The organism is Orbaceae bacterium BiB, assembly GCA_036251205.1.
Lineage (GTDB): Bacteria > Pseudomonadota > Gammaproteobacteria > Enterobacterales > Orbaceae > Orbus > Orbus mooreae.
Genome location: CP133958.1, coordinates 2,364,532 through 2,595,217, shown reverse-complemented (window position 1 = coordinate 2,595,217; position 230,686 = coordinate 2,364,532). Strand labels below are relative to the sequence as shown.

The window sequence follows — 230,686 nt, the reverse complement described above, 5'->3', positions numbered from 1 at the left end:
GGTGAGCTTCAGTAGTTAAGCCATTCCAGACGGGGACTCCTGCGTATTTCGCTAAGGTTTCAACAATATCTTGACCATAACCGCGATATTCTATCCCATCGTACATTCTTCCAAGAACTCGTGCAGTATCAGCAATCGACTCCTTATGACCAATTTGACTACCACTTGGTCCTAAATAAGTAACACAAGCGCCTTGATCAAAAGCGCCAACCTCGAAAGCACAACGGGTACGAGTAGAGTCTTTTTCAAAGATTAAAGCAATATTTTTACCGGTTAAATGCTTTTGCTCTTTACCTAGCTTTTTAGCCTGTTTTAAATCCATTGATAATGTAATTAATTGGTTTATTTCTGCAGGGGTAAAATCGAGTAATCGTAAAAAGTGGCGTTGATAAAATCCGAACATGGTAGACTCCTAAATTGACCTGTAATAGGTTGAAATTCTATTTGAATAATTATTCAATTTCAAGTTAAAGATAACATTTTTCCTTATTAACCCATTAAAAACTTAGTAAATCTCAATTTTTAGACTTAATTATTAATTTATTTTTTATAATTTAATTAAATTTATTAAATATTTTATAACAAAATAGTTGTAATTTTAGTTTATAGATGTAAACTTAATTGAATTTATATTCACTATAAATGACTTTTTATTCAAAAATGGATTATCTAATACTATGCAAAATTACGCACTGCTCATTCTTCAAGATGGTACCCAATTTTTAGGTAAGTCAATTGGGGCAAAAGGTGAAACGGTTGGTGAGGTAGTGTTTAATACCTCAATGACAGGTTATCAAGAAATATTAACAGATCCGTCTTATACAGAACAGATTGTGACATTAACCTACCCTCATATCGGTAATGTTGGTACCAATCCTGCCGATGAAGAGTCTGACCATGTTCATACTAAAGGTTTAATTATTCGAGATCTTCCTTTAATAACAAGTAACTTCCGAAGTACAAATAATCTAGGAAACTATTTAATACAACATAATGTAGTTGCAATTGCTGATATTGATACACGTAAATTAACACGTCTATTAAGAGAAAAAGGTGCGCAACATGGTTGTATCATGACAGGTAGCAAAGATGAACTACTCAATAAATCTGAACAAATTTTATTGAAAGCCCAACAGTTTAAAGGTATTAGTGGGCTAGATTTAGCGAAAGTAGTTACAGCAGAAAAAGCATATTCATGGAGTCAAGGTTCTTGGTCTTTAGGAAATGAAAATGCATCAAATAGATCAATCAATACGCTACCTTATCATGTAGTAGCTTATGATTTTGGAGTTAAACGTAATATCTTACGTATGCTAGTAGATCGTGGTTGTAGACTAACGGTTGTTCCCGCAAAAACACCAGTTAATGAAGTTCTTGCATTAAATCCTGATGGTATTTTCTTATCAAATGGACCTGGCGATCCGGCACCTTGTGATTATGCAATTGAGGCAATTAAAACCTTTTTAAAAACTGATATTCCTATTTTCGGTATTTGTTTAGGGCATCAATTATTAGCCCTTGCATGTGGTGCTAAAACTATCAAAATGAAATTTGGCCATCACGGCGGCAATCATCCCGTAAAAGATTTAGAACAAAATCGCGTTATGATAACTGCACAAAATCATGGCTTTGCGGTTGACCAAGAGAGCTTACCACAACATTTGCGTATCACACATCAATCGCTCTTTGATGGTTCACTACAAGGTATTCACCATAATGAAAAGCCAGCCTTTAGTTTTCAAGGACATCCTGAAGCAAGTCCAGGTCCGCATGACGCCGCCCCACTATTTGATCACTTTATTGAATTAATCGCAATCTACAAGCAGGAGCAATAAACAAAATGGCAAAGAGAACTGATATTAAAAGTATTCTAATCATTGGTGCAGGACCAATCGTTATTGGCCAAGCCTGTGAGTTTGACTATTCTGGCGCTCAAGCTTGTAAAGCCCTTCGCGAAGAAGGTTATCGAGTTATTTTAGTGAACTCAAATCCAGCAACGATAATGACCGATCCCAATATGGCCGATGCAACTTATATCGAACCTATTCATTGGACTACAGTACGTAAAATCATCGAACAAGAAAAACCTGATGCTATCTTACCAACAATGGGCGGGCAAACGGCATTAAATTGTGCTTTAGAGTTAGACAAACGAGGAATTCTGAAAGAATTTAACGTGGAAATGATCGGAGCAACCGCTGATGCAATAGACAAAGCAGAAGATCGTAAACGCTTTGATCTAGCAATGAAAAAGATAGGTTTAGAAACAGCTCGTAGCGGTATTGCCCATAACTTAGATGAAGCTTATCAAGTGCTTGATAAAGTCGGATTTCCGTGCATAATTCGTCCTTCGTTCACAATGGGAGGAACCGGTGGTGGTATCGCTTATAATCGTGAAGAGTTTGAAGAAATTTGTTTAAGAGGAATAGACCTGTCACCAACCAATGAACTCTTGATTGATGAATCACTCATTGGTTGGAAAGAGTATGAAATGGAAGTAGTACGAGACAAACATGATAATTGTATTATTGTTTGTTCTATTGAAAATATTGATCCAATGGGAATTCATACTGGTGATTCAATCACCGTTGCTCCAGCGCAAACGTTGACAGATAAAGAATATCAAATCATGCGTAACGCTTCTCTGGCTGTACTGCGAGAAATCGGCGTTGAAACTGGTGGTTCAAATGTACAATTTTCAGTTGACCCTAAAACTGGACGTTTAATCGTAATTGAAATGAACCCTCGAGTATCACGCTCCTCAGCATTAGCATCAAAGGCGACAGGTTTTCCAATTGCAAAAATTGCAGCAAAGCTAGCTATTGGTTATAGTCTTGATGAATTAACTAATGATATTACAGGAGGAAAAACGCCTGCTTCTTTCGAACCATCTATTGATTATGTGGTAACCAAAATTCCACGTTTTAATTTTGAAAAATTTGCCGGGTGTAATGACCGTTTAACGACCCAAATGAAATCTGTTGGTGAAGTCATGGCAATTGGCCGTACTTTTCAAGAGTCATTACAAAAAGCATTACGGAGCTTAGAGGTCGGAGCAACCGGTTTTGATCCAAAAGTAGCAAATTATATTGATAGTGATGAGCTAACTAAAATTCGCCGAGAGCTACAAGAAGCAGGCAGCGATAGAATTTGGTATATAGCGGATGCCTTTAGGGCTGGCTTCACAGTCAATGATGTCTTCAATCTAACTCATATTGATCCTTGGTTTTTAGTACAAATAGAACAATTAATTAAATTTGAGCATAGTGTAAGTCAAACATCACTGAATAAACTTGACAATGAGATGCTAAAACAACTTAAGCGCAAAGGATTTTCTGATGCTAGACTCGCAAAATTATTGCATGTAAAAGAGGAGGATGTTCGGCTTAAACGTCAACAATTTAATCTACATCCCGTCTACAAACGTGTTGATACCTGTGCTGCAGAATTTTCTACGGATACCGCTTATCTCTACTCAACCTACGAAGAGGAGTGTGAAGCCAATCCTCAGTTTAAAAAACCTAAGATCATGATACTTGGAGGGGGTCCAAATCGTATCGGTCAAGGTATTGAATTTGATTATTGTTGTGTACACGCAGCCCTTGCGCTACGCGAAGATGGCTTTGAAACAATTATGGTCAATTGTAATCCAGAAACTGTCTCAACAGATTATGATACTTCAGATAGGTTATATTTTGAACCGATCTCTCTTGAAGATATATTAGAAATAGTCCATGTTGAAAAGCCTACAGGCGTCATTGTGCAATATGGTGGTCAAACCCCTCTAAAACTTGCCAGAGCACTAGAAAAAGCTGGTGTACCAATCATAGGAACATCTCCTGATGCTATTGACCAAGCGGAAGATCGTAAACGTTTTCAAGATATCGTTGATCAACTAAAACTGAAACAACCAGTCAATGCAACAGTAACGGATTTAGCTCAAGCAATAACCAAAGCTCAACAAATCGGTTATCCACTCGTTGTCCGCCCTTCTTATGTCTTAGGTGGTAGAGCAATGGAGATTGTCTATGATGAGCAAGATTTAAAACGTTATTTTAAAACCGCAGTGAGTGAATCTAATGATGCTCCAGTGTTACTTGATCACTTTTTAGATGATGCAATAGAAGTTGATATCGACGTTATTAGCGATGGCCATGATGTAATTATTGGTGGCGTAATGGAACATATAGAACAAGCTGGTGTTCATTCTGGTGATTCTGCTTGTTCATTACCCACTTATTCTTTAAAACCAATAGTCGTAGATGGATTGCGTCAACAAGCAAAACAGCTGGCTTTAGCGCTCAATGTAAAAGGATTAATGAACGCACAGTTTGCCGTTAAAGATAACGAAATTTATTTAATTGAGGTCAACCCAAGAGCCGCCAGAACAGTACCTTTTGTCTCCAAAGCAACGGGTATGGCACTGGCTAAAATTGCCGCCCGAGTAATGGCAGGTAAATCATTACAACAACAAAATGTGATAAATGAGATTATTCCCGATTATTACTCAGTAAAAGAAGTCGTATTACCGTTTAATAAATTCAGTGGTGTTGATCCTATTTTAGGCCCAGAAATGCGATCAACGGGTGAAGTCATGGGAATCGGAAAAACCTTTGCTGAAGCTTTTGCAAAAGCGCAACTTGGTAGCCTATCCAATATGAAAAAACAAGGAAGAGCGCTATTATCGGTCCGCGACCAAGATAAAAAGCGGATATTGGAAATAGCAAAACGTTTAATTTCACATGGTTTTACTATTGATGCAACACATGGCACAGCAAAATTATTACAAGACTCTGGTATCGATTGTCAAATCGTCAAAAAAGAGAGTGAAGGACGACCTAATATTCGTGACCATATGAAAAATGGTGAATATAGTTATGTACTAAATACTACCTCAGGACGATCGGCAATTGAAGCATCTAAAGCCCTGCGTCGAAGTGCAATTCAGTATAAAGTTCACTATGATACAACAATCAATGCCGCCTATGCGACGACTGCAGCATTAGACTACAATCCTGCTGACAGTGTTGTAGCGCTACAAAGCTTGTATTAGATAATTAAAAATAACTAATCGCCAGTATATTTATAAGTATACTGGCACTTCATACATTAACTAGATTTATAGAAATCACAATCAGCCGACGACTTAAGCCAATCATTTTTGCTATAATAAATAGAATTATCAAATATAAAAGGACTCAATATGTTAAAAATCGGTTTAATCTCTGTTTCAGATAGAGCATCCTCAGGCGTTTACGAAGATAAAGGTATTCCTGAATTAAAAAACTGGTTACAACAGGCAATAAAAGGCGATTTTGTTATAGAATCACGACTAATAGCGGATGAGCAGCCTCTTGTTGAAAATATGTTAATAGAATTAGTTGATCAACTTAACTGCCATTTAATCCTAACTACGGGCGGAACAGGACCAGCTAAAAGAGATGTCACACCGGATGCAACACTTGCAATAGCTGATAAAGTCATGCCTGGTTTTGGTGAACAGATGCGACAAGTGAGTTTACATTTTGTCCCTACAGCCATCCTATCAAGACAAGTTGGTGTTATTCGCAAACAGTGTTTAATACTGAACTTACCTGGACAACCGAGATCAATAAAACAAACCCTTGAAGGGGTAAAAGATTCCGACGGTAATGTCTTAGTCACGGGTGTTTTTGCAAGTGTTCCCTACTGTATAGAGCTGCTAGAAGGTCCTTATATTGAAACAAATGAAGATGTTGTTAAAGCATTTAGGCCGAAAAAGAATCGCTAAAAGATGATTTAATCATTTTATTTTATGCAAAAATATTGCATAATTATATACTTTGTGCAGAGTAGATAGGTACATAAATCGATGACGGCAAACAATAAACCTGATGATCTAATTAAAATTTTTAAAGAGATGCTAAGACAAGAAAAGTTTAGCTCACAACTTGAAATTGTACAGGCATTACAAGAACAAGGTTTTGAGCATGTAAACCAGTCCAAAGTCTCAAGAATGTTGACTAAATTCGGTGCAGTGAGAACACGTAATGTCAAAATGGAGATGGTTTACTGTTTACCGGCTGAAATTAGTGTACCAACCACCTCAAGTCCACTAAAAAATTTAGTGCTTGATATCGATTATAACCACTCAATGGTGGTAATTCGGACAAGCCCAGGAGCAGCCCAATTAATCGCTAGATTGCTTGATTCTATTGGTAAAACAGAAGGAATATTGGGATCTATTGCTGGAGATGACACGATCTTTAGTACACCAACAAATGGTTTTACGGTAAAAAAACTTTATCAAACTATTTTAAATCTTTTTGAGCAAGAGCTTTAATCTTGCTCAAATAACCACTTACTTATTCACCATACTCATCGAACTCTCGACACAGTACAACTGTATCTTCAATAAGCCGTCTAGCTACCGTACCATACTCAGGAATCTTTGGTAATTCGCTATAATGATACCAATTAGCTTCAACGAGTTCATTGGCATCAACAACAATATCACCCTCATCATAATCAGCTAAATATGCCATCATCATTGAATTAGGAAACGGCCAAGGCTGTGAAGCTACATAACGAATATTTTTAATTTTGATCTGAGACTCTTCATATACTTCACGAATAACCGCTTGCTCGGTTGTTTCACCAATTTCAACAAATCCTGCAAGTACAGTATATAAATTGTCCTGACTATGTCTCGTATGCTTAGCTAATAAGATCTTATTTTTGTTACGAATAGCAACAATAATTGAAGGAGATATTTGTGGGTAATATCGCTGATGACAATGAGCACATAAACAACACCATTCTGTAGTGCTAAGATGCATATCTTTACCGCAATAACCACAGTATTTATGTGAACGATAGAATTCAGACAACTGCACAGCTCTACCCGCCATCAAAAATAGCGACTGATCTGTACTTCCTAATAATGGCCGAATAGACCCCATACTATTTTTCATCTCTTTACAGATAAGCCAAGCTGTTTGTCCTTGCCACTCACCGATCTGTTGAGCCTTTTCACCAACAAAGGCAAAGTCTTTGGCTAATCCTGCAGGAACTTCGCCATTGGGTAGCCATAACCGACCATTTAGGCTCACAAACCAATAACCTTGTTCACCACCCGTTAAAATAATCTGTTGTTGCATATAGTATTAACCTATAAAAATAAGGCAGAGAATTCTCTGCCTTAATAATATATTATTTCTTCTTCTCATGAAGCCCTTTCTTCTCAAGCTCCCAGTAAATAATACGTTGTTGAACAATCGTAAATAAGTTACTGACGATATAGTATAAAACTAAACCTGATGGGAACCATAAGAAGAACACCGTAAAGATTAATGGCATGTAAGTCATTAATTTTTGTTGCATCGGATCTGCGACTGGTGTTGGCGACATTTTTTGAATTAAGAACATTGTCGCACCCATTAATATTGGCAGTATATAATATGGATCTGGAGCAGCCAAATCTTGGATCCATAACATAAACGGTGCTTGGCGTAATTCAACTGAGTTACCTAACATATAAAATAATGATAAGAAGATAGGCATTTGGATAATAAGAGGTAAACAACCACCTAATGGGTTAACCTTTTCTTGTTTATACAAAGCCATCGTCTCTTGACTCATCTTCTGACGATCATCACCATAACGCTCTTTTAAAGCTTGTAATCTTGGTTGTAGTAACTTCATTTTTGCTAATGAACGATACTGTGCACGAGTTAATGGGAATAAAATTCCTCGTACAATGAAGGTAATTACAATAATTGCAACACCCCAGTTACCAACAAAACCATGGATAAAGACTAATAAATGGAATAATGGCTGAGATAAGAACCATAACCAACCATAATCAACGATTAAATCTAAGTGTTTTGCTGTTGCTGCTAATTCACTTTGAATCTCAGGACCTAACCATAACTGCGCATTAATTGTCTGTGATTTACCACTATCAATAACGGTATCTTCACCTTTAAATCCAACTGTTGCTTGAGTTTTGTTTGCTGTCGCACGAGTATATAAAAGATTATCTTGATCTTGCGTAGGAACCCAAGCAGAAGCAAAATAGTGTTGCAACATCGCAACCCAACCAGTTGTTGAATTTACGGCTAAATTTTTATCGGTAATGTCACTAAAACTATATTTACTATAATTAGTTTCTGAACTTGAGTAAGCAGCTCCGCGGAATGAACTCATCCCAAGTCCGCTACCGCCTTCAGTGGTAATATCACTTGGTAAATCAATAGTTTGTTTTAATTGACCATACATTGCGACTTCAATTGGTTGACTACTTTGGTTGTTAATTTCATAACTAACATCCATCGCATATTTACCACGTTTAAGCGTATAAACTTTAGTATAATTAACACCATCTTTTTGATAAGTTAGTGGAACTCTTAACTCATCTTGCCCATCAGCTAACACAAACTCCGTTTGTGTAACGCTATAAACTGGACGAGTTCCTTGTTTACTATTATCGGGACCATTTCTACCAGTTAAACCACTTTCAGCAATATAGATAAAATCAGGTCTTGCTGTTAATAGTTGGAATGGTATGTGAGAATTTAAAGTTTGATCATACTTTAATAACTGCGCCGATTGAACATCGCCACCATAAGTATTGATTGTTAAAGACAAGACATCAGAACGAACGACAATTGATTGTCCTGCTGTGCTTGTTGATGAACCATCATCACTTGTCATTTGCTCTGTTAATTGATTTGCAGCTACAGGTTTAGGCTCATGATCCTTTTGCCAAGCTTGCCAAATTAAAAAAGAAACAAAAAGTAAAGCAATAATTAAAATATTACGTTGAGATGCCATTCGTGTTTTCTCTGTTGTTTTTATCTTCTCGAGGCGGGACAGGATCGTCGCCTCCTTCATGTAAAGGGTGACATTTTAATACACGTTTAACCGTTAGCCAACTCCCTTTTATCAATCCAAAGCGTTTTAATGCAATAATTGCATAATTGGAGCAGGTCGGTGTAAAGCGACAGTGAGGGCCTAAGAGGGGACTGATGAAGCGTTGGTAACCTCTAATTAATAAAATAAAACTATTTGCACCTAACGACATTAGCTGCAATAAAAATAGTTTAACTTTATATTTTACTGTATTGACAAGAGACGTTGCCATAACTTATCCAATACCTGTCTCAATGCAGCGTTATCAAGTTCAACAGCTGTAGACCTTGCCATAACAATAATATCTATCTTAGGCAACTCATGTTGTGTTAGACGAAAATAATCTCTAATAACCCTTTTTAAACGATTACGTTCATGAGCATATTTAACTTGCTTTTTAGCAATAGCAAACCCAAGTCGAGGATAACTTAAAGTATTTTTTCTAATAACTAGAGTAATATACGGCGAACTAACCCGCGTAGACTGGTTAAAAACATGATTAAAGTCGGTGGGAGTTAACAAACGTAACTCCCGAACAAAGGTGAGTCGATTAATCACTCAACTTTAAATATTAGCTAGATACAGTTAAACGAACGCGGCCTTTAGCGCGACGACGAGCTAATACTTGACGACCATTTTTTGTAGCCATACGAGCACGGAAACCGTGAGTACGATTACGTTTTAAAACTGATGGTTGAAATGTACGTTTCATGACGATATATACCTAAACGAATTATTCACAATTAGCAGAGTAAACTCTACTTCGGTTATAAAGAGGTCGAGATTATAGAGGGAATTATTACGATAGTCAACGAACTTTGTTGCTCTTTTTGTTCTCAAGTACGAGGCGATTAAAATATTAATCGTATCGTAATTATTGATAGTCGTAATAATGAAAGGAACAATAACCCCCTATTTTAATTAATGCAATTATAAATATAAAAAAATCATTACATTAATAGATAACTCATCTTCTGACCATCTCCTTTAGCAATAAAGGGCAAATAGACAAATTTGGATATAGAGAATAAATAAAAATAAACTTGATGATTATAAACCAGTTAAAAACAGAGATCGTCATAAAAGTAAAAAAAGAAATAATAAACTAAAATTTCTCTACTTTGACGAGTTGAAAATGATTTTATTATCCCAATATAACCAAGTAATGTATTAAGTTTGGTATATAACGGGTACCAACTAATTTAAATTTAAGGAGCAAAATGTGACTACAATTGTTAGCGTCCGTCGTAATGGACAAGTTGTCATTGGTGGTGATGGACAAGTTACCCTAGGTGAAAGAATAATCATGAAAGGGAATGCTAAAAAAGTTCGTCGTCTCTATAACAATAAAGTCATTGCTGGCTTTGCTGGTGGTACGGCAGATGCTTTTACCCTATTTGAACTGTTTGAACGTAAACTGGAAATGCACCAAGGACATTTAACGAAAGCGGCTGTTGAATTAGCAAAAGATTGGCGTACCGATCGCATGTTACGCAAGCTTGAAGCATTACTAGCTGTGGCAGATGAAACCGCATCATTGATTATTACGGGAACAGGTGATGTTATCCAACCAGAAGATGATTTGATCGCAATTGGTTCTGGTGGACCTTATGCTCAAGCGGCTGCCCGAGCACTATTAGATAGTACAGAACTATCAGCTCGTGATATTGTGCAAAAATCGCTCACCATTGCTGGGGATATTTGTGTCTATACTAATGGTTACCAAACTATTGAAGAATTAAATTATTAATATAGGTCTCGTTATAATAAGTAACGTGATGATTAATGTATAACTGAATTTAAAGAGAATAGATTATGTCTGAAATGACTCCTAGAGAGATAGTTAGCGAACTTAACCAACATATTATTGGTCAAGATAAAGCCAAGCGTTCCGTTGCCATTGCTTTACGTAACCGTTGGCGTCGTATGCAACTTAATGAAGCTTTACGTCATGAAGTGACACCTAAAAATATCCTAATGATCGGACCAACCGGTGTAGGTAAAACTGAAATTGCACGTCGTCTTGCTAAATTGGCAAATGCACCCTTTATTAAAGTTGAAGCGACTAAATTTACTGAAGTAGGTTATGTCGGTAAAGAAGTTGACTCCATCATTCGTGATTTAACCGATTCAGCGGTAAAGATGATTCGTGGGCAAGCGATCGAAAAAAATCGTAACCGTGCTGAAGAGTTAGCTGAAGAGCGTATTTTAGATGTTCTTGTTCCACCAGCAAAAGATGGCTGGGGACAAGTAGAAGGAAATACTGACTCGACTGCAAGACAAGCTTTTCGTAAAAAATTACGCGAAGGCAGCTTAGACGATAAAGAGATTGAGATTGAAGTTTCTGGCGTCAATATCGGTGTTGAAATTATGGCACCTCCTGGTATGGAAGAGATGACTAGCCAGTTACAATCTATGTTCCAAAATTTAGGTGGACAAAAAACTAAACCACGTAAAATGAAAATTAAAGATGCTTTTAAGCTACTTATTGAAGAAGAAGCTGCAAAACTCGTTAATCCAGAAGAGCTGAAACATGAAGCGATTGAAGCTGTAGAGCAAAATGGTATCGTATTTATTGATGAGATTGATAAAGTCTGTAAACGTAATGGTAATACATCAGGAGTGGATGTTTCTCGTGAAGGTGTACAGCGTGACTTATTACCATTAGTTGAAGGATGTACTGTATCTACTAAACATGGTGCAGTAAAAACGGACCATATTTTATTTATCGCATCAGGAGCATTCCAGACGGCAAGTCCATCTGATTTAATTCCTGAACTACAAGGCCGTTTACCAATTCGTGTTGAATTACAGGCATTAACTACCGAAGATTTCGAACGTATTTTAACCGAGCCAAATGCATCATTAACCGTACAGTATAAAGCACTTATGGCAACCGAAGGCGTCAATATTGAGTTTACCGAAGATGGTATTCGTAAAATTGCACAATCGGCATGGCAGGTCAATGAACAAAATGAAAACATCGGAGCTCGTCGTCTACATACCGTACTTGAACGATTAATGGAAGAAGTCTCTTTCGATGCGAGCGAACTAAATGGTACAACTATCACAATCGATGCTGAGTATGTAAGTGGTCACTTAGATAAACTTGTCGCAGATGAGGATTTAAGTAAATTTATTCTTTAATCTTAAATAATTTTCTCCAAGTAAAAATAAAGGGCTAGTTAATCTAGCCCTTATTATATTCAATATCGTCAATAATTAGTGATTAAAAGCACTTTCACCGTGACTGTTAATATCAAGACCTTCTCGTTCATGTTCTTCAGATACTCTTAAACCAACTAGTTTATCTGCAACTTTGAAGGCAATGAAAGCAACAACACCAGTCCAAATAACACAAGTGATAATACTCATCGCTTGAACTCCTACTTGAGATAGCATGGTTACTCCTTCGGCATAACCGACGCCGCCGAGTGAATCAGCAGTAAATATTCCAGTTAATAAGCAACCGACAATCCCACATACACCATGTACGCCAAATACGTCACAGGTATCATCAACTCGCAACATTCGTTTTAATACAGATACGCCCCAAACACCCATCGCACCACAAATTAGACCAATAATTAATGCACCACCAACACCAACAAAACCCGCAGCTGGCGTGATACCGACTAACCCAGCGATAACTCCAGAACAGGCCCCTAAACAAGAAGGCTTACCACGATGTATCCATTCAACCGCTGACCATGAAAGAACTGCCGCGGCCGTTGCTGCAACCGTATTAATAAAAGCTAAACCAGCAATCTCATTAGCTTGTACAGCAGATCCCGCATTAAAGCCAAACCATCCGATATAAAGAATTGCAGCCCCTAAATAGACATAAGGTAAATTGAATGGCTTAAGTGCTTCTTTATTAAACCCTAAACGTTTTTTAATAAAGTATGCACCCACTAACCCTGCAACCGCCGCATTAATATGAACAACAGTACCACCAGCAAAGTCTAATGCACCTTCATCACCTAATATGCCGCCGCCCCATACCATGTGAGCCATTGGAATATAAGAGAAAGTAAACCAAATTATCATAAAAATAATAACCGCTGGAAACTTGATTCTTTCAGCAAAAGCGCCAGGGATTAAACAACATGTAATACAGGCGAATGATCCCTGAAAAGCAATCCAAATAAATTGATATATTGTTCCAGAGGCATCCGTTGGTTTAATACCTGACAATAAAAGCCAATCAAAGTTACCATAAAACCAGTTCCCTTCCCCAAAAGCGAGAGAATAACCGTACAAAATCCATAATACGGCAATTAACGAAAAGGTGAATAATACTTGTGATAACATCGAAAGTACGTTTTTAGAACGTAATAATCCACCATAAAATAGAGCAATTCCAGGTACCGACATAAATAAGACTAATGCCGTACAAATCATCATAAATCCATTGTCTGCCTTATCAACAGTACTCATTACCGGTTCCACAATAACTTCATCAGCAAACGCGCTGGTGGAAACCAAAATAACTAAAAGTAATAATAATTTTTTAAACATAATCAAAATCCTGTTATCAAGTTATTCATCATCGGTCATCTATACGTTAAAGCGCCGCTTCATCAGTTTCACCAGTACGAATACGAATCGCATTTTCAAGTGGCATCACAAAAATTTTGCCATCACCAATTTTACCGGTATATGCTGCTTTACTAATTGTATTGATCACGTCATCTAATAATTCATCACTGATAGCGACATCAATTTTTACTTTTGGTAGAAAATTGACGGTATACTCTGCCCCACGATAAAGTTCAGCATGGCCTTTTTGGCGCCCAAAACCTTTTACCTCAGTCACGGTTAATCCATTAACACCAATATTAGATAGCGCTTCGCGAACTTCTTCCAGCTTAAAAGGTTTGATAATGACGGTAACTAACTTCATGGCTTACTCCTCATAATTGAAATGTCAATTAAGGTACTGCAAATGTTATGCCAACAGTCGCATTGAGTAATTATTTCCATAAATTCAAGTTATTTTTATACTAGAATTACACTTTACAACAATAATTTAACGAAAAAATTATATTAAAATAGATAGGGTAATCTCTCTTATCTGTAGTAAGTGGATAAGAATAAGATGATAGATAGAATGTTTGATAAGCAATCGAAATAATTACTTTAGAACAGATAGGTGATATTGCACCATTGCGGTGCTAATCACTCACCATTAACTTGCGATATTCATCATAAGCAAAATGATCAGTCATTCCGCTGATATAATCTTGTAATAAACGAGCTCGGTAATAAAACTCCCAGACCGTAAACGATGGGTCATCTTGGTTAAGCTGCGTTACAGCTTCTTCATAAGCAATGCAGTGTTTAGCCGATAGCTTATGATATAAACGCGTTTCGATCATATAGTGATTGTGTCGCCCTTCTTTCACCAGTTTACTAAAATCAGCGACAGGCATTGCCAGTAGTGGACTATAAATATCTAATAAACCACTAATGATACGGTAGCCTTGCAGTTCAATATTTTCTACCGATTCATGATTAAATACATATTTAAAGCCTACCTTTTTAAAGATCTCTAGTAACTTAAATTCTGCATCATGATCTTCAAGTAAGGCGTGATTAAATGATCCATCATAAATCGTATCAATATTTTCAATAAAACGCTCAGCAGCATGTGGGACTAGCTTACCAATTGTATTAACGCGGAGATACATAAAAAATTGATCAGCACTTAATGGGTATTGTAAACTCTTAAAGGCTCTTGTCACTACTCTATCAAATAGATCATCTTCTTTCATTGGCCCCCATTCATCAAGCAGATATTGGTATAGCTGTTCAACAGTAAAGATACGCTTTTCTACAGCATCTTCTAAATCAGCAATACAGTAAGAGATATCATCTGCCGCCTCCATAATATAAACCAATGGATAGCGGTGAAAGGTTTTTTGCCCAAAGCTCTCAAGTAACGCGTTAACAAACGGTTCTTCAGAAAGATAGAAGCCCGGCTTTTTCATTAAATAACTAAACTCAGGCGGTATCGCTTCAGTCCAATAGGCAGGTTTAGAATATTTTAAAATACACGCGATTTGTGAGTAAGTTAAGTTAAGTTTCAAAATCGTATGTACAAGACGGATTGCTTGAGCATTTCCTTCAAAATGGCATAAATCTTGTCGAATTTTCTTACGCAAGATATTGAGTTCAGGCTGATCAGATTGCTCATTTAACATGGTATAGTCCGATGTTCTGCCGATTCCTAAACGATGGGTAAACCAATGATTAATCGCCGCTTCACCAAAATGGCCAAATGGTGGATTGCCAATATCATGCATTAAACAAGCCATTTCAACTAAACTTTCGAACACAACACCTATTTTATCTAAGCCATAGTGTTTTAATTGATGAGCACAAGCAAGACGTTGATAAATTTCTTTTACAATATATCGTCCCACTTGTTGAACTTCCAGTGAGTGGGTTAAGCGAGTACGTACAACTGAATTGCGCTCTAAGGGAAAGACCTGAGTTTTTTGTTGTAATCTCCGAATCGCAGCTGAGTTTAGAATTCGACCTCGATCACTTTCAAAGCAACGCACCAATGAATACTCGTCAGATAAACACTCTTTCTGTTTTCCAACATGGCGCTGATAACTGATTTTGCTATGAAAATTGATCATTCTGATACTCTCAACTTTTTTATGAATTTAGTTTAGTTTGTGCCCAAGCGATAGCTGACTGATAATCGTAAGGTAACGTTGGAATTAAAGCAGTTAAACAATCACAAAGATACGATGTATTCAAATGAGTCAGATTTAAATGTCCAACTTTACGGCCCGATCTCACCTCTTTATCATACCAATGTAAGTGTACCAACGATTGAGCTAACCAACTTAGATTATACTCAGTACCAATTAAATTCACCATAACAGCTGGTGCAAATACCGTTGGATTGGGTAATGGTAAATCTAAAATTGCCCGCAAGTGTAACTCAAATTGACTCACTGAAGCACCATTTTGGGTCCAGTGACCACTGTTATGCACTCTTGGTGCTAACTCATTAATTAACAGTTGACCATCAACAAGAAAACACTCCATAGCCATGACACCAACATAATTGAGTTTATCCATAATTTTACTAAGCATTATTTGTGCTTGTTGCTGTAACTGATTATTCGCATTAGGAAAAGCTACACTCATTTTTAAAATGCCATCTTGATGTAGATTATGAGTTAATGGATAAAATACACAATGGCCTTGGCGATTTCGAGCACCAACAAGTGACATCTCTTCTGTAAAATTAATCGCTTTCTCTACAATTGATGTTTGATAAGCGTCAGCAGGTACTTGATGGGTAGTATCATTAGTAACTCGCCATTGTCCTCGACCATCATAACCACCAACTCGTCGCTTAACAATCAAACGCTCACTCAAGCTAGTAAAAAGTGCTGGCCAATTATTATGATCATCGAGTACAGCCCATGGTGCAGTGGGTAAAGATAAACGATCTAATAACTGTTTTTGAGTCAAACGGTCAGCGATAATGGGGAAAATATCCCGATTAATAAAACCGTTATGTTGCGCTAAAATCTGTGTAAAAGGAGTATCTGGCCAGCGTTCAATTTCAGCTGTGATTACTGAATTTTGATAAGGAACCGAAGAGGGTTCAACATCTAAACCTACTGGATAAACATGAATACCGAGTGGTTCTCCTGCTTGTCTAAGCATTCTACCTAATTGACCATTACCTAATACACATACCGATTTCATTTATTATTCCTTAACGATAAAGAGACTACACTAATCTTGGATCTGGGTTGGCAAGTACATCATCAGTCTGATTTTGTCTAAATACTTCTAACTTTTTAAATAACTCACTGTCATTGATAGCCAAAATTTGTGCGGCTAATAATGCCGCATTCGCGGCTCCCGCTTTACCAATCGCTAATGTACCAACCGGAATACCTTTCGGCATTTGTACAATAGAATATAAACTATCGACACCACTTAATGCGGCACTTTGTACAGGCACACCTAATACAGGCACTAATGTTTTAGCCGCTAGCATTCCAGGTAAATGTGCAGCCCCACCAGCTCCAGCAATAATGACTTCAAAACCATTAGTTTTAGCATCTTGAGCAAAAGTAAATAGTTTATCAGGAGTACGGTGAGCAGAGACAATCTCGACATGAAAAGGAACTGATAAAAGGGTTAAAATATCGGCGGCATGTTGCATAGTCTCCCAATCACTTTTGGATCCCATTACAATCGCTATTTTACTCTGTGTGGTTTTGACTGAAGAACTCGTTACTGGTTTTTTAGACATAATCGCTACTCATCAAATTCTAGAGGACCATAGTATAAAGAATTTAATAAGTTAGTTATAGATTAATTTTTTTAATTATAATTTTTCTACTATTTTTACTATTGATTGCCATCGAATGAAAGATAAACAGGTTAATATCTATCTTGCTTATTTAGATAGTTTATTTTACTCTACCCTCCTTTAATCATACATGGTGTTCCTATATTAATGGATAAACGTTATTTACAAGCTAATAAAGAAGCTAGGTTGTCGTTGTATATCACGATCATTTATCTGATTTTTTGGATTACTTTTGCCTATTTTTGGGGTGATACTCCTGGCATATTAGGTTTTCCGATCTGGTTTGAACTATCGTGTATTTTAACGCCAATCGGTTTTTTACTGATCTGCTATTTGGTTGTAAAGTGGCAATTTAGTAACATACCGCTCGATAATACCGAAGCTGAACACTCACCAAATAAATAAATATGATGATGCATACAGATATTATTATTCCTTTAGTTCTCTATTTAGCGCTAGTGTTCGCCATTTCTGGTTATGCCTATATAAAACGTAAAAAAACCGATCAATTTACTGATTATTTTATCGGCAATCGTACCATGGGTGGATTTTTACTTGCGATGACATTGGCTGCGACCTATATCAGCGCGAGTTCATTTATCGGCGGCCCAGGTGCAGCTTATAAATTTGGCTTAGGTTGGGTATTACTCGCAATGATTCAAGTGCCGACAGTTTTATTATCGCTCGGAATTCTTGGTAAAAAATTTGCAATTTTAGCGCGTAAATATAATGCAATTACACTGAGTGATATGCTTTATGCTCATTATAAAAGTCGCTTAGTGGTCTGGTTAGCTAGTATTACCATTATTATCGCTTTTATTGGTGCAATGACAGTACAATTTATTGGCGGAGCACGGTTACTTGAGTCTTCAGTCGGTATTCCGTATGGTTACGGATTGCTAATTTTTGGTATTGGTACTGTGATCTATACTGCTTTTGGTGGCTTTCGCGCTGGAATTTTAAACGATGCTTTCCAAGGGCTCGTTATGCTAATTGGCGCTATTATTTTATTAATTGCGGTGATCTATGTCGGCGGCGGTATTCCCAATATTGTTGAAACCCTTAAACAAAGTGATCCCGCGTTATTGACACCACAAGGGCCAAATAATTTTATGGACATTCCCTTTATGGCATCATTTTGGGTCTTGGTCTGTTTTGGGGTAGTCGGTCTACCTCATACAGCAGTCCGCTGTATGGCCTATAAAGATAGCAAAGCGGTACATAGTGGTATTATTTTAGGCACAATCATGGTCACCGTCATCATGTTTACCATGCATTTATCTGGTGCACTCGGACGGGCCATTATTCCGGACTTAACCATTCCTGATCAAGTAGTACCGAACTTAATCGTTAAAATTTTACCGCCCTTGGCTGCCGGTATATTTTTAGCCGCTCCACTTGCTGCAATCATGTCAACAATCAATGCTCAATTACTGCAAGTATCCTCAGTGTTACTCAAAGATCTCTTTTTATCAATCAAGCCAGAAGCAGCTAAAAATGATAAAGCATTAACCCGTTTATCGGTGATTATTACATTTATTTTTGGTGGTCTCGTGATTTTAACCGCTTGGAATCCACCTGATATGGTCATTTGGCTAAATTTATTAGCTTTTGGTGGCCTTGAAGCAGTATTTTTATGGCCTTTAGTGTTAGGACTGTATTGGAAAAAAGCGAATGCCTGTGGTGCATTAACATCGATGATCTTAGGTGCGCTATGTTATGCTATTCTTGCTAGTAACAATATACAAATTTTTAAATTCCATCCCATTGTTCCATCACTATTATTGGGATTAATTGCTTTTTTAGTTGCCAATCCATTTGGCAAAAATTTACACAATAGGGATTAACCATGCCTTGGATACAACTTAAGATAAACACAACTAATGAATTAGCGGAAGCATTTAGTGATTTATTAGAAGAGAGTGGCGCTGTTTCTGTCACTTTTCAAGATACCTACGATACTCCTGTATTCGAACCGCTTCCTGGTGAAACACGTTTATGGGGCAATACAGATGTCATTGGTCTATATGAAGCGGATACCGATACCGCACAACTCATCGAAGTCTTAAACTTGTCTCCACTGGTCGATAAAAATTTAACTTATAAAATCGAACAATTAGAAGACAAAGACTGGGAACGTGAATGGATGGATAATTTCCACCCAATGCAGTTCGGCAAACGGTTGTGGATTTGTCCAAGCTGGCGAGATGTGCCTGATGTCAATGCCGTGAATGTTATGCTCGATCCCGGACTGGCTTTTGGTACTGGCACTCACCCGACCACATCATTGTGCTTACAATGGTTAGATGGATTAGATCTTAAAGATAAAATTATTATTGATTATGGTTGTGGTTCAGGAATTTTAGCCATTGCAGCACTCAAACTAGGCGCTAAACAAGCGATTGGTATTGATATTGATCCACAAGCCCTACAAGCAAGTCGTGATAACGCAGAGCGTAATCATGTTAGTGAAAAATTATCCCTGTATTTATCAAAAGATATTCCTGACAATTTGTTAGCAGACGTCGTCGTTGCTAATATTTTAGCGGGTCCATTAAAAGAGTTAGAACCCAATATTAGTGTATTGGTCAAACCAGCTGGTTTACTTGGATTATCAGGCATTTTAGAAAGCCAATCACAAAGTGTTTGTGATGCCTATGCAGCAAAATTTGCACTCGATCCCGTTGTTACACAAGAAGAGTGGTGTCGTATTACCGGTAAAAAATTAAGTTAGTCATAAAAAACCCCAGATATCTGGGGTTTTTTATATTATGGACGAGCCGCTGTACCATCTGGGGTACGCGCATTAGTCCATGATGGTAAACCACCAGCTATTGGAAACTGTTTTGCTTTTGCTTCATCAATATCAATTCCTAAGCCTGGCTTATTATTCAAGTAGGCATAACCTTGTTCAATCTCTGGGCAACCAGGAAAGACTTCACGTAGTGCATCATTCATCGGTGTATACTCTTGAATACCGAGGTTGGTAATGCTCATATCAATATGCATATTCGCAACCACACCAATAGGTGAAATATCACCCGGCCCGTGCCACGCAGTGCGTACACCATGATATTCACACAGACTGGCTAATTTTTTAGCCGGTGTAATTCCACCAATCATGCTAATGTGACAGCGGATAAAGTCAATTAAATGATTAGTAATTAGATGCTTATACTCAGCAACGTGGACAAATAATTCTCCCATTGCAATCGGTGTTGATGTTTGAGCGCGCATTGTTTTCAAGAAGTCGACATTTTCAGGTGCAACCGGATCTTCTAAATAAAAGAGACGATAATCTTCTAGACTTTTCGCCATTTGTAGCGCGGCTATTGGCTGAATACGCTCATGAATATCATGAATAAACTCAACATCAAAACCGATCTTATTACGTAAATGATCGAAGAATTTAGGTATACTACGCGCATAAGCATCAGGATCAAAATAGATACCCGATGTTTTATTACGTGGTGAACGTTTTGGATGAATATTTTTAGCTTTATCATACTGCGTGTTAATCAGTTTAAGATCTTCAGTACCCGCACCACCATACATCCCCATTTGACAACGTACATATTGATAACCCTCTTCCATTGCCGCGCGAATATTGTCTTCAGCGGCAATCGCATCGCCACCATCGCAGTGACGATATAACGGAATGCCATCCCGGCATCGACCACCTAATAAATCATAAACCGGCATTCCCGCCATCTTGCCTTTGATATCCCATAAGGCCATATCGATAGCAGAAACCGCATTATTCATCACTGGGCCATTACGCCAGTAGCCACTGACCATCGCTGATTGCCAGATATCTTCAATTCGACGAGGATCTTTACCAATAATGAAAGGCTTCATATATTCATTAATTGCAGCTTCAACGGCAAAAATTCGTTGGGTGAATGTTGCACACCCTAATCCATATAAACCATCTTGGTTAGTTTCAACTTTAACCACGACTAAATCAATTCCGCCAGGGGCAGTTAAAATTGTTTTAACATTTGTTACTTTTATCATGAAAATCTCCAATGTATACATTTCACCGATAGGTTGTATGACATCATATCTCGCAAAATAAAAGTAACATTAAATGAATAGAGAGAGCAAGTATTATTTTATCAATTTTCTAAATTTGTTTCATTTTTCAGTTTATTAATGGCTAAAATATTCGTTTCCATCGCTGAGTTTAATGATAATTTTGCTTTTTCAACATCATGCTCTTTGATAGCCATAAATACTTTAATATGAGCATCAATACTTTCAAGAGTAATCCCAAATACGCGATTAAGCTCTTCTAAATAATGGTAATAAATTGACTTAATATCATAAATAATATTAATAAAGATTTTATTATGGGATGCTTTAATAACGGCTATATGAAAATCGAGATCTGCTTGTGAATATTTTTTATAATCATTTTTATTAATCAACATACGATTTAAGGCCTCTTCGATAGCTTGAATATCTTCATCGTTAGCCTTTTCAGCTGCCAGCTCAATACATTTAAACTCGACCGTCTGCCGAAACACCATCATATCCATAAACTCTTCTTGGCTTAAATGCATAATCGGTTGATTAATATTATTAATTTTATCTTTATTAATATTTGAAGAGACAAAAGAACCTTTACCATGTTTAGTATAAATAATACCAAGATCTCGTAGTTTTTGTACCGCACTACGAATGCTAGTACGGCTAACATTAAATAGATCGGTCAACTCAAATTCTGACGGTAATTTACTTTCTTGCGGCCAACTCCCATCAAGGATTTTATTTAACATTTGTTCATAAACTGCATCTACAATATTACTTTTAGGTATTGATTGAATTGTCATTTTTATAATGTATATATTTTGATAAATTGTACTCATATTACAACTATTTAATGTATTTTACCAACATCTATTCATTTTACTTTCTTCTACGCTATCCCACTCAAACCTATAAAAATGTGACATCAAACCGATATCTCATAGTGTTATATCGATCACAAAAATAAAATTTAGTATCGAATATCTATTTTCATTAATAGCATTTTCATAAAAATGATATATGTTGTAATACAGGTTGAGGTATGACATATTCTCGCAAAATAACATATTATCAATAAACATTAATAAGGTACTTAGATTATGCATAAATTATTTGATTTAACTGGAAAAACAGCACTTATTACAGGATCTGCTAGAGGATTAGGTTTTTCTTATGCTGAAGGACTTGCCTCTGCTGGCGCTTCTATCGTCTTAAGTGATATACGAGCAGAAACCTTACAAGAAGCGATTAATAAATTAAAAGCTAAAGGTTATAACGCAACAGGCTATGTTATTGATGTTTCAAAAGAGGAACAGATAGTCAACGCTTTCGAAGAAATGGATAAAGCTGGAATCCAAATCGATATTGTCATTAATAATGCTGGAATCCAACATCGTCAACCAATGGTAGAACTAGCATTAAAAGATTGGCAACGAGTGGTTGATATTCATTTAACAGGTACTTTCTTAGTCTCAAGAGAAGCAGCTAAACGAATGATTGCACGTAAATCAGGAGGGAAATTTATTAACATCTGTTCATTAACCAGTGAACAAGCTCGACCAACTGTAGCACCTTATACTGCTGCTAAAGGTGGTATTAAGATGTTAACTAAATCGATGTCTGCCGAATGGGGTGAACATAATATCCAAGCTAATGGAATTGGACCTGGTTATATTTTGACAGATATGAATGAAGCATTAATTAAAGATGTAGCTTTTGATACTTGGGTCAAAAATAGTAATCCAGCTAAACGTTGGGGCAAAACAGAGGAGTTAATTGGTACCGCGATTTTTCTTTCATCCCCTGCCTCTGACTATATTAACGGGCAAATTATTTATGTGGATGGAGGCTGGTTAGCTGTTTTGTAATCAAAAATAATTAACACCAATACATTGATAAGAGATATTTACTATGAAACCAACGAAAACAAGATTTATGATCTTAGCTATGTTGTTCATTGTCACTGCAATTAATTATATGGACAGAGCTAACCTTGCTGTTGCCAGCTCAAATATTCAAAATGATTTTGGTTTTTCTAGTACACAACTAGGCTGGTTATTTTCGATGTTCACATGGACTTATGCAATTAGCCAAATCCCGGTCGGTTATATTTTAGATCGCGTGGGTATTAGAAAATTGTATGGCGGAGCCATTATTCTTTGGAGTGTTTTTACATTTTTAATGGGGCTTGCCTCTCACCATTGGTTTACCACTGTCACGGCATCTTTTGCCATGTTAATGGTGTGCCGAGGATTAATTGGTATTGCAGAGGCGCCCTCTTTTCCCTCAAATACTAAAATTATTGCAACATGGTTCCCCTCTCAAGAACGAGCGAGAGCGACTGCGCTATATTCAAGCGGCCAATATATTGGTTTAGCAACGTTAACACCGGTTTTATCGTTGATTGTGGCTAATTATGGCTGGGAAATGTCATTCTACGTTTCTGGCGGTGTGGGGATTATTTTTGGTCTTATCTGGCTAATAAAATATCGGGAACCATTTGAAAGTAAAAACGCCAATCAAGCTGAACTAGATTATATTAAAGCTGGCGGTGGATTCGACCAAAGTCAACATACGATCAAAGCAGAAAAAGTGTTATGGAGTGATATTTTTTATGTCCTACGTCAACGTACGATGTGGGGACTATTTATCGCACAATTTGCAGCATCATCAACGCTATACTTCTTTCTAACGTGGTTTATTGTCTATCTAGAAAAAGGCTTACATTTATCAATATCTAAAGCTGGGTTTGGTGCTATGTTCCCATACTTGATGGCAATGGCTGGCGTCTTATCTAGTGGAGTATTAAGCGATATGCTGATTAAGAAAAAATACTCAAAAACATTTGCCAGAAAACTACCGATTATGGCTGGGTTATTAGTTACCACGATTATGTGCTTTGCCAATTTCTTTGAAGATCAACCCGTCATTGCGATTGCGATTCTTTCTATTGCCTTTTTTGCGAATGCATTCTCAAACTTAGGCTGGGTTGTATGTAGTGATGTTATTCCAAGGAAAATCATCGGTACGATAGGTGGATTTTTAAATGTATTTGGTAATTTATCTGGCATTATTTCCCCTATTGTCATTGGCGTTATTTTACATAAAACCAATAATTTTCAATATGCAATGTACTATATTTCGGCGGTAGCATTAATTGGCTTCCTTGCTTATGTCTTTTTGGTAGGTAAAATTGAAGTTATGAATATTCCAAGTTTACGAGATACCAACGAAACAGATAAATCAACAACATAATCTCATTATTAATAGAGGCGAATAAAATGAATCAAAAACTAATTTGTAAAGCCTGTTTTGCTCATGGCAAACAAGATATTCGTATAGATGATCGAGAATTAACATATACCGATGATGATGTTGTAATAAAAATTGAAGCGGGCGGTATATGTGGCTCAGATATTCACTATTATCAAGAAGGACATGCGGGATTATCTGTTATAAAACATCCGATGGTCATTGGTCACGAATTCGTTGGACGTGTTGATAAAATACCCAAAAATTCTAAATTGAAAATAGGTCAAAAAGTCGCAATTAATCCATCTCGTCCTTGTAATCAGTGTCAATATTGTTTAGAAGGTAAACAAAATCAATGTACCAACATGCGTTTTATGGGTAGCGCCCAGTTTAATCCACATGTGCATGGTGGCTTTTCACAATATGCTATTGTCTCAGAACAACAATGTTTCCCTTACGATGAAACTGTGCCAGCTCAAGTCATGGCTTTTGCTGAACCAACTACGGTTGCAATTCATGCAGTCAATATTGCTGGTAGTTTAGTCGGTAAAAAGGTATTAGTGATAGGGGCAGGTCCAATCGGCTGTTTAATTATTGCTGCGGCAAAAGCGGCTGGAGCCGTTGAAGTGATCGCATCAGATATTAATGAACGTAGCCAGAAAATTTCATTAGCAATGGGGGCTGACCATGTAGTTAGCCCATTAAATCAAGAGGCATTAGCAACTTTTACCCATAATAAAGGTTATTTTGATGTCACTTTTGAAGCCTGTGGAGCGGCGGCGGCTATTGAATCAACCGTTCATGTGACTCGAGCGAATGGTACTATTGTTCAAGTAGGAATGGGAGCCAGCCCTGTACAATATCCTGTAGCACAGATGCTAGCTAAAGAGATCAGTTGGAAAGGATCATTCCGATTTATTAATGAATTTGGTATTGCTGTGAAATGGTTGGAAAAAGGTATTATTGACCCACGACCACTAATATCAAGTGAGTTCCCTTATCAGCAAATTGAACAAGCATTAATTACAGCTACTGATAAAAATATTTCATCAAAAGTGATTGTTACCTTTTTTGATTAGGTCCAATTATCCTATAGTCAAAAGCCCTTTTTAAAGGGCTTTTTATATAATAATGCGAGCACCCAAAAGAGATCGATAACATAATTCAATGACACTATGACAAGTATCGTGATGGATAAATAATGTTCTTCATACCATGCGAGATTAATTCTCTAGCAAATAGATCGACGTCTGTTTGTGTTGCCCCCAACCATGATTTAGCCGCGCCAACCACACCATGATTATGAAAAGCATTAATTCGAATACGAATATCAGGTTGTAAAGCTAATAAAAACTCAGCGATTTCCTTTGCTTTATATTGTAGATCGGTCGGTAATCCCCCCTAAAAATAATAGAAGTCAAAAGTAGAATTTTCTCTTACTATAATGTTCGGAGAAAAACATGAAAAAAACAACGTTTACAGACAATCAAATACTCAATATATTAAAACAAGCCGAAAATGGTATTCCCGTACCCGAGTTATGCCCAGAGCATGGAATGGCAAATTCAACATTCTATAAATGGCGAGCCAAATACGGTGGCATGGATACATCGCTAATGGCTAGAATGAAAGAACTAGAAGATGAAAATCGTCGACTCAAAAAAATGTATGCAGAAGAAAGGCTTAAAGCCGAAGTCATACAGGAAGCCATGACAAAAAAGTGGTGAAGGCTTCTGAGCGAAAAATGTTAGCGAAAGAGGTCGTCAAACAAAATAGAATGGCTGTTTCACAAGCATGTCGAACATTTTGTGTGAGTGAAACCTGCTATCGTTATGAGCCGATATTAATAAGCGAAAACCAAATCATTGCTGCTCATTTAATTGAATTAACAGAGCAACAACGAAATTGGGGATTTGGCTTGTGTTTTTTATATTTACGCAATGTAAAAGGTTATACATGGAATCATAAGCGAGTTTATCGCATTTACTGCGAACTATCACTTAACTTACGTATCAAGCCTCATAAGCGTTTAAAAAGAGAAAAGCCAGAGCCTTTAGCGGTTCCTCAAAACATTAACGAATGTTGGTCAATGGATTTTATGCATGACCAGTTAGCCGATGGTAGGTGTTGCCGCTTATTCAATGTCATTGATGATTTTAACCGAGAAGGCTTAACGATTGACGTTGATTTTTCGTTGCCAGCAGAGCGTGTCATTAGGTCATTAAATCAAATTATTGAATGGCGAGGAAAACCAAAATCGATTCGCTGTGATAATGGGCCCGAATATATCAGCCATCTTTTAGCGAGTTGGGCTAAAAAGCACAAAATAACATTATGCTTTATCCAGCCGGGTAATCCTCAGCAAAATGCCTATATTGAACGTTTTAATCGCACGGTTCGTTATGATTGGCTAAGTCATTATATTTACAACGAGATTAGTGAATTACAAGGTAAAGCAACGGATTGGTTATGGACATATAATCATGAAAGACCTAATATGGGATTTGGTGGGATCACACCGATGCAAAAACTTAAATTAATACAACAGCAAAATTCTACGCCTAACTTCCATTAAAAATGGGAGGATTACCCTGGCATCGACAGATTTTTCAACATAAATAGATCCCGATATGTTATAAAAGTCAAATGCACAGCCATATACAATCATCGAAAGTAATAACAACATAAATCCGACAGAAGATGGATCGCCATAAGCGAATAGGGCAAAACGGATGGACCAAGCTAACATACTAATTAACATCACATATTTGATGCCAAAACGTTTCAAGAAAAAAGGTACGAATAGAATAAAAACAACTTCTGAAATTTGTGAAATTGATAATAATATTGAAGGATATTGTACAACTAAACTATCTTTGAATTCTGGAATTAAAGCAAAATCATGTAAATATGGGCTGCCAAATGTATTCGTTATTTGTAATATTGCACCTAACAAAACAGTAAACAGGAAAAAAACTGCCATTTTACGTTGTTTAAATAATACAAAAGCATCTAACCCCAAAGAATTAACCAGACTGCGTTGTTGGTTGGTACGTTTTAGAACAGGTATTTTAGGTAAAAAACGGGTGCATAAACAGAGTAGAATTGATGCTATCGCTGCAATATATAGTTGAATATTACTTAACTCCAATTTTAACAAACTCACCATCCACATTGCCGCAATAAAGCCAACAGTACCAAACACTCTAATCGCAGGAAAGTCATTAACTACATCGAATCCGTTCGATTCTAAGCTAAAATAAGACCCTGAATTTGCCATAGCAATAGTTGGCATAAATGCTAAACAATGAACAAGCATTACAAAGATCATCGCTAATGGAGTTGTAACGGAAGCGGCTAAAAATAATGTCAAACCACCAATCAAATGACATAACGCATATAAACGATTGGCAGGAACCCAACGATCGGCAATAATTCCTAATAAACTAGGCATAATCAATGATGCAATGCCATGGTTCCGTAAACTGAGCCCACCTCCATTCCGGTAAAACCAAGTATATTGATCATATATGAGCCAAGTGTAATTAACCAACTCCCCCAAATAAAAAATTGTAAAAATAGGATAATTTTAAGCTTCGATTTAATATTCATAACTGATAATTCCCAATTTAATATTGATAAATTTTTTAATACCGGTCCATGGTTACCTTTTTTAATCTGATTTAGTCTCTTTATCAGCTAGATAACTCTTAATATTATTAATCGCTCATCCCTTACAATATTATTATTTATTTAGTAAAACTCCCTCTAAAGCAATTGTAATCATCTCTTTAAAACCTAATTGACGTTGTTCAGAAGACATCGCAATACCAGTACGAATATGATCAGAAACAGTACAAATCGCTAATGCATTAGCACCAAATTCGGCAGCAACACCATAAATACCAGCGGCTTCCATTTCGACACCAAGAATTTTGTATTTTTCCATTACATCAAACATAGTTGGATCTGGGTTATAAAATAGATCTGCCGAAAAGAGGTTACCGACTTTAACAGGTATACCTAATAATTTCGCAGCATTAACAGCATTAACCGTCAAATTAAAATCAGCGATCGCTGCAAAATCATTATCTCGAAAACGGATACGATTAACTTTAGAATCTGTACAAGCTCCCATACCGATAATAATATCACCGACATTAACATCTGAACGAACTGCCCCACAGGAACCGACACGAATAATATTTTTGACGTTATAGAATTTGATTAACTCGGCGGTATAAATAGAACAAGATGGAATTCCCATACCATGTCCCATTATCGATACTTTCTGCCCTTTATAGTATCCGGTATAGCCAAGCATTGCCCTAACATTGGTGACTTCAATAGCATCATCTAAAAAATTTTCAGCGATAAATTTAGCCCTTAAAGGATCCCCGGGCATTAGAACGGTTTCGGCAAAAGCATTATCAGCGGCATTAATATGAGGGGTTGTCATGATATTCTCCTAAGCATAATGTTATCTAAAAATAGTTAAATTACAGCAAAAGCGCTTATCCAATTGTCTAATGATCTAAATTTAACTGTTAAATAAAATATATTATGTGAGCAAATTCACAATTGTTATCTAAAAAAGATTATCCAAACCAAGTGACATGCTATTTAGGTCGAAAAAATAATAGTATCTTCATATACACTTTGAAATTCTGAAGAAACGATTCAGCTTCATTCTACTGTAGATACGAATGTATGTAAAAATGAAATTTACATAAAGAAAATATTAATCGATTAACTCACTACTCGATAATAAGACAAGATACGTTAAAACATTATTGAATAAATCCGATGAATGGTACAACTCTTATTCATCTATCATGTTTTCCCTAAAAAACACAGTTTTATTAATATATTATTGTAATATATAATGTTAGGGTTAGATTATAGATAATAGCCTTAGCACAGCTAAACTTTATTTAATGAAAATCATAGAAAGAACTTTACATCTGGCAATTTTTTCGGCATCATTTTGCCGCTATTTACTATTTTAAATCATGAGTAATACAAAATAAGTAAAACTCTATAGTTTAGTAAGCATAGCTGTTTGAGTAAAATAATCATCACGAGGACCCAATGGCAAAAGAAGATAATATTGAAATGCAAGGCACTATACTCGATACATTACCGAATACAATGTTTCGTGTAGAACTGGAGAATGGACACGTAGTAACAGCACACATTTCAGGTAAAATGCGTAAAAACTATATCCGAATTTTAACAGGAGATAAAGTGACTGTTGAAATGACTCCGTATGACTTATCTAAAGCTCGTATCATCTTTCGTAGTCGCTAAATTCTATTTTTCACATTATCTGTCATGCTGTATCGCGCAAACTGCGCGATACTAAAGTGACGTGTTTATAATAATTTTCTAATTAATGCTTAATCCGCGTAAAATCCATATCTTCATACTTAATCCACTTGGTTTTCTTCACTAATTTATAACTAAACATAATAACTAAAAATAGTGGAATACCAATGTAAGTAGCAATGGCACCATTCCAGTCGATATTATCTTGTAAGAATGCTTCATAATTTTGACCCAAGGTAATAATCAAACAGAGAATAAAAGCAAATACCGGACCAAATGGGAATAGGCTTGAACGATAAGGCAATTTACTAATATCTAATCCTTGTGCAATATATCCTTTTCTAAAACGATAATGACTAATTGCAATGCCTAACCATGCAATAAATCCGGTCATACCTGACATATTAAGTAACCATAAATAAACTATCTGATCTTCAAACATTGAAGTTAAAAAGCAGAGCATAGCAATAATAGTCGTTGCAATTAACGCCATTCGAGGTACACCAGAGTGTGATAATTTAGAAAATACGCGAGGAGCTTTACCCTCTTTTGCCAGTGCATATAACATTCGTGTTGAAGCATATAAGCCAGAATTACCGGCTGATAATACAGAGGTTAAAATAACCGCATTCATTAATGCCGCGGCAAAAAGTAAACCGGCATTTTCAAAAACTAATGTAAATGGACTAACACTAATATCCGCTTCATTATTACGTAATAATAGGGGATCCGTATAAGGAATAATTAAACTAACGACAAAAATAGCTAACACATAGAACAGTAATATTCGCCAGAAAACTTGTTTCATCGATTTTGGAATATTTTTTTCTGGGTTTTCTGATTCCCCCGCTGCAATTCCAATTAATTCCGTTCCTTGGAAAGAGAATCCGACAATCATCGCAACACCGATCATTGATGCAAATCCGCCCACAAAAGGCGCGTCGCCAATTGTCCAATTATGCCAAGGAGCAACAGAGGTTGAAATGATTTTAGTTGTACCATCGGGATCAACAACAACTGTCGCATTACGATACCAATCAACGAGAATATCGCCGATCATGAATAAACCTAATACAATGAATACGACAACAGTAACGACTTTGATTAGTGAAAACCAGAATTCTGCCTCACCAAAACCTTTTACCGAAATGAAGTTTAATACAAAAATTAAGCTTAAAAATAACAGGCTCCATAACCAGCTATAACTTCCTGAATCAAACCAATACGAAATAACTAACTGCGCAGCAACTAAATCCACTGCGACAGTAATCGCCCAGTTATACCAATAGTTCCAACCAATAGCAAAACCAAACGACTCATCGACATACCTTGCGCCATAAGTCGCAAAAGTACCGGATACAGGTAGGTAAGCTGCAAGCTCCCCTAAACTGGTCATTAAAAAATAGACCATCAGACCGATAATTACATAAGAAAGTAATGCCCCAGCAGGACCTGCTTGAGCAATAGTTGCACCTGATGCCACAAAAAGACCGGTACCAATTGAACCACCGATGGCAATCATTGTTAAATGACGCGCTTTAAGATCGCGCTTTAGAGTATTTTGCATAGTTATATCACGTTAAAAAATATTTGGGTGGAGTGTAACAAAAAAAAAGTTAGTCGAGATAAATAATTCTAATGAAAGCCAGCTAATATTAGATTTTTTTAAGGAGAAGTGAGTTTTTCAAGGTTTTCCAAGTAAACAAATGCTTGTAGCCGATTATTGCCACACATCTCATAGCAAGGTTTTAAGTTTCCACAAACAGCGGGTCTGGATGGTTTTCCAAATAATAAACATTGGTATTGGCTATCTAAATGAATACACGGTGTACCTGCGGGTTTACCATTCGGCATATCGGGAATAACACTCGAAATAGAGGGAGCAATACAACATGCACCACAATTTTGACGACACACAAACTGATTATTCAAAACTAATGCCTTAACTCAATAAATTTACTGGTGACAATAACAAGATAGCGCTAAAATAGCGAGATCATTTAATCTATTTTTATAGTTGGAAAAATTATGGCAAAAGCAAATGAAGTTAAGCGCGGTGACGCAATCGCATATAACGGTAAATTATTATTAGTTAAAGATGTTGAAGTACAAAGTCCAAGCGCTCGTGGTGCTAGTACTTTATATAAAATGCGCTTCTCTGATGTTAAAACAGGATTAAAAGTTGAGGAACGTTTTAAAGGTGATGACATTCTAGAAACAATCGAGCTTAATCGTCGTCCTGTTAGTTTCTCTTATATTGATGGTGATGAGTACGTTTTCATGGATGATGAAGACTTTACTCCTTATCTATTTAAACAAGATCAAATTGAAGATGAATTACTCTTTATTCCTGAGGGTGGCATTCCTGGCATTCAAGTATTAACGGTCGATGGTCAAGTTATTGCTCTAGAATTACCACAAACGGTCGAATTAGAAATCGTAGAAACGAATCCAGGTATCAAAGGGGCATCGGCTAGTGCTCGAACCAAGCCAGCAACATTATCAACTGGATTAACAGTGCAAGTTCCTGAATATATTGATAATGGTGAAAAAATTAAAATTCATGTTGCAGAACGCCGTTATATGAGTAGAGCTGACTAAGTTTTTACAGTAATAAAACGTTACAAGAACAAATTTTTGAATGAGATAGATCGTTATGAAAAAAACAGCAGCCCAAATCTTACTATGGAATGTATTTGGTATAGCATTATTATTAAGTCAATATTATACCTACCGTCAGGGCTTTTGGTTTGATTTTGATTCAACCGTTTTCCATTATTTTAATCAATTTTTAGATGGTAGCCATAAAGGTTTTTTATACCTAATTGCTATCACTAACCATCGTAGTTTTGATGTTGTCTCATTTTTAGCTATGGCTCTCCTCTATTTTTGTTACTTTCATAAGCAAAGTAACGAAAATAAACGTAAAATGATTGCTATTGGTCTAATGATGCTCATTATGGCTGTATGTATTAAGCAATGGGGTCGATTTATCCCAATTGCGCACGAAAGTCCAACGCTCTATTTTGAACCTTTTGAACATATAAATCGCATCTCACAACTGACCCATTTTGGAACCAAGGATGCCTCTGGAGATAGTTTCCCTGGCGACCATGGCATGATGTTAATGATTTTTGCTGCTTTTATGTGGCGATATTTCGGCTTAAAAGCCTTTATCCAATCAGTCATTATCGTTGTTATTTTTTCTGCACCACGTATTATTGCTGGCGCACATTGGTTTACTGATGTTTATGTTGGTTCTTTAGCCATTACTAGTATTGTACTCAGTTGGTTTTTATTAACACCAGCTTGCGACTACGTAGCCAATTTTTTATTACGTTTTATTCCTAAACGTTTTTTTAAAACCTCATAATAAAATCACATTACATGAAAGTTTATAATCAAAATAAGTTACATAAGCGTTTAAGACGTCAGGTAGGTGAAGCAATTGCTGACTTCAATATGATTGAAGACGGTGACCGAATCATGGTTTGTCTATCTGGCGGTAAAGATAGTTATACGCTACTTGATATTTTAATGAATTTAAAAATCAGTGCCCCAATTCACTTCGATCTTATCGCAGTTAATTTAGATCAAAAACAGCCCGGATTTCCTGAACATATTCTACCGGAGTACCTAAAATCATTAGGGGTTGAATATAAGATTGTGGAAGAAAATACTTATGGAATCGTCAAAGAAAAGATTCCAGAAGGAAAAACGACCTGTTCCCTTTGTTCACGTTTACGCCGAGGTATTTTATACCGCACAGCTACGGAAATCGGTGCAACTAAAATCGCCTTAGGCCATCACCGCGATGATATTTTAGAGACACTTTTTTTAAATATGTTTTATGGTGGAAAAATCAAAGCCATGCCACCAAAATTAATGAATGATACTGGTGAACATATTGTCATCAGACCTTTAGCGTACTGTAAAGAAAAAGATATTACTAAATATGCTGAATTAAAAAATTTCCCTATTATCCCGTGTAATCTCTGTGGTTCTCAGCCAAATTTACAGCGCCAAGTCATCAAAGAGATGCTAAATGATTGGGATAAAAAATTCCCTGGTCGTATTGAGACCATGTTTAGAGCAACACAAAATATTACGCTTTCTCATCTATGTGATACTCATTTATTTGATTTCAAGGGAATTAAAAAAGGTGATGAAATTATTAATGGCGGTGATATCGCATTTGATCGCGAAGAGATGCCAATTAATAGTTTTGATGCATCCGAGATAGCCGAACAAGATCTTATTTTATGGAAAGAAGTTAATTAAGTGATGCAGTCGATTCCACTCAGTCTCTATATTCATACCCCATGGTGTGTACAGAAGTGTCCTTATTGTGACTTTAATTCACATAACATTAAGCAAACACCTGAATATAGTGACTATATTGATCATTTATTAGTGGATCTACATCATGATCTCCTTTTAGCGGGCAATAGATCTATTCACTCAATATTTATCGGCGGTGGGACCCCTAGCCTCTTTTCCGCCGAGTTGATTAACCGTCTATTAAGTGCTATTCAACGTGAGATTCCGTTTGAAAAAGATGCCGAGATAACGATTGAGGCCAATCCTAACTCGGCCGATGCTAACCATTTTGCGGGCTATATTAACGCTGGAATTAATCGAATATCCATTGGTGTACAAAGTTTTCAAGCTGATAAATTAGATAAACTTGGTAGAGTCCATAACCCTCAAGATGCAATAAATGCCGCAAAGCTGGCTAATTCATTGCCATTGAGAAGCTTTAATCTCGATTTAATGCATGGTCTACCAAATCAGTCATTAAACGATGCATTATTTGATTTACAACAAGCTATCGATCTTGCTCCACCACATTTATCTTGGTATCAATTAACGATTGAACCAAACACCTTATTTGGTTCAAAACCACCAAAACTGCCTGACGAAGATTTATTATGGGATATTTATCAACAAGGCCATCAGCTATTAACGGCAAACGGCTATGAGCAATATGAGACATCAGCTTATGCTAAAGCCGGTTTACAGTGTCAACATAATCTAAACTACTGGCGATTTGGTGATTATTTAGGGATTGGCTGTGGGGCACATGGGAAATTGACCCAACCTAATGGACAAATAATTCGCACCATTAAAACCCGCCATCCTAAAGGATACATGGCTGGACGTTATTTAGAGAAATCCTATGTTGTACCTCAAGAAGAGCTGCCTTTTGAATTTTTCATGAATCAATTTAGGTTACACGAACCCACACCTAAATTACGTTTTATGCAAACAACGCAATTACCATTATCAATAATAGAACCGCAAATAAAGCAGGCGCTTGATCAGCAGTATATTACAGAAGATAATGATTATTGGTATTTGACGGAGAAAGGTAAATTATATCTGAACTCATTATTAGAACTGTTTTTATAACAATAACCGAATGAATAATTGATCAATAACTAAGGATACCCTTTTGAAAAAATCTTATTATGTGTTTTTATCGGTACTCATTTTTTTAATTATTAGCCCTTTTTTTAATGGTCTATTTAGCTATATTTTTATCAATTTTAGTAGTAATAATAATACGTTAGGTGCTGAAGATTTTTCTTTCCTTATTTTTATTGCCTATATAGTGACCTTCATTCCAGCACTGTGCAATGGTTTTTTATATGGCTTTTTATCACCAAAACGTACAAAACTCATTCTCCGATGGTTTATTCCGATGTTGGGCTGTGTGATCTATTTCATCTATATATTTATTTTACAAATACTGTTTGCTCTATTTCGAGGAGAAGAAGCTTATATGATGATAATATTTTCATTACTAAGTATCGGGGGTTCATTCTTTTCAACAGTGATTGCTAATATCTCATTGAGAGATAAAATCGCATAAAATATTATTCAAACCAAATAACAGAAGCCATGCGACCGGTCTCTCTTTCTCTTCGATAAGAGTAAAATAGGTCGCTTTGGCTATAGGTACAAAAATCGCCACCATAAATAAGGGTAATTCCTAACTTCTGTAATCTCTGCGTTGCTAATAAATAAAGATTGGCTAAGTATTTCTGCTGTGAAGTCGGGATCAGTTTAAACGCTTGTTCTGCCTCACTATCATGAGCCATGAATTGAGCTTTGACCTCTTCGCCAACTTCAAATTTACTAGGACCAATCGCGGGTCCTAACCATGCGATAATTTGTGATCTTGAACAGTTAAAACGACTAACTGTATTTTCTAAAATACCATCACATAATCCACGCCAACCAGCATGAGCTGCAGCGACTTCATTACCAAACTTGGAACAAAATAGAACAGGTAAACAATCGGCAGTCAGTACAACACTTACGGCTCTAGCCTGATGACTATAAGAACCATCAGCATCAGTAGTTTGATAACAAATAGTATCGATAACTCGAGTACTATGGGTTTGATTCAACCAAATTGGCTCTTCGGGTATCTGCATTGCAGTAACTAATTTTGAACGATTATTTATTACATCAGGTAGAGAATCGCCGACATGACTACCTAAATTAAGCGAATTGTAAGGCACAGCACTTACACCACCTTGTCGGGTAGTGGTGAAAGCACGAACATTGCTAGGTGCTGACCAATTAGGAAAAATCGCCTTAATCATCATTAATTACCAATCAATCTCATCTTCATGTAGTTTTGCATCTTCTTGCAATACTTTAATCAATTGCTGCATATCTTCAGGAATTGGAGCATGCCACTCCATCTGCTCACCGCTAATTGGATGGAATAATCGTAACATCGTCGCATGTAATGCTTGTCGATCAAAGTCACGTAAAGTTTGAATAAACTCTTCTGTCGCACCTTTTGGCGGACGAGGTCGGCCACCATATAATTGATCACCCACTAATGGATGAGCTATATGTGCCATATGCACACGAATTTGGTGAGTTCGTCCTGTCTCAAGTCGCAGACGTAATCGAGTATGAGCACGATATTTTTCCATGACTCGGTAATGAGTAACTGCAGGTTTACCTGTTGGGAAAACAGCCATATGAGTACGTTTTGTTGGATGACGAGTCATAGGCTGATCAATTGTACCACCTGCCGTCATAATCCCCATTGCAACTGCTTCATACTCACGCGTAATTTCTCGTAATTGTAACGATTCGACTAAACGAGTTTGTGCTTCAATTGTTTTAGCAACAACCATTAACCCAGTAGTATCTTTATCTAAACGGTGTACAATCCCCGCTCTTGGTACCGAGGCAATTTCAGGATAGTGATAAAGTAAAGCATTTAATACGGTCCCATTCGGATTTCCAGCGCCAGGGTGAACGACTAGATCACGCGGTTTATTAATCACTAAAATATCATCATCTTCATAAACGATATTCAACGAGATTTTTTCTCCCTGATGATAAGTCTCTTCTTCAATTAGTGCGGTTAAAACGATTTTTTCGCCACCTAATACCCTTTCTTTAGGTTTATCAACAACAATACCATTGACTTTAACATGACCATCAAGAATCCAATCCTTGATGCGAGAACGTGAATATTGATTAAAAATTTCAGCTAAAGCCTGATCAAGCCTCATACCGAGCTGATGATTTTCAATATCTACGGTTAATTCTAATTTTTGTAGTGTGCTATCTGACATAATTATTTATACTATTGTTGAGTTTTCACTCTTGAGTGTTTTACGTAATGATAAATTAGAGTATCATATACATTCAAATGGGTTAATGTTTATTTTACGTTTGTTGCAATAAACTTGCGATAAAAACTGAAAATAAAAAGTTTTATGTAACAGCGTTAACTAGAAATTTTAAAACAAATCACAACGGATTTATTGAATGAAATTATCTCTTAAATATTTTGTTATTGCTGCAGTAACCGGTATATTAATGGGTTGTACGTCTAGCAAACCTGATGTAGAAAATGTGCCAGAACAGGATCTATTTGCCAATGCACAACAAGAGTTAGAAATGGGCAATATTCGTTCAGGCATTACTATCTTAGAAGAATTAGACAAAGCTTATCCATTTGGACCTTATTCTCAACAAGTACAGCTTGATTTGATTTATGCTTATTATAAATCTGGGGATATGCCACTTGCTGTTGCCTCAATCGACCGATTTTTAAAACTCAATCCAACACATCCAAATGTTGACTGGGTTATTTATATACGCGGTCTAGCTAACATGGCACAGGATGATAATCAAATCCAAGGTTGGTTTAATGTCGATCGTGCTGATCGCGATAGAGCATTCGCACAAGCAGCATTTAAAGACTTTACTTACCTAGTTAGCTCTTACCCTTATAGCCCTTATAGCTATGATGCAGAAAAACGCCTTGTCGCCCTAAAAAATCGTTTAGCAAGATATGAGCTAAAAGTAGCACAGTATTACACTAAACGAGGAGCCTACGTTGCAGTAGTTAATCGTGTTCAGGATATGCTAAAAACCTACCCGGATACTGATGCAACAAAACATGCTTTGGTATTAATGCGTAATGCTTATAATCAATTAGGTTTAACTGATGAAGCCAACAAAACTAATGAATTAATTCAAGCGAATGTAAATAATGTATCTTCACCAATAGATGAAGAAGAATCATTCTTATGGATTTTCTAGACTGATGTAATAAGAGCGAAAATACCTTTCGCTCTTTTCATATCTGAGCTTAATTTAAATGACTCATGGATTAGCGAGCTTGATAATTCATTATTAATCGATAGCTTTGAGCTAGAATAAAAATAGCCGCCTGAATCAAAACGATACAAGCGCTCGTACTGGCACTAAAATGATAGCTAATTAGTGTTCCACCTACAGAAGATAACATTGCCACGACAACAGCAATAATCAACATCCGCTCAAATTGTTTAGATAATACAAATGCAATAATTCCGGGTGCAATTAACATCGCAATCACTAAAATAATACCCACCGCTTGTAACGATGCCACAATAGTTAATGATAAAAAGGTTAATAATCCATAATGCAATAATTTGACGGGTAAGCCAATAACGCTGGCTTGGACAGGATCAAAACAAAATAGAAGTAAATCTTTGCGTTTAATCAGTATAACTAAAGAGACAAGGATAGCGATAATAACTATTTGAATTAATTCACTATGCGTAGTTCCAAGTACACTACCAAATAAAATGTGATTAAGGTGCTGCTCTGTATCCACTTTCGAAAATAGTACTAAACCAAAAGCAAACATTCCCGAATAGACAATTCCCATCACGGTATCTTCTTTTACCCGACAATTATTCTTAATATATCCGGTTGCCATTGAACAGAGAAATCCCGATGCAAAAGCGCCAATAATCAGCGGTAATCCGACTAAATAAGCAATAACAATCCCAGGTAAAACAGCATGAGAGATAGCATCTCCCATTAGAGACCACCCTTTTAAAACTAAAAAACAAGATAAAATAGCGCAAACAAATCCTGTTGTCATTGCAACAATTATGGCTCGTTGCATAAAAGGATAACTAAAGGGCTCTATAATAAAATTTAGCCATTCCATTATATTACTCCTTTATTACGAGCCAGTTGTTTACGAATTCGTAAACGGGTCGGAATTAATCCATGTTGTGGAGCAAATAAAAAGGCCAATAAGAAAATGATGGTTTGTAGTGTAATAATCACACCACCAGTTGCACCATCAAGATAGTAACTAATCCATGCGCCAATACCACTGGTAAAAAAGCCGATTAAAACCGCAATAATGAGTAACCGAGAAAATTGATTAGTTAATAAATAAGCGGTAGCCCCTGGAGTAATCACCATCGCAATAACTAAAATAGCCCCAACAGTTTGTAACGCAGCAACAGTACATGCACTCAATAAAGTGAAAAAGATAATCTTTAATCTTAACGGTGAGAGTCCGATTGAGCGGGCATGAGTTTCATCAAAGAAAGCAACCAATAGATCTTTCCAAATTAGGACTAACACAATTAGCGAAATCGCAATAATTAGCTCAACTTGCAGCATATCTTCATCAGCGATTGTTAATATATTCCCCATAATAATGGCGTTAATATTGACCGATGTTGGATTGAGAGAGATGATGAGCAGCCCAAACGCGAAAAAGGTTGAAAAGATAAATCCAATAATGGCATCCTCTTTTAATCGGCTAAAATAACGAATAATCGTAATCGAAAGCGCGGCTAAAAACCCAGTAAAAAATGCACCGATAGTATAGGGTAAACCTAATGCATAAGCACCTGCGACACCCGGTACAACCGAATGAGACAATGCATCCCCCATTAATGACCAACCCTTTAACATCAAATAAGCAGACAAAAAGGCACATGCAGCCCCGACTAAACTACTAGCCCATATTGCTTTAACCATATATTGATATTGAAAAGGTTCTAATAGAATCTCCCACATACTATTTCTCCCTAAATGAATCATGGAGTAAATCATGATGAGGAGAATCTTTCTTCCCTTCCCCATAAAATACAGCAGCCCTTTCATCATCGGTTAAGACTGATACTACTCTTGGATCTTCATCTTCGTGCAGCTTTTCACCCGATAAGCTTAAATAACGTAGCGCACCACCAAACGTCATCATCAAATTTTCTGGTGTAAACGTTGTTTTAGTTGCCCCTGCTGCAAGTACCGTTTGATTGAATAAAACAACTTGATCACAAAATTCAGGGACACTACCCAAATTATGGGTAGAGACAAGAATAAGATGTCCTTCAGACCGTAACGATTTTAGTAATTCAATAATCGCATTTTCCGTTTTAACATCGACGCCTGTAAAAGGTTCATCTAATAATAAGATCTGACCTTGTTGTGCTAATGCTCTTGCTAAAAACACCCGTTTCTTTTGTCCACCGGAAAGTTCGCCTATCTGACGATTTTTTAATTCCGTCATATTGACTCGCTCTAACGCAATATCAACTTGTTTTTTATCTTCTTTTGATGGGATCCGTAAAAAAGACATACGGCCATAACGCCCCATCATCACGACGTCAGAGACTAATACGGGAAAATCCCAATCAACCTCTTCAGTTTGTGGTACATAGGCAATCATATTCTGTTTTAGTGCTTTAATAATCGGTAAATGGTTAAGCGTAACAGATCCTTGCGTTGGTTTGACCATCCCCATAATGCTCTTAAATAATGTCGATTTACCACTGCCATTAACACCAACTAATGCGCAAATCGTTCCGCCATTAAGCTTAAAGCTAGCATTATGGATAGCGGTATGACCATTGTTATAGGTGACGGTAACATCATCAACATTCAATACTATTGGTGTCGGTATACTATTCATTGTTCAAAACCCTTAGCGATAGTTGCCACGGTAACATTTAAAAGATCAAGGTAAGTAGGTACAGGCCCATCAGCTTGGGATAACGAATCCACATAAAGGACTCCCCCGTATTTAATACCTGTTTCACGACTTACTTGAATTGCAGGTTTATTGGATATGGTACTTTCACTAAAAATGACAGGAATATTATTTTTTCTGACTAAATCAATGACCGATTTAACCTGTTTTGGTGTGCCTTGTTGTTCCGCATTAATCGGCCATAAATAGGCCTCTTTGAAGCCATAATCTCTTGTTAGATAGCTAAATGCACCTTCACTAGTTACTAGCCAACGTTTCTCTTCAGGAATTTGAGCTAATTTTTGGCGCAATGGTAAATCCATTGCTTTAATCTTTGCTATATAATTTTCCGCATTACGATTATAAATATCGGCATTATCTGGATCATATTTGACTAATGCTTTACGGATATTTTCAACATAGATCAGTCCTTCAGTCGGCGACATCCAAGCATGAGGATTCGGATTACCTTTATAACCACCATCTCGAATCGGCATTGGTGAGATACCATCGGTCACAACAACCGAAGGAACATCTTTAATATCTTGAAAGAAACGTTCAAACCAGCGTTCTAAATTTAAGCCATTCCATAAAACTAAATCAGCATACTGTGCTCTTACAAGATCTTTCGGCGTAGGTTCATATTCATGGATTTCAGCGCCAGGAATTGTAATTGATTCAACAATAGCAGCATCACCAGCTATATTTTGAGCAATGTCTTGGATAATTGTAAACGTGGTAATTACTTTAAATTTTTTATCCTGAGCATAAGTAAAATGGCTTGTAAAAACCATCAATAGCAGCAGTATTAAAGAGCGGGTATATTGTTTACTAGTAAAAATATGCTGGATGAGTAATTTCATTTTCTACCTTACTATTTTAAATGTTAATGATAATTATTATAATTTAGGAAAAATAAAGTCAAACTTTTTCATTATTTTGTTATTCTTGAATAAGAATTATTATTATTACATTTAGTTTATATGCAATAGCAATATAAAAATAAATGACTCAAATAAACTAATCATGATGCTAAGTTAACAATTGCTTGCTATAATTTATACAAGTTAACACATATGGGTATCAAATACTTTAATGCTAACTGTAAAATAAAGTAACTTGATAATGATAACAATAACGCTTTTCTAATAATAAGAAGAAAACACTATGAAAAAAATAATTATCTCTCTACTTCTCACATTTGGTCTTTGTAACGGATTCATTTTTAACGCTAATGCTAACGATAAAACTAACTTACAATATGAAATTTCTTGTAAGGCTGGAGACTTAGAGAGTTGTGATGAATTAGCTTATCGTTATCAAGAAGGCTCTGATGGTCTACCAAAAGACTCCGTAAAAGCGATGGCCCTGTATAAGCAAGCTTGTGATGCAAATTATGGATTAAGTTGCTCAAATTTAGGTTATATGTATCAAAACAGTGATGATGTACAGCATGATATAGATAAAACTGTTGAATTATACAAAAAATCTTGTGATTTAGGCGACTCTACAGGGTGCAATAATTTAGCTTATCTTTATGATATTGGTGAAGGTGTTGAGCAAGACAAAGTAAAAGCTTTTCAACTATATAAACTATCTTGTGATAAAGATGACGATGTTGGTTGTTACAATTTAGCCGATATGTATCAAAGTGGTGAAGGGACAGAACAAAATTATCAAATCGCTAATAAGCTTTATACTCAAGCTTGTAAAAACCAAGATGCGTCTAGCTGTAATAACCTTGGCTACCTTTATGATGAAGGACTTGGTGTAACACAAAACCATAATAAAGCTGCTTTTTATTACAAAATGGCCTGTGATCTCGATGAATCTATTGCCTGTTATAATTTAGCGGTGATGTATGAAGAAGGAAGTGGTGTTCAAAAGAATACAAAAATGTCCAAAACACTATACAAAAAAGCGTGTGAATTAGGTGATAATGACAGTTGTGAAGCCTACAAAGATCTGTTGAATTACTAAGATTAAAAAATGTAAACCAAGTTCATTTATAATAAGCGAACTTGGTTTTAATTAACGTTAATTAGCGATAAACTTAATTGATAATAAAAAAATTAACCCTCACCAAATCTGCCCACAATTAATCATCTTAAATCTAAATGCCTTGAATTCGAGCACAGTTTTTATACTATATTCATAGATTACAGCAATAAAATAACGAATATTACTGCTTCTTAATCCAGTAATGATAAGGTTTTTGATCAATTTGCGATTCAAGGAGTTGATGATCCATATGTCGACAAAAACCAGGGATATCGCGAGTTGTCGCGGGATCATCAGCAATAATATGCAAAACTTGCCCAGAAGTCATCTCTCTAATAGTTTTACGAACCATCATGATTGGTTCTGGACAACGTAGGCCTAATGTACTCAATTCTCGATCGGCTATCATTTTCAAATCATCGAATTAAAAAATAATTTACTCAAATAATGAGGTACAGCATCATCAGCATTAGAACCAATCACTTCGAGCTGTGGTAAGCTAGCTTTAAGGTCTGCACTCGCATTTTGCATTATACATCCTTTACCAGCCATTGAGAGCATCTCTAAATCATTCATTCCGTCACCAAAAGCCACGCTATCTTTTAATTTAAACCCTAATTTTTCAACCACGGCTTTCAGTGCATAACCTTTAGAAACTTGATTACCCATCACCTCTAAACAATTTAATGTTGAAAAGGTAACACTAATTTGTGAACCATACTTGGCATCTAAACGATTTTTAAGTGCAACTAAATGTTCATGCAATACATCACCGTTAGTCGTAAAATAAATTTTAGCAATATCGTCAGTAGCAAAATTAGTTGGATTAAAAATTTGATATCTAAAGTCAGTCTCTTGAAAAAAACTTAATGAGTATTCATCTTCTTTGTTAGTTAGCCATTCATCACCACGATAAACGTGAGTATAAACCAGAGGATCATTCATTGCGATCTGCGCTATTTCATAAGCAAGATTTGGCTCAAGACTTTTACTATAAATTAAATTACCATCACTATCATGAACTCTTGCACCATTAGAGGTAATCATAAAGGCATCAATTTCCATGTTCTCACGCATTTGAGCTACATCAATATGATGTCGACCTGTAGCAAAAATGAAATTAATCCCTTCCTTTCTTAACGCTTGTAAAACTTTTTTAGTATAAGCCGATAAAATATGTTGGGGATTTAATAAGGTACCATCTAAATCTGATGCAACAACACGAAACATAACTAACTCTTCTTATTTATAATGTATTTTGTAATTATACTCCATCATGGACCACCATTAAAGTAAATTAAAGATCAATGAGTTGAGGGGTAATAAATATGACTAACTCACGTTTTTGTTGTTTATTCGCCCTCGCTTTAAATAATTGTCCAACAAACGGTATCTGACTAACACCAGGTACAGCTTGTAACTCTTGATGACGACTCTGTTGAAAAATCCCACCTAATACCAAAGTTTCACCACTATTAACCACTACCTGTGTTTTAATTTCTTGAGTATCGATCGCTAAAGCCTCGCCACCATCACTGCGTTTGATTGAACGCCCTGCTGTATTTTGAGTAATATATAATGTCAATTCAATCTGATTATTTTGTAGTATTCTCGGCGTTACTTCTAAACCAAGTACCGCTTGTTTAAACTCAATTGAAGTTGAGCCATTGCTGCCACTAGATACTTCATAAGGAATATCAGAACCTTGTTTAATTGAAGCTGTATTTTTATGTGAAGTGATCAGATTCGGGCTAGCAATAATTTCTAATTGATTTTCGGCTTCTAGTGCTGATAATTCGAGATTCAGCAAATTTCCAGAACGTTTCGCAACATTAAATCCAACAGATGCAGGTGTACCCGATGCGGATAAATCGATATCAAACTGATTTATTAACTGTGAAGATGATCCGCTATATCCCCATTTAATACCCAACTCTGCCGTACTTTCATCACTCATTGTCACAATATGTGCAGCAATATGAACTTGTGGCAATGGTTTATCTAACAATTGGATCAATCGCTTAACTTCATCTGTATTTTTTGTAATATCACTCACAACTAGCATATTAGTTCGCTCATCAATAAACGCTTTACCCCGATCAGATAAAATATGTTGTTGTTGAATAATTTGTAACAATGATTTTATATCATGATGGTTGATCGTTAAGGTTAAATAATTGAGTGGTTGTGCCAACTCTTGCTCTTTCTGCTGTTGCTGTTTTTGTATTATCTGGCTCTGATAATCAGGTACTTCAGTGATAAGAAGTAGATTATCATTAAGAGTGTATTGTAATCGGGCATGACGAGTGAGCAACATGAGCGCTTTATGCCAATCAATATTATTTAATTTTATAGTTTGATTTTGATCTATTGTTGAATCAAAAATAAGATTTATTTGTTGAAAATCAGCAAGTGCCTGCAGAATTACAGAGGTCGGTGTTTGATGAAAATTAAGAGTTATCTTCTTTTCTGGCATATCACGATGATCGGCAGCAGTTGCCGTAGTAAATATAGTAAAATAGCAAATAACGATAAAGATAATACTTTTAGATATTATTGACCATTTTGTCATATTAAAGCCCCATAAAGGTCATTATAAACGTAATCGTTTTTCCACAATACACCGGCAATATTGTCTGCCATTCAATCTTCAGTTTTGTTATTGCGATAACTTGCCATGGTGAAAAGACCAAAGATTGAGTTAAAACATCGACAACTATCCACTCTTTTTGATTTGTCACCCAAGCAGAAAGGGGATTAGCTTGACTATCTTCTGCATATTCGACGAATCCTTGATATTGCCAATGGTCAAATTGAGAAAAAAGTTGTTGTTCTAGTTCATTACAGGTCGTGCTCATCGGCAGCGCAAAAGGATCTTTTACCTCGGGCAAATTGGCGCTGGTGATCGTCGAAATCAGCAACAATAGTCCCAATATACAGGCTCTAACCATCGTTATACTCCAGATATTGCAAACGTAAGAAAAAAATCAAGTAGGGAGGAGCTTTTTCAATCGAAATTGATGAAATCGAAATATTGAGATTTAGCTGAGATAAGTAATAAATGAACTGAATAAAATGAGGATAATAACCCTCTATTTTAAACTGGAGATAAGTATTATTGTTATCATCTTGGCGAATAAAATCAATTAATTTTAACTGGTGATTGAGTAATTGCTCACTCATAATTTTGCTCAAAAACGCAATAGAGTTAATTTGCTTATTTTTTGCCGCTAATGTGATCTCTTCTAATTTTTGCAATACCAGCTCTTCATTTGGATAGCCATTAATCCTGATATTTAATAAACGTAGTTCATCAACTAGCGAATTATGATGCAATTGTTCTTGTTGATATTGCTGTTCAATAGGATTGATAAAAAAATAGTAAGCCATAAGAGATAAACCGCCCCAAAATAGGCTTATTATGATCAACCGCGTTTGTAATGAGTATGTCAATAATGGTTGCAATATATCAATTTTCATCATTAATACCGGATGTATTAGATAAAATATCAAGCTCAAAATTTAATAAATTTTTATTGTATTTGACTGAAATAAGCTTATGATTTTTCAATGTTTCCAAGTCATTCAAGGATTGAGTAAACGCTAATATATTGGCATAACTAAAACCATAACCGGTTAATTTCAATCGGTGATTATAATAAGCTAAGTAACTTAACCAAAGTTCATCAGGTATCTTATTAGCAATAAAGATTAGCGTATTAACTATCATCATGAACTGTGTTTGATGCGATCGTTGTTGATCCAACACGGTTTGTTGTTGCTTAAGTTTCTGATCTAATTCATCAATTCGTAATAAATGGCTTGATTGTAGCGTTATCTCTCGTTGTACTTGCTGATTTTTAATGATTTGTTGATTTTTTTGGGTTGTACGATAGTACAATAACCAAAAAACTAATATGAAACAAATACAAGCGTAAATCGCGGTAGTGCAAAAAAATAGGATCTGTTTTTTTACCCTGATTTTTTCTCTCCAAGGTAGAAAATTGAAACCAGTGATCTTTGGTTGATAAGCTAGATGTTCAAAAAGAGTAAGGCTGTTTTTTTCAGTCTTTAAATATTCACCTATCTCGAGAGCTACACCAATAAAATCGATATGATATGACTGACATAGTGTAAGCCAAAACTTTACTTTTTGCTGAGGATAAGCGGTAACAACAAGCTGCTGCGTCTCATTTTTTAATTGTTGTTGATAATCGTAACTAAACGGTTGTTGCGTGTGAAATAATTTGACTAACGAATTAATAACATAAGTTTCAATCTCATACTCTTTTAAACTTATATTTGGTAATGGTATTAGTCCTTGCCTAATATGGATATCTGCCACAATAATACGAAAAATAGGCTTATATTGATGACAAGAACGACAGAGCTCATGAACAACTGTTTGTAATATCGAAATATCATCAATAGGTTGTAACTCTACCACCTGTTTAGACAGTAGTTTAGTTTGCTTACGATTAATTTCAGTAATAAAACACGTTAAACATGATGTTTCAACAAAAAGAGTAATGTAATACAAGTTATTTAAGCTCCTTATATCATCTAATATGACAATTTAATTTTGATATAAAAAAGCCCATTTATGGTGAATTCTAGTCAGTGATGTGAAAAATGTCGCAAAAAGTGTTTAAATTTAAGCCGAAAGAACAATAATTTGAATAAAAATAAAAAAAACTATTGACTGCACAGTCATGTTCTTTATAATGCTCTCCCACACGGTAAGGGTGATTAGCTCAGTTGGGAGAGCACCTCCCTTACAAGGAGGGGGTCACTGGTTCGAACCCGGTATCACCCACCAATTCTTACTGTGTGCTTAATTAAATGACAATGTAATTTGTTTTTTAATTTGGGGTGATTAGCTCAGTTGGGAGAGCACCTCCCTTACAAGGAGGGGGTCACTGGTTCGAACCCGGTATCACCCACCATCTTTAATTAGATGGATAGTTAGTTTTATACACCATCACTTAGATGGGTCGTTAGCTCAGTCGGTAGAGCAGCGGACTTTTAATCCGTTGGTCGAAGGTTCGAATCCTTCACGACCCACCAATTTTTATAGATCACCTAATGGTGATTTTTTTATGTCTAAAATTTGATGACACTGATTCAAAATAAGAGACTCTAGCTTCACAAGAAACATCAATAATGATGTTGCATCGTAATAGTATAATAAATCAATGATCAACTCTCTATAATTTTACCGTACCGATATCAATAATAGGTGCTTTAATTTATACGTTTTACTTTATAATAGCCGCCGAATATCCCAATAATATAAAAAAGCATTATGTTATATTCGATTTATAAATCACAAATATATGACCATTGAAAATCAAATAATAAGGTATCAAATGAATAAATTTAAACAGTCACTATTAATTATTCTATCCTCAGTTTTATTAATGAATAGTGTAAATGCTAAAGTTCTCAATCCCGATAATCCAGAAGGCTATACTCAATTCAGATTGAGTCTTACCGAAATGAATGATATTGCTAATGCTGATAAGTTAACATGGCGTGTGTTTTATAATGCCCCATCAACAGGTCCTAATGCAAAATGGTTTGATGCCGTAAAACAAGGTGATATCGAAACAATAAAGGCAATGGTCGCTGCTGGACAAGATATCGAAGTTAAAGATGAAGACTCTTTAGGGCAAACCGCGCTCGGTTGGGCAGCATTTATTGGTTATGAAGATATTTTTGACTATTTAGTTAGCCAAAATGCTAGCCTTTGGGCTACAGATAAAGGCGATGTATATAATGTCTTAAAATCAGCTGTATTGGGTAAAAATACCAATATAGTAAAAAAAGCACATGCTCTTCTACCTGATTTTGATATCAATGACACTAGCCATGAAGACGATGGTGAAAGTTTAGTGATGGTTGCAGCAAGTAATAATCGTATCGATATTGTAAAATATCTTATTAGTGAAGGAGCTGATCTCAATAAAGTCACAACAATTGAAGATACAAATAGACCGTCTTTTAATCAAAGTGCTTTAGGTTATGCCTGTACGAGAGGCCTTGAAGATATGCAAAAATTGTTAATCGAGAATGGTGCTATTAATAATCGAACTGGTACACAATCTTGCCAATAACGATTTATTAGTATTTGAGTACTATTTTCTAATCACGATTGTTAGTAATAACAACCCTCTGTTCATTTATTTTGATAAATGGACAAAGGGCTATAAAATAAAGGGCTAAACCACTGCCCACATCATCCATGTTAATAAGAAGCCAACAAGTCCTAAAACAGTAGTCAGAACTGTCCATGTTTTTAAGCCATCAGATACAGATAATCCTAAATATTTAGTGACCACCCAAAAACCCGCATCATTCACATGAGATAGCCCTAAACCACCAAAACAAGTTGCCGTCGTAATTAATGCGATTTGTACCGGAGATAAACCAATTGTCATTTCAGATAATAAGCTACTGGTAGTAACAATTGCAACCGTTGCAGATCCTTGTGATGCACGAAGAGCAAGAGAAATAATAAATGCAGCAGGGATCAGGGGTAAATTAATCATATATAACGCATCAGCCAGTGAACGCCCTACACCTGACTCCAATAGTACTTTACCAAAAATACCACCACCACCAATAACAAAAATCATCACAGCAAGATTAGGCAGCGATCCTTCCATCAATTCACTACAATGACTGATTGACCATTTTTGTTGGCGTCCAATAAAAAAGCAAGTTAATGCAATAGCAATTAATAATGCAATCCCTGGAGCACCAATCAAACCTAAATAGTTACCTAAAGTTGATTCAGGTCCTAATGCATAGGAAGAGAAAGTACCAATCATAATCAAAGCGATCGGCGTTACAATTAAGGCAGTAATTAAACCAGGATTAGGTATTGCTTTAATATCTGTTACGTGACTGATGCTATTCATCTCATCAATAACTTCTTGAGAAACTGAATAATCTTTTTTATTTAAGTATTTTGATGAATAGACTGCAACTACTGCGACCAAAATGGCTATACCTAAGGCAATAATACTCTGTAATCCCATATCAGCTTTAAAATTTTGTATAGCGGCTACAGGGCCAGGATGAGGAGAAAGTACTACATGTACAGTTAACATCGCTCCAGAAACAGGTAAACCAAATTTGACCGGTGATAGGTTATTAATTTTAGCAAAGCCATATATGATTGGGATTACAATGATAAAACCAACTTCAAAGAAAACGGGTATTCCTAAGATGAATGTTGCAATCGTTAAGGCCGCAATCGTTCTTTTTTTACCAAGTTTATTCGTGAAATATAAAGCTAAAGATTCTGTACCACCTGATTTTTCAATAAGTTTACCTAACATGGCTCCTAAACCAATAATTAGCGCAACATGACCAAGTAGCCCCCCCATTCCAGATGTCATGATCCCCCAAATCTTATTTACGGGAATACCGGTAGTTAGCGCCACAAATAGACTCGCTAACATTAAAGAGATGAATGGATTAATTTTTAATTTAATAATTAAAGTAAGTAGAAAAATAATACTAATTAGTGCAATGGTTAATAAAAATCCTATCGACATCACATACTCCTTATACAATCAAATCATTGATTTTTGAGTGTAAAAAACCATTGCGCTAAATGCGCAATAATTTTTCTATAATTAATTTAATTAGTTATAAATAACTTATTGATTTAGGTATTTTTTATACCAACCTAATCCTTCTACTGTTTTCGCTCTTGGACGATATTCACAACCGATCCAACCGTGATAATGAGTTCGTTCAAAAAGAGAAAAAATATGTTGATAGTCAATTTCACCTTCATCAGGTTCATGACGTTCTGGAATAGAAGCTATTTGAATATGACCAACATGATCAAATATTGTTTCAAATAAGTGGGTAATATTACCGTCAACAATTTGAGCATGAAATACATCAAATAAAATCTTAACATTAGGCCGATTAATTAATTTAACGATTTCCAGTACTTGCCATTGACTAGAGTAGAGATAATTCGGTTTTACTGCAGGACAAAGCGCTTCTAACACAATAGTGATATTATGTGATGCGTATAGATCAGCCGCATAACGGACATTATCAATTAATGTTTGCTGATATAAAGCGCGATCTTCATTAGGAGGGACAACCGCTGCCATTAAATGAATTATTGAACAATTCAACGCCTTAGCGTACTCTAATGCATCTCGAATGTTTTTCCTTGCGTCATCTTCTCTGCCAGGAATACCATTTAATCCCCATTCACCTTTTGCAACATCACCCATAGCACTATTGAATAATGCCATTTTTAAATTATTTTTTTTGAGTTGTTGAGATAATTCTTCTTTAGTAAACTCATATGGCGATAAAAACTCAACAGCTTGAAAACCTGCATTTGCTGCTGCGCTAAACCGCTCTAAAAAAGGGACTTCTGTAAACATCATCGTTAAATTTGCAGCAAATTGACACTTATTTTTTTGCATACCCTACCCCTTCAATTCATTGATTTCATGATCAGTTAAATAACGAATATTTTCACCTTTCAAAATAAAAATTAATTTTGCAGTTTCTTCAAGTTCTTCATAACTACTCATTGCATCATTTAAATCACTTCCGGTACTAACAGCGCCATGATTAGCTAATAAAAATGCTTTATGATTAGGCGCTAAAGCAGCCAGTTGTTCAGCAATTCTCGTATCACCAGGTCTATAATAAGGAACCACCGGCAAATCGCCGACTTTCATAATAATATACGGTGTAAAAGGCTTAATCGCATTGCTCATATTAAGATCTGATAAACAAGAAAGTGCCGTCAAATAAAGACTGTGTAAGTGAACTATCGCCTTACATTTGGGATTATTATGATAAATACTAAGATGAAACTTAGTCTCTTTTGATGGCTTATTACCACCAATATGCTCACCATTTAGTGTTACTTTTGATAACATATCGACTGTTAATTCGCCCAAACATGAATTTGTTGGTGTCACTAACACTGAACCATCATCTAATAAGAGCGAAAGATTGCCTGCTGTTCCTGTTGCATAACCACGTTGAAATAATGATTTACCAGCCTGCACTAGAGCTAATTTAGCCTGTTGTTCCTTCATACTAAAACTCTCCTTGTGCTTTAACGAAGAAATATTCATCACCAAAATTACCCGATTTCAGCGTCAAATAAATATCGCTATCAATCCCCTTCACCCATGGCACACCTGGCGCAATTGTAGGTCCAATATAAAAGCCTTTTACAGCTAACGCATTTGAAACAATTCCTGATGTTTCACCACCAGCCACAATGAATTTATCATAACCAAGCTGACGTAACTGCATAGCAATCTTGGCAAACAGAGCTTCAACTGCCTGACTTGAAGTCTCTAATCCCCATTTTTGTTGTATTGCACTGAGCTCTTGTGGATTCGTTGTTGCATATATCAAAGGGGCATATTTGCCTTGTGAATTGGCTAAAATCCACTGTACGATTGCTTTACTATAAGTATCTATACTCGCAATACATTTTTCTACATCAATCGCATAAGAAGGCGCGATCTTTTGGTAATTAAGTACTTGTTGATTAGTCATTACCGAACATGAACCAGATAGAACCACACATTTAGTTCCTTTAGGCCTACCTAAAGACTGTGCCTTTTCTGGATTCATATCATTACGAGCCCACTGTTTAGCCAGTCCAATAGCAAGACCAGAGCCGCCCGTGACTAATTTTAAATCTTTTACGGCTTCCCCTTGAATGAACAGATGCTCGTTCTTAGTTGCATCCAATACAACATAACGATATCCCTGCTGCTTTAATTGTGCAATTTTATCCTTAACAGCCTTAGCTCCCCTTTCAATAGTCGCCATATCAACTAAGCCACATTTACCTTGTGCTTGTTGTTCCATTAAGCGAATCAAACTACTATCATGCATTGGATTAATTGGATGATTTCTCATACCGGAATCGGATAACAATTGATCCATCACAAAAAGGTAGCCCTGATAGACCGTTCGACCATTCACGGGTAATGCAGGAGAAATTATTGTGATTGTCTCTTCTAATTCATTAAGAAGTGCATCTGTCACGGGTCCAATATTACCTTTAGCGGTACTATCAAACGTTGAACAATATTTAATATAGAAACGCTGACAACCTTGTTTTTTTAACCATTTAAATGCAGCTAATGATTGTTCAACAGCGATCTCTGGTGCACAAGCTCTTGATTTTAAAGAGACCACAATAGCATCAGTCTGTTCCGCGATCTCTTCTGTTGGAACGCCATTTAGTTGAATCGTTGTCATGCCATTATTAACTAAAAAACTGGCAATATCAGTTGCACCAGTAAAATCGTCAGCGATCACACCTAATTTCATGACATCTCCCCTTTTTTTGTCGGTAACTCAATACCAGAAAAGATTTTAATAACGGCACTGTCATCTTCTTTACCAAATCCAGCATTACTTGCTTCAATAAACATATTAAATGCTGTTCTAGCTAAAGGAATCGGGAACTTAAGTGATTTAGCTGTATCATTGACTAATCCTAAATCTTTCACAAAGATATCAACAGCTGATTTCGGTGTATAGTCACCATCAACAACATGCTTCATCCTGTTTTCAAACATCCAAGAATTACCCGCTGCGTTGGTTACCACGTCATACATCATATCCAAAGGAATATTAGCTCTAGCCGCTAATGCCATTGCTTCAGCGCCAACCGCAATATGTACGCCAGCTAATAATTGATGAATAATTTTTACTGTTGAACCAAGACCAATTTCACTACCGATGTTATAAATATTACTTGCGATAGCACTATGTACTGGCTGTAATTTTTCAAAAGCGATTTGTGGGCCTGATGCCATAATAGTAATTTCACCATTAGCTGCTTTTACAGCACCACCAGATACTGGGGCATCAAGCATAATCAATTGATATTGTTTGAGTTGATGATCTATTTCTTTTGCATCATCAGCTGAAATTGTTGATGAGATCATAACAACCGTATGAGGTTTTAAATGGGGAGCAAGAGCATGGTCACCAAATAAAATTTGTTTAACCTGCTGCGCATTGACAACTAATAATAACACTGCATCTAAACTACTAGCGAAAGAAATTGCTGAATCGGCAACTTGTATCGCACCGGCACGCTTTAATTGTGTTTGGGCCGTAGGATTCAAATCAGCACCATAAGTATCTAAACCGGCTTTAATACAAGATACCGCAGCCCCCATCCCCATTGAACCCAATCCAATAACACATACTGACATCTTTTTAGCCATGATAATCTCCTGTTATTTGTTTATAAAAGTTATTTTATGTTAAAAATAGTTAAATTAATAATTATTAAGCTTATATTTGTGATCTAATTAACAAAAAATAACAATATATAACATTAAATTTAGTAGAATTTGGGATTATTACGATTAATTATTGCTTAAAGAATAGTAATTATTAATAAAAATCAATTTCTTAGTTTAAATTTAAATAATTTAGAAACAGTAAAGATACAAAACCGTATAAAAATTGTGTGAAATGTGTGCCTATGATAAAATAACACAAATTTAATAACTCAATTATTTGGCACTATGATACCGTCAGAAAGGCAACAACAAATCTTAGATCTCGTGGCAGAGAAAGGTGTTATCAGCATCACGGCATTGATAGAAAAATTTAATGTTTCACATATGACAATTCGCCGTGATATTCAAAAGCTAGAAAAAACGGGGGCGATTGTCTCGGTATCTGGAGGGATTCAAACGCTTGAGCGTTTGCCCTTTGAGCCATCACACTCCAATAAAGCTTTAATGAGTGAATATGAAAAAGAGCGTATTAGTCAATGTGCAGCAGAACATATCCTACATGGCTCTTCTATATATCTTGACGCAGGGACCACTTCACTGGCCTTAGCTAAAAATATTGCACATCGTTCAGATCTTATTATCATAACTAATGACTTTGTTATTGCTGCATTTTTAATAGAACATAGTGCTTGTAAATTAATCCATACTGGTGGAGTAGTATGTAGGGAAAACAGCTCATGCGTCGGGACATTTGCAGCTAAAATACTTCTAAATACCTATGTTGATATTGCATTTATTTCGACTTCATCATGGAGTTTAAAAGGATTAACCACCCCAGATGAAGACAAAATAGCAGTCAAAGAAGCCATTATTAATTCTAGTGGTAAACGTATCCTCATCACTGACTCATCTAAATATGGTAAGGTTGCTACATTTTTTATTGCACCACTAACTGTATTTGATCTAATTATTACGGATAATAAACTATCAGAACATGCTATCAAGACAATAAAGGAACGTAACTTAGCGATCCAAATTGCAAAATAGTCGTCATTTTTTATAGACGATATTTAAAATAGACATATACATTCAGATACCATTATTCCCAAATTAGTTATCTAATATCACAGCGAATTAAATACCATAATATTTCAGTAATTCGCTAAAAATAATCCTAAGATTATGGATAATTATGCGAGTTTATCTGCTCTAACCAATAATCAATACGATCGGGAATCTCTTTAATAATCTGTTTCATTTTATTATCAGGTTTAGCATTTCCCCTTAAGCTACGTAATAGGTTCAAATCGATATCTTCAAACGCTGGCAACATGACGAATTCATCTAATGGCGTTAATTCTCTCTGCTCATCGCGAAGCTGCTCTAATAATCTACGCTGTTTTTCTACATAACGCTTTAAATTAGTATATTCATTAGTTAGCTGCTTAACTTGCTGAGGATCATTAATCATTTCATTAAGCTCTATTGCCATAATCTTAATTTTAGTTAGTCTATTCATTGTAATTTGCTCATTAATCTTTAGAATAGAATAAATATTATCATATAGATAAATATCAACAAATATAAACGAGAGTTATTGTGATGAACATTGATTTAAGTAAATATACTGGTTTGATTTTTGATTTAGATGGCACGTTAATTAATACTGAATGTGCGCATAATTATGCTTGGCAACAAGCAATGGCTAAGCATGGTTTGGTATTTGATGCAAATTTAAGAAACAAGATTGGGGGGGCACCGAGTCTTTTTATGGCGCAAACTTTTTTAAATGCGAATAATTCAGATTTGCCCGCGGAGCAGCTCGTACGGGAAAAAAACAAAATTTTACCCGAAGTTTTGTTAGATAAATCACAAACATTACCGTTGGTTGAATTAGTTAAAGCGCAATATGGTAAGAAAAAAATGGCGGTAGGAACAGGAAGTGATCGAGATGTTGCGCTTAGTGTTCTAAACCATTTCGATCTTGTCCGTTATTTTGACGCTATAGTCTCATCAAATGATGTTACTAAACATAAGCCAGCCCCTGATACTTTTTTAAAATGTGCTCATTTATTAACACTTCAACCAACGCAATGCTTAGTCTTTGAAGATGCTGATTTTGGTGTACAAGCAGCCAAAGCAGGTAATATGGATGTATTTGATGTCAGATTAGGTACAATAGCCTTAGCGTAATATCAATACAATAAAAAAGCCCAGTACAATAACTGGGCTTATGTAGTTGAATCAGATAATCACTGAGCTTTTAGCGCTTTATAAAAAGCATCCAATTGATCTTGAGCTTCTTTTAATTCATATTCAGCAGCTTTGACTTTACTTTCTCGTTTAGCAATTTTTTGAGGATCTCCTTTTAGCTGTGCTTCTTGTAGATCTTCTTGCTTATCTTGTAAATTTTCTAATTTATCTTCTACTTTATCTTTATACTTCTCTTCAAGACTTTCATTAGTACAGTAAGTATTAACGTCATCTAATGCTTTTTGTAAACCTTGAGCTCGATAAGTATTATTTGCTTTTTGAGCATAATCAAGCTGAGTTTGGATAGCCTCTTTTTTCCCTGCACAGGTTAATCCATCAAATTGATCTGCAACAGCATAACTACTTGCCGCCATAGTTAAAGCTATTAAACTGATTTTAAATAGTTGTTTCATAATTAACTCCTTCTGTATCCTTATTATATATCACTTACAATCTTGCGATTATTCACTATTTTCTTAGTTGTACACTATCGACACGGTGATCAACACCTTTAGTTAAAATTAAACTCGCTCGCTCTCTGGTTGGTAAAATATTTTCAACCAAATTTAATTCATTAATATTTTTCCAAATCTGTTCCGCTTTAGCTAAAGCTTCCCCTTCTGATATTTGTGAATAATGGTGAAAATAGGAATTAGGATCACTAAATGCTCCGGCCCTAAATTTTAAGAATCGATTGATATACCAATCGTGTAATAATGGAATTTCCGCATCAACATAAATAGAAAAATCCACATAGTCAGACACAAATACACGATTATTACCAGCATTAAAATTGGCTGGATTTTGTAGTACATTTAGTCCTTCTAAAATGAGGATATCCGGACTCTCGATTTCAACAGATTCACCAGCAACAATATCATAAACTAAGTGAGAATAAACCGGTGCGCTAACTTGGGCTACACCAGATTTTATATCCGAAACAAATTGTAATAATTTTTTTACATCATAAGACTGTGGAAAGCCTTTTTTATGCATAATATTTCGTTCTTCTAAGACTTTATTCGGATAGAGAAAGCCATCCGTGGTCACTAAAGCAACTTTTCGATGCTCCGGCCAACGAGTTAATAACGCTTTTAAGACTCGAGCCGTCGTACTTTTACCAACAGCAACGCTACCGGCAATACCAATTACATAAGGAATCTTATAATTTTGCCCTAAAAATTTCGATAAAATCACCTGACGAGTAAAATGATTACCAATATAATAATTTAATAATCTAGATAGCGGCAAATAAATATCGGTAACTTCTTCAAGAGATAACTCTTCATTTATCCCTTGTAATAACTTTAATTCATCGCTAGTCAACGTCATAGGTACAGCATTACGTAACGCTGCCCACTCATTACGTTTAAAATGCATGTATGGACTTAAGTGATTATTCATAATTAATTTTTCGTGGCTATATTAAAATATTATACATTAACAGTGTTAAATCAATTTTTACTTATCAACCGTAATAAATCAATAAATAAAAATAATTATTATAAATTAATTCGTTCTATTGACCTAATTTCGTTAACTTAGATTAAAATTGGCAATAGCTGCAATTAAAAGACCAAGATATACTGCTATTTAATCTCACTTCGGTGTATAATCCATCCCATACTCAATATGTTATAATCACTTTAGCAGTGAATAATTAACAAAATATTAAATAAAGAATTTTATGATCAAAAAGAAACCTAAAAAAAGTCTTGCTGAAATTAATGAACAATCAAGACTACTTAAGAAAAAGCGCAAACATAAAGGCTTAGTAAGTGGTTCACGCTTTAACAATAGTGGTAGTTCATCAAGCAAGCAACAAAAAGAACAACTCGATCCTCGTATTGGTAGCAAAAAAGCAGTACCATTAATAGTTGATTCAGCTAAAGCTCCTGCACCGAAAAAAACAGTGGTAGTAAAAAAATTATCACCCGCACAAGAATTACAAGCTCTTGAGAATGATCCGTATCTAGAAAAACTACTCGATCTTATTGATGACGGTGAAATACTCAATGACAAGCAGCAACAAGATCTCGATAAGATGTTAGATCGTATTGATGTTTTAATGAATCAATTAGGTCTATCTGTTGATGATGAAGATGAAGAAGACGAATTAACCGATAATAATAAAGAAGATATTGTTAGTTTGTTAAAACAGCATTGATATTATGTTAGTAATCATTATGCTCAGTTTATATTTTGGATTATTTATCTGTTTTATTCTGTACATGAAAAAACTGAGCAAAATAAAGCGTTCTCTCTTTACTAAACGAGAGCCTAAAATAGCAAATGAGCAAAATAGAAAAAAGTGCAATGTCAAACCAAAACAGTGATAATGAGATTATTTGGGATCAACCATTAATCCAAAAATACAATTATTCAGGCCCGCGGTATACATCTTATCCAACGGCTTTAGAGTTTAATGAGCAGTTTAGTGAAGAACAATTTCTCACGGCTACAGCGCGTTATTCCAGTCGCCCCCTTTCACTTTATGTACATATTCCGTTTTGTCATAAACTATGTTATTTCTGTGGCTGTAATAAAATGGTTACCCGCAATCATAACCGTGTGGAGAACTATTTATCGGCGCTCACAGAAGAGATTAGAGTCCGTTCAAAACTCTTTAAAAATCGCACAGTAACCCAAATGCACTGGGGTGGTGGAACACCAACTTATCTCAATAATGATGAAATCAGCTACTTAATTACTACCTTAAAAGATCACTTTCAATTTTCGCCAGAAGCGGAATTATCCATTGAAATTGATCCTCGTGAAATTGATATACAAACGATTGATCATTTAGCTAAGGTTGGCTTTAATCGACTTAGTATGGGGATTCAAGACTTTAATCCAGAAATACAGCATTTAATTAATCGAGAGCAAGATGATAAGTTAATTGAGGCCTTAATTCAGCAAGCAAGAAAAAATAACTTTAAGTCTATTAGTTTAGATCTTATTTACGGATTACCTAAGCAAACTGTGGCAAGCTTTATGCAGACACTTGCTAAAGTTGTAACATTATCCCCTGATAGATTAAGTGTATTTAATTATGCACATCTACCTGCTCGCTTTGCATCACAACGCAAAATAAAAGATGCGGATTTACCTAGCCCGGCTGAAAAATTAAAGATTCTACAAGCCAATATTGAATTTTTAACTAACTCAGGCTATCGTTTAATTGGAATGGATCACTTTGCTAAACCAACTGATGAACTTGCTATAGCTCAACAAAATGGCGTCTTGCATCGTAACTTTCAAGGTTATACTACACAGGGTGAAGCAGATCTTCTCGGTCTCGGTGTTTCTGCAATTAGTATTTTGGGTGACTGTTATGCACAAAACCAAAAGGATTTAAAACAATACCAAGAGCAAGTGAATCAGACTGGTAATGCACTTTGGAAAGGCTTTATGATGAGTGAAGATGATAAGATTCGTCGCGACGTAATCAAGCAACTAATTTGTCATTTCTATCTAGATAAATCAATCATCGAAAAAGCTTATCACATTAACTTTAATGATTATTTTGCTGAAGATCTGCAATTATTATCGCCATTAATAGAAGATGGTTTAGTCACTAATGACTTAAATACAATTACAGTACCAGCTAAAGGCCGCTTATTGATCCGCAATATCTGTATGTGTTTTGATATTTATATGCGTAAACAGGTCCGTCAGCAGCAATTTTCAAGAATTATTTAACTATCATTAGATGCACAGGAAATTCAAGTTCTGTGCATCTTTTTACCAATGGTAAGAGATATCATATCAAACATAACTGATGCTACATACCCTTGAATATCAACCCAAACTTAATCAATTTGTTCTCCTTTATTATTATATGTAGAACCATCATGAAAAAAGTAAGAGATACTATCTGATCCATTCCTTTTACTGGCAGTTAAGTATGTATCAAATCGTTTGATAAGCGAATTAGTCGGACTAATTAATTGATATTTATCATGTTGTTCAACTAAAGCAGAACCACCAATAAATTTACTCGCACTTTGATAGAGACAGGGAATCGTTAATTTACCTTGAGCATTAATATAACCATATAGTTGATTACTGCTACATTCAACCGCTGCAAGCCCTTCTGAAAAAGGCGAAACATTAACATATGGCTCTAAAGCAATCTTCACTACCTTACCTTGACGATTAACAAAGCGTTGTTGCTGTTTGTCAGTGGTCACTAATAATAGATTATTTTGACTAAAATCATCGACTACATCAAAATAAGGTGCTGTTGATAATTGTTGCCCTTTATCATCGTAGAGATGATAAATATCATAACAATAGTAAGTGATATTATCACTGCCTGTTGTACTATATTTATAATAGTTTGGTTCTTGTGTTACACATATCTCATTTTTTATAATAAAATTATTTTTATCAACAGTTACTCGTCCTTGACCAGAAAATAATTTTTGTAAGGTATTGCTGTTATAAACTTCATTATTATCTATTTGTTCTGCCTTATTGCTCCGGCTAGCAATAATAAAAGATTCAGAAATGTAAATGTTACTATATTGCAAAGGAAGGGCTAATTGATGATTTTGGATATCGACTAATCCTTTGGTAAAATTATTATTTGCATCCTGATTAACGATAATCCAGCGCTGTAAATACAGTTTACTATCCATCATATAAAATGGTTGTGGTGCAAATTGTTGATTGACCGAATCTAATCGATAAATCTTATAATTCCAGCCATCATTAATAAGTGAAACTCGATAATATTGATCAACCAGATAGTCAATATCACGATAATTCCCGTCAATGATTATCTCTCCAGTTTCACTTCTTAATCCTTTAGCATTATTATCACCGAAAGAAGCTACAATCGTATTATTATAATATGGAGATTTCGAGGTGTTAATCTGCGCTTGGTACACCATCATTTGTGGTTCAGGCTTAACAAATAACGTTATTGTCATCGGCTGACGTTTAAAATAATAGGCAACTCTAGTTGTGAATTGCCCATAAACCTGCTGCAGATTTTCTGATAATACCTGAATATGTTCTTCTAAATAACGTAAAAGCTGAGTTTTGTTGGTAATCACTTTTTGATCAATTTGATTCAATAATATTTGATAAAAATTGATAATAATGTCTATTTCAGGCTTATTAAATTGGTATGACCATTGATTTGATGAGTTGATAATATGATTTTGTTTGTCTGTTGCTTCTACATGTAAAATGCTATCAGGATTTCGATTACCGAATTCAAATTCAGCCACATTATTATCTACTGACAATAAATTAATATCACCTTGTTTAGTCGATAACTCCGATGCAGTAAAAGTTAAAGTTTCTAGCGGCTTATCAGGGACCGCATAATTGACCAGAAGATCGATAGTTGTAATTCGTTTGGTACTTTCAACAGAATATTGTAAACGAGCTCGATAAATATCGAGAGAGTTATCTTTGAGCTCTAAAAATGTGCCATCATAAAAAGTAACCTTCTTCAGGCTAATTAGTGGTGTAGTAAAATTATAACGCTTATAAGTGGTTAACAGATCTCTTATATCATCAGGTAAACCAACAAGTTGTATGATTGAGTTTTCATCTTCAATTGATTGTGAAAAAGAAAGATTTTTCACTAATTGCGTTACCATTTGCTGTATTTGATTTCGATCGATGATAATAAAAGCATCCGACTTATCCGTTTGCTCTACTGAATCAAATTTAATAATCGGTAAAGTATCATGATTAAGTGGAAAACTTTTTAAGTGACTCAAATCCTGCCGTAATATAGAAGTCATTTCGGTAAAATTTTTATCGGCCAAAGAGTCCTCAAAATGACTTAATAGTGATTGCGAGTCATAATCGTTGCTTGAGTTAGCAAAAACAGGGTTTGACCATAAAAAGCATCCGAAAAGACAGATTGAAATTAAAAAATGTTGATATTTCATATAGTTATTATTCTCAATTATCAGCAAGTTATATTAAAAATTTTATTTAGTCAGTGAACAATATACTCACTAAATTTATAGAAATTAATATTATCATCATCAATTTCATTTTGCATAAAAAAACCCAGCATAAGCTGGGTTTGAATTCTTTTGTAATACGAATTAACGTTTTGAGAATTGTGGACGACGACGCGCTTTGCGTAGACCCACTTTCTTACGTTCAACTTTACGCGCATCACGAGTAACAAAGCCCGCTTGACGTAGTGAAGGACGAAGAGTTTCGTCATATTCCATTAACGCACGAGTAATACCGTGACGAATCGCACCAGCTTGACCAGAAATACCACCACCTTTAACAGTGATGTAAAGATCTAGTTTACCAACCATTTCTACTAACTCTAAAGGTTGCATAACAACCATACGAGCAGTATCACGACCGAAGTATTGCTCTAAAGAGCGTTGATTAATTACAATGTTACCACTACCTGGTTTAATGAAAACACGAGCAGCAGAACTTTTGCGGCGACCTGTACCGTAATATTGATTATCAGCCATCTTTTATCCCCTTAAATATCTAATACTTGCGGTTGTTGTGCCGCATGGTTGTGCTCACTACCTGCGTAAACTTTTAATTTACGGTACATTGCACGACCAAGAGGACCTTTCGGTAACATGCCTTTTACAGCAATTTCGATGACTTGTTCAGGATGACGTTCAATCATTTCTTTGAAAGTCGCTTCCTTAAGACCACCAATATAGCCAGTATGACGATAATAGATTTTATCAGTGCGTTTTTTGCCAGTTACAGCAACTTTTTCTGCATTGATAACGATAATATAGTCACCTGTATCTACGTGTGGTGTATATTCTGCTTTATGTTTACCGCGAAGACGGCTTGCGATTTCAGTTGCAAGGCGACCAAGTGTTTTACCTGCCGCATCAACAACGTACCAGTCGCGTTTTACTGTTTCTGGTTTAGCTGAAAAAGTACTCATTAGTATTTTACCTAAAAGTTTTAGTTTATCTCACGTCAATAAATCAACCATTTGATTTATCTACACTCTTTTGTTTATTTAAAGAATCCTTCACCCCTTCGAGCTGTCAATTCGATGAATAAAACAACAAGGCGATGTCGGGAAAACATCGCCGTAACGTGGGTGGAACTATTATACAGAAATAAAACAAGATCGCTAGTTACCACAATAAAAAATTATTGTGGTTTTACGTTAGATTTTATCAGCCGAAAAAACAACACCGGTCTGGCGTCTAATTTCAGTCAATAATTCTGATGATATAGTGCTTAATGTTAAGCCTAAATGATAACTAGTACTTTGCTGACAAAGACTAGCAAACTGTTTAGCCTCATAATACATTGTATTTTCTTGCTGTGGTAAAGTAATATCTTGAGCTGCACCTTGACGAGGTTTATAGATTATTTTTTCACCCACAGAAAGGTGTTCAATAATCAATGATCCCTCCTCGCCTTGTATCTCGCTAGGAATACAAGAATCACTAACTTTAGAGTGCCAAATTACAACATCAAATTCACCATAGTTCATCAGTACAGAGCCATGGCCATCAACACCAGATGGTAATAGATAGGCTTGAGCCATCAGTTTATTAGGTTTACCCCATAAACCAACAGCAAAATTCAGAGGATATACGCCAATATCCATAACTGAACCATTGGAAAATTTAGGATTAAAGGTGTTCGGATTATCTCCATCTAAATAACGAGGATAACGAGAGGAATATTGGCAATAATTTAAAAAAGCTTTACGGATTTTACCAAGCTTAGGTAAATACTGCTTTACGAGTTCATAATTTGGTAAGTAGAAAATTTTTAACGCTTCAAAAATAACTCTATTATGGCGTTTAGCTATTTCAATTAGCTCATTGACTTGTGTAATATTTGACGATAATGGCTTTTCACAAATAACATGTTTACCATTCTCTAACATCAATTTTGATTGTGCAAAATGTAATGAATTTGGACTTGCAATATAAACAGCATCAATAGCATTGCTTTGAGCTAAACCAATTAAATCAGTAAAAATAAGATTCACACCATACTTATTCGCAAATACCTTTCCGCTCTCTGTAGAACGAGAATATACAGCAACAAGTTCATACTCTCCTGTTTGTAAAGCAGCTTCGATAAATTTATCTGTAATCCAATTGGTACCAATCACGGCTAGTTTAAGCATTGCATCCTCTCCATAATATTAAAGTAAAAAGGCCCCAAAAGGCCTTTAATTATCATCAATCGGTTAAAAAGAATTTTAACGATGGATTATCCGTTTCATTACGATAATCATAATTGAGTTCAGCTAAATGGCCTTCGAAAGCTACATTATGCGCATCAATTTCAAAAGCAGCAAGTACTCGCCCATAATCAGTACCATGACTACGATAATGGAATAACGAAATATTCCAGTCGGTACCTAATGTTTGCAAGAATTTTAGCAATGCACCTTGAGACTCAGGAAATTCAAAACTATATACCTGTTCTTTGATTTTTCGACATGGTTTCCCACCGATCATATAACGAATATGGAGTTTAGCCATTTCATCATTCGACAAATCAGCAACTTGATATCCCCCAGCTGTTAATTCGGCAATAATTTCTTGCTTATCTTGCTCACCATTATTAATTCGCACGCCGACAAAAATACACGCTTGTCCTTGATCATGATAACGATAGTTAAACTCTGTCACAGTACGGCCGCCCAGTAATTGACAGAATTTTAAGAAGCTTCCCTTTTGTTCTGGAATGGTTACAGCAAATAACGCTTCTTTTTTCTCTCCTAATTCACAGCGCTCAGAAACATAGCGTAAGGTATGGAAATTAAGATTTGCACCAGATAGAATATGAGCTAGATTTTCACCGCGAATATCATGTTGTTCAACATATTTTTTCAATCCAGCCAATGCTAAAGCTCCTGATGGTTCTGCTACTGCACGAACATCATCAAACAGATCTTTAACTGCAGCACAAATTTCATCACTATTAACAATCACAATATCATCAATATATTGCTGGCATAAACGAAAACTTTCATCACCAATACGTTTGACGGCTACACCTTCAGCAAATAAACCAACACGGTTCAAATCAACAGGATGTCCGGCATCAAGTGCAGCTTTTAAACATGCAGAATCAGCAGCTTCGACTGCAATCACTTTGATCGATGGCATAATTTGCTTAATAAGTACCGCAATACCAGCGGCTAAGCCTCCGCCACCAACAGGTACAAAAATACGATCTAAGCGTGCATTTTGTTGTAAAAGCTCCATAGCCACACTACCTTGGCCGGCAATGACTAATGGATGATCAAATGGAGGAATAAATGTACGTCCTTGTTGCTCAGCTAATTCAATTGCTTTATTTTTAGCTTCATCAAAATTAGCACCATATAATAATACTTCTCCACCAAAACCTTTTACTGCATCGACTTTAATATCAGGCGTTGTCATCGGCATGACAATCAATGAATTAATACCTAATTTTGTTGCTGACAGTGCAACCCCTTGGGCATGGTTACCCGCTGATGCAGCGATAACACCATTCTTACGTTGTTCCGCACTTAGACTTGCAATCATGGCATAAGCACCACGGATTTTAAAACTATGGACTTGTTGACGATCTTCTCGCTTCACAAACACTTGGTTACCCAAGCGTTGTGATATTTTTTCCATCGCCTCAAGTGGCGTTACTTCAGCCACGTCATAAACCGAACTGCAAAGTGTGGCTTTTAAGTAGTCAGAACCACTCAAATTATATTGGGCTGCTTTTGTCACCTTAACTCCCTAATTTACTTTTATCGCGTACGGCGCCCTTATCTGCACTGGTAGCTAAACTTGCATAAGCTCTTAAAGCAAAAGAGACTTGTCGTTTGCGATTTAATGGGGTCCACGCTTTATCACCACGTGCGGCTTGTGCAACTCGGCGCATTTCTAGCTCTGTTTCGCTAACATCCAATACCAATTTACGATTCGGAATATCGATATCAATAATATCCCCATCTTTAACTAAACCAATAACGCCGCCACTGGCCGCTTCAGGAGAAATATGCCCAATCGATAAGCCTGATGAACCACCAGAAAAACGACCATCAGTAATAAGAGCACATTTTTTACCTAATCCCATCGATTTTAAGTAGCTAGTTGGGTATAGCATCTCTTGCATGCCTGGACCGCCTTTTGGCCCTTCATAAATAATAACCACAACATCACCAGCAACAATTTTGCCGCCCAAAATAGCACTAACTGCATCTTCCTGACTTTCAAATACTTTTGCTGGACCACGGAACACTAAATTTTCTTCAGCAACACCGGCTGTTTTAACAATAGCACCATCTAATGCGACATTACCATATAGGGTAGCAAGACCACCATCTTGGCTATAGGCATACTCTTTGGAGCGGATACAACCGTTTTGTCTGTCATCATCCAAAGTATCCCAATAACAGTCTTGAGAGAAAGCTTTAGTTGTACGAATTCCTGCTGGGCCACTGCGGTACATCTTTTTAACTTTTTCATCTTTGGTTAACATAATGTCATACTTATCAAATGTCTCTTGTAGATTTAATCCTAAGACATTCTTCACATTACGATTCAATAAACCTGCACGATCAAGCTCTGCCATAATAGCAATTACACCACCAGCACGATGTACATCTTCCATATGGTATTTTTGAGTACTTGGAGCCACTTTACATAAATGTGGCACTTGACGTGATAAGCGGTCAATATCAGACATAGTAAAATCGACTTCACCTTCTTGCGCAGTAGCTAATAAGTGTAGAACGGTATTAGTTGAACCACCCATTGCAATATCAAGTGACATCGCATTTTCATAAGCCGCTTTAGTCGCAATTGCGCGAGGTAACACACTTGCATCATCTTGTTCATAATAACGTTTAGTCACTTCAACAATATGTTTAGCTGCATCAAGGAATAGTTGCTCACGCTGTTTATGAGTAGCAACTAATGACCCATTACCAGGCAAAGCTAAACCTAATGCTTCAGCTAAACAGTTCATTGAGTTTGCGGTGAACATTCCTGAACATGAGCCACAAGTAGGACAAGCTGATTCTTCAATTTTTTGACTATCTTCATCAGATACATCAGGATTGGCACTTTGAATCATTGCATCAATTAAATCTAATTTAATGATTTGGTCTGACAGTTTAGTTTTACCCGCTTCCATCGGCCCACCAGACACAAAAATAACTGGGATATTTAATCGTAAAGCTGCCATCAACATACCTGGGGTAATTTTATCGCAGTTCGAAATACAGATCATCGCATCCGCACAATGTGCATTAACCATATATTCAACGGAATCAGCAATCAATTCACGAGAAGGTAATGAATACAACATTCCGCCATGTCCCATTGCAATACCATCGTCAACGGCAATAGTATTAAACTCTTTAGCAATACCGCCTGCTTGCTCAATCTCTTTCGCCACAAGTTGTCCAATATCTTTTAAATGCACATGACCTGGTACAAATTGTGTAAAAGAATTGACTACCGCAATAATTGGCTTACCAAAATCTTCATTTTTTACCCCAGTTGCTCGCCATAATGCGCGAGCTCCTGCCATATTTCGACCTTCTACTGATGTTGCTGAACGATACTTTGGCATACAATGCGCTCCCAATTCTTTATTTTAATAATTTGCTAAGTATATACTTAATTTTCTTTATTTTGCAGTTTTAGATTATGTTTAAACTTAACGTTATAATCTTTATTTAACTAAATCAAGCCATCCATATTTATCTTCTGTTTTACCATTAAATAAACCAAAAAACGCTTGTTGAATCTGTTTGGTTAACGGACCACAACGACCAATTCCAATTTGAATGCCATCAACACTACGTACCGGAGTAATTTCAGCAGCGGTACCCGTCATAAACACTTCATCAGCAAGATAAAGCGATTCGCGAGATAAAGTCTGTTCACGAATCTCAATTCCTAAATCTTTCGCTAAAGTTAAAATCGCATCACGAGTAATACCTGGCAAGGCGGCTGATGTTAATGTTGGCGTAAACAATATTCCATTTTTAACGATAAAAATATTCTCTCCTGCACCTTCTGAAACATAACCATGTACATCCAATGCAATACCTTCTTGGTAACCATGGCGACGAGCTTCACTCCCTACTAAAAGTGATGATAAATAGTTACCACCAGCTTTAGCAGCAGTTGGAATAGTATTTGGTGCTGCACGGTTCCAAGATGATACCATTGCATCAATACCTTGTTCTAACGCTTCAGCACCAAGATAAGCGCCCCAAGGGAATGCAGCAATAATTACATCAGTATTATAACCCTCTGGTGGGTTAACGCCCATCCCAACATCACCAATAAAGACTAATGGCCGAATATAGGCACTTTTAAGATTGTTTTTAAGCAGCGTCTGACGCGTTGCTTCCATCAATTGATCAACTGAGTAGCTCACTGGCATACGATAAATCTTAGCTGAATCATGTAAACGCTGCATATGCTCACGGTGGCGAAAAACAGCTGGTCCTTTGTGAGTATCATAACAACGCACACCTTCAAACACTGAAGATCCATAATGCAAAGCATGTGACATAACATGAACTTTCGCATCTGCCCATTTAACCATTTCATTATTAAACCAAATATAATCAGATTTTGCCGTTGTTGCCATTTTTATATTCCTCTAACTTATTAACGATTAACTAATTGACAGTTACAATATCAGCTAATTTAATTAACTGATTTGCAAGTTGTTCTTTTACTCGGCTATCCACAAGTTCAAAATTTACAGATAATTGCTGTGTTGATTCAACTTGCATGTTCATTGTTTTAATCTTCCCACCACGATGACGAATCACTCTTAATATACGTTCTAATGAACCCGGTCTGTCGTAGGCTTTAATCATTAATTGATAATTTTCCATTTTAAGCTCCATGATGATTTTACTTATTTAGTCTCAACTGACTCAAGCATATTGTGATTAGCTGCGCCGGGTGGAACGAGTGGCCATACATTCTCCATTTCGTCAATTTTCACATGTAATAAAAATGGACCTTTCGAACTTAGTAGTTGATCAATAGCAGGTAGAACCTCTGCTTTTTCAGTAATTGTTTTACCTGGGATATTAAACGCACTCGCTAACAGCACAAAATCTGGGTTATCCGATAAATCAGTTTCACTATAACGTTCGTCAAAAAATAGTTGCTGCCACTGACGAACCATACCTAAGCGGCTGTTATCAATTAAAACGATTTTTACAGGTAGTTGCTTACGTTTAATCGTCGTCAGCTCCTGTATATTCATCATGAACGAACCGTCACCAGAAATACAGATCACACAATCTTGAGGACGAGCAATTTGAGCTCCAATTGCCGCCGGTAAGCCAAACCCCATGGTGCCTAATCCGCTTGAACTAATAAATGTATTTTCTTTAGCAAATAGCATGTGCTGAGCTGCCCACATTTGATGTTGTCCAACGTCAGTAGTAACCACTGTTTCAACGCCTTCGTTAGCTAAAATGGCCTCAGATAGCTGTTTTAATAATAATGGTGCGTAAATACCTTTTCCGGGATGATCATAACGAGGGGGATATTCCGCTTTTAAAGCTAAAATATGTTGTTGCCAATCAGTAATACTAACTGAGTGATTTAACATCGGTATAATGGCTTTTGCATCGCCCTGAATCGCAAGATGCGGCTGTTTTAATTTACCCAATTCCGCAGGGTCGATATCAAGATGAATAACTTTTGCATTAGCGGCAAATTCATTTAAATTACCAGTAACACGATCATCAAAACGGACTCCGATAGCAATTAATAGATCGCACTGCTGCACGGCTAAATTAGCAGATTTAAAACCGTGCATTCCAACTAATCCTAAATAGTAAGGATCATTAATATCTAATACGCCAAGGCCTTTTAAGGTTGCAACGGATGGGATTCTCGTTTGTGCAACAAAATCACGTAATTCACTAACTGCATTCGCCATCATCACGCCACCACCAATATATAGCATCGGTTTTTTTGCATGGTCAATCATTGTTTTAGCAGTAAGAATATTTGAAGTAGTAAGGTGTGTATCAGAAGTGTTGTTATTTGTTGTAAGTGGTTGATGATATGAGGAGCAGGTTAAATGGCTTGGGTAATCCTCTTGAGCTAATTGAATATCCTTTGGTACATCAATTAACACCGGCCCAGGTCTACCTGAATTGGCTATGGCAAATGCCTGTTGTAATATATCGGGTAACGATGTTGGATCATCGACCAAAAAACTGTGTTTAGTACAAGCAAATGACATACCTAATATATCAACCTCTTGAAAAGCATCAGTACCAATTAATGCACGAGGAACTTGTCCCGTAATCGCCACAATTGGAACCGAATCAACTAATGCATCAGCAAGCCCCGTTAATAAGTTAGTTGCTCCTGGCCCTGAAGTCGCAATACACACACCTGTTTTCCCTGTTGAACGAGCATAACCAATAGCCGCCATCGCAGCACCTTGCTCATGGCGACACAAAACGTGCTCAAGCCCACCATCATAAAGGGCATCATAAAGTGGCATAATTTGCCCACCGGGATAACCAAAAACGGTTTTCACTCCATGCTCTTTTAATGACTTAACTATCCACTGTGCTCCGTTCGTCATTATTTTCCCCTTATAATCAATTTTCAATTAGTAAAAAAAAACCCCTGCGATCTTGCGGGGGTTTTTAAATTGTCAACAACGACTTTTTAACTCAATAGCGCCCCCGCGTCGGCATAATAATGACCACGCTAATAATGTTAATGAGGACGATACGAATGTTAAATAAGTTCATAAAATTTAATCTGATACCTTTAATTTATCTAATGTTTTATCTGCGAAGCTATATTTACAGATAGGGCAAACTTCTAATAAAAATACTCGCACTTTTATAAAAGTGCAACACTTTTTTATCAAAAAAGAAACAGTATAACTTTATTTACTATTAACAAAAATAATATTGCATGAAATTATAATCCTAGCAGATTAAGAACATAATATTTTCGATTTATATTTAAAAAATATTTTTATATCAATATATTAATAACGCCATTTTTCAAACTACTAACTAAAATTATTAAAAGTTGAGTTAATGCTGTAATGTTTTTCGTTATAATATTGCTGTAAAGCATAAATATAGTATAAAAATAGTGATAAACCTAAATACTCATAGCCTACCAGTCAATAGTTGACTATAATAGTAGGATATTAATTATTATAGAGTAAATAAGAATGGTCAAAAATCTGGTCTGCTATAAAACGTTACCTGTTTGGAACAATAATACTTTACCCCAAGTATTTAAAGATAAACACAATACCCAAACGGGTACTTTTGCTAAATTAGTTATTCTACAAGGTGAACTTGATTTTGCTATGCTTGATGAGCATGGAAATATCACTAGTCTATATAACTTTTCTGTCACCAAACAACCGCCATTAATTACCCCTCAGCAGTGGCATAAAATCGTTACAACATCTGACGATATTGAGTGCCAACTTAGCTTTTACTGTAGCAAAGAAGATTATTGTGCGAAAAAATATGATTTAACAACTACCCACTCAGATGTCGTTGAAGCTTGTAAAGTTGTACCAGTTGGTAAAGCGTTAGACTTAGGCTGTGGTTCTGGTCGTAATTCTTTTTATCTAAATTTATTAGGTTTTGATGTTGATGCCGTTGATAAGGCAGAGTTAAGCATTGCCAAAATTAATCAGATTATTCAAGATGATAAACTGAATAATATCCAAGCCAATGTGTATGATATTAATCAAGCGAACTTAAGTGGTGAATATGATTTTATCGTCTCAACCGTAGTTATGATGTTTTTACAAGGTGATCGTATCCCGGCTGTAATTAATAACATGCAAACAATCACTAAATCCGGGGGCTACAATCTAATCATCAGTGCGATGTCTACGAAAGATTGCCCATGTTCAGTACCATTCTCATTTACGTTTAAAGAGAATGAACTGCGTAATTATTACCAAGACTGGCATATTATTGAATATAACGAGGATATGGGTGAGCTTCATAAAACAGACATGCATGGTAACCGCATTAAATTACGTTTTGCAACGCTGTTAGCGCAAAAAAATAACCATGATTGATGCTACATATTTACAACATGTAGCATCATTATAGATTAACTAAAGTGACTTAATAATAAAGTTTCATCTATTTGTGAATCACTATTATTAAAACGAATATAGTTTACATTCTGCCATAAACATTTTTTCTGCTGAATACTTGAGATGAATGTTGACCAGTTTTGTAATTTCCAAGTATCCCTTGGATTATTACGAGTAATAATTCGCTGTTTTAAGACATCCGGTTCCACAAATACGTCTAGAATGTAAGGCTGGATACTTCCCCAATTAAATTTATTGATACTTTCCATGATATAGTTAGGATTTGTAAAATAACTTAGAAAAGGAGCATCAAGAATCACCGAATTACCTAACTGTAAATTTTCTCCCGCTAAATGTAGCAATGTATCGTATTCAAGCCCCATTACCGCTTCTTTATAATAATCACATTGATCTCTTGCTGTCGCTTCATACCCCTTGGCCATTAATAGTTCACCAGTAAACCGATTAGCAACAATATCTTTATCTAAATAACAGTAATGAAATTTAGAGGCTAAAAATTTACCCACTGTTGATTTACCTGAACCAGCGGCACCAATTAGAAAAATTGCTTTCGGAGTGGTGTTATTTAATATCATAGATTGCGGCATAAATTCATCCTTTTTCGCATTTGCGAAATTATTTTCACATATACGAACCGTTAATGTGAGCTAGATTATAAATTCATAATTATCAATTAAAATGTAATATCAATGATAATCTCATATGCTATATTTAATAAAGTAATAAAATTGATTTTTTTAACCTACTTCACAATTCACATATACGAATAAATATGACTAAAAATAATCAGCCATTAAAATTAAATAAATCGGCCGCGAGAACAATAGATTTGCTACTGCTCTGCGCAAGTAGTGATAAATATTTAACTTTAAATAATATCTGTGAAATGATGCAATTACCTAAAAGTAGTACTTTTGAATTATTACAGACTTTAGTATACAAAGGGATTATTGAGGTAAAAGATATCGATAAAAAAACGTATGGATTAAGTCTGTTAGCTTTTGAAATTGGTAGTGCGGTAATTACAAATCTTGGCGTAGCCGATGCAGCAAGACCATTTATCCAAGAGCTCAATCGCCAAACAGGCAGTACTGTTTTTCTCGGTGTTGAAGATAAAGGTAAAATTGTCTATATTGATAAGGCAGAAAACCATTCTACAATGAAACCAACAGCAAAGTTGGGCTCAAGACGATACCTTCATACGACAGGATTAGGTAAAGCTTTATTGCATGCCTATCACGATCAAAAAATTATTCAACTCTTAGGTGATGAACCCTACCCAAGTAAAACACCATTATCTCATACCAACCAAACTGATGTCTTGCAAGATGCGAAAAAAACACGAGAGCGCGGATATGCTATTGATAATAGAGAAGATAATTTAGATATGTATTGTATTAGTTCAGCGATCTATAACCATGAAAATGAACCTATCGCCTCGTTCAGCGTAGCTAGTTTATATAGTGGTATGACCGAAGATAAAGAAAAACTAATCGCAAAGTTAGTAAAAGAAACAGCTCTACAAATCTCTAGGAAACTAGGGTTTGCAGGTAACAAGCTATATCAACAAAATGATTGTATGTAATATAGGGAGCAGCTTAATGTATCGTAAACTAGAAAATTTGAATAAAATCGTCAATTCAGGAATTGTACTGATCGTTCGTTTAGCAACAGAGCAAGAATCAATTCAAGTAGCCGAAGCAGCTATTGCGGGAGGAATCAATGTTATTGAAATCCCAATGGCAGTACCAAATGCATTAGGTGTAATTAAATATCTAGCGGATAAATACCGTAATAAAGGTATTTTAGTCGGTGCTGGAACCGTTCTTGATGCTGAAACAGCAAGAGCTGCAATCCTTGCCGGTGCTGAATTATTAGTGAGCCCAAATTTAAATCCAGAGATGATTAAAGCTGCCAATCGTTACCAAGTCATTACTTTAAGTGGTGCTTATACCCCGACTGAGATTCAAAATACCTTAGAAGCAGGTGCTGATATTGTTAAATTGTTCCCTGCAGAATTCGTCAATCCTAATTATATTAAGTCAGTGCTAGCACCATTGTCTCATGCACCGATCTCTCCAACTGGCGGTGTAACGCCTGAGAATGTCCATGAATGGTTTGCCGCTGGTGCGGTCTGTGTCGGTGTTGCAAGCTATATTACTAAAGCGGCTGGGAATGAAAAAGATTACAGTAAAGTCACACTGGCTGCAAAAACCTTTATTGCCGCAGTTAATAAGGCTAAAACCACAAAATAATTAAACAGTAAAAGTTCTTAATTCACACATCAACGGTATTATTTTTTAATACCGATAGGATCTTTTTGTCTAAAAAAGGGTAACAACATGATAACAAAACACAAACCTAAATTAAGATGGGGATTTATTATTCTACTTGTCGTGGGTGCAGTCGTTAACTATCTTGACCGCTCCAATTTAAGTATTGCAAATACAACAATTGCAGAAGAGTTTGATTTAACACAAACACAAATGGGGTTTTTATTGTCAGCATTCCTTTGGCCGTACGCTTTAGCTAATCTTCCTGCTGGTTGGTTAGTCGATAAGTTTGGCCCGAAAAAAATGTTTGCTTGGGCTTCTGGATTATGGTCTGTTGTTACAATTACCTGCGGTTTTCTTAACACTTACTCCATGTTTTATGCTATGCGTGTTGTATTAGGTGTAGCTGAATCGCCATTTTTTACTTCTGGCTTAAAAGCGACACAAACATGGTTTTCTAAAGAAGAACGAGGTGTACCAGTATCTATAATTAACACCGGTTCACAAATTGCTAATGCTATCGCGCCACCACTCTTAACTATTTTAATGTTAACGATGAGCTGGCGGGGTATGTTTATTATTGTCGGGATATTTGGTCTACTTGTTATGTTAGTCTGGCTAAAAATATATCGCAATCCAACGCCAGAAGAAGCAAAAATTATTGCTGGGGATAATAAGATAGAGTCATCTCAAACCAATCAGCCTCAAGCGTCATGGGGAGATTTGTTAAAACAAAAAATGACTTGGTTCATGATTTTAGGTAATTTTGGAATTATGTTTACCATCTGGGTTTATCTAACTTGGTTACCGAGTTATTTAGAAAAAGAACAAGGTTTTACCTTAAAGCAGATGGGATGGATTGCATCAATCCCCTTCTTCTGTGGCATTATTGGGGTACTATTAGGCGGTGTTATTTCAGATTATGCTATTCGACGAGGGTTGCAGCCAATCACGGCTCGTAAAATACCTATCGTTGGAGGCGCAATTATTGCCGCGGCATCGGTTGCTCCGATCGCTTTTATTGATAATACTGTACTAAGTATTGTGTTGCTATCTGTCGGTTATTTTGCCTCACAATTACCATCAGGCGTTATTTGGACTCTTGCCGCTGATGTTGCCCCGAGTAATCAAGTTGGTTCCCTTGGTGCAATACAAAATTTTGGTGGTTTTCTAGGAGCGGCAATGGCCCCCATTGTGACAGGAATTATTCTAGATAAAACAGGTAGTTTTGGTAATGTCTTTATTTTAGGTGCTTGTTTATTAATTATGGGCGCAATATCATATGGTGTATTCTTAAAAAGACCAATTACTCGTCATTAATTCATGAGATCAAGAAAAGGCGCTAAATAAGCGCCTTTTCAATTTCTAAAATAATCAAAGCTTAGTGATCTTCTTTAGCATGATTTAAACTATATCGAGGAATTTCAACAACAAGATCTTCATTAGTCACTCTAGCTTGGCAACTTAAACGACTATTCGGTTCAACGCCCCAAGCTTTATCTAACATATCATCTTCTTGCTCATCACTCTCTTCAAGAGAATCAAATCCTTTACGCACAATACAGTGACAAGTAGAACAAGCACAAGACATTTCACAAGCATGCTCGACTTCAATATCATTACGTAATGCAACTTCTAAAATAGATTCGCCTTCTTCGGCCTCAACGGTCATCCCCTCAGGACAAAGTGATTCGTTTGGTAAAAATGTAATTTTTGGCATAATAATCTCTTTTCAATCAATTAAATGTCATCAACACTATGGCCAGTTAGCGCTTGCCGTATTGAACGATCCATCCTTAAAGCGGCAAAATGTTGTGTCATACTATCTAAATGTTTAATCTGCTTTTCAATCTCATAGCTATCTTGCCCCTGTAAAGAGACCTCAAGCAGATGCTTCTGTCTTAAAATATCATCAAGTTCTTGAATTGAAAGTAAATCAGCATCTTTATCCAAAGCGGCTTGTAAACTTTCTAACACTCTTGAACCTTCAACTTTTTGCTCTAATAATTTACGCGTTAACTTATCATTTTCAGCATAATTTAATGAGTCTTGAATCATACTTGCAATCTCATTATCTGTTAAACCATAAGAGGGCTTAACTTGAATTGCCGCTTGAATTCCTGTCGATTTTTCCATCGCAGTAACACTCAGTAACCCATCAGCATCAACTTGAAATGTAACACGAATATGAGCACCACCTGCTGGCATTGGCGGTATTCTTCGTAAAGTAAAACGAGCTAAAGAACGACAATCCGCCACTGTTTCACGCTCTCCCTGTAAAACATGAATCATCATTGCCGTTTGACCATCTTTAAAGGTAGTAAACTCTTGAGCCCTTGCACAAGGAATTGTACTGTTGCGAGGAATAATTTTTTCAACTAATTCGCCCATCGTTTCAATCCCGAGAGATAACGGAATAACGTCCAGCAATAGCATATCTGAATCTGGTTTATTACCGACTAAAATATCAGCCTGAATTGCAGCGCCAATCGCCACAACCTTATCGGGATCAATTGACGTTAATGGCGTACAACCAAAAAAATCACCAACTTTACAGCGGACATAAGGTACACGAGTTGATCCTCCAACCATCACGACTTGGACAACTTCATCTGTCGTCACATTGGCATCTTTTAATGCGCGTCGACAAGCAAAGAGTGTACGTTTCACTAAGGGTTCAATTAAAAGCTCAAACTCGCTACGCGTTAATTTACCTTGCCAACCAGCAAACTCAACCATAACGCTTTCTTTATCAGATAGCGCTATTTTCGCTTCAGTTGCAAGATCTAATAACTTACGTGACAAATAAGGATCATTTGTGACATCAACCCCAGCCTTATCAGCAATCAACTTAGCTAATAAGTTATCAAAATCATCGCCACCTAATGCAGAGTCGCCACCGGTAGCAAGCACTTCAAAAACACCTTTACTCAAACGTAAAATAGAGATATCAAATGTACCCCCACCTAAATCATAAATTGCAATAATACCCTCTTGACCGGAATCAAGACCATAGGCAATTGCAGCAGCGGTCGGTTCATTAAGTAAGCGTAATACGTGTAAGCCCGCTAATTGAGCAGCATCTTTGGTTGCCTGACGCTGAGCATCGTCAAAGTAAGCTGGTACAGTTATCACCACACCGTCTAACTCACCACCTAAACTCTCTTTTGCTCTTAATGCCAACATATTTAAAATATCAGCTGAAACTTGTACTGGATTGACCTGATTATTAGGCAAATTTAAAATAGGTACACCATTTTCAGTCGTTAAAAAAGAGTATGGGAAATGAGAAATGTCGATCTCACTTAAGTGACGTCCCATTAAACGTTTTATGGAACTTACGGTATTTTGTGGATCAGATGCAGCATTATTTTTAGCATTTACTCCAACAGTAATAAGTAAATTGTCATCATCATTGCGACCATAGTGTACAACTGACGGCAATAAATGCTCTCCATTAGCATCGGGTAATGTTTTTGCCTGCCCACTACGCACAGTAGCAACTAGCGAGTTAGTGGTACCTAAATCTATCCCTGCAGCTAATCTATGCTGATGTGGAGCAGGGGCTAAACCTGGTTCACTAATTTGTAGTAACGCCATTAAATTATCTCTTATAGTCGTGAATAAATAATAAGGCTATTATAAAGCAAATTGTTTTTCTTGCAGTAACTCTATTTGTTCAATTAACCTAGCAAAATAACGCAGTTTATAAAGGATGATTTTAGCATCCTGCCATTCGCTATTTTTGATAGCCAACAATACATCGCTATAAACCTGTTTTTTACGGCTGATCACTTCATCATAAAAAGTGTCTAATGCATCAAGATCATTGGTCTGCTCAATATCATCGAGTATTTCTCGTAACTCAAATTGTTCGTTGAGAAATAGCGGATCGAAAATAGTATTACTTTCATTGTCGATATCAATCCCTTCCAAAGCTAACCGATATTGGGCTGCCGTAAAGGGATCTTTTAAGGTTTTATAAGCCGCGTTAATCGTTGCAGATTTTTGCATTGCTGTCGCTTTTTCACTATCGTTTGCAATGGCATAATTATCCGGGTGATATTGCCGCTGCAACAGTTGATACTGTTCATTTAATTGAGCAATATCAACAGGCAACGTTGCAGGTAGGTGAAATAATGAGAAGTAATTATCATGTTCAAACATTATCAGTATGCCCTATCAATATCTAGCAATCGTAAAAAGATTAAACATTAAAACTTTCGCCACAACCACATTCGTTTTCAACGTTTGGATTATTAAACTTAAATCCTTCGTTTAATCCTTCTTTTACAAAATCTAACTCGGTGCCGTCAATATAAACAAGGCTCTTAGTATCTACAATAATTTTGACATCTTTATCTTCAAATACATTATCGTCAGCATTGATATCATCAGCAAACTCAAGAACATAAGCCATACCTGAGCAACCTGACGTTCGAACACCTAATCTTAGTCCAACCCCTTTCCCTCGGTTAGCTAAAAATGATTGTACACGATTTGCGGCACTCTCCGTTAATGTAATAGACATAGTCAATCCTTATATTTATCTATTATTGCTTATTTGCTTATTTGCTTATATTGCTTTTTGTTTTTTATTTTTGTAATCATCTATCGCGGCTTTAATCGCATCTTCTGCCAAAATTGAGCAGTGAATTTTCACTGGTGGTAACGCCAATTCTTCAGCAATATCAGTATTTTTAATTGCACCAGCCTCATCAAGAGATTTACCTTTAATCCACTCAGTAACTAAAGAACTTGATGCAATTGCACTACCGCAACCATAGGTTTTAAATTTTGCGTCTTCAATTATACCATTATCATTCACTTTAATCTGTAGACGCATCACATCGCCACATGCTGGTGCACCAACCATACCGCTACCAACATTGGGATCATTTTTATCAAACGCTCCAACATTACGAGGATTTTCGTAATGATCAACTACTTTGTCGCTATAAGCCATAATATTTACTCCTCGCTATTTGTGATTAATGTGCAGACCACTGAATTTGATTCAAATCAACACCATCTTTATACATTTCCCATAATGGCGATAACTCTCGCAAACGTCCAATTGAGTCATGAAGAAGTTTAATCACATAATCAATCTCTTCTTCGGTGGTAAAACGTCCTATAGAGAAACGAATTGAGCTATGCGCTAATTCATCATTTAATCCTAAAGCACGTAGAACATAAGACGGTTCAAGACTTGCTGAAGTACAGGCCGAACCTGATGATACCGCCAAATCTTTAAGCGCCATCATTAATGATTCACCTTCAACATAAGCAAAGCTCACATTCAAAATATTTTGAACACCGTGTTCTAAAGAACCATTGAGATAAACAGCTTCAATATCTTTTAAGCCATTCCATAAACGTTCTTTCAATTTCTGTAGACGAGCCATCTCAGTAACACGTTCTTCTTTAGCGATACGGTAAGCTTCGCCCATTCCGACGATTTGGTGCACCGGTAAAGTCCCTGAACGCATTCCTCGTTCATGACCACCACCATGCATTTGTGCTTCAATACGAATGCGTGGTTTACGTCTTACATATAATCCACCAATCCCTTTAGGACCATATATTTTGTGCCCAGAAAACGACATGAGATCAACTTTTAATTTAGATAAATCAATATCAAGTTTACCAACACTTTGTGTTGCATCGACATGGAATACGATTCCGCGACTACGACACATTTCACCAATTTTCTCAATATCTTGAATCACGCCAGTTTCATTATTCACATGCATGATTGAAACCACTGTTGTATCATCACGCATAGCTTGTTCAAGCTTCGCTAAATCAATAATACCATCAGATTCCGGTGTTAAATAAGTAACCTCAAACCCTTCTCTTTCTAACTGACGACAAGTATCTAGTACCGCTTTATGTTCAGTCTTACTGGTAATAATATGTTTACCTTTGGTTTGATAAAAATGTGCAGCACCTTTAATCGCCAAGTTATCGGCTTCTGTTGCACCAGAGGTAAATACAATTTCTCGAGAATCTGCACCGATCAATTCAGCAATTTGATTACGTGCGATGTCAACAGCCTCTTCTGCTTGCCAACCAAAACGGTGAGAACGTGACGCGGGATTACCAAAGATGCCATCTGGTGTTAAAAATTGCATCATTTTATTTGCAACTCTTGGATCGACTGCAGTGGTTGCTGCATAATCCATATAAATTGGAAGTTTCATCTATTGCTCCAACACAAATTTTATATTATTTTATTTAGCTAAGGTGATTAACGCGAATTAAATTACTTTGTCTATCCGCAACAGCTTGCACATCTTTATTTTTGACTAGTTCATTTAATGTTATATTAGCCAAGAAACTATCAATACGTTCACTTAAGTCATTCCATAATGAGTGAGTTAAACATTTAACACCACCCTGGCAACCTTCTTCACCATGACACTTAGTTGCCTCAACAGTTTCATCCACCGCTTTTACAATTGAACTAATAGCTATCTCACTCATGCCGCGACCAAGAACATAACCACCGCCTGGTCCTCTCACACTACTCACTAAGCCATTTTTTCTTAAACGAGCAAACAACTGTTCTAAATAAGACAATGAAATCTCTTGTCGCTCTGAAATTTCTGCCAGTGATACCGGACCTTGATTGGAGTTCAATGCAACATCAAGCATCGCAGTTACGGCATAGCGGCCCTTTGATGTCAATTTCATAATTATATCCTTTCTATTAATAACAGGAATTATTGTATATATCCGTTTTTTTTAGTCAAGTATTTAGTTGAGCTTTTTAGTAGGATATAGAAATAGGGAAAAACTATCAGCCAAATTTATAGACATTTAGATCATTGTTTGAACTAATAGCAGAGGGGTTTTGGCTCATATGCGTTAAAAATTATTATCATTAAAATGACATGAGAGTAGAATCTGAGGATATTAAGATAACGCTTTTTTTTTTAAAATCGAGCAGTTCTGATAGACAATATCAGCACAAATTATATTAATTAAGACATAAACGTCACGAGTAAAAGCGATAATCACCTATCAACAGATAGGCGATTATTTTATGAAAATTACGTAAAAGAGTGCACGGCTTGTACAATATCATCAGCAGTCAACCCGTACTCTTTTTTCAAAAACTCCACTGAACCAACTTGCCCATAACGATCTTTAACGCCAATAAAACGCATAGGTACAGGGTGTTCTTGTACAACAACTTCTGCAACAGCAGAGCCCAATCCATTATGAATATTATGATTTTCACACGTGACAATTTTACCTGTTAATTTTGCATACTTAACGATAACATCACGATCAATAGGTTTTAAGGTAAACATATCAATCACTGTAGCCTCAATACCTTGAGTTGCGAGTTTATCTGCAGCAAGCATGGCTTCACAAACCATTATACCATTAGCAATTAACGTAACATCCGACCCTTCACGTAATACTTTCGCTTTACCAATAGTAAACTGTTCATTATCTTTATAGATTGTAACTGCATTTTTACGCATCGTCCTAACCCAATAAAGACCTTTCAAATCAACTAATTGTTCTAAAATATTTCTGAACATGACACCATCAGTAACCTCAAGTACTGTAGCATGTGCAAGTCCTCGTACAATTCCCATATCCTCAAATGACATATGAGTGCCGCCATTATGAGCAGAAGTGACCCCTGCATCTGAAGCAATAACTTTGAGGTTATTATGCTGATAATCAATCGACATAAATAACTGATCAAAACAGCGGCGACTTGCGAATGCCGTAAAAGTATGGAAAAACGGATTCTTACCAGCAATCGACAATCCGCCAGCAAGACCAATAATATGTGCCTCCATAATTCCACAGTTGATTACATGATTAGGATACTGTTTTTGGACACTATCCATCGACATCGAACTCATTAAATCAGCCTCTAGTGCAATAATATCTTGATTCTTAGCAATAGATTCTTGCATAAAATTGGCATACACTTTACGCATTTCAATAGGATCATTTTTAACGATAAACATTATCTTCCCTCCAATTCTGCAACGATTTTTTCTAATTCTGCTTTCGCTGATTCAGAAGGTCTTAAGTGGTGATTACTAACCATATTTTCGATATAAGGAACACCTTGCCCTTTAATACTATCTAAAATAACTACGAGTGGACGTTGATTATCTGTACGATCGGTCTTAACAGCATTATAAATGCCAGCGATATCATCCCCTTTAATGGTTTGTACATCAAAGCCAAAAGCACTAAATTTATCATTAAAATTAAATGGTTTAATCACTTCATCTAATGTACCATCTAACTGTTTTTTGTTGTTATCAACAAAAATAACCAGATTGTTTAAATTATGGTGTGCAATAAATTGAAAAGCTTCCCAACATTGTCCTTCGTTTAATTCACCATCACCGACAATACAAAAGACTCGATTGTCTAAAGCAGATAATTTATGGGCTAATGCGAGTCCTGAAGCTATAGAGATACCTTGTCCTAAAGAACCCGTTGTTGCATCAACACCTTTGGTTCTTAAACGGTCAGGGTGACTGGGTAAACGAGTCCCATTTTGGTTTAATGTTAATAGTTCCTCCACAGGGAAAAAACCTTTTAAAGCTAAGGTACTATACAATGCAGGTCCCGCATGCCCTTTTGATAATACAAAATAATCTCGTTCTTGCCATTGTGGATTTTTAGCATCATATTTCATGATACCACCATAAAGTACAGCAAGTGTTTCAACAATGGATAGAGAACCACCATAGTGACCAAACCCAAGATTATTTAACTCTTTTAATGTTGCAAGTCGAATTTGCTTGGCAAACTCTTTCATTTGATTAACTGGACTATTCATTAGCAGCCTCTTTCGTTTGTGTCTGTTTAGATTTTACTGCATAGTTATAAACGACTAACAATACAAATATTCCTGAAATAATAGCCATGATCATCTCTTTACTAAAATATTTAGCCATATTCCCTAAAATGAAACCGACACCACAGAAATCTGTATCAGAAAATGTAGTATTAGCAAAACCGAGTGAACCTAATACGGGGAGTAGTAATACAGGAAGAAAAGTAATCAATAAGCCATTAGCAAATGCCCCAAGTATCGCTCCTCGTCGACCACCCATTGCGTTACCAAATACCCCCGCAGTAGCACCACAGAAGAAATGAGGAACAACGCCAGGAAGAATCAGTACCAGATCCAATTTACCTAATACAAATAATCCGACTAATCCACCAACAAAACTAGATAAGAAACCAATAAGTACCGCATTTGGTGCATAAGGAAATACAACCGGGCAATCAAGAGCTGGTTTTGCGTTAGGAACAAGTTTTTCAGAGAAGCCCGTAAAGGCAGGAACAATTTCAGCAAGAATTAAGCGAACACCTTGCAAAATAATGAAGACCCCAGCTGCGAAAGTGATTGCTTGAATAAGCGCATAAACAAGGTAATTCTCCCCTCCGCTTAATTGACTCTCAATATAGTCAGAACCCGCACAAACCGCGATAATAAGATAAATAATTGCCATTGTTAATGAAATAGAAATAGAACTATCACGTAAAAAACTAAGATTCTTTGGTAAATTCATCTCTTCAGTGGAACGTGAACCTTTACCAACCAGACCACCTATCCAACCAGATAAAACATAACCTAATGTACCAAAATGACCAAACGCGATATCATCATTACCTGTGATTTTACGCATTTGATGTTGTGCTATCGCTGGGAAAAAGGCCATTACTAAACCAAGAGTTAACGCACCGGTATAAATTAACCGCCATCCTTCAAAACCAACTACAGTCAGAATAATACTAATCATACAAGCCATATAGAAAGTATGATGACCCGTTAAAAAGATATATTTCAATCGGGTGAAACGCGCTATAACAATATTAGCAACCATCCCAAATGCCATAATTAATGCCGTTGCAACACCATATTCATTTTGTGCCATTGAAACAATCGCTTCATTGTTAGGGATAATTCCTTGGAGCTGAAAGGCCTGCTCAAACATATTGCCTAATGGTGTAATCGAGCTAACAACAACACCTGCACCACCACTTAAAACCAAAAAACCTAAAATTGTTTTGATAGTACCTTTGATGGTATCGGCTAATGACTTACGTTGTGCGATTAATCCAATCATCGCAATTAAGCCGACTAATACAGCCGGCACCTTTAATATATCAACAATAAATTTCATTACATCTTGAATCATAAAAAATCCCTCGTTAATAATGCTTAATTTATTTTGAAATATTCAGCAAGTTTGCTTTCAAGATCGTTAATATCAATAATATTATTTAAAACAATAAGTTTGGCACTAGGTATACCAGAACTTGCAGCTAAATCTTTAGTCATCACAAATAAGTCTGCTTCATCAGGTATCGCGGAAGCAAGATCAGCATGTGTTACCTCTGCATCAATATTTAATTTTTTAAGTACTTTTTTAATATTCATCTCAACCATAAAACTACTGCCAAGACCAGAACCACAAACAGCCATAATTTTCATATTACTTATCCTCTTTGTTCTTAAAATCGTAGTTAAAGTACCAATATTGTTAGAATAGCAAGCTAATTAAATTAGTATTGCTTTACAACAGTTAAAATGTCGTCTACCGTCTGCGCCTTAAAGATTTTTTGCATTTCATCTGAGGCGGAAAAAAGTTCAGCTAACTCGGTTAGCATTTGAAGATGACTCGAACTATCTGGAGCAGCTAATAATGTAATGAGATAAACAGGATCATTTTCAATTGAGTTAAATTTCACTCCATTTTTGACCAGTAGCATCGATAACCCTAGTTGATTAACCCCCTCCTCGGGCCTCGCATGTGGCATAGCAATTCCTGGTGCCAAAACATAATAAGGACCAATCTTTTCATGTAAATGGTAAATAGCTTGTATATAGTCAGGAGAGATGATCCCCTCTTCCAGTAATGGAACAGCACTAAGCCGGATAGCCTGTTTCCAGTCATCAACCGAATCAATAATGTTGATAGTTTGTGTGGTTAACCATGTCGATAACATTTTTTCTCCTATAATCAAGACTAACTTGGTGCGATATAGTGAAATTAGCATATCGATAATCAATATAAAATAAAGAATATTCAAATTGTGATAGCGCTATCAAAATTTTATAAATTTTGATAAAAAATGTGATATTAATAACAGTTTTCATAAGTTGAGAAGAAATTTAATTCCATTTAAAATAATAATAGATACTTATTTAATAAAAATAGCGATTAACAATGTTGGAAACCAAAAAACGTCGAAATACAGGACAAATCACTTTATCTGATGTCGCCAAATTGGCTGGTGTCGGAACAATGACGGTGTCCCGGGCCTTAAGAACTCCTGAACAAGTTTCCGATAAGCTGCGTAAAAAAATAGAATCGGCAGTTAATACATTAGGCTATAAACCGAATATTGCAGCAAGCCTTTTAGCATCAGCAAGCGCAAATAATCTGATCGTGATTGTAATAAACAGGATCTTCGATAATGGTTCTAAAATTATTCTTGATGCTTTACAGTCACGCTTAACTGAGCAAGGTTATGTCACCTTAATAATAGAGTCTCTACACTACTATGGCCGAGAAGAACAACTATTAGAATCAATTTATAATAATAATTTAGCCGCGATAGTATTATTCTATCTGGAAAAAAATAGTCCGATAAGCCGATTAATTAATAATAAACATATTCCAACACTACATATTGGACATGAAATAAAAGAATCTTCACAAACCAATATTACTGTTGATAATATGCTCGCCATGTCAATATTAACTGAACACGTAATCAAAAAAGGCTATCGTCATATTGGTTTACTATGTGGTAATCATGAACATCTTATTTTTCAGCAACGCTTACATGGCTGGCATAAAACAATGCTAGCGCATCACTTACCGACTCATCGAGTGATCAATGCTGCAAAACCAGCTAATTTCACTACTGGTAGCCAGTTATTAGCTGATTTTATTCTTAACTGGCCGGAGATAGATGCATTAATTTGTACTACTGATGAACTAGCCTGTGGAGTTTTATATGAATGTCAGAGAAGGCATATTAGAGTACCTTACCAATTAGCGGTGACTGGATTTGGTGATAGTGAATTTAGTCAAGTGAGTACTCCACCACTGACGACAATCTCTTTACCATATCAACAAATGGGCGAGAATGCCGCAGTGGCGTTACTAGAGCAGCTTAAAGTTGAAACGACAAAAGATAAGATAACTTTATTAAGTCCAATGATTAAAGCACGAGCAAGCTTATAATCACTAAGCGCGATTATCATTTGCCAATTTTAATAAGATCTGACTCTCTTTAATAAAACGGCCTGCATAATCACCAAACCACTCGGTTACCTGAGCAAAATTATTAATAAATGCCTCTTTATCACCCTTTTCGATTAATTTTACCATGGCACCAAAACGTTCATAATAGCGTTTAATCAAGGCAATATTATCTTCAGAAGACATAATAATATCTGCATATAGTTGTGCGTCTTGTGCAAATAACCGACCCACCATCATCAATTCTAATCGATAAATAGGAGATGAAAGTGCAATAAGCTGCTCTAAATTTGCTTGTTCTCGTTGTAAATTAACACCATAAGTAAAAGAAGTGAAATGCCGTAAAGCTTGAATAAATGACATACATCGATCATGTTCAGAAGCTGCTATTGCGTAAAGGTTCGCGCCCCATATTCGCATCTGTTCAATTAACCATTGATATTTTTCACTTTCACGCCCATCACAATAAACAATAATCTGTTTAGCTAAATTGGGTACATCTGGACCAAACATTGGATGTAGTCCAACTACAGGGCCTTGATGTTGTTTAAGCATGGCCAGCAATGGTTGTTGTTTAATGGAAGTAAAATCAGTCAAAATACACTCTTTCGGTAAATTCGGTAATTGACCGATAATATCAACTGTTTTATTAATCGGTACAGTCACAATAACGGCCGCTGCATCAGCAACCATTTCAGCGGCTTGAGACATCGTTTTAGAACCAAGGACTTTAACATTATAGCCCGACAAAGTGAATAAACGAGTAAATAATCGCCCCATTTGCCCATTACCACCAATAATGACTATTGAACCAGTTCCTGTATAGATCTTTTTAAAACCTTTATCATTTTCGTGATTATAAGATTCTCGCATTAAACGACGTAAAATATCTTCAATAACATTTGGCGAAACCCCTATTTTTTCAGCTTCTTGACGGCGCTTAGCCAACATTTCGCTTTCTCGCTTAGGATCATAAATAGGAATACCATGCTGACTTTTTACCTCACCAACTTTTGACACTAATTGTTGTCGTTTAGAGATTAACGATAAAATCAACTTATCAACATCATCTATTTCATCACGTAAAACATTTAATTCAGCCGTCATACTAACCTCAATATTCCTTATTCAAATGATATCGCTTTTATTCATATTATGGGGATACTGCTTAACTTGAGACAATGTACTATAGCAAACCCGGAAAAAGATTACGAATTCCACCAACCATAATTTCAACCCCTAACGCCATCAATAAGAGTCCCATTATTCGAGTAACTACATTTAAGCCACTTTTACCTAATGTTCTGATAATAAATGGAGCCGAACGAAACAGTAACCAGCAACAAGCACAAAAAATAAAAATACAGATAATAAAACCAATGATATAACCAATAGAATTATAGTTAGTCCCCCAAACGATCATTGAAGTAATCGCACCTGGTCCCCCCATTAATGGTAAAGCTAACGGAACTAACGCAACACTAGTTTTACTAACTGAGTCATGTAAGTCTTCTTTATTCTGCTTATTTTCACCCAATTTACCATTAATCATGGTCATACCAATAATCACCACTAACAAACCACCAGCAATCCTAAACGAGTTAAGTGATATACCGAAAATATCAAGAATAAAACTTCCCGCTAATAATGAAATAATTAGTATGACAGCAACTGCAATATTTGCCATACGGTTAGTTTGATTACGCGATTCACTATCAAGACTATCCGTTAGACTGATAAAAACAGGTAACAAACCGACGGGATTGACTATCGCAAACAAGCCAACAAGAAATTTGATATAGATTTGCAGCTCCATGTGTGCCCCAATATTAATATTACTTTTGAATATACTTAACAGTATAGCGGATATTTGATAGGATGATGAATAACTTTAAACGAAAGTCATACTCAATTTATAAAAGTCCATTTATGAAAGTTATCTCATTTAATATAAATAGCCTAAGGGCACGTATTCATCAACTAGAAGCCATTGTTAATAAATATCAACCTGATGTCATTGGTCTGCAGGAAACTAAAGTCCATAATGATCAATTTCCAGCCGAAGAGTTAGCGCATTTAGGCTACCATTTAAGTTATCATGGGCAAAAAGGCCATTATGGTGTTGCTTTGTTAACTAAACAGCAACCACTATCTGTCCAGTGTGGTTTTCCATTTGATGACGAAGGGGCTCAATGTCGGCTGATTGTAACTAAATTACCGAGTGAAAAAGGTGATGTAACGGTTATTAATGGTTATTTTCCACAAGGCGATAGCCGGGATCATGAAACAAAATTTCCTGCAAAAGCTAAATTTTATCAAGATTTAAACAGATATATTCAAGAACAGTCGCTAAATACTGAGTTAACGATGATTATGGGTGATATGAATATTAGTCACACCGATTTAGATATCGGTCTCCCCCCTGAAAGTGTAAAACGTTGGCTAAGAACAGGAAAATGTTCTTTTTTACCCGAAGAAAGAGAGTGGATGAATCATCTTCTATCGCTAGGATTTATTGATACTTATCGTGAACAAAATCCAAGTGAATTGCAATACTCTTGGTTTGATTACCGCTCTCGTGGTTTTGATACTAATACAGGGCTACGTATTGATTTAATATTGGCAAGCCAATCTTTAGCTCCTTACTGTCAAGCGACAGGAATTGACTTGGATATTCGCGCAATGGATAAGCCATCAGACCATGCACCTATTTGGGCTGATTTTAAGCTATAAAATAACCAATAGGTTTTGTTACTTGGAGCCGCGGTATGTTAGGAAATAGTTCTGTTTTATCAGTCAAAGATTTAAACCAAATGGTCAAGGACCTCCTAAGTGATGCTATAGGTCAAATCTGGCTAGTTGGTGAGATATCTAACTTTTCTAAACCCGCTTCTGGGCATTGGTATTTCACTCTTAAAGACGATAAAGCACAAGTACGATGTGCAATGTTTCGCAACAGTAACTTTAAAACGGGCTTTATTCCTAAAGATGGCCAACAAGTTTTAGTAAGCGCCTCTGTTACATTATATGAAGCAAGAGGTGAATACCAACTAGTTATTGATAAATTACAACTTGCTGGTGCTGGATTACTTCAACAAAAATTTGAACAGTTAAAACAAAAATTGCAAGAAGAAGGCTTATTTGCCAGCATACATAAAAAAGCGATTCCTAAAAATATCAGTACTATCGGTATTGTGACTTCATCAACTGGGGCGGCTTTGCATGATATTTGCCAAATTTTAAAGCGACGCGATCCAAGTTTACACATTATCATTTATCCAACGCTTGTTCAGGGCGATGAAGCAGCTGCAAAAATTGCCAAAATGATTCGTTTAGCTAATATGCGTAACGAATGTGATGTATTAATTGTTGGTCGAGGCGGTGGTTCTTTAGAGGACCTATGGCCATTCAATGAAGAGATTGTTGCTCGTGCAATATTTGAAAGCCAGCTACCGATCATTAGTGCCGTTGGACATGAAGTCGATTTTACTATTGCTGATTTTGTGGCTGATTTACGCGCAGCAACACCATCAGCAGCAGCGGAACTCCTTAGTCGAGATGTTCAAGATCAGTTAAAAGACTTAAAGTCACTTGAGCAGCAAATATCAATGGCGATAGATAATTTTATTTTAAAGAAAAATGAACAGTTACAAAAACTACGCCATCAATTACAAGCTCAGCATCCCCAAGTAAAACTGGCAAAACAACAAATTGATTTATTAGCCAAAAATCGTTCATTAAATACAGCAATGGAACAGATTATTCTATCCTATACAAATAAACTTTATCAGTTAGAAAATCGAATCAATCTATTATCGCCAAGTAATAAAATTCAGTATTATCGACAAATTGTCGTTCAAAAACAGCAACGTTTACAAGCATTAGCGCACCAATATTTAACTCAAGCCAAGCATCAAATTGCTATTCAAGCATCGCAACTTAATACTGTCAGCCCTTTAGCAACACTTGAACGAGGATATTCAATTACGACTGATAGTCAAAATCAGGTAATCCGTTCAGCAAAACAGCTTAAAACTGGCGATATCATTGCCACAAAAATGCCTAAAGCAATCATTACAAGTACTGTAACTGCAATCAAGGAGAATTAATTCATGGCGAAGCGTATACAATTTTCTCAATATGGCGATAGTCGTGTTTTACAGTATGTTGATATGCATCTTAATGATCCTCAAGAACATGAAGTACTGATTGAAAATAAGGCAATCGGAGTTAACTATATTGATACCTATGTCCGAAATGGTCTTTATCCTGTTCCCTCTCTACCATCAAGTCTAGGTACTGAAGGTGCTGGCGTTGTAATCAAAATAGGTGATAAAGTCACTGATTTTAAGATCGGTGATCGAATTGCCTACTGTCAATCATCATTAGGTGCTTACGCTGATTTTCACCTAATTAATGAAAATCGGTTAGTAAAACTCCCTGACTCAATCACGTTTGAACAAGCCGCAGCATCAATGTTAAAAGGATTAACGGTTTACTATTTATTGACTCAAACATATCGACTAAATGCTGGTGAAATCTTTTTGTTCCATGCCGCTGCAGGTGGTGTTGGTTCGATTGCTTGCCAGTGGGCTAAGATTATTGGAGCCAAGATGATTGGTACGGTTGGGTCCGATGAAAAAGCAGTGATTGCGCGACACAATGGCGCATGGCAAACAATTAACTATCATCAAGAGGATGTCGTAAAACAAGTATTAAAATTCACCGACAATGCCAAAGTCAATGTTGTCTATGATTCTATTGGTAAAGCAATGTGGCTAACTTCATTAGATTGCTTAAAACGCCGAGGGCTGATGGTCAGCTTTGGTAATTCCTCAGGGCCGGTTACCGATGTAAATCTAGGTATTTTAAATCAAAAAGGTAGTTTGTATGTCACCAGACCGTCTCTTAGTGGCTATATTACCAATAAACAGCAGTTACAAATGGCTGCTGACCAATTTTTTGGTTATGTTGCAAGTGGTGCCATTAATATTACAGTTTCAGAACAACAAAAGTTTGCGTTAAAAGATGCCGCTATTGCTCATGATATGATGCAAAATAGACAAACAACAGGCTCAAGTATACTTATCCCGTAAGCCAGATTATATTGTATCTTCTACACGTAAAATCAGATAGTTATAATAAGGTAGCCGTCGAATGACGGTTACTGATTTCAGTAGAAATAAGTCGTTTATTATTACCGCGATAATCGGGATGCTGTAAATTCAATAATAATGAGATTGCCTCTTCTCCCATTTCAACCAATGGTTTATATACCGCACAAATATGGTTAAGTGGGCTATATGGTTTATGACCTTTGTGATGAATAAATTGCACTAAAGATAGATCAGCTGGAATATTAATATTCATTATTCTACATTGATCAATAACACCACAAATAGCGCTATCTGTCGAAATTGTTTCATCAAATTTATCATCAACGAATAATTTTTCACGATCAATATAGTTTAAATTAAGATGATCACAACAAATGATAGCAGTTGGTGGAAATGGTAGTTGCATTAATCGTTTAAGCGCTTTATAACTCGCTGAGTAATTAATACAGTCATAGACCATATAATTATCAGAAGACAGGCTATTTAAACGTTTAAGCGCTTGTTGATAACCTTGCACAAGATGTTGAGTTTCATCTTTATCAAGACTCCCTAGTAAAATCGCAATTTTTCTATGCCCTTTATCGGTTAAATATTGGGTGGCCTGATAAGCATTCGATAGATGATCAAAATAAACACATGGAAAATATAATGAGAAATGATTAACGAGTACTATTGGTGGTAACGCATGTTGATATTGTTGTAACGCTAATAAATAAGGCGAATCATTAATGAGTAATATCCCATCCACTTGATGATTAATGGTGTAACTGATAATTTGCTGAATCTCTTGTTCATTAAAATAGAAGAATCGTAAATAAAGTAATTTATAACCTAATTCTTTTGCTTTTGACTCAATACCTTTATTAATTAAACTCCCCGTAATTAATTGATTATCAATAATCAGTATTTTTTTACTATAAGGTAACTGACTATAAGGTTTAAATACCGAAGCATTAAATCCTAACAAGCCAATTGCTTGATGAACCCTTTCTTGGGTTTCCCGCGAAGTTAAATGAGGAGCATGAACAACTCTAGAGACAGATGTTACCGATACACCCGCTTTTTTAGCAATTTTAGTTAACGTAATTTTTGAATTTGGCATAAGATCACTTACCCATAAAAATAATTTAAACAAGCTACCGTTTATTGTTTATTTTTCCCATTACGTTAATGACTTTTACCGATCTTTGTCGCAAAGTTTTTATGTCTACTCATCAAGATGTTTATCAATAACGAATATGTTATTAATAAGCAACTGATTTAGTAACCTATTTCAGCAGATTTTTTTACCTAATAATCACTCTATTTGAAAAAAAGACACGTAATAGAGCAATCAAAATATTAACGATATAAAAACAGTAATTTTAATAATTAAAAAGAGATATATTGATGATATTTATCGCTGTGATAGGCGCACTATTTAATATTCGCAATGGCTCGTAATTTACTGCATAATAGTAGCATGATATTTTTCAGGTATAGATTATGGAACTATTATGCCCTGCTGGTTCACTTCCGGCATTAAAAACTGCAATCGATAATGGCGCTGATGCCGTTTATATTGGTTTAAAAGATGATACAAATGCCCGCCACTTTGCAGGCCTTAATTTCAACGAACAACGTTTATTTGAAGCCTCAGATTATGTACATAGCAAAGGTAAGAAATTGCATATTGCTATCAACACTTTTGCTCACCCTGAAAATTTTATTCGTTGGAAAAATGCGGTTGATATGGCTGCTAAAATTGGCGCTGACGCACTTATTATTGCCGATCTTGCCATGCTTGAATATGCGGCAGAGACGTATCCACATATCGAACGTCATGTATCGGTACAAGCTTCATCAACCAATATAGAGTCGATCAAATTTTTCCATAATAACTTTAAACCACACCGAATCGTATTACCTCGTGTTTTATCTATGCACCAAGTGAAACAACTATCACAAGTTAGTCCAATCCCACTTGAGGTTTTCGCTTTTGGTAGTTTATGTATTATGGCTGAAGGTCGTTGTTATCTTTCATCGTATTTGACAGGTGAATCCCCTAATACCGTTGGCGCATGTTCACCAGCAAAATATGTTCGCTGGGAGGAGACAGAAAGAGGTCTTGAGTCTCGTTTGAATAACGTGCTAATTGATTGCCATAAAAAAGGCGAAAATGCCGGTTATCCAACATTATGTAAAGGTCGCTATTTTGTTGATAATACTCTTTATCATCCTATTGAGGAACCAACCAGTTTAAATACGCTAGAACTTTTACCTGAATTATTTGCTGCTAATATTGCATCGGTGAAAATAGAGGGTCGTCAACGTAGCCCTGCTTATGTAGCACAAGTAACCAAAGTGTGGCGACAAGCAATCGACAGCTATCGAGCAAACCCGTCTTCATATCAAGCACAAAAAACATGGATGGATGAATTAGGCGCGGTATCAGAAGGTAGCCAAACAACGCTTGGCGCATATCACCGTAAATGGCAATAATCTAAAGTTATAATTAAGAAATGTGAGCAATATTAGGAAAATATTATGAAATATGCCTTGGGCCCAGTGTTATATTATTGGCCTAAAACAGAGACTGAAAAATTCTATCATGCCGCAATGCAAAGTGAAGCAGACATCATTTATATGGGTGAAACCGTTTGCACTAAACGACGCGAAATGAAAGTTGCAGATTGGATTAGTTTAGCTAAAGAAGTTGCAAAATCAGGTAAACAGGTCGTTATATCAACCTTAGCGTTATTAGAAGCACCGTCTGAAATTAATGAGATGCGTCAATTAATTAATAATGGTGATTTTTTAATTGAAGCAAATGATTTAGCTGCAATAAACTTAGCACAAGAACATAACCTGCCTTTTGTAGCGGGCCCAGCAATAAATGCCTATAACGCTTATACCCTAAAACTATTACAAAAACAGGGGATGATTCGTTGGTGTATGCCGGTTGAACTATCAAGAGACTGGTTGCGTAATGTATTAACGCAGTTTGATGAGCTTAAAATAGAGCGTAAATTTGAAGTTGAAGTATTCAGTTATGGATATTTACCATTAGCTTATTCTGCCCGTTGTTTTACAGCGAGATCTGAAGATAAACCTAAAGATAAATGTGAAACTTGCTGTATTAAATACCCTGTTGGTCGCGAAGTTTTTTCTCAAGAACAACAAAAAGTATTTGTCCTTAATGGTATTCAGACCCAAAGTGGTTATTGCTATAATTTAGGCAATAATTTACAAGATATGAAAGGATTAGTTGATATCGTTCGTATATCACCACTAGGGCTCGAAACACTGGATGTTGTAAAACAGTTTAAAGCTAATGAGTCAGGTCTCGCTCCGTTAACCACGGCTAATGGCAGAGACTGTAATGGATATTGGAATGGTATCGCAGGGCTTGAGTTGTCATAATGAAATTCCAACCATCTGTATTTAGAGCTGAATTTCCTTCACTACAATCAGATAGTATCTATCTCGACTCCGCATCAACATCATTAAAACCACAAGTGATGATTGATGCGACTAACCATTATTATACCCATAATACCGCAACAATATTACGTAGCAAGCACTCAACAGCCTTAGCATTAACCGAGCAGTTTGAACAAGCTCGCATATTAACGGCTAAATTAATTAATGCTGAGCACAGCCATGAGATCATCTGGACAAAAGGGGCTACTGAATCGCTTAATTTAATTGCACAAAGCCATGCCCGCTATCTGCTTAAAGAAGATGATGAGATCATTATTAGTGAACTGGAACACCATAGCAATTTAATACCGTGGTTACAAGTTGCCCAGCAAATTGGTGTAAAAGTGATTAAGTGGTCAATCGAAGAAGATGGTTCATTATCAACTGATCGCTTACTCACTCTAATAACAGATAAAACCCGAATTATTACTGTGACGCAGATGTCAAATGTTACGGGCTTTAAACCCGATATTGCTAAAATTAGCGATATTGCCCATCAACACAATGCGATTATTGTGGTGGATGGTGCACAGGGCATCGTCCATCAAGCGATTGATGTTAAAAAGTATAATATTGATTTCTATGTATTTTCTGCTCATAAATTATATGGTCCAACTGGATTGGGTGTGTTATATGGAAAATCAGACCTATTAACAAAAATGGATTGTGGACAAGGGGGCGGTAAAATGTTGAAATCAGCTTCCTTTACTGGTTTTCAACCAGCAGATTTACCTTATAAATTTGAAGCTGGTACCCCGAATATCGCGGGAGCTCTTGGTTTTCATGCAACACTTAAGTGGTTATTTGCACTTGATACCGAAGCTGCGGAAGCTTATACCAACAAGCTTGTTAACGATTGTCGGGCAAAACTTATAGAAGCAATTCCACAGTTAAAGATAATTAGTGTAGCTGACAGCTCAATCTTAACATTTGCATTACCACACATTCACCATGATGATATTAGTATTTTGCTAGCTGAACAAAATATTGCAATACGTGCTGGCGAACTATGCGCTCAACCGTTGATTAAGGCCTTAGGCTTTCCTGGTGTGATACGTGCATCATTTATGCCTTATAATAATATCGACGATACGAATCACTTGATTTCTGGATTACAAAGCGCGATTGATATATTAAAATAATTCATCTAAATGATAAAACAGTGATAACAATGCTACCAAATTCAACCCAACTTATCGCACTTTTTGAACCTTTATCGAATTGGCAAGATCGTTACCGCCAAATTATTCAATTAGCAAAATTGTTACCAGAGTTTCCAGATCAACTGCGAACTGAAGAGAATCAGATTGTTGGCTGCGAAAATCGAGTTTGGCTTACTTGTAAAAAGATGGATCAACAAACATTCATATTTTATGGTGATAGCGAGGGGCGTATCGTTAAAGGTCTACTCACTATTTTAATTATATTAGCCAATGATAAAACAGCAGAACAAATCATACAAATGGACTTGTTAGCTGAGCTTAGAAAGCTCAGAATTACTGATGAATTAAGTGATTCGAGACAACTTGGTGTCAGCAATATTATTACTCGAATCAATACGCTGACCCAACAAAATAGATAGCATTATTAAGTAAACTCAACTTTTTTTATACTATAATGCTACTATCCAGCAAGACTATAACGAACTATCTTATTTAAAAGCCAAACATCTCTTTTAACCAGCTTGGCGCATCATTTTCAGCTTCTTGATCGCGAGGCACCTGATTAAACCCAGCACATAATAATGCTTTATCAGCAGTCCAAGCTGGTAACATTCTCACGCCACCGCCACTACATAACCAATTACCTTGGGCATCAATTGCAACCATATTGATATTTGATGGCTTATTTTGCACTAATGGCTGAGGATTATGGCGCGCCAGATATCCTTGATAAAGTTTTAAAGCACCGGAAGATCCCGTTAGCTTCATCGGATTATGGTCATCAAGTCCAACCCAAATAACGGTGACCTCTTTACCATCGATCCCAACAAACCAGCTGTCTCTTAGATCATTCGTCGTACCAGTTTTTGCAGCTATATTAGCCGTTGGGTAAAGGTTATTTAATACCCTCGATGTTCCATATTGCGCGACTTGTTGCATCGCAAAGGTCGTTAAATAAGCGGCTTGTGCAGAGACTGCTTGACGGGAATTAGGATAATTTTGATAAATTAAATCTCCATTTTCAGCTACGACATATCTTAAAGCTGTCAATTTTGATTTTTTTCCACCGTTACCAATCACTTGATACATTTGTGCTGTTTCAATCGGAGTTAACTCTAAGGTCCCTAGAAAACGGGATGGTACTGATTTAATTTCAGTTCTCGCAACACCTAATGAAAGTAATGTTTTTTCCGTTGCATCAAAACCGACCGCCATACCTAAATTTACAGATGGGATATTTAATGAATTAGCTAGCGCATCAACAAGCATAACGCGATCACGATACTTTCTATCAAAATTTTGTGGCTGCCAAATAGTTCTACTGTCAGTTTTAATCGTTAATGGTTTATCATCAAGCCAAGTATTAAGTTGATAATGCTCTGGCTGGCTTAACGCTGATAAGTAAGTAGGAGGCTTCGCCAGTGAGCCAATCGGCCGACGACCATACAATGCTCGGTTAAATCCGGCATAAGTCGGTTCAGCACTGCCTATTAACGCTCTAACCTCACCGGTTTCTCTATCAACAATCGTCAAGGCTGTTTGTAAACCATCTTTTTTAGTCAGCGCTTTTAAGTTTGCCATTTCGTCAAGTACCGTTTTTTCTGCGGCACTTTGTGCAATCGGATCAAATGTAGTAAAAATTCGCATACCTGATAAGTGATCAGCTTGCTCACCAAGTTCTTCTCGAAGCGATTTTCTCACTAATTGCATAAACGCTGGTTGTGGTGAAATAACACCGCCTTTCGGTAAAACAGAAAGTGGGCGATTTTTTAGTAACTGATAAAGCTCATCATCAATAATCCCCTGTTCAGTGATTAAACGTAATACCACATTACGGCGCTCTAACGTATTGTTAGGTCTTGTCCATGGATTATAGACGGAGGCCCCTTTTACCATGCCAACCAATAATGCTTGCTGATCTAATGTTAATTCATTAACCGGGCGACCAAAATAATAGAGACTCGCTAAAGGGAAACCATGAATCTCCTCATCGGCATTTTGTCCCAGATAAACCTCATTGAGATAAAGTTCTAAAATACGCTCTTTACTATAACGAGAATCGAGAATAATCGCCATATAACCTTCACGAATTTTACGGATATAAGAGCGTTCATTGGTTAGGAACAGATTTTTAACAAGTTGCTGGGTTAAAGTACTACCCCCTTGTACGGTTCGACCACTCGTAAAATTGCTATAAATCGCACGCAAAATAGAGTAAAGACTAATACCATCATGTTCATAGAAACGTCTATCTTCTGTCGCAATGAGTGTTTTAATGAGAGAATCAGGAAAGTCTTTTAATGGAACGAATAGACGCTGTTGATTATCAGCCGAGTGCATCATGGTGATCAATTTCGGATCAATACGCAAGACACCAAAATTTCGGCCAGTTTCGATATTAGAGATACGAGCTATTCCATTGGCATTAAAAATAATTTTGGCACGAATTGCAGGTTCTTCAATATCAGGAAAATAAAATGGTCTACGGTATAATTCAATACTATCATCATTAACAACAAACTCACCAGGTCTTGTCGCAACCAGAGTTTGTCGATATTGAACACCGTTTAAAATTGATATAATTTCATTTTTACTACGATATTGGCCAGGCTCTAACTCAATAATTTGCCCATAAACCGCCGCAGGCAAATCCCAGACTTTACCATCAATACGCTCTTTTATCTGCTGATCTAAGTAAATACAATATACTGTTGTAACAGCAATAAAAACCAATAGAACTTTTAGTAAAAGTAAAAGCAGCCATTTTTTTATATTAATTTCTCGTTTTGGCTTCACTTGTTTAACTCGTTTATTCAATGCTGACCCATTCCATCGAAACTTTTATTCAATTGTGTATAATATCACAAATTTTTTTTATCTTAAGTATCGATATGTTTTTTTCCTCTCAGCTACAATGTGGCACATTAATCAAACGCTATAAACGTTTTCTAGCTGATATTATGCTATTAGATGGTAGTATTATTACGATTCATTGTGCCAATACTGGCGCAATGACGGGTTGTGCGAATATGGGTGATCGAGTTTGGTATTCAACATCTAATAATCCTAAACGAAAAATACCTTATAGTTGGGAATTGACTGAAACTCATGATGAATATTGGATCTGTGTTAACACTCATAAAGCTAATCAAATAGTGAAAAATTCCATTGAACAGCACCAAATTAAAGAGCTACTTAACTATGAACAGATCCAATCAGAAATCAAATACGGTAATGAAAATAGTCGTATAGATCTTCGACTCATCGATGCCAAAAATAATATGTGTTATGTCGAAATAAAATCAGTAACGCTATTTAATCCAATAAACCAGTTTGGTTATTTTCCAGATAGCGTAACAACCCGAGGACAAAAACATCTGCGAGAGTTGATATGGGTAGCAAAACAAGGGAAAAGAGCAATAGTATTTTTCTTGGTATTACATTCTGGCATTAAGCAATTTTCACCAGCAATACATATTGATCCGTTGTATGCAAAATTATTGCAAGAAGCGCAGGAGAATGGAGTTGAAATACTGTGCTACAACACTAATATTTCAACTACAACAATTACTTGTAATCAACCAATTTCTATTATTTTGTAACGTTATTTGCAACTACGTCACTTGCAGTATCAGGTTTCTTTTCAGATGAAAACTGTAATTTTGGTTTAATTTCTTTAAACTGTTCCAAAAAGGTCGTTTTTGATTTACCGGTAAGACCTTCTGAAACAGGTAAATTCGCAGTTAATGGATTGACTGGTTTACCATCAATATGCAATTCATAATGTAAATGCGGTCCCGTAGATCGCCCAGTATTACCAGATAATGCTATTTGGTCACCTTTTTTAACTTGCTGACCTGGTTTAACTAAAATTTTATCTAAATGCATATATTTAGTTGTATACTGCCGACCATGACGAATCGCGATAAAATTACCCGCAGATCCACTATATTTTGCAATAACGACTTCCCCTTCACCAACTGATAGTACTGGGGTTCCTCTTGATACCGCAAAATCAACGCCATTATGTGGTGTCACTTTTTTAGTAACTGGATTTAAACGTCTTGGATTAAAACCTGATGATATTCTCGCTTGCTTAACCAATGGATAACGTAAAAAGCTTTGCGATAAACTCCCCCCATTCATATCATAATAGAGACCATCATCAGCAAGAATCGCATAATAATCTTTGCTACCATTTTTGATTCTAACCGCTAATAATTGGCTATTTTCATGTTTATTATCAAACATTTCACGAGAAAATAGAACAGAGAACTTATCACCTTTTTGTAAGCGTCTGAAGTCAAATTGCCACTGTAATGCTTTGGTGATGGTCGCAATTTCACTGCTAGTCAAACCTAAGTTTTTAGCATCAACAACAAAATTAGAACCAATTTCACCACTGATATTAAAGGGTTTCCAGATACCTTCGCGAGTTTCAATTCGCTCGGCAAATTTATCACCGCTACGCTCATAAATACGGACGTTATTACTAGAAATAATCCAAGTAAAACTTGTTAAATTATGCTCAGCATCGGTATTCCAACTAATTTGTTGTCCAATACGGAGATTGGCAAGTTGTTTATATTGATCGGTAAGAAGATAAATATCTGAGCGGTTTACACCATATCGCATCATAATGCCATATAGTGTATCCCCACGACTAACAGTATATTGTACGGTATTATCATCTTGATCGATAACCTGATCGATTTCATCTTTAACAATTTCATCTTCAGGTTGATCCGATGATTCGACGACCTCATTCGCATCTGTAACACTGCTATCTTCAACAATTTCAATTGAAGCATTTCCGACTACAACATTTTCCAGTACCGTTGTTTGTACTTGCTGATTAAGCGGAATATAAGCCGTACGTTCAGGATTCAGGGGGCGCCATAAAAAATAAAATATCAAAATGATAATCAAAACACCTAATAAGGTAAAGTATTGGGATTTTATTTCCTTACGGACTGTATTAGATGGTTCTGTCTGTTGCACTCAAATAACCTTTAACCTATTTATATTTATTCATTATTGTAAACAATCTACAAATTGTTCGGTGATCACTAATAAAAATTGAGAATAAGCATCTTTAGATAGCTCAATATTCATCCCTAATGGATCAAGTTCTCCCACCTTCACATTGGTGCCATCAACAAGTTTATTGATAATCGCGGGACTAAATTGCGGCTCTCTAAAAATACAAACTGCATTTTTATTTTTTAATTCGTTTTGAATTTCATAAGCTTTTTTTATTCCAGGTTGGATTGCTGGATTGATAGTAAAGCTACCTAAATTGTTTAAATTGAACTCACTTTCAAAGTAACCATAGCCATCGTGAAATACAAAATACCCGCTATTTTGTACGCTATTGAGCTTTTTTGCAATAATTTGTTCAGTTTCTTTTAATTGCTGTATAAATTTTTCTAAATTTTTATTGATAATATCGGCTTTTTCTGGATAAATTTCAATCAATTTGTCATGAATAATCCCCGCGGTAACGGCTGCAATTTTTGGTGATAACCAAATATGCATGTCAAATTGACCGTGGTCATGATCGTGGTCGTGGTCGTGGTCGTGGTCGTGGTCGTGGTCGTGGTCATCTTCATGTTTATGATTACTTTGTAATAATGCAATAATTTGAGGATTATCAGCTAATTCTATTTGTTTATTATCATCAACACTACGTAGTAATTTTAGTAAAAATGTTTCTAAATCATCACCAACCCATATAACTAAATCAGCAGATTTAACTTTAACTAAATCAGAAGGTTTTAAAGCATAAGTGTGAGGAGACGCTCCATCGGGTAATAATACTTCAGTATCTGTTACACCATCCGCAATCGCGGCTGTAATAAACCCAACAGGCTTGATAGAGGTAAGTACAGTCGCCTGTACAAAAGATATTGGTAATATTGTTAAAAAAATAAACGACAACGTAAATTTTATTATTAAATTGTATCTAACCATATATAATACTCGTATAATCAAAATTAATGTTATGTTATAATATAACAATTATCAGCAAAAGAAAATTAAAATATTATGCAGCCGCTCATTTTTACTCAAAATGTCTGTGTCGAATTTAATCACCAAGTGATATTAAAGGATATCTCTTTTTCAATAGAGATGGGCAAAATTGTCACGCTATTAGGCCCCAATGGAGCGGGTAAATCAACACTCGTAAAGCTAGTATTGGGCCTATTGAAACCGACTAAAGGTACTATTACACGCAAACCTAATTTAACAATTGGCTATGTACCACAAAAACTAAAACTTGATCCGACGTTACCTTTAACCGTTAAACGTTTTATGCAGTTGAATAAACAAATAACAGATAAAGATATCGAAAATATATTACATAGAGTAAATGCATCTCAGTTAATCAATAAAACAATGCACCAATTATCTGGTGGAGAGACGCAACGCGTCCTTTTAGCACAAGCATTAATTAAAAAGCCTGAGCTATTAATACTTGACGAACCAACTCAAGGTGTCGATGTTAATGGTCAAATCGGACTATATAATTTGATTGCTAATGCCAAAAATGAGTTTAACTGTGCTGTTTTAATGGTTTCACATGATTTACATCTAGTAATGGCAAAAACAGATATTGTTATTTGCTTAAATAAACATATCTGTTGTGAGGGAACACCGTCACTGATCTCTTCAGATCCAGAATTTATCTCACTATTCGGCCGTAATGCAGTAGACCAACTTGCTGTTTATAGACATCACCATCAAAAACAACACGCTGCTGCGCATCATTATCACGGTAGGATTCAACTACCTAACTTTGGAACAATAAAAAATGTTTGAATTATTATTGCCTCCACTCATTGTTGGAATAGCACTATCATTTATTACCGGTCCATTAGGATCATTTGTAGTATGGCGAAAAATGTCATATTTCGGTGATACACTTTCACATGCAGCATTACTTGGAATTGCGATTGGTTTTTTACTCAACATAAATCCTTTCTACGCAGTTATATTTATAACCTTAATATTAGCCATTTCATTAGTTTATCTAGAATCGCAGCAAAAAATAGCTATCGATACTCTTTTAGGCATCCTAGCTCATAGCTCGTTGTCATTAGGTGTTGTCGTGATTAGTTTAATGAAAAATATTCGTGTGGATTTGATGGGATATCTGTTTGGTGATTTATTATCAATCACATTTATGGATGTTTATTTAATGGTTGGTGGAATATTGATAGTCGGTATCATCTTATTTTTTAATTGGAATCGATTTCTATTTGTTACTGTCAGTGAAGAACTGGCCTTTAGTGACGGTATAAATATTGTAAGAACTAAACTGTTATTAACTCTCGTTTTAGCCCTCACAATCGGCTTATCAATGAAATTTGTAGGGGCATTAATCATAACATCTTTACTAATTATCCCTGCGGCAACGGCTCGTTTTTATGCAAAAACGCCGGAGCAAATGGCTATGATTGCAATCTTAGTAGGAACACTATCCATAATTGGAGGACTCATATTTTCAGCTTATTATGATACGCCTACGGGACCATCAGTAGTAATTGTGAATGCACTACTCTTTATTATTTCATTGATGATAGTTAAAGTGACTAAAATTCAGCTCAATTAACCATTGCGATTATGAATATAAAATAGTAATACTGAGTTAAAAATAATAAGTAAAATTGGGAACAAGATCCAAAAAATTAATATAAATGAGTCGATAATGACGCTTTAGATATAAATTATCCAGATTCAATAAAATCTTGGATCTTATCGTTCTATGTCACTTTTTACGATTTATACTCGGGCATGTATTGGTATACAAGCGCCCAAAATTGATGTTGAGATTCATATTAGTAATGGTATGCCTAGTTTTACTTTAGTTGGTCTACCTGAAGCCTCTGTGAAAGAAGCAAAAGATCGCGTAAGAAGTGCATTAATTAATAGTGGTTTTAACTTTCCATCAAAAAAAATCACCATTAATCTTTCTCCAGCGGATCTGCCTAAAGAAGGTAGCCGTTTTGATTTACCAATCGCAATTGCAATACTTGCTGCCACCGAACAAATTAACGTAACAACATTACACAATTATGAATTTTTAGGTGAACTGGCTCTATCTGGTGAGATTCGTTCAGTAAAAGGGGCGATTCCTGCAGCTATCTCAGCTCAGGACAGTGGTAGGCAATTAATCTTATCTATCGAAAATAGAACAGAGATAGCTTTAATAAATAATAATAACACCCTAACTTGTCATAATTTAATTGAAATTAGTCAGCATTTTTCAGAACAGTTAGTAATCTCGCCCGTCACTTATCAAATACCTAATGAAGTCGATTTTATGACGAGTGATCTCAAAGACGTTATTGGTCAAGAGCATGCAAAACGCGTATTAGAAATATCGGCAGCTGGCGGTCATAATTTGTTGCTAATTGGCCCACCAGGTACAGGAAAGACAATGTTGGCAACAAGACTTGCGGATCTATTACCAGAATTAACAGATAAAGAATCACTAGAAACAGCGGCGATAACCAGTCTTGCTAATCAAACCTGTCACATTAAAAACTGGCGTAGACGTCCATTTAGGGCACCACACCATAGCGCATCAACGGCGGCTTTAGTCGGGGGAGGAACAATACCGAAACCAGGAGAAATATCATTGGCACATAATGGCATTCTTTTTTTAGATGAGCTACCTGAATTTAATCGTAAAGTTCTCGATGCATTAAGAGAACCACTCGAATCAGGAGAAATTGTTATCTCAAGGGCAAATGCCAAAATTACATTTCCCGCTAAAGTCCAATTAATCGCAGCAATGAATCCGAGTCCAACAGGACACTATCAAGGTATTCATAATCGTACTCCTACACAACAAGTTATTCGTTACCTAAATCGACTATCAGGACCATTTTTAGACCGATTTGATCTCTCGATTGAAGTGCCTTTACTACCGAAAGGATCGCTAAGTCAAAATAAACCCACTGGTGAATCAAGTAAAGAGATTAGACTGCGGATAATCAAAGCCAGAAATAGACAAATAGAACGGTGTAAAAAAATTAATAGTGCACTATCGACTAAAGAGATCAATAAATATTGTAAATTAAGTGATGAAGATAATCTATTTCTAGAACAAGCACTAATCAAATTGGGATTATCAGTAAGAGCGTGGCATCGAATCTTAAAAGTATCGAGAACAATTGCTGATTTAGAAGATAGAAGAGATATAGAACGAAAGCATCTCACTGAGGCGTTAAGCTATCGTTCTATGGATAAATTACTAATACAGTTACATAAAAATATCGGTTAACAATTAGTCATCATTATCAACAAAATCATCAGTAATATCTAGCTGTGGTTTACCACCAGATAAGGTGTGAAATTTCTTAGCCTTATTTACACAAGTGATATATTTTAACCATACCTTTTCGTATTCATTTGAAGCTGGTGCTTTACCACGGCAAACTGCAACGAATGCTTTCTCTTCAGGTGTTACTGGTTTACGAGTTTCGTTATCTAATTCTTTGAATGCTACGCCATGTTTTTCTAAAAGCTGAGATTCTTTAATAGTAAAATCTCCATGACGTGAAAACCCTCTAGGATAATTTTTATTATCAAAAAAACGTTGTTGTGAAATAAAGCTTTCTGCCATTTTTAATCCCTTTATAGCTAAGTTTATAGAATTACCTGCGGATTATAATTAAGTGCTGATATCTGTAAATAGATATTTTCAATTTATTATCAAGAGTTTGACTGACTGATTAAAAATAAGGCAAATTACTCTAAATGGCAGGGGCGGAGAGGCTCGAACTCCCAACACCCGGTTTTGGAGACCGGTGCTCTACCAATTGAACTACGCCCCTAAATAGATTGGCGGAACGGACGGGGCTCGAACCCGCGACCCCCTGCGTGACAGGCAGGTATTCTAACCAACTGAACTACCGCTCCGCCGAATAAGGTAAGATAATATCTTTATTCGGATATTGTACTTCTAAATTTAATAGTCTGGCGGTGACCTACTCTCACATGGGGGGACCCCACACTACCATCGGCTTCACGGCGTTTCACTTCTGAGTTCGGCATGGATCAGGTGGGTCCACCGCAACATCGCCGCCAGACATAACTCTGTCTCGCTTTCTAACAACTAGAACAAGCTTTTTCTCTCAACTCGCGATTTTAAATCCAAAACAACTCTAAGTTGTAAGGTTAAGACTCTCGGTTCATTAGTATCAGTTAGCTCAATGTATCGCTACACTTACACACCTGACCTATCTACGTCCTAGTCTCGAACGGACCTTACAAACATATAGTCTGGGAAAACTCATCTCAAGGCTAGTTTCGTGCTTAGATGCTTTCAGCACTTATCTATTCCGCACGTAGCTACCGGGCAATGCAATTGGCATCACAACCCGAACACCAGCGGTGCGTTCACTTCGGTCCTCTCGTACTAGAAGCAAACCCTCTCAATTTTCCTACGCCCATGGCAGATAGGGACCGAACTGTCTCACGACGTTCTAAACCCAGCTCGCGTACCACTTTAAACGGCGAACAGCCGTACCCTTGGGACCTACTTCAGCCCCAGGATGTGATGAGCCGACATCGAGGTGCCAAACACCGCCGTCGATATGAACTCTTGGGCGGTATCAGCCTGTTATCCCCGGAGTACCTTTTATCCGTTGAGCGATGGCCCTTCCATTCAGAACCACCGGATCACTATGACCTACTTTCGTACCTGCTCGAGCCGTCACTCTCGCAGTCAAGCTAGCTTATGCCATTGCACTAACCTCCTGATGTCCGACCAGGATTAGCTAACCTTCGTGCTCCTCCGTTACTCTTTGGGAGGAGACCGCCCCAGTCAAACTACCCACCAGACAGTGTCCGCAAGCCCGATTCAGGGCCCTACGTTAGAACATCAAACATTAAAGGGTGGTATTTCAAGGTCGACTCCATGCAAACTAGCGTCCACACTTCTTCGTCTCCCACCTATCCTACACATTAAGGCTCAATGTTCACTGTCAAGCTATAGTAAAGGTTCACGGGGTCTTTCCGTCTTGCCACGGGTACACCGCATCTTCACGGCAAATTCAATTTCACTGAGTCTCGGGTGGAGACAGCCTGGCCATCATTACGCCATTCGTGCAGGTCGGAACTTACCCGACAAGGAATTTCGCTACCTTAGGACCGTTATAGTTACGGCCGCCGTTTACTGGGGCTTCGATCAAGAGCTTCTCCTTACGGATAACCCCATCAATTAACCTTCCAGCACCGGGCAGGCGTCACACCGTATACGTCCACTTTCGTGTTTGCACAGTGCTGTGTTTTTATTAAACAGTTGCAGCCAGCTGGTATCTTCGACTGACTTCACCTACGTCCGCGTGGGATTTCAATTACCATCAGCGTGCCTTCTCCCGAAGTTACGGCACCATTTTGCCTAGTTCCTTCACCCGAGTTCTCTCAAGCGCCTGAGTATTCTCTACCTGACCACCTGTGTCGGTTTCGGGTACGATTGCATGTAACCTGAAGCTTAGAGGCTTTTCCTGGAAGCAGGGCATCAATTACTTCAGCACCTTAGTGCCTCGTCATCGCATCTCAGAGTTTTAGTGACCGGATTTGCCTAATCACACCCCTACTTGCTTAACCCGGGCTCCTTGCGGACCTATCCCGGTAAACCTAGCCTTCTCCGTCACCCCATCGCAGTCACATCCAGTACGGGAATATTAACCCGTTTCCCATTAGCTACGCATCTCTGCCTCGCCTTAGGGGTCGACTCACCCTGCCCCGATTAACGTTGGACAGGAACCCTTGGTCTTCCGGCGTGCGGGCTTTTCACCCGCATTATCGTTACTTATGTCAGCATTCGCACTTCTGATACCTCCAGCATCCCTCACAAGACACCTTCTACGGCTTACAGAACGCTCCCCTACCCAATATGTTATTTACACACTGCCGCAGCTTCGGTGCATAGTTTTAGCCCCGTTACATCTTCCGCGCAGGCCGACTCGACTAGTGAGCTATTACGCTTTCTTTAAATGATGGCTGCTTCTAAGCCAACATCCTAGCTGTCTAAGCCTTCCCACTTCGTTTCCCACTTAACTATGACTTTGGGACCTTAGCTGGCGGTCTGGGTTGTTTCCCTCTTCACGACGAACGTTAGCACCCGCCGTGTGTCTCCCATGCTCAACTTGTCAGTATTCGGAGTTTGCATCGGGTTGGTAAGCCGGGATGGCCCCCTAGCCGAAACAGTGCTCTACCCCCAACAGTTATACATGAGGCGCTACCTAAATAGCTTTCGGGGAGAACCAGCTATCTCCCGGTTTGATTGGCCTTTCACCCCCAGCCACAGGTCATCCGCTAATTTTTCAACATTAGTCGGTTCGGTCCTCCAGTTAGTGTTAACCAACCTTCAACCTGCCCATGGCTAGATCACCGGGTTTCGGGTCTATACCCTGCAACTTAACGCCCAGTTAAGACTCGGTTTCCCTTCGGCTCCCCTATTCGGTTAACCTTGCTACAGAATATAAGTCGCTGACCCATTATACAAAAGGTACGCAGTCACACCATAAAGATGCTCCCACTGATTGTACGTACACGGTTTCAGGTTCTATTTCACTCCCCTCGCCGGGGTTCTTTTCGCCTTTCCTTCACAGTACTAGTTCACTATCGGTCAATCAGGAGTATTTAGCCTTGGAGGATGGTCCCCCCATATTCAGACAGGATACCACGTGTCCCGCCCTACTCTTCAAGCTTCCACTTCATGCATATTCATGTACGGGACTATCACCCTCTATCGTGTACCTTTCCAGATACTTCCATTTACACATCAAGCTACCCGCTTTGGGCTCCTCCCATTTCGCTCGCCGCTACTTTGGGAATCTCGGTTGATTTCTTTTCCTCGGGGTACTGAGATGTTTCAGTTCTCCCGGTTCGCCTCATTAATCTATTTTATTCAACTAATGATAGTGCATTATTGCACTGGGTTTCCCCATTCGGACATCGACGGCTATAACGCTCTTTACCAGCTCACCGTCGCTTTTCGCAGATTAACACGTCCTTCTTCGCCTCTGATTGCCTAGGCATCCACCGTGTACGCTTAATTTCTTAACCTTACAACTTACAGTTGTCTTGGCTTTTTCAATTTCGCTTGTTTTTTTCTCTTTCTATTTCAACATCAACGTGAAATCATTCACATCAACGCCTCCATAAAACGAGAACTCGTTTCTTTTCAGCTTGTTCCATTTTGTTAAAGAGCTATATTAATCAATGCACTAATTAGTACACTTACCAATATATTGTCGAGATATCAGATTATGGTGGAGCTAAGCGGGATCGAACCGCTGGCCTCCTGCGTGCAAGGCAGGCGCTCTCCCAGCTGAGCTATAGCCCCATGTATCTTCACTTTATTATTTCAGCATTCGCCAAATCACCAACTCGCTTAATGTTTACTTACACTACGTTTCATTGCTGAATTAAGGCGAATTGGTGGGTCTGAGTGGACTTGAACCACCGACCTCACCCTTATCAGGGGTGCGCTCTAACCACCTGAGCTACAGACCCAATTAAGTGATATCTCTTTCAAACAAACAATCTATGTGAACACTGTCAGGAACTTCGTAAGGAGGTGATCCAACCGCAGGTTCCCCTACGGTTACCTTGTTACGACTTCACCCCAGTCATGAATCACACCGTGGTAAACGCCCTCCTTTCGGTTAAGCTATCTACTTCTGGTGCAACCCACTCCCATGGTGTGACGGGCGGTGTGTACAAGGCCCGGGAACGTATTCACCGTGACATTCTGATTCACGATTACTAGCGATTCCGACTTCATGGAGTCGAGTTGCAGACTCCAATCCGGACTTAGACGTACTTTAGGAGGTCCGCTCCAGATCGCTCCTTCGCTTCCCTTTGTATACGCCATTGTAGCACGTGTGTAGCCCTGGTCGTAAGGGCCATGATGACTTGACGTCGTCCCCACCTTCCTCCGCTTTATCAACGGCAGTCTCCTTTGAGTTCCCGGCCAAACCGCTGGCAACAAAGGATAAGGGTTGCGCTCGTTGCGGGACTTAACCCAACATTTCACAACACGAGCTGACGACAGCCATGCAGCACCTGTCTCATAGCTCCCGAAGGCACTCTCTCATCTCTGAAAGATTCTATGGATGTCAAGACCAGGTAAGGTTCTTCGCGTTGCATCGAATTAAACCACATGCTCCACCGCTTGTGCGGGCCCCCGTCAATTCATTTGAGTTTTAACCTTGCGGCCGTACTCCCCAGGCGGTCGATTTAACGCGTTAGCTCCGGAGCCCAAGGGACATGCCCCCAAACTCCAAATCGACATCGTTTACAGCGTGGACTACCAGGGTATCTAATCCTGTTTGCTCCCCACGCTTTCGCATCTCAGCGTCAGTATCTGTCCAGAAGGCCGCCTTCGCCACCGGTATTCCTCCACATCTCTACGCATTTCACCGCTACACGTGGAATTCTACCTTCCTCTACAATACTCTAGACGACCAGTTTTAAATGCAATTCCCAAGTTGAGCTCGGGGATTTCACACCTAACTTAATCATCCGCCTACATGCCCTTTACGCCCAGTCATTCCGATTAACGCTCGCACCCTCCGTATTACCGCGGCTGCTGGCACGGAGTTAGCCGGTGCTTCTTCTGTAATTAACGTCAATTACTTGGCCTATTAGACCAAGTACCTTCCTCATCACCGAAAGTACTTTACAACCCTAAGGCCTTCTTCATACACGCGGCATGGCTGCATCAGGGTTCCCCCCATTGTGCAATATTCCCCACTGCTGCCTCCCGTAGGAGTCTGGACCGTGTCTCAGTTCCAGTGTGGCTGGTCATCCTCTCAGACCAGCTAGAGATCGTCGCCTAGGTGAGCCATTACCCCACCTACTAGCTAATCCCATATGGGTTCATCAAATGGCATGTGGCCCGAAAGTCCCACACTTTGGTCTCGCGACATTATACGGTATTAGCAGTCGTTTCCAACTGTTGTCCCATTCCATTCGGCAGATCCCCATACATTACTCACCCGTCCGCCACTCGTCATCAGGTGCAAGCACCCATGTTACCGTTCGACTTGCATGTGTTAAGCCTGCCGCCAGCGTTCAATCTGAGCCATGATCAAACTCTTCAATTTAAAGTTTGATGCTCAATAACTGTTTCTGACATATTCAAATGAATCTTCAGTGTCACTTATTAAGACTTGATTTTTTTAAGTCCGTAGACTTTAATTTCTTTGTCCTAACAGTGCCCACACAGATTGTCTGTTCTTAATTTTTAAAGAGCTGACAGCGTTTCGTTTTGCTGTCTCAAGGGTTGCGTATACTACGCTTTCCTTTTTAATCTGTCAATAACTTTTTTCATCCTTTTTTTCAAATTCTGAAAATCGTTTCAACCGATTCACTAACTTTTCCAACTTAACCAACCGCCTTGCTTTAAGGCTTTGCGTTACGTCAGTGGATGCGCATTATAGACATCTTCTCGTTTAGATCAAGTCTATTTTGCATTTATTTTTCTCAAACGCTCATTGTTTACACAAACATAGCCAAAAATATTAAAAAGCAACCAATTGTCGTTTAATTACAATACAAAATAACCACATCACTATTCTACGTTTGTTCTCTTATTTTCCCAAGAAGCTCTCTTGAATAATACAGCATCGCTGAGAATACCCTATCAAATACCCAATAATATTATTGGAGATATAATATATAAATCACAGCTAATATTATTGTTTAATAGTAATAGAGGCTATCACACTTGTATTTATTAGATTGCGTAGAAAAATAATTCTACTTCATAAAGTGAATTTAACAACTAAATCTACATATCAACAAAATGTCGCTAGTATATAAAGATGAATGATAGATATCTGACTTGCTTATAAAAGAGATATAAAGAACAAATTGAAAAGACAATATTATTATTCGTTAGCATTATAAAAAAAAGAACCCGCATTAAGCGAGTTCTTTTTATTAAAAGAGTAATGAAATAAATCATTATACTTCAAAAGGATCACGTAAAACCATAGTTTCTAAACGATCTGGACCGGTTGACACGATATCAACTGGAGTTTCAGATAACTCTTCAATACGTTTGATATAATTTTTAGCAGCTTGTGGTAATTGGTTGAAATCCTTAACACCAAATGTTGACTCTGACCAACCTGGCATTGATTCATATACAGGCTTGACCACACTCCACTCTTCTGCTGAAGATGGTGCAATGTCGGTAATATCACCATTAGGCAATTGATAACCGATACAAATTTTAACTTCTTTTAAACCATCAAGAACATCTAACTTAGTTAAACAGAATCCAGAAACAGAGTTTAATTGTACTGCTTTACGAATAGCTACAATATCTAACCATCCAGTTCTACGACGACGACCTGTTGTCGCACCAAACTCATTCCCTTGTTTACATAAATATTCACCGATGTCATCAAATAATTCCGTTGGGAAAGGTCCTGCACCTACGCGTGTTGAATAGGCCTTTACAATCCCTAGTACATAACCGACATAGCGAGGACCAAATCCAGTACCCGTTGCGACACCGCCGGCAGTCGTATTCGATGATGTAACATAAGGATAAGTACCGTGATCAATATCCAGTAATGTTCCTTGTGCCCCTTCAAACATAATTTTTTCATGTTTCTTACGAGCAGACTCTAATAGAGAAGGAATATCTGCAATCATTGGCACAATAGTGTCAGCCATAGCTAGCGTTTCATTTAAAACGTTATCATAACTAATTGGTTCAACTTTGTAATAATTTACTAATTGAAAATTATGATATTCCATAACATTTTTTAATTTTTCAGCAAACATTTTACGATCAAGAAGATCACCAACTCTTAAGCCTCTACGTGCAACTTTATCTTCATAAGCTGGACCGATTCCTCGGCCTGTCGTACCAATTGCTTTTTTACCCATCGCTTTTTCTCGAGCTTGGTCTAAAGCAATATGATAAGGCAGAATTAAAGGGCACGCTTCAGAGATAAGTAGTCTATCTCGTACTGGAATACCCTTATCTTCCAACTCTGTCATCTCTTTCATTAGCGCATCGGGGCAAAGTACTACACCGTTAGCAATAATACTAATAACATTATTTCTTAGAATACCGGAAGGGATCAGATGTAAAACTGTTTTCTCACCATTAATAACGAGGGTATGACCAGCATTATGTCCACCTTGATAACGAACAACATATTTTGCTTTTTCAGTCAGAAGATCAACAACTTTACCTTTACCTTCATCACCCCATTGTGTTCCTAAAACGACAACATTATCACTCATCTTTGCATACTCATTTATTTAAATTAATACTAGCCGCCAATACGATATCAGCAACAATTATTTTTTATTCGGTTCTACACTCATATTTAATTTCATATAACGGAAGAACTCGCTATCAGGACTAATCACCATAACATCAGTATCTTTAAAACTTTTTTCATACGCTTTCAAGCTACGAATAAAGCTAAAAAATTCACGATCTTTATTGAAGGCATCTGCGTAAAGTTTTGCTGCATTTGCATCCCCTTCACCTTGAATCGTCCTAGCCTGTTTTTCAGCTTCTGACAAAATTTTTGTCGCCGTTAAAGTGGCATCAGCTCGGGTTTCTTCAGCTTCTCTAATCCCTTGGAAACGTTGCTCACGGGCAACAACTTCGCGTTCAGCACTCATTCGCGCATAGATTGATTCTGAAACCTCTGGTGGGAAGTTAATCTGCTTAATTCGCACATCAATAACTTCAACACCAAATGCTCTCATACTCGCAATACTTTCTGGATCCTTTTCAGCAACAGCAACAAGATCTTTTACTGGGACATCATTAATATTACTAGCCGTTTGCGCTGTACCATTAAGTGCATCTTTAACTTTTACCATCAATGAATTTCGTGATTTGGTATTAGCATTCGTATCATTGATAATATCTTTGATATCTAATTTACCAATCTCAGCTCGTAAGCGACCATTCAATCTTGCTAGTAATAGATTTTCAATATTATTACCACCAGCCACTGTTTCATAATAACGGTCAAAATCGACAATTTTCCATTGAACGTAATAATCAACAATTAAGTCTTTCTTCTCTCTGGTAATGAATTTTTGCTCTCTACCACTATTATTTGAGCTATCGGTTGTTTGAATCTTCGCATCAATAATACGAACGTTATCCATACCTGGAATCTTAAAATGTAAACCAGGATCAGATAACCCAATAATTTTATTAAATCTCAGTACAATCCCTCGAGTACCTTCTTCCACAACATACACAGAAGAAAATAACACACCGATCAAAATAATAACGACAGGAATTAATAATTTACGCATTGCTATTTCTCCTTATCGTCCAGTTCGCGTAGTAGTTGTAGTCCCACCGCGCGTATCCGTTGTTGTTTTTGATGTCGACGCATCATTACTTGATGAAGTAGTTGATGAGCTTGAAAAATTCATATTATAACCACTTGAACTATTTAATTTAAATTGTTCATTTAATGTTTCATTATCCGCACCTTTACCTCTTAACATCTGTTCTAAAGGTAAAACGAGTAGATTACCACTTTTATCATTAACAATGACTTTATTGGTTTTTGATAAAATCTCTTCCATTGTTTCGATATATAAACGTTCTCTAGTAATTTCAGGCGCAGCTTTATATTCTGGTAATAGTTTCTCAAAGCGAGCGACATCACCTTCCGCTTCCAACTCAATTCTGACGCGATAAGCATTCGCATCAGCTAAAATTCTTGCTGAACGACCTTCTGCTTGTTGAATTAACTGAACTTTATCCGCTTCTGCTTTATTGATTTCACGTTCACGATCTTCACGTGCTTTGATAGCATCGTTAAAAGCATCTTGTACTTCTTCTGGTGGACGTGCTGATTGGAAGTTCAAGTCGACAATACTAATCCCCATATCATAATTTGCGATAATATTGACTAATTCATCTTTCGTTCTACTTTCTAGAACCGAACGACCATCAGTTAAAATAGCATCCATATTTGATGTTCCAACTTCAGAACGTAATGCACTATCAGCCGCTTGTCGTAAACTATCTTCAACGTTTGTAACATTAAATAAATAATTAATTGGATTATTCACTCGGTACTGTACGTTCATTTCAACAAATACTAAATTTTCACCTGCAGTAATCATAAATCCGCGCACATTAAAGTTACGGGTTCCTTGTGTATCAACAATATACACTTGATCGATTAAAGAAGGTTTCCAGTTTAAACCCGGTTGCACTATTTCAGGCTGAACTTGACCAAAACGAGTAATAACGCCTCGTTGGCTTTGATTAATCGTATAAAAACCACTCACTGCCCAAATGACAATGATGATAAAAATAATCCCACCAATAATAAGTGGTAAATTCATCGGAAGTTGAACTTTACCTGTTCCTCCCCCGCCACCTGAGTTTTTCTTATTTAAGAGGCTATTTATTTTATCAAAAAAATTACCTGATGCCTTATTTGGTTTTTTTTGATTACCCCATGGATCATTATCTTGTCCGTTATTACCGGGCTGATTCCACGCCATATGTTATATGCTCCATCTAACAATTGTTTACAGTCTTAAGTGGTTGAATGATTACTAATTAAATATAATAAATCAGGTTCTTGTTTACATAACCGATTCCATTCGACTAATGGTAGTCTAATATACAAATTAAAACTACCGTCCTCATTAATTATTTCTTGTTGCACTGCTTTAAGTTGATATAAACGACTACGTAATCGACTTAAATATGCAGGCACATGCAATTCACACGTTTGAATTTGTTTAGCTAATCGTTCTTTCAAAGCGATAAGCAAAAGATCTAATCCTACCTTATTTTGAGCAGAAAGCCAAACACGAAATGGTACACCATGTTCATCTCGATCAATTGTCGGTTGTCTATCATCCAATAAATCAATTTTATTCATGACAAATAATATAGGAATATCATCAGCTTCGATTTCAGCTAGAACTTCATTTACGGCATGGATATTATCTAACTGATTAGGGTCGGCAGCATCAATCACATGCAATAATAACGCAGCTTCTTTTGTTTCAAGTAAGGTTGCTTTAAAAGCTGCAATAAGGTTGTGTGGTAAATGGCGAATAAACCCAACCGTATCAGCAACAACCACTTCACCGACATCATCGACTTGGATACGTCGTAATGTTGGATCTAATGTTGCAAACAGCTGATCGGCGGCATATACATCCGCATCTGTTATTGCATTAAATAACGTAGATTTACCCGCATTAGTATAACCGACTAATGAAATCGTCGATAAATCAGCTTTAGCTCTTGCCTGACGATTCTGTCCTCGCTGTTTTTCAACTTTATCAAGACGAGATAGAATGACTTGAATTCGATGACGAATTAATCGTCTATCTGTTTCTAACTGGGTTTCACCAGGCCCTCGCAAACCTATTCCACCTTTCTGTCGCTCTAAATGTGTCCAGCCACGAACAAGCCTAGTTGAAATATACTGTAATTGAGCAAGTTCAACTTGTAACTTACCTTCATGGGTACGAGCTCTTTGTGCAAAAATATCCAGAATCAATCCTGTGCGGTCAACAACACGACATTCACAAAGCTTTTCTAGATTTCGTTCTTGAGTTGGAGTTAATGAATGGTTTACAAGAATAACAGATATATCATTCTCTTTCACCAAAGCGGCAATTTCGATAGCTTTCCCTTCGCCGATAAAATACTTAGCACTAGGGATTTTTTTTGAAGTAGTCACAATATCGAGAATATCAATTCGAGCAGAAGAGACCAAAGCTTCAAACTCTTTTAAATCCTCGATATCGCTTTCCTGAGGAAAAAAAACATGTACAAGTAATGCTTTCTCTCCACCTTTATATCGTTCAAACAATAACAGTTCTCCATTAAAATGAGAATAAATTAGTTTGAACTTTCACTTTCTTCATCAGACTGTGAAAATGAACCAGAAATAGCTCTAGCTGGAACAACAGTTGAAATGGCATGCTTATACACCATTTGGCTTACTGTATTTTTCAACAAAATAACAAACTGATCGAAAGATTCAATCTGACCTTGTAATTTAATTCCATTAACTAAATAAATTGATACCGGAATATGCTCACGGCGTAATATATTTAAATAAGGATCTTGTAATGATTGCCCTTTTGACATGTAATTATCCTTCTTATAACTATTTGATAAACCCGAAAATAAAAATCAATAAAACATTTTTTAATATTATGTTTTATGTTGCTCCAAACTATCATAAAAAAATATAATCTAAAACACTTGTTACACAATTATTATCAATAATAGTCAAAATTTATACTATTTTTACATAAATAAAAACATTCAAAATTTCATATTATTATGTTTTTTGATTAAAATCATTTTTACTCTTAGCAAGGGGGCGCTATTAACGCATAATAACGATTATTCATCAAGTGCTTGAGAAAATAAGTTGAAAAAATTTTTTTGATTATCGCTATTAATCCAATGAATCGGATGCTTCCATCCCCTTAACCAAGTGATTTGCCTTTTTGCTAATTGTCTTGTTGCGCAAACACCTTTAAAAACCATTTCATCATAACTAATATCACCCGATAAATATTCCCACATTTGTCGGTAACCAACACAACGCATTGAGGGTAAATTGAGATTTAGATCGCCTCTTATCATCAATTCTTTTACTTCATTTTCAAATCCTTGTGCTAACATCTGCATAAATCGTAGCTCAATTCGCTGGTGTAGCAATTCTCGATCATCACAACTCACTGCAAATTGCATAACATTATACTCAAGGGAATCGCCTTTATCCTGAGTCAGTTCAGTTAAAGAACGTCCAGTAATGAGATAGACTTCTAATGCGCGATTTAAACGTTGGGGATCATTGGGATGAATCCGTTCAGCTGATATTGGATCAACTTTAGTTAATTCTTGATGAATTGCTCTCCATCCCTCTTTGGCGGCTTGCGCTTCGATCTTTTGACGAATATTTTCATCAGCAGGAGGTAAAGGCGATAATCCATCTAATAATGCTTTAAAATAAAGCATCGTACCACCAACTAATAATGGAATTCGCCCTTTATTTAACGATATTTTGATTGCAGCTAATGCATCTTGACGAAAATCGGCTGCAGAATAACTTTCAAGTGGATCTTTAATATCAATTAATTGATGTGGATATCGTTGTAATTCAGCTTTTGATGTTTTTGCCGTACCAATATCCATTCCTCGATAAATTAAAGCAGAATCGACGCTAATAATATCGATTGGATAACGATCACTTAATGCCATCGCTAGAGCCGTTTTTCCTGAGGCTGTCGGCCCCATCAAAGTAAAAATAGTCGGTTTAGTCATAATACTCTTACGTAAATAATGCAATAGTAGTCGATAAATCAATCGGCTTGATGATTTCCGATATATCAATATCTTGTTGTTCATAAAGAGCTTCAAGATCAGTCAATAAAGCAATCGCTTGTGGAATACTCCACGTAATTTCTTGCTCATGGTTAAATGCTAAATACTGCTGAGATAACCAGTCATAAATAAGTGGTTTTAACTCTTGTGATGATATCTGTTGAGATAATAAAGTAATAAGTTTTGGTAATAATGATTGCCAATTTACTTTTCTCATTAACTTAGGTACAGCATTGAGCTGTAATTTCGACTTATCGATCTGAAATTCAAAATTGAATTCATCCAGAACTCCACCAACACGCTCCATCACCTGTAACTCGTTTTTATTCAATAAAATAGAGAGCGGAATCAGTAAACGTTCTTGTCTAAATTCTTCATTATTTTTTACAATTTGTGTTTTGAATAATGCTAATTGCGCTTTTTTTAGCGATAACAAACTCATTGTCTGTTGCTGATAGCTATTTTTTTCTAATAACACGTATTGATTATCAATAATTGTTAATACTCTACCAAGCTTTACAATCGTCGAAAGTTCAATTGTATCATCTATTGAAGCTAAAGGCGTCGTTCGTTTAGGAAACAACGATTCAATCACTGCACGTTGTTCGGTGGATATCGTCTCTTCTTTCAAAATCGTTTTATTAACAACTGGCTGAACTAAGGCCTGATATACACCATTTTCTACAACATGGTTAGTTTTTAATGGTTTACTGTGATGAGCATAATCATGACCTTTACTCAGGGATGGTGAAACCATAGGAGTAGAGGCTGAAGGATTAAACACATTATACCCAGCAGCTAAACGATTAGGCTTTAACGCCCACTCTTGCTGTTCATCTTTATTATCATCAGATTGTAGCGGTAAAGTTGCATCATTTTGCTTACTTAACGCCATAGCCATCGCTTGGTAAACAAAATCATGAATAAGCCTTGCTTCATGAAAACGAACTTCATGTTTAGCGGGATGCACATTAACATCAACCTGATGCGGATCAAGCTCTAAATAAATCACATAACTCAGCGATTCATCTGTTGAATGGATTTGCGATTTAGCATTTTCTAAAAAGGCCTGTTTTAATGCATGATTCAGTAAACGATCTTTAATCACTCGCCCATTAACATAGAAATATTGTAAGGGCTCTTGTCCCGTGTTTGAGGCAATCCAACCATTAATGAATAGATCATCATGCTGCCATGACAATTTTACCGCTTTTTGCATAAATGCGATGCCACAAATGGTTGCAATCCGTTTTTCAATCTGCTCTTGCGAATCAGCTGCGCGATACTGTTTAACTAATTTACCATTATGTTCTAAATTAAAGCTGACTTGTGGATAAGCTAAAGCGATACGTCGGATAATCTCCTCAATATGCGAGAATTCGGTCTTTTCCGTTTTTAAAAATCGTCGTCTTGCCGGAGTATTATAAAAAATATCTAATACTTCAACCGTTGTACCCGTTGGATGAGAAGCGGGTCTAATCACTGATTCCATATCTCGTCCTTCAGCATAAACTTGCCAACCTTCAGGTTGATTTTCGGTTTTAGACGTTAATGTTAAACGCGAAACAGAACTAATACTAGCTAATGCTTCACCGCGAAATCCTAAGCTAACTATCGCTTCTAAGTCATCTAAACTACTAATTTTGCTTGTCGCGTGTCTTCTCAGGGCTAAAGCTAACTCATCTTTAGCAATCCCACTGCCATTATCGCGAATACGAATTAATTTACATCCACCTTGCTCAATAGTAATATCAATCCGATTCGCCTTAGCATCAATAGCATTTTCGACAAGTTCTTTAATAATAGAAGCGGGTCGTTCTACTACCTCTCCAGCAGCAATTTGGTTCGCTAATTGAGGAGGAAGAATTTGAATCGCCATTAACCTTTGTCCTTATTAATTGGATTAGTTTTTATGTAATTTTTCAAACCTCTATAAATAGCCTGAGCTATCTTGTTTTGATGGGCATCACTTCTGAGCAGCTTTTCTTCACTCAAATTTGAAATAAATCCGACCTCTATCAGGACTGAAGGAATATCAGGAGAACGCAACACGCCTAAGCTAGCATGTTCAGGAACGCGTTTATGTAGCGAAACAACCTTACCAAGCTCGGTTAAAATATTCGTCGCTAACGCATAGCCAACTTGTTGAGAATAGGAAAACTGTAGATCTAAAATTGCTTGGCTTAAAAAGCGGTTATCGCCCTCTGATAATGCATCACCTGCACCACCGAGTAACTCAGATTGCTTCTCGTGTTGTTCAATCCATCGACCTAATTCAGTATCAGCTCGTTTCGTTGAAAGAACCCAAACAGAGGCACCTTTAGCACTTTTATTCGGTGCCGCATCAGCATGAATCGATACTAATAAATTAGCTTTCTGATCCCTTGCAATTTCAGAACGTTGATAAACCGAAATAAAATTATCTTTAGAACGCGTCATTACAGCTTTTAGATCTTTATCATTATTAATCAATACCTTTAGTTTATTGGCGATTGATAATGTTACTGTTTTTTCATACAACTTATACTGGCCTACAGCACCAGAATCTTTGCCACCATGCCCAGCATCAATGGCAATAATAACTTTTCCATTCACTTGACTACACATCAGTAAAGTTACCAACAGTAGTGATATTGTTTTAATTATATTTTTCATACTCTCTACTTTTATTTATTTCAATTTATAATAATTTTCCCTATTCCATATCAACCATATGATATGATGATATTATCTTTAATCCTTTTTCCGATAATGGCTGAATAATTGCCTCTCGTGCTAACTGGTCATAAATGAGCTCAATTTTAATATCGGCATTTGCTAAAATATCCCCAGCTTGTTGTGGCCATTCAATAAGGCAGATACAGCATTTTAATAAATAGTCACGAATCCCCATAAACTCAAGCTCTTCAGGATCAGCTAATCGATAAAGATCAAAATGATAAACAGACAGATCTTTAAAATCATAAGGCTCAACTAAGGTATAAGTTGGACTTTTTACATTACCTTGATGACCTAATGCTTGTAAAAAACCACGGCTAAAGGTCGTTTTTCCTGCACCTAAATCGCCTTCAAGATGAATCATAATATTATCATCGTGACAATTAAGATAATGACGACATTGCAAAGCAAGTTGATATCCTAATTGAACGGTCTCATCTGCGGTTCTAAGTTTAATTTTATCTGCCTCTTTCTGATTCTTTACTGGACTCTGGGTCATTATTATAGAAGAATAACCGCCATTAAGGAAACATTTAACAGCATAGAAAACGATCATGTTGCATACTATCTCCGATTCAGCGATTGATATTGAACTAATTACCCCAAATGATGCGGTTTTATTTTGGCAAAATGGGGTTATTCTGACAATAAAAGACAACGTCATACTCAATGCTATTTTAGCTAAAACCACACTCTGTTATGTATTAGATAATGATATCATGGCAAGAGGATTAGCTCCTTTAATAGATCCTCGCCTAACAATCATTGACATGGAAATGGTCGTTTCGCTGACGGAGCATCATTATCCACAAATGAAATGGTAACTGACTTGTTGCAAAATTTTTCGTTATAATTCTGCTGTAGAGTAGTAATATAGTATAAAAATGGACTTGATTTCAATTTATGTGAATCCAAGACCGAATAAATTAAAGAACAGTGCGAGCTGTTTCACGAGCCCAAGCATCAATCTCAAATACGTGTTCAATCGAGGTCGGTTCACTTAAGGTTAATTTATTTAGTACTTTTTCAACAGTGATTGCAATATCCATAAAACCAATTTGTCGATTTAAAAATGCGTCAACAGCGATTTCATTTGCAGCATTCAGTGATGTGGTAGCGGCTTGTCCATTTTGAGATGCATCGATCGCGAGTTTTAAACAAGGATAACGTTTAAAATCAGGTTGTAGGAATGTCAATTGAGATAGCTTTGTAAAATCAAGCGGTGGTACACCTGAAATAATTCTTTCTGGATAAGACATAGAATAAGCAATCGGCGTGCACATATCTGGATGACCAAGTTCTGCAATCACGCTACCATCAGTATAACGTACCATAGAGTGAATAATTGATTGTGGATGAATAATGATCTCCATCTCCTCTGGTGAGGCATTAAAGAGCCATCTTGCTTCAATATATTCCAATCCTTTGTTCATCATAGTTGCTGAATCGACTGAGATTTTCCTTCCCATTGACCAATTTGGATGAGCAACGGCTTGCTCTGGTGTCACGTTTTTTAGTTTACTAATATCGAGATCGCGAAATGGTCCACCAGATCCCGTTAATACAATTTTACTAATGCCTTGCTGGGCAAGCACGGCAAAACCTAAATCATGTTGCACCACACTAGGTAAACTTTGAAAAATAGCATTATGTTCACTATCAACAGGTAATAACTGCGCACCATGTTTTTTAACCGCTTGCATAAATAAATGACCGCAAGTCACTAACGACTCTTTATTGGCAAGTAGAATACGTTTACCCTTTTCAATCGCAGCCAGTGTCGATTTTAAACCGGCAGCGCCAACGATTGAGGCCATGACTTGTGTAACTTCAGGTAGCTGCGCTAAATCACAAATCGCCTGCTCTCCCGATAAAACCTCAATATTTAGCCCTAAATCATATAAATGCTGTTGTAACAATTTGGCTGAAGCAGGATCAGCCATTGCTACGTATTTGGGTTTAAATTCTTGACACTGTTCAACCATTTTAGTGACATTTTTACCACCAGTAAGTACATAAGCTTTATATGCCGTTGGATTATGTCGGATAAGCGATAATGTACTACAGCCAATTGAACCAGTTGAACCAAGAATTGCGATATTTGTTTGCATTATGAAAAGAGTCAAAAAGTTGGAATAAACGTTACAATAGCGCAAAGCGGCAAAATAAGCAATTGCACTAATTTAATAGCAAGTGACTCAATATTTATCAAAACCTAGAACAAGATAAGAAAAATTGAGTGCTTAAGAGCGAATTATCAATTCTGTTATGGGTTTTCTTTTAGAATAAGGTTGGGGATTTGCAAAACCAAGCCGTAATAACATTATTGGGTATTGATTCATCCCTAAAGTCGCTTTCATTTCCGCAGATAATGATTCCACTTCAATCGGTTGATTCATATAGGCATAAGATATTCCCAAGGCGGTACAATTTAATAATAGGCGCTGCATTGATCGACCTAAGTTAATCCACTGCGTTAAAGTATCCTCTTGAGTCGACAATAACATAAAATGAGAGGCGGATTGTATCTTTTTAACATCTTGTTTATTTTGATTTTTCACATTTAAGAAAGCGGATATGATTAGCCTTGCAATAAACTTAGGCATATTCGGTGCGCCAAATACAGCATAACTTAATCCATCATTCATCTGCTCTGAATGTTTTCGATTAAATCTCACCCATAATTTTAATTCATCCACAAATGCACTATCTGTCATCTGTATTACATTACCTCTTAAAATTAAGTCAGTTATCAACTCAAACTCACGACTTTTATTCTGGTAAAAAGCGCGATTAATACCTTTATCTAAACTAATTAATTGTAGGACATTCAGCTGTTCATTAGTAATAATTTTACCATTAAAGCAGCTTCGATTAGTTTGCTGTTATTGCATGAAGAACAGCGAATCTTTATCTGCAACATCAATTAACTGTTTTTGTAAGGTAATAGAGACCTCACCATTTTCACTTATTGCTGTTTGCGAACCATATCCTTTTGCTGATGCGGCAATAACAATATTTTCAACAATAGAGCCAACACTAATAAATAATTCTCGATTATACGGATCTACCACAGGTAAAGTTTTTTGATAATTAGGTAATACATCAATACGATCTGCATATAGTTGAAACAGCCAAGGTTGACTATTATGCCCAGAAGGAGCCCGAATCGCTTGGTTCAAAATAAACAGATAATCTGTATTATGGTTCATTATACTTATCATTCCCGTGTTATGAGTTTTTATTATTGATAATGTTAATGATGCTTGAGTAAAAAAGCCGTATTAAAATACGGCTTCTAGTGACAATTAATTGTTTCTAACGACTGCTGCGATTCTTTCTGCATACTGAAGTACTAACTCATTATCTTGACCTTCTACCATGACTCGAATCAGTGGTTCAGTCCCCGATTTACGAATTAAAACGCGCCCCTTATATTCAAGTAATGACTCAACGTCTTTTATTGTTGCAATAACGTCAGGATGATTTAATGGATCACTTTTACCTGAGAAACGTACATTAATCAAAACTTGTGGTAGTAATTTCATACCACTGCTTAAATCAGCTAACGTCATTTTATTACGAATCATCGCCGATAATACTTGTAATCCGGCTACAATCCCATCTCCAGTGGTCGTTTTATCAAGTAATAAGACATGTCCGGAATTTTCAGCACCAAATCGCCAATTATTTTCGAGTAATTTTTCTAATACATAACGATCGCCAACTTTAGCTCGGACAAATGGAATACCAAGCTCTTTCAATGCAATTTCAAGCCCCATATTACTCATCAAGGTACCGACAACACCGCCTTTCAGTTGTCCATTACGTAAAGCCTCTCGAGCAATAATATAGATAATTTTATCACCATCAAGCACATTACCTAAGTGATCAACCATAATGATACGATCACCATCACCATCTAATGCGAAACCAACATCAGCCTTTTCAGCTAATACTTTTTCAATCAATGCCTGTACGTCTGTTGCACCACAATGATGATTAATATTCATACCATCGGGTTCACAACCGATTTTAATAACTTTCGCACCTAGCTCTTTTAAAACATTTGGGGCAATATGATAAGTAGCACCATTGGCACAATCAACAACGACTTTCAATCCTGATAAGCTCAGATCATGATCAAATGTCCCTTTACAAAACTCGATATAACGGCCAGCGGCATCAGTGATACGACTTGCTCGTCCTAATTTGTCTGAATCAACGCAACTGAGTGGTTTTTCTAATTGTTCCTCAATTAAGTGCTCGATATGATCGGGTAATTTTTTACCTTCGGTAGAAAAGAACTTAATACCATTATCATAAAAAGGGTTGTGTGATGCAGAGATAACCACTCCGGCATCAGCACGAAATGTTCGCGTCAAATAAGCTATTGCGGGCGTAGGCATTGGGCCAGTAAAAGCAGCAGCAACGCCGGCAGAAGCAAATCCGGCCTCTAGAGCCGATTCAAGCATATAACCGGAAATACGTGTATCTTTACCAATCAGAACTTTACCGACACCATTTTGCGCTAAAACACAGCCAACGGCCCAACCAAGTTTTAAGGCAAAATCAGGAGTAATTGGGAAAACGCCCACTCGACCTCGAATACCATCAGTGCCAAAATATTTTCTTTCCGACATCATCTATTTCCTTCTACTATTTTTAGTAACCCGTCTTACGTTTAAGTTAGCTCATTATTTGTTATAATGACAAAATCGATTCAAGTCATGTTACTATAATAATGAAAAAATATCACTTGCTTGCTTTTACCTTACTCTTTTTATTTGTCATTTTTAGCACAAATGCCAACAATTTGGCGATCCCAACGTTAAATAAACGCATTACAGATTTAACACAAACATTAACACCAGAAGAGTTAGATAAGTTAAATACGCAAATTATAACCTTTGAAAATAGTCATCCTGACGGTAGCCAACTTGCTATTTTAATTATTCCACATTTATCAAATACAACGATTGACGAGCAGGCAAATCTGATTTTTAATGATTGGCAATTGGGTCAAAAAGGCAAAGATAATGGCGTACTATTATTGATTGCATTAGAAGATAGAGAGCTAAAAATTGAAGTTGGTTATGGGCTAGAAGGCCAATTAACTGACTTAAGAACCCATCGAATTATGGAACAATATTTAATACCGGCATTTAAAACTGAACAGTATTATCAAGGCATATCTGATGCCATAAAAGCCATTGATAGTATTATCACTGATCCAGTTAATAATCTCTTTGCTGATGATGAAAAAATGCAGGAAACCTATAACTATCTGGTAGAGCTTGCTGGTATTAATGCACTTATCATTATGTTCTGTACTTTGATGGGCTATGTGATTCAACCAACTAACTCACTGATAAAATCGGCAAAAAGGTATATTATCTTATGGTTGATTGGTTGCACAGGTTGTTTTACTTATCTATTCATCGACAGCTCTTTTTTATTAATAGATTTAATAAAAACGGGGCTATTCTTAAGTGGATTTACGTTATTATTTAGCCTTATGATCTCGTTTGTTTTTGCTATGTTGCATGGATTTATCGTCGTACCTTTCTTAAATTTATTCGTTAGCACAAAAATTGATAAAAATAATAAAATAATCAAACCTCAGATAAACATAAGAGTATCTGTCGCTGTAACGCTTGCCTGTTTAGCTATCTTTGCTGTATTACCAACGCCATTTAAACTTATTTTCGCTCTTATTGGATTTATCATATGTGGTTTTACGCTCTCAAAAAACGGGCGATCCAGTGGTTCATCATCAAGAAACAGCAGCAGTATAGGTCGCGGAGGAGGTGGCGGATTCAGTGGTGGAGGTGGTCGAAGTGGTGGCGGTGGTTCATCTGGTCGCTGGTGAGTTCTGCGCCTTGGCGCAGAATTCCTCTGACTCTTACGCTTCTGCTAGTGTTGCTTGCACGATACGTAAGGCATCAAATGTCTCTTTAACATCATGTACGCGAATAATTTTAGCACCTTTCATTGCTGAAATAACGGCACATGAAACACTACCAATTGTTCTCTCTAATGGTGGTACATTCAAGATTTGTCCAATCATTGATTTGCGTGACATACCCACTAATAGTGGCAAGCCAAAATGATGAAACTCATCTAATTTAGCTAAGAGACGATAATTATGTTGTAATGTTTTACCAAAACCAAAACCCGGATCTAACATAATTTTATCTCGTGCAATACCGGCATCAACACAACGCTGGATATGTTCAGTAAAAAACTGATCAACTTCAAGATAGATATCTTGCTTATAGCATGGAGCCTGTTGCATCGTTTTCGGTTCACCTTGCATATGCATAAGACAAACAGGTAAACCTGTTTTTTGTGCTGCTTGCAATGCACCCGGTAATGTTAATGCTCTAATATCATTAATTAAATGGGCACCTGCATTCGCTGATTCGGTCATCACTTCAGGCTTAGATGTATCAACCGAGATCCAAACATCAAAATATTTTGCTATTTTTTCAACAACAGGAACAACGCGTTCCAGTTCTTGTTCAACTGTCACATCATCCGCACCAGGTCTAGTCGATTCACCACCAATATCGATCATCGTGGCCCCTGCTTGTACCATTTGATCGACATGGTACATTGCTGCATCTAAATTATTAAATTTACCACCATCAGAGAATGAATCTGGAGTGACATTCAAAATCCCCATCACATGAGGGAAGGTGAGATCCAGGACATGTTGATTAAACTTAATTTCCATATAAATACTCCTAATTTAGTTGTAAAAAAACGCGCCTAAGCGCGTTTAAATTAGTAATAGAATTAACTATTAGATGAGGAAGAGTCATCCGGCCCAATATCATTTTTTGATGTTGGTTCAGATTCACCCTCAGTAGGAACCGCTTTCACCGCTTGTTCATCTTTTTCTGTCCAGCCATCCGGCGGAGTGACTGGCTTACGCCCCATTAATTCAGCAATCTGTTTCTTACCAATTGTCTCATACTTAATTAATGCATCTTTCATCGCATGCAAAATATCGATATTATCAGTAAGTAATTGATATGCCCGCTCATAATTACGCTTAATAATCGCTTGTACATCTTCATCAATAATGCGGGCAGTTTCATCAGATATTTTCTTCATTGGGCCATAAGACGACTCTTCATATTCAAAAAATATCGGTGCTAAGCGATCTGAGAAGCCCCATTCAGTAACCATCGCACGAGCAACATTGGAGGCATAACGAATATCACTTGATGCGCCTGATGTAATTTTATCGTCACCATAAATTAGACCTTCAGCAATACGCCCAGCATAAGCAGTTGAAATCATCGACTCTAACTTCGTTTTGCTTTGACTAATCTGATCACCTTCTGGTAAGAAAAAGGTTACACCTAATGCACCACCACGTGGAATAATTGTCACTTTATGCAATGGATCATGTTCAGGCACTAAGTATCCAACAATCGCATGTCCAGCTTCATGATACGCAGTATTAACTAACTGTTCAGTAGTCATCGTCAATGAACGACGTTCTGTACCCATATTGATTTTATCTTTTGCCTCTTCAAACTCGTCCATTGAAACTAAACGTTTATTACGACGAGCAGCGAATAGCGCAGCTTCATTGACTAAATTAGCTAAGTCAGCACCTGAGTAACCAGGAGTACCGCGAGCTAAAACAGAAAGATCAACATTATTATCTAACGGTACTTTACGCACATGTACTGCCAAGATCTGTTCACGACCTTTCATATCAGGTAAACCTACCTGCACTTGACGGTCAAAACGACCAGGACGTAATAACGCAGGATCTAAAATATCAACACGGTTAGTTGCAGCAATGATGATGATTCCACTATTGGCTTCAAAACCATCCATTTCAACTAACATTTGGTTTAATGTCTGTTCACGCTCATCATGACCACCCATTGAACCGGCACCACGTTTACGACCTACCGCATCAATTTCATCAATAAAAATGATACATGGAGCATGTTTACGCGCTTGTTCAAAAAGATCACGTACACGTGAAGCACCAACACCAACAAACATTTCCACAAAGTCAGAACCAGAAATTGTAAAAAATGGTACATTCGCTTCACCTGCAATCGCACGAGCAAGTAATGTTTTACCGGTACCAGGAGGTCCGACCATTAAAATACCTTTTGGAATTCGGCCACCTAACTTCTGGTATTTACCTGGATCACGTAAAAAATCCACAACTTCTGTAACTTCTTGCTTAGCTTCTTCACTACCTGCCACATCCGTAAATTTAGTTTTTACTTGATCGGGCGTTAGCATACGGGCTTTACTTTTACCAACAGACATTGGGCCGCCTTTACCACCACCTTGCATTTGGCGCATGATAAATAACCAGAAACCAATTAAGAAAATTATAGGAAACCAAGAAATTAAAATCGTTGTTAATAAACTCGGTTTTTCTTCAGGGGTACCAAATACTGGAACATTATACTTCAAAAGATCATCCATTAGCTTATTATCAAAATAGGGAATATAGGTAACGTAATTACTATTACTACTCGTAGTCGCTGCTATTTCTTTATTATTAATATGGACTTCTTTAAGCTTACCGTTCGTTATGTCAGAATAAAAAGTTGTATAGCTTACTTGTTGGCCGCTGCTTGAAATTGAACTGAATTGATTAAAAACAGCAATCAATACTACAGCAATCACACCCCAAATAAGCAAATTTTTAACCATGTCGTTCAAAAGAAAACCCCTCAAAAATAATGGATTATGCTCATATCCAAATGATGCATAATGCTATCACAGTACAATAAAAAAAGGCAACTGACTATTTTCTACCCATCGCAACAATATACACTTCACGAGATCTCGCTCTAGATGCCTCTGGCTTACGGATTTTGACCGTTTTAAACATTTCTCGAACAAGTCGGAGAAACTCTTCAAATCCTTCGCCTTGAAAAACTTTTACAATAAAATTACCATTTGACGCAAGTACATCACGGCACATATCAAGCGCTAACTCAACTAAATACATTGAGCGAGGAATATCAACGGCTGGCTGGCCACTCATATTCGGCGCCATGTCAGACATGACAACTTGCACTTTATCTTCACCAACACGTTCTAAAAGAGCCGCTAATACCGCCTCGTCACGAAAATCACCTTGTAAAAAATCAACACCTACAATCGGATCCATCGGCAATAGATCACATGCAATGATCCTACCTTTATCGCCAATTAATGATGCGGCATATTGTGACCATCCACCCGGTGCAGCCCCCAGATCAACAACGGTAATACCCGGCTTAAATAACTTGTCAGTTTGTTGTATCTCTTCAAGCTTAAACCAAGCACGAGAACGTAATCCTTTTTTTTGTGCTTGCTGAACAAAGCGATCGTTAAAATGCTCATTTAACCAACGAGTTGAACTACCAGATCGTTTTTTACTACTCACATTTAATCCTACATTTATTACTAAGAGAGTGAATATTCATTGAAGTTTTACTTTATATAAGGGTAGAATAGTAAAATTACAACCCCTAAAGATATTAAATTAAATGAATTTATCTAATAAACAAAAACAATATTTAAAAAGTGAAGCCCACCATCTAAAACCAGTGGTTATGATTGGAGCGAATGGCCTCACTGAAGGTGTCCTTGCTGAAATTGATAGTGCGCTCAATTTTCATGAACTGATCAAAGTTAAAGTTTCAGCGGAAGATCGTGAAACTAAAAAATTAATTTGTGATGCCATTATTCGTGAAACAAATGCAGTACAAGTTCAATTAATTGGTTCTATTTTGACACTATTTAAACCAAGCGAAGACAAAAAAATCACTTTACCTAAAAACTAACTTTAACGTTAATTTTTAGCGCCAAAATATGCCGCAAATGCGGCATATCTTAGATATATTCCACCTTTAAGATATCAAACTCAACATCACCGCCAGGCGTTTTAATTGAAACGGTGTCATCTTCTTCCTTACCTATCAATCCCCTCGCAATCGGTGAATTAACTGAGATTAGATTTTGTTTAAAATCGGCTTCATCATCACCCACAATGCGATATGTGATCTCTTCATCAGAATCTAAATTAACTACCGTAACCGTTGCACCAAAAATAATCCTACCCGTATTTTTTATTTTTGTAATATCAATAACTTGTGCTTGAGATAATTTAGATTCAATTTCTTGAATGCGTCCTTCACAAAAACCTTGTTGCTCGCGCGCCGCATGATACTCAGCATTTTCTTTCAAATCACCATGTGCTCTTGCCTCTGCAATCGCAGCAATAATTTGCGGACGTTTTACACTTTTTAGTTCTTCCAGTTCAGCACGTAATAATTCGGCACCTTTCACCGTCATTGGAATCTGTTTCATTTCTCATTTTTCCTCACTATTATATATTACAAAATAACCGTAATCGTTTTCTATAAACAATAAAAAACACGCCCTAGTTAAAAGGAAGTGTTTTTTATCTGTTAGTGGCAAATATATTAGCGATTATTTAAGATAAGGCAAGCAATAAAAAAGTAACCAGCGAGAACAGCCCATCAATAATCAATATATACCATTGCCGATATAAAAAAATTCCCGACTACATTGAAAAAAATAGGATAAAAATAGAATAAAATACCAGTCATATTATCACTTGTTGTACAAATATTGATATCACCAAATGTGTTGAATCATTACATCGACAATCCCTTATTTGACATAATGATGTTGTATAATGGCTAATAGATAAGTATATTCTTAGCTACAGTAAATAAAATATATATTTGATATCAATCAGTTTGCAATATTATAATGAACTATATTAAATAATACGCCAGAAATAAGACGATATGTTAAAACGACTCAGATTATTGATTTTACTTTTGATTGCGATTCTGTGGTTCGTGATTATTTTCCCGTATTTGTTAATCCAAACAGAGTTTGGGGCCGGTTATGCAGGTAAACTACTCTCTCATTATAATGATAATTATTCAATTTCGATCGGTAATGTATCGCACTCTATTTTTAAACCTTATGAAATAGAATTAGAGAATTTCACCATCCAAGATAAAGCTAAAACGGTTACTTATCTTTCAGCCCAAAAAATGGTGGTGGTACTACAAAAGAATAACTTATTACAGTCTCATTCGTTTGATTATGTTTTAATCGAAAATGGATATGTACAATCCTCTGCCACCCTACCAGTACTAAATAGTAATATTTTGCAGCTCAAAAATATCTCTCTAAAATATAGTACGCCGAAACAAGACAATCAGATTGCTCTCAACAATATCTCTGGCAGTATTGCACCTTGGTCATCACAATGGATGAGTGAACGGCTTGATAGTCAGTTTACACTAACGGTTGAAAATGCTAACTACAATCAACTCAATATTGATGCAATTTTTATTCAAGGTACACAAAAAGATAAGGTTTTAACATTGTCTAATGTAGGTGGGAATATTGCTCATGGCTTTTTCACAATGAAAGGTCATATTCTTGCGAATAACCATCTAAATATCAGTCAACTGAGATTAAATAATATCAGTTCTCAAATTGACACATCTAATATTGATGATCTTTCAGCCGATTTACCAGAGACTACCATTGCACAACTTTCCATCATTAATAGTAGTATTGTTACACCCAAATTTTCGATTGAAAAAGGGAATCTTGATGTTAAAAATGTTAATTATAGTAACACTTGGCATATCGAAAAGAGTGATTTAGCCTTTAATGCACAGAGTATCGTTTGGAATAATGAGCTGATTGAGGCTCCATTATTAAAGTGGTACTATGACAATGATAAGATTATCGTAGAACAAGCCATGGCCACATGGAACCATGGCAATATTAAATTATCCGGGCGTTGGCAAAACGATAAACTAACGATTGATAATATTATTGCTGTAGGGCTACGTTATGAGTTGCCCGAAAGTTGGTATCAATCACTAAGTTCACTACCATTGACCGATTATTTCCCAACCGACATAGTAATAAAACAATTTGCGCTGATGCCTAGCTTAATTATTAATACTGCCCCTAATTTTCCATTTCAATTTACGGCATTTGAAGCATTTGGTAATGACATTAATGTACATATAACAAAAGATGAATTGCACATTGCTGGCAAGGTTTTAGTCAAGGCTGATAGTGGTACACTAAATACCGTTGAGCTAAATAAACCAGATCTAACGTTAAGTTTAACGCCAACAAACAGTACTGCCGCCTTTAGTACTTTAATTAATTCAGGTGTACTTGAAGGAAATGCAACCCTATTAACAACCAAACAATTACAATCGCTAACGCTTGATGCCTATAATGTTAGTAGCCAAATACTACCGCTATGGCATTTGATCAATAATCCCATCAGTGCTAACAAATATACCCTTGAATTACATGGCGATTTGCAGCCATTATCATTAGAGGGACAATTTAGTACTGATGAAAAAACCTATTCAATTAAGAATAATCAATTTGTCGACTATTGATTTTATAAAATCTATCCTCATTATATTGATATCCTAAGGATACAAATATGAATAATACAGAGCAACAAATTCGGTTAGATAAATGGTTATGGGCCGCAAGAATTTATAAAACGCGCTCTTTAGCTAGGGATATGGTCGAAGGTGGTAAAGTACATTATAACGGTCAAAGGACAAAGCCGAGCAAAATAGTTGAAATAGGTGCAGAGCTTAAACTACGCCAAGGTAGTGATGAGAAAAAAATCATTATACAAGCGTTGAGTGAACAACGTCGTCCAGCCAGTGAAGCGCATATGCTATACCAAGAAACAGCAGAAAGTATCGTTAAACGAGAAGAAGTTGCTATGGCTCGTAAACTTGGTGCATTGACCATGCCACATCCCGATCGTCGGCCGGATAAAAAAGAGCGACGCAATCTAATTAAATTTAAATATGGTGAATAACCCATTCATCAGGAGACAATATGAACCAGAACGAAACAGATCACGTAGCCCATCACGATAAATTATCACGTTTTTTATTTGATAACCATTCAGTTCGCGGTGAGTTAATTAATCTTAGCGAAACTTACCAACATATTTTAAATAATCATAATTACCCTTTAGCGGTACAAAACTTATTAGGTGAGTTACTTGTTGCAACCAGTTTGCTTACTGCTACCTTGAAATTTGAAGGTGATATCACGGTTCAATTACAAGGCGATGGACCACTTAATTTAGCGGTAATCAATGGTAATAATCATCAGCAAATGCGTGGCGTTGCCAGAGTAAATGGTGCGATAGCCGATAATGCAACGTTAAAAGAGATGATAGGTAATGGATATATTATTATCACTATCACCCCTAAAAAAGGAGAGCGTTACCAAGGTATTGTTGGCTTGGAAGCGGATACCTTAACAGGCTGTATAGAGAACTATTTTAAACAATCAGAACAGCTACCGACTCGCTTACTGATTAAAACAGGTGTATACCAAAATAAACCAATGGCAGCTGGAATATTATTACAAGTTTTACCCGCGAGTGAAGGAACGGCTGAATCTTTCGAACATCTTACTGCATTAGCAGAAACAATAAAGTCCGAAGAGTTATTTTCCTTACCAGCGGATGAGATTTTATATCGATTATACCATCAAGAAGAAGTGCGATTATTTGATGGGCAATGTGTAGAATTTAAATGTACCTGTTCACGAGAACGTTGTGCCGACACATTAATCACCTTACCAGCACATGAAGTTGATACGATCTTAGCGGAAGATGGTAATATTGATATGCACTGCGATTACTGTGGTTCACATTATATTTTTGATAAAGTCGATATTGAAAACTTACGTAAACACCAACCGCAGGACCGCTTGCATTAAATAAGATGAGAAGCCACTATGTGTGAAAGTAGTAACGTCACACATAGTGTTGATATCAATAACTCAGATAACCACTAATTAAAATTAACAGTCGGTGCGGTACTAATCTCTTTTTCATTAGCTACAGAGAACTGTGCTTTAGGTAAATAATCGTAATAGTCAGCAATTAATTTACCCGGTATTTTACGAATATAGCTATTATAAACTTGAATAGCACTAATATAGCGACCTCGAGCTACCGTAATCCTATTTTCGGTCCCCTCTAATTGCACCATCAGATCACGATAAAGCGAGCTTGCTTTTAATTCTGGATAATTTTCACTAACCGCAATTAAGCGACTTAAAGCTGAACTTAGCTGACTTTGCGCTTGTTGGAATTTTTCGATCATAGCGGGATCTGTCAACTGTCCTGCATCAATATTAATTGAGGCGACTTTTGATCTTGCTTCCGTCACGTCTATCAATACTTTTTGCTCATGAGCAGTATAGCCTTTAACAGTATTAACTAAATTAGGCACTAAATCAGCGCGTCGTTGATACTGATTAAGGACTTCAGACCAAGATGCGGCCACCTTTTCGTCATTACTTTGAATGGTGTTGTAGCTATTAAATAAAAAGATAGCTCCAATAATGATGATTAACAAAATGACGTAGAACGGTTTAAATTTCATTATATTTATTTTCCTATCAAGATGAATATGGCACTTATGCAATACATAATATTTTTTGCATTATATTATACATTATTACAAATAGGAAAAAGTGATGTAATTTTCATCTATCTAAATGTAATAAATAAAAAAAGCGGGAATTACCCGCTTTCTCTTTATAAAGACCCTTCTTATGGACGTGTATTATCTTTTCCATCCCAGCAATCGGTAATAAAACCATATTTTGCTGAGTCAAAAGGCGCACCTTTAGTTTTACGATAGTGATCTAATGCTTTAAGAACAAATGGTAATCCTAACAATAATAGTGGAATATTAATATAAACCATAATAATGTTCATCAAATCTGAGATATACCAGAGATTACCTAACTCAAGTCCGGCTAAAATAGTCAATATCCCGAATGGTACAAAAACTAATGAACCTAATGCACGAATAATCCATATAAAACTTTGTTTTTTAGAGATAAAATTGGCCGAAATTTCAGCAAATGAGATCATTCCTAGCAATGTCGTAAAGGCAAATAGCCCATAACACGCACACATAATAATCTCAATAATTCTAGCGATAGACACTGGCACTAATGCTTCTACTGAACTTAAATATAAAGGAAGCTTTGACGCTCGCACAGATTCCCATATCGCACCATCGGTATAACCAGTCCAAACATGCGCCATTACCACGATAAATCCAGTCATCGTACAAATAACCATCGTATCAAAAAATACACCGAAACTTTGTACAAGACCTTGTTCACAAGGATGACGGTTATTTGCAACTGACGCCGCCATCGTTATTGTACCTTGACCTGCTTCGTTTGACATTAGACCGCGTTTTACCCCTTGAGCAAGTGCGGTACCAATCGTTCCACCAAAAATAGCATGAGGTAGAAATGCACCGACAACAACCTCTTTAAAGAAATAAGGGATCAACGGGAAATTAATAAGAATAATAATGAGTGACATTCCAACAAAGACAACCGCTTTTATCGGTACTAATACATCAGAATAAGCAACAACCCGACGAATACCACCAAAAATAATAAATGCAGATGCCACAACTAAAATGACTGAAATAACATAGTATAGCGTTGATTGTCGGCTATATGTTTCACCGGTTGATGCTTCAGCAATCGCACCAATAGCAGAAAATACGTTAAAGGTTTGAGCGGGAATATTAAACAACGCATAAGTAATAAAGACAAATGATAAAAATAAGCCAACAAACCGTTTATTACCTAAAATACGTTTACCATAAAAAGGGAGACCACCAACATATTCATCACCTTTTTTCTCTTTAAATAACTGAGCAAGAACTGATTCTGTAAAGGCCGAAGCCATACCAAAAAAGGCCGCGACCCACATCCAAAACAGAGCACCAGGCCCTCCGATAGATATTGCACCAGTAATCCCCACTATATTACCTGGCCCCGCTCGCATTGCCAGACCTAACATAAAGGAACCAACCGCACTAACCCCCTGTTTTGAGGGTTGTCTTGCTAGCATGATTTTAACAGCGGGGGCAAAACTTTTTCCCTGAATAAAGCGGGTACGAATCGTAAAATAGATCCCAACGCCAATTAATAAAATGACAGGAAAAGAGAACTGTCCTAATACAGGAATTGAACGATACCATTCAATATTAGTAGGAAAGTCCCATACCGCATCGGTAATCGGTGCTAAAAATGCAAAAAACTCATTAACTAAATCAAAAATCCTATTCACAATAAACTCGTTATCTATCTGATTACTATCATTTCTAAAATGACCGTCAATTATATGGGCTTTTGCTACTTAGACAAATTAATTTGTTTGATTAAAAATTCTTAGCAATAACTGTTTATTATGATCATCATGATTTATTTGGCATCACTATAAGCGCTATCACCTGACATAACCGAAAAAAGTAGACTAATAAAAGCTAATTAAGATTAAAATGATGACTACCTTTTGTTATATAAATTTATCATTCCAAAAGGTAGTAATTAAGATAAGAAATTCGTTTAGTTCTTGAAGGAGTGAATTGGAGCCGGAATACGACCGCCTCGTTTAATAAAGTCAGCAGAGCTAAATTTATTCACCGGCATAATTGGCGCATGACCAAGTAAACCACCAAATTCAACATTATCACCAACTGACATGCCAGCTGCTGGAATAATACGTACAGCTGTCGTTTTATGATTAATCACACCAATTGCCGCTTCATCAGCAATAATAGCCGAAATCGTTTCTGCTGGAGTATCGCCAGGAATCGCGATCATATCTAACCCAACAGAACAGACGCAGGTCATTGCTTCTAATTTTTCAAGATTTAATGAGCCATTATTAACAGCATCAATCATACCCGCATCTTCAGAAACCGGAATAAATGCACCGCTTAAGCCGCCGACGTGACCACAGGCCATAACACCGCCTTTTTTCACTGCATCATTTAGCATAGCAAGAGCCGCCGTTGTCCCGTGCGTGCCAACAACCTCTAGTCCCATCTCTTCAAGAATATGAGCAACCGAGTCACCAATGGCTGGCGTTGGCGCTAAAGATAAATCAACAATACCAAACTGAACACCTAAACGTTCTGATGCCTCTTTACCGACCAATTGCCCCATTCGGGTGATCTTAAAAGCGGTTTTTTTAATCGTTTCAGCAACAACATCAAAAGGCTCACCTTTTACTTTCTCTAATGCTCGTTTGACAACTCCGGGTCCACTAACACCGACATTAATAACACAGTCAGCTTCACCGACACCATGAAAAGCACCCGCCATAAATGGGTTATCTTCAACGGCATTAGCAAAAACCACTAATTTTGCACAGGCCATACTATTGTTATCGGCGGTTAAAGCAGCAGCCTCTTTAATGATCTCTCCCATACGTTTAACCGCATCCATATTAATACCTGTTTGCGTAGAACCTACATTGACTGAAGAGCAGACACGCTCAGTTTGTGCCAACGCTTGTGGAATCGAATCGATTAAAATATTATCGCCTTTATGAAAGCCTTTTTGCACCAATGCGGAAAAACCACCAATAAAGTTTACCCCTACCGCTTTCGCCGCAGCATCAAGCGTTTTAGCAAACTCAACATAATCTTTATCCGCACTCGCCCCTGCAATTAAAGAAATAGGCGTAACTGAAATACGTTTATTGATAATTGGGATACCAAATTCAGACGAAATATCTTCGCCTACTTTAACTAGATTCCCCGCTAAACGCGTGATCTTGTCATAAATTTTTTGTCTAGCTTTAACGCCATCACTATCAATACAATCAAGTAGTGATATTCCCATCGTAATAGTACGAATATCGAGTTTTTCTTCCTCGATCATTTTTATTGTTTCTAAAATCTGTCTAGTTTCCATTGTGATACCTTTTTAATGAGATTATAAACGATGCATCGCATCAAAAATTTCTTCACGCTGAATATTTACTTTAACTTTCAGATTATTACCCGTTTCAGTCAAAGCATTTTTAACTTCATCAAAGGAAACATTAATTTTTGATAAATCGAGTAGCATAATCATGGTAAAGTAATCTTCCATGATTGTTTGCGTTACATCTAATATGTTAATATTTAATTCATACAACTTTTGACTTACACCAGCAATTATTCCCGTTTGGTCTTTACCTATTACAGTCAAAATGGTCTTCATTGGATTCTCCAGGCAAAATTTCATTCAAATAAAAAAATATTTATCGGCGAACTATAATAACATCTTCAAAAATTATCTAAATAGGAGTAGATTGTTTTATCAATAAAAATTATAACGATATTATTAAAATAAAGGACAATAATTATGGTGTCATTTGAAAAATCAAATAAATTAGAACACGTTTGTTACGATATACGCGGTCCGATTCTTGATTATGCTAAAAAACTTGAGGAAGAAGGTCAAAAAATCCTAAAACTCAATATTGGCAATCCGGCGCCATTTGGTTTTGCTGCACCAGATGAATTGTTAGTTGATGTAATTCGTAATTTACCAACATCCCAAGGATATTGTGATTCAAAAGGACTATACTCAGCACGTAAAGCAATTATGCAAGATTACCAAGCTCGAGGTATTTTGAATCTTGATGTCGAAGATATCTATATTGGTAATGGTGTTTCAGAGCTAATTGTACAGTCAATGCAAGCTTTACTAAATACCGGTGATGAAGTTTTAGTCCCAATGCCAGATTATCCACTTTGGACAGCAGCAGTTAGCTTATCAGGCGGTAATGCGGTTCACTATATTTGTGATGAAGAGGCTGACTGGCAACCTGATTTGGAAGATATTAAGAAAAAAATCACACCAAAAACCAAAGGATTAGTCATCATTAATCCTAATAACCCAACAGGTGCCGTATACAGTAAAGAGATTTTACTTGAGATGGCTGAAATTGCTCGCCAACACAATATTATCATTTTTGCTGACGAAATTTACGATAAAATTCTTTATGATGATGCGGTTCATCACTCGATTGCAGCATTAGCGCCAGATTTATTTGTGATTACGATGAGTGGATTATCAAAAACTTACCGTGCCGCAGGATTTAGACAAGGTTGGATGGCACTATGTGGTCCTAAAAAACACGTGAAAGGCTATATTGAAGGGCTTAATATGCTCGCTTCAATGCGTTTATGTGCCAATGTTCCACTACAACATGCGATTCAAGCTGCACTTGGTGGATACCAGAGTATCAATGAATTTATTAAACCCGGTGGTCGTTTATATGATCAATGTATGTTGGCATGGCAACTACTCAATGATATACCTGGGGTATCATGTACGCGTCCTAAAGGGGCGATGTACCTATTCCCTAAATTAGATATGAAAAAGTTCAATCTACATAATGACCAAAAACTGGTATTAGACTTTTTACTACAAGAGAAAGTATTACTTGTACAAGGAAGTGGTTTTAACTGGCATAAACCGGATCATGTACGTATTGTTGCGCTTCCTCATACAGGTGAGCTTGATGATGCTATTCACCGTTTTGCAAAATTCCTATCCAATTATAGACAATAGTCTAATTTAGTCATTAAACCCTAATCGCTGATAAATCATTTATTCATCAGCGATTAGATTCAATATCCGTTACTTAAGTACATCCATAACCGCATTAAGTAGATACTCATGTGGTGACAAGCCTAAACGGGTTCGGTATGTAAACATTTTACAGACAGATTTATGATGCAGATTGGCTTTTTCACAAACCTGTTTCATCACCGTTGGATATGACTGTGTAATCAACCACTGTCCACCAGCCCAAGCAACCCAGTCTTCAATAAACCAAGACCCCTTTTTCTTTTTAAGATCTATATGATGAGCTTGAATATTAAACCAATACTTAGCGACAGGAAGCGGAGGATTAGTATAAATTTGCGCTTTTTTGATCAACGGATTCATTAAAGCCACTTCATGATTACCGGTTCCAACTGGATCTAAGGTAATCAGACATTCAACATCGACATCTAACTGAGACAAAATATAGGATAAATGAGCACCATTCCATCCCCCTAAACTATGCCCAACAATATAAACTTTAGTCTCTTTACCAATATGTTGTTTTATCTTTTGATAACGTTCACTACTTGGTTCAGTCACAATCGCTTGTTCAGGAACCGAGCTTTGCAACTCTTCAAAAAAAACTTCATGATATCCCAAGTAATCGATTTTATAGGATGGTATTTGTTCACTCTTCTCCGATAAGATTGAAATCGATAGTTTGTTACTGAGCTCTTGTGAAAAAAACTTAGCTAACGCCCCCACAGAGTGATGAGTTAATTGTTCACTAAAAGGGAGTTTAATATTTTGCCAAATAAACGGCTCTTTATCGGCTGCACCACCAATAAACAGAATGTAAACCGCAGGATATGTCATCATATTGGTTAACCTAAATAAGATAATATTTATTGCATCTTAGTGACTTGATATAGCTTAATATACATGATTATAATTATTTTGATATGTATCCTTAACATAAACCTCCTGACAACAACAATATAAAACTCGATACTCGTTATAATATTGCTGTGATCTATTATTCTAATGTAGCACCGATCAAGACCAAATTTTGTCATTGATTAAAAGGCAACCTATTTATAATAATTAGTGCCTATTTATTTTATTTTTTATTTAAAAAAATAGATAAAAAACACAATATATAGTCATGACTTAAATAAAGCACCCCATATATTGTATTTTTATCTTACATTTTATCCTGTATTTTTTGATCAAAATCAATTATTATATGCCTCCTGAAAAAGAGAACTTTATGGATGAGAGTCATGAATAAATCAATGTTAGTCACTAAGCGTAATGGTCAAAAAGAACCAATCGAACTAGATAAAATTCACCGAGTTATTGCTTGGGCCGCAGAAGGCCTGAATAACGTGTCGGTTTCGCAAGTCGAGCTTAGATCTCACATTCAGTTTTATGACGGTATCCGCACCGCTGATATTCATGAAACCATTATTCGCGCAGCCGCTGATTTAATTTCACAAGAGACACCAGACTATCAGTATTTAGCTGCTCGCTTAGCTATTTTCCATTTACGTAAAAAAGCGTATGGACAGTTTGAACCGCCTAAATTATATAATCATGTGCAAAAATTAGTTGCATCAGGTCGTTACGATAAACATTTATTAACAGATTATACCGAAGATGAATTTCATCAGATGGATGAGTTTATTGACCATTGGCGAGATATGGATTTTTCTTATGCGGCAGTCAAACAACTCGAAGGTAAATATTTAGTACAAAATCGCGTTACGGGTGAGATTTATGAAAGTGCACAGTTTTTATATATTTTAGTCGCTGCGTGTTTATTCGCTAATTACCCGAAAGCCACGCGTCTTGATTATGTAAAACGTTTTTATGACGCGATTTCGACGTTTAAAATCTCTTTACCAACGCCGATTATGGCTGGGGTAAGAACACCGACTCGTCAATTTAGTTCATGTGTCTTAATTGAGTGTGACGATAGTTTAGATTCAATTAATGCGACCGCTAGCGCTATTGTTAAGTACGTTTCACAACGAGCGGGGATTGGTGTCAATGCCGGTAGAATTCGTGCCTTAGGTAGTTCAATTCGTGGTGGTGAAGCATTCCATACGGGTTGTATTCCATTTTATAAATATTTCCAAACAGCAGTTAAATCATGTTCACAAGGTGGTGTACGTGGCGGAGCAGCAACGGTATTTTACCCACTTTGGCACTTAGAAGTTGAAAACTTACTGGTTTTACGTAATAACCGCGGTGTAGAAGAGAATCGTGTCCGCCACTTAGATTACGGCGTACAAATTAATAAATTACTATACCAACGTCTGATTAAAGGTGGCAATATCACACTATTTAGCCCGTCAGACGTACCGGGACTGTATGATGCCTTTTTCTCTAATCAAGAAGAGTTTGAGCGGTTGTACCAACAATATGAAGCGGATCCGTCAATTCGTAAACGAGAAGTTAAAGCTGTCGAGTTATTTGCACTATTGATGCAAGAACGAGCCTCAACTGGCCGAATCTATATTCAAAATGTTGACCACTGTAATACTCACAGCCCATTTAATGCTGAAGTGGCGCCAGTAAGACAATCCAATCTCTGTATGGAAATTGCCTTACCAACTAAACCTCTAAATAATATTAATGATGAAACGGGTGAAATTGCACTCTGTACTCTATCGGCCTTTAATTTAGGAAAAATTGAGTCATTAAGCGATTTTGAAGAGCTAGCGAACTTAGCTGTTCGCGCACTTGATGCACTACTTGATTATCAAGATTATCCGATTCCGGCGGCAAAAACATCATCAATGAATCGTCGAACCTTAGGAATAGGTGTGATTAACTATGCCTATTATTTGGCAAAACATGGTGTGAAATACTCTGATGGCAGTGCAAATAATTTAACTCATCGCACCTTTGAAGCGATGCAATATTATTTACTCAAAGCATCGAATGAACTTGCAATGGAAAAAGGCGCTTGCCCACTATTCCATGAAACAACTTATGCACAAGGTATTTTACCGATTGATACTTATAAACGCGAGCTGGATGATATTGTTAAACCGACTTTAAGATGTGATTGGGAGTCATTACGTGAATCGATTAAAACCCATGGATTACGTAACTCAACATTATCGGCCTTAATGCCGTCAGAAACATCATCACAAATCTCGAATGCGACCAATGGTATTGAGCCACCAAGGGGTTATATCAGCGTTAAAGCATCAAAAGATGGTATTTTAAAACAAGTCGTACCGGAATATGAAACACTGAAACATTTTTATGAATTACTATGGCAAATTCCAAATAACTCCGGTTATTTGCAATTAGTCGGTATTATGCAAAAATTTGTTGATCAATCTATTTCAGCTAATACAAACTATGATCCAACTAAATTTGCTAATGATAAAGTACCAATGAAGCAGTTACTTGCTGATTTACTTACTGCTTATAAATATGGTGTTAAAACCCTGTATTATCATAATACACGTGATGGCGCTGAAGATATTCAAACCGATATCGCAACTGCAGCAAGTGATGATGGTTGTGAAGGCGGAGCGTGTAAAATTTAGCGAATACCTATTTAATCGCAATTGTAGTGAAAACATGTCTATTTCGCTACAATTGCTAAATTAAGGTATTCACAACGTGAAAGTTCTAACCAAAATAGACAGTAATATATAACCAATAATCTGGTTAAAACAAAAATTAAATCATCAAGGACCCTATCATGAGTTATACCATTTTTTCTCAAGTACATAATGATCAGCTCAAAGAGCCCATGTTTTTAGGCCAGCCCGTTAATGTGGCTCGTTATGATCAACAAAAATATGAGATGTTTGAAAAATTAATCGAAAAACAACTATCATTTTTTTGGCGTCCAGAAGAAGTGGATATATCGCAAGATCGAATTGATTATGCGGCATTACCGGAACATGAAAAACATATTTTCATCAGTAATCTAAAATACCAAACACTGTTAGATTCAATCCAAGGACGTAGCCCAAATATCGCGTTACTACCACTGATCTCGATTCCTGAGCTCGAGACATGGGTTGAAACGTGGTCTTTTTCTGAAACCATTCATTCACGTTCTTACACTCATATTATTCGTAATATTGTTAATGACCCTTCTATCGTTTTTGATGATATTGTCACAAATGAAGAGATCAAAAAACGGGCAACCGATATCGCGGGTTACTATGATGATTTAATTGAGTACTCGAGTTATTACAATTTACTGGGTGAAGGTCATCATGATGTGAATGGTAAGACGATTAAAATCGATCGTCGAACATTAAAGAAAAAACTGTATCTTTGCTTAATGAGCGTTAATGCCTTAGAAGCTATTCGCTTTTATGTCAGTTTTGCTTGTTCATTTGCTTTTGCTGAGCGCGAACTAATGGAAGGTAATGCCAAAATTATTAAACTGATTGCGCGTGATGAAGCTCTGCATTTAACGGGAACGCAATTTATGATAAATACTTTGCGCCATGGTGAAGATGATCCCGAAATGGCTGAAATAGCAGCTGAGTGTGAAGGTGAATCTTATGCCCTATTTTTAAAAGCGGCAAACCAAGAAAAAGAGTGGGCTGATTACTTGTTCTCTAATGGTTCAATGATTGGATTAAATAAAGAAATTTTGTGCCAATATATCGAGTATATTACCAATATTCGTATGCAAGCTGTTGGATTAAAGCTGCCATTTGAAACAAAATCAAATCCAATTCCATGGATTAATAACTGGTTGGTATCAGATAATGTACAAGTTGCACCACAAGAAGCCGAGATGAGTTCTTATTTAGTTGGTCAAATTGATTCAGAAATTAATGAAGATGATTTAAGCAATTTTACCTTATAATTAATTATAAAAAAAATGATTAAAGCGTTTATTGACATTAATAAATCTTTAGGTTTCTTTACTGTTTAATTGCATAAATTAAAAAGCAATGGTAATCTAGCTAGGCAACTTTGAAGAACGGTAAAATTTTTTATGGTATTATTCGTATTTCAAAGTTATATTCCTTTCTGCTTAAATTTTGGGCCTATTTTATAGACCCTTTTTTTTTATCCAAAAAATGATTTGTCCATTGACAGCGCTCACTTTTAAAGCGAGGATGATCATATTTTCGTGTAGAGTATTCAAATCATGAATTCAACGACCCCTTCTGAAATTGCGTTACCCACATCACCACTTGATTTTACTGATGAGCAACTCACGCTCGGCTACCTTAAAAATCAATTAGAACGGTTCTATCAGTGGTCAGTAACACAATTTGAAAGTGGTACCGATATTGAGGTACTCGTCTTAACACGTGCTAAATTTATTGATGAATTACTCAATCGATTATGGCAATTCTATAAAATCCCTAAACAGACAACATCTTTATTAAAACATAACCGAATTGCCTTAATTGCGGTGGGTGGCTACGGAAGATCAGAGCTACACCCTTTATCAGATATTGATATTCTGGTTTTAAGTGACTCAGCCCTACCAACGGCTTATGAAAACCAAATCAGCGAGCTACTTCGATTGCTCTGGGATTTGCATCTTGATGTCGGTCATAGTGTTAGAACATTAAAACAGTGCTTACAAGAGGCGGCGTCTGATATCACGATTATGACCAATCTGATTGAATCACGTTTAATTATTGGTAGTGAAACGCTGCTTAATGATCTACGTCATGATATTTTTGCCGATAAAATATGGACATCAAAACAGTTTTATCAAGCTAAGGTCGCTGAACAGCAGCAACGTCATAAACAGTACCATAGCACCAGCTATAATTTAGAACCCGATATCAAAAATAGTCCCGGAGGATTACGGGATATACAGATGATTCAATGGATAGCATTGCGGCATTTTGGCGGAATTTCTCTCAAAGAGATCGCTCAGTTTAACTATTTAACAGCAGAAGAGATTGAAGAGATAAAAAACTGTCGACGCTTTTTATGGAAAATGCGCTTTGCCCTGCATACGGTCATCACGCGTTATGATAATCGGTTACTATTTGATCGGCAATTAAGTATCGCGCATTTACTTGGCTATCAAGGAGAGGGAAACCGCCCTGTCGAGAAAATGATGCGTGATTATTATCGGGTCGTACACAACATTACCGAACTTAATCAAATGTTATTACAACTATTTGAAGAGGCGATCCTTACCATTAATCCGCAAAATAAAGCCTATGATATTGATGACTATTTTCAAGTTCGTGATAAATTGATTGATGTAAAAGATAATCAGCTTTTTACGCAAGATCCCACAATGATTCTCCAGCTTTTTCATACTATGCTGTTGAATCCACAAATTATTGGCATCTATTCTAATACGATCCGCCAATTACGTTCGGCAAGACGAAAATTTACCGGTTTACTTTGTGATCATCCCAAAGCCAGAGAACACTTTTTAGCGATCATCAAACATCCTGATGCGATTAAAAAAGCACTTATTCCGATGCATAAATTTGGCATATTAAGTATCTATATACTTGGTTGGAAACGTATTGTGGGGATGATGCAGTTTGATCTGTTTCATGCCTATACTGTCGATGAACACACTATCCGCCTGTTGCTTGAAATTGCTGACTTTGCCAACGAGTCAGGCCAAAATAAGCATCCAAATAGTTCTAAAGTTTATGCTAAGCTCCCTAAACCCGAGTTATTAATTATTGCCGCACTCTATCATGATATCGCGAAAGGTAAATCGGGTGATCATTCTGAACTGGGTGCAGAGCTTGTAAAAGCGTTTTGTGAGCTCCATGATATTGAAAAAAGTGATATAGCGTTAGTCAGTTGGTTAGTCCAGGCACACTTACTGATGTCAGTTACGGCGCAGAATCGAGATCTCCAAGATCCCGCAGTTATCCGTGAGTTTGCTAGACAAGTAAAAACCAAAACACGATTAAAATATCTATTATGTTTAACGGTTGCTGACGTTTGCGCAACCAATGAAACGCTTTGGAATAGCTGGAAACAGAGTTTGATGCGTGAGCTCTATTTTCTCACTAAACGCGTACTCGATCTGGGGGCCCATCAAATTCCTCAGCAACGTAGTATTGCGAGAGAGCATAAAAAAGAGGCCTTAAAGATCCTTACAGAGCAAGGCCATCTTGAAGAAGAGATACTACTTTTTTGGCAAGACTATCGCTTTGACTATTTTTTACGATATACCACTGAACAGATTGTTTGGCATGCGAATAATTTACTAAAACAGAATTTGACTGAGCCTGTCGCTTTTATCAACCAATATCCGTTTCATGGTGGAACCGAGATTTGTATTTATTGCTCGGATAGACCTTACCTTTTTGCAACAGTCAGTAATGAACTGAGTAAAAGAAACTTATCTATTCATGATGCGCTGATCATTACGAATAAAAAAGAGTTTGCGTTAGATACCTTTATTGTACTTGAGCCAAATGGTGATCTAATTCCACTCAACCGCCATCAAGATATCAAAGAAGGACTTGAAGCCGCACTGAAAAAAACACACTATGAGCGGACGAAAATCAGACAACTATCATCGAAAATTCGTCATTTTTCGGTACCAACACAGGTCAATTTTTTATCAACACTCAGTGACCGAACAACTTATATGGAGCTCATCGCTTTAGATAGACCAGGTTTACTGGCTTGTGTCGGTGAAGTCTTTTCTAATCTCGACCTCTCCTTACGCAGTGCAAAAATTGCGACTATTGGTGAACATGTTGAAGATCTTTTTATCTTAACCGATAAAAGCAATCAAGCCCTGAATGAGCAGGTCTGCCAGCAGTTAAGAAACGTAATCATTGAGGCGATTGACCAGATGGATAAATAAAATTATCGACAATATCGGTTAATCTTTATGGTTAGCTTGTATATAATGGATAACTATCATGATTAAATAGCGGCTTGTCGAATCAATATGCAATTTTTTATTATTCTATTTCCTATTTTTTGTATTTTTATTGTCGGTTATATTTCGCAAAAAGTACTAAAATTTGATGTTGCTAATTTATCAAAAATGTCACTTTATGTCTTATCGCCATTTCTCGCCTTTAAGACATTTTACACACATGAGCTGACCATTGATTATATCTACTATTTTTTCTATATCTTTGGTCTTTGTTTAAGTTTAGTCGTGATTATCTCGATCTGGTCACGCATTGCTAAATATAGCAATAAAGACCGTTGTGCGATGATCTTAAGTTCCTGTTTTATGAATAATGGTAACTACGGAACACCGGTTATTCTGGTCTTTTTCGGTCAATTAGGTTTCAATCTTGCCGTTATCGCCATGGTGTTACAGCAGTTTGTCATGAGCACGGTGGGTATCTATTACGCTGCCAAAGGGAGTGGAAACCAAGATGTCGTCAATCAAAAAGAAGTGATCTTAAAAGTAGTCCGAATGCCTGTCGCCTACGGTGCCTTACTTGGTATTATTTTTCAACTCTGCCAAATTCCGCTAAGCCCATCAATATTAAACTCAGTCGCTATGATCGGTGATTCATCAATTGTTGTTATTATGCTGATACTCGGCATGCAGTTAGCAAAATTAAAAATTGCTCAATTTGAGTATAGTAAAATAGCCGTTGCGCTTTTAGTTCGAATGGTTATTTCGCCATTAGTTGCACTATCCATTGTTTACTTTATGCCGATCGATGATATGTATAAAGCTATTTTAATCGTGCTGGCAGCGATGCCTAGTGCCGCCAATACGACGCTACTTGCCGTCCAATTTGATACCAAGCCACAACTCGTATCGAGTGCAACTTTAATTAGTACAATTGTCAGTTTAATTACATTACCGATTGTATTGTGGCTGGTGGGGGCGCCAGTGCCATTTTGATGCGGATGAAATAAGATGAGTATACTCAGTATATTTCAGGTTCAAAATCAAATTAATACCAAAACACTAAAAATATAAATAATTATTCGTTATTTTTTTGCTGTAATGTATGATTATAGTGTAAAAAATAAGCGTTTAGGTGTCGAGTCATGTTCATCTTGAATATTAGTTTTTAGCTCACCTTTGTTATAACAGCCAAATAAGGCTGAACTTATCACAACAAAAGTGAATAATTTAGTTAATTTGAACATTGCCACACTCTCGAATCATTATTATTTAATGGTGCTATTCAAAATCGGGTTTTAAGACTTTATAACCAATATAACCATTTGATATTATTAGGTAAAGATAAAGCGCTATGAGAAATTGAATTATCGCCATTAGCATGACGTTTCGTTATGATAGAATAGTGATTACTCGCAACACCATTCCCATTTCCTTCTTCACCATATTCAGTAATAAGAGAATGATATAATATATATAGCCCTCTTCTAGCATAAACAACTAGCTGCTGTTTTCTTTTATCATGATGAATATTCCACTGTTTAATATATTCTTCACGATAACCGCGATAGTAAATACCGTATAATAGACTAAATATCCACAAACAGGCAGGAATAACTATTGTACCAAGTATTAATAGTAGATCAGATAATGAATAAAAAAAGCTGATAATAAAAGTTATTGTGCTGCCAGTGACAATTAGTACTAACAGTAAAATACCCCAAAACCACCAACTAAATTTTTTTATAGGCAGCAATGATTGCGGTAATTTGCTTAAATCAACTGGCATTAACCTTTACCCACATCAGATAAGGACGAAATTAATGCGCAACCGCAACCAGCATGGTGACCATCAAGGGCCACCGGTTTCCCCTGATCCGTAAAGGTGGGCTCCCCTTCAATAATAGGGGTTACACCATGACCTTTTTGAGGGCAGCTCACCATATCACCCAGACACGCAACTGGCTTGCCCCGCACAATGGTAGTTGATGATGCCGAAATCACTTTACCCCCATGATTAGTGGCATCCCCTAATCGAATAACACAACGCAGTTTTCCCATCAGCAATTTCCCTACTTTTAATATTTTGTGTTTTGATCGTTAGTAACATTTCTCTCGAATCATGGTTTTTAACTTACCTTTATCATAACAGCCTATCAATAGGCTCGTTAATAGCCCTAACGCGAAGATTTTTTTAACGTTGCCATTACATCATTCACTCTCTAGTAACTCACCTGATTGTTTAATAAGAAAATAAGATAAGGAATCTTGGTATAAACTACCATCCCGCCCTTTATAAAAGGTCTTGGTATCAGAATAGCGAGTACCTGTTTGCATAACAGTAAATTGAGGATAGAGGGCATCTAATTTCTTTTGTGAATGAGTTACCCACTCTGGAATATCAATAACATGGTAATCATACCGAACATAGATTTCAGTCCGTTTAGTATTGGCATTACCACTTCCCCCCCCGACTTCTCTTTCCTTTACATCGGTGACGTTATCCAGCTTAATAATGCCATAACAAAAGGCATTGTTATAAATGATGCCATTACTATATTGCTTAGGAAATGGATGCTGATACTCTTGCCCTAATTCAGTAAGGTCATAATGATACAGTCCTGGTTGGCCTGCAACCGGTTCACGAGTTAATAAACCAATATCAGTAAACAGTGGTAATGTTTTGGCTAAATCCTCTTTATTCCAAACAGTCCATTGACTATCATCTTCTAGTAACGGCTCATCTGTATAGGGGAATTGGACGCTGCCTAAATAATAACAAAAATCCCCTTTAGCTTGGGTATTGGCTCGTGCCTTATCATAACCATCTTGAATATTGGTTTTTAGCTCGCCTTTGTTATAGCAGCCAAATAACGCAAAACTTATCACAACAAAAGTGAATAATTTAGTTAATTTAAACACAACATTTATCCCTACCATTAGTCTAGATATATTTACGGAGTATTTAGCAGTTTTCCTGCAGGTTGAAAAACATCATATCCAATAGAACCTTGATCATAAAGACTACCATCACTTTTCTTAATTAAAGTAGCCGATCCTAAATAAGATTCACCATTTTCCTTTAAGAAAAAGTTAGGATATAACGCAGCTAATTTTTCTTTATTATTAAGTACCCATTCTGGCACTTCAAGTAAATGATAAGTAAAATCCACATCCACTTCAGTACGTTTTACGCTAGCATTACCTTGCCCCCCCCCCCGCGCTCTTTTTCCGTCACATCTGTAACTTCAATCAACTGTTTAATACCATAGCAAAATGCGTTATTATAAATGGTGCCTTTAGGATAAGCGTGTTGATATTCACGACCTAACTCGGTTAAGTCGTAACGATATACATCGGGTTTATCTTCAACAGGTTGCCGCTTAAGCAAACCAATTTCAGCAAAAAGAGGTAATGTTTTTGATAAATCATCTTTATTCCAGATACTCCACTGAGTCTCATCGGGCAAAATAGGTTGAGTAGTATAGGGGAATTTTACGCTACCCAAATACAGACAGATATCGCCTTTAGTTATAGTCATAGCGCGCGCTCGGTCATATTCATTTTGAATATTAGTTTTTAACTCACCTTTGTTATAACAACCTACTAGTAAACTCGTTAATAACCCTAATACGAAGATTTTTGTTAATTTTGTCATTACATTATTCACTCTCTAGTAACTTACCCGCTGGCTGAATAACGAGATAAGACAATGAATCTTGGTATAAATTACCATCTCGTCTCTTATAAAAAGTTTGAGTTGCAGGGTATATTCTGCCATTTAACCGAACTTCCGTTTGAGGATACAGTGCATTTAATTTATCTTGTGAGTTAGTTGCCCATTCAGGAATATCTAGTACATGATAATTATAATCGACATAGATTTCAGTCCGTTTAGTATTGGCATTACCACTCCCCCCCCCGACTTCTCTTTCCTCCACATCAGTGACTTTATCCAGTTTAATTATGCCATAACAAAAGGCATTATTATAAATCGGCTCAACATCTCTCAGATCGATAAACATATGTTGATACTCACGTCCCAGTTCAGTAAGGTCATAATGATACAGCCCCGGTTGACCCGCAACCGGCTCACGAGTTAATAGTCCAATATCAGTAAACAGTGGTAATGTTTTGGCTAACTTACCTTTATTCCAAACAGTCCATCGAATATCATCTTCTAACAGCGGCTCATCAGTATAGGGGAATTTGACGCTACCTAAATAATAGCAAAAATCCCCTTTAGCTTGGGTATTGGCTCGCGCATTATCATAACCATCTTGAATTATGGTTTTTAACTTACCTTTGTCATAACAACCAAATAAGGCTGAACTGATCATAACAACTGTTAATAACTTAGTTAATTTGAACATAATCAAATCCCTTTCACTTTATAAATGATTGGATCATGACTTAATTTTACTTATAAGCCTTATCAATAACTCACTTTTTTATGTGTGTAGCTCAGTTCTGCTTTACCATCGGGCATAAAGTAGGTGCCATATTTAACTAATCCCCCCTCTTTAAAATAACACGTTAATTCATAGGTTAATACCATCGTATCGTCATTCTCTTGTAAGGATATTTCAACGGCAGAAAGACGTGGCTCATATTTTAGGAGTGTATTTTGCATTGCTCTCATCAGCCCATATGCCGACGTTGGTAAAGCCTGATAGATATTAGCCATATCTGGCAAACCATAATCAGGCAGATGAGTAATCGAACCCGCTCGACTATTTAAAATACGACCAATATTATCTTTTACACTAATGATAGTCTGCATTTTATCGTCGGCTTCACTCACAATTGAACCCGATTCAAAAAAGCCAAATAGTGTGTCATAAAGTGAAGCGCCCATAATTAGTCCTCAGTAACCAGTTCGAGTATAGATTGATTAACGGTAATATCACGAGCAGAGTTGATATTGAGATCTCGACGTTTTAATAAAATTCGCCAGTTATTCTGTTTTAAATCAGGATCTTTAAAGAGAGCGACAATACCCACATATTCAGCATTTTTATCAAATGGAGTATCAACAGAGACTGATGTACTTGGCTTTAACACGATCTCTTTTGTCGCCAATAATGCTTCACCCAGTGTATCTTGATCACCTTCGACTAAATCATTGTAAGCTGCTGATTCAAAAGATTTAGGATCTTTTAATTGATACAGACGAATCACAACAGGTGATGACTTGCCACTATCATCAACATTGAGTTCAGCACGTGCTGTAAAATCAAGATGTACCGTACGCACATCCCAAACAAAAATCGCTTTAGCTACGCTTGTTGTCCCCTCTGACACCGATTGTGCAGCACCACAAGCTGTTAGTAAAAAAGCACTACATAGCATAACTATGGCTACTATTTTTTTCATTTTACATCCTTATTATTCGTTATAATCTTGCTGTAATCTATAATTATAGTAAAAAAATCGACGATAAATTCAAGTATTGAGTGTCTGAAATATCCTATTTATGCTGCAATCCCACAATAACGACCTAAATTCACCACAACATCTTTATGTAACGTTTTCTCGGCATAAATTAAGCTAGCCGTTTGCCCAAGCCGAGCGCCTTTACTCACCAGTTGGGTTCTCGGTAAGAAACGAGCGGGTATATGTAAATCAAGCTGTGCATCAATTTGATAGCCTAAGTAAGCTCGTAACAAAGTCATTACATCTTCATGGAACTGCCCATCAGGAAGCAGGTGTTCAATCACTCGACTATCTCGAGGCTTAATTTTCACCAGTACTGTTTGGTTACTCTCCATAAACTGCTTGCCAAGAACACTATTACCACTCAATTGTGTACCTTTACCGCCCAGTTTTGCTTGTTCTGGCACATTGACCCATACCGGGTAAAACTCCTCCACCTCAACATCACAATCAGGAACAATGACTTTAATTACACCAGCAATCCCTTCTGCGGTACGAGTTTGTTGTGTGACTAGACCCAATAACGCTAAAAAACGCGATGACGGTGTACCAATTTGTTCACTGGTACCTTTTATACCAAGCCCGGTTAATCCAAGTAAACATTGTGAAATAGCGTCTTTACCACCACTAATATAACTCGCTGGGTAATGATATTTGAGCCAAATACGGTAAAATTGAGTAATAATTCGATGATTAAATAGATCTAAAAAATCCATCATCGCTTGATAGCCATCTTTTTGTTTAACAATATCATCAAGCAAAATTGGCGGTAGCACAGAATCAACACCATATAACCCTAAAAAGCGAGTTCTGACCGTCGTTGGACGATTTAAATAGGGTTCTCGTTCAATACATTTCAATTCACCAGCAGGGAAACTCATTTCCGCCGATGGCGCAAAACGTAATGGATCAGCAAGCGGGGACTCACCCGTACCCATTAATTGATTATCAGCGATCTGCTCAAGCAGCTGACAAAAACGATAAAAATTCATTCTTGGCAGCTTGGCTTCAAGCTCCTTCATTAAAGGAGTGGTTGTGATGTCTTGCTGCAATTCCATGTTACTTTTTTCCCTGTTGGTAAAAGTACTAATATCAGTTGTGTAAATAAATTCACATCAGCATATAAGGCAAAAAATTGATGCAATAGCTCACCAAATAACATCACATCGCCTTCCCCAGTAAATTGGTATGTATTAAGCGTTACTTCAATTTCAATACCACGCTGTAACATACCTTTTTCAATACGTTTAATCATGCGATGAGAGACGTCGATAATCCCCTCTAAACGGCGACGATTAAGTTCATTATCCGTCCAATCGTATAATGCAAGGGTTCCTCGTAATACTTCGGCATTCATTAATGAGAGATAGTTTGGTGCAAGGTGTGATAATACGCGCCAATGAAAACGGTCTTCGGTCGGTGGATAACATGGTTGCGTTAATGCAGCTAAATTTTTAACGCTAGCGATATAAGCTTGAGAACTCACCAACGTATCGATACGTGCATTACGTAATGCTTTACGCGGTAACATGCCATTGGTACCTGTCACTCGCAGTGATAAAGTTTCATTTTCAAGATTTTCTTGCTTATCCCAAACTTTACCACCTAAAATTAGCCAGGTGTCATGTAAACCAGAAGCGGCTTTACGTACTCGTGTATGGTAATAACGTTCTGGTGCATCATGACGTAACATACCACCACGATGTTTAAAGCTAGTAAATGGCACATAACTATAACGGCCATTACGGGTAATCGCTTCAACATTCTCAATAGAGTAGATCTCAATATGACCATCCTGACGCAATAATGGTCTAAGTAAGTATTCACTCTCTAACTGATTAACGACAATCGGATCTGCTTCTAAATCAAATAGGTTGATAGCAGGAACACAGTGTAAACAGAAGTTGTGATGATCAAATGGCATATCTGTTGGCCAGCTCTGTTTGAGTACCAATTCAATATCGATATAACGGCAATGCTGCGGTACACTTTTAATATCTAGCCCATGTAAATCAACAAACATAAATTTTTCACGGAAGCTAAAATACTCGAGCAGTAGTTGATAACCCGCGAAAGCATTATCCGGTTTAAGCCATAATCGGTCATCAGCACCAAAACCGACTGGGGTAATTTTGCCGTTAAAAGATAAACGACTCTCCGCATTATTCGAGTAACGTAAATGCATCGAAGCAACTTGGTGGGTTAATGCATAATATAAGTTACTGGCAATCGGACCATCAGCATTTAGATAGAGACGTAGTGATGACAAATCGAACTGGTCAAAGTCAGCAAGCTCACTAAAACTTAACCGCAAGGTGATAATACTACGCCCATCCGCTGCAATATTTAATTTTGCTTGAGTAATATCAATCGGTCTTAGCGTGACATCCTGCGTTGTACGATATTGACAATGCGTCCGAGCGGGGCCTAACGCTTCAGTCTGCACCATCAGTCCCGATGGTACGGCTTCTTGTCTTGATAATTGCAAATAGTCAGGTTTCAGCTCGACAATGGTTAACGATGGAATTAAACGTAAATAGTGCGGCCATAGTAAACTGACTAAACTTTCGGTTAATTCGGGCAGATCATCATCAATTTTCTGTCTTAGGCGCCCCATGAGAAACGCGAAGCCTTCAAATAGCCGTTCAACATAAGGATCACGATCACCAACACGATCTAAGTTGAGTTGACCAGCGCGATCGGGATGGATTTTTGCAAACTCTTTACCGCCCTCACGTAAATAGCGCATTTCAGCTTCATAATAACGTTGAATTAAATCGTCCATTGTTTTCTCTATGTTTGTTTTTTAATATTTAGTATATTTAGTTTTTAGTCTATTTTAGTGCTGTGCTTCTTCGGTCGTTGATGACTGCGGATACGCTCTATTTATCCACTGCCTGCGACCGATTAAGGACATTCCGCACGTCCTTAATAGGACTGCTCTCGACCCATCAAGTGACCAAACTCCCCATACCATCTTTAAGTACTCATTAAACAACTAACAACGCCACAATACATCTTATATTACCGTTAATGCCCTTGCCGGATCGATTTGGATCAATTCATGCTGTAATCGTTCGATATCATCCATAAGTGATGTTCTATTTATCTCTTTTAATTGCATTTTCTGTTTTAGTAAACGCAATAATTGATGTTTTACATCAAATATTAAATCGGGCTCCCAAGCCTGTAAATTAAGTGTGTACTGTTTTTCGTTTAAACCCGCTAATAGTTTTAAAGCAATATCAAGTTTACCATTTTGTTCAGCAATCCTAGCTTGCGTATATTGTAATAAATAACTCTGTTTCGGTAAACGAATTGCGGGTAAACCTTGTAACCAAATAAAGGCTTTTTCTAAGCTTTCACTATTTGCCAGTTCTATTGCCTGTTTCTCAATTTCATTCCAGTCATTTTCACCAGATACCGCAATCGGTGCTAAGGTATTTTCTTCATCAAGATGATGAATTCGAGCCGTTGTCGCGATCCAATGTAACGTTTCATCATCAGCAAATGGGGTACCATTTTCAAAGGCTAAACGCTCAATACCTTGTAAACGTTCAAACATTAAACCGATATCCGTTAAATAAATATCAGCCCATGATTGATAAGGCTCACCCATTTTTTGTAAAGCGAGCACAGCCGCACGTTGTAAATCAAACCAAAAGTGATTCGCATTTTCCATAAATGCCGCTTCTACCCGTTCAAATAACTCATGCCACTGTTGTTGAATAACTAAACGACTAATATTTTGTCTTAACTCATTTCTTGGTGCAGGAAGACGAGTCCGTCCGCGGTGATCCATCGGCGGTAGATTACTCACCGTATCCCAACGCAATGCTCGCAAAAAACGCCCTGCTGCTAAATAGCCTTCAGGTTTTTCACGTAAAAATGTCGCCATTCGTCTTGCTTGATCAAGTAGCTCGCGCTGTGAACGGATTGTCGCATCAGCCATTTTATTACTCGGTTCATTATCATAAACAGAGGACGACGATGGCGAAGTGGCACTATTTTTATCTTCCTGACTTTCATTGGTTTTAATTTTAAGTGGTTGTTTTAAGCTATTAGCAAAAAATAAAATTAAACCGCTCAAATCAGGTTGTTGTGAGGGTTGACTCGGATCTTCACTGGCAAATAACGTTTTATTACAATGATCAATTAAGTTCAGCGCAGCAATAATACGCGTTAAATCATCTTCTTCAATCGGTTGTAATTGATTAAGTAACTCCGTAAATTTAGCATTGGCGAGCCACTCAATCGCATTTTTACGAATATGACTACGTGAGGGATAGAGTGACTGACCAAATGTATCTAATAGTCCAGCTAATAGCTCCAAGCCATCAGCAAAACCAGCGGCACCATCCACTTGTAAACGCGCTAAACAGTAATAAGTAGCAACACGAATATCCTTACTGTGCTGTTTAATGATAGTTTCACTGCCGTTAATGATTAAGTTATAGTCAACACCAGATAATTTGGCGATCTCCTCTTTAATCTCTTGAAACGTATCGTGATAAGTCAGATCCTCGCCAGCTGGCTTTTCTGGCGAAATCGGCGCGAGCCAATCACGCCATTGATTAGTTAAACGTGTATTGATCGCCACTTGGGGATCTTGTTTACTAAAAAATCGACTCAATAGCTGACTAAGCATAACAATATCCTATTTATAATGTTCGATTAAACTGTAATTCTACGTCATTTTTACTGACGTCAAAAACCTGCTTAGGCAACACAAACTGTTTTAACTGTAGTAGTGTTAATGGCCCCTTCCCTGACTGAGTCCGTAAAATGTATTTTAAATTACGATCAGGACCCACTTTCCATACCAACTCATAACGACTGGAATCAATTTGTTTGATAAATGCCGATTCTAACAAACGGATCCACGCCCAGTCGCCAGCATAATAATCATAAAGCTGTAAACCCGATTCATCACTGGTAAAACTTAATTGGGCATAGGGAGAGTAGCCTTCACCTGGCCAAGTAAAACGATGCCAAACTGGCATTTGGTTAAAGTAGTTGAGTTTTTGTTTATCAATAATCAACTCGCTACGTACGACGTTATAACCACTACGTGCCATTAAATCAAACGAGATTTTAGCATCGCCTGACGCAAATAACTGACTCGATAAGGCATTAAATAGATTCAATGCTTCAATAAACTTCGGTGAAAAGTTAAGGCCTTGTGCGTTGACCGGATTAATAACCCATTTGTCGCCCTGTTTTTCTAAAATACCACCCAGTTCGCTGGCAATAAATTTATCGACAACACCCGCATCAGGTCGTAAAAAACGGGCTAATTCAGCAAGTGAAGCATCATTATCAGAATTTTTAAATGGATAACGCCCAGCAAAAGATTTTTCCCACTCATAAACAATTTGAGACTGCCATACTTCATTAAAGCTTTTCGCTGCTGGCGTTAAAATAACTTGCCATGCTTGTTCTAATGGTTGTTTGAATAAGCTATAACCAAAGCCAGACCACTCTTCACCTAAATTCGCTGCGATTAAATTACCGTAATCTCGTGTTTCAGTTAAATCAACCGATGTGCCTTGGAAAACGCTTTTTGCTAATAATTTTGCCATAGCTTGTGGATTGGCGCTGCTGGTAATATTTTGCAGTTTTAGACGAACTTGCGTCACTCGCAATAAATAGGTTTGTAAACTCAGTTCATTACCATTTTCGACATTAAGTAAATTAAGTACCGGACCAAATGTTGGCGTTAATGGGCCAGATGCCTCTACCTTAACATTCAAGTTGGCTGGATTTTTATCTTTTACCAAATCTTGTGCTGAACGGAGTAAATTATCAGAGAGCCCGCCGCCAGAATAAGCCACTTCACCTTGGTATTTAACCACATTCATTAATGCAACCATAGGTGATTGACGTACGTCAGACATTAAGGTTAACTGCTCAATAACATCAGCAATATTATCCGCTTGGCGCCACTGAATATTATTTAAAAATAGTAACCAAGCCGCACTATAATCAGCAAAATAGCGATCAGTTAAATGCTGGCGTAATACAGCTGGTGATACTGAGGATGTCATGGTTTGTGAACCATCACTGAGAACCCAGTCAATCTGCTCTTGTCTCGATTTAGCTGCACTGGCAATCTCATTTTTGACAACATTTTCCCATGCCTTACGAGTAAACACGCCAGGGACTTCACCTGTTGAACTAAATAGCATACGACTATCAATATCACCGAGTAACTGCACAAGTGTCACATTGGCATAATTTTGCCCAGCACGCTGTAAGATCGCCTGATAAATCGTATTTTCAGCATTTTGCAAACCGATCTGATTAATTAAAATCTGCCGAACATCCTTAATTAAAGCAGATGAAGCCTGTTTTGCCCAATTTGGATGAGCGTGCAAATTACGTCCCCAAAATGATACTAACTCAGGCATCAGTTGTTGCCATACACTCACTTCAACATCCTTTGGTGCTGGCCATGACTGAGTGACAAAATCACCTAAATAAGCTGCATCGGTTTTATCAGGTCGAGTCAGCATCAAATAAGCTTTTAATACATTGTAACTCGAGTTCGCTAATTGAGCGCGATTAGGATCCGCCGGCGACATATTCGTTAACGCCAATAAATAATTGCTCTGCCACTCCATAAATGGCTCGGCAATATTGATATCATTCGCCGCCAAATAGTGCGGCCAAACCGCTTCTAATAACTGTTCATTATGATTTAAACCAAAACGAAAACTTAGCGGAGTGCCCTCATTTTGACGATACAGTAACTGATCCAGTTGTAATTGTAGGGCATATTGGGTTTCTAAACGTTCAGCATAAGGTGCTGTTTTCGACTCATCAAGTTTAGTCACTAATGCCGTTGTATCCGCAATTAATTGACTATTTTGATAGTAAGAGCTCACTATCCCAATACTCGTTGCAACCATAAAGATCAGTAGTAGTGAACAAAATAAAGTCTCCCATGGCAGTCCCATGCGTTTACCACTTTGTATTTTTGCATCCTGACTAATTATTTGCCACATTGGGTTAATAGTCAGGTTATGTTCGGGTAAGTAAAGTGCTTCTTGTGCATCAACTTGATTAAGGCTAGGTGGAGTGAATAATAGACCGCGAGGTGCAGTTGCTTTAGGTAAAGCAAGCCATTTAGCCAGCCACTGTTTAATGCGTGTATTATCTTGTTTAACTAAGTTATGACTTAATTGCAGTAAAAAAGCGTAGCTATTGTTAGTGATTACTTGCTGAGTTCCTTTTTCACAGCATTGCTGAGCAAGTTTATCTAACGCTTTATCTAAGACATTTAAATTAGTTGCTTTAAGTCCGGTAAAGAAAGTACCCACACCTTGTTCAATACGACCCGTTTGTAACCACTCACTATTTTGGCAACTGACTAAGTAAATCGGCGCTTGCCAACCAAGTGCTTTGTTGCGTTCTTGCATTAGGAGTAGATTTTTCTCAAGCCTCGCTTGTTGGGGACGGGTTAAATTTAAGTAGTTATCAGGTAGTAACCAGACAATCCCATCAAGTGGCCTACGCCGTAAACCGATAATACGACCAAAGGTCTTTTTTAATGCTTTGAGCCAAGTGATATTAGGCTCTTCGTCACTATCACCGGCATAGAGCATTAAAATATTTTCACTAAGCTGCCAACGTTCAGTGGTCAAATTAGGTAATAGGCGTTCGGTATCATCTTGGCTACCAATAACGAATAACTTACGCACCCGATGGCGCCAGAATAAACCAAATTGCATGCGTAAACGGGAAGTAATGTCACTAAAAGGGCCGCTATTTTTCTTTTTACGCGGTTTTTTGTCATCGGTATCAATATAGCTGTGATCGCTAAATTTAAAATTAAAACGCATCACTTTATTGAGCATTAAAAACACCAAATTATGTAAGTGAGATAGCACCAACGCCACCACTAACACAACTAGAGTGCCTAACCATTTATCACCCGTCGTCGGTAAAAATGAGAAACTATCTTGCCAAATAAAAAAGATAAGCGCTAAAGCGATTAATACCAGTAGGACGACCCATCCTATAATGACTTTTTTCATGCTTTTCTATTCTCTTATGTTATTTTTTGTTATCTTATTTTTGTCTTATTTATTGTTATTTCTTAGCTACTGTCGTCACCACCGAGGCGGTAATATCGGGTTCACCAACCACAATTAATTGTTTATTACCCGTTGATTGTGCATATTCAACAGCCAGCGCTAATGCAAAAAAATAAGCACTGTTTTTAGCATTACCGATGGTGGTATCAATATTAAAAATCCCGCCTGGTTCAAACTCAATATCATTAAAATGCTTCATAATATCGATATTTTGCTGGTTTGATACACCGCTATACCATACGCCATCATAACTTTTTTTATCTTCTTGCCCCCATAATAGAGCATGATCAAGAGTCTTAGCTAACTCGCCAGTTTGTTCACTACGGTAAATTTTAGCGACTTGCTCAGTATCGATAACATCCGCTAATTTTTTAAATGCTTGCTCACCTGCAAATAGCATAAGGAGTGCTTCTTCGGCTTCGTTTTGGCTTGGACTGTTAAATAGATGAGCATTAATCAGCAATAATAAATCACCATCATAATCACTATTATCAAGCCATTGCTGGGTAAATAAGGCACTATTTTGAGTATCTTCAATAGAAAAGCTAGCTGGATGAATTAATTTACCTAAGCTGTTTAACCAAAGTTCTTCAATTTTTTCATCTTTAAGTTCAGTATCAATAAATAGTCGTACGTGAATATTGGTATCTATTGGCAACTCAGTCAATAGAAGTTTATGTTCAGTCCGCCAATAAGCCAAAATAATTTTTAGTCGTTCGTAGTAATTACCTATATCAAGATGAGATGCTAAAGGTAAAGAACTGTAGGCAACAGAATGACAGCCATTAGTCGTCGGTTTCGTTGTAATAGCATACTTGGCATTAGCTACACCATTACCACTACCAATTTTTCCATATTCAGTAATAAGAGAAAATTGCAATACATACAATCCACGTCTAGCATAATCAATCAGTTGCTGTTGCCGTTTATCTCGATAAATATTCCACTGTTTAATATATGCTTCACAATATCCTCGATAATAAATGCCATATAGCAAACTAAACATCCATAAACCAATCGGTACAACCACAGAACAAAGAACCAGTAATAAATCAGATATTGAGTAAAAAAAGCTAACAACAAAGGTTATAAAGCAACCAGTAACAACCAATGCTAATAGTAAAATAGCCCAAAACCACCAACTAAACTTTTTTAGCGGTAATAATGATTGAGGTAGCTTGGTTAAATCAACTGGCATTAACCTTTACCCACATCTGACAACGATGAAATTAGTGCACAACCACAAGCGGCATGGTGACCATCGAGAGCAACAGGTTTACCCTGATCTTTAAAAGTAAGTTCCCCTTCAATAATTGGCGTAACCCCATGGCCTTTTTTCGGGCAGCTTACCATATCACCAACTCGCGCTACCGGTTTGCCACGTATGATAGTTGTTGATGAGGCTGAAATTACCTTACCTCCGTGGTTGGTTGCATCGCCCAACCGAATAACACAACGCAGTTTTCCCATTAATTATTCATACCTTTATTTTTTTATAATTAATTGATTATTATATTAAATAATCTTTATATATCATGAATACTGATCATAATAGGCACTATAATAAGACTGTTTTTTCATCATTACATTTCACCCTAGTCCTCAGGTGAAGCTAAATAATAGCCATATCGGATCCATCCTAATTGACCTTGTTTACTCCAGCCTTTCGATGTTTGGGTCATCAAAATAGATGTCCCGCCATTTGGTACAATATCGTGCATATTGACCCCAATAGTTGTTGATAACTTATCTAAGTTATCATTCACCCAATCCGGTATATTTTCTATTTCAGTGCTCAATTGTGCTGTTTTCATGACTCGACCAATGGAATCAGTTATTGTATCGCTAGTTTTAACTCCCGTAACGATAATTTTACCAAAACAAAAACCCTCTGGCTTTAAATATTGATGCCCTAAATCAGTCAAGCTATAACGGTAAATATCTTCACCGTGATCTTCAGAAACCTTTTCACGTGTAAACATGCCTATTTCAGCAAAACCCGCTAAACGCTCTTTAAATTCAATATTAGATAAAAAAGGAATATCATCATTTATTTCTTTTTCCATATACTTAGTGGTATAGGGATAGTTTTTTATACGGCCCAAATATAAACAAATCCCGCGATCACCATTGGGATTATATTTGTCATACCCTCGTTGAAAATCTTGTTTTAATTTTGCTGAATCACAACCGATTAAGCTACCAGCTAATAATAGTAGACCGAATAACAATACTATTTTTTTTATCATTACATTTTACCCAAGCTGTCTGGCGAAGCTCAATAATAGCCATATTGAATAATAACACCCTCTTGCATACTCCACCCGGATTCAACTTTAATAAATCTCATCAATGAGCTTCCTTCATTCTTGGTCAAAATTCTTTGAACACCTTCACCATATAGTTGTGCAATTATTGGTAAATTAGTGGTTACCCAGACTGGTACATTTTCAATTTCAAATTGAAAACGTACCATTTTCGTCGTGCGTCCTATAGAGTCTGTTACTACATCTAATTTATTGACTCCTGTAACCGTTACTCGACCAAAACAAAAATTGTTTGATTTTAAATATTTCGTACCTAAATCAGTTAGATCATAGCGATAGATATCCTCACCGTACTCTTCAGCAACCTTTTCACGCGTAAACATGCCTATTTCACTAAATCCAGCTAATCTCTTTTTAAATCGATCATTACCATAAAACATACGTTCATTATATTCATTTTTTTCCATATACTTAGTGGTATAGGGATAGTTTTTTAAATCTCCCAAATATAAACAAATCCCACGATCACCATTCGGATTTAACTTATCGTGATTTTCTTGAAGCTGCCGTTTAATGTTAGCAGAATCACAGCCAGTCAACAAAATTGTAAACAAACATAGACTCATTATTAATATATTTTTCATGCTTAATCCTTATAATGGTAAGTCAGCAATAATGGTATCTGTTGCTGTTTACGGCCATGGTTATCTTGTTTAATTTTCCCTTCTTGCCAATATTTCACAACTAGGGCTAGTTTATGATTACCTAATAATTCTCCGAGCTTAATACTAATACCATATGAGCTGCTGAACTCCTCACTATCCTTTAATTTAATATAAGAGTAAAGTTCCCCTTTTTCTTCATCTAGCTCTAACTTTTGTCGAACTAAAAAAGTCGATAATGGGATATCATCTTTATTGGTTATTTGGAGCATATTATCTCTGTTACTTGATTCAAATTTAACCTTGATTGGCTGTTCATCTGCTTTAGCCAGCCTTCTACCTGGAGTTAAATCCGGTTCAATATAGAGTATTCCATCAAATGTGCTAAGATTTTTATCATAATTCGGTAATACTAAATTGATATAAATCGATTTATTGAATAAAGTAGCATAGTCTCCCCTTGATTGTATTGCCCCGATATCAGTAGTATTATCATATCTTGGTGAGTTTACAAATAATGAATTATCATTACTATCATACCAAATCGTCGCCGTTGCCCCGTTAAGTGCACAAAAATAGTCATTAATCGCGTAAAACGTACCATAATTATTCAATGGGTAAGGAGTTAGTTTTTCTTGATGCTCTGCATTACCAAAATAACAACGGGTCATCCATTTTTCGATTAATGTCCAACTTTCGGATTTATCTCTGAATATCCAAAGTAATAATGCACTAATCACCCCTAAAATAAATGCCACTATACCAAAAATAGGGAATAGTATTGATAATAAAGCTGCCACGCCAGATAATATTTGGAATGAACTGCCTAATACATAACCTAATCCCCCCACATCACCATAACTCGCTCTTGCAACCCCTTTTAAGATGCCACCTATACCATCTGCAATCACCCAAATAGATAATATAGCTCCAGCTCCTCTAGCAATTTGAACCGAACTCTGTTTGATAAAAAATAACGCCGATTTACCAGAAGCATTTGCAGTGATAATTGCAATACTACTAGCGATTCCTTCAAATGCGAGTTGAGTCCCAGTAACACAAGACTTAGACAGAGAAGAATAAATTTCCTTTCGTTCAGCTTCGCCTAATCTTAGTGAGTTAAGTGACTCTAGATTACGCATAAAATTCAATACTTCAAATATGGCTAAAATACCATTGAGTGCAAGCGAAATACCATTTTCTAAATACACCGTTGCTCTTTCTTTATTCACCAATTCATTAAAGTAACTCTCAATATCATGATAATTATTACCTTTAACGGCGGAGAATGAGATTTTGTCCTTCATCTCACTGAGAACTGAGAAATCACCTTTACTGAGCGCTGTCGCTAATTTTTTTATCTCTTCTTCATTTTTACCGACTAAAAATGCCTGTAATGTAAATTGTCCTTTCCCCGTTGTTTCAAGTATATCGACTCGTCCTTTAGCTTCATTCATAGTAAAGGTAATCGTTCGACCTTCGGTAGTTGTAATTGTATTTTTTGCACTATCTGAGCTTAAAATTAATATCTTATTTTTAATTAAAAGATCTAAGGTTTGATTTAATTGGCTACGACTTACTTTCAATTGAACAACTTCCGCGCTTAAACCCGATAATAATCTAAATGCACCCTGTAAATGGACTTGTGTTAAATTAGTATTAATGAGAGGTTTAGTATTGATTGTTGCTTGATTTGACAAGGAAGACAAAAAACCTTTACCATTTTTAAGATCGAACATTCCTTTTGCTGGAATATTTGAAAAACCTTCAATGGCAAGACTATTTAGTCCATTATATAATCCTAAAAAATCTTTTATTTTACTTTTAGCGAGATCAATACCTATTATGCTTTTAGCGTTATCTGCAACTTGTTTAATAACATCACTCATCGATAGCATTTGGTCATCTTTCAGTTTTTCACTCTCTTTAAGATGAGTGGATAATAATAGTGTCCATAATGTATCATTCTTCCCATCACCGTAGAATGGCCAAAAGAATAACGTTTTTTTATTTCTGAACATTCTATCCCATACGCCAAATTGTTGATCTAATGTCATCGTTCCGAGGTAATCCATTTTTAATACTTTTATGATATCTGTCATAAAATTAAAGTGGGTATCACTATAATCAACTGGATATTCTATTTGCCAGAAATAGTTATCATTATAGCTATTTAGTTGAATAGCATAATTATTAGTAACAGCGCCATGATCTGTTTCGTCTGTCTTATCCACAGGTTCATTACCCGCTAACCAAGTGAGGTAAGTAAAATAGTCTTTTGAAAGTTTTAGTACTTTATCCATTAACTCATTATAAAGTTTTATATTATCGTTACTAAATTCTTGATATCTTTTCAGATCTAAGCGTTTTTCAATTTCAGCCCACTTTTTATCAAATTTCTTTTGCGCTAACTCAGAACCAGTACCTTTATAACGATATACTGCAACATGAGTTGCTTCACTTTTTCTCCCTAAAAGCGTCTCGCCGTATAGAGCATTAAATTGTCTAAGTTTTTTATCTGCTATATCTGGAGGTAATTCAAGTAACTCCATCTTTTCTATGTCAAAGATTTCAATTTGATTTAAAGATTGTTCTAATACATATTTAGGAACAGCACTTTTATTTGCTATAGAATTATTAAAATAATTATCCACAATCGTACTTTCATATATTCCGCCCCTAAAGGTATAAACTACTTTTTCGGTATCTTTTGTAGTTTCATGATAAAACTGTAATAAGGCATTTTTATAGCTATCAATACAAGATAATATTTTTCGCTTATAGACATTATCCTCTGAAAAATAGCGATCCAATATTGACGCATCGTTATTGTTATTAACAACACATGCAGCAAAACTCTCTTCCTTCTGTAAAACATCTTGCCCTTGAACTATCGATCCCGCTATAAAAGGCGAATCATGAGATGTTTGCATTGCAGTACCGTAAGTATCTAAAAATTTTTGCCAATAATCTGTTTTTTTGTATAACTGTTCTGCTTCGCAGGGCTTATCTTCTTTATATTGATTGTATGCTTTAATCAATAAATCTAGTGGTGAATCAAATTCCGTCCCCTCTTTAGCTAATCCTTCGTCAACGTTATGTTGATATTCTTGGGTGATCATATTCTCAATATTTAAATCGGCTTGTCGTATTGCTGATAAATAAGGCTGAACATATTGGCTACGATAAAATGCAAGCTCTTCAGCTAATCCTAATGTATCCTCAACAATAACAGTTCCAGCTTTTAGTCCTTGATCATTTAATAGTTTAAGCTCGTTTTGTAAATCTAAAGGATCGAGAGCCCTAAATGGATATAATAATTTTTTATTCTCAGAATTTTTAAAGTGAGTCTCGAATAAAATCCGCTCCCCATCAATAAACTGTTCAGTATTAAAAGCCCGCGGTGCCATTTCTTTAGTTACTAATAATGCTGGATCAACCATAGAACTTTTATTTATTAAAATATGAGTAAAACGAGATAATTTTGAGACGTCTACTGACTTATAATATTCTTTTACTTGCTCTGACCAAGCATGGCGGCTATATGCAATCCATACTGAATCATAATTTTCAGGATTTGGAATACTTAAAAATAACGCTTTAATATGATGGTTTTTATTAACACAACGTTCTGAGAGTTCTTTCGGTTTTTTCTCTTCTATTTCACGTTCAGGCTTGAAACGAAAACCGCCCTGTTCTAGTGATTCATAAGTCAAAAACTGTTTTTCTGTTGAACCAGCCCGCTGCAACATAATATAAACAAAACCTTCTCTCAATAAACGATAAACATTCTTATGATGTACCAAAGGTTCAGTGGGCTCTCGGCCTTCTAACTCGCTTAAGTTCATTCCTTTTGACCAATCGATACTAGCATTGTAATCATTCGGAATAATGGATTTTCTAATTAAGAATATAGGTAATCCGGGTGTCTGACAAAGACCGCATGTAAGATCAGCTATTGAGGCAGATTTTTGTGCAATATTGCTTATAAGATTTTTTTCTGTTGATTGCGTCATCTTTTCATTCCTTAAAATATTGATATATACAACTACGCTTTATCTTTTAGTTGAATAAATTCTTTTTCATCAATTAATTTAAATCGATCGAGTAAGCTTCCCTGATCCTTAACAGCCTCATCAATAGCTTGTTTAATTAAATTGCTTTTAAGTAAGTAACCATAATATTGGCTATAAAGAACAAACATGAAACTATCTTCAGTGTTTGACAAACCAATCCGTTGACTATCTTGATAAAATCGAGCCAGTGATATAATATCGTAGTCATTAGCTAAAGTATTTTTTCCTTTTCTACATATTTCGGACCACGCTATATGTAATGCTTGTATTTTTTTCGCTTCTTTTTGATAAAAATGTGTTTCATGAGTAATGAATAATTCAGGAGTGGTAATATGGTCATTCTCGAATGCTTTTATCATTCTTAAATCTTTCTCAATAGTAAAATAGTTATATTGTTTAAAAATCGATAGTATTATCGGCAACCATTCTGGACATATTTGATTTCCATATTCAAATAATTGCATTCTAAATGGTTCGTAAAATGGTAAAAAAGGAGAGCCAAATATTCGTCCTAAGGATAGTCCTGTACTAACTATTCCTTCAACCATCTTTGTTGGTGATAAATGACTAGAAAACAAACTACAAATATAATTTTTGCGAAAAAGATACTCTGCCTCAGACCTTTCTACACAGGCTTGAACCAAACTTTCATCAACATTTTGTTCAGGTTTTGCTAATAAAATAAGCTTAGGACAAGACTTAAGATCATGAGTAATTTCTGGCCTAGGTATCGTATAGATACAATCATTGCCAATATTTTCACTTAACATATTGATATGTAAACGATGTCGTTCATTAATTGTTTCCAATCCGTCTAACAATAAATAACGATACCATTTTTTGTTCTCTTGCGAATTTAATAATAAATCTGTTGCTATAGTCATTACTATAATGTCTCCGTACATTCACTACCCGCTGGCAACGCTGGTGCTGGCGCACTATAACTCGACGGTCCAAGAACGCCAAAACTCGCTGCCAATGCTTGTACATCGCCCGGTGCAATCAGTTTAATCGCACCGCCTTCAAGAACGATCGCGACACCATCGCAGGTTAGAGTCAGTTTTTTACTGGCACTGATGATGACTTCACTATCGGTACTGGTGATTTTCATATTTTGTTTGGATGTTAAGTGCATTTCATTATTTTGCGCTTGTATATCAACATTGCCTTTAGAGGCAAAGATTTTGATACCCATTTTATTGGCAAACAGGCTAATCATATTGCCAGCCGTTACCATAAAGCGTTTAAAGGCGTTAATATCAATGGTGCTTTGTGCGGTTTGGATAATATTTTCACCGGCCGTTAACTGGATCGAGCTTGGCGTTACATCAGCAATACCTGACGGTGCATAGTTTAAAATTGCCGGTTGCTGTAACTCTTTTAAACTTTGTTGTAATAACTGTTTTTGAGTTTGTAAATCAGCCAATTCGGCTTGTGCTGCCTGAGCGAGTTCATTTAGCTGCTTAACCATATTGGCAGCTTGTTCTAGCTCTTTAACAGCGCTCTCCATTTTAAGCTGTAGGTCACCGGCTTGGTACTGCTCCTCGGTCGTAACGTACAACCCTTTACCAGCACGAATCGCTCCCCACTCATCGGTACGGAGTTCAAAACCGTGACCGCGGTTTTCCTTTTCATTATTAACAAGATGGCCAATGTTAAGCTGAGTTTTACCATATTCGGTGGCTAGTTTAATATGCTCTTGCCCCCGTTTGTCATCCATACGCAGTTTATTATTAGCTGGCGTACGAATCACATTACGGTGTTTGTTCGCAGTAGCAACATGATCTGGGTGAGTGCTATCATGCATGGCATAAGCAATATAAGGTCTATCCGGATTACCATCGGTAAAGGCTATCGCGACTTCGGTACCATCGATTAACGGGAAATGGAAACCATACGTATCGCCAGCGTAAGGCTTGGCTAAGCGTACCCATAAACTCTCTTCACCACTGCGCCAGGTTTTTAAATCAAAATCAAACTTCACCCGATAACGTCCCATCGTATCAATATAACCGTAGGTATCATTATCGGGGCTTGTGACTCGAGCTGGCACCGTGCCAGCAACTTGTGGCCACGGTAATGGATTTGGACGATAAGGTTTTAAGACATCATAAGGAATAGCGGTGAAAAAACTTTGGTAAGATTCACTGCGATCACCATAACACGCAGTGGTTAGAATAATGACCCCTTCATTAATACCGTTAATTGGACAACCCGCGAGAATGACTCGTTGACCGGGTACTAGCTGGTAATCATTACACTTGCCACTAATAATAATCTTATCACTGATTTTTTGTTCATGACGAATTTTGGCATACCATTGACCACTTTCAATTTGGTCATTGTTACCTTGCGCTTTATAGTGTTCACCATAACGATAATCAGTCCCTAAGGTCGTGCTATCTTTAGGAAGCGAGTTAACTAATGAATACTGATCAGCTTCAGCCGTACGATAGTTGTAATCTTGAGTGATAACCTGACGCTCAACAGTTTTGCTACGCAGCTCAAGATCCCAAACGCTGTTAAGTGAACCATCAACCATGCCACTCGGAGCCTTAAAGATAATATTACCGGCATTTTCTAACCCTTGTTCATAATCGCTAAGTACCAATACATCACAGCTATGCTCAGTATGACTTTCAAAACGAAACCAGATCCCCACATCACTCAGTAATCGTTTAATAAACGTTAGGTCACTCTCTTGCCACTGGGTAATAAATTCCCGAGCTGGATAGCTATCTTTTAGCTCTAAACGGTAATCAACTCCCGTAAATCCATGACGGCGCAAAACAGCTTCCACCACGCTGACGACACTTTGATTTTGATAGATAGCACTATAATGGTCATTAGCAAATAACGCTAAACGAGGTTGCAAAATCACCCGATAATGAGCTTCATCTTTATTACTGGATAATTGACTAAATTCGGTTACCACACCATATAACGTTCTTTGTGATGCTGGTTTTTCTAACGAACTAATTTTATTGATTTGTCCGAGTAGACTAACGGGTAAAAAGGCAAATGATGCCGAACGACTTAATACTGAACTTACGCGGATATTTTTATCTTTACTTGTAAAGATAATTTCATAACGCCACGGAGTATTAAGTCCTTCATCGCCCTTAACGGATAAGACCGATAATGATGACGTCAGTTCGCTGATGGTTAATACATAGCGATTGTGGCTTTGACCGATCAGTTCATCAGCCAACCCATTTACTGCCTGACCTAGTTGTTTTACCATCATGTTCTCCTATTCATCTTTTTTATGGGTGCCGTTATTGTGTTATTATCTTTGGCACCTATTTATCTATTTTCAATCATTTTATCGTCAAGCATTATTTCGGTTTCACCGTCTTATTTTTACCATTCGCCTTTTTATCATGGGCTGTTTGGTTTTTTACTTGAGCCTTTTTTGATTGTTCCGTTTTTGTGGTCGCTTTCGTTTTTAACTTTGCTTTACCCTGTACGGATGTTTTTGATTCAGTAGACGATTTATTTGCAGACTGACTAATCTGCTCACCCCATTCAAGCACGATCCCTTCACCATCAACAAAATCAAGGGATAATACTTGCTGAGTTTTATCACTATCACGTTTCTGTAACAGCAAATTAGATACCACCGGTAAAATTTGTTGGTTTAAAATACTGTCAATATTACGGGCGCCTGTATCGGGTAATAAACAAGCATCAACTAACTGTTCATAGAGCGCTTGACCGACCTTAAAGGTAATTTGATAGTGTTGCTGTAGTCGTTTCGCCACTTTGCTAAATTTCATTTCAACAATTTGTCGCATTGCATTACGTGCCAGTGGCGTAAAAATTACCGTTTGGAATCTAGCTAATAACGCCGGTTGGAAATGGTCACGAATCACCGGGCGTAGTAGCTCATATTGGGTAGCAACAGGGGCATCAGGCATCTCTTCAAATAGCGCCATCAGCTGATCACTACCTAAATTTGACGTCATCAGAATTAACGTATTACGGAAGTCGATTTCACGGCCTTCACCATCACGCATCATCCCACGGTCAAAGACTTGGTAAAATAGATTAAGAATATCTTTATGGGCTTTTTCTACTTCATCAAGTAGTACCACACTGTACGGTCTTTTACGTACAGCTTCGGTTAATACTCCACCCTGACCATAACCAACATAACCCGGCGGTGAACCTTTTAATTGTGATACCGTATGCGCTTCTTGATATTCTGACATATTAATCGTTACCAGCGATTGCTCACCACCAAACAGCGTATCTGCTAAGGCTAGCGCACATTCAGTTTTACCTACGCCAGAAGGTCCGACTAATAAAAATACCCCCATTGGTGCATCTTCTGATGTTAAGCCGGTTTTAGCAGCGCGAATGCGTCTTGCTAGCTCAGCTAAAGCAATATCTTGCCCAACAACACGGGTTCGTAAATCATCTTCTAAACGTAACAGATGGCTCTGTTCATCCTTCATTAAGCTATCAAGCGGAACACCGGTCCAGTCAGCGATTACGGTTGCAACAGTGCGACTATCGACATCAAGTGAAAGTAGCGGATTGTTGCCTTGCAATTGCGTTAATTGTTGTTGGATTGCCTTGATCTGCTTAGTAAGCGCTTTATCATCTGTACTGATTTTACTACGTAGCTCGATTAATTGTTCAATAAGCGCTTTTTCTTCATCAAACTGTTTTTGTTCAGCAGTTAACTGCTGTTGTAGCTGCTCGGTTTGCGCTGCGATTTCATCAAGTCGCTGCTGTAAATCCGCTTCACCAATATTTTGATCAGCAATCAATGCTTCTTGTTCAAACGTTAGTGCGATAATTTTTGCATTAAGCGCCGTAATCGATTCAGGAATAGTATCTAAACTCATTCGGACTCTAGCTGAAGCGGTATCAAGTAAATCAACGGCTTTGTCTGGTAATTGACGTCCTGTAATATAACGACGCGATAGTGTAACTGCCGTTTTTACAGCTTCATCTAAAATATGCACGCCGTGATGTTTAGCATAACGCGATTTTAGCCCTCGCAGCATTAGGCTAGCGTTATCGTCATTTGGCTCATCAACTTTAACCATTTGGAAACGACGTTCTAAAGCGGCATCTTTTTCAAAATATTGTTTATATTCAGACCACGTTGTCGCTGCAATAGTACGTAGTTCACCGCGAGCCAGTGCCGGTTTTAATAAGTTAGCCGCATCAGCACCGCCTGCTGAATTACCAGCCCCAATTATGGTATGCGCTTCATCAATAAAGAGTAAAATTGGAGTTGGTGACTGCTGCACAGCATCAATAACATTTTTTAGCCGTTGTTCAAACTCACCTTTTACCCCTGCACCCGCTTGTAGTAAGCCTAAATCAAGGGTCATAATGCTAACATCTTTTAAATTTGTAGGAACATTACCTTCAGCAATACGTAGCGCTAACCCTTCAACCAGTGCGGTTTTACCCACGCCCGGCTCACCAACTAAAATAGGGTTATTTTTACGGCGACGAGATAAAATATCGATCATCTGGCGAATTTCATTATCGCGACCAAATACCGGATCAATTTTTCCTGAGCGCGCTTTCTCAGTCACATCTTCACAAAAACGACTGAGTGCAGCTTGGTGATGTTTTTGTTGTTCATTCGCTTTAGTCGCATTTTCTGTATGATTAGGCGTAGTCGATTTAGAGGTTTTATCACTATTTTTAACAACGGTATTTGGTGATTCAATCGCTTGCTCTGCATCAGCACTGCTAACTGATTGATCAACATAGGATTGCATCACTGGATTTTCATCAGAAATTTCATCCAGTCTAGGACGTAGGCGTTTTAATGAAATAACAGGTATCGTCAGTAATGGCCATGCGTCTTGTGCTTTGAGTATTTGTGGTGACTCTTGTAGGGCTTCAAGAATATGAACCGAACGGATAATATCTTCATGATCATCAAGAGAGGCTTTTAACCATGCTGCCTGTAATAAGCTAATGAGTGATGCAGATAAACTTGGTTTTTGATTAACAGTATGAGGTAACGCGTCAAGATAGCTAAGTAACCCTTGCCAAATCTCATCCATATTGAGTTGGTAGTGACGAGCTACCACGGTAATATCACCATTACCTTGTTCTAATAATTTTAATAACCAGTGTTCAGGGGTAATTTCAACATGTGCTCGCGTTTGGCATAGCCCTGCAGCGGCTTCCAGCGCTTTTGCACAGTAAGGGTTTAATCGTCGTAATAAAGTGGATGGATCTGTTCGCATAACTATTCCTTTTATCCCTACCTATAATTTATTTTTTATAGCACGACACCGTTTTAGTGCGGTTAAACGTAAGTGCTGTAAATAACTCGTTATTATCTTGCTGTAGTATCTAATTCTAGTAAAAAAATACTAGACCATTATGTTTAACTGTATTAACTCAGTGCTATATCAGGTAATTAATATAGTTAAACATAATGCTAAGATTCTGCCTGATATGATTCAGGCAGAATTAGCTTTACTCACACGATTAACTACGGCTTTCAACCCAGCTGTCTGAGTGGATGATGTTGCCATCTTTGAAAGTCCAAGTAATTTTTTCGTAACGAAGCTCAATACGCTCTAAGTGATTGTATTGTTCTTTTGTTGGATCTTTGATGTTGTGCATTTCAGGTTTTACAGAAACGATTTTCACGCCTTCCATAAACGTGTTGAAATATTCAACTTCTTGACCAGCGTTATCAATTTGGTACCATTTGATTTCAACTGATTTTAAGTTTTGACCCGTTGTTACTGCTTTGTAAAGGTATGGAGATGATGAATCCACTTCTTTTACAAACTCAAGTGCTTTATGCACACGAGTACCAGTTAATTTACCAGTATTGCCATCGGTTGGAATGTAAACTTTATGATCGAACTCAACCACTTCAACACTACCTTCACGGCCTTCAACTGTTACTGAACCTTTGATTTCAGAACCGCCATCATCTTTTAAAAACATATACGCTGGAACTGCCATTGTTTTAACTCCTTATTAGTCATTGTTGATAAAAAAATTACTTATATTTAGTTTTCATCTTCCAACTTACACGTTGAAGTTTGAGGAACTAAGGTTATTTCTACCCGTCGATTTTTTGCACGACCTTCGAGAGTATCGTTACTTTCCAACGGTACTTTTGCGCCATACCCTTGTACAGCGAAACAGGTTTCAGGAATATCACTGGTTTGAATCAACCAATTCCTAACCGCAGCAGCCCGATCTAGGGATAACAGCTGATTTTTATTCGCATCACCCGTTGAGTCGGTATGTCCTGAAATAAGCACTAAAAAGCCTACTCCATTATTTTCTTTAATTTGAGTTTTGATATCCATCAAAGCGTTAATCAATACTTTCGTTGAGTCTGGTTTTAGCGTTGCTTGACCACTTTCAAAAAGTGATAAACTATCTAAACGAATCACTTGAGCCTCTTTGATGACGACTTCACGTTTGGTAATATAAACCGTATCTGGTTTTGGGATCTCAATCTTTGGCGGCTCTGGTACATAGTTACTAATCGCTAAATTTAGTGGTTTAAGTAGATCTTGACCATGATATAGCCCTAATCCTAACTTGATCGGCTCACCTTGTTTAAAATAGGTATTTAATAGCTCGCGATCCTCTTTTAATAGCGCTAAGGCTTCACATTTTTCAGCATAACTATCCATCGCAATCAATTCATAGCTTTGAATATCATTATTGATATGTTGCGCTAACTTAATGTTATTCCAATAAGATGCGCCAAGGGCACCCATAAAAAATACTGCACTCATCATCACGATATTGCATATTGCTTTTCTAATCGGTGAATAGGGATAAGCAATTGGCATAAATTTAACGAGACGATCGGGAGCGGTAATCACTTGTTCAATTGCTGGATCATTCGGTAGATACAGTGTAGTAATATCGGCAAATCGACGCGCAATAAGATTATCAGGCTCTTGATGGTTATTAATCGGATAAATCACTGTCCCTGTTGGAATACATTTAGCAATGGGTTGCTTGGTATCGCTTAGTACTTGTAATATATTGCTATTTATCCAAGCCTCATATTCAAGCAACATCGCACGAATCGCTAGACGCTGTTGACGCTCATGAGAATTAATCACCTTATCATTAACCCAGTTGTCTATCGGTGATAAGTAGTCATCAAGTAGCGATAATTTTCGATCAATGATTTGATACCAATATACTGGCACCGTTGCGTTGTCATGATAATGTAGATTATTAAGACCAATATGCGCTGAAACATAGACAGGTAGCTGATATTTTGCCATTCGACAGGTATCAACCCACGATTGTCGAAACGCCTGCAATTTGGCTGTAAATAATCCTTGTTTGCTTTCCAACTCAGGAGTGAGAGCCAAAAACACACCAATCCGTCCTAACATATCAGGCCAACGAGCGACTAAAGAATCAAACACTATCGGTAACTCAGAATACTCTTCAACATAGATCCATACTGCTTCTGACGAGACAATAATATTCTGTTCTGCAACCGTTAGATCTTCTGGAAAAAAGTCTTTAGCACCATTTCCGGTAACTAAAAATATCGGTAAACGATAACGCTGCCTTGCTGGTAATAAGGCTAATTTTTCGGCTAAAAACTCGATATTATGAGTCGAAGCATTAAGTAATTTGCGATATTTTAATAACTGATAGAATAATCCGCCTGCAATCGCAAGAATAATTAATGTCGCCAGCAGTTTCCACCCAATCGTTATGGGTAAAAATAGCCAAAATAGGAGCAATCCTAATATTGCTCCATAAATAATCTGTACTCGCCAAGGATAATCGTTCATTACTCGTCTATCCTTATTGCATTAATGGAGTTAATAGTTGATCAAGGCGATGGTCTAAAAGGAGATAGAGTCCAATCGCTAACACAACAGAAACAGCAGTACAGGCGATCAATACTGCTTTGCGGCCTAAATATCGGTAAGTCTGAGTATGTTCAATAATCGGATGAGCAAGATCAGCATCACTGGTGCGTAAAGATTCGCGTAAAGCGATAATTAGGTGTTCCCGCTCCATTTGAGGTTGATTTAAATAGCATCCCTGAAAGCCCATTCCTAATACCCGATCAAAACAGTTTAAAACTAAATACTCTTTTTTATCGGCACGTAGTCGAGTACGAATCTTTTCAAATAGATCATAGCCTGCGTTATGGGTATTAAAAAAGACGACCTGTAAAGGAGCGCCAAGCCATTGATCATAATCACGAGGTTTACTACTGTCTTTGCTGCATAGCAATACCACTTCATCAAGTAATGCACACTGTGCATAACTAATATCATCAATAATATCTTGACTGTAGTGTGCTTTTTGTAAGCATTCTCTCAATGTTGTCACTTGCGCTTTACATTGGTTATAAAGTTTACTTACTGATGGAATATCAGCACCTTCTCTTAGTTGTACAACAGTTAAGAGCGTATCGCGCAGTAATTCATCAATCGTTAAGTTGTTTTGTTCTATACTCATAATCCTATCCCTATGAACGCAATACGGCAAAAAGTTCTAATGATATATCTGGCATTGCCCGCGGTACATAAAACTCACAACATCGATGTAGTAACATATTTTTTGCAGCACTATGTGACAAGTCTAAAGCAAAATATTGGTTTTCCAGACGCATCGGGATTGCCGCAGGTACATGGCTAAGTGCTTTAATTGGAATTCCCGATAATGCCGAGTGAATAATTTGTCTTACGTCATCTGGCGCACCTGCTTTACATAAAATAGGGAATTGCGACTGTAGTTGATGCGCAGGCATACTTGAACGCACAGATAAGTAGAAATCAGCTTCCTCTACTAGTCGTCCATCGTTTAAGCGACCAGTCCAGAAAGTATCTTTATCATGTACCAGATCAATTTTAATCACTCGCGATGGTAAGCTCTCTTCTAAGATATTACGTGTTAATTCAAATAACGGCGGAAATACAGCATTCAAGTTATTATGTTGGTATGACGGAATTTCATCAACACTATGAGCCAGCGAGAACGTTAGTAATGCACCGGTCAATGCAACTAATTTTTGATATAAATTTTCTGGATGCAGAGCAGGATTATCACGTAAGAATTTTAATTGCGGTTCAAAACTATTTAAGGCATTAAGCAACCAGAAAAGCGAGACATCGGCAACGGCAAATTCTGCCATCTGTTGATTACGTTCATGACGCATGCCCATCAAACGTTGGCGTTTAGCCTGAATTTGGATACAAAGTAGTTCGAGCTCTTTCAGCAGTGAACCACTTTGTGTATATAAGTTAAGGAGTGGTGGTAAATATTGGTTATCAACCACAAAACGGCCATTAAGATCGCGCTTTAATTTAGCGATAGGACAGGTCACATATTCGCTATGATCTTCAAAATCAAATAAAAAATTTAACGCATAACGCTCAACCGCAATCGTTTCAGTACCACTGCCTAATAAATCTTTAACTTCAACCCACTCTTGTCGATAACGCATTGGTCGCTCAAGATGCTGTTCATCGAAGGCACAGTTTTCGCCGTTGGCCTGTAACAATGGTAAACCAACATAAACAGTCACTTCATCTAAAGCGGGTGGAATATCGGTGGCTAAATTGCGCACAGTAGGAAGATTATCAGCGATATCTGTATCGATCAATGTTCCATCTAAAAAGCGTAAATTTAATGATAGAAGGCTTAGACGATCAAGCACTAAAGATTGCTCATCGATCTGTAGGCGTTCAATACCCCATGGATTAGCTAAATAGAGCTTAGCTAGCTGTTGCCGGCTATAAGATTCCCATAGCGTTTGTTGTTGAAATTGTTCCGGTGTTAAAAACACCCCTTCATTCCAAAGAGGGCGATATATTTTCATTCTTCTTACTGCTCCACCTAATATTTAACGGTATATTTTTTATTTATCAATATTGGTATCAACCGTGACGTTATTATTAGTCATCCCGCCACGGTGATTAGCATATACACACTAGCTAAAACTATTTAGCCTTAGGCATTTGCGATACCATTGATAAATTAATATCCATACCTTCAATTTGGAAATGTGGTACTAAGAAAGTTTTTACTTTAAAGAAACCTGGGTTATCTTCAATATCTTCAACAATCACTTGTGCTTGACGTAATGGATGTGATGCTTGAACTGAGTCACTTGGATCCGTCATTTCAGTTACTAAGTTATTGATCCATTTATTCAATTCTAACTCAAGCACACGGCGGTCTTTGGTTGCACCTATATTTTCACGTTGAATCACTTTTAGATAATGTGCAATACGTGATAATAAGAAAATATACGGTAAACGCGAGTTAATACGGCTATTTGCCGTCGCTTCTTTAGTATCGTAAAGCGCTGGTTTTTGTGAAGAGTTAGCCGAAAAGAAACAAGCATAATCACGATTTTTATAGAATGATAATGGAATAAAACCAAGATTAGCGAATTCAAATTCACGCGTTTCTGGAATTAAGACTTCAGTTGGGATCTTAACTTGATTACCGGTACCTAGGTCATATAGGTGAATCGGTAAATCTTCAACTAAACCACCTGCTTGAGGCCCACGAATTTGTACACACCAACCATTACGAACAAAGCTTTGAACCATATTTGCCGCAAAAGCAAATGAAGCGTTAGCCCATAAATAACGGTCATGATCAGGACCTTTCACTTCCTCAACATAGTTAAAGCTACGTACAGGAACCGTTTCTGGACCATAAGGTAAACGAGCAAGTACACGCGGTAAAGTTAAACCAATATAACGTGAGTCATCAGTTTCACGGAAACTATTCCATTTAGTATATTCTGCACGGTCAAAGTAGTTAGCAATATCTTTAATTGCTGCAACTTCTTCCATTGAATCTTTACCAAAGAATTTAGGTCCTACAGAGGCGATGAATGGCATATGTGCCGCCGCAGCAACTTTAGAAACATTACGTAATAAAGCAATATCTTGCGGACCACGATCAAATTCATAATTAGAAATAGTCACACCTAATGGTTCACCACCCGGGGTATCATATTCTTGAATATAAGTATGACGATAGAAGCCAGTCTGATTAATCTCAGGTGCATCTTCAAAGTCTTGGCGAAGTGCATCTTTTGATACATCAAGAAGTTCAATTTTAACATTACGACGGAAGTCGGTACGATCAACTAAAAATTTAAGTCCACGCCATGTTGACTCAATCTCTTGGAATACCGGATTGTGCATAATTGCATCAAGTTGACGGCTTAATTTTTGATCAATTTGGCTAATATGATAGTCAAGTAAGTGTTTATCTAATTTTTCTACTTTTTGTGATGAGTCTTGAATCATCTTTAATAAGATGTTTACCGCCATCGTAACGCGTTCATCGGTTGAAGATTCAAATAAGACATCATTGTCTTCATACTTATCCATATCTTCAGCTTTACTAACTGGGTTTAAATTGATTTTACTAAATAGAGATTGATATACGCTACCTGCGTCTTGAGTAACGACTTGAGCTGTACCCTTTTCTTTCTGTACTGACATTATTTTCCGTCCTTTTTCTTAATCTTTATCACAATAGCTTTAGGCTAATTCAGATAGCGCCCTCATGCTACTTTCGGCTTGTGAAATTACGCTTTAGTTTCAGCAGCAACAATGGCTTCAAGCTCTGCACGTAACTCATCAGATAACTGTTCATTTTTAACAATTTTTTCTAACTCATGACGGAATGTAGTATTGTCCATTAAGTTAGATTTAAGATCACGAAGCAGGTTACGCATAGCGAGTAAAGAACGTAATTGTGGAATTTTTTTAGCGACTTGTTCTGGAGTGAAATCTTTCATCGATTGGAAATCAAGATTAATATTCACTTCTGAACCATCATCAGCTAATGTATTAGCGACAGTGATTGTTGCTTGAGGATTTAGATCCTTCAGAACAGAATCAAAATTATTTTTATTAATCGAGACTTTTTCTTTTTCAGCGAGTGGTCGATTATCTTTACCATGACTGTAATCGCCCATCGCAAGAATCTTTAATGGCAGCTCAACTTTCTTCTGCGCTCCGCCAGTATGCAGATCAAGTTGAATGTTAACGCGTGAAGCTGGTACTTCATTTTGATAGCTGTTTGACATATCTATTCCTTTTTCAATATAAAATCAATTAGTTAGAACCACCCACGCTAATTTTACACTGAAAAAGATTACACAAACAATTGAACCTAAGTGCAAAGAGTTTGTATAAATAACGTTAAAAATCTTTCTTTTTTTTATTAACCTATTATTTTAAATAATTATTTTTTACAAAAAAAAAGTGCATTATGACAATAAAATTTCTTTTATTAAAGTGAGACGATAGGCTAAATAATATTCAATTCTTTTAATCTTAAAAAAGCTTGTTTAGCGCTACCAACGTTTAATTTTTCGACAATATTGCTGATGTGATGTTTAACCGTTCGTTCTGATATATCCAATCTTAAGGCTATTTCTCGATATTTTAGACCATTACATCCTAGAGATAAGACCTGTTTTTCTTTTTCAGATAACATCAAAGATAATTTGTTACGATAATATTCAATACTCTTTTTCTCTCTTAAGTAGAGATCATAGAGATCAACGAGTAAAATTTGTAATTCTGCGCGGTGGACATCAAAAAACTCAATATCAATCGCTGATGACTCATCACACAAAAGATTTAAAAATGCACTATTACCTAAAGGATCGTTAATGGTAAAAGTATAACCATTATGAACATCATGAGCTTTAGCTAATTTTAAAAAATCCTGATTTTGAGATATCAAATAAGGCATAACAGAGTGCCAAGAGAAAGGTTTAACACTAATTCGTCCAAAATTGACGATGGGATCGGTATGATAAAGCTTATTATCTCGGTAAATTTTAAGCCACTCTTTTGGAAAAGTGGAAAAAATAACGGGAGGAATAAAACTGCTGCGGTCAAAAAAAAGATATTTATACCGTTTAATATTCAATCCGTTAAGCGTTGCATATAAATCATCACGAAAAGTATTATTCAATTTAGTTTGAACCTACATCTTGTTGTTTTTCATCGCGTTGATAGGGTATCGCTAATATAACAATATGTAAAGCTTAAAAAATAAGTGTTATCGCATAACAGTTGAGATATAAAAAATTAATATTACACTTTGGTGTCGTTATGTTCAGGGAAATAGCGGGAGTGAGTGGAATAGTGTTCTATTTTCCTATCAGTTACTGACCACAATACTTTTAGTAATGTTATCACCACTCGGTGACCGCTAAACCTAATAATAGAGATAAATAAACACTTTTTTAATGCAAAAAAATACCGCCAGGTATGACGGTATTATTATGACTTAATATAAAAAATTAAATCTCTAAATAATCTAAAATCCCTTCTGCAGCTTTACGACCTTCTGCAATCGCTGTAACGACCAGATCAGAACCACGTACAGCATCACCACCAGCAAAAATTTTTGGATTGGTTGTTTGGTAGCCTCGATTTTCTGGCGCAATAATTCGTCCTTGCGCATCAAGCTCAATCTGATGTTCAACGAGCCAAGGCATTGAATGCGGTTTAAAACCGAATGCCATAATAACCGCATCAGCCGGTAGAATAAATTCAGAACCGTCAATAACCACCGCGGCACGGCGACCTTTACTATCTGGCTCACCTAATTCAGTTTTCACCATTTTAACACCGGTCACTTGGCCATTCTGGTCAATTTCAATACTAACTGGCTGAACATTAAATAAAAATTCTACACCTTCTTCTCGTGCATTTTTGACTTCACGCTTAGAACCTGGCATATTTGCTTCATCACGGCGATAAGCACAAGTGACACTATTCGCATCTTGACGAATAGAGGTACGTACACAATCCATCGCCGTATCACCACCACCAAGCACGACCACCTGTTTCCCTTTCATGTTGATATAAGGAGTATCCGTGGTTTGGCTGTGATTCATAATGTGTTTAGTGTTAGCAATTAAAAATGGCAGCGCAGCGTAAACGCCTGTTGCGTCTTCGTTAATCAAACCACCTTTCATTGATTGATAGGTTCCTGTACCCACAAATACGGCATCAAATTCATCGAGCAGGGTCTGTAATGTAATATCTTTGCCAATTTCAGTATTTAGACGAAACTCAATGCCCATCTCGGTAAAAATATGTCGACGGTTGATTAAAACCTCTTTATCCAATTTAAAAGCAGGAATACCAAACGTCAATAACCCACCGATTTCCGGATGACGATCAAATACGACTGGTTTTACACCATTACGGACTAAAACATCAGCACAGGCCAGACCCGCCGGACCAGCACCAATAATAGCCACCCGTTCACCCGTCATTTCAACATTAGCTAAAGTTGGACGCCAGCCAAGTTTAAAGGCTTCATCTGTAATGTAGCGTTCAATATTACCAATAGTTACCGCACCAAATTCAGCATTTAGTGTACAAGATCCTTCACAAAGACGATCTTGTGGACAGACTCGCCCACACACTTCAGGTAGACTATTTGTTTGATGACAGAGCTCAGCCGCCTCAATAATACGCCCTTCATTAACCAGTTTTAGCCAATTAGGGATATAGTTGTGCACAGGGCATTTCCACTCACAATAAGGGTTACCGCAGCCCAAACAACGATCGGCTTGAGCGGAAGCTTGTGATTTAGAAAAACCTTCGTAAATTTCAATAAACTCTATCTTTCTAATTTTTAATGATTTTTTAGGTGGATCAACACGCTGTAAATCGATAAATTGATAAACATTCTGACTCATTCGCATTTTCTCCTTATTGTGCCTGTACACGTAATTCGGCAGCAGACCGACTACGATGACCCAGTAATGCTTTTACATCACTCGATTTAGGTTTAACTAACACAAATTGTTTGGCATATTTTTCCCAATTAGCAAGAATCTCTTCAGCTCTCGACGAATGAGTTAATTGAGCATGCTCCATAATTAATCCGCGTAGATGTTCTTCATGAATTGGGTGATCAGCAACATTTAGCATTTCGACTAACTCTTGATTAATTCGTTGATTAAACTCCCCGTTTTCATTGAGAATATAAGCAAAACCACCGGTCATACCAGCACCAAAGTTAACGCCAGTTTTACCCAGTACACAAACCGTTCCACCTGTCATATATTCACAACCATTATCACCAATGCCTTCGACGACACTAACTGCGCCTGAGTTACGTACCGCAAAACGCTCACCCGCTTTACCTGCCGCAAACAATTTACCGCCCGTCGCTCCATATAAACAGGTATTACCAATAATCGTCGCTTCATGACTTAAAAAAGCCGATCCGATTGGCGGACTAATCACAATTCGTCCTCCCGCCATTCCTTTACCAACATAGTCATTAGCATCACCCGTTAGATTAAGCTCAACACCACCCGCATTCCAAACACCAAAGCTTTGTCCTGCCGTACCGTTAAAATTAAGCTTAATCGGATCAGCCGACAGACCTTGATCACCGTGCTGTGCTGCAATATAACCAGAGAGTGTTGCACCAATTGAACGATTAGTATTTTGGATATCAAAATAGAACACCTTCGACTGTTTGTTATCAACATACTCTTTCGATTGCGTCATGATTTCATGATTCAATACCCCTTTATCAAACGGCGTATTAAGCTGTGTATGATAAATTGCATTACCATCAATCGGTGACGCTGTTTGTAGTAAGGCAGAGAGATCCAGTTTATGCTGTTTGGCCGTTATGCCATCTAATTCGACCAGCAAGTCAGTACGACCAATCAAGTCTATAATACGACTTACGCCAAGCTCAGCCATAATTTCACGCGTCTCTTCAGCAATAAAGCGGAAATAGTTCATCGCTTTTTCTGGTAGACCATGATAATGGTCACGACGTAATTTATCATCCTGTGTTGCAACACCTGTTGCACAATTATTTAAATGGCAAATTCGTAAATATTTACACCCTAATGCCACCATTGGTCCAGTACCAAAACCAAAACTTTCAGCACCAAGAATCGCTGCTTTAACAATATCAACACCAGTCTTTAATCCGCCATCCACCTGTAAGCGAATTTTATGGCGTAATCCATTAGCAACAAGTGCTTGTTGTGTTTCAACTAATCCTAACTCCCACGGTGAACCCGCATACTTAACCGAAGTTAGTGGACTTGCTCCCGTTCCGCCGTCATAACCAGCAATCGTTATCATATCGGCATAAGCCTTTGCAACTCCTGTTGCAATAGTACCAACACCAGGTTCAGAGACCAATTTAACGGATATCATCGCCTTTGGATTAATCTGTTTTAAATCAAAAATAAGCTGAGCTAAATCTTCAATCGAATAGATATCATGATGTGGCGGAGGTGAAATTAATGTCACACCTGGCACTGAAAAGCGTAAACGCGCAATATATGGCGTAACTTTATCACCCGGTAATTGTCCACCTTCACCCGGTTTTGCACCTTGTGCCACTTTGATTTGAATCACATCAGCACTCATTAAATAACCTGGAGTAACACCAAAGCGACCTGACGCAACTTGTTTGATTCGTGATACTTTGATCGAATTGTAACGAGCTGGATCTTCACCACCTTCCCCTGAGTTCGAGAATCCACCTAAAGTATTCATGGCTTCAGCTAAAGATTCATGGGCTTCTGGGCTTAATGCACCAATGGACATTGCAGCTGAGTCAAAACGTTTAAATAGTGCTTCACTCGGTTCCACTTGTGCTAATGGAATTTGTGCATCTTTAGGTGGCGTTAATTTAAGTAGATCACGCAAAGTCGCCACCGGTCGGTTATTAACAATCTTGGCATACTGTTTGTAATCATCATAGCTACCGCTGTTTACAGCTTGTTGTAATGATTGCACAACATCAGGGTTATAAGCGTGATACTCACCCCCATGGATATATTTTAGTAAGCCACCTTGTTCAAGCGGTTTACGTTTTAACCAAGCCCGTTTGGATAATTCAAACAGATCTTGTTGGAAATCATCAAAATTAGCGCCATTAATACGACTCGTTACCCCTGGGAAGCAGGTTTTGATAACATCGTTATGTAACCCAACAGCTTCAAACAACTGTGAACAACGATAAGAAGCAACAGTTGAAATGCCCATCTTGGACATGATTTTATACAGCCCTTTATTAATACCATTACGGTAATTAAGCATTGCTTCTCGATAAGTTTTATTCAGGCTACCCTTATCAATCAATTGAGCAAGCGTTTCATAAGCTAAATAAGGATAAATTGCAGTAGCACCAAACCCAATTAATACCGCAAATTGATGAGGATCTCGACAACTCGCAGTTGCTACAATAATATTTGCATCACAGCGTAGATTTTTTTCAACTAACCGTTGTTGTACAGCCCCCACAGCCATTGGTGCTGGGATTGGTAAACGGTCGGCTGCAATATTTTTATCAGATAAAATCAGCAATACAGCGCCATCGCGTACTTTCGTCTCAGCATCACCACATAACTGTTCAATTGCATCGTTTAGATCACCATCAATTTCATAGGTAATATCTAATATTTCAGTTTGATAGTGCTTTGATTCTAAAGACATTAACTGTTCAAAATCAGAGTAAAGTAACACTGGTGATTTAAACGCCACACGATGTGCTTGCCCTTCTGCTTCAGCAAATACATTCATTTCACGACCGATACTGGTCGAAAGCGACATAACATGAGCTTCACGCAGTGGATCAATCGGTGGATTGGTCACTTGAGCAAATTTTTGTCGGAAATAATCATAGATAATTCGAGGTCGAGTCGATAAAACCGCAAATGGTGTATCATCGCCCATAGATCCCGTTGCCTCTTGACCGTTTTCACCGAGTGAACGAATCACCTGATCCAGCTCTTCAAACGAGTAACCAAACTGTTTTTGATAAGTCGCAAGCGTGTTATCGTCAAAATTGCGTTCACCAATATACTCATCAGCAAGTTGCTCAAATGGCGTTAAACGTTTAACATTTTTTTCCATCCATGTTTTATAAGGATGACGTTTTTGTAGATCATTATCCGTTTCACTTGGTGGAATAATACGCCCTTGTTGGGTATCAATCACCAGTAGCTCACCAGGACCAACACGACCTTTCTTAACGACTTCATCGGGTTCATAATCCCAAATACCAATTTCGGAGGCACAAGTAATCAATCCATCGGTTGTGATGACATAACGGGCTGGACGTAACCCATTACGATCTAAGCTACATGCAGCATAACGACCATCTGACATTACGATACCCGCTGGCCCATCCCACGGTTCCATATGCATAGAGTTGAAATCGAAGAAAGCGCGTAAGTCTTCGTTCATATCAGGATTGTTTTGCCAAGCTGGTGGTACCAGTAAACGCATCGCACGTACAATATCCATTCCACCGACTAAAAAGAGCTCTAGCATATTATCAAGTGAACTTGAGTCAGAGCCCGTTTCATTAACAAATGGCGCGGCATCTTGTAAATCAGGGATTAATGGTGTTCTAAACTTATAAGAACGTGCTTTCGCCCATTGGCGGTTACCTTCAATAGTATTGATTTCACCATTGTGAGCAAGATGTCTAAATGGTTGAGCTAATGGCCATTTAGGAACTGTATTGGTTGAAAAACGTTGGTGAAATAGGCAAATAGCTGATTCCATTCGCAGATCGGCCAAATCAAGATAAAAACGTGGCAGATCTTTAGGCATACATAAGCCTTTGTAAATATTCACTTGATTAGAAAAGCTACAAATATAGAATTCGTTGTCTTGTACTCGTTTTTCAATTCGGCGACGTACCATATATAAACGACGTTCTAAATCGATAGTACTCCAACCAGCCGGTGCATTAATAAAGACTTGTTCAATTTGTGGTAATGATGATAACGCGATTTCACCAAGTACACTAATATCAATCGGTACTTTACGCCAACCAACTAACGACAGTGTCTCTTTAGCAAGTTCTTCTTCAATGATGTCACGACTTGCTTGCGCTTCTGTCTCATTTTGACTTAAAAATAGCATGCCTACCGCATAATTAGCCGCAAGTCGCCAACCTTCCTCGTTGGCAACTAAATGAAAAAAGCGATCCGGTTTCTGTAATAATAATCCACAGCCATCGCCTGTTTTACCATCTGATAATATCGCGCCACGATGTTGCATGCGAGCGAGTCCATGAATCGCCGTACGCACCACTTTATGACTTGGTTTGCCCTCTATATGCGCAATTAAGCCGAAGCCACAGTTATCTTTTTCATGATGCTGGTTATATAACATATCATTGCCTCTTAATAATTTTTATCTCTACATTGCTGCCACACCAAATTAATCTAATCAGGTGGAATGGCAAGACTTCTAATGCCACGGATATTGCCACAAAAATTAGCGATAAAAGCCGTTTTGGTCAAATAAATTCCACTTATAAGTCAATATTTTCATAACAGCATAGTGGGTATTAATAGAATTAATGGATCACGATAAAGCAAATGTTCAATAACAGTGAAAATTTGTTTCATCGTGGTGCGTAATGTGTATTTATTCTGACGAAATCGATATTTTTGTAGATCAATTGAGCAGTTTTAATAAATATAAATTGAGTTGATGTTGTTCCGCTTGCCATGTTTCAAGCATTTTCGGATCAATATCGGGTTGATTATCGAGTGAACTTAGTAGCCGTTTCCACCATGTTCGGTAATGATAAGAGGATAGTTCACCAGTAATATCACTACCAATGATATTTTTGCCCAGTGCGGCAATCGTATCCGTTAGATGATAGGTTTGTAAATTTCCCTGATCCCAATTGGTTTTGATGATTGTTTCACTCAGAACATCTTTATCAATTGAAAGGTATGTTGGTAGTGATAAACTACCTTGTAAAGCAATAAACGAGGCTATCAATTCATCACCACAATCAAAACAGTGAAACGCTTTGGATAGTCCGGTGTAATTTGGCCATTTAACTCGGCGATTTAAACTCCAATAGTTTAATTTACCCTGATATAACGGTAACAAACGATTTTCCCACGCATGCCATGCGCCAATATCTCCTGAGGAGATCCCCATTACATGTACATGGCTGACAAAAGGAAGTGCTGCGACATGACTAACCCAGGAGCCACAGTGAATACCAAATGGAAAACGCATATTATCGGGATGGTTATCAAACACGACGACTTGTATTGGATTAGTTGAGCTGTAATAAGATGCTAAACGCTCAATTAAATATAAACTCATATGGTGATAGTCACCACTCCCCATTAGAGTCGTGCCTAACTGATCAGTCGGTAATCGTTGATCTAAGTGATGAGCTAGCTTACGGTAGTCCTGCTTGCTACAACCAAACCGAATCTGCTCTTGATAATTGGCTAAATCAATATTAATTGCATCGGCAATAGGACCGACACTCTGATCAAAATTAAGGATAATGGGCGTTTTCATAATTCACTTTGATTCTTTTTTTGCTGATGTTTATCAAGTAACAATGTATCCGTTTCAAAATATCGGCTAAATCGAGATAACACCCATCTGAGTATAGGATTACGGATATAGACCAAGTGCTGAGTAAACGTGAACTGAGCTCCTAAGGTCGATTTAACTTCAGGATCCGTCCAACCTGCAATATAATATTTTAACTGATGATCAAGCATAAACTGTAGATTATAAAACCAACTCACATAATAGAGATTGAAGTCATAAGAGTGTGGATAAACAAAGCCGACATATTTATCAACTAAAGTATCGTTGACAATAAAACAGATGTTGTAGCCAATCAGCTGCTGGTTATGATAATAGGCAAAAATCACCCCATTATTACGCTTATCTTGCAGTAATTGTTGAAAAAATTGTGGGCTTAATTTATCAAAATGAATTTCACTCTGATCATAGACATTTTCGTAAAGTTGATAGTAATAATCTAATTGTGACTGTTCAAAAAAACATTCATCACCACTATGTAACACTTTTATATCTAACTCTTTAGCTGCCTTTAATTTGCGCCGAAAATTTTTACGTCGACTATAGGATAATCGCGATAGATAATCATCAATAGAGCTATAATCACAAGGAACAAAAGCAAGTGCTTGTCCTTCAATCGCAATGAATTGCTGTTTTTTTAATGATTCATTAAATTGATGACTATATTGATTAGCGGTATCACTAAGTAGGACTGATTGATTAGGCAGATCTTTAATAATTAAGAGTGAAAATTTTTTACTGTAATCTCGCTTTAACTGTTCAACAAGATCCTCTGCAGCAATACCTTTCGGTAATAAAGCATATTCAGATACCGTTGTACCAACAAAAGCGGTATTAAAACGCAACCATTTTCCCCAGATACGGTAGAGTGGTAATTTAATAATTTTATTACGTAAAGATGGCTCAACAGTGGTTAATAAATCAAACTCTGCTGCAAACATTGGCAGACCTGATTCTGTTTGCCATGCAGTGAAATCAACTGGAGGATTTAATAGAAAATCATCGACTAGTTCGTTAGGCTCTAATTGGTTTAAATACTGCATATTTGTTCTCAATATTAACTCAAACATACTCTGATTCGTTTCGCCTCTCATCATAAAGACAATGAGAGGCGAAAACTTAGCTATTATCAAAAATAGCTATGATTTAGTTAAGATTTTTTAGCTAGCGTAATTAATTGATCTAATAACTCAATGCTTTGATCAATTTCAGCTTTACTGATATGCAGTGATGGTGCAAATGTAATTACATTCTTATAGTAACCACCAACATCAAGCACTAAGCCCATTTTTTGGCCTTTCCAATCAAGATTCCCCGCTAGACCAAGATCAAACATCTTATCTAATAATGGTTTATTTGGCGTGTAACCATCTTCAGTACAAATTTCAGCTCGTAGTGCTAGACCTAGACCATCAACTTCACCAATCTCTTTATGACGTTTTTCAAGTTCACGTAAACCATCTAGGAAGTAAGCACCTTTTTCCATCACCATTGCTTCATAGTCAGTTTCTTGGGTCATTTTCATGACTTCTAAACCTAGTGCTGTACCAATTGGGTTAGAGGCAAAAGTTGAGTGTGTTGAACCTACAGGGAATACAGTTGGGTTAATTAACTCTTCACGAGCCCACATACCACCAAGTGGGTTAAGTCCATTTGTTAGAGCTTTTGCAAAAACTAATACATCAGGTGTTACATCAAAATGTTCAATAGACCATAATTTACCAGTACGATAGAAGCCCATTTGAATCTCATCGACCACCATTAAAATACCATACTGATCAAGTACTTTCTTTAAACCTTTGAAGAAGTTACGTGGAGGAACAACGTATCCACCAGTACCTTGTAATGGTTCTACATAAAATGCAGCATACTCTGATTGGCCGGCTTTAGGATCCCAAACACCGTTGTATTCAGTTTCAAATAGACGAGCAAATTGATTAACACAGTGTTCACCATATTCATCAGGAGTCATACCTTTTGGACGACGGAACGGGTAAGGGAAAGGAATAAACATTGCTCTTTCACCAAAGTGCCCATAACGGCGACGGTAACGGTAACTTGATGTAATTGATGAGGCTCCAAGTGTTCGTCCATGATAACCACCTTCAAAAGCAAACATTAAACTCTTACCATTAGACGCGTTACGTACTAATTTTAATGAGTCTTCAATACACTGAGAACCACCAACGTTAAAATGTACACGTCCTGGCAAATTAAACTTACGCTCCATATCTTGAGCAATCGTTTTAGCTAATTCAATTTTAGTTGGATGTAAATACTGGCTAGCACATTGTGGTAATGTATCAACCTGTTTTTTAAGAACCTCATTTAAGCGAGGGTTGGCATACCCGAAATTACATGCAGAGTACCACATCTGTAAATCAAGGTACTGCTTACCTTCACGGTCATACATATAACTACCATCACAACCAACAAATATTTTCGCCGGGGTAGCATAGTGCACAGTATCGCCATAAGAACAGTATTTCGCTTCATCTGCCAGTAGTTGTTCATCACTTGGAAGTTGACCAACTAAGTCGGCACTAGGTTTACTCATCGTTTTTACTCCAAAATTAAATTAATTTTCAATGACCTGTAATAGGGTAAAGATAAATGGATACTAATAATAGAAACTTAATGTATAAGTTGTGTAACAATATTGTGATAATTGTTTTTGTGTTAACAAAGCCTAAACACTTTGCTCACTTTTCTGTTGGCGCTCAAGAATCTGTTTTTCCGCAAAAGCTAAAAAAACAATTCCAGCTAGAATAAATAACGCACCAAGTAAACGGATCAACGTTATATGTTCATTAAATAGCCATACAGAAGCAAACATAACGGTAACGACTTCAAGATGTGATGCAGCAAAAGCAGGACCGATAGGTGCTTTTTTGAGTAGCGTCATCCAAGTAAAAAAGGTACAGATATAACCCAATATTGCAATATAGATCCATTTTTGACTAAATACTCTGAGTAACCAGTCAACATTCGGTTCTAATGGTTCAGCAATAATTGCTGTCATTTTAAAACTACAGTGCCCAATCGTATCAAAAAGCAATAATAGGGCAAAACCAATCAAGTAGAACTTACGCATTAACTTGCTCCAACCAAAATCACACCGATTAAAATAAAAAACATTCCAATTAGGCGTAAATTTGTTAATTTTTCACCAAATAATAAGCGACCAACTATCATTACGGTAATGATATTGAGTGAGACCATTAATACGCCTTGAAATAACGGCACTAATGTTAAAAATGCAAGCCAGAGTAAAAATTCAGCCACATAAGCAGTTATTCCAAGCCATAACCACCCATTACTAAACAATGCTTTCCAGTACTCTACTCCATCGCTCTCTTTTTTGCTCACGGCGGCATACTTAAAAGCAACCTGACCAAGTGTGTCAAAGGCAATATTTGAAAGCCATAAAATAATTGCTAATAGTGACATTATCCGTGACCTCGATCTTCTACATTATCCAATCCATTGATCACATCATTAAAAAATTCTATCGTTTCATTAATTACCGTACGACGTTCTCGATCAATCGTAATGAGATGATAACTTTCGTCTAACTTCACTAATTTACTTCGTCCTTTGATACTTTGTTGCACAAAACCTGCATTAGTATTGATATTTGCGATATCATCATCGGTAGAATGCATAATCAAACAAGGAACATAAATTTGAGACAAAAGTGGTTTAACATGTTTGACTAAATATTGCATTTCAGCTAATGCGGGTAATGGGTTACCTGCAAGTCCTGCCGCAGCACTATCGCCACCAATCATACTTTCAGATACTGTTGCACGAATACGTTCATCTTTTAAACCATACGGTGGTTGTTCATTAAATAACATTTTCTGGAATAAATTCAGTTTTTTTAACCAGCCTAGTAGGAAAAAACTGTGTTTTGCCCAAAAAGGTATACTCCAACCATCGTAAAAAAATGTCACACCATATACACCTACACCTTTTATCTGTTCTGGTCGGTCTGCTGCTAGCTTAAGTGATAAAACAGCCCCCATCGATAAACCTGCAACAAAAAGATTATCCACTTTAGTCGCTAAAAAGTCGGCAGCCTGTTCAACACTCTGGTACCAATCTTGCCATGTTGTTTTACAGAGATCTTCTTCATTGCCACAATGCCCAGCTAATTGCATACCATAAACAGTAAAACCCGCTGCATTTAATCCTTTAGCAAGAATTCGCATTTCCGTAGGAGTACCGGTTAATCCATGAATCAGTAATACACCATTGCGATTACCCGGTAAAAAATATGTTGAATCTTGAATCATAATAAAATTAACCTTTCGCCATATTTCGAGGCGGTTGAGGATTGGTGTACCGCTTTATCTTGCAACATACAACACAGTGTAGGCAATTGTTCAACTACCTCTGCAAAAGTATCAATCGGACTATAATTAATGCAATTATTTTGACAAAATGTGATCAATTTATCTTTTGCAAAGACATAATCGACTTTATTCGATACACAATAATCAGATGAACCATCACCAACATATAAAATAGGTGAAAAATCTGTTCGCTGTTTTTTGACATGCAGGCATTTACAATTACCACTGGCTTTTACACAGTTAGCATTACTATAAGGAAAGTCTAATCGCCAACCACGATTATTATCATGTAATAATCTATTGGCATAGACCGGTAAAAAATCCAACTGATGTTGCGCTAATATCGTCTTAATAGCATAATCAAGACCATCACTGACAATGTGTACCGTGATATTATTTTTTTGTGCATATTGTACAAAAGATTTGAAAAAGGGATCGATCTCAATACCTGACAAAACATGATTAATCTCATCTAATGAGGCATCAAGTAACGCAATTTGTTTACTCATACACTCTTGCGAACCAATTTCACCAGCATTCCAGCGTTCCTCTAGCTCTTCACAACCAGTTTGTCCAAAGTGTGCTAGTAATGTATCTGTAACATCATCAAGGGAAATAGTGCCATCAAAGTCACATAAGACAATCGGTCGGTTAGAATTTTCGCTAGACATATCATGATTTGCTAAATACACTGCCTCAGATATCGAAAAAAAAGCACTCATACTATATTTATTCCTTCAAATAAATTACACTATTTGCATTGTGATAATGTCATGATCTTACCTTATTTTAAGGCCAAGCAGTTTAATTAATTTGTATTAGTTTTGTAACAAACTCAAAAGATGATGCTTATCGAGGCGATATTTGCCTTACAAATAATTTTCAGTTAGGTACAAGGAAATGAATGAAAAAATCCTGATTATTGAAGATGATGAACGCCTAACTCAGTTGATTATCACTTATCTATCCCGCTACAATTATCAAGTGTTGTCTCATAGTCGCGGTGATAGCGCTGAAGAGATCATTTATCAACAATCTCCTGATTTAATTATTTTAGATGTTATGTTACCAGGGAAATCAGGATTTGATATTTGCCGAGATATTCGTGCAAATTACACTGGTTTAATCTTGATTATGACCGCCAATGATGACAGTATCGACGAAATATTGGGGTTGGAGATCGGTGCAGATGATTATTTAGCAAAACCCGTTGAACCAAGATTATTATTAGCAAGAATCCGTGCGCTACTTCGACGTAAAGAGAGTAGTACAGAAAAATCGGAACATCATGAGTTAGTGCATGAAGAACTTATCTTTAATAAACTTATCATCAATCCAAGTAATCGAACGGCAACCCTTAATCAACAACTATTAGATTTAACAACTTCAGAATTCGATCTACTGCTTTTCTTTGCGAATTCAAGTGGACAAATTTTATCTCGTGATCATATTTTCAATCATATGCGAGGTATAGATTTTGATGGTACAGATCGCTCTATTGATGCTAAAGTCTCACGGTTACGACGTAAATTATTAGATGATCCAGATAATCCTCATTATATTAAAACGGTTAGGGGAAAAGGTTATCTTTTTTGTCGTGAAGCCAAAAGAGGAGAGATTGATTGACTCATGCCAACTCATTAAAACCAAATAATCGTATTTTTACCAAGCGACTATTTTGGTATTTTTTCATATCACTGATTATACAATCCATAACAGCGTATGGCGCGCTAATTATCTTTAATGCCTTACCATCCTCAATTGTTGGATTACCTGATGATGATGTTTTACAGCGTAATGCTCATCAAGGCACTGTTTTTTTGATTAAACAACAGATTAAAAATAGTCCTGAGCTTACTACTGAAGAAGTCTTGGCTAATCTGCAACCTGAGTTTGGCTTAAAATTATCACTCATTACAAAAAAACGTAAATTTCCCGCTGATATTACACAAGAACTAGCTCAGTATGGTATCGCGTACGATGATGATGAGGAGATGATCTATGCTCGACTCGATTCAGGCCAATATTTACAGTTAGGTCCACTAGTTGGTGATAGTGTACTCGATAGCCACATATTACCGTTGTCGATTTATTTAATTCTCTTTGCTGGTTTTAGTGCGATGACGTTTTGTACTCTACTCTATTTTTCATTCTCGTATTTATGGCGCGACGCTAAAAATATGAGCGCAACAGTAGATGAATTAAGTAAAGGTAATTTAAAAGTCAGAGCCAAACCAGCACAAAGTTGGCTTTTTAAACAGTTAGCTGGTGTTATTAACACCATGTGTGACCAAATTGAAAAACTGATATCAAGTAATCGTATTATTTTACATGCGATGGCACATGAATTGCGAACGCCTTTAGCTAGAATGAATTTTGAAGTAGAAATATTAACAAATACACATGATGAAACTCAAAGACAACGCTTAATGCGTGATATTAACAATGATATTAAAGAGTTAGAAGTGTTAATTAATACCAGTCTGAGTTATTTTAAGATACAACAGACCCAATTAATTAAAGATGTTAGTACCGTATCAGTTAACGAATGGGCAATCGATATCATAAATAATCTCGAATTGCTAAAACCTCAAGATTTTGAATTAACTTACCAGTTCGATGATGAAATTATTCATATAGATAAACAGTTGGTTGAGACAATTATCAAAAATTTATTACTTAACTCATTTAAATATGCGGCAAGTAAAGCGTCGATTAAAATTAATCAGCAAGGTGAACTCCTGTTTATTACTGTCGATGATGATGGTCCAGGCATACCGCCAGAGGCACGAGAATCAGTCTTTTTACCCTTTTCACGTATTGATACGAGTCGAACAAAATCGACGGGAGGGTATGGCTTAGGATTAGCTTATGTCAAATTAATTGCTGAGTCTTGTCAAGGAAAAGCATTTGTAATGACAAGCCCATTAGGTGGAGCAAGATTTGTCGTTACGCTAAATTTTAGTTAAATAAGAATAGGCGTTATATTGTCATCGACTTTACTATCTCTGTCTATTCATCACAGAGTTTAGCGACTATAATATAACGTTTATTTAGCAATAACCTAATCACTTAAAATCAAAAATTATGCAATTACACCTTGTAGTTAACACATTTGGTACCAACTTAGCTCGTCGTTATGGTGAGAAAATTTATAAATTAACGTTGCACGGCGGCTTTAGTTGTCCTAATCGTACTGGTGAATTGGGTAAAGGGGGATGTACGTTTTGTAATGTCGCCTCAATTATTGATGAATCGATCCAAGTAAAATCGATTGCCGAACAGTTACAACATCAAGCAATCCAAATGAAAAAGTCTAAGCGCTATTTAGCCTATTTTCAGGCTTATACTAGCACTTATGCAGAAGTCGCTATATTACGCAAAATGTATGAAGAAGCATTGCAAAATGCTGACATTGTTGGGCTTTGTGTGGGTACTAGACCCGATTGTGTACCGGATGAAGCACTTGCATTATTAGCTCAATATCAAGATCAAGGTTATGAAGTGTGGTTAGAACTTGGTTTACAAAGCGCCAACAATAAAACCTTACATGAAATTAATCGCGGTCATACTTATGAACAATATCATGAAACAACTGTAAAAGCGCGTAAATTAGGTATAAAAGTGTGTAGCCATTTGATTATCGGCTTGCCCAAAGAGACCAAACAAGATTGCTTTACAACGCTCAATAAAGTATTAGAAACCGGGGTTGATGGATTAAAATTACACCCATTGCATATTGTTGAGGGTAGTATTATGGCCAAGGCCTGGCGAGCAGGCAGGCAATCGGTTTTAACACTTGATGAATACGTTGATATTGCTGGCGATTTAATTCGTCATACGCCTAAAGATGTCCAGTTTCATCGTATTTCAGCGAATGCTCGCAAACCTACATTACTCGCCCCTGATTGGTGTGCTAATCACTGGGAGTCAATGAATGCCGTCGATCACAATTTGCGCCAATTTGGTGTGCAAGGTAGTGCGTTAGGCGATCCTTACTGCTTTATAGAGTGATTTTGTGAGTCAATAAATTGCGCTAACTCTGCTAATGTTGATGTCCCTTCCATTGGGCCTTTTTTCGATGCAGCTAAAGCGCCACTAGCATTAGCATAACGTAAAGCAAGCTCTACATCATATCCAGCTAACATTAAGCTTACAAACGTCGCGCCAAAACAGTCTCCAGCGCCAGTTGGATCAACGGCGTTAATCTTATAACTATCTAAATGCAAAGAATAGCTATTATTCAACTCGTTTTTACCATAATAACGAGCACCGTCAGCTCCGCATTTTACAACAATATGCTTAATACCTTTGTTTAAGAGTCTCGTCATTGTTGTCTGTTCACTCTCTGAACTTTGGCTAGCAAAATAGCTGACCTCACTTTCACTAGGAAGAAAAATATCTGTATAATCAATAATATAATCAAATGAAGCTTCCATCTCTGGAATATCGAACATCTCTTTACGTAAATTAGGATCAAATGAAATAGTACCACCATTACTTTTAACAATATCTAATGCTTTACGCATCGCATCAATCACTCTAAAAGAGTAAAGTGATGAGCCCATTACGTGTAAATGGTTACAATCTTTTAATAAATTGGCGTCGATATGGTCAAATGACAATAAACCACAAGCACTATTTGGTATATTAAAAATAAAATCACGTTCATTTAATCCTTTGTAAGTAACAAAGGCACTACCTGTATTGGCTTTATTGTGAGTGGATATACCATCTGTAATCACACCATCAGCTTTTAAACGCTTAATACACATTTTACCAAAAGCATCTTTACCTACACAGCTAAAAAATACCACAGGAAAACCTAGTTTTGCGACCTGAGAAGCAAAAATTGCTGGGGCACCACTTGGAAATGGTCCAATAAACTCGCCCGTTTCATCAAAACGTTGATTTTGTTTATTAGCCAAAAATTCAACAAGCAACTCGCCCATTGTACAAATTTTAAAACTCATATTACATCTCCTGTGCGTGTTGATAAATAATAGCGTGCTTACTGGAGTCCATCTGTTTAAATTGACAATCAAGTAATTGTTGATGATAAGCGGTGACTCCTGCTCGCGTAACGATCATCACATCAACATCCTTTAATCTGACCACTGAATGCTGATCATTATGAATACTTCGTTGTGGTAGAATTGCAATAGTTTGTTCGGCATGTTTAATGAGTTGACGGTAATTATTAACTTGTTCTGCATCATCAAGCAATAATTGATTTTCAGCACTAATATCAGCAACTTCAATAATAAATCGTGAAATAGTGTACTGACTGATAATAAAACTCATCATCTTACTGTCATGCGTAATATTATTATCCATCAGCTCTCCCCCGACAATAATAACTTCAGCTTGGGTGAACTCTTTAGCTAACTGAGCATTAGACAGATCATTAACAATAATTTTGAGTGATTTTTTATCATATAAAAAAGGGATTAGTTTACGAATAAGCTGACCATGACTTAAAAATAGTGTATCACCATCTTGAATGTAATTGACGATATTTTTAACCAAGTCAATAGCGTAATTTTGATAAACCTCTTGCAGGTCATTTTGTAACGACGAGCGCCCATTCTGATTTAAACCTTCGGGAGCAATATAAATTGCACCGCCAAATGAACGTTTTAAATATCCTTGTTGCTCGAGATAAGTTAAATCCTGTCGAATTGTCACACCTGATACATTGAGTAATTCGGATAACTCGTCAACTTTGACTTCACCTTGCTTACGCACAATTTCAGCAATATCAAGCCGTCGTTTCAGTAGTGCAGAAGATGCTCTTGCCAAATTAAATTTTCCCTTTATAAAAAATTGACCAAATAAGGTAATTAGAAAAATATCCCATCGTCAATAAAGCTAGTTATTTTTCATTTTAGAACTCAAACAACATACAAGCAAGACTAATATAAACTTCAAAACGAAATAAATATAATCAAATAACTTTTACTTTGAAATATAAAATTCATTTTTGTGATAATAATCACGTTAATTTTTGCAAATAAAATATATTTTGTAAATATAAAATAAAATATAACTTTCATTTTGTAAGTTTTAAATTCAGGAGAGATGTTGATGTTTATTATTTCCAGTAATCATATGCTTAGAAAAGCTCAGGCTGAACAATATGCAGTACCCGCTTTTAATATTCATAATTTAGAGACCATGCAAGTTATTGTTGAGACTGCAGCAGAACTTCGTTCTCCCGTGATACTAGCCGGTACACCTGGTACCTATAATTATGCAGGGACAACAAATATTGTCGCTATCGCTAACGCATTAGCTAAACAACACAATATTCCGCTTGCATTACACTTAGATCATCACGAAAGCTATGACGATATTACCAATAAAATCAATGCAGGAATTCGTTCAGTTATGATCGATGGATCTCATGAAGCATTTAGTGAAAATATTGCTATTGTTAAGCAAGTTGTTGATTATGCGCACCGTTTTGATGTTAGTGTAGAAGCTGAACTAGGTCGTCTTGGTGGCGTTGAAGATGATTTGATCGTTGATAGTAAAGATGCCCTTTATACGAATCCAAAGCAAGCAGCTGAATTTGTTGAAAAAACGGGTATTGATTCATTAGCTATTGCAATTGGTACTGCGCATGGCTTATATAAATCAGAACCAAAATTAGATTTTGAACGGTTATCACAAATACGTTCTGCGGTTGATATTCCGTTAGTACTACATGGAGCATCAGGCTTATTAGAACGAGATGTACAAGAGTGTATTAAACGTGGAATTTGCAAAGTGAATGTAGCAACAGAGTTAAAAATCGCGTTTGCTGATGCCTTAAAACAGTATTTTATTGAAAATCCACATGCCAACGATCCACGTTATTACATGCAACCAGCGAAAGCAGCAATGAAAGAGATTGTACAAAAAATTATCGCGACCTGTGGTAGTGCCGATAAACTATAGAGGAAATTGCTATGATATATACACTCACTCTAAATACAGCCATAGATATGAATATTCATTGTCAGGGCTTAAATCCTAATAGTGTTAATCGTACACAGCACACGGAATATAGCCCAAATGGTAAAGCAGTGAACGTTTCAATTGTCTTAAATAAATTTGCTAAACAGACAACTGCCTTAGGCTTTTTTGGCGGATTTTCTGGAAAATATATTGTTGATGAGCTGCATAAACGAAAGATTAATACGCTCCCTTGTTGGATTGATGATATTACCCGTATTAATGTTTTTATCAATGATGGTACCAATGAATATAAATTAGTGGGTAAAGGGCCTTTTGTTACAGATACTCAAAAAACAGAAATGCTTGCAATGATCGAATCGATTAATAACGACAGTTATTTAGTCATCAGTGGTAGCCTACCCAACAACATTGAACCCGATTATTATGAGCTTATTTTGTCCTTATGTGATAAGAAAAATATCAAAGTCATCTTGGATATTAGTCACCCTAAACTACGTGACTTACTAGCCTATAAACCATTATTGATAAAACCAAATGATGATGAGCTTAAAGAGATATTTGGCTTAGAAACCAACACAACAGAACAAATCGTCGCTTCGCTCAAGCAGGTTCATGCCTTAGGAGCACAAAATATTTTACTTACCATGGGTGATAAAGGACTCTATTTTTCTAATGGTCAGCAAATTTGGTTCTGTGATGCAGTCTCTATTAAATTAATCAGTTCTGCCTGTGCAGGTGATGCTTCTTTAGCTGCATTTTTAAGCCTTTGGTTACCTAATCAAGATCATATTGAACTGGCGATGAAAAAAGCCTCCGCAACTGGTGCTAATGTTGCCGAATCTGATGGTTTAGGAAAACTGGATAAGATCGATATTTATATGCAAAAACTATCAATCACTCAAATAAAATGAGGGAAATAATTATGAAAAAAATAATTGCTGTTACGGGATGTCCAACTGGGATCGCCCATACTTATATGGCCGAAGAAGCCTTAAAAACTGCAGCGAAAAAAGCTGGTGTTGAAATTAAAGTCGAAACAAATGGTGCGGGTGGTATTGATAATGCGATTACAGAGCAGGATATTGCTGAAGCTATTGGCGTTATTATTGCGGCTGATAAAGATGTCAATCCAGAACGTTTTAATGGTATGGCGGTGATTGAAGTTCCTGTAAAAGATGGTATTCATAAAGCGAATGCATTAATAGAACAGGTATTAGCAGGAACAGCTCCGATTCGTAAAAGTAAGTCAACCGAAACAACTCCTGCGGCCAGTACTCACCATGAGCAGAGTAAAGAGTCTTTTGGACGACAAATTTATAAACACCTAATGAGTGGTGTGTCAAATATGTTGCCGTTTGTTGTTGCCGGTGGTGTTCTGATTGCATTGTCATTTTTATGGGGTATCTATTCGGCCGATCCGCAAAATGCACAATATAATGAGTTTGCTGCTCTGTTAATGAAAATTGGTGGACAAGCCTTTGGTATTATGGTGCCTGTTTTTGCTGGGTTTATTGCCTCATCGATTGCGGGTAGACCTGGGATGGTAGCCGGCTTTGTGGGTGGCTTAGTATCAAATGTTACTGGGGCAGGATTCCTTGGCGGTATTCTTGCCGGGTTTGCAGCAGGTTACTTAATGCTATATGTCAAAAAATTATTAGACCCACTTCCACGTCAATTTGAAGGATTAAAATCAATCTTTATTATGCCTCTTATTGGTGTGTTTATTATTGGTGCAGGTATGTTTTTATTAGGTGAGCCGATCGCTAATATCAATAACGCAACTAAAGAGTGGCTACAATCCCTACAACAAGCTAACCCTATTTTATTAGGTATTGTTATTGGTTGTATGTGTTCGATAGACTTTGGCGGTCCAATTAATAAGGCTGCTTACGTTACCGGTACGATGTTATTGGCTGAGGGTAATTTCTATTTTATGGCGGGTGTGTCTGCCGCTTGTATTGTACCACCATTTGTTATTGCCTTTTCAACCAGTATTTTCCGTAGTAAAGCATTTAGTGAAGACGAAAGAGCAGCTGGCTTAGTCAATTACGTGCTAGGTGCAACGCATATTACTGAAGGTGCAATTCCATTTGCGGCAAAAGATCCACTACGAGTAATCCCTATTATGATGATTGCCTCTTCTATTGGTGCTGTACTGACTTTTTTAAGTGGTATTCAAGTACCCGCACCACATGGTGGATTCCTAGTATTACCATTAGTTAATAAACCACTAATTTGGGTCGGATGTATTTTTATTGGTGCTTTAGTCGGTGCTGTGTTATTAGGACTAACACGTATTCACCAAAATCGTAAATTAGCCGCAGCACGAGCATAATGATGATAGTTAGCCAATTATCGAGTGAGGATTTTGGCAAACTTAATAAAAGAGGATCGAGAAAATGAGTACAATACAATTAAATAGCAATGATATTACTTTCATTACAGGGAAATATAGCAAAAAACAAGCCATAGAAACCGTTGCAAAAAATATGATTGAGGCCGGATTAGTAAAAGCGGATTACCAGCAAGCTATGTTTGATCGCGATCAGCAAATATCTACTTTTTTAGGTAATGGTATTGCAATCCCCCACGGTACAACTGAAAAAAGAGATAGCGTATTAACCACCGGATTAAAGGTACTATTTTGTCCAGAAGGTATCGTCTGGGACGAAGATAATAACGTAGCTTATGTGATTATTGGCATTGCAGCAAAAGCCAATGAACACCTTAATGTATTACGTCAATTAACTCATGCCGTGATAGCCGAAGATACGCTAACGCGTATTAAGCAAGTGAAAACCCCAGAAGATCTCCTTGCTATTTTACAAAACAAGGAATAGTGATCTGTGATTAGTCAGTAATCTATAATAGATGATGATTAATTGATAAGTATAAAGCCGCTCTATTTAGATCGGCTTTTTCTTTTTAAAATACAGCGGAGATCATTACCAAGCAAATCAACGGAGCTAAACACAAATTCAGGTGCTAAAGCAAGTTGCTGTAGATCTGGTAAAAAACACATATCTAAGGCATTATGTCCAAGCAATTTTGGTGCATAATAAATAATTAGTTCATCAACAAGATCCTCTGCAATTAAGGCTCCAGCTAGATGACTCCCTGCTTCAACCCAAACTGAATTAATCTGTCGTTCAGCTAATTGCTTAAGTAGCAGCCTCAGATCGATGTTGTTATTAGGAGATGCTTCAACTAATAATTTACAATTAGGCTCATTAACTTCTAACGCCTGTTTACGAACTAGCCATGTTTCGCCTGGTTGTTTAAAAATATTTTCATTACCAGTGATTTGATTTTGACTATCAATAATCACACGAATGGGCTGACGTACAGCCTCTGCAGGATAGAGACTTTGTATTAAATCTGGTAACTCAGCATGCCTCACCGTTAAGCTCGCATTATCCGCCTGTACGGTCGCTCGAGTACTCAAAATCGCGCTAGCCTGAGCACGAAATCGTTGTACATCTTGTCGTGCAGTACTACTTGTGATCCATTTACTCTCTCCTGATGCCATTGCAATTTTGCCATCTAAAGAGACCGCTAATTTCAATTGCACATAAGGCATGCCACTGGTAATACGTTTTAAAAAAGCGCGATTAATTGACCAAGCCTCATCAGCCAATAATCCAACATCAACAATAATACCAGCTTGTCTGAGCCGGCTAATTCCTTGACCGGCGACTTGAGGATTAGGATCTTGCATTGCAACAACGACCCGAGCGATCCCTGCAGTAATTAATGCATTTGCACAGGGAGGTGTCCGTCCAAAATGGCTACAAGGCTCAAGGGTCACATAAGCTGTTGCACCCCTTGCATCTAAACCAGCTTGCTTTAGAGCATAAACTTCAGCATGAGGTTCACCTGCTTTGATATGATGCCCCTCACCAATAATTTGATTGTGTTTAACAATCACGCAACCAACATTTGGGTTAGGGGTAGTAGTAAAACAACCAAGCTTAGCTAGCTCAATAGCTCTGGTCATATAGATCAAATCATTACTACTAAAATTTGGTAAATTGCTCATAATTATTTCTGTTGTAGTTTGGCTATTTCTTTCGTAAATTGCTCAATATCATCAAAACTAAAGTAAACCGAGGCAAAACGAATATAAGCGACTTTATCGAGACTTTTTAGCTCTTCAATAACATAATCGCCAACTAATTTAGCAGGGACTTCTCGCTCCCCTGTCGCTCTTAACTTTGATTTAATACGAGTTAAAGCATCTTCTATTGCATCAGAGCTCACTGGGCGTTTTTCGAGTGCTCGTTTCATACCATTACGTAGTTTATCTTCATTAAACGGTTCACGAATTTTGTTACTTTTAATAACATTTGGCATGATTAATTCAGCCACTTCAAAAGTAGTAAAACGCTCATTACACTCAAGGCATTGCCGTCTGCGCCTAACTTGATAACCTTCACCAACTAAACGAGAGTCAATCACTTTGGTATCATCCGCATTACAAAATGGACAATGCATTTATCATCTCCGCTAGATATGCTCAAAATCTTTATTACAATAGCTGAAATCATTCATTTTAACAATACTTTACCTATTTTAAAGGTGAAAATTAAATAACAATTACAACGTCAATTTACTATCGATTTTCACCAAGTATATCTATTTATTCCCCATAGCTATCAATGAGCTTCATTTGACTTACTGAATTATTGTGTTAATTTTGCTATCTGCCCATGTTTGGCAGTATACTAGTAATATTAATAATTAATTTGTGAGGTATGCTATGTATTATGATACATCTGTGCTTTGTGACTTTTACCCGGAAGATGTCAATGTAGTTGAGCCAATATTTACTAATTTTGGTGGTATTTCAAACTTTGCAGGTCAAGCAGTGACAGTCAAATGTTTTGAAGATAACGGTTTACTATATGATGTATTACAAACTGAAGGGACTGGTAAAGTATTAGTTGTTGATGGCGGCGGCTCTGTACGTAGAGCTCTACTTGATGGCGAATTAGTTGATATTGCAGTACAGAATAACTGGGAAGGCATTATCGTTTATGGTGCAGTTAGACAAGTAGATTACCTTGCTGATGCAGAAATTGGTATTCAAGCTATTGCGGCAATTCCCGTTGGAGCTGAAGATCAAGGTCATGGTGAAACAGATATCAAAGTTAATTTTGCTGGTGTTACATTCTTTTCTGGTGATTTTGTCTATGCAGATAATACAGGCATTATTCTATCAGAAATCGCGTTAGAAATTCAGGAATAATCGTTATGGAATAAAGTCAATATTTTGATTTTATTCCATTTTTATTATACAGTGTAATTCTTATAGTGCTGCAATTTGTTGTTTTGCCTGCGCAATAGCTTGTTCTTTCATTTCTGGACTAATATTTGTTCCTTCTGCACGAATCACAGTCACATCAGTAATACCAATCAGGGCAAGGACTGATTTCAAATATGGTTCTTGGTGATCGAGTACATCATAAGGTGCTGAACTATAGATACCACCACGTGAAGAAACAATAAATGTTGGCTTATTATTAACTAATCCTTGCGGTCCCTTCTCAGTATACTTAAATGTTAATCCAGCTTGGCAAATTTGGTCAATCCAGTTTTTTAAACCACTGCTTACGCTAAGGTTGTACATTGGTGAACCAATAATAACCATATCAGCTGATTTTAACTCTTCAATTGCAGTCAAAATTTGTTGGTAGGCGTTAGCTTGTTCTTTAGTTAACTTAGAGAGATCATTAGTCCTGATTGCAGTCATAATATCTAAAGTTAAATGAGCAGGTGGATTTTCACCAAGGTTTTTTTCAATAATTGAGACATCTCCATATTTTGCTTTAAGATGATCAACTAGATCTTTAACAAGCGCATTAGAGACAGAAAAATCATTTAAAATACTAGATGTTAGACAAAGAATTTTCATTAGGTATTCCTTTAAATGGTCAAATATTATGTATGTTTAAATATTATATATAATAACCAACTAATTTAGTATGTTATTGTTAAGAAATTTATCCTTTTGAGCACAATTAAATAAGTTAAGTGATTAATTTGGTATAACGATACAGATAAAATCGATTCATTCTATCCCGATACCATAATTTGATGACAAACTTAGTATCTAATTTAGATTGATGCCTCTATTTACTTTATCTTAAAAATAAAAAAGACCGCAATTGCGGTCTTTTTTTAGAACAAATATCTTACAAAAGATTATTTAATAACCTTAGCAACAACACCTGCACCTACTGTACGTCCACCTTCACGGATCGCAAAACGTAAGCCGTCTGCCATCGCGATTGGGTGAATTAATGATACTACCATCTTGATGTTATCGCCTGGCATTACCATTTCTACGCCTTCTGGTAATGTGATTGTTCCTGTCACGTCAGTTGTACGGAAGTAGAACTGTGGACGGTAACCTTTGAAGAATGGAGTATGACGTCCGCCTTCTTCTTTACTTAAAATATACACTTCTGATTCAAAATCAGTATGTGGTGTGATTGAACCTGGTTTCGCTAATACTTGACCACGTTCGATATCTTCACGTTTAGTACCACGTAATAACACACCTACGTTCTCACCAGCACGACCTTCGTCTAGTAATTTACGGAACATTTCCACACCTGTACAAGTCGTTTTAGTCGTTGGTTTGATACCAACAATTTCAACTTCTTCACCAACTTTGATGATTCCGCGCTCTACACGTCCTGTTACTACTGTACCACGACCTGAAATTGAGAATACGTCTTCAATTGGTAATAGGAATGGTTTGTCAATATCACGCTCTGGCTCTGGAATATAAGAATCTAAGAAACCTGCTAATTCAACAATTTTCTCTTCCCACTCTGGTACGCCGTTTAACGCTTGTAACGCTGAACCACGAACAACTGGTGTATCATCACCTGGGAAATCGTATTGAGATAGAAGCTCACGCACTTCCATTTCTACTAATTCTAGTAACTCTTCGTCATCAACCATATCACATTTGTTTAAGAATACGATGATGTAAGGAACACCTACTTGACGACCTAATAGAATGTGCTCACGTGTTTGTGGCATTGGACCATCTGTCGCCGCTACTACTAAAATTGCACCATCCATTTGTGCCGCACCTGTGATCATGTTTTTAACATAGTCAGCATGGCCCGGGCAGTCTACGTGTGCGTAGTGACGAGTCGGGGTATCATATTCTACGTGTGAAGTATTGATTGTAATACCACGTGCTTTTTCTTCTGGTGCATTATCGATTTGATCGAATGCACGTGCACTTCCGCCGTATTTTTTAGCAAGTACTGTTGTAATTGCCGCTGTTAAAGTTGTTTTACCATGGTCAACGTGGCCGATTGTACCTACGTTAACGTGGGGTTTTTTACGTTCAAATTTTTCTTTAGACATTTTATATGTTCCTTTATCAAAACAACATCTCTCATCATAACGTGAGAGATGTATTAAAAAGTTAAATTACTATGCTTTACGCGATTCAATAATTGCTGTTGCAATATTATTTGGTGCTTCATTGTACTTCAAGAACTCCATAGAGTATGAAGCACGACCTTGTGTTTGTGAACGAAGGTCTGTTGCATAACCAAACATTTCAGATAGAGGTACCTGAGCACGAACAGTCTTACCAGTTGCAGTATCATCCATTCCTTCGATCATACCACGACGACGGTTTAAGTCACCGATAACGTCACCCATATAATCTTCTGGAGTTTCAACTTCAACTTTCATAATTGGTTCTAGAAGAACTGGTTTAGCTCTCATGAAACCTTCTTTAAATGCCATTGACCCAGCAAGTTTAAATGCAAGCTCAGATGAGTCGACATCATGGTAAGAACCATCAAATAAAGTAACCTTAATATCAACAATCGGGTAACCTGCAAGAACACCATTTTTCAACTGCTCTTGGACACCTTTATCTACTGCTGGAATAAATTCTTTCGGAATCACACCACCAGAAATATCATTAACAAACTCGTAGTTTTTCTCAGAGCCAGTTAACGGTTCAATACGTAACCATACGTGACCATATTGACCTTTACCACCTGATTGTTTAGCGTGTTTATATTCTGATTCCACTTGGTTACGAATCGTTTCACGATAAGCTACTTGTGGTTTACCAATATTCGCTTCAACTTTAAACTCACGACGCATACGGTCAACAAGTACATCTAAGTGTAACTCACCCATACCAGCAATGATCGTTTGTCCAGATTCTTCATCAGTGTGAACACGGAATGATGGATCTTCTTGTGCTAAACGACCTAAAGCAAGACCCATTTTTTCTTGGTCAGCTTTAGTTTTTGGTTCAACAGCAACAGAGATAACTGGTTCTGGGAATTCCATTCTTTCAAGAATGATTGGTGCATTTTCAGCACATAAAGTATCACCAGTAGTTACATCTTTTAAGCCGATTGCTGCTGCAATATCACCAGCACGAACTTCTTTGATCTCTTCACGTTTATTAGCATGCATCTGTACGATACGACCAAAACGCTCACGACGCTCTTTAACTGAGTTAAGAACGGTATCACCTGAATTCACCGCACCAGAATAAACACGGAAGAATGTTAAGTTACCAACAAATGGGTCGGTCGCAATTTTAAATGCTAACGCAGAGAACGGCTCATCGTCACTTGCATGACGTTCAGCTGGTTCACCATTTGGTAATTCACCATTGATCGCAGGAACATCTGTTGGAGATGGTAGATATTCAACAACGGCATCAAGCATGAACTGAACACCTTTGTTTTTAAATGCACTACCACAAGTTACTAGAATGATTTCACTTGCTAAAACGCGTTGACGTAATGCAGCTTTAATCTCTTGTTCAGATAACTCGTCACCATTTAGGTATTTTTCCATTAGATCTTCATTAGCTTCAGCTGCTGCTTCAACTAAGTTTGCACGCCACTCTTCAACTTGCTCAGCCATGCTTGCTGGAACATCTTCATAAGTAAATGTTACGCCTTGATCTTCATCATTCCAGTTAATTGCTTTACGTTTAAGTAAATCAACGACACCAGTAAATTTCTCTTCTGCACCAATTGGTAATACTAATGGTACTGGTACTGCTGCTAAACGAGTTTTGATTTGATCAACAACACGTAAGAAGTTAGCACCCATACGGTCCATTTTATTAACAAATGCAATACGAGGTACTTTATATTTGTTTGCTTGACGCCATACGGTTTCAGACTGTGGTTGAACGCCACCAACAGCACAATAAACCATTACCGCACCATCAAGAACACGCATAGAACGTTCAACTTCGATTGTGAAGTCTACGTGACCCGGGGTGTCGATGATATTAACGCGATGTGGTTCAAATTGCTTAGCCATACCAGACCAGAATGCAGTTGTTGCAGCTGATGTAATGGTAATACCACGTTCTTGTTCTTGTTCCATCCAGTCCATAGTAGCGGCGCCATCATGAACTTCACCAATTTTGTGACTGACACCTGTATAAAACAAAATACGTTCAGTAGTTGTTGTTTTACCTGCATCAATGTGAGCACTGATACCAATGTTACGGTAACGTGCTATGGGGGTTGTACGAGCCATATTAATCCTCTACTTTTAGGTCGTTTTATGTATTAAACATATAGTTTAAGCTATCGTGTATTGCTTATAGCTAAAGCTATAAGCATTTATCCAAAGCGAATTTGGATTACCAACGATAGTGAGCAAACGCCCTATTAGCTTCTGCCATACGGTGAACATCTTCACGTTTCTTAACGGCTGTACCTTTGTTTTCAAAAGCATCAGAAAGTTCATTCGCTAGGCGTAGAGCCATTGATTTATCGCCACGTTTACGTGCAGCTTCTACAATCCAACGCATCGCAAGTGCATTACGACGAACAGGACGTACCTCAACTGGTACTTGGTATGTAGAACCACCAACACGGCGAGACTTAACTTCTACAGTTGGTCTTACGTTATCTAATGCAACTTCAAAAGCTGCTAAATGGTCTTTCCCGCTACGCTCAGAAAGCGTATCAAGAGCTGAATATACAATTGATTCTGCGACAGATTTTTTTCCATCGATCATTAAAATATTTACAAATTTAGCCAGTAATTCTGAACTGAACTTCGGATCAGGTAGAATCTTTCTTTGACCGGCAATGTGACGACGTGGCATTGGAATACTCCGTTTTTTCTTATTAAGTTTAATACTTAAATTTTATTTCAGGTTACCCAAAACTCAAAAGAGTTAAATTGGAATTATAAAGTTTGGCCTTACTTAACGGATACCCATTAAGCCTTAGGTCTTTTCACACCGTATTTAGAACGAGATTGTTTACGGTCTTTTACACCCGCACAGTCAAGCGCTCCACGAACTGTATGGTAACGAACACCTGGTAAATCTTTAACACGACCACCACGAATTAAAATTACGCTATGTTCTTGTAGATTATGGCCTTCACCACCGATATATGAAGTAACTTCAAAACCGTTAGTCAAACGTACACGACATACTTTACGTAGTGCTGAGTTTGGTTTTTTTGGTGTAGTTGTATAAACACGTGTACAAACACCGCGTTTTTGCGGGCATGCTTCAAGAGCAGGAACGTTACTTTTAACTTCCTTAAGTGCTCGAGGTTTGCGTACCAGCTGATTAATTGTTGCCATTAATAAGCTCCTGATTTTTTTATATAATTTAAAAAAATAAAATTAAAATTGCTTGTTAGATACGTAAAAATAACTGTACCCAATACACTAAAAATATAGGTTTTGGGTCGCAAGATTCTAGTCCTCAAGGGGGATAATGTCAAGTTTTGCTTTTAGTTAACGACAATATTTCATGAACTCTATACAATTAAAGACTATAATAGTTGTGGATTTTAATGTGACTAAGGGAGCATAGCTATGGATATTCTGTTTTATCATCCCTCTGCTGATAGTAATGATTGGATAGCGCGTATTATGGCTCAATTACCTAACGCGAATGTATATACTTATCATCAAGGAGCAACACAAACTGCTGACTATGCCTTAGTTTGGGATCCAACACGGGAAATATTATCTCATCAAGATAATCTAAAAGGTATTTTTATTTTAGGTGCAGGTGTCGATAAAATTTTAAACCAACAAAAGCGTATGCCTGGGCTATTACCTCAAAATGTGCCATTGTACCGCCTTGAAGATGCAGGAATGGCCCTACAAATGCAGGAGTATGCTATCGCTAGCGTCATGCGCTATTTCAGACGATTAGATGAATATTATCAACAACAACAGCATAAACAGTGGCACGTTCTTTCAGCACACAGCTATGAGGAATTTGTGATTGGTGTAATGGGACTCGGAGTATTGGGTGAACAGGTAGCTACTCGTCTAGCTGCACTTGGCTTTAAAGTTAAAGGGTGGAGTCGTTCAAAAAAATCAATTGATCATGTTGATTGTTATAGCCAAAATCAACATGATGAGTTTATATCTGGCACCAAATTACTGATTAACTTATTACCGTGTACTCCACAAACGCAAGGTATTTTGAATAAAAGTTTATTTACTAAATTAGAAGATGGTGCTTATTTGATTAATCTTGCTCGAGGTAATCACGTAGTTGAAGAAGATTTACTGAATGCGATTGCAAATAAGAAAATTAAGGCTGCAACATTAGATGTATTTGCAACCGAACCACTACCGAGCGAGCACCCTTTTTGGTGTACGCCAGAAATAACGATTACCCCACATATATCGGCTCTAACTCAAGCGGATAAGGCCATTCCACAAATTGTTGAAAAAATTTTACGTATTGAAAAAGGCGAAAAAGTCGCTGAAGGACTCATTGATTTAGAGAAAGGATATTAAAATGCAGTATTTAATTGATTTACACATGCATACCGTTGCGAGTACTCACGCTTATAGTACGGTGCATGAATATATTGTACAAGCTAAGCAAAAGGGATTAAAAATAATTGCTATTACTGATCATGGAATGGCATTGGGTGATAGCCCTCATCGTTGGCATTTTATTAATATGCGAGTCATTCCAAGGATTGTTGATGGTATCGGCATTTTGCGTGGAATCGAAGCCAATATTTTAAACTTACAAGGTGATATTGATTGTGATGATGGAATGTATCGCGAACTCGATTTAGTACTAGCGGGTTTCCATGAACCTGCGATGGCATCAATGGATATTGATAAAAATACAGAAGCGTTAATTGCAACGATTAAGAATCCTAAAGTCAATATTATTAGCCACCCAGGTAATCGTAATTATCCGATTCATATTTATGAAGTTGCAAAAGCAGCAAAAGAGTATCATGTGGCGTTGGAGATAAATAACTCATCATTTATTTCTCGTAAAGGCAGCGATGATAATTGTCGAGAAATTGCCAAAGCGGTAAAAGAGGTTGGTGGTTTAATTTCGTTTGGATCAGACTCTCACGTAGCTTATGGAGTCGGTAATTTTACTCATAGCTTAGCACTGATTAAAGATTGTAATTTCCCAACGGATCGTATTATTAACCGTAGCCCACAAGCAGTAATAGAATTTTTGGCGATAAAAACAGGTCGTTATATTGAGGAATTAGCAACACTCTAGATAAAGATATTTTTCACTAGAATGATAGGTTACAGCAAAAAAATAACGAGTAATTTATCGTTAATGGAAAAGAGTGATAACTAAATAAAATAATAGGACAAGTAAATACTTGTCCTATTAATATGATGACTAATGACCAATAAAAATAAATTTTAAGATAAATAGTACTGCAACAGCAATAACGCAAGCATTAAGCTGTTTAAATTTGCCAGTAAATGTTTTTAATACAACATAAGCAATAAAACCTAATGCAACACCTTCGGTAATTGCAAAAGCAAAAGGCATCATTAATGCAGTAATAAATGCAGGCGTTGCTTCAGTTAAATCATGCCAATCAACTTTCACTAAACTTGACATCATTAAAATACCAACAAAAATTAATGCGCCTGATGTCGCATAGCTCGGCACAATATGAGCTAATGGTGAAAAGAAAATAACTAATAAAAATAAGATACCAACAACAATAGAAGTCAATCCTGTACGGCCACCAACCGAAACACCGGCTGAACTTTCAATATAAGTTAATACTGATGAAGTACCGAATAATCCACCTAACGTTGAACTAAAACTATCAACCAGCAACGCTTGACGCATTTTTGGAAAACGCCCCTTACTATCAGCTATACCAGCCTTATCAGTCACAGCTAAAATAGTACCTGATGAATCGAATAAACTCACAATCATAATGGAGAAAATAATTCCAGCCATACCGATATTAAGAGAATCAACAAGATTGATATGCCCAACGACTTTCATTACATCTGGTGGTAAAGAGACGATACCTTCATAATGAATATTTGGATCAAGCCATAAACCAAGTAAAGAGACAATTAAAATAGAAATAAGCACCGCGGCATGTACATTACGCGCAGCGAGAATAATAATAATAAAAAAGCCTAATGCACCTAATAATACAGGTAACGATAGAATATTACCCATGGTGAGTAAAGTTGCAGGGGATGATTCGATAAGCCCCATATTTTTAAAACCCATAAACGCGATAAATAGACCAATACCGGCACTAATACCTGAGCGTAAACATGAAGGAATATTTGAAATCAACCAATGACGGATTTTAAAAACAGACAAAAGGAAAAATAGTAGTGAGCCCCAAAAAATAGCCCCCATTCCAACTTCCCAAGAATATTTAGAGCAGATACTAAACGCAAAAAAGGCATTGAGCCCCATCGCTGGTGCCAAAGCGATCGGTAAATTAGCAGCAAACCCCATCAAAATAGATGCAAACGCAGTTACTAAGCATGTTAGTACGAATACCGCTTTTTGATCCATGCCTGTGACACTGAGAATTTCCGGATTAACGAAGATAATATAAACCATTGTAAGAAACGTTGTACCACCAGCAATAATTTCTGTGCCAATAGTCGTTTTTTTCTCTCTTAAATGGAAAAGTCTTTCAAATAAAGAACGATGATTAGTTGATTGCATATCACTCATAAATAGGCCTAAATTAAAGATAAAGTAAATGACCCCGCTATTATTAACAAATAATTAGCGAGGTCAAGGAATACTATTCGATTGGACTACCATCCCCTTCCGGAAGATTCGCATTAACAGGAATATTAATTTTTTTCTCTTTCTCTGGTTTTTCATCTGATTGCTCACTCTCAGCTTCAGCTTCAATGATCGATGTGGGATCAAGATGCATAAGACCTAAAATATGTTTAGCAATCTCTTCTTCGCCTGTAATTACACCTGTCGCACCATGTTCAGCAATATATTCAGCTTCATCGTCATAGAATGCGCGAACATAGATAGCCAGATCCGGTCTTGCTTCTCGAGCTTGAGAACAAATCTCACCAGCTTCATAACCATTGGGAGTTGAAATAATTAACCATTTTGCCGTTTTAAGCTGAGCTAACTCCAATGTTTCGGGTTTAGATGCATTACCAAATACGGCAATAATATCATCGTTACGCAACTGTTCAATTAGTGTTAAAGAGTTATCGACGGCAACAAATGGAATATTGCGACTCTTAAGCTGACGGGCAATCGTACTACCCAATCGTCCATGACCAACTAGAATTGCATGATCGTGAAGATTCTCTGGTATTTGTTGATTGATAACAGCAATTGGGTCAATAATCTTATCGACAATAGTTTCTGTCTTAGATAAGTAATGTTCGACCAAATTAAAAATAAATGGGTTGATAACAATTGAGATAATTGCGCCGGCTAAAATCAAGCTATAAGCTTCATTCGGGAATACACCAAGCACTTTACCTAAAGCAGCAAGAATAAAAGCAAACTCACCAATTTGTGCCAAACTCGCAGAAATGGTTAATGCCGTTCTCTTTGTATGACCAAAAATACGTACAATCAAATAAGCAGCAATCGATTTACCAAAAATAATAATCACAACGGTAGAGAGTGTTGCAAGTGGGTGCTGAATTAAAATTTGTGGATCAAATAACATCCCGACGGAGACAAAAAAAAGTACAGCAAATGCATCTTTAAGAGGAAGAATATTATTAGCGGCGCGATGGCTGAGCTCTGACTCGGTAAGAGCCATCCCCGCAAAGAAAGCCCCTAAAGCAAATGATGCTCCAAATAATTGTACCGCAGCAAGTGCAATACCTAACGCAATTCCTAATACCGATAATGTAAAAAGCTCTTCAGAACCAGTACTTGCACTTTTTGCAAGTAACCAAGGAATGACTCGTCGACCGACAACAATCATAATAGCAATAAACACTATCACTAAACCAACTGTTTTGGTGATCTCAATCATTACATCCCAAAAATTAACGTCTGAGCTATCCCCCATCATAGTTACAATTGGTGGTAAAAGTACTAATGTTAATACCATAGCAAGATCTTCAACAATCAACCAACCAATGGCAATTCGTCCTCGCTTGCTTTCAATCAACTCTCGCTCTTCTAAAGCTCGTAGAAGTACAACGGTACTTGCTGTTGATAAACACAGACCAAATACCAATCCAGTAGTAAATGACCAGCCAAGAATCGATGAGAGACCCATTCCTAATAGCGTCGCGACAGCAATTTGTACCACCGCACCAGGAATCGCAATTGATTTAACCGCTAATAAATCTTTAAGAGAAAAGTGTAGACCTACGGCAAACATCAGTAAAATAACACCAATTTCTGCCAATTGACTAATGATTGCTGTATCAGCAACAAATCCGGGGGTTGCTGGTCCAAAGATAATTCCAGCGACAAGATAACCAACAAGAGGAGAAATTCGCAACCTATTAGCCAGCATACCTAAAATAGCAGCTAAAACAATTCCACCGATAATCGCTGCAAGTAGTGGCCCTGTATCATGCATTTTCACCTCCTTATAAAAAATGTATTAACGCAATTAAAGCTTAAAATAGTTTAGCCTATTTTTACTCTATTTGGTTAAATATTTTGATTTTTTTATATAAGTAACGGAGAACCACATGGTTTTTATAGGCGGATTACCCGCCTATAAAAAGTGATTAGCGTTGATATTAAGTTAAATCACAGTGAGTAATTTTAACTTTAACAATACGATGGCTCTCAACTTCTAAGATCTCAAATAGGTAATTACCAAACGGAATTATTTCACCGACTTCAAGAATATGCTGAGCTTGTTCCATCAATAAACCCGCTAAGGTATGGTATTCGCGTTTATCATCAATATTGAGCGGGACAAAACGCACTAACTCTTCTAATGGGATATAACCGTTAGCAATCCAACAATTTTCACCACATCGCTGAATATCATGACGCGCATCAATATCTTCGCCTTCTGTTGGAAACTCACCAGCAATCGTTTCTGTCACATCGGTAACAGAGACAATCCCCTGCATTGAACCAAATTCATCAACGACAAAGGCAAAATGTGTTTTCGCTTTTTTAAATTGTTCTAAGGCAACAAGTAACGAAATAGTTTCAGGGAATATTAGCGGTTGCTTGATCAATTTACCAATTGAAATATTATCATGATTATTTAGAACTTCTTTCAATAGATCATTGACAGGAATAATACCAATCGGTTCATCAATAGATATATTATCAGTAACGATCAAACGAGTATGCTGATTTTCCATAATCTCTTTCAAAATTTCAGCACGATCATCATTAATATTAATCATCTGAATATTCTGTCTTGATGTCATGATACTACTCACTGAGCGCTGGGCTAGCTCTAAAACTCGCTCGATCATGCTAAGTTCTTGTGCATTAAAGACTGCTGAATTTTTACTACTATCGGCGACTAAATCTTTAGTATTACTGTCAAGATCTTCATCTTCAACATCACCTTTAAGTAAATTTAAAATAGCTTCAGCTGTACGCGCACGTAACGGCTTTTTACTTAAAAAACGTCGACGATTAAAACTTGCCATCTGATTAAAGAATTCAATCAAAATAGAGAAACCAATTGCTGCATATAAATAACCTTTCGGAATCGAGAAACCGAATCCTTCTGCAACAAGGCTAAAACCAATCATCAATAAGAAACTAAGACATAAAATAACAATTGTTGGATGGCTATTAACGAAGCTAGCTAGTGGTTTGCTTGCTATCATCATAACAACCATAGCAATACACACAGCTGCTATCATCACAGGAACATGTTCAACCATACCCACTGCAGTAATCACCGAGTCTAACGAGAATACGGCATCTAATACCACAATTTGTGCGACAACGGTCCAAAAATGAGATGTCTTTTTCTGTTTGGACGTTTCATGAGGCCCACCTTCTAGTCGCTCATTTAATTCCATTGTGGCTTTAAACAATAGAAAAATACCACCAATCAACATAATAAGCTGACGGGCATTAAAACTAGTTCCTAAAGCAAAAAAGAGAGGTTCCGTTAAGGTCACTAACCAACCGGTAAACATTAATAGGATAATACGCATAATTAGGGCTAAAGAGAGACCTACTATACGAGCATGATCGCGTTTTTCGGGGGGAAGTTTTTCGGCTAGAATTGCGATAAAGACGATATTATCAATACCTAGGACAATTTCTAGAACTATCAGCGTAGACAGTCCAATCCAAATTGTAGGATCCATGATCCATTCCATATGTCGGGTGGTTACCTTTTAGTTATACAGCACATGCTGAACTGCTAATTTTGGACGGAATTATTAATAAAATCAATGGGTATTTATTAAAAAAACGCATTATTAATAAAATTTAATTATTATATTATTAAAAAACAAATAATTATATTAATAAAAAATAAATAAACAACGATAGGAGATATAAATTTTTTTAGTATAATTAATAAGTTCTGAATAATACATCTAAAAAGGATTAGCTATGTTAACTGTTAATGAATATTTTACTGGTAAGGTTAAATCAATTAGCTTCACCAATGCCACAAGCGGTGAATCAAGTGTTGGTGTGATGGTACCGGGAGAGTATACTTTTAGTACCAATAAAGCGGAAGAAATGACGGTTATTTCAGGGTCATTAAATGTTTTATTACCATCAGCAAAAGATTGGCAAATTTTTGAAGCTGGTCAAATATTCCATGTACAAGCTAAAAGCGAATTTAATGTACAAGTAGTAGAACCGACTGCTTATCTTTGTCGCTATTTATAATTACAACTAGCTTGGCTAAAACTACAATATTTAACCAAGCTAATTTTCCCTGACTAACCTGCCTGATAATTTTTTAATGATTCAAAAATGATCTCAAGTAACTGTTGATTATTAACCGTTTCTAACACATTAATCGGCGTATGGGCTGATGTTGTTGGCATACCGACAGTTAAACGTAAACCATCTGGTTTCCAGCGTCGAGAGCTTCCGCGCGTATAATCACCTTGTAGTGCAACATCAACAATATAGGAATTTGATGTGATAAAAGAAGGATCAATTAGATAAGCTACGCACAGTACATCATGAATCCAACAACCTGGAATATGACGTGTTTGCATCGAAAAATCGAGCCAAGGTCGCGTTGTTTCAACAATGTAATGACTAAGCGGATCTCTATTTTGTGCAATTTTATCGAGATCTTGGTGCGTAAGCATCGTCGTTGTAGTTACATCATAAGGGGCTAATGTTATTTTTGCACCACTGCTCAAAACAATTTCTGCCGCTTCGGGATCTATCGCAAAATTAGTATCTTTTAAATAACCGGGTACATTAAATACCCCTCCCATAATGACGATTTCAGCAACTGACTTAGCAAAATCAGGATAAAGTTGAATCGTGTGGGCAATATTAGTTAATGGACCAATTGCAACTACAGAAATTTGTTGTGGATTTTGACAAACTAAATCACCAATTGCTTGTGCCGCATTGACTGATAGTTGGGGTTCAATAGCTTTGTTAATCTGCGTATCCGACCAGAGATGCAGTAATCCCTGTCTTTTAACATTATTATCCAAATGTTCCCGCCATGGCTTAGCGGGTTCAAGTAAAGCTTGTGCAGCGCCTTTGGCAACTGGAATATCTCTATTTAACAAGTTCGTTATATTTTTAGCAACACTATAACCTACATCTCTTGGCGTATTGCCTGAAACGGTAGTAATTAACTCTAACGAGATATTTGAATTAGCAATTGCTAATGCAATCGCTAATCCGTCATCGACATTTGCACCTGGGATCCCATTGCCAGGATCACAATCAATAATAATTCGTTTAACCACTTATCATTACCTTTTTATCAAACTGTTAAATTGCATCATCTGGAGAATTTAAATTACGACCTCGAGTTTCAGGCGCAAAAAATGTGGTTACAAAACCAATTGTCGCCATAGCTCCAAAGTAGATAGCAATTGGCCACCAAGAACCATAGTAACTAAGTAATGCCGCAGCAACAAGTGGCGCAATACCACCAGATACAATACCACCAAGCTCTTTCGCTAATGCCATTTTAGTATAACGAGACTTCACACCGAAGAGTTCAACACCATAAGCGGCTTGAACACCGAAAATACCGAGTGAAGCTAGACACATTCCCACCACAATAATGGTTCCAACAATCATTGGATCTCGCGTTTCCAAAAACATATATGCAGGAATAGCATAGAGCATCAATAAAAAGCAGAAAATACGATAAATGATACGGCGACCAAAAGTATCTGATAACCATCCGGCAAATGGAATCACAATAAAACCGAGTAACGAAGCAATGAATACGGCTGTTGTTGGTACTGTCTTACTTACTCCTAAAATTTTTACCACATACCCAATAACAAAACCTTGTGCTAAATAAGATGGACCATTTTCACCAATACGTAATCCTAACATAATAAAAAAAGCTTTATTACGTTGGAAGAATGAGCGAGTATCTACAGTTACGTATGCTTTACGATTTTTAGCAAGATTACCGTTATTTAGTTGAGATTTTTCAGCTTGTTCTTTTTCAAAAACCGGCGTTTCTCTCACATGTCGGCGAATTAAGGTCGCTGAAATCGCAATCAAAGCACTAGCAATAAACGGAATTCGCCAAGCCCAATCAATGACTGTTTGTTGATCAAGCATTAGAACAAGTAACCAAACACCCGAAGCAACTAATGTACCACTATTTGAACCAATACCAATAATAGATGCAATTAATCCTCGATGTTTAGTTGGTGCATACTCACCTAACATCACTGTGGCGCCAGATAGTTCTGCACCAGCGCCAAAGCCTTGTACAAAACGCAATATGACTAAACTAATTGGAGCCAATATACCAATGGTGTGATAGCTCGGTATACATCCAATTAGCGTCGTTGATATCCCCATTAAAGCAATTGTGATAACAAGTACAATTTTACGACCTTTTCTATCCCCTAATCGTCCAAAGAAAATAGCACCAATAGGTCTAGCAATAAAGCCGACAGAATAAGTCGCAAAACTTGATAATAATGCAATAGCCGGTGTTACTTCAGGGAAAAATACATCACCAAAGACTAAACCAGCTGCAAGTCCATACAAAGCAAAATCAACATATTCCATCGTAGTTCCAAGCCAACAAGATAAGCTTGCTTTGATAAACTCTTTTTTTCCTTCAGGGGTTCTTAATCTCGCCTCTGCAGCTGAATCATTACTATTAACTGAACTCGTATTCATTATATTACCTATAATTATTAGTAGATTGTTAAAGTTGTTTATATACTATTCGTTACCATAAATTTAATTACACTATATTATAGTGATAGAATATGACATACGAATGACCTGCCGGATATCATGCTATTGTGTATTATGTTCCCTTTTGATCGGTATTAGAATCTTCGAGTATCTGTCCGCCAAGTATCAGCCGTTAGCGCCTCGCCAAAGTAACTATGTACTAATTTTTGTGTTATATCACTGAGAGGTGAAGCAAGCACTTCGGCGGTATTACCACTTTCAACAACCTCACCATTATTCATAACCAGTATTTGATCGCTAATGTGTTTCATCATTCCAATATCTTGAGTAACATAAACATAAGATAGGTTTTGCTCTTCTTGTAAGGACAGCATAAGATTAACGATTTGTGAGCGCATCGATATATCCAGAGCGGTAAGTGCCTCGTCAAAAATAATCACTTTAGGCTGCAAAATTAATGCTCTTGCCAACGCTACGCGCTGTTTTTGACCAGCTGCCATGACTCTAGGGTAATAAGATGCATGCTCAGCAGACAGACCGACCTGTTTTAACACAGAATAAATTAACTGTTCTCTTTCAATACCCGATAATTTAGTATTTTGTTTAAGTGGTATCTCAAGTATTTTGCCAATTTTTAATCGAGGATCAAATGAACTATCTACGTTTTGGAATATCATCCGAATCAATTTACAACGAGTTTGATAATCGCCATACTCTAGCTTTTGATCCTCGACCCAAATATCGCCAGCATCAGGATTAATCATACCCACTAACATTTTAGCTAATGTTGATTTCCCTGAACCATTTTGCCCAATAATTGCTAAAGTTTTGCCTTCATTTAAAGAGAATGAAGCAGGTTTTACAGCATCAATAGAGATATGACCAAATAGTCCTTTTGGAATGGTAAATCGTTTGGATAAATTGCGAACTTTTAATACTTGACTCATGATTTGCCATCCTGTAATTCAGTATTGAGTGGAAAATGGCAGGCTACAGCATGATCTTTAATGGTAATAAGTTTTGGCGTTTCAATACATTTTCGCTGAGCATATGGACAACGAGGACCTAAACGACAACCAATCGGCAAATGTTCTAAAGGTGGAATTACGCCCGGTAATGAATTTAGTGGTCTTTTGTGTGGAATCGCTTTACCAAAATCAGGAATCGCAAAAATTAATGCCTGTGTATAAGGATGATAAGGCTTTTTAATAATCTCTTCACTATCAGCAATTTCAACTGTTTGCCCACAGTAAAGCACATTAATACGATCTGTCCATCGCGTGACCATTTGCAAATCATGACTAATAAATAAAATCGTCGTACCCGAGTTTTGATTCAAGCTTGCTAATAAACGAAATATTTGAGCTTCAGTTGTTGACTCCATTGAATTAGTCGGTTCATCCGCAATTAATAGCTTAGGTTGATTCGCTAGCGCAATAGCTATCATTACCTTCTGACATTCGCCTTCTGTTAACTCATTTGGATAAGAGTTCATAATTTCTTTATGCTCTTTTATACCAACTCGATGTAATAGCTCTATCGCCCGATTTTTACGCCAAAATAGTCGTTGCCACCAATGACCTTTAAATGTCCATGAAGGAATAGATTGAATCAGTAAGCGTCCGATTTTCATATTAGGATCTAAACAGGACTGTGGTTCCTGAAATATCATCGAAACATTACCACTGATAATCTTGCGTCGTTTTTTAGGTGATAATTTTAATAAATCAATACCATCAAAATAGAATCTGTCCGCGGTGATTTTCCAGTTGTTATTTGTTGCACCTAATATCGCCTTTGCAATCAAACTTTTTCCTGAACCGGACTCACCAACTAAACCGCGAATCTCTCCTTCATTGAGCTTTATATTAACGCTATCAACTGCACGCAACAAACCATTGGGAGTAATAAACTCAATTGTTAAATTACGAATATCTAGTAGTGCCATAACTAGTTTCCGCCCCGTTTGGTTAACATCATGTGTACGCCTAAATTAAGCATATGAATGAATAGTACAGTAATAATAATCATCATCCCAGGTACAAAGAATGCCCAAAAATTACTATTAATAATATTTAGCATCTGATACATCGCGGTACCAAGATCTGGTGTAGCCAAATTATGGCCAAAACCTAAAAATGTCAGCACCGTTAATGACAAGATAATCTGACTAAAAAGCACAATAATTTCAGTTAAATAAGCAGGAAATATATTAGGTAAAATATAAAAATTGAGTATTTGAGGTGTTGATAAACCATCAAGGCGATGTGCAGTAATATAGGTTTTTTGCCACTCATCAACGATTTGATGATGTATATTATGAATAAACCGTGGCAAGTATGAAATTGCTACGATCATTAATATCTCATTAATATTATTATTCCAGACCAACGCAATCACTATTGCACTTAATAGTGGGGGAATCGCGATAACAAGACGAAAAAGAGTCGCAATTAGCCATCTTAATTGTGGGATAAAAAATAATAGATAATTAATGATAGCACCAATAATCATGACATAAAACGCGACTCTCAGCGTTAATACGAGCGTCGTTTTATAACTAACAAGCAAATAGTTAAAAATATCATGACCTAAATTATCGGTTCCTAAAATATGGTTTAGTTCCCCATTACTCTGCCAAGCAGGTGGTAATAATGGCGGGAAAATCGGCGCCAATTCAACATTAAATAACCATTTAGTAGCACAGCAGACTAATACAATCGCTAAAATACCATAACAACCAATGATCATATAAATATTACTATGAATACCCTGTTTAATATTGGTAGCATATTTTATGATAGAACGAACGATATTATTCATATAACGCCCTTGATTGTATTGGATAAAGAATCACAACAAAAATCTCACTAAGCAAAGTCAACAAGCTGACTAATGCACCGCAGCAAAAAACAGCTAATGCAATAATCATATAATCGGATTGGTGAAAGGCTGCAAATACCCAAGTACCCAGTCCGGAACGATCCAATACTATTTCAATAACCATTGTTGTAAACAGTAATGTCGTTATATTATAGGTTAATTGCGGTATCGTACTTGGTAAGGCATTAGGCAATAAATGGCGAAATAATACTTTCCGTGAGGAGTTTTCTCGAATACTCGCCACTTTGATATAATTTTGCTGAGCTGTGTAACTGACTCGTTGACTAATTAATTGAATCGTAATGATACAAGGTTGAATCATTAAGATCATAACAGGGACAATCAAATGTTTAGCCTCTGCTAATAATTGATTGATCTTCTCAAGATCTGGTGTCAATAAAATACTCAATATTGATACACTCGTTGTTCCCGGTTGATAGGTAATATTTTTGACAAAAAACCAATCTGTCGATGAGAAAGACATGACTAATACTGTAACCCAAATGATTGGACTTGCATAAAATACTAAACAGATCAGTTTGATTGTATGATTGATTGTATTACTGCGTGTCAATCCAGCAATGATTCCAACCGGAAAACCAATAATAATTGAACCAATTATCGCTAAAATACAAAGTTCAAAAGTAGGTAAAATAATTTGTGATAAAATTTGCCAAAATGAGTGATCAGCAATAATAAATTGGTTAAATAAAATTTGTTGATAAAAAAGATAATAACATCGCGCAAACGTCTCGTGACTAAAGGGTGAATTAGGCGAAAAATAGACGATAGAAGCGCTAATTAAAGACAATAAAAACAGTACTAGAAAAAAAGAAAATATCTTTTTTATTATATAAATAAGCATGATTTTATCTCATCAAGACTGTTCTAAATAGTGAGTGCAATGTTTTTAATAAAACTAACTTAACCCAAATTAGCCCACATTCAAATTTATTGAATATGGGCTTTAATCATCCTGTTACTAATTATTTGGTGCTGAAGGATCTACGGGTTTAGTCGCACCCGCATATGAATGATCTTGAGCACTTAATCCACCCGCTTGACCTTTACCAGTATATTGATAAGCAGATTCATCACGAGCTGCAGCAATAAATGGTGACGAATTACCGTTATCAACCGATGGAGCTTTAGTCATAACAGAAGAAGCAAATCCAGTCATAACAGAAGCATTCACTTCCTCAATCTTCACATCAGCTTTCACTTCCACTTTAGATTCTATTTTAGCTTCTGCTTCAACTACCGGTGAAACCTCTTGTTTAGGTGGATCTATATGATTAATAGCGGTAGTTTTAACTGTTTGCGCCTTTTTCGGTTTATCACTAGCATGAGTAACAACAGGCAACAATAATGATGGTATAACTGCCATTTTAGTATCGACTTGACGATCAACCGATGACGCGGCATTACTGTGTCCATTTGTTATTGTTGATGCTTGCTGAATTAAGCTGTAATCAATAGCAATTTTACCTAATGCTAATTCAGGAGAATAGACTGCTGATACTAAAGGCATTGGTGATTTATTTTGAGACGCAACTTTCGATTTTTTACGACGTTGACCATTTAACCGCAAATGACGAGATGTTCTTCTTGGTCGACGGTTAGTCTGATTATCTTTACCATCAACGCCATTGTCATCTTGTTTTAAAACGACGGGTAATAAAATTGATGGAATAACTAAAGTACTGCTTACTTTGATTGGCGCCTTCACTGTAGCAACCTGAGGCTGTTGTAATGGTTTATCTCCACTTTCAACTCTCACCTTTTTACTTAATGTACGTTGCGCTCTTCTTGGCTTAGCTTCAACCTTAGTTGGTACTGGAGCTACTGAATTATCTTCCGTTGACTTAATCGCCTCTTCATTTTTATTATTACGATTATTACGACGGTTGTTCTTATTATTTAACTCTTTATCTTTAACAACTTCAGTTTTAACACTATTTGCAGCCGCATTACTTGTTGAAGAAGTATTATTGGTACTATTATTTTTTGCTGAATACTTAGTTCTACGATTATGAGACTGATGTCGATTATCTTCTCGACCTTTTAGATTCTTAGTATCATCAGATTTACTTACCGCGCTTTTTTCTTCTACCGCAGGTTTAGTCTCAGATGAGAATAAGTTACGTAATTTTTTAGCAAGTGAAGAGAATAAACCGGCTGATTTTTCAACTTTCGGCTCGACCTTTGGTTTAACTATCGCTGGGTTAGCATCAACTTTGAAACCAGATAATACAGCTTCTTCTATAACAAATTCATTAACTTGATCTTCTTCATCTGATTCTTCGAGTTCTCGAATAAGTTTAGGTAAGTTATAACTTAATACATCGGTCTCTTCACCACGACGTTTACGAATAACTTTATATAGCGGAGTTTCCATTTCGCTATCCGCAGCAATCACAATCTTGATATCAGGATAATTGCTCTCAATATGACCAATTGCACAGCGCTTTTCATTCAGTAAATAACTTGCAATCGGCACAGGTACAATAACATCGATTTGTACAGTATTCTCTTTTAGCGCTTCTTCCTGAATAAGACGTAAAATAGATAACGATAGAGAATTATTATCACGAACAGTACCTGTTCCTTGACAACGAGGACAAATATGGTGAGTTGCTTCGCGCAATGATGGACTTAATCGTTGACGAGACATTTCTAACAAACCAAAACGAGAAATACGTGCAGTTTGGATACGAGCACGATCTGTTTTCATCGCCTCTTTAAGACGATTTTCAACTTCACGTTGATTACGAATAGGTGTCATATCGATAAAATCGATAACAATGAGTCCACCTAAATCGCGTAAACGGAGTTGTCTAGCGATTTCATCTGCTGCTTCAAGGTTAGTGGTGAAAGCTGTTTCTTCGATATCACTGCCTTTAATTGATTTTGCAGAGTTAATATCAATAGCCGTAAGCGCCTCAGTTGAATCAATAACGATTGAACCACCTGATGGTAAACGAACTTCACGTTGAAATGCCGATTCAATTTGGCCTTCAATTTGGTAATGGCTAAATAGGGAAATATCACCAGTATAGAGTTTAAGACGATCAACATACTCTAAACGACCAAGATCTTCTAAGCGTTTTTTAGCGATTTCCAATACTTTGGGATTATCGATATAAATTTCGCCAACATCATCACGCAAATAATCTCTGAAAGCACGCGTAATAACATCACTCTCTTTATGAATAAGTCTTGGTGCAGGATGTTTTTTAGCTTCAACTAAAATAGCTTTCCAGTATGCAATTAAAGCATCAAGATCCTGTTGTAACTCTTCTTGGTTTTTGCCTACACCAGCTGTTCGAGCGATGACACCCATACCACGTGGTTTTTCCAGTGCATCAATATTACGTTTTAAATCAGCACGATCTTCACCTTCAATTCGTCTTGATACACCACCAGCTCTAGGGTCATTTGGCATCAAAACAAGGTAGCTACCCGCTAAACTAATATATGTTGTTAGTGCCGCACCTTTTTTACCACGAATCTCTTTTTCAATCTGAATTAAAACTTCTTGGCCTTCTTGCAGATGTTTAATACTACGACGACCTGAAATATCATTTGGAAAATAACTTTCAGCGATCTCTTTAAGAGGAAGGAATCCATCCCGTTCGCCGCCATACGAAACAAAAGCAGCTTCTAAGCTAGGATTGATTTTACTGATGGTACCTTTATAGATATTAGCCTTTTTTTGTTCATGACCTAAACTTTCAATATCCAGATCATACAACCGCTGGCCATCAACGAGAGCAATACGCAACTCTTCTTGTTGCGTTGCATTAATTAGCATTCTTTTCATTCTTATATACTCTTCAAATTCAGAAGTAAGAGAATAAAGTAAATGAAAAAAGAATTTATTTTAATCGCACTTTATCAAATATTTAAAATAAATACATTATAATCATATTCATTATTTTATTTATCTTATTGTTTTTATTATATTATGTGAATACATATCTTATTTATAAGCGTATATTTGCTAAGATAATTTAATTGCCGAACCGAAGCCAATATTGCTAAAAATTTTTATATATTTGTCACTCAAATTGGAGAATACTAATTAATATACTCAGATATATTTTCCAATTTAATTGATACTATGGTTAAAATAACACCTTTATTCAAATTTTTATTCTACTTACTTGTTATTGTTAACAAAATTAATTTCAAATTACTTTGTCGTTTATAGTGTCTGATGCCATTGCCGCACTATAAACAGAAAAATCCAGCTATATTATTAACATTTCGTCACAGGATAGCAAGTAAATTAAACGGTTTATTTTGCTATCTCTAACAATTCATTGAGTTTAATCACAAAATAATAACAATAAGTGGTTAGTAATAAATTATCAGCATGACAATTTGATGCTATTTTTACACTATTTATTCAAATTTGATATGTTAATACCAAGTCGAGCACTGTGTACATAGGGCAAAT

The 230,686-nt window shown here is 36.8% G+C and carries 206 protein-coding genes, 7 tRNA genes, 3 rRNA genes and 2 pseudogenes (1 of these 218 cut by a window edge); 67 read left to right on the top strand and 151 right to left on the bottom strand.

The features are described 5' to 3' along the window. On the bottom strand, positions 1–403 hold the 5' end (the start) of the coding sequence (argF, locus tag RHO11_12260) for an ornithine carbamoyltransferase (protein ID WVD61232.1). The gene continues 605 nt to the left of window position 1, outside the view; only the first 403 of its 1,008 coding nucleotides appear in the window; the start codon lies at positions 401–403; its stop codon lies beyond the left edge, outside the window. Between the two features lie 274 nt (positions 404–677). Here argF and carA point away from each other — a divergent pair, with 274 nt between their 5' ends. The 4 genes from carA to argR all read left to right on the top strand — a co-directional run bounded on the left by carA (position 678) and on the right by argR (position 6,322). Beyond that, complete coding sequence (carA, locus tag RHO11_12255; protein WVD61231.1) at positions 678–1,835, top strand: glutamine-hydrolyzing carbamoyl-phosphate synthase small subunit; 1,158 nt, start codon at positions 678–680, stop codon at positions 1,833–1,835. A 5-nt stretch (positions 1,836–1,840) separates the two neighbouring features. Beyond that, entirely contained in the window at positions 1,841–5,053 is a 3,213-nt protein-coding gene (carB, locus tag RHO11_12250) for a carbamoyl-phosphate synthase large subunit (protein WVD61230.1), read from the top strand. 150 nt (positions 5,054–5,203) lie between these two features. After that, a complete protein-coding gene (gene mog / locus RHO11_12245; GenBank protein WVD61229.1) occupies positions 5,204–5,770 on the top strand; it encodes a molybdopterin adenylyltransferase in 567 nt (188 codons plus the stop codon). Positions 5,771–5,851: 81 nt separating this feature from the next. Continuing rightward, positions 5,852–6,322 (top strand): transcriptional regulator ArgR, encoded by a 471-nt coding sequence (gene argR, locus RHO11_12240; GenBank protein WVD61228.1) that lies wholly within the window; start codon positions 5,852–5,854, stop codon positions 6,320–6,322. Between the two features lie 22 nt (positions 6,323–6,344). Here argR and nudC read toward each other — a convergent pair whose 3' ends face one another. From nudC to rpmH, 5 genes are read right to left on the bottom strand one after another with little or no spacing between them, the layout of a single operon-like run. Beyond that, the gene (gene nudC / locus RHO11_12235) at positions 6,345–7,139 is read right to left on the bottom strand and encodes an NAD(+) diphosphatase (protein ID WVD61227.1); all 795 of its coding nucleotides are present in this window, start codon (positions 7,137–7,139) and stop codon (positions 6,345–6,347) included. A 52-nt stretch (positions 7,140–7,191) separates the two neighbouring features. Then, complete coding sequence (yidC, locus tag RHO11_12230; GenBank protein ID WVD61226.1) at positions 7,192–8,814, bottom strand: membrane protein insertase YidC; 1,623 nt, start codon at positions 8,812–8,814, stop codon at positions 7,192–7,194. Beyond that, positions 8,798–9,064 carry a membrane protein insertion efficiency factor YidD gene (gene yidD, locus RHO11_12225; protein WVD62900.1) on the bottom strand — a complete coding sequence of 89 codons (267 nt, stop codon included), beginning with the start codon at positions 9,062–9,064 and terminating at the stop codon, positions 8,798–8,800. The genes yidC and yidD overlap by 17 nt, the downstream gene beginning before the upstream one ends. A gap of 32 nt (positions 9,065–9,096) precedes the next feature. Further along, on the bottom strand, positions 9,097–9,414 hold the full coding sequence (gene rnpA / locus RHO11_12220) for a ribonuclease P protein component (protein WVD61225.1): 318 nt from the start codon (positions 9,412–9,414) through the stop codon (positions 9,097–9,099). A gap of 49 nt (positions 9,415–9,463) precedes the next feature. Further along, entirely contained in the window at positions 9,464–9,604 is a 141-nt protein-coding gene (gene rpmH, locus RHO11_12215) for a 50S ribosomal protein L34 (protein ID WVD61224.1), read from the bottom strand. A gap of 510 nt (positions 9,605–10,114) precedes the next feature. Here rpmH and hslV point away from each other — a divergent pair. Next, positions 10,115–10,642 carry an ATP-dependent protease subunit HslV gene (gene hslV, locus RHO11_12210; protein ID WVD61223.1) on the top strand — a complete coding sequence of 176 codons (528 nt, stop codon included), beginning with the start codon at positions 10,115–10,117 and terminating at the stop codon, positions 10,640–10,642. A gap of 65 nt (positions 10,643–10,707) precedes the next feature. Next, the gene (hslU, locus tag RHO11_12205; GenBank protein ID WVD61222.1) at positions 10,708–12,039 is read left to right on the top strand and encodes an HslU--HslV peptidase ATPase subunit; all 1,332 of its coding nucleotides are present in this window, start codon (positions 10,708–10,710) and stop codon (positions 12,037–12,039) included. 75 nt (positions 12,040–12,114) lie between these two features. On the opposite strand, the gene amtB is transcribed toward hslU, so the two are convergent. The 5 genes from amtB to purE all read right to left on the bottom strand — a co-directional run bounded on the left by amtB (position 12,115) and on the right by purE (position 17,188). Then, entirely contained in the window at positions 12,115–13,413 is a 1,299-nt protein-coding gene (gene amtB, locus RHO11_12200) for an ammonium transporter AmtB (GenBank protein ID WVD61221.1), read from the bottom strand. 46 nt (positions 13,414–13,459) lie between these two features. Next, entirely contained in the window at positions 13,460–13,798 is a 339-nt protein-coding gene (glnK, locus tag RHO11_12195) for a P-II family nitrogen regulator (protein ID WVD61220.1), read from the bottom strand. Positions 13,799–14,069: 271 nt separating this feature from the next. Beyond that, entirely contained in the window at positions 14,070–15,542 is a 1,473-nt protein-coding gene (gene dgt / locus RHO11_12190) for a dGTPase (GenBank protein WVD61219.1), read from the bottom strand. A gap of 19 nt (positions 15,543–15,561) precedes the next feature. Further along, entirely contained in the window at positions 15,562–16,632 is a 1,071-nt protein-coding gene (gene purK / locus RHO11_12185) for a 5-(carboxyamino)imidazole ribonucleotide synthase (protein ID WVD61218.1), read from the bottom strand. Between the two features lie 25 nt (positions 16,633–16,657). Next, positions 16,658–17,188 (bottom strand): 5-(carboxyamino)imidazole ribonucleotide mutase, encoded by a 531-nt coding sequence (gene purE, locus RHO11_12180; protein WVD61217.1) that lies wholly within the window; start codon positions 17,186–17,188, stop codon positions 16,658–16,660. 207 nt (positions 17,189–17,395) lie between these two features. On the opposite strand from purE, the gene RHO11_12175 reads away from it, so the two are divergent. The 3 genes from RHO11_12175 to prmA are packed head-to-tail and all read left to right on the top strand — an operon-like array spanning position 17,396 to position 19,982. Next, complete coding sequence (locus RHO11_12175) at positions 17,396–17,653, top strand: DUF997 family protein (GenBank protein ID WVD61216.1); 258 nt, start codon at positions 17,396–17,398, stop codon at positions 17,651–17,653. 2 nt (positions 17,654–17,655) lie between these two features. Beyond that, positions 17,656–19,095, top strand: a complete 1,440-nt coding sequence (panF, locus tag RHO11_12170; GenBank protein ID WVD61215.1) for a sodium/pantothenate symporter — start codon at positions 17,656–17,658, stop codon at positions 19,093–19,095. 2 nt (positions 19,096–19,097) lie between these two features. Then, positions 19,098–19,982, top strand: coding sequence for a 50S ribosomal protein L11 methyltransferase (gene prmA / locus RHO11_12165; protein ID WVD61214.1), 885 nt, complete (start codon positions 19,098–19,100; stop codon positions 19,980–19,982). 35 nt (positions 19,983–20,017) lie between these two features. On the opposite strand, the gene RHO11_12160 is transcribed toward prmA, so the two are convergent. Together RHO11_12160 and RHO11_12155 are read right to left on the bottom strand one after the other, a co-directional pair. Continuing rightward, entirely contained in the window at positions 20,018–21,265 is a 1,248-nt protein-coding gene (locus RHO11_12160) for an enolase C-terminal domain-like protein (protein ID WVD61213.1), read from the bottom strand. Positions 21,266–21,366: 101 nt separating this feature from the next. After that, the gene (locus RHO11_12155; GenBank protein ID WVD61212.1) at positions 21,367–22,083 is read right to left on the bottom strand and encodes a FadR/GntR family transcriptional regulator; all 717 of its coding nucleotides are present in this window, start codon (positions 22,081–22,083) and stop codon (positions 21,367–21,369) included. 297 nt (positions 22,084–22,380) lie between these two features. On the opposite strand from RHO11_12155, the gene RHO11_12150 reads away from it, so the two are divergent. The 4 genes from RHO11_12150 (at position 22,381) to RHO11_12135 (ending at position 27,107) form a co-directional block, all read left to right on the top strand. Further along, positions 22,381–23,148: an SDR family oxidoreductase gene (locus RHO11_12150; protein ID WVD61211.1), complete on the top strand. Its 768-nt coding sequence runs from the start codon at positions 22,381–22,383 to the stop codon at positions 23,146–23,148. 43 nt (positions 23,149–23,191) lie between these two features. Then, entirely contained in the window at positions 23,192–24,535 is a 1,344-nt protein-coding gene (locus tag RHO11_12145; GenBank protein WVD61210.1) for an MFS transporter, read from the top strand. Between the two features lie 26 nt (positions 24,536–24,561). Beyond that, positions 24,562–25,611, top strand: a complete 1,050-nt coding sequence (idnD, locus tag RHO11_12140; protein ID WVD61209.1) for an L-idonate 5-dehydrogenase — start codon at positions 24,562–24,564, stop codon at positions 25,609–25,611. 381 nt (positions 25,612–25,992) lie between these two features. Beyond that, positions 25,993–27,107, top strand: a protein-coding gene (locus tag RHO11_12135) for an IS3 family transposase (protein ID WVD61208.1) whose coding sequence is annotated in 2 segments (ribosomal slippage) — positions 25,993–26,242 and positions 26,242–27,107 — 1,116 coding nt in all. Because the reading frame shifts where the segments join, the coding sequence is not laid out codon by codon here. Here the strand turns inward: RHO11_12135 and RHO11_12130 are convergent. Both RHO11_12130 and deoD read right to left on the bottom strand, forming a co-directional pair. Next, a pseudogene (locus tag RHO11_12130) lies at positions 27,069–28,144 on the bottom strand (nucleoside permease). The gene RHO11_12135 and the pseudogene RHO11_12130 overlap by 39 nt on opposite strands. Positions 28,145–28,277: 133 nt before the next feature. Then, the gene (gene deoD / locus RHO11_12125) at positions 28,278–28,991 is read right to left on the bottom strand and encodes a purine-nucleoside phosphorylase (GenBank protein WVD61207.1); all 714 of its coding nucleotides are present in this window, start codon (positions 28,989–28,991) and stop codon (positions 28,278–28,280) included. A 632-nt stretch (positions 28,992–29,623) separates the two neighbouring features. Here deoD and infA point away from each other — a divergent pair. Then, positions 29,624–29,842: a translation initiation factor IF-1 gene (gene infA / locus RHO11_12120; protein WVD61206.1), complete on the top strand. Its 219-nt coding sequence runs from the start codon at positions 29,624–29,626 to the stop codon at positions 29,840–29,842. Between the two features lie 82 nt (positions 29,843–29,924). Here infA and RHO11_12115 read toward each other — a convergent pair whose 3' ends face one another. Beyond that, entirely contained in the window at positions 29,925–31,427 is a 1,503-nt protein-coding gene (locus RHO11_12115; protein ID WVD61205.1) for an amino acid permease, read from the bottom strand. 98 nt (positions 31,428–31,525) lie between these two features. Next, a complete protein-coding gene (locus RHO11_12110) occupies positions 31,526–31,792 on the bottom strand; it encodes a YkgJ family cysteine cluster protein (GenBank protein WVD61204.1) in 267 nt (88 codons plus the stop codon). A gap of 96 nt (positions 31,793–31,888) precedes the next feature. Between RHO11_12110 and yeiP the strand changes: the two genes are divergently transcribed. The 5 genes from yeiP to RHO11_12085 are packed head-to-tail and all read left to right on the top strand — an operon-like array spanning position 31,889 to position 35,735. Beyond that, entirely contained in the window at positions 31,889–32,461 is a 573-nt protein-coding gene (yeiP, locus tag RHO11_12105) for an elongation factor P-like protein YeiP (protein WVD61203.1), read from the top strand. A 55-nt stretch (positions 32,462–32,516) separates the two neighbouring features. Then, on the top strand, positions 32,517–33,233 hold the full coding sequence (locus RHO11_12100) for a phosphatase PAP2 family protein (GenBank protein ID WVD61202.1): 717 nt from the start codon (positions 32,517–32,519) through the stop codon (positions 33,231–33,233). Between the two features lie 14 nt (positions 33,234–33,247). Then, positions 33,248–34,141, top strand: a complete 894-nt coding sequence (gene ttcA / locus RHO11_12095) for a tRNA 2-thiocytidine(32) synthetase TtcA (GenBank protein WVD61201.1) — start codon at positions 33,248–33,250, stop codon at positions 34,139–34,141. A 3-nt stretch (positions 34,142–34,144) separates the two neighbouring features. After that, on the top strand, positions 34,145–35,272 hold the full coding sequence (hemW, locus tag RHO11_12090; protein WVD62899.1) for a radical SAM family heme chaperone HemW: 1,128 nt from the start codon (positions 34,145–34,147) through the stop codon (positions 35,270–35,272). 43 nt (positions 35,273–35,315) lie between these two features. Continuing rightward, on the top strand, positions 35,316–35,735 hold the full coding sequence (locus RHO11_12085) for a hypothetical protein (protein ID WVD61200.1): 420 nt from the start codon (positions 35,316–35,318) through the stop codon (positions 35,733–35,735). A gap of 4 nt (positions 35,736–35,739) precedes the next feature. Here the strand turns inward: RHO11_12085 and pgeF are convergent, their stop codons facing one another. Further along, positions 35,740–36,477, bottom strand: coding sequence for a peptidoglycan editing factor PgeF (gene pgeF, locus RHO11_12080; GenBank protein ID WVD61199.1), 738 nt, complete (start codon positions 36,475–36,477; stop codon positions 35,740–35,742). A 3-nt stretch (positions 36,478–36,480) separates the two neighbouring features. Next, entirely contained in the window at positions 36,481–37,470 is a 990-nt protein-coding gene (gene rluD / locus RHO11_12075; protein WVD61198.1) for a 23S rRNA pseudouridine(1911/1915/1917) synthase RluD, read from the bottom strand. Positions 37,471–37,666: 196 nt separating this feature from the next. Between rluD and bamD the strand changes: the two genes are divergently transcribed. After that, positions 37,667–38,446 carry an outer membrane protein assembly factor BamD gene (gene bamD, locus RHO11_12070; GenBank protein ID WVD61197.1) on the top strand — a complete coding sequence of 260 codons (780 nt, stop codon included), beginning with the start codon at positions 37,667–37,669 and terminating at the stop codon, positions 38,444–38,446. Between the two features lie 70 nt (positions 38,447–38,516). On the opposite strand, the gene RHO11_12065 is transcribed toward bamD, so the two are convergent. Genes RHO11_12065 through RHO11_12050 form a run of 4 tightly spaced genes read right to left on the bottom strand, consistent with a single transcriptional unit; the run spans position 38,517 to position 42,031 of the window. Beyond that, positions 38,517–39,347: a metal ABC transporter permease gene (locus RHO11_12065; GenBank protein ID WVD61196.1), complete on the bottom strand. Its 831-nt coding sequence runs from the start codon at positions 39,345–39,347 to the stop codon at positions 38,517–38,519. Continuing rightward, positions 39,347–40,216 (bottom strand): metal ABC transporter permease, encoded by an 870-nt coding sequence (locus RHO11_12060; GenBank protein WVD61195.1) that lies wholly within the window; start codon positions 40,214–40,216, stop codon positions 39,347–39,349. Before RHO11_12060 ends, RHO11_12065 begins: the two co-directional genes overlap by 1 nt. Position 40,217: 1 nt before the next feature. Next, positions 40,218–41,111 (bottom strand): manganese/iron ABC transporter ATP-binding protein, encoded by an 894-nt coding sequence (locus RHO11_12055; protein WVD61194.1) that lies wholly within the window; start codon positions 41,109–41,111, stop codon positions 40,218–40,220. Further along, positions 41,108–42,031 (bottom strand): metal ABC transporter substrate-binding protein, encoded by a 924-nt coding sequence (locus RHO11_12050; GenBank protein ID WVD61193.1) that lies wholly within the window; start codon positions 42,029–42,031, stop codon positions 41,108–41,110. The genes RHO11_12055 and RHO11_12050 overlap by 4 nt, the downstream gene beginning before the upstream one ends. 304 nt (positions 42,032–42,335) lie before the next feature. Between RHO11_12050 and RHO11_12045 the strand changes: the two genes are divergently transcribed. Beyond that, positions 42,336–43,148, top strand: a complete 813-nt coding sequence (locus tag RHO11_12045; GenBank protein ID WVD61192.1) for a tetratricopeptide repeat protein — start codon at positions 42,336–42,338, stop codon at positions 43,146–43,148. A gap of 202 nt (positions 43,149–43,350) precedes the next feature. Here the strand turns inward: RHO11_12045 and tusA are convergent, their stop codons facing one another. The 6 genes from tusA to RHO11_12015 all read right to left on the bottom strand — a co-directional run bounded on the left by tusA (position 43,351) and on the right by RHO11_12015 (position 47,709). After that, positions 43,351–43,578: a sulfurtransferase TusA gene (gene tusA, locus RHO11_12040; protein ID WVD61191.1), complete on the bottom strand. Its 228-nt coding sequence runs from the start codon at positions 43,576–43,578 to the stop codon at positions 43,351–43,353. Positions 43,579–43,580: 2 nt separating this feature from the next. Next, on the bottom strand, positions 43,581–44,399 hold the full coding sequence (locus RHO11_12035) for a Cof-type HAD-IIB family hydrolase (protein ID WVD61190.1): 819 nt from the start codon (positions 44,397–44,399) through the stop codon (positions 43,581–43,583). 67 nt (positions 44,400–44,466) lie between these two features. Continuing rightward, positions 44,467–45,741, bottom strand: a complete 1,275-nt coding sequence (gene pilQ, locus RHO11_12030) for a type IV pilus secretin PilQ (protein WVD61189.1) — start codon at positions 45,739–45,741, stop codon at positions 44,467–44,469. A gap of 1 nt (position 45,742) precedes the next feature. After that, positions 45,743–46,120: a hypothetical protein gene (locus RHO11_12025; protein WVD61188.1), complete on the bottom strand. Its 378-nt coding sequence runs from the start codon at positions 46,118–46,120 to the stop codon at positions 45,743–45,745. Continuing rightward, a complete protein-coding gene (locus tag RHO11_12020) occupies positions 46,113–46,559 on the bottom strand; it encodes a hypothetical protein (GenBank protein ID WVD61187.1) in 447 nt (148 codons plus the stop codon). The genes RHO11_12025 and RHO11_12020 overlap by 8 nt, the downstream gene beginning before the upstream one ends. Positions 46,560–46,638: 79 nt before the next feature. Continuing rightward, the gene (locus RHO11_12015; GenBank protein ID WVD61186.1) at positions 46,639–47,709 is read right to left on the bottom strand and encodes a PilN domain-containing protein; all 1,071 of its coding nucleotides are present in this window, start codon (positions 47,707–47,709) and stop codon (positions 46,639–46,641) included. Positions 47,710–47,912: 203 nt separating this feature from the next. Here RHO11_12015 and RHO11_12010 point away from each other — a divergent pair. The 4 genes from RHO11_12010 (at position 47,913) to RHO11_11995 (ending at position 49,285) form a co-directional block, all read left to right on the top strand. Further along, positions 47,913–47,988 (top strand) — tRNA-Val (locus tag RHO11_12010). Between the two features lie 51 nt (positions 47,989–48,039). Continuing rightward, positions 48,040–48,115 (top strand) — tRNA-Val (locus tag RHO11_12005). Positions 48,116–48,160: 45 nt separating this feature from the next. After that, a tRNA-Lys gene (locus RHO11_12000) sits at positions 48,161–48,236 on the top strand. Positions 48,237–48,538: 302 nt separating this feature from the next. Then, the gene (locus tag RHO11_11995; protein WVD61185.1) at positions 48,539–49,285 is read left to right on the top strand and encodes an ankyrin repeat domain-containing protein; all 747 of its coding nucleotides are present in this window, start codon (positions 48,539–48,541) and stop codon (positions 49,283–49,285) included. 105 nt (positions 49,286–49,390) lie between these two features. Here RHO11_11995 and RHO11_11990 read toward each other — a convergent pair whose 3' ends face one another. The 5 genes from RHO11_11990 to RHO11_11970 all read right to left on the bottom strand — a co-directional run bounded on the left by RHO11_11990 (position 49,391) and on the right by RHO11_11970 (position 54,427). After that, on the bottom strand, positions 49,391–50,734 hold the full coding sequence (locus RHO11_11990; GenBank protein WVD61184.1) for a GntP family transporter: 1,344 nt from the start codon (positions 50,732–50,734) through the stop codon (positions 49,391–49,393). Positions 50,735–50,839: 105 nt separating this feature from the next. Continuing rightward, a complete protein-coding gene (locus tag RHO11_11985) occupies positions 50,840–51,634 on the bottom strand; it encodes a hydroxypyruvate isomerase family protein (protein ID WVD61183.1) in 795 nt (264 codons plus the stop codon). Positions 51,635–51,637: 3 nt separating this feature from the next. Next, a complete protein-coding gene (locus RHO11_11980; protein WVD61182.1) occupies positions 51,638–52,261 on the bottom strand; it encodes an aldolase in 624 nt (207 codons plus the stop codon). 1 nt (position 52,262) lies between these two features. Then, positions 52,263–53,519 carry a four-carbon acid sugar kinase family protein gene (locus tag RHO11_11975; GenBank protein WVD61181.1) on the bottom strand — a complete coding sequence of 419 codons (1,257 nt, stop codon included), beginning with the start codon at positions 53,517–53,519 and terminating at the stop codon, positions 52,263–52,265. Further along, positions 53,516–54,427 (bottom strand): NAD(P)-dependent oxidoreductase, encoded by a 912-nt coding sequence (locus RHO11_11970; GenBank protein WVD61180.1) that lies wholly within the window; start codon positions 54,425–54,427, stop codon positions 53,516–53,518. The genes RHO11_11975 and RHO11_11970 overlap by 4 nt, the downstream gene beginning before the upstream one ends. A gap of 306 nt (positions 54,428–54,733) precedes the next feature. On the opposite strand from RHO11_11970, the gene RHO11_11965 reads away from it, so the two are divergent. Continuing rightward, complete coding sequence (locus tag RHO11_11965) at positions 54,734–55,495, top strand: DeoR/GlpR family DNA-binding transcription regulator (protein ID WVD61179.1); 762 nt, start codon at positions 54,734–54,736, stop codon at positions 55,493–55,495. Positions 55,496–55,628: 133 nt separating this feature from the next. Here RHO11_11965 and RHO11_11960 read toward each other — a convergent pair whose 3' ends face one another. Continuing rightward, entirely contained in the window at positions 55,629–55,967 is a 339-nt protein-coding gene (locus RHO11_11960; GenBank protein ID WVD61178.1) for a hypothetical protein, read from the bottom strand. Between the two features lie 83 nt (positions 55,968–56,050). Here RHO11_11960 and yqaB point away from each other — a divergent pair, with 83 nt between their 5' ends. Continuing rightward, positions 56,051–56,641: a fructose-1-phosphate/6-phosphogluconate phosphatase gene (gene yqaB / locus RHO11_11955; GenBank protein ID WVD62898.1), complete on the top strand. Its 591-nt coding sequence runs from the start codon at positions 56,051–56,053 to the stop codon at positions 56,639–56,641. 59 nt (positions 56,642–56,700) lie between these two features. Here the strand turns inward: yqaB and RHO11_11950 are convergent, their stop codons facing one another. Both RHO11_11950 and coaA read right to left on the bottom strand, forming a co-directional pair. Beyond that, positions 56,701–57,114 (bottom strand): DUF1090 domain-containing protein, encoded by a 414-nt coding sequence (locus RHO11_11950; protein WVD61177.1) that lies wholly within the window; start codon positions 57,112–57,114, stop codon positions 56,701–56,703. A 55-nt stretch (positions 57,115–57,169) separates the two neighbouring features. Then, positions 57,170–58,105, bottom strand: coding sequence for a type I pantothenate kinase (gene coaA, locus RHO11_11945; protein WVD61176.1), 936 nt, complete (start codon positions 58,103–58,105; stop codon positions 57,170–57,172). 283 nt (positions 58,106–58,388) lie between these two features. Here coaA and yihI point away from each other — a divergent pair, with 283 nt between their 5' ends. After that, positions 58,389–58,868: a Der GTPase-activating protein YihI gene (gene yihI / locus RHO11_11940; protein WVD61175.1), complete on the top strand. Its 480-nt coding sequence runs from the start codon at positions 58,389–58,391 to the stop codon at positions 58,866–58,868. 125 nt (positions 58,869–58,993) lie between these two features. Next, positions 58,994–60,403, top strand: coding sequence for an oxygen-independent coproporphyrinogen III oxidase (gene hemN / locus RHO11_11935; protein ID WVD61174.1), 1,410 nt, complete (start codon positions 58,994–58,996; stop codon positions 60,401–60,403). Positions 60,404–60,513: 110 nt separating this feature from the next. Here hemN and RHO11_11930 read toward each other — a convergent pair whose 3' ends face one another. The 9 genes from RHO11_11930 to ilvG form a co-directional block, all read right to left on the bottom strand. Beyond that, positions 60,514–62,616: a WG repeat-containing protein gene (locus tag RHO11_11930; protein WVD61173.1), complete on the bottom strand. Its 2,103-nt coding sequence runs from the start codon at positions 62,614–62,616 to the stop codon at positions 60,514–60,516. 162 nt (positions 62,617–62,778) lie between these two features. After that, the gene (gene rpsI, locus RHO11_11925) at positions 62,779–63,171 is read right to left on the bottom strand and encodes a 30S ribosomal protein S9 (GenBank protein ID WVD61172.1); all 393 of its coding nucleotides are present in this window, start codon (positions 63,169–63,171) and stop codon (positions 62,779–62,781) included. 11 nt (positions 63,172–63,182) lie between these two features. Beyond that, positions 63,183–63,611, bottom strand: a complete 429-nt coding sequence (gene rplM, locus RHO11_11920) for a 50S ribosomal protein L13 (GenBank protein WVD61171.1) — start codon at positions 63,609–63,611, stop codon at positions 63,183–63,185. A 231-nt stretch (positions 63,612–63,842) separates the two neighbouring features. After that, positions 63,843–64,823, bottom strand: a complete 981-nt coding sequence (locus tag RHO11_11915; protein ID WVD61170.1) for a Gfo/Idh/MocA family oxidoreductase — start codon at positions 64,821–64,823, stop codon at positions 63,843–63,845. 55 nt (positions 64,824–64,878) lie between these two features. Then, entirely contained in the window at positions 64,879–66,417 is a 1,539-nt protein-coding gene (ilvA, locus tag RHO11_11910) for a threonine ammonia-lyase, biosynthetic (protein ID WVD61169.1), read from the bottom strand. 1 nt (position 66,418) lies between these two features. After that, positions 66,419–68,269: a dihydroxy-acid dehydratase gene (gene ilvD, locus RHO11_11905; protein WVD61168.1), complete on the bottom strand. Its 1,851-nt coding sequence runs from the start codon at positions 68,267–68,269 to the stop codon at positions 66,419–66,421. A gap of 102 nt (positions 68,270–68,371) precedes the next feature. Continuing rightward, positions 68,372–69,301, bottom strand: a complete 930-nt coding sequence (locus RHO11_11900) for a branched-chain amino acid transaminase (protein ID WVD61167.1) — start codon at positions 69,299–69,301, stop codon at positions 68,372–68,374. Between the two features lie 31 nt (positions 69,302–69,332). Then, entirely contained in the window at positions 69,333–69,554 is a 222-nt protein-coding gene (gene ilvM, locus RHO11_11895; protein WVD61166.1) for an acetolactate synthase 2 small subunit, read from the bottom strand. A gap of 23 nt (positions 69,555–69,577) precedes the next feature. Then, positions 69,578–71,278 (bottom strand): acetolactate synthase 2 catalytic subunit, encoded by a 1,701-nt coding sequence (gene ilvG / locus RHO11_11890; protein ID WVD61165.1) that lies wholly within the window; start codon positions 71,276–71,278, stop codon positions 69,578–69,580. Between the two features lie 609 nt (positions 71,279–71,887). Between ilvG and tehB the strand changes: the two genes are divergently transcribed. Further along, positions 71,888–72,760, top strand: coding sequence for an SAM-dependent methyltransferase TehB (gene tehB, locus RHO11_11885; GenBank protein WVD61164.1), 873 nt, complete (start codon positions 71,888–71,890; stop codon positions 72,758–72,760). Positions 72,761–72,795: 35 nt separating this feature from the next. On the opposite strand, the gene RHO11_11880 is transcribed toward tehB, so the two are convergent. Further along, the gene (locus RHO11_11880) at positions 72,796–73,389 is read right to left on the bottom strand and encodes an ATP-binding protein (GenBank protein ID WVD61163.1); all 594 of its coding nucleotides are present in this window, start codon (positions 73,387–73,389) and stop codon (positions 72,796–72,798) included. Positions 73,390–73,574: 185 nt separating this feature from the next. Between RHO11_11880 and RHO11_11875 the strand changes: the two genes are divergently transcribed. From RHO11_11875 to RHO11_11865, 3 genes are all read left to right on the top strand, one after another. Beyond that, a complete protein-coding gene (locus tag RHO11_11875) occupies positions 73,575–74,387 on the top strand; it encodes an IclR family transcriptional regulator (protein WVD61162.1) in 813 nt (270 codons plus the stop codon). Between the two features lie 16 nt (positions 74,388–74,403). After that, positions 74,404–75,057, top strand: a complete 654-nt coding sequence (eda, locus tag RHO11_11870) for a bifunctional 4-hydroxy-2-oxoglutarate aldolase/2-dehydro-3-deoxy-phosphogluconate aldolase (protein WVD61161.1) — start codon at positions 74,404–74,406, stop codon at positions 75,055–75,057. Positions 75,058–75,144: 87 nt separating this feature from the next. Beyond that, on the top strand, positions 75,145–76,395 hold the full coding sequence (locus RHO11_11865) for an MFS transporter (GenBank protein ID WVD61160.1): 1,251 nt from the start codon (positions 75,145–75,147) through the stop codon (positions 76,393–76,395). Between the two features lie 61 nt (positions 76,396–76,456). On the opposite strand, the gene fdx is transcribed toward RHO11_11865, so the two are convergent. The 12 genes from fdx to RHO11_11805 all read right to left on the bottom strand — a co-directional run bounded on the left by fdx (position 76,457) and on the right by RHO11_11805 (position 86,085). After that, positions 76,457–76,795, bottom strand: coding sequence for an ISC system 2Fe-2S type ferredoxin (fdx, locus tag RHO11_11860; protein ID WVD61159.1), 339 nt, complete (start codon positions 76,793–76,795; stop codon positions 76,457–76,459). Positions 76,796–76,815: 20 nt separating this feature from the next. Next, positions 76,816–78,675 carry a Fe-S protein assembly chaperone HscA gene (gene hscA / locus RHO11_11855; GenBank protein ID WVD61158.1) on the bottom strand — a complete coding sequence of 620 codons (1,860 nt, stop codon included), beginning with the start codon at positions 78,673–78,675 and terminating at the stop codon, positions 76,816–76,818. Positions 78,676–78,714: 39 nt separating this feature from the next. Beyond that, positions 78,715–79,242: a Fe-S protein assembly co-chaperone HscB gene (hscB, locus tag RHO11_11850; protein ID WVD61157.1), complete on the bottom strand. Its 528-nt coding sequence runs from the start codon at positions 79,240–79,242 to the stop codon at positions 78,715–78,717. A 40-nt stretch (positions 79,243–79,282) separates the two neighbouring features. After that, positions 79,283–79,606 (bottom strand): iron-sulfur cluster assembly protein IscA, encoded by a 324-nt coding sequence (iscA, locus tag RHO11_11845; protein ID WVD61156.1) that lies wholly within the window; start codon positions 79,604–79,606, stop codon positions 79,283–79,285. A 45-nt stretch (positions 79,607–79,651) separates the two neighbouring features. After that, a complete protein-coding gene (iscU, locus tag RHO11_11840) occupies positions 79,652–80,041 on the bottom strand; it encodes a Fe-S cluster assembly scaffold IscU (protein ID WVD61155.1) in 390 nt (129 codons plus the stop codon). Positions 80,042–80,066: 25 nt separating this feature from the next. Continuing rightward, positions 80,067–81,281 carry an IscS subfamily cysteine desulfurase gene (locus tag RHO11_11835; GenBank protein ID WVD61154.1) on the bottom strand — a complete coding sequence of 405 codons (1,215 nt, stop codon included), beginning with the start codon at positions 81,279–81,281 and terminating at the stop codon, positions 80,067–80,069. Positions 81,282–81,315: 34 nt separating this feature from the next. Beyond that, positions 81,316–81,774 (bottom strand): Fe-S cluster assembly transcriptional regulator IscR, encoded by a 459-nt coding sequence (gene iscR, locus RHO11_11830; GenBank protein ID WVD61153.1) that lies wholly within the window; start codon positions 81,772–81,774, stop codon positions 81,316–81,318. Between the two features lie 359 nt (positions 81,775–82,133). Beyond that, positions 82,134–83,075 carry a transketolase family protein gene (locus tag RHO11_11825; GenBank protein ID WVD61152.1) on the bottom strand — a complete coding sequence of 314 codons (942 nt, stop codon included), beginning with the start codon at positions 83,073–83,075 and terminating at the stop codon, positions 82,134–82,136. Continuing rightward, positions 83,075–83,905: a transketolase gene (locus RHO11_11820; GenBank protein WVD61151.1), complete on the bottom strand. Its 831-nt coding sequence runs from the start codon at positions 83,903–83,905 to the stop codon at positions 83,075–83,077. The genes RHO11_11825 and RHO11_11820 overlap by 1 nt, the downstream gene beginning before the upstream one ends. After that, entirely contained in the window at positions 83,898–85,274 is a 1,377-nt protein-coding gene (locus RHO11_11815; protein ID WVD61150.1) for a PTS ascorbate transporter subunit IIC, read from the bottom strand. The genes RHO11_11820 and RHO11_11815 overlap by 8 nt, the downstream gene beginning before the upstream one ends. Positions 85,275–85,297: 23 nt before the next feature. Next, positions 85,298–85,570, bottom strand: a complete 273-nt coding sequence (locus RHO11_11810) for a PTS sugar transporter subunit IIB (protein WVD61149.1) — start codon at positions 85,568–85,570, stop codon at positions 85,298–85,300. A gap of 71 nt (positions 85,571–85,641) precedes the next feature. Continuing rightward, entirely contained in the window at positions 85,642–86,085 is a 444-nt protein-coding gene (locus RHO11_11805) for a PTS sugar transporter subunit IIA (GenBank protein WVD61148.1), read from the bottom strand. 221 nt (positions 86,086–86,306) lie between these two features. Here RHO11_11805 and RHO11_11800 point away from each other — a divergent pair, with 221 nt between their 5' ends. Beyond that, positions 86,307–87,332, top strand: coding sequence for a LacI family DNA-binding transcriptional regulator (locus tag RHO11_11800; GenBank protein ID WVD61147.1), 1,026 nt, complete (start codon positions 86,307–86,309; stop codon positions 87,330–87,332). Positions 87,333–87,335: 3 nt separating this feature from the next. Here RHO11_11800 and tyrA read toward each other — a convergent pair whose 3' ends face one another. Both tyrA and RHO11_11790 read right to left on the bottom strand, forming a co-directional pair. Beyond that, positions 87,336–88,457: a bifunctional chorismate mutase/prephenate dehydrogenase gene (tyrA, locus tag RHO11_11795; GenBank protein ID WVD61146.1), complete on the bottom strand. Its 1,122-nt coding sequence runs from the start codon at positions 88,455–88,457 to the stop codon at positions 87,336–87,338. 79 nt (positions 88,458–88,536) lie between these two features. Further along, positions 88,537–89,166: a YchE family NAAT transporter gene (locus tag RHO11_11790; protein WVD61145.1), complete on the bottom strand. Its 630-nt coding sequence runs from the start codon at positions 89,164–89,166 to the stop codon at positions 88,537–88,539. A 113-nt stretch (positions 89,167–89,279) separates the two neighbouring features. Between RHO11_11790 and xthA the strand changes: the two genes are divergently transcribed. The 3 genes from xthA to RHO11_11775 are packed head-to-tail and all read left to right on the top strand — an operon-like array spanning position 89,280 to position 92,446. After that, complete coding sequence (xthA, locus tag RHO11_11785) at positions 89,280–90,083, top strand: exodeoxyribonuclease III (GenBank protein ID WVD61144.1); 804 nt, start codon at positions 89,280–89,282, stop codon at positions 90,081–90,083. A 35-nt stretch (positions 90,084–90,118) separates the two neighbouring features. Then, positions 90,119–91,459 carry an exodeoxyribonuclease VII large subunit gene (xseA, locus tag RHO11_11780; GenBank protein WVD61143.1) on the top strand — a complete coding sequence of 447 codons (1,341 nt, stop codon included), beginning with the start codon at positions 90,119–90,121 and terminating at the stop codon, positions 91,457–91,459. 3 nt (positions 91,460–91,462) lie between these two features. Then, positions 91,463–92,446: an NADPH:quinone reductase gene (locus tag RHO11_11775; GenBank protein WVD61142.1), complete on the top strand. Its 984-nt coding sequence runs from the start codon at positions 91,463–91,465 to the stop codon at positions 92,444–92,446. 40 nt (positions 92,447–92,486) lie between these two features. Here the strand turns inward: RHO11_11775 and RHO11_11770 are convergent, their stop codons facing one another. After that, a complete protein-coding gene (locus RHO11_11770; GenBank protein WVD61141.1) occupies positions 92,487–93,569 on the bottom strand; it encodes a LacI family DNA-binding transcriptional regulator in 1,083 nt (360 codons plus the stop codon). Positions 93,570–93,952: 383 nt separating this feature from the next. Between RHO11_11770 and RHO11_11765 the strand changes: the two genes are divergently transcribed. The 4 genes from RHO11_11765 to csdE are packed head-to-tail and all read left to right on the top strand — an operon-like array spanning position 93,953 to position 97,511. Continuing rightward, positions 93,953–94,948 (top strand): peptidase U32 family protein, encoded by a 996-nt coding sequence (locus RHO11_11765; GenBank protein ID WVD61140.1) that lies wholly within the window; start codon positions 93,953–93,955, stop codon positions 94,946–94,948. A 45-nt stretch (positions 94,949–94,993) separates the two neighbouring features. After that, on the top strand, positions 94,994–95,869 hold the full coding sequence (locus RHO11_11760) for a U32 family peptidase (GenBank protein ID WVD61139.1): 876 nt from the start codon (positions 94,994–94,996) through the stop codon (positions 95,867–95,869). Continuing rightward, positions 95,869–97,071 carry a cysteine desulfurase CsdA gene (csdA, locus tag RHO11_11755; GenBank protein ID WVD61138.1) on the top strand — a complete coding sequence of 401 codons (1,203 nt, stop codon included), beginning with the start codon at positions 95,869–95,871 and terminating at the stop codon, positions 97,069–97,071. The genes RHO11_11760 and csdA overlap by 1 nt, the downstream gene beginning before the upstream one ends. A gap of 29 nt (positions 97,072–97,100) precedes the next feature. Further along, entirely contained in the window at positions 97,101–97,511 is a 411-nt protein-coding gene (csdE, locus tag RHO11_11750; GenBank protein ID WVD61137.1) for a cysteine desulfurase sulfur acceptor subunit CsdE, read from the top strand. A 73-nt stretch (positions 97,512–97,584) separates the two neighbouring features. Here the strand turns inward: csdE and mrcB are convergent, their stop codons facing one another. After that, positions 97,585–99,909, bottom strand: coding sequence for a bifunctional glycosyl transferase/transpeptidase (mrcB, locus tag RHO11_11745; protein ID WVD61136.1), 2,325 nt, complete (start codon positions 99,907–99,909; stop codon positions 97,585–97,587). A 74-nt stretch (positions 99,910–99,983) separates the two neighbouring features. Here mrcB and sfsA point away from each other — a divergent pair, with 74 nt between their 5' ends. Further along, positions 99,984–100,694, top strand: coding sequence for a DNA/RNA nuclease SfsA (gene sfsA / locus RHO11_11740; protein ID WVD61135.1), 711 nt, complete (start codon positions 99,984–99,986; stop codon positions 100,692–100,694). On the opposite strand, the gene mepM is transcribed toward sfsA, so the two are convergent. Both mepM and znuA read right to left on the bottom strand, forming a co-directional pair. Then, entirely contained in the window at positions 100,684–102,093 is a 1,410-nt protein-coding gene (gene mepM / locus RHO11_11735) for a murein DD-endopeptidase MepM (GenBank protein ID WVD61134.1), read from the bottom strand. The two genes, sfsA and mepM, sit on opposite strands and share 11 nt — an antisense overlap. A gap of 33 nt (positions 102,094–102,126) precedes the next feature. Further along, positions 102,127–103,065, bottom strand: coding sequence for a zinc ABC transporter substrate-binding protein ZnuA (gene znuA, locus RHO11_11730; protein ID WVD61133.1), 939 nt, complete (start codon positions 103,063–103,065; stop codon positions 102,127–102,129). A gap of 75 nt (positions 103,066–103,140) precedes the next feature. On the opposite strand from znuA, the gene znuC reads away from it, so the two are divergent. The 3 genes from znuC to RHO11_11715 all read left to right on the top strand — a co-directional run bounded on the left by znuC (position 103,141) and on the right by RHO11_11715 (position 106,384). Beyond that, the gene (gene znuC / locus RHO11_11725; protein ID WVD61132.1) at positions 103,141–103,914 is read left to right on the top strand and encodes a zinc ABC transporter ATP-binding protein ZnuC; all 774 of its coding nucleotides are present in this window, start codon (positions 103,141–103,143) and stop codon (positions 103,912–103,914) included. Continuing rightward, positions 103,907–104,707 carry a zinc ABC transporter permease subunit ZnuB gene (gene znuB, locus RHO11_11720; protein WVD61131.1) on the top strand — a complete coding sequence of 267 codons (801 nt, stop codon included), beginning with the start codon at positions 103,907–103,909 and terminating at the stop codon, positions 104,705–104,707. Before znuC ends, znuB begins: the two co-directional genes overlap by 8 nt. Positions 104,708–104,860: 153 nt before the next feature. After that, complete coding sequence (locus RHO11_11715; GenBank protein ID WVD61130.1) at positions 104,861–106,384, top strand: YifB family Mg chelatase-like AAA ATPase; 1,524 nt, start codon at positions 104,861–104,863, stop codon at positions 106,382–106,384. A gap of 3 nt (positions 106,385–106,387) precedes the next feature. Here RHO11_11715 and RHO11_11710 read toward each other — a convergent pair whose 3' ends face one another. From RHO11_11710 to tsaE, 17 genes are all read right to left on the bottom strand, one after another. Then, the gene (locus RHO11_11710) at positions 106,388–106,726 is read right to left on the bottom strand and encodes a DUF413 domain-containing protein (GenBank protein ID WVD61129.1); all 339 of its coding nucleotides are present in this window, start codon (positions 106,724–106,726) and stop codon (positions 106,388–106,390) included. A gap of 135 nt (positions 106,727–106,861) precedes the next feature. After that, positions 106,862–106,937 (bottom strand) — tRNA-Trp (locus tag RHO11_11705). An 8-nt stretch (positions 106,938–106,945) separates the two neighbouring features. Next, positions 106,946–107,022: transfer RNA gene (locus RHO11_11700), tRNA-Asp, on the bottom strand. Positions 107,023–107,077: 55 nt separating this feature from the next. Beyond that, positions 107,078–107,192 (bottom strand): 5S ribosomal RNA (rrf, locus tag RHO11_11695). A gap of 84 nt (positions 107,193–107,276) precedes the next feature. Beyond that, positions 107,277–110,178: ribosomal RNA gene (locus RHO11_11690) — 23S ribosomal RNA — on the bottom strand. A gap of 204 nt (positions 110,179–110,382) precedes the next feature. After that, positions 110,383–110,458 (bottom strand) — tRNA-Ala (locus RHO11_11685). A gap of 93 nt (positions 110,459–110,551) precedes the next feature. Continuing rightward, positions 110,552–110,628, bottom strand: a tRNA-Ile gene (locus RHO11_11680). 57 nt (positions 110,629–110,685) lie between these two features. After that, positions 110,686–112,223, bottom strand: a 16S ribosomal RNA gene (locus tag RHO11_11675). Together the 16S, 23S and 5S rRNA genes with 4 tRNA genes alongside form the textbook arrangement of a ribosomal RNA operon. Before the next feature lie 862 nt (positions 112,224–113,085). Continuing rightward, a complete protein-coding gene (locus tag RHO11_11670; protein WVD61128.1) occupies positions 113,086–114,384 on the bottom strand; it encodes an adenylosuccinate synthase in 1,299 nt (432 codons plus the stop codon). Positions 114,385–114,441: 57 nt separating this feature from the next. Then, complete coding sequence (hflC, locus tag RHO11_11665; GenBank protein WVD61127.1) at positions 114,442–115,425, bottom strand: protease modulator HflC; 984 nt, start codon at positions 115,423–115,425, stop codon at positions 114,442–114,444. A gap of 12 nt (positions 115,426–115,437) precedes the next feature. After that, a complete protein-coding gene (hflK, locus tag RHO11_11660; protein WVD61126.1) occupies positions 115,438–116,637 on the bottom strand; it encodes an FtsH protease activity modulator HflK in 1,200 nt (399 codons plus the stop codon). Between the two features lie 35 nt (positions 116,638–116,672). Beyond that, positions 116,673–117,974: a ribosome rescue GTPase HflX gene (hflX, locus tag RHO11_11655; protein ID WVD62897.1), complete on the bottom strand. Its 1,302-nt coding sequence runs from the start codon at positions 117,972–117,974 to the stop codon at positions 116,673–116,675. Between the two features lie 23 nt (positions 117,975–117,997). Continuing rightward, positions 117,998–118,249 carry an RNA chaperone Hfq gene (hfq, locus tag RHO11_11650; protein WVD61125.1) on the bottom strand — a complete coding sequence of 84 codons (252 nt, stop codon included), beginning with the start codon at positions 118,247–118,249 and terminating at the stop codon, positions 117,998–118,000. A gap of 261 nt (positions 118,250–118,510) precedes the next feature. Further along, on the bottom strand, positions 118,511–119,437 hold the full coding sequence (gene miaA / locus RHO11_11645) for a tRNA (adenosine(37)-N6)-dimethylallyltransferase MiaA (protein ID WVD61124.1): 927 nt from the start codon (positions 119,435–119,437) through the stop codon (positions 118,511–118,513). A 7-nt stretch (positions 119,438–119,444) separates the two neighbouring features. Next, positions 119,445–121,376, bottom strand: coding sequence for a DNA mismatch repair endonuclease MutL (gene mutL, locus RHO11_11640; protein WVD61123.1), 1,932 nt, complete (start codon positions 121,374–121,376; stop codon positions 119,445–119,447). Next, positions 121,376–122,152: an N-acetylmuramoyl-L-alanine amidase gene (locus tag RHO11_11635; protein WVD61122.1), complete on the bottom strand. Its 777-nt coding sequence runs from the start codon at positions 122,150–122,152 to the stop codon at positions 121,376–121,378. Before RHO11_11635 ends, mutL begins: the two co-directional genes overlap by 1 nt. 40 nt (positions 122,153–122,192) lie before the next feature. Continuing rightward, positions 122,193–122,714, bottom strand: coding sequence for a tRNA (adenosine(37)-N6)-threonylcarbamoyltransferase complex ATPase subunit type 1 TsaE (gene tsaE, locus RHO11_11630; GenBank protein ID WVD61121.1), 522 nt, complete (start codon positions 122,712–122,714; stop codon positions 122,193–122,195). Positions 122,715–122,769: 55 nt separating this feature from the next. On the opposite strand from tsaE, the gene tusB reads away from it, so the two are divergent. Then, the gene (gene tusB / locus RHO11_11625; GenBank protein WVD61120.1) at positions 122,770–123,039 is read left to right on the top strand and encodes a sulfurtransferase complex subunit TusB; all 270 of its coding nucleotides are present in this window, start codon (positions 122,770–122,772) and stop codon (positions 123,037–123,039) included. Positions 123,040–123,141: 102 nt separating this feature from the next. Here the strand turns inward: tusB and ispC are convergent, their stop codons facing one another. From ispC to glmM, 4 genes are all read right to left on the bottom strand, one after another. After that, positions 123,142–124,326, bottom strand: a complete 1,185-nt coding sequence (gene ispC / locus RHO11_11620; GenBank protein WVD61119.1) for a 1-deoxy-D-xylulose-5-phosphate reductoisomerase — start codon at positions 124,324–124,326, stop codon at positions 123,142–123,144. Between the two features lie 132 nt (positions 124,327–124,458). Then, complete coding sequence (locus RHO11_11615; GenBank protein WVD61118.1) at positions 124,459–124,932, bottom strand: hypothetical protein; 474 nt, start codon at positions 124,930–124,932, stop codon at positions 124,459–124,461. A 168-nt stretch (positions 124,933–125,100) separates the two neighbouring features. After that, entirely contained in the window at positions 125,101–125,427 is a 327-nt protein-coding gene (locus tag RHO11_11610) for a hypothetical protein (GenBank protein ID WVD61117.1), read from the bottom strand. Positions 125,428–125,523: 96 nt separating this feature from the next. Then, positions 125,524–126,861 carry a phosphoglucosamine mutase gene (gene glmM, locus RHO11_11605; protein ID WVD61116.1) on the bottom strand — a complete coding sequence of 446 codons (1,338 nt, stop codon included), beginning with the start codon at positions 126,859–126,861 and terminating at the stop codon, positions 125,524–125,526. Between the two features lie 98 nt (positions 126,862–126,959). Between glmM and RHO11_11600 the strand changes: the two genes are divergently transcribed. Continuing rightward, positions 126,960–128,087 (top strand): TPM domain-containing protein, encoded by a 1,128-nt coding sequence (locus RHO11_11600; protein ID WVD61115.1) that lies wholly within the window; start codon positions 126,960–126,962, stop codon positions 128,085–128,087. A gap of 33 nt (positions 128,088–128,120) precedes the next feature. On the opposite strand, the gene folP is transcribed toward RHO11_11600, so the two are convergent. The 3 genes from folP to rlmE all read right to left on the bottom strand — a co-directional run bounded on the left by folP (position 128,121) and on the right by rlmE (position 131,639). Then, the gene (gene folP / locus RHO11_11595; GenBank protein ID WVD61114.1) at positions 128,121–128,954 is read right to left on the bottom strand and encodes a dihydropteroate synthase; all 834 of its coding nucleotides are present in this window, start codon (positions 128,952–128,954) and stop codon (positions 128,121–128,123) included. A 62-nt stretch (positions 128,955–129,016) separates the two neighbouring features. Beyond that, on the bottom strand, positions 129,017–130,918 hold the full coding sequence (gene ftsH / locus RHO11_11590; protein WVD62896.1) for an ATP-dependent zinc metalloprotease FtsH: 1,902 nt from the start codon (positions 130,916–130,918) through the stop codon (positions 129,017–129,019). Between the two features lie 94 nt (positions 130,919–131,012). Continuing rightward, the gene (rlmE, locus tag RHO11_11585; protein WVD61113.1) at positions 131,013–131,639 is read right to left on the bottom strand and encodes a 23S rRNA (uridine(2552)-2'-O)-methyltransferase RlmE; all 627 of its coding nucleotides are present in this window, start codon (positions 131,637–131,639) and stop codon (positions 131,013–131,015) included. Positions 131,640–131,742: 103 nt separating this feature from the next. Here rlmE and yhbY point away from each other — a divergent pair, with 103 nt between their 5' ends. After that, entirely contained in the window at positions 131,743–132,039 is a 297-nt protein-coding gene (gene yhbY / locus RHO11_11580; protein ID WVD61112.1) for a ribosome assembly RNA-binding protein YhbY, read from the top strand. A 49-nt stretch (positions 132,040–132,088) separates the two neighbouring features. On the opposite strand, the gene greA is transcribed toward yhbY, so the two are convergent. Beyond that, positions 132,089–132,565: a transcription elongation factor GreA gene (greA, locus tag RHO11_11575; GenBank protein WVD61111.1), complete on the bottom strand. Its 477-nt coding sequence runs from the start codon at positions 132,563–132,565 to the stop codon at positions 132,089–132,091. Between the two features lie 467 nt (positions 132,566–133,032). Here greA and RHO11_11570 point away from each other — a divergent pair, with 467 nt between their 5' ends. From RHO11_11570 to hslO, 3 genes are read left to right on the top strand one after another with little or no spacing between them, the layout of a single operon-like run. Continuing rightward, positions 133,033–134,673 carry a hypothetical protein gene (locus tag RHO11_11570; protein ID WVD61110.1) on the top strand — a complete coding sequence of 547 codons (1,641 nt, stop codon included), beginning with the start codon at positions 133,033–133,035 and terminating at the stop codon, positions 134,671–134,673. Between the two features lie 47 nt (positions 134,674–134,720). Further along, entirely contained in the window at positions 134,721–135,113 is a 393-nt protein-coding gene (gene hslR, locus RHO11_11565; protein WVD61109.1) for a ribosome-associated heat shock protein Hsp15, read from the top strand. 20 nt (positions 135,114–135,133) lie between these two features. Continuing rightward, complete coding sequence (hslO, locus tag RHO11_11560; GenBank protein WVD61108.1) at positions 135,134–136,030, top strand: Hsp33 family molecular chaperone HslO; 897 nt, start codon at positions 135,134–135,136, stop codon at positions 136,028–136,030. A 74-nt stretch (positions 136,031–136,104) separates the two neighbouring features. On the opposite strand, the gene RHO11_11555 is transcribed toward hslO, so the two are convergent. The 4 genes from RHO11_11555 to RHO11_11540 form a co-directional block, all read right to left on the bottom strand. Further along, positions 136,105–136,701 carry a LemA family protein gene (locus tag RHO11_11555; GenBank protein WVD61107.1) on the bottom strand — a complete coding sequence of 199 codons (597 nt, stop codon included), beginning with the start codon at positions 136,699–136,701 and terminating at the stop codon, positions 136,105–136,107. A gap of 170 nt (positions 136,702–136,871) precedes the next feature. After that, on the bottom strand, positions 136,872–138,422 hold the full coding sequence (locus tag RHO11_11550; GenBank protein ID WVD61106.1) for an amino acid carrier protein: 1,551 nt from the start codon (positions 138,420–138,422) through the stop codon (positions 136,872–136,874). Positions 138,423–138,700: 278 nt separating this feature from the next. Beyond that, positions 138,701–140,056 carry a PFL family protein gene (locus RHO11_11545; GenBank protein ID WVD61105.1) on the bottom strand — a complete coding sequence of 452 codons (1,356 nt, stop codon included), beginning with the start codon at positions 140,054–140,056 and terminating at the stop codon, positions 138,701–138,703. 21 nt (positions 140,057–140,077) lie between these two features. Continuing rightward, positions 140,078–140,347, bottom strand: coding sequence for an ACT domain-containing protein (locus RHO11_11540; protein ID WVD61104.1), 270 nt, complete (start codon positions 140,345–140,347; stop codon positions 140,078–140,080). 147 nt (positions 140,348–140,494) lie between these two features. Between RHO11_11540 and RHO11_11535 the strand changes: the two genes are divergently transcribed. After that, the gene (locus RHO11_11535; GenBank protein WVD62895.1) at positions 140,495–141,706 is read left to right on the top strand and encodes a pyridoxal phosphate-dependent aminotransferase; all 1,212 of its coding nucleotides are present in this window, start codon (positions 140,495–140,497) and stop codon (positions 141,704–141,706) included. A 69-nt stretch (positions 141,707–141,775) separates the two neighbouring features. Here the strand turns inward: RHO11_11535 and RHO11_11530 are convergent, their stop codons facing one another. Further along, on the bottom strand, positions 141,776–142,564 hold the full coding sequence (locus RHO11_11530; GenBank protein WVD61103.1) for a hypothetical protein: 789 nt from the start codon (positions 142,562–142,564) through the stop codon (positions 141,776–141,778). A 404-nt stretch (positions 142,565–142,968) separates the two neighbouring features. Between RHO11_11530 and nrdA the strand changes: the two genes are divergently transcribed. The 4 genes from nrdA to RHO11_11510 all read left to right on the top strand — a co-directional run bounded on the left by nrdA (position 142,969) and on the right by RHO11_11510 (position 150,509). After that, on the top strand, positions 142,969–145,254 hold the full coding sequence (gene nrdA / locus RHO11_11525) for a class 1a ribonucleoside-diphosphate reductase subunit alpha (protein ID WVD61102.1): 2,286 nt from the start codon (positions 142,969–142,971) through the stop codon (positions 145,252–145,254). Positions 145,255–145,412: 158 nt separating this feature from the next. Then, a complete protein-coding gene (gene nrdB / locus RHO11_11520; protein WVD61101.1) occupies positions 145,413–146,543 on the top strand; it encodes a class Ia ribonucleoside-diphosphate reductase subunit beta in 1,131 nt (376 codons plus the stop codon). Positions 146,544–146,831: 288 nt separating this feature from the next. Then, positions 146,832–149,498 (top strand): bifunctional uridylyltransferase/uridylyl-removing protein GlnD, encoded by a 2,667-nt coding sequence (gene glnD, locus RHO11_11515; GenBank protein WVD61100.1) that lies wholly within the window; start codon positions 146,832–146,834, stop codon positions 149,496–149,498. An 87-nt stretch (positions 149,499–149,585) separates the two neighbouring features. Next, positions 149,586–150,509, top strand: a complete 924-nt coding sequence (locus RHO11_11510) for an AEC family transporter (GenBank protein WVD61099.1) — start codon at positions 149,586–149,588, stop codon at positions 150,507–150,509. Between the two features lie 113 nt (positions 150,510–150,622). On the opposite strand, the gene RHO11_11505 is transcribed toward RHO11_11510, so the two are convergent. From RHO11_11505 to RHO11_11325, 37 genes are all read right to left on the bottom strand, one after another. Further along, positions 150,623–150,760 carry a hypothetical protein gene (locus RHO11_11505; protein WVD61098.1) on the bottom strand — a complete coding sequence of 46 codons (138 nt, stop codon included), beginning with the start codon at positions 150,758–150,760 and terminating at the stop codon, positions 150,623–150,625. A gap of 59 nt (positions 150,761–150,819) precedes the next feature. Beyond that, positions 150,820–151,302: a hypothetical protein gene (locus RHO11_11500; protein WVD61097.1), complete on the bottom strand. Its 483-nt coding sequence runs from the start codon at positions 151,300–151,302 to the stop codon at positions 150,820–150,822. After that, on the bottom strand, positions 151,302–151,574 hold the full coding sequence (locus RHO11_11495) for a PAAR domain-containing protein (protein WVD61096.1): 273 nt from the start codon (positions 151,572–151,574) through the stop codon (positions 151,302–151,304). The genes RHO11_11500 and RHO11_11495 overlap by 1 nt, the downstream gene beginning before the upstream one ends. 150 nt (positions 151,575–151,724) lie before the next feature. Further along, positions 151,725–152,435: a hypothetical protein gene (locus RHO11_11490; GenBank protein WVD61095.1), complete on the bottom strand. Its 711-nt coding sequence runs from the start codon at positions 152,433–152,435 to the stop codon at positions 151,725–151,727. Positions 152,436–152,467: 32 nt separating this feature from the next. Continuing rightward, positions 152,468–152,692, bottom strand: a complete 225-nt coding sequence (locus tag RHO11_11485; GenBank protein ID WVD61094.1) for a hypothetical protein — start codon at positions 152,690–152,692, stop codon at positions 152,468–152,470. 11 nt (positions 152,693–152,703) lie between these two features. Continuing rightward, the gene (locus tag RHO11_11480; protein WVD61093.1) at positions 152,704–153,171 is read right to left on the bottom strand and encodes a hypothetical protein; all 468 of its coding nucleotides are present in this window, start codon (positions 153,169–153,171) and stop codon (positions 152,704–152,706) included. A 4-nt stretch (positions 153,172–153,175) separates the two neighbouring features. Next, positions 153,176–153,886 carry a hypothetical protein gene (locus tag RHO11_11475; protein WVD61092.1) on the bottom strand — a complete coding sequence of 237 codons (711 nt, stop codon included), beginning with the start codon at positions 153,884–153,886 and terminating at the stop codon, positions 153,176–153,178. 62 nt (positions 153,887–153,948) lie between these two features. Then, positions 153,949–154,371 (bottom strand): type VI secretion system baseplate subunit TssE, encoded by a 423-nt coding sequence (gene tssE / locus RHO11_11470; GenBank protein ID WVD61091.1) that lies wholly within the window; start codon positions 154,369–154,371, stop codon positions 153,949–153,951. 2 nt (positions 154,372–154,373) lie between these two features. Then, entirely contained in the window at positions 154,374–154,889 is a 516-nt protein-coding gene (gene tssJ / locus RHO11_11465; GenBank protein WVD61090.1) for a type VI secretion system lipoprotein TssJ, read from the bottom strand. Positions 154,890–154,987: 98 nt separating this feature from the next. Then, entirely contained in the window at positions 154,988–156,007 is a 1,020-nt protein-coding gene (gene tssG, locus RHO11_11460) for a type VI secretion system baseplate subunit TssG (protein WVD61089.1), read from the bottom strand. After that, on the bottom strand, positions 155,971–157,734 hold the full coding sequence (tssF, locus tag RHO11_11455; GenBank protein WVD61088.1) for a type VI secretion system baseplate subunit TssF: 1,764 nt from the start codon (positions 157,732–157,734) through the stop codon (positions 155,971–155,973). Before tssF ends, tssG begins: the two co-directional genes overlap by 37 nt. A 234-nt stretch (positions 157,735–157,968) precedes the next feature. Beyond that, positions 157,969–159,597 (bottom strand): type VI secretion system protein TssA, encoded by a 1,629-nt coding sequence (tssA, locus tag RHO11_11450; GenBank protein WVD61087.1) that lies wholly within the window; start codon positions 159,595–159,597, stop codon positions 157,969–157,971. A gap of 13 nt (positions 159,598–159,610) precedes the next feature. Next, positions 159,611–162,988 carry an ImcF-related family protein gene (locus RHO11_11445; GenBank protein ID WVD61086.1) on the bottom strand — a complete coding sequence of 1,126 codons (3,378 nt, stop codon included), beginning with the start codon at positions 162,986–162,988 and terminating at the stop codon, positions 159,611–159,613. Positions 162,989–163,043: 55 nt separating this feature from the next. Continuing rightward, positions 163,044–164,246, bottom strand: a complete 1,203-nt coding sequence (locus RHO11_11440) for a hypothetical protein (protein ID WVD61085.1) — start codon at positions 164,244–164,246, stop codon at positions 163,044–163,046. Continuing rightward, positions 164,246–164,518 carry a PAAR domain-containing protein gene (locus tag RHO11_11435; protein ID WVD61084.1) on the bottom strand — a complete coding sequence of 91 codons (273 nt, stop codon included), beginning with the start codon at positions 164,516–164,518 and terminating at the stop codon, positions 164,246–164,248. The genes RHO11_11440 and RHO11_11435 overlap by 1 nt, the downstream gene beginning before the upstream one ends. Before the next feature lie 125 nt (positions 164,519–164,643). After that, on the bottom strand, positions 164,644–165,297 hold the full coding sequence (locus RHO11_11430) for a hypothetical protein (protein WVD61083.1): 654 nt from the start codon (positions 165,295–165,297) through the stop codon (positions 164,644–164,646). 29 nt (positions 165,298–165,326) lie between these two features. After that, complete coding sequence (locus RHO11_11425; protein ID WVD61082.1) at positions 165,327–165,929, bottom strand: hypothetical protein; 603 nt, start codon at positions 165,927–165,929, stop codon at positions 165,327–165,329. Positions 165,930–165,961: 32 nt separating this feature from the next. Beyond that, positions 165,962–169,993, bottom strand: coding sequence for a hypothetical protein (locus tag RHO11_11420; protein WVD61081.1), 4,032 nt, complete (start codon positions 169,991–169,993; stop codon positions 165,962–165,964). A gap of 32 nt (positions 169,994–170,025) precedes the next feature. Further along, entirely contained in the window at positions 170,026–170,937 is a 912-nt protein-coding gene (locus RHO11_11415) for a hypothetical protein (protein ID WVD61080.1), read from the bottom strand. Between the two features lie 2 nt (positions 170,938–170,939). Continuing rightward, positions 170,940–173,297, bottom strand: a complete 2,358-nt coding sequence (vgrG, locus tag RHO11_11410; protein ID WVD61079.1) for a type VI secretion system tip protein VgrG — start codon at positions 173,295–173,297, stop codon at positions 170,940–170,942. A 94-nt stretch (positions 173,298–173,391) separates the two neighbouring features. Then, the gene (gene tssH, locus RHO11_11405) at positions 173,392–176,280 is read right to left on the bottom strand and encodes a type VI secretion system ATPase TssH (protein WVD61078.1); all 2,889 of its coding nucleotides are present in this window, start codon (positions 176,278–176,280) and stop codon (positions 173,392–173,394) included. Positions 176,281–176,527: 247 nt separating this feature from the next. Continuing rightward, positions 176,528–177,016 (bottom strand): Hcp family type VI secretion system effector, encoded by a 489-nt coding sequence (locus RHO11_11400; protein ID WVD61077.1) that lies wholly within the window; start codon positions 177,014–177,016, stop codon positions 176,528–176,530. Between the two features lie 47 nt (positions 177,017–177,063). Beyond that, complete coding sequence (locus tag RHO11_11395) at positions 177,064–178,836, bottom strand: OmpA family protein (protein WVD61076.1); 1,773 nt, start codon at positions 178,834–178,836, stop codon at positions 177,064–177,066. Between the two features lie 13 nt (positions 178,837–178,849). Next, entirely contained in the window at positions 178,850–179,515 is a 666-nt protein-coding gene (tssL, locus tag RHO11_11390) for a type VI secretion system protein TssL, short form (protein WVD61075.1), read from the bottom strand. Between the two features lie 10 nt (positions 179,516–179,525). Continuing rightward, on the bottom strand, positions 179,526–180,878 hold the full coding sequence (gene tssK, locus RHO11_11385; GenBank protein ID WVD61074.1) for a type VI secretion system baseplate subunit TssK: 1,353 nt from the start codon (positions 180,876–180,878) through the stop codon (positions 179,526–179,528). Positions 180,879–180,999: 121 nt separating this feature from the next. Continuing rightward, positions 181,000–182,526: a type VI secretion system contractile sheath large subunit gene (gene tssC / locus RHO11_11380; GenBank protein WVD61073.1), complete on the bottom strand. Its 1,527-nt coding sequence runs from the start codon at positions 182,524–182,526 to the stop codon at positions 181,000–181,002. Between the two features lie 86 nt (positions 182,527–182,612). Beyond that, the gene (gene tssB, locus RHO11_11375) at positions 182,613–183,116 is read right to left on the bottom strand and encodes a type VI secretion system contractile sheath small subunit (protein ID WVD61072.1); all 504 of its coding nucleotides are present in this window, start codon (positions 183,114–183,116) and stop codon (positions 182,613–182,615) included. 224 nt (positions 183,117–183,340) lie between these two features. After that, positions 183,341–184,015: a LuxR family transcriptional regulator gene (locus RHO11_11370; protein ID WVD61071.1), complete on the bottom strand. Its 675-nt coding sequence runs from the start codon at positions 184,013–184,015 to the stop codon at positions 183,341–183,343. A 331-nt stretch (positions 184,016–184,346) separates the two neighbouring features. Next, on the bottom strand, positions 184,347–185,765 hold the full coding sequence (locus RHO11_11365; GenBank protein ID WVD61070.1) for an FAD-dependent oxidoreductase: 1,419 nt from the start codon (positions 185,763–185,765) through the stop codon (positions 184,347–184,349). A 7-nt stretch (positions 185,766–185,772) separates the two neighbouring features. Beyond that, entirely contained in the window at positions 185,773–190,230 is a 4,458-nt protein-coding gene (gene gltB, locus RHO11_11360; protein ID WVD61069.1) for a glutamate synthase large subunit, read from the bottom strand. Between the two features lie 288 nt (positions 190,231–190,518). After that, on the bottom strand, positions 190,519–191,391 hold the full coding sequence (locus tag RHO11_11355; GenBank protein ID WVD61068.1) for a hypothetical protein: 873 nt from the start codon (positions 191,389–191,391) through the stop codon (positions 190,519–190,521). Beyond that, entirely contained in the window at positions 191,388–192,470 is a 1,083-nt protein-coding gene (locus RHO11_11350; protein ID WVD61067.1) for a GNAT family N-acetyltransferase, read from the bottom strand. The genes RHO11_11355 and RHO11_11350 overlap by 4 nt, the downstream gene beginning before the upstream one ends. 107 nt (positions 192,471–192,577) lie before the next feature. Further along, positions 192,578–193,984: an aminotransferase class III-fold pyridoxal phosphate-dependent enzyme gene (locus tag RHO11_11345; protein ID WVD61066.1), complete on the bottom strand. Its 1,407-nt coding sequence runs from the start codon at positions 193,982–193,984 to the stop codon at positions 192,578–192,580. 132 nt (positions 193,985–194,116) lie between these two features. Then, positions 194,117–194,521: a DMT family transporter gene (locus RHO11_11340; GenBank protein ID WVD61065.1), complete on the bottom strand. Its 405-nt coding sequence runs from the start codon at positions 194,519–194,521 to the stop codon at positions 194,117–194,119. Next, on the bottom strand, positions 194,521–194,877 hold the full coding sequence (locus RHO11_11335) for an EamA family transporter (protein WVD61064.1): 357 nt from the start codon (positions 194,875–194,877) through the stop codon (positions 194,521–194,523). Before RHO11_11335 ends, RHO11_11340 begins: the two co-directional genes overlap by 1 nt. Further along, positions 194,877–195,725 carry an alpha/beta fold hydrolase gene (locus RHO11_11330; protein ID WVD61063.1) on the bottom strand — a complete coding sequence of 283 codons (849 nt, stop codon included), beginning with the start codon at positions 195,723–195,725 and terminating at the stop codon, positions 194,877–194,879. Before RHO11_11330 ends, RHO11_11335 begins: the two co-directional genes overlap by 1 nt. Then, positions 195,722–196,507 carry an MtnX-like HAD-IB family phosphatase gene (locus RHO11_11325; protein ID WVD61062.1) on the bottom strand — a complete coding sequence of 262 codons (786 nt, stop codon included), beginning with the start codon at positions 196,505–196,507 and terminating at the stop codon, positions 195,722–195,724. Before RHO11_11325 ends, RHO11_11330 begins: the two co-directional genes overlap by 4 nt. Positions 196,508–196,685: 178 nt before the next feature. On the opposite strand from RHO11_11325, the gene RHO11_11320 reads away from it, so the two are divergent. From RHO11_11320 to RHO11_11310, 3 genes are all read left to right on the top strand, one after another. Next, complete coding sequence (locus RHO11_11320) at positions 196,686–197,411, top strand: winged helix-turn-helix domain-containing protein (protein WVD61061.1); 726 nt, start codon at positions 196,686–196,688, stop codon at positions 197,409–197,411. Beyond that, positions 197,408–198,754 carry an ATP-binding protein gene (locus RHO11_11315; GenBank protein ID WVD61060.1) on the top strand — a complete coding sequence of 449 codons (1,347 nt, stop codon included), beginning with the start codon at positions 197,408–197,410 and terminating at the stop codon, positions 198,752–198,754. The genes RHO11_11320 and RHO11_11315 overlap by 4 nt, the downstream gene beginning before the upstream one ends. 118 nt (positions 198,755–198,872) lie before the next feature. Further along, positions 198,873–199,799, top strand: coding sequence for a TIGR01212 family radical SAM protein (locus RHO11_11310; GenBank protein ID WVD61059.1), 927 nt, complete (start codon positions 198,873–198,875; stop codon positions 199,797–199,799). Here RHO11_11310 and RHO11_11305 read toward each other — a convergent pair. Together RHO11_11305 and RHO11_11300 are read right to left on the bottom strand one after the other, a co-directional pair. Further along, positions 199,781–200,758, bottom strand: coding sequence for a sugar kinase (locus RHO11_11305; protein ID WVD61058.1), 978 nt, complete (start codon positions 200,756–200,758; stop codon positions 199,781–199,783). The two genes, RHO11_11310 and RHO11_11305, sit on opposite strands and share 19 nt — an antisense overlap. Before the next feature lies 1 nt (position 200,759). Continuing rightward, positions 200,760–201,587 (bottom strand): DeoR/GlpR family DNA-binding transcription regulator, encoded by an 828-nt coding sequence (locus RHO11_11300; GenBank protein ID WVD61057.1) that lies wholly within the window; start codon positions 201,585–201,587, stop codon positions 200,760–200,762. 285 nt (positions 201,588–201,872) lie between these two features. Between RHO11_11300 and RHO11_11295 the strand changes: the two genes are divergently transcribed. From RHO11_11295 to RHO11_11280, 4 genes are all read left to right on the top strand, one after another. Continuing rightward, a complete protein-coding gene (locus RHO11_11295) occupies positions 201,873–202,727 on the top strand; it encodes a tagatose bisphosphate family class II aldolase (protein WVD61056.1) in 855 nt (284 codons plus the stop codon). Between the two features lie 11 nt (positions 202,728–202,738). Further along, positions 202,739–203,659, top strand: coding sequence for a 1-phosphofructokinase (pfkB, locus tag RHO11_11290; GenBank protein ID WVD61055.1), 921 nt, complete (start codon positions 202,739–202,741; stop codon positions 203,657–203,659). 11 nt (positions 203,660–203,670) lie between these two features. Next, positions 203,671–205,083: a PTS fructose transporter subunit IIBC gene (locus RHO11_11285; protein ID WVD61054.1), complete on the top strand. Its 1,413-nt coding sequence runs from the start codon at positions 203,671–203,673 to the stop codon at positions 205,081–205,083. Between the two features lie 64 nt (positions 205,084–205,147). After that, complete coding sequence (locus tag RHO11_11280) at positions 205,148–205,588, top strand: PTS sugar transporter subunit IIA (protein WVD61053.1); 441 nt, start codon at positions 205,148–205,150, stop codon at positions 205,586–205,588. A gap of 62 nt (positions 205,589–205,650) precedes the next feature. Here the strand turns inward: RHO11_11280 and ribD are convergent, their stop codons facing one another. After that, positions 205,651–206,787, bottom strand: a complete 1,137-nt coding sequence (gene ribD, locus RHO11_11275; GenBank protein WVD61052.1) for a bifunctional diaminohydroxyphosphoribosylaminopyrimidine deaminase/5-amino-6-(5-phosphoribosylamino)uracil reductase RibD — start codon at positions 206,785–206,787, stop codon at positions 205,651–205,653. Positions 206,788–206,789: 2 nt separating this feature from the next. After that, positions 206,790–207,242, bottom strand: coding sequence for a transcriptional regulator NrdR (gene nrdR / locus RHO11_11270; protein WVD61051.1), 453 nt, complete (start codon positions 207,240–207,242; stop codon positions 206,790–206,792). A 265-nt stretch (positions 207,243–207,507) separates the two neighbouring features. On the opposite strand from nrdR, the gene rraA reads away from it, so the two are divergent. Beyond that, positions 207,508–207,996, top strand: a complete 489-nt coding sequence (gene rraA / locus RHO11_11265) for a ribonuclease E activity regulator RraA (protein WVD61050.1) — start codon at positions 207,508–207,510, stop codon at positions 207,994–207,996. 60 nt (positions 207,997–208,056) lie between these two features. Here the strand turns inward: rraA and RHO11_11260 are convergent, their stop codons facing one another. From RHO11_11260 to rpsL, 5 genes are all read right to left on the bottom strand, one after another. Beyond that, the gene (locus RHO11_11260; GenBank protein WVD61049.1) at positions 208,057–208,662 is read right to left on the bottom strand and encodes an FMN-dependent NADH-azoreductase; all 606 of its coding nucleotides are present in this window, start codon (positions 208,660–208,662) and stop codon (positions 208,057–208,059) included. Between the two features lie 290 nt (positions 208,663–208,952). Then, a complete protein-coding gene (gene tuf, locus RHO11_11255) occupies positions 208,953–210,137 on the bottom strand; it encodes an elongation factor Tu (GenBank protein ID WVD61048.1) in 1,185 nt (394 codons plus the stop codon). A gap of 69 nt (positions 210,138–210,206) precedes the next feature. After that, entirely contained in the window at positions 210,207–212,306 is a 2,100-nt protein-coding gene (gene fusA / locus RHO11_11250; protein WVD61047.1) for an elongation factor G, read from the bottom strand. Between the two features lie 106 nt (positions 212,307–212,412). Next, positions 212,413–212,883, bottom strand: a complete 471-nt coding sequence (gene rpsG / locus RHO11_11245; GenBank protein ID WVD61046.1) for a 30S ribosomal protein S7 — start codon at positions 212,881–212,883, stop codon at positions 212,413–212,415. A gap of 116 nt (positions 212,884–212,999) precedes the next feature. Continuing rightward, a complete protein-coding gene (gene rpsL, locus RHO11_11240; protein ID WVD61045.1) occupies positions 213,000–213,374 on the bottom strand; it encodes a 30S ribosomal protein S12 in 375 nt (124 codons plus the stop codon). A gap of 237 nt (positions 213,375–213,611) precedes the next feature. Here rpsL and RHO11_11235 point away from each other — a divergent pair, with 237 nt between their 5' ends. Both RHO11_11235 and RHO11_11230 read left to right on the top strand, forming a co-directional pair. Then, entirely contained in the window at positions 213,612–214,553 is a 942-nt protein-coding gene (locus RHO11_11235) for a glyoxylate/hydroxypyruvate reductase A (GenBank protein ID WVD61044.1), read from the top strand. 1 nt (position 214,554) lies between these two features. Next, positions 214,555–215,292: a phosphatase gene (locus RHO11_11230; GenBank protein WVD61043.1), complete on the top strand. Its 738-nt coding sequence runs from the start codon at positions 214,555–214,557 to the stop codon at positions 215,290–215,292. A gap of 129 nt (positions 215,293–215,421) precedes the next feature. Here RHO11_11230 and RHO11_11225 read toward each other — a convergent pair whose 3' ends face one another. The 3 genes and pseudogenes from RHO11_11225 to RHO11_11215 all read right to left on the bottom strand — a co-directional run bounded on the left by RHO11_11225 (position 215,422) and on the right by RHO11_11215 (position 220,319). Beyond that, positions 215,422–216,747 (bottom strand): NCS2 family permease, encoded by a 1,326-nt coding sequence (locus RHO11_11225; GenBank protein WVD61042.1) that lies wholly within the window; start codon positions 216,745–216,747, stop codon positions 215,422–215,424. Positions 216,748–216,955: 208 nt separating this feature from the next. Further along, positions 216,956–218,599: pseudogene (ybaL, locus tag RHO11_11220) on the bottom strand (YbaL family putative K(+) efflux transporter). Positions 218,600–218,765: 166 nt separating this feature from the next. Beyond that, on the bottom strand, positions 218,766–220,319 hold the full coding sequence (locus RHO11_11215) for a TerC family protein (protein ID WVD61041.1): 1,554 nt from the start codon (positions 220,317–220,319) through the stop codon (positions 218,766–218,768). A gap of 250 nt (positions 220,320–220,569) precedes the next feature. Here RHO11_11215 and ppnP point away from each other — a divergent pair, with 250 nt between their 5' ends. After that, positions 220,570–220,854, top strand: coding sequence for a pyrimidine/purine nucleoside phosphorylase (ppnP, locus tag RHO11_11210; GenBank protein ID WVD61040.1), 285 nt, complete (start codon positions 220,570–220,572; stop codon positions 220,852–220,854). Positions 220,855–220,907: 53 nt separating this feature from the next. On the opposite strand, the gene RHO11_11205 is transcribed toward ppnP, so the two are convergent. From RHO11_11205 to rne, 7 genes are all read right to left on the bottom strand, one after another. Then, on the bottom strand, positions 220,908–221,909 hold the full coding sequence (locus RHO11_11205; protein WVD61039.1) for a nucleoside hydrolase: 1,002 nt from the start codon (positions 221,907–221,909) through the stop codon (positions 220,908–220,910). A gap of 25 nt (positions 221,910–221,934) precedes the next feature. Continuing rightward, positions 221,935–223,320 (bottom strand): MFS transporter, encoded by a 1,386-nt coding sequence (locus RHO11_11200; GenBank protein ID WVD61038.1) that lies wholly within the window; start codon positions 223,318–223,320, stop codon positions 221,935–221,937. 155 nt (positions 223,321–223,475) lie between these two features. Continuing rightward, positions 223,476–224,288: an ATP-binding cassette domain-containing protein gene (locus RHO11_11195; protein ID WVD61037.1), complete on the bottom strand. Its 813-nt coding sequence runs from the start codon at positions 224,286–224,288 to the stop codon at positions 223,476–223,478. Next, entirely contained in the window at positions 224,285–225,289 is a 1,005-nt protein-coding gene (locus tag RHO11_11190) for an ATP-binding cassette domain-containing protein (GenBank protein ID WVD61036.1), read from the bottom strand. The genes RHO11_11195 and RHO11_11190 overlap by 4 nt, the downstream gene beginning before the upstream one ends. A 2-nt stretch (positions 225,290–225,291) precedes the next feature. Beyond that, complete coding sequence (locus tag RHO11_11185) at positions 225,292–226,164, bottom strand: ABC transporter permease subunit (GenBank protein ID WVD61035.1); 873 nt, start codon at positions 226,162–226,164, stop codon at positions 225,292–225,294. Beyond that, on the bottom strand, positions 226,157–227,089 hold the full coding sequence (locus RHO11_11180) for an ABC transporter permease subunit (GenBank protein WVD61034.1): 933 nt from the start codon (positions 227,087–227,089) through the stop codon (positions 226,157–226,159). The genes RHO11_11185 and RHO11_11180 overlap by 8 nt, the downstream gene beginning before the upstream one ends. Positions 227,090–227,206: 117 nt before the next feature. After that, a complete protein-coding gene (rne, locus tag RHO11_11175; GenBank protein WVD61033.1) occupies positions 227,207–230,047 on the bottom strand; it encodes a ribonuclease E in 2,841 nt (946 codons plus the stop codon). Positions 230,048–230,686: the final 639 nt, after the last annotated feature.

Excerpts from the sequence above, each read along its gene's own strand:
- tssF (WVD61088.1), bottom strand. The coding sequence starts at position 157,734 with ATGGACGATTTAATTCAACGTTATTATGAAGCTGAAATGCGCTATTTA.
- carB (WVD61230.1), top strand. The coding sequence starts at position 1,841 with ATGGCAAAGAGAACTGATATTAAAAGTATTCTAATCATTGGTGCAGGA.
- RHO11_11545 (WVD61105.1), bottom strand. The coding sequence starts at position 140,056 with ATGGAAACTAGACAGATTTTAGAAACAATAAAAATGATCGAGGAAGAA.
- hscB (WVD61157.1), bottom strand. The coding sequence starts at position 79,242 with ATGTTTGAACATGATAATTACTTCTCATTATTTCACCTACCTGCAACG.
- RHO11_12160 (WVD61213.1), bottom strand. The coding sequence starts at position 21,265 with ATGATAAAAGTAACAAATGTTAAAACAATTTTAACTGCCCCTGGCGGA.
- iscA (WVD61156.1), bottom strand. The coding sequence starts at position 79,606 with ATGTCTATTACATTAACGGAGAGTGCCGCAAATCGTGTACAATCATTT.
- RHO11_11285 (WVD61054.1), top strand. The coding sequence starts at position 203,671 with ATGAAAAAAATAATTGCTGTTACGGGATGTCCAACTGGGATCGCCCAT.
- yidD (WVD62900.1), bottom strand. The coding sequence starts at position 9,064 with ATGTCGTTAGGTGCAAATAGTTTTATTTTATTAATTAGAGGTTACCAA.
- RHO11_12145 (WVD61210.1), top strand. The coding sequence starts at position 23,192 with ATGAAACCAACGAAAACAAGATTTATGATCTTAGCTATGTTGTTCATT.
- RHO11_12175 (WVD61216.1), top strand. The coding sequence starts at position 17,396 with ATGGATAAACGTTATTTACAAGCTAATAAAGAAGCTAGGTTGTCGTTG.
- RHO11_11235 (WVD61044.1), top strand. The coding sequence starts at position 213,612 with ATGGATATTCTGTTTTATCATCCCTCTGCTGATAGTAATGATTGGATA.
- rraA (WVD61050.1), top strand. The coding sequence starts at position 207,508 with ATGTATTATGATACATCTGTGCTTTGTGACTTTTACCCGGAAGATGTC.
- RHO11_11670 (WVD61128.1), bottom strand. The coding sequence starts at position 114,384 with ATGAGTGATAATGTTGTCGTTTTAGGAACACAATGGGGTGATGAAGGT.
- greA (WVD61111.1), bottom strand. The coding sequence starts at position 132,565 with ATGAAACAGATTCCAATGACGGTGAAAGGTGCCGAATTATTACGTGCT.
- iscR (WVD61153.1), bottom strand. The coding sequence starts at position 81,774 with ATGAAATTGACATCAAAGGGCCGCTATGCCGTAACTGCGATGCTTGAT.
- RHO11_11430 (WVD61083.1), bottom strand. The coding sequence starts at position 165,297 with ATGATAAAAAAAATAGTATTGTTATTCGGTCTACTATTATTAGCTGGT.
- hscA (WVD61158.1), bottom strand. The coding sequence starts at position 78,675 with ATGGCGTTACTACAAATTAGTGAACCAGGTTTAGCCCCTGCTCCACAT.
- pfkB (WVD61055.1), top strand. The coding sequence starts at position 202,739 with ATGATATATACACTCACTCTAAATACAGCCATAGATATGAATATTCAT.
- RHO11_11415 (WVD61080.1), bottom strand. The coding sequence starts at position 170,937 with ATGACTATAGCAACAGATTTATTATTAAATTCGCAAGAGAACAAAAAA.
- nrdB (WVD61101.1), top strand. The coding sequence starts at position 145,413 with ATGAGTTATACCATTTTTTCTCAAGTACATAATGATCAGCTCAAAGAG.
- RHO11_11195 (WVD61037.1), bottom strand. The coding sequence starts at position 224,288 with ATGAGTCAAGTATTAAAAGTTCGCAATTTATCCAAACGATTTACCATT.
- RHO11_11615 (WVD61118.1), bottom strand. The coding sequence starts at position 124,932 with ATGACAGATAGTGCATTTGTGGATGAATTAAAATTATGGGTGAGATTT.
- RHO11_11510 (WVD61099.1), top strand. The coding sequence starts at position 149,586 with ATGCAATTTTTTATTATTCTATTTCCTATTTTTTGTATTTTTATTGTC.
- hflC (WVD61127.1), bottom strand. The coding sequence starts at position 115,425 with ATGCGTAAATTATTAATTCCTGTCGTTATTATTTTGATCGGTGTGTTA.
- yidC (WVD61226.1), bottom strand. The coding sequence starts at position 8,814 with ATGGCATCTCAACGTAATATTTTAATTATTGCTTTACTTTTTGTTTCT.
- tsaE (WVD61121.1), bottom strand. The coding sequence starts at position 122,714 with ATGACCCAGAGTCCAGTAAAGAATCAGAAAGAGGCAGATAAAATTAAA.
- RHO11_11400 (WVD61077.1), bottom strand. The coding sequence starts at position 177,016 with ATGGCAGTTCCAGCGTATATGTTTTTAAAAGATGATGGCGGTTCTGAA.
- ilvD (WVD61168.1), bottom strand. The coding sequence starts at position 68,269 with ATGCCAAAGTATCGTTCAGCAACATCAGTAGAAGGTCGAAATATGGCA.
- RHO11_11875 (WVD61162.1), top strand. The coding sequence starts at position 73,575 with ATGACTAAAAATAATCAGCCATTAAAATTAAATAAATCGGCCGCGAGA.
- RHO11_11965 (WVD61179.1), top strand. The coding sequence starts at position 54,734 with ATGATACCGTCAGAAAGGCAACAACAAATCTTAGATCTCGTGGCAGAG.
- RHO11_12155 (WVD61212.1), bottom strand. The coding sequence starts at position 22,083 with ATGACAATTCAATCAATACCTAAAAGTAATATTGTAGATGCAGTTTAT.
- RHO11_11495 (WVD61096.1), bottom strand. The coding sequence starts at position 151,574 with ATGGGAAAACTGCGTTGTGTTATTCGATTAGGGGATGCCACTAATCAT.
- tssL (WVD61075.1), bottom strand. The coding sequence starts at position 179,515 with ATGAGTATAGAACAAAACAACTTAACGATTGATGAATTACTGCGCGAT.
- tssG (WVD61089.1), bottom strand. The coding sequence starts at position 156,007 with ATGGAATTGCAGCAAGACATCACAACCACTCCTTTAATGAAGGAGCTT.
- RHO11_11280 (WVD61053.1), top strand. The coding sequence starts at position 205,148 with ATGAGTACAATACAATTAAATAGCAATGATATTACTTTCATTACAGGG.
- RHO11_11200 (WVD61038.1), bottom strand. The coding sequence starts at position 223,320 with ATGAATACGAGTTCAGTTAATAGTAATGATTCAGCTGCAGAGGCGAGA.
- dgt (WVD61219.1), bottom strand. The coding sequence starts at position 15,542 with ATGATCAATTTTCATAGCAAAATCAGTTATCAGCGCCATGTTGGAAAA.
- RHO11_11990 (WVD61184.1), bottom strand. The coding sequence starts at position 50,734 with ATGTCGATAGGATTTTTATTAACCATTGCACTAATTAGTATTATTTTT.
- RHO11_11900 (WVD61167.1), bottom strand. The coding sequence starts at position 69,301 with ATGGCAACAACGGCAAAATCTGATTATATTTGGTTTAATAATGAAATG.
- ispC (WVD61119.1), bottom strand. The coding sequence starts at position 124,326 with ATGCAAACAAATATCGCAATTCTTGGTTCAACTGGTTCAATTGGCTGT.
- RHO11_11355 (WVD61068.1), bottom strand. The coding sequence starts at position 191,391 with ATGAAAACGCCCATTATCCTTAATTTTGATCAGAGTGTCGGTCCTATT.
- csdE (WVD61137.1), top strand. The coding sequence starts at position 97,101 with ATGCTACCAAATTCAACCCAACTTATCGCACTTTTTGAACCTTTATCG.
- glmM (WVD61116.1), bottom strand. The coding sequence starts at position 126,861 with ATGATGTCGGAAAGAAAATATTTTGGCACTGATGGTATTCGAGGTCGA.
- sfsA (WVD61135.1), top strand. The coding sequence starts at position 99,984 with ATGTTTTTTTCCTCTCAGCTACAATGTGGCACATTAATCAAACGCTAT.
- RHO11_11835 (WVD61154.1), bottom strand. The coding sequence starts at position 81,281 with ATGAAACTTCCAATTTATATGGATTATGCAGCAACCACTGCAGTCGAT.
- xthA (WVD61144.1), top strand. The coding sequence starts at position 89,280 with ATGAAAGTTATCTCATTTAATATAAATAGCCTAAGGGCACGTATTCAT.
- RHO11_11800 (WVD61147.1), top strand. The coding sequence starts at position 86,307 with ATGTTGGAAACCAAAAAACGTCGAAATACAGGACAAATCACTTTATCT.
- miaA (WVD61124.1), bottom strand. The coding sequence starts at position 119,437 with ATGACTAAACCGACTATTTTTACTTTGATGGGGCCGACAGCCTCAGGA.
- RHO11_11475 (WVD61092.1), bottom strand. The coding sequence starts at position 153,886 with ATGTTCAAATTAACTAAGTTATTAACAGTTGTTATGATCAGTTCAGCC.
- RHO11_11215 (WVD61041.1), bottom strand. The coding sequence starts at position 220,319 with ATGGATCCTACAATTTGGATTGGACTGTCTACGCTGATAGTTCTAGAA.
- glnD (WVD61100.1), top strand. The coding sequence starts at position 146,832 with ATGAATTCAACGACCCCTTCTGAAATTGCGTTACCCACATCACCACTT.
- RHO11_12060 (WVD61195.1), bottom strand. The coding sequence starts at position 40,216 with ATGTGGGAGATTCTATTAGAACCTTTTCAATATCAATATATGGTTAAA.
- rplM (WVD61171.1), bottom strand. The coding sequence starts at position 63,611 with ATGAGTACTTTTTCAGCTAAACCAGAAACAGTAAAACGCGACTGGTAC.
- ppnP (WVD61040.1), top strand. The coding sequence starts at position 220,570 with ATGTTAACTGTTAATGAATATTTTACTGGTAAGGTTAAATCAATTAGC.
- RHO11_11635 (WVD61122.1), bottom strand. The coding sequence starts at position 122,152 with ATGAAAAATATAATTAAAACAATATCACTACTGTTGGTAACTTTACTG.
- RHO11_11980 (WVD61182.1), bottom strand. The coding sequence starts at position 52,261 with ATGAAGGAACAACAGGCTAAATTAGCTCTAGTGCAGGCTGGTAAATCA.
- RHO11_11230 (WVD61043.1), top strand. The coding sequence starts at position 214,555 with ATGCAGTATTTAATTGATTTACACATGCATACCGTTGCGAGTACTCAC.
- znuB (WVD61131.1), top strand. The coding sequence starts at position 103,907 with ATGTTTGAATTATTATTGCCTCCACTCATTGTTGGAATAGCACTATCA.
- purK (WVD61218.1), bottom strand. The coding sequence starts at position 16,632 with ATGAAATCGGTATGTGTATTAGGTAATGGTCAATTAGGTAGAATGCTT.
- rne (WVD61033.1), bottom strand. The coding sequence starts at position 230,047 with ATGAAAAGAATGCTAATTAATGCAACGCAACAAGAAGAGTTGCGTATT.
- nrdR (WVD61051.1), bottom strand. The coding sequence starts at position 207,242 with ATGCATTGTCCATTTTGTAATGCGGATGATACCAAAGTGATTGACTCT.
- amtB (WVD61221.1), bottom strand. The coding sequence starts at position 13,413 with ATGTTTAAAAAATTATTATTACTTTTAGTTATTTTGGTTTCCACCAGC.
- xseA (WVD61143.1), top strand. The coding sequence starts at position 90,119 with ATGTTAGGAAATAGTTCTGTTTTATCAGTCAAAGATTTAAACCAAATG.
- tssE (WVD61091.1), bottom strand. The coding sequence starts at position 154,371 with ATGGGCGCTTCACTTTATGACACACTATTTGGCTTTTTTGAATCGGGT.
- RHO11_11815 (WVD61150.1), bottom strand. The coding sequence starts at position 85,274 with ATGATTCAAGATGTAATGAAATTTATTGTTGATATATTAAAGGTGCCG.
- mutL (WVD61123.1), bottom strand. The coding sequence starts at position 121,376 with ATGGCGATTCAAATTCTTCCTCCTCAATTAGCGAACCAAATTGCTGCT.
- tusA (WVD61191.1), bottom strand. The coding sequence starts at position 43,578 with ATGATAGCCGATCGAGAATTGAGTACATTAGGCCTACGTTGTCCAGAA.
- RHO11_11915 (WVD61170.1), bottom strand. The coding sequence starts at position 64,823 with ATGCTTAAACTAGCCGTGATTGGTACCAATTGGATTACAGATAAATTT.
- vgrG (WVD61079.1), bottom strand. The coding sequence starts at position 173,297 with ATGGTAAAACAACTAGGTCAGGCAGTAAATGGGTTGGCTGATGAACTG.
- ttcA (WVD61201.1), top strand. The coding sequence starts at position 33,248 with ATGAAAGTTTATAATCAAAATAAGTTACATAAGCGTTTAAGACGTCAG.
- znuC (WVD61132.1), top strand. The coding sequence starts at position 103,141 with ATGCAGCCGCTCATTTTTACTCAAAATGTCTGTGTCGAATTTAATCAC.
- RHO11_11790 (WVD61145.1), bottom strand. The coding sequence starts at position 89,166 with ATGGAGCTGCAAATCTATATCAAATTTCTTGTTGGCTTGTTTGCGATA.
- hemN (WVD61174.1), top strand. The coding sequence starts at position 58,994 with ATGAGCAAAATAGAAAAAAGTGCAATGTCAAACCAAAACAGTGATAAT.
- tssC (WVD61073.1), bottom strand. The coding sequence starts at position 182,526 with ATGTCAGTACAGAAAGAAAAGGGTACAGCTCAAGTCGTTACTCAAGAC.
- RHO11_11310 (WVD61059.1), top strand. The coding sequence starts at position 198,873 with ATGCAATTACACCTTGTAGTTAACACATTTGGTACCAACTTAGCTCGT.
- carA (WVD61231.1), top strand. The coding sequence starts at position 678 with ATGCAAAATTACGCACTGCTCATTCTTCAAGATGGTACCCAATTTTTA.
- RHO11_11325 (WVD61062.1), bottom strand. The coding sequence starts at position 196,507 with ATGAGTGCTTTTTTTTCGATATCTGAGGCAGTGTATTTAGCAAATCAT.
- hfq (WVD61125.1), bottom strand. The coding sequence starts at position 118,249 with ATGTCAAAAGGGCAATCATTACAAGATCCTTATTTAAATATATTACGC.
- iscU (WVD61155.1), bottom strand. The coding sequence starts at position 80,041 with ATGGCTTATAGCGACAAAGTAGTTGATCATTACGAAAATCCTCGTAAT.
- ftsH (WVD62896.1), bottom strand. The coding sequence starts at position 130,918 with ATGGTTAAAAATTTGCTTATTTGGGGTGTGATTGCTGTAGTATTGATT.
- RHO11_11320 (WVD61061.1), top strand. The coding sequence starts at position 196,686 with ATGAATGAAAAAATCCTGATTATTGAAGATGATGAACGCCTAACTCAG.
- RHO11_11960 (WVD61178.1), bottom strand. The coding sequence starts at position 55,967 with ATGAATAGACTAACTAAAATTAAGATTATGGCAATAGAGCTTAATGAA.
- RHO11_11350 (WVD61067.1), bottom strand. The coding sequence starts at position 192,470 with ATGCAGTATTTAAACCAATTAGAGCCTAACGAACTAGTCGATGATTTT.
- RHO11_11975 (WVD61181.1), bottom strand. The coding sequence starts at position 53,519 with ATGAAATTAGGTGTGATCGCTGACGATTTTACTGGTGCAACTGATATT.
- folP (WVD61114.1), bottom strand. The coding sequence starts at position 128,954 with ATGGAAATTAAGTTTAATCAACATGTCCTGGATCTCACCTTCCCTCAT.
- fdx (WVD61159.1), bottom strand. The coding sequence starts at position 76,795 with ATGCCAAAAATTACATTTTTACCAAACGAATCACTTTGTCCTGAGGGG.
- RHO11_11765 (WVD61140.1), top strand. The coding sequence starts at position 93,953 with ATGGAACTATTATGCCCTGCTGGTTCACTTCCGGCATTAAAAACTGCA.
- rluD (WVD61198.1), bottom strand. The coding sequence starts at position 37,470 with ATGTCAGATAGCACACTACAAAAATTAGAATTAACCGTAGATATTGAA.
- RHO11_11995 (WVD61185.1), top strand. The coding sequence starts at position 48,539 with ATGAATAAATTTAAACAGTCACTATTAATTATTCTATCCTCAGTTTTA.
- tssA (WVD61087.1), bottom strand. The coding sequence starts at position 159,597 with ATGCTTAGTCAGCTATTGAGTCGATTTTTTAGTAAACAAGATCCCCAA.
- deoD (WVD61207.1), bottom strand. The coding sequence starts at position 28,991 with ATGACAACCCCTCATATTAATGCCGCTGATAATGCTTTTGCCGAAACC.
- RHO11_12150 (WVD61211.1), top strand. The coding sequence starts at position 22,381 with ATGCATAAATTATTTGATTTAACTGGAAAAACAGCACTTATTACAGGA.
- yeiP (WVD61203.1), top strand. The coding sequence starts at position 31,889 with ATGGCAAAAGCAAATGAAGTTAAGCGCGGTGACGCAATCGCATATAAC.
- hslU (WVD61222.1), top strand. The coding sequence starts at position 10,708 with ATGTCTGAAATGACTCCTAGAGAGATAGTTAGCGAACTTAACCAACAT.
- RHO11_12100 (WVD61202.1), top strand. The coding sequence starts at position 32,517 with ATGAAAAAAACAGCAGCCCAAATCTTACTATGGAATGTATTTGGTATA.
- RHO11_12045 (WVD61192.1), top strand. The coding sequence starts at position 42,336 with ATGAAAAAAATAATTATCTCTCTACTTCTCACATTTGGTCTTTGTAAC.
- tssH (WVD61078.1), bottom strand. The coding sequence starts at position 176,280 with ATGCGAACAGATCCATCCACTTTATTACGACGATTAAACCCTTACTGT.
- RHO11_11505 (WVD61098.1), bottom strand. The coding sequence starts at position 150,760 with ATGTTCAAATTAACTAAATTATTCACTTTTGTTGTGATAAGTTCAGCC.
- RHO11_12055 (WVD61194.1), bottom strand. The coding sequence starts at position 41,111 with ATGAATAGTATACCGACACCAATAGTATTGAATGTTGATGATGTTACC.
- RHO11_11365 (WVD61070.1), bottom strand. The coding sequence starts at position 185,765 with ATGCGAATGAGTCAGAATGTTTATCAATTTATCGATTTACAGCGTGTT.
- infA (WVD61206.1), top strand. The coding sequence starts at position 29,624 with ATGGCAAAAGAAGATAATATTGAAATGCAAGGCACTATACTCGATACA.
- gltB (WVD61069.1), bottom strand. The coding sequence starts at position 190,230 with ATGTTATATAACCAGCATCATGAAAAAGATAACTGTGGCTTCGGCTTA.
- RHO11_11180 (WVD61034.1), bottom strand. The coding sequence starts at position 227,089 with ATGCTTATTTATATAATAAAAAAGATATTTTCTTTTTTTCTAGTACTG.
- rpsL (WVD61045.1), bottom strand. The coding sequence starts at position 213,374 with ATGGCAACAATTAATCAGCTGGTACGCAAACCTCGAGCACTTAAGGAA.
- RHO11_11760 (WVD61139.1), top strand. The coding sequence starts at position 94,994 with ATGAAATATGCCTTGGGCCCAGTGTTATATTATTGGCCTAAAACAGAG.
- RHO11_11710 (WVD61129.1), bottom strand. The coding sequence starts at position 106,726 with ATGGCAGAAAGCTTTATTTCACAACAACGTTTTTTTGATAATAAAAAT.
- RHO11_12050 (WVD61193.1), bottom strand. The coding sequence starts at position 42,031 with ATGAAATTACTCATCCAGCATATTTTTACTAGTAAACAATATACCCGC.
- mog (WVD61229.1), top strand. The coding sequence starts at position 5,204 with ATGTTAAAAATCGGTTTAATCTCTGTTTCAGATAGAGCATCCTCAGGC.
- rpmH (WVD61224.1), bottom strand. The coding sequence starts at position 9,604 with ATGAAACGTACATTTCAACCATCAGTTTTAAAACGTAATCGTACTCAC.
- bamD (WVD61197.1), top strand. The coding sequence starts at position 37,667 with ATGAAATTATCTCTTAAATATTTTGTTATTGCTGCAGTAACCGGTATA.
- yihI (WVD61175.1), top strand. The coding sequence starts at position 58,389 with ATGATCAAAAAGAAACCTAAAAAAAGTCTTGCTGAAATTAATGAACAA.
- RHO11_11950 (WVD61177.1), bottom strand. The coding sequence starts at position 57,114 with ATGAAACAACTATTTAAAATCAGTTTAATAGCTTTAACTATGGCGGCA.
- yhbY (WVD61112.1), top strand. The coding sequence starts at position 131,743 with ATGAATTTATCTAATAAACAAAAACAATATTTAAAAAGTGAAGCCCAC.
- RHO11_12025 (WVD61188.1), bottom strand. The coding sequence starts at position 46,120 with ATGGTTAGAGCCTGTATATTGGGACTATTGTTGCTGATTTCGACGATC.
- fusA (WVD61047.1), bottom strand. The coding sequence starts at position 212,306 with ATGGCTCGTACAACCCCCATAGCACGTTACCGTAACATTGGTATCAGT.
- argR (WVD61228.1), top strand. The coding sequence starts at position 5,852 with ATGACGGCAAACAATAAACCTGATGATCTAATTAAAATTTTTAAAGAG.
- panF (WVD61215.1), top strand. The coding sequence starts at position 17,656 with ATGATGATGCATACAGATATTATTATTCCTTTAGTTCTCTATTTAGCG.
- purE (WVD61217.1), bottom strand. The coding sequence starts at position 17,188 with ATGTCTAAAAAACCAGTAACGAGTTCTTCAGTCAAAACCACACAGAGT.
- hflK (WVD61126.1), bottom strand. The coding sequence starts at position 116,637 with ATGGCGTGGAATCAGCCCGGTAATAACGGACAAGATAATGATCCATGG.
- RHO11_11185 (WVD61035.1), bottom strand. The coding sequence starts at position 226,164 with ATGAATAATATCGTTCGTTCTATCATAAAATATGCTACCAATATTAAA.
- rpsG (WVD61046.1), bottom strand. The coding sequence starts at position 212,883 with ATGCCACGTCGTCACATTGCCGGTCAAAGAAAGATTCTACCTGATCCG.
- RHO11_11985 (WVD61183.1), bottom strand. The coding sequence starts at position 51,634 with ATGCAAAAAAATAAGTGTCAATTTGCTGCAAATTTAACGATGATGTTT.
- tyrA (WVD61146.1), bottom strand. The coding sequence starts at position 88,457 with ATGACGGCTGAATTAAATGTTTTACGTGATGAAATAGATGATGTTGAT.
- coaA (WVD61176.1), bottom strand. The coding sequence starts at position 58,105 with ATGAATAATCACTTAAGTCCATACATGCATTTTAAACGTAATGAGTGG.
- RHO11_12035 (WVD61190.1), bottom strand. The coding sequence starts at position 44,399 with ATGTTTCGTGTTGTTGCATCAGATTTAGATGGTACCTTATTAAATCCC.
- hslR (WVD61109.1), top strand. The coding sequence starts at position 134,721 with ATGAATAATACAGAGCAACAAATTCGGTTAGATAAATGGTTATGGGCC.
- RHO11_11865 (WVD61160.1), top strand. The coding sequence starts at position 75,145 with ATGATAACAAAACACAAACCTAAATTAAGATGGGGATTTATTATTCTA.
- idnD (WVD61209.1), top strand. The coding sequence starts at position 24,562 with ATGAATCAAAAACTAATTTGTAAAGCCTGTTTTGCTCATGGCAAACAA.
- RHO11_11820 (WVD61151.1), bottom strand. The coding sequence starts at position 83,905 with ATGAATAGTCCAGTTAATCAAATGAAAGAGTTTGCCAAGCAAATTCGA.
- RHO11_11420 (WVD61081.1), bottom strand. The coding sequence starts at position 169,993 with ATGACGCAATCAACAGAAAAAAATCTTATAAGCAATATTGCACAAAAA.
- pilQ (WVD61189.1), bottom strand. The coding sequence starts at position 45,741 with ATGACAAAATGGTCAATAATATCTAAAAGTATTATCTTTATCGTTATT.
- RHO11_11435 (WVD61084.1), bottom strand. The coding sequence starts at position 164,518 with ATGGGAAAACTGCGTTGTGTTATTCGGTTGGGCGATGCAACCAACCAC.
- RHO11_11530 (WVD61103.1), bottom strand. The coding sequence starts at position 142,564 with ATGATGACATATCCTGCGGTTTACATTCTGTTTATTGGTGGTGCAGCC.
- nrdA (WVD61102.1), top strand. The coding sequence starts at position 142,969 with ATGAATAAATCAATGTTAGTCACTAAGCGTAATGGTCAAAAAGAACCA.
- RHO11_11335 (WVD61064.1), bottom strand. The coding sequence starts at position 194,877 with ATGTCACTATTAGCAATTATTTTATGGCTTTCAAATATTGCCTTTGAC.
- hslO (WVD61108.1), top strand. The coding sequence starts at position 135,134 with ATGAACCAGAACGAAACAGATCACGTAGCCCATCACGATAAATTATCA.
- pgeF (WVD61199.1), bottom strand. The coding sequence starts at position 36,477 with ATGATGATTAAGGCGATTTTTCCTAATTGGTCAGCACCTAGCAATGTT.
- RHO11_12115 (WVD61205.1), bottom strand. The coding sequence starts at position 31,427 with ATGCAAAATACTCTAAAGCGCGATCTTAAAGCGCGTCATTTAACAATG.
- RHO11_11610 (WVD61117.1), bottom strand. The coding sequence starts at position 125,427 with ATGAACCATAATACAGATTATCTGTTTATTTTGAACCAAGCGATTCGG.
- RHO11_11480 (WVD61093.1), bottom strand. The coding sequence starts at position 153,171 with ATGACAAAATTAACAAAAATCTTCGTATTAGGGTTATTAACGAGTTTA.
- RHO11_11715 (WVD61130.1), top strand. The coding sequence starts at position 104,861 with ATGTCACTTTTTACGATTTATACTCGGGCATGTATTGGTATACAAGCG.
- RHO11_11340 (WVD61065.1), bottom strand. The coding sequence starts at position 194,521 with ATGCGTAAGTTCTACTTGATTGGTTTTGCCCTATTATTGCTTTTTGAT.
- RHO11_12020 (WVD61187.1), bottom strand. The coding sequence starts at position 46,559 with ATGGCTTACTATTTTTTTATCAATCCTATTGAACAGCAATATCAACAA.
- RHO11_11775 (WVD61142.1), top strand. The coding sequence starts at position 91,463 with ATGGCGAAGCGTATACAATTTTCTCAATATGGCGATAGTCGTGTTTTA.
- tehB (WVD61164.1), top strand. The coding sequence starts at position 71,888 with ATGGTCAAAAATCTGGTCTGCTATAAAACGTTACCTGTTTGGAACAAT.
- RHO11_11825 (WVD61152.1), bottom strand. The coding sequence starts at position 83,075 with ATGTTTATCGTTAAAAATGATCCTATTGAAATGCGTAAAGTGTATGCC.
- RHO11_11345 (WVD61066.1), bottom strand. The coding sequence starts at position 193,984 with ATGAGTAAACCTAGTGCCGACTTAGTTGGTCAACTTCCAAGTGATGAA.
- ilvG (WVD61165.1), bottom strand. The coding sequence starts at position 71,278 with ATGACGAACGGAGCACAGTGGATAGTTAAGTCATTAAAAGAGCATGGA.
- tuf (WVD61048.1), bottom strand. The coding sequence starts at position 210,137 with ATGTCTAAAGAAAAATTTGAACGTAAAAAACCCCACGTTAACGTAGGT.
- RHO11_11770 (WVD61141.1), bottom strand. The coding sequence starts at position 93,569 with ATGCCAAATTCAAAAATTACGTTAACTAAAATTGCTAAAAAAGCGGGT.
- csdA (WVD61138.1), top strand. The coding sequence starts at position 95,869 with ATGAAATTCCAACCATCTGTATTTAGAGCTGAATTTCCTTCACTACAA.
- eda (WVD61161.1), top strand. The coding sequence starts at position 74,404 with ATGTATCGTAAACTAGAAAATTTGAATAAAATCGTCAATTCAGGAATT.
- RHO11_11330 (WVD61063.1), bottom strand. The coding sequence starts at position 195,725 with ATGATTCAAGATTCAACATATTTTTTACCGGGTAATCGCAATGGTGTA.
- rpsI (WVD61172.1), bottom strand. The coding sequence starts at position 63,171 with ATGGCTGATAATCAATATTACGGTACAGGTCGCCGCAAAAGTTCTGCT.
- glnK (WVD61220.1), bottom strand. The coding sequence starts at position 13,798 with ATGAAGTTAGTTACCGTCATTATCAAACCTTTTAAGCTGGAAGAAGTT.
- RHO11_11930 (WVD61173.1), bottom strand. The coding sequence starts at position 62,616 with ATGAAATATCAACATTTTTTAATTTCAATCTGTCTTTTCGGATGCTTT.
- prmA (WVD61214.1), top strand. The coding sequence starts at position 19,098 with ATGCCTTGGATACAACTTAAGATAAACACAACTAATGAATTAGCGGAA.
- tssJ (WVD61090.1), bottom strand. The coding sequence starts at position 154,889 with ATGAAAAAAATAGTAGCCATAGTTATGCTATGTAGTGCTTTTTTACTA.
- RHO11_11600 (WVD61115.1), top strand. The coding sequence starts at position 126,960 with ATGAAAAAATATCACTTGCTTGCTTTTACCTTACTCTTTTTATTTGTC.
- RHO11_12065 (WVD61196.1), bottom strand. The coding sequence starts at position 39,347 with ATGGAATGGCTAAATTTTATTATAGAGCCCTTTAGTTATCCTTTTATG.
- RHO11_11880 (WVD61163.1), bottom strand. The coding sequence starts at position 73,389 with ATGCCGCAATCTATGATATTAAATAACACCACTCCGAAAGCAATTTTT.
- RHO11_11440 (WVD61085.1), bottom strand. The coding sequence starts at position 164,246 with ATGCCAGTTGATTTAACCAAGCTACCTCAATCATTATTACCGCTAAAA.
- tssK (WVD61074.1), bottom strand. The coding sequence starts at position 180,878 with ATGAAAATATATCGCCCTCTTTGGAATGAAGGGGTGTTTTTAACACCG.
- tssB (WVD61072.1), bottom strand. The coding sequence starts at position 183,116 with ATGTCAAACAGCTATCAAAATGAAGTACCAGCTTCACGCGTTAACATT.
- RHO11_11305 (WVD61058.1), bottom strand. The coding sequence starts at position 200,758 with ATGAGTTTTAAAATTTGTACAATGGGCGAGTTGCTTGTTGAATTTTTG.
- RHO11_11500 (WVD61097.1), bottom strand. The coding sequence starts at position 151,302 with ATGCCAGTTGATTTAAGCAAATTACCGCAATCATTGCTGCCTATAAAA.
- hemW (WVD62899.1), top strand. The coding sequence starts at position 34,145 with ATGCAGTCGATTCCACTCAGTCTCTATATTCATACCCCATGGTGTGTA.
- RHO11_11970 (WVD61180.1), bottom strand. The coding sequence starts at position 54,427 with ATGGCTAAAAAGATGTCAGTATGTGTTATTGGATTGGGTTCAATGGGG.
- tusB (WVD61120.1), top strand. The coding sequence starts at position 122,770 with ATGTTGCATACTATCTCCGATTCAGCGATTGATATTGAACTAATTACC.
- RHO11_11395 (WVD61076.1), bottom strand. The coding sequence starts at position 178,836 with ATGAACGATTATCCTTGGCGAGTACAGATTATTTATGGAGCAATATTA.
- RHO11_11810 (WVD61149.1), bottom strand. The coding sequence starts at position 85,570 with ATGAAAATTATGGCTGTTTGTGGTTCTGGTCTTGGCAGTAGTTTTATG.
- RHO11_11540 (WVD61104.1), bottom strand. The coding sequence starts at position 140,347 with ATGAAGACCATTTTGACTGTAATAGGTAAAGACCAAACGGGAATAATT.
- nudC (WVD61227.1), bottom strand. The coding sequence starts at position 7,139 with ATGCAACAACAGATTATTTTAACGGGTGGTGAACAAGGTTATTGGTTT.
- RHO11_11570 (WVD61110.1), top strand. The coding sequence starts at position 133,033 with ATGTTAAAACGACTCAGATTATTGATTTTACTTTTGATTGCGATTCTG.
- RHO11_11805 (WVD61148.1), bottom strand. The coding sequence starts at position 86,085 with ATGTTATCGACATGGTTAACCACACAAACTATCAACATTATTGATTCG.
- znuA (WVD61133.1), bottom strand. The coding sequence starts at position 103,065 with ATGGTTAGATACAATTTAATAATAAAATTTACGTTGTCGTTTATTTTT.
- RHO11_11295 (WVD61056.1), top strand. The coding sequence starts at position 201,873 with ATGTTTATTATTTCCAGTAATCATATGCTTAGAAAAGCTCAGGCTGAA.
- yqaB (WVD62898.1), top strand. The coding sequence starts at position 56,051 with ATGAACATTGATTTAAGTAAATATACTGGTTTGATTTTTGATTTAGAT.
- RHO11_11260 (WVD61049.1), bottom strand. The coding sequence starts at position 208,662 with ATGAAAATTCTTTGTCTAACATCTAGTATTTTAAATGATTTTTCTGTC.
- RHO11_11190 (WVD61036.1), bottom strand. The coding sequence starts at position 225,289 with ATGGCACTACTAGATATTCGTAATTTAACAATTGAGTTTATTACTCCC.
- ribD (WVD61052.1), bottom strand. The coding sequence starts at position 206,787 with ATGAGCAATTTACCAAATTTTAGTAGTAATGATTTGATCTATATGACC.
- RHO11_11445 (WVD61086.1), bottom strand. The coding sequence starts at position 162,988 with ATGAAAAAAGTCATTATAGGATGGGTCGTCCTACTGGTATTAATCGCT.
- ilvM (WVD61166.1), bottom strand. The coding sequence starts at position 69,554 with ATGGAAAATTATCAATTAATGATTAAAGCCTACGACAGACCGGGTTCA.
- RHO11_11555 (WVD61107.1), bottom strand. The coding sequence starts at position 136,701 with ATGAAATTTAAACCGTTCTACGTCATTTTGTTAATCATCATTATTGGA.
- RHO11_11225 (WVD61042.1), bottom strand. The coding sequence starts at position 216,747 with ATGAGTGATATGCAATCAACTAATCATCGTTCTTTATTTGAAAGACTT.